Origin of the sequence: Streptococcus oralis, assembly GCF_001578705.1 — a bacterium.
Lineage (GTDB): Bacteria > Bacillota > Bacilli > Lactobacillales > Streptococcaceae > Streptococcus > Streptococcus oralis_J.
In genome coordinates this window covers 838,826-1,003,179 of record NZ_KQ969037.1, presented here as the reverse complement: position 1 = coordinate 1,003,179, position 164,354 = coordinate 838,826, and the positions used below count along the sequence as shown (strand labels likewise).

Below are 164,354 nucleotides of genomic sequence, written 5' to 3'. Positions count from 1 at the left end.
CTTTGTCAACTGTAGAGGGTGAGATCTAACTAAGCATGAGAGAGAATCAGATTGCTTCTCTCTTTTTTAACATTCAAAGTGACGAGAATTATCATTCTAAATTTTTGAAATTTTGAAAATCAAATACTAGACATCTTATATTCTTGCTGATTGCTTTCAACTAATGGCGAAGTTTACCAGAACAAGTCAACGTCTGGCTGTCAATCTTACAAGGTGTTAAAGTTTCCCTGAAAATTTGAGGATAAAAGGCTTTATTATAGCGCGACTGATATGTTGGAATATGTGAAATTTATTCAGTATAATTTTGGTATTTTGAAGTAGTGTGATGATGGGATCTGGCTGTTAAATCTGTCTACAGTGAACCGCTTTCACTTGTTCCTGAACTTTCTCTAAGGCGTTTGTAGAAGTAGTATTTGGTGGGTGATTGCTCTTTTTTGCCTTGGCTTTCATGAAAATTTAAATTTTTAAAGAATCTTAATTTTGCTTGAAAATATAAGGATTTTCTTCAAAAATTCACACAAAACTCTTCAATTTGGGTTTGTGGAAATCGGTTTTTTATGATAGAATATTAAGGAATGTATGTCATTCGATAAACAAATTTAATGAGGTAAAAACATGGAAATCATGACCATTGCGATTGTTGTTTTTGCCGTCATCATTGGTTTAGTCATTGGATATGTCAGCATCTCAGCTAAGATGAAATCATCTCAAGAAGCTGCAGAGTTGATGCTTCTAAATGCTGAACAAGAAGCAACTAATTTACGAGGACAAGCTGAGCGCGAAGCGGATTTATTGCTAAATGAAGCCAAGAGCGAAAGCAAGTCTCTTAAAAAAGAAGCACTATTGGAGGCCAAAGAGGAAGCCAGAAAATACCGTGAAGAAGTGGACGCTGAATTTAAGTCAGAACGTCAGGAGCTCAAGCAAATTGAAAGTCGTTTGACGGAGAGAGCTGCGAGCCTTGACCGTAAGGACGACAATTTGACGAACAAAGAAAAAACACTTGAACAAAAAGAACAAAGTATTTCTGATAGAGCAAAAAACCTTGATGCACGTGAAGAGCAATTAGAGGAAGTCGAAAGACAAAAAGAAGCTGAACTTGAACGTATCGGTTCCCTTTCCCAGAGTGAGGCTCGAGATATTATCTTGGCTCAGACAGAGGAAAATTTGAGCAAGGAAATTGCTAGCCGCATTCGTGAGGCTGAGCAAGAAGTGAAGGAACGTTCAGACAAGATTGCGAAAGATATCTTGGTTCAGGCTATGCAGCGTATCGCTGGTGACTATGTAGCAGAGTCAACAAACTCGACGGTTCACCTACCAGATGATACCATGAAGGGGCGCATTATCGGTCGTGAAGGTCGAAACATTCGTACCTTTGAAAGTTTGACAGGGGTTGATGTGATTATCGACGATACACCGGAAGTGGTAACCTTGTCAGGATTTGATCCGATTCGTCGTGAAATTGCTCGTATGACCATGGAAATGTTGCTCAAGGATGGCCGTATCCACCCAGCTCGTATCGAGGAGTTGGTGGAGAAAAACCGTCAGGAGATTGACAATAAAATCCGCGAATATGGTGAGGCTGCTGCCTATGAGATTGGTGCGCCAAACCTCCATCCAGACTTGATGAAAATCATGGGACGCTTGCAGTTCCGTACTTCATATGGACAAAATGTCTTGCGTCATTCGATTGAAGTTGCTAAGTTATCTGGTATCATTGCGAGTGAACTTGGTGAAAATGCAGCTCTTGCTCGTCGTGCTGGATTCCTTCACGACATCGGGAAAGCTATTGACCGCGAGGTTGAAGGTAGCCACGTTGAGATTGGTACAGAGTTGGCTCGTAAGTACAAGGAACACCCAGTTGTGGTGAATACCATTGCTAGCCACCACGGCGATGTCGAACCCGAAAGTGTCATTGCAGTGATTGTTGCTGCAGCAGATGCCTTGAGTGCAGCGCGTCCAGGTGCTCGTAGCGAGTCTCTTGAAAGCTATATCAAGCGTCTCCATGATTTGGAAGAAATCGCCAATGGCTTTGAAGGAGTGCAAAATAGCTTTGCCCTTCAAGCAGGACGTGAAATCCGTATCATGGTTAATCCAGGACAAATCAAGGACGACAAAGTCACAATCTTGGCTCACAAAGTTCGTGAGAAAATTGAAAACAATCTCGATTACCCAGGAAATATCAAGGTAACCGTGATCCGCGAACTTCGTGCAGTAGATTATGCTAAATAAATAAGAAAGAGCAGTTGAAAAATTACTGCTTTTTTGTTACACTAGATAGAAAGACTGTAGAAGGATAACTGACGCTATCATCAGTATCCGAGAGAAATTTTACTTTATTTCACAGACTAACTAAAGGAGACATAATGGCAGACCGAGGCTTGCTAATCGTTTTTTCTGGTCCTTCAGGAGTTGGGAAAGGAACGGTTAGAAGAGAGATTTTTGAGAGTTCTGAGAATCAATTTCAATACTCTGTATCGATGACGACGCGCGCGCAACGTCCTGGTGAAGTGGACGGAGTGGACTATTTCTTCCGTACTCGTGAAGAGTTTGAAGAGCTGATCCGTCAAGGTCAGATGTTGGAATATGCAGAATATGTCGGTAACTACTATGGAACTCCTCTGACCTATGTCAACGAAACCCTAGATAAGGGAATCGATGTCTTTCTTGAGATTGAAGTTCAGGGAGCTCTTCAGGTTAAGAAAAAGGTTCCAGATGCTGTCTTTATCTTTTTAACGCCACCAGACTTGGATGAATTGCAAGATCGTTTGGTAGGTCGTGGAACAGATAGCGCTGAAGTGATTGCCCAACGAATCGAAAAAGCTAAGGAAGAAATTGCCCTCATGCGTGAGTATGATTATGCCATTGTCAACGATCAGGTGCCCCTCGCTGCTGAACGTGTCAAGCGTGTGATCGAAGCTGAACACTTCCGTGTGGACCGTGTCATTGGTCACTACCAGGAGATGTTGCCAAAATCTCCAACTACTCGATAAACTATAGGAAACAGGTACAAGCAAATGATGTTAAAACCCTCTATTGATACCTTGCTCGACAAGGTGCCATCAAAATATTCACTCGTAATCTTGGAAGCAAAACGTGCCCACGAACTAGAAGCAGGTGCGCCAGCAACTCAAGAGTTTAAGTCTGAAAAATCAACTCTTCGTGCTTTGGAAGAAATCGAGTCAGGAAATGTAACCATTCACCCAGATCCAGAAGGAAAACGTGAAGCGGTTCGTCTCCGTATTGAAGAAGAAAAACGCCGCAAAGAAGAAGAAGAAAAGAAAATCAAAGAGCAAATCGCTAAAGAAAAAGAAGATGGTGAAAAAATTTAAGGTTGGGGGGACTCAATCTTATTTTTTCTATTGCAAGAATTTACTGACAAGGAGGAGGTGAGAAGATGGCAATCGCAAAGATTATTGTGGATGTTCCCCTGATGCAGACGGACCAGCCTTATAGTTACAAGATCCCTGAGGAATTTGTAGAAATGCTGGAAGTCGGTATGCGGGTCCATGTTCCTTTTGGCAAAGGCAATCGTTTGATACAAGGGATTGTGCTTGGCCTGGAGTCCCAGTCGGATGAAGAGATGGAAGGTCAGGACTTGAAGGAGATTGCAGAGGTGCTAGACTTTTCTCCCGTCTTGACTCAAGAGCAACTCTGGCTGGCTGAGGAGTTACGCAAGTCCGTCTTTTCTTACAAAATCTCCATCCTAAAAGCCATGTTGCCTGGATTTTTAAACTCCAGTTATGATAAGATTCTCTATCCTCTGGAAGGTCTGAGTCAGGCAGATCGAGAGCGTCTGTTTGGTTCAGAAGATTCGCTAGTCTTTTCTTCTCTAGACCTTGCCAAACAGGCAGAAATGATGCGCTTGACCAGAAAAGGGCTACTCCGCTTAGAATACCAGGCAGTCGATCAAAAGAAGGTCAAGACCCAGTCTTGGTATGAGGTTGATGCTACTCGACTAGAGCAGATTGAGATTTCTGCGCGTGCTAAGAAAAAGGCAGAGCTGAGAGACTATTTGCTGTCTCATCCTGAAAGTGCTCCTCTGGCTAGTTTGTTAGAATTCTACTCACGCGAGCAAGTCAACTTCTTTGTGGAACAAGGTGCTGTATCCATAGTCCAAAAGGAAGTGCAACGTTCAGCTGCTTATTTTGAAGGCATTGAAGCAAGTACACCTTTGGAGCTGAACCCAGAGCAAAGACAAGCTCGCGATGCGGTTGTCAGTGCTATTGGTAGTCAACAGCCTCCATTCCTCCTTCAAGGGATTACAGGAAGTGGGAAAACGGAGGTTTACTTGCAGATTATCCAAGGAGCCTTGGATAAGGGTAAGACGGCTATTTTGCTGGTGCCTGAGATTTCTCTGACGCCACAAATGACGGAGCGTTTTATTGCTCGATTTGGTGAGAAAGTAGCTATTCTCCACTCAGGCCTGTCTAATGGTGAAAAGTACGACGAATGGCGCAAGGTTGAGCGTGGCGATGCCCAAGTTGTTGTTGGCGCTCGATCAGCTATCTTTGCTCCTTTGAAAAATCTAGGTGTCATGATTATCGATGAAGAGCATGAAGCTAGCTACAAACAAGACAGCAATCCCCGTTATCATGCTAGAGAGGTCGCCATTCTACGGGCCCAGTACAATCAAGCAGCCCTAGTTCTTGGTTCAGCGACACCAAGTCTGGAAAGCCGTGCGCGGGCTGGAAAAGGTGTCTATCAACACTTACGCCTGACCCAACGGGCCAATCCTTTGGCCACTATTCCTGAGGTTCAAGTGATTGACTTTCGGGACTATATTGGGCAGAATGAGACGTCAAACTTTACGCCTCCTTTGCTAGAAGCCATCCAAGACCGTTTGGATAAAAAAGAGCAGGTGGTCCTCATGCTCAACCGACGAGGTTATTCTAGCTTTGTTATGTGTCGGGAGTGTGGTACTGTGGATAGCTGCCCCAACTGTGATATTTCTCTGACTCTCCACATGGATACCAAGACCATGAACTGCCATTACTGTGGCTTTTCTAAGGGGATTCCTCATGTCTGTCCCAACTGTCAGAGCCGCAGTATTCGTTACTACGGTACAGGGACTCAGAAAGCCTACGATGAGCTGTCAGAGCTCTTTCCTCAGGCCCGCATTCTGCGGATGGATGTGGATACGACCCGCAAGAAAGGCAGTCACCAAGCTCTTCTTGACCAGTTTGGCCGAGGGGAAGCAGATATCTTGTTGGGAACTCAGATGATTGCCAAGGGCTTGGATTTTCCCAATGTGACTTTGGTCGGGGTTCTAAATGCAGATACGGCCTTGAATCTGCCTGATTTCCGTTCTTCTGAGAGAACCTTCCAGCTCTTAACTCAGGTGGCAGGCCGTGCAGGTCGTGCAGAAAAGGCTGGTCAGGTCTTGATCCAGTCTTACAATCCTGAGCACTATGCTATTCGATTTGCCAAGGATCAGGACTACGAAGGATTTTACACTTATGAAATGGGCATCAGGCGCCAACTCGGCTACCCGCCTTATTATTTTACTATTGGGATTACCCTCTCTCACAAGAAAGAAGAAGAGGTTGTCAAACGAGCCTATGAAGTCATGGGGATTTTGCGCTCAGGATTATCGGAAACTAGTAAAATCCTTGGACCGACGCCAAAACCCATCGCCCGTACCCACAACCTTTATCATTACCAGATTTTGATTAAATACCGTTTAGAAGATGAGCTAGGTCCAACTCTCAATCGAGTTTTGGTCTTGACTCAAGAACGGGAAAATAGCGAGCTTCGTCTCAGCATTGACCATGAGCCGCAGCAATTTTTATAAGAAGGAGAAGAAATGACAAAACTAATCTTTATGGGGACTCCCGATTTTTCAGCAACAGTTTTGAAGGGGTTGTTATCAGATGATCGTTACGAGATTCTAGCTGCTGTGACCCAGCCAGACCGCGCTGTCGGCCGTAAAAAAGTAATCCAAGAAACCCCAGTCAAGCAGGCTGCCAAAGAAGCTGGTCTTCCCATCTACCAACCTGAAAAATTATCTGGAAGCCCAGAGATGGAAGCCATTATGAAGCTAGGGGCAGATGGAATTATCACTGCTGCTTTTGGGCAGTTTCTCCCAAGTGAACTTCTTGATAGCATGGATTTTGCAGTCAACGTTCATGCTTCCCTCCTTCCCAAATACCGTGGTGGCGCCCCTATTCATTATGCCTTGATTCAGGGGGATGAGGAAGCTGGTGTGACCATTATGGAGATGGTTAAGGAAATGGATGCAGGGGATATGATTTCTCGTCGCAGCATCCCCATCACAGATGAGGACAATGTCGGCACCTTGTTTGAAAAATTAGCAATCGTTGGTCGCGATTTGCTTTTGGATACGCTACCTGGCTATCTAGCAGGAGAAATCCAACCTGAACCACAAGATCCTAGTCAAGTCACTTTCTCGCCAAATATCAAGCCAGAGGAAGAAAGACTGGATTGGACTAAAACTAACCGTCAACTCTTTAACCAAATCCGAGGGATGAATCCATGGCCTGTTGCCCATACTTTTCTCAAGGGAGACCGCTTTAAGATCTATGAAGCCCTACCTGTAGAAGGTCAGGGAGCTCCAGGCGAGATCCTCTCAATTGGCAAGAAGGAATTGATTGTCGCTACGGCAGAAGGGGCTCTGTCTCTCAAGCAAGTGCAGCCAGCTGGGAAGCCTAAGATGGACATTGCTTCCTTCCTCAATGGAGTGGGACGGACATTGACTGTAGGAGAACGATTTGGTGACTAAAGTAGAAACGGCTAGAAGTCTAGCTCTTGCAGTGCTAGAGGATGTTTTTGTTAATCAAGCATATTCAAATATTGCATTAAATAAACACCTCAAGTGCAGTCAACTCTCAGCAGCAGACAAGGGATTGGTGACAGAGATTGTCTACGGAACGGTAGCCCGAAAACTGACTCTAGAATGGTATCTGTCCCACTTTATCGAAGACCGGGATAAGCTAGATAACTGGCTCTATATCCTGCTCCTTCTGAGCGCCTACCAACTTCGGTATCTGGATAAGGTTCCCAATCACGCAGTGGTCAATGAAGCGGTAGAACTAGCCAAAGCCCGTAAAAAAGGCAGTGAAAAACTGGTCAACGCCATCCTTCGTCGTATTTTGCGAGAAGGCTGGCCAGATATTGACAGCATTAAGCGAAAAAATAAGCGTGATTCCATTGCCTATTCTCTCCCAGTTTGGCTAGTATCTAAGCTCAAGGAAGAATACGGCGAAGAGCGAGCGCAAGCTATTTTTGAAAGTCTCTTGGTGCGTAACAAAGCCAGTATCCGGGTGACCGACTTGAGTCGAAAAGAGGAAATCAAAGCTTTGTTAGAGGCGACTGATTCTCTCTTGGCAACCACTGGTCTGGTCAAGGAGCAAGGTCACTTTGCAGGACATGATTTGTTCGCCGAGGGGGTCATTACCATCCAAGATGAGTCTAGTCAACTGGTTGCACCCACTCTTGATTTACAAGGAGATGAGCAGGTTCTAGATGCCTGTGCGGCTCCGGGTGGAAAAACAGCTCATATGGCCTCTTACCTCACATCGGGTAAGGTGACGGCTTTGGACCTTTATGATCACAAGTTGGACTTGATCCAAGAAAACGCCCAACGTTTGGGGATGGCAGATCGAGTGCAAACGCAAAAATTGGACGCCAGAAAAGTTCATGAGTTTTTCGATCGTGACTCGTTTGACAAGATTTTAGTAGATGCTCCTTGTTCTGGGATTGGACTCTTGCGTCGCAAACCAGATATCAAATACAATAAAGAAACGGCGGATTTCGCATCATTACAGCAAATTCAGCTGGAAATACTAGGTAGTGTTTGTCAAACCTTACGAAAAGGTGGTATAATAACGTATAGTACCTGCACTATCGTCTCAGAGGAGAACTTTCACGTCGTTGAGGCATTTTTAGAAAGTCATCCCGAGTTTGAGCAGGTTAAACTAGAACACGAATGTAAAGATATCCTGAAAGATGGCTGTATCTTGATCACTCCTGAATTGTACGGAAGTGATGGATTCTTTATCAGCCAATTCCGCAAGATATCTGATTAGGAAGGAACTGACACAATGGAAATAGCATTATTAACAGATGTTGGTCAGAAACGAACAAATAACCAAGACTATGTCAATCACTTTGTCAACCGAGCAGGACGCACCATGATCCTCTTGGCTGATGGGATGGGAGGACACCGTGCAGGCAATATCGCTAGTGAGATGGCGGTAACAGACCTGGGCGTGGCTTGGGTTGATACCCAAATCGACACCGTCAATGAGGTCCGTGAATGGTTTGCCCACTATCTGGAACTTGAAAATCAAAAAATTCATCAGATGGGGAAAGACGAAGCCTATAAGGGGATGGGAACAACGCTTGAAGCAGTAGCCATTATTGGAAATCAAGCTATTTATGCCCATATCGGTGATTCTCGTATCGGTTTGATCCGTGGTGAAAATTATCGCCAGCTCACAAGTGATCATTCTTTGGTTAATGCTCTGCTAAAGGCTGGTCAGCTAACTCCAGAGGAGGCAGAAATTCATCCGCAGAAAAATATCATTACCCAATCCATTGGGCAAAAAGATGAAATTCAACCAGATTTTGGTATGGTTAGCCTAGAGTTAGGAGATTACCTCTTGCTCAACAGTGACGGCTTGACCAATATGATCTCAGGAAGCGATATCTACGATATTGTAACGAGTGATATTTCCTTGGCAGACAAGGCGGCAACTTTGATTCGTTTTGCAAACAATGCAGGAGGCTTAGATAATATCACGGTTGCCCTTGTTCACATGAATGAGGAGGAAGTAGAATGATCCAGATCGGCAAGATTTTTGCCGGACGATATCGGATTATCAAACAGATTGGTCGAGGAGGCATGGCGGATGTTTACTTGGCCAAGGATTTGATCCTAGACGGGGAAGAAGTGGCGGTTAAGGTCCTGAGGACTAACTATCAGACAGATCCGATTGCTGTGGCACGTTTTCAACGTGAAGCGAGAGCCATGGCGGATCTGGATCATCCCCATATCGTTCGAATAACAGATATCGGTGAGGAAGACGGTCAGCAGTATCTAGCTATGGAGTATGTGGCAGGGCTTGACCTCAAACGTTATATTAAAGAACACTCCCCTCTCTCAAATGAAGAAGCCGTCCGTATTATGGGACAGATTCTCTTGGCGATGCGTCTGGCGCATACGAGAGGGATTATCCACCGAGATTTGAAACCTCAAAATATCCTATTGACACCAGATGGAACTGCCAAAGTTACAGACTTTGGGATTGCCGTGGCTTTTGCAGAGACCAGTCTGACACAGACTAACTCCATGCTCGGTTCAGTCCACTATCTCTCACCTGAGCAGGCCCGTGGTTCCAAGGCAACTGTGCAGAGTGACATCTATGCTATGGGGATTATTTTCTATGAAATGTTGACTGGACATATTCCTTATGATGGGGATAGTGCGGTGACTATTGCCCTCCAGCATTTCCAAAAACCACTTCCATCTGTTATTGCTGAGAATCCAGCAGTACCACAAGCTTTGGAAAATGTTGTTATCAAGGCAACGGCCAAGAAATTGACAGATCGCTATCAGTCTGTATCAGAAATGTATGTGGACTTGTCAAGTTGTTTGTCTCACAATCGTAGGAGAGAACCAAAGCTAGTCTTTGATGAGGCAAGCAAGGTTGATACCAAGACCTTGCCTAAAGTTCCACAAAGCACTCTGACCTCTATTCCGAAGGCTAATCCACAGCCAGAACGACCTCAATCAAAACAGCAGACTCAGCAGGTGGTAGATGAAGCACCAGTACCAAAACCAGCGAAAAAACGGAAGTTTAAAGCTCGCTATATGATTTTACTGGCCAGTGCCTTGCTAGTTGCAGCCTCTTTGATTTGGATCTTCTCCCGAACTCCAGCGACTATTGCTATTCCAGATGTATCGGGACAGACAGTTGCTGAAGCTAAAGAAACACTGAAGAAAGCTAATTTTGAAGTAGGTGAAGAAAAGACCGAGGCCAGCGACACAGTAGCTGAAGGTCGCGTCATTCGAACAGATCCAGAAGCTAGAAGCGGTCGAAAAGAAGGAAGCAAAGTAAATCTAATCGTTTCATCAGGTAAGCAATCCTTCCAACTAAGTAACTATGTAGGACGTAAGTCCTCGGATGTTGTCGCAGAGCTCAAAGAGAAAAAGGTTCCAGAAAATCTTATCAAGATCGAGGAAGAGGAATCTAGCGAAAGCGATCCAGGAACAGTCATTAGGCAAACCCCAGCTGCAGGAAGTACTTACGATCTCACGAAAGCCAGCACGATTACCTTAACAGTTGCTAAGAAGGTGACCAGTGTTTCGATGCCAAGTTACATTGGTTCAAGTCTCGAATTTACTAAGAACAATTTGACTCAGATTGTTGGTGTAAAAGAGGCCAATATCGAAGTTGTGGAAGTATCAACTGCTCCTGAAGGAACTACTGCAGGAACAGTTGTTAGTCAGGACCCTAAACCTGGAGAAAAGGTAGATCTCAATAAAACACGTGTTAAGATTTCTATTTATAAACCAAAACCACTTCCTTCTTCATCAAGTTCGTCTCAACACGGAAATTCAGGAACAGACACGACGCCTTCACAGAGTAACAATCAAGGTAGCAACCCTACAACGGATTCTTCAGATGGCGGTAGAACGTCAAGCAATGAACGAAATTAACCCAATCTTTGTCATGAAATCATGACAAAGATTTTTTTTCATGAACTTTTGTGATAGAATAAAGGGAGTAGAAAATAGGAGTAGAAAATGGACGAATCAAAAGAGTTAAATGCTGTCATTGATGTGATTATGCTAGCTGGAACCATTCTCTTGAAAAGTGGTTCGGAGATTCATCGGGTTGAGGACACCATGATTCGCATTGCCCATTCACAGGGAATAGTGGATTGCAATGTTCTTGCCATGCCCGCAGCTATTTTCTTTTCGATTGAAAACACCAATATTTCTCGGATGAAACGGGTGACGTCATCCTCCTATAACATCGAAAAAGTCTGTGATGTCAACCAAGTATCACGAGAACTTGTGGGTGGCCAGATTGATCTTTCTACAGCTTTTAAAAAGCTGAAGGAAATCAGAAATCAAGCTCTTCCTTATAGCAAGCTTCAAGTGACTGTAGCAGCAACTCTCAGTGCTCCTTTCTTCTCGATTATGTTTGGTGGCAATGTCTATGATGCTTTTGGAGCAGGCGTTGCGACCTTGTTTGGTTTTGCCTTCTCTCTCTATGTCGAGAAGTTTATCCGAATTCCTTTTGTAACAGCTTTTGCAGGTGCCTTTGTTTTTGGCTTGATTGCCCAGTTCTGGGCTCGCTATACTGGATTTCCTTCGACGGCAGACCTGATCATAGCAGGAGCCGTCATGCCCTTTGTTCCAGGGATTGCTCTGACCAATGCGGTTCGAGATATCATGACCAATCATATCAACTCTGGTATGAGCAAGATGTTTGAATCCCTGCTCATTACCCTCGCTTTAGGGGCCGGCACCTCTGTCGCCCTGGTTTTGATGACATAAGATGACTCTAACAAGTATTTTACTCCAAGCGGTGGCAAGTTTGCTCGCCATTATAAACTTTCTAATCGTACTAAATGTCCAGCGTTCCATGCTTCTGCCTGGTGGGGTCTTGGGAATGGGTGTTTGGCTCCTCTATCTCGTGCTCAAAGAACCAACCAATGTTATTATTGCGACCTTTATCGCAGCGGTGGTTGGTTCTTGTATCAGCCAGATTTTAAGTATTGTCTATAAGACGCCAGCGGTGGTTTTTGTCTTGGCTATTCTCGCCCCTTTAGTACCCGGTTATCTATCCTATCGGACGACAGCCTTCTTTGTGACAGGCGATTACAGTCATGCCCTTGCAAGCGCGACTTTGGTGGTTATGTTAGCCCTCGTTATTTCTATCGGAATGGCAAGTGGAACGGTAATTCTAAAGCTTTATTACTATATCCGAAAACAACGAGGAATCTCTTCCTAATGCAGTCAAAGCAAAGACTTGATTTGGTGAATCAAGTCTTTTTTCTCTCTTTTGTCCCTATTTGTGATAAAATAGAATGAAACGATTTTTTACAATGAATGAAAAAACAGAGGTAAATATGACAATCGGTATTGATAAGATTGGTTTTGCGACCAGTCAATATGTCTTGAAATTACAAGACTTAGCAGAAGCGAGGGGAGTTGACCCCGAAAAATTTAGCAAGGGACTCTTGTTAAATGAAATTAGTATTGCGCCACTGACTGAGGACATTGTTACCTTGGCTGCTAGTGCAAGCAACTCTATTTTAACAGACAAAGAAAAAGAAGAAATCGATATGGTCATCGTGGCGACTGAGTCAGGGATTGACCAGAGTAAGGCGGCAGCGGTCTTTGTTCATGGCCTATTAGGCATTCAGCCTTTTGCCCGTAGCTTTGAAATCAAAGAAGCCTGCTATGGAGCAACAGCTGCCCTCCATTATGCCAAGTTGCATGTGGAAAATTCTCCAGAGTCCAAGGTTTTGGTCATCGCCAGTGATATTGCCAAGTATGGTGTGGGAACTCCTGGTGAGCCTACTCAGGGTGCTGGAAGTGTGGCGATGTTGATCACCCAAAATCCACGCATCATAGCCTTTAACAATGATAACGTTGCCCAAACGCGCGACATCATGGATTTCTGGCGTCCGAACTACTCAAGCACTCCTTATGTAAACGGCATGTACTCGACCCAACAGTATCTTGATTGCCTGACAACGACTTGGGGTGAATACAAGAAACGCTATGATTGGACTATGGATGATTTTGCGGCTATCTGCTTCCACTTGCCTTATCCTAAGTTGGCCCTAAAAGGCTTGCGCAAGATGATGGACAAAACTTTGTCTAAAGAAAAACAGGATAGTTTACAAGAAAACTTTGATAAGTCCATTCTCTATAGTCAGATGATTGGGAATATCTACACAGGTTCCCTCTTCCTCGGCCTCCTTTCTCTTTTGGAAAATGCAGAGACTTTGAAGGCTGGAGATAAAATTGCCCTCTACAGTTACGGAAGTGGAGCGGTTTCAGAGTTCTTTAGTGGAGAGCTGGTCGAAGGTTATGAAACTTACCTTGATAAGGATCGCTTGAGCAAACTCAAGCAACGTACAGCATTGTCAGTTGCAGACTATGAAAAAGTCTTCTTTGAGGAGGTACAGTTGGATGAATCTGGTTCAGCCCAATTTGCAGGCTATGAACATCAAGACTATGCTTTGGTGGAAATTGTCGACCACCAACGCCGTTATAGCAAGGTTGAAAAATAATGAAGATAAGTTGGAATGGATTTTCTAAAAGATCATACCATGAGCGCCTGGAGTTGTTGCGAGCTCAGGCGCTCCTTAGTCCTGAAAAGCAAACGAGTCTGGAGCAGAATGAACAAGTCAGCTTGGCAGTTGCAGATCAGCTGAGTGAGAATGTCGTGGGAACTTTTTCTCTGCCTTATTCCATCATTCCAGAGCTTTTGGTGAACGGTCAGGACTACACAGTTCCCTATGTGACAGAAGAACCGTCTGTGGTTGCTGCGGCCAGCTATGCTAGTAAAATCATCAAGCGAGCAGGTGGCTTTACTGCTCAGGTTCATGAGCGCCAGATGATTGGTCAGGTTGCCCTTTATCAAGTTACTGATCCTGAACAAGCGCAAGCGAAGATTGCCAGTAAGAAGGCGGAGCTCTTGGAACTTGCCAATCAAGCCTATCCTTCTATCGTTAAACGAGGAGGTGGGGCGCGTGATTTGCATGTAGAGCAGATCAAAGGTGAAACAGACTTTCTCGTTGTTTATCTCCATGTCGATACTCAGGAAGCCATGGGAGCCAATATGCTCAACACCATGCTGGAAGCTTTGAAGCCAGTCTTAGAAGAACTCAGTCAGGGACAGAGTCTTATGGGGATCCTGTCCAACTACGCGACCGATTCTCTGGTGACTGCAAGCTGTCGCATCGCCTTCCGCTACTTGAACCCTCAAAGGGACCAAGGTCGAGAAATTGCGGAGAAAATAGCCTTAGCTAGCCAGTTTGCGCAGGCTGATCCTTACCGAGCAGCTACTCACAATAAAGGGATTTTTAACGGTATTGATGCGATTTTAATCGCCACGGGTAATGACTGGCGTGCCATCGAAGCCGGGGCCCATGCCTTTGCCAGTCGAGATGGACGCTATCAAGGCCTCAGCCGATGGAGACTAGATAGGGACGCAGAAGAATTGGTCGGTGAGATGACCTTACCCATGCCTGTAGCGACTAAGGGTGGCTCTATCGGTCTCAACCCACGTGTGGCTCTTAGTCACGAACTATTGGGAAATCCTTCTGCCAAAGAATTAGCCCAGATTATCGTTTCGATGGGGCTTGCCCAAAATTTTGCGGCCCTCAAAGCCTTGGTGAGTACGGGAATCCAGCAGGGCCATATGAAATTGCAGGCAAAATCCTTAGCTCTCCTAGCTGGGGCTAGTGAGTCTGAAGTTGCTCTCCTAGTTGAGCGCCTCATCGCAGATAAAACCTTTAACCTAGAGATAGCCCAGCGCTATCTGGAAAATTTAAGATCATAAAAAAACTCAGACGAATTGGTCTGAGTTTTCTTGTGTTTAAATACTTTTACCGGGTAATAGAGTAACGGGTAAGAAATAACCAGTTGTCGCGACTTCCTTGCCTTCAATCTTCTGCAGGAGAAGATCGACAGTGAGTTGGGCAATCTCTTTCATAGGTTGCTTAATCGTTGTCAAATGAGGGTAGTAGTTCTCGATAAAGTAAGTCCCATCATAGCCAATGACCTTGAGCTCTTCAGGAACAGAAATTCCCAGTTCCTGAGCAATTTTGATAACCAGGATAGCTGTCAAATCATCCGAAGCAAAAATCGCATCTGGTTTCTGATGGGTCAAGATATTCTTGATTTCCATTTCTTTTCTGACGGGAGAAAAGTCACTCGAAACATTGATAATAGGCGCTTTTGGGAGTACAGAGGCAAAGCCAGCATGGCGCAGTCCAGTCGGTGAGTTGGAATTGTCATTTCCTGTAATCATGATGATAGATTGGGCGCCTGTCTTGACCAAGGTTTGGGCGGCGAGAACCCCGCCACCGTAGTTATCAGAGGAGACGACAGGGATGTCTGGAGACAAGTTTCGGTCAAAGGAAATGATCGGTGCCGTCACACGATTGTAGTCTTCGATTCCCAAGTTGTGACTTCCAGAAATGATACCATCCACCTGATTGGCTTCCAGCATTTCAATGTACTCGCGTTCTTTTTCAGAGTCGTGTTCGCTGTTACAGATGATGGTCTTGTAGCCATTCTTGAAGAGTTGGTGTTCCAACTTGTCAATCAACTCCGCATAAAAGACATGACTGATGTTTGGAAAAATAAGTCCAATCAACTTAGCCGATTTTCCTTGGAGGCTTCGAGCTAAATTATTGGGCTTGTAGCCTAGCTCTCGCATGGCTTCATTAACCTTTTGAATGGTTTTCTCAGATAGATAACCCTTTTTATTGATAACTCGAGAGACGGTAGTGGGGCTGACGCCTGCAAGTTTTGCGACATCAGTTAGTTTTGCGACCATAATCTAATTCATAGTAAGTTCCAGTTGGGTTTCCAGACTTGATCAAGATACCGTTTTGGTCCGCATGTGGGAAGACACGACCAGAAGATACTTTTTCTCCTTTATTGATGAAAATTTCAAAGACTGACTTGTCGATGAAGATAGTAGCAGTAGTAGCTTGGTTATTGATAGGGCAAGAACGTGTCGTACCAAATTCTTGGGCGTACTGTTCACCAGCCTGACTACGATCCACTGTCACCTGTCCATTGACAAGGTCAAAGTTGATGGAAAGCCCCTTGCCTTCTTTGTCAGCGAGCAAGACAATCTCGCTTTGGCTATTGGCCTCCAAGTTGAGCTCCAGTTCATAGGTGTTATTGGTTTGAGTACGATTTGAGAAGACCTCTTCAGAAGAACGAAGTTCTTTGACGGCTGAGACAGGATATTGGTAGAGTTTGCTATCTTTGATAGTGAGTTCTTTGACCAATGAGAAGGTTCCTTGGTGGTCAAAACAGTCAGATGGGTAAGAAACATCTGGTAACCCAAGCCAACTTACTGCTAGTGCACGTCCATCTGGAGCGTTGAAGGCTTGCGTTGCATAGGCTTCAAAACCATAGTCTAGATTTTGCAATGGAGACACATCGACCATTTTGGCATTTTCAGGATCAAAGGAAGCACCGATTTTGTACATGTTTGGATAGATATTGTCATAGTCTAGAACGTCCTTATCCAAACCTTGTGGGCAGTAGAGAAGGACAGGTTGCTCCCCTACAAAGACTAGATTTGGACATTCCATCATGTAGGCAGTGCGGTCGTTAGCAAAGTTAAGGTCGCCAACCGCTTGCCAGTTTGTGTAGTCATTGTCCACAGCCTTGTAGAGACGGACGAAGCCTTTTTTCTCCAAGTCCTGTCCACCGACGATAGCATAATATTGACCTTTAAAGTTAAAAATTTGTGGGTCGCGGAAGTGGTCAGTGGAGTCTGCTGGCTGGTCAATCAAGATCTTGTCAATCTTTGTAATCTTGCCATCCTTATCCATCAAAGCCCCAATCTGGTAAGGGTGACGGATCCAATTTTCATCACGGACATTTCCAGTATAAAATAGGAACAACTGATCGCCGAACTGCATGGCAGAACCAGAGTAAGCACCGTGGCTATCTAATGGAGTATCTGGCAAAACTTTGACTCCAGTTTCTGTAAAGTGTACTAAATCATCACTTTCAAGCTGCACCCAAGACTTCAACCCATGGGCTGCACCAAAGGGGAAGTTCTGGTAAAAGAGAATCCATTTGCCATCGAAATAAGAAAAACCATTTGGATCATTGAGAAGCCCTGTTTTAGGCTCGACATGGTAACGAGTATGCCAAGGAGATTGTGCCATCTTTTCCTTGATTTGCTTGATTTCATCATTAGACCAATCTTCATAGCGTCTATAACGGCGCTCAGTTGTCCATTCCATTTTATCTTTCCTCCATAAGTTCTATTCTATTATTAATAGTAAACGTTTTCGACAAAAAAAGCAAGTCTTTTATGTTAAAAAAGAGAAAAATATGTCAAACGATTACCATGAATCAAGTAAAGGGAATCTGGCAAATTTTCACGAAAAAATGAAAGAAAATGTAAATAAAAAGCTTTGAATCCTCTAATATAAAGATATTTTTTTGAGGACAAAGAGAATATCCCTCAAAAACAAGCAAAAATAATCAGGAACAAAAGAAAGGAAATAAAAAATTCTGCAAAACGCTTGACATATTTTAGAAACGTGATAAAATAATAGTCGTAGGGCGAATAAAATCGCTTTCAAACAAGAACAAAATTTTATAAGGAGATTTTTGCAAATGAATAATCAGGATATTGCAAAAAAGGTCATCGAAGCCCTTGGCGGACGTGAAAATGTCAACAGTGTAGCCCACTGTGCGACTCGTCTACGTGTCATGGTCAAAGATGAAGGGAAAATCAATAAGGAAGTGATTGAGAACTTGGATAAAGTTCAAGGAGCTTTCTTTAACTCAGGTCAATACCAAATTATCTTTGGTACTGGTACAGTAAACAAGATGTACGACGAAGTCGTTGCGCTCGGTTTGCCAACATCTTCTAAAGAAGACATGAAAGCTGAAGCTGCTAAACAAGGAAACTGGTTCCAACGTGCTATCCGTACTTTCGGTGACGTTTTCGTGCCAATCATTCCAGTTATCGTAGCAACTGGTCTCTTCATGGGTGTTCGTGGTCTCTTGAACGCTCTTGGAATGACACTTCCAGATGATGTGAAGATTTACTCAGAAATCCTTACAGATACAGCCTTCATCATCTTGCCAGGTTTGGTTGTATGGTCAACCTTCCGCGTATTCGGTGGTAACCCAGCTGTTGGTATTGTCCTCGGTATGATGCTGGTTTCTGGTTCGCTTCCAAACGCTTGGGCAGTAGCATCAGGTGGTGAAGTAACAGCTATGAACTTCTTTGGCTTCATTCCTGTTGTTGGTTTGCAAGGTTCTGTTCTTCCAGCCTTCATCATTGGGGTGGTCGGAGCCAAGTTTGAAAAAGCTCTCCGCAAAGTGGTCCCAGATGTCTTGGATCTCTTGGTGACACCATTTGTGACACTTTTGGTTATGTCTATTCTTGGACTCTTTGTTATCGGACCAGTCTTCCACGTTGTTGAAAACTACATCCTTTTCGGAACAAAAGCAATTCTTGGCTTGCCATTTGGTCTTGGTGGTTTGGTCATCGGTGGGGTTCACCAATTGATCGTCGTTTCAGGTGTACACCACATCTTCAACTTACTTGAAGTGCAATTGCTTGCTGCTGACCATGTGAACCCATTCAACGCCATCATCACTGCAGCGATGACAGCTCAAGGGGCTGCAACTGTTGCCGTTGGTGTTAAAACTAAAAATCCTAAACTGAAAACACTTGCTTTCCCAGCTGCTCTTTCTGCCTTCCTCGGTATTACAGAGCCTGCTATCTTCGGGGTGAACTTGCGCTTCCGTAAACCATTCTTCCTTTCATTGATCGCTGGTGCTATCGGTGGTGGATTGGCTTCTATCCTTGGACTTGCTGGTACTGGTAATGGTATCACCATCATCCCTGGTACAATGTTGTACGTTGGTAACGGTCAATTGTTCCAATACCTTCTTATGGTAGCTGTATCATTCGTTCTTGGTTTTGCCCTTACTTACATGTTCGGTTACGAGGATGAAAAAGAAGTTGCTTCTGAAGTTGCGACAGAGCGCTTGGTCCAAGAAGAAACAACTGGTAACATTCCAGTAGCTCCTCAAAATGAAACAATCCAAACTCCAATTGTTGGTGATGTCGTTGCTCTTGAGAATGTTAATGATCCAGTCTTTTCAAGTGGCGCAATGGGACAAGGAATCGCAGTAAAACCAAGCCAAGGTGTGGTTTACGCACCAGCTGATGCAGAAGTATCAATCGCCTTTGCTACAGGACATGCTTACGGTTTGAAGACAGCGAATGGAGCTGAAATCTTGATCCACGTTGGTATCGATACTGTATCTATGAACGGTGAAGGCTTTGAACAAAAGGTTGCTCAAGGCGACAAGGTCAAAGCTGGTGATGTTCTTGGAACTTTTGATTCAAGTAAAATCGCTGCTGCAGGCCTTGACGACACAACAATGGTCATCGTAACCAACACAGCAGACTACGCTTCAGTGACACCAGTCGCAAGCGGTTCTGTTGTCAAGGGTGACGCTATCATCGAAGTGAAAGCCTAGTCTTCTTCGAAAATCAGATTTAAAAACAAAACGAACAAATATTATGTTTGTTCGTTTTTACTTGGATGGTAAGATTTACAGAGGAAAATCTAAAATATTGAGAAATCTAGCCCTTTAAAATGTGCTATAATAGAGAAAATAAAGATAAGAGGTTTATCATGACAAAATTATATGGAAGCTTAGAAGCGGGCGGTACAAAGTTTGTCTGTGCTGTCGGAGATGAAAATTTTAATGTTGTAGAAAAAACACAATTTCCTACAACAACTCCTATCGAGACCATCGATAAAACCATCGAATTCTTTTCAAAATTCGATAATCTTGCAGGTCTTGCCATCGGTTCCTTCGGTCCCATCGATATCGATAAAAACTCAAAAACCTATGGCTTTATCACAACGACTCCAAAACCTCACTGGGCAAATGTAGACCTACTTGGTGCCCTTCGTCGTACCCTCAACGTACCCATGTATTTCACCACTGACGTAAATAGCTCTGCCTATGGTGAAGTGGTTGCTCGTAACAATGCTGGCGGTCGTATCGAAAACTTGGTTTACTACACGATTGGTACAGGGATCGGTGCAGGTGTTATCCAACGTAGTGAGTTTATTGGTGGTGTGGGTCACCCTGAAATGGGTCACTACTATGTAGCCAAACACCCAATGGATGTAGAAAAAGAATTTAATGGCGTTTGTCCTTTCCACAAGGGCTGTTTGGAAGGCTTTGCGGCTGGTCCAAGCCTCGAAGCCCGTACAGGTATTCGTGGTGAAAACATCGAACTCAACAGTTCTGTTTGGGACGTCCAAGCCTACTATATCGCTCAAGCTGCGGTCAATGCTACAGTAACTTTCCGTCCAGACGTCATCGTCTTTGGTGGTGGGGTTATGGCCCAACAACACATGCTGGACCGTGTGCGTGAGAAATTCACAGCTCTTCTCAACGGCTACCTACCAGTACCAGACGTGCGTGACTACATCGTGACTCCAGCAGTTGCTGGAAATGGTTCTGCCACACTTGGAAACTTTGTCCTTGCTAAGAGTGTCGCAAAATAAAACAAATAAAATATCCGCTTGGGAAACCAAACGGATTTTTCTATTCTCAAAACATCTGCCAGAAGAAATCAATAATATAAGTCAAACCATAAGTGTAAACCACTAGGGTAAAGGGTTTGGTCAGAATGATGATAATCATATAGCGCTTGAAGGTCATCTTGGTAAGGGCGGCCAGCATACAGAGAAAGTCAGCTGGGCTAACAGGCCAGATCATCATAAAGATAAAGAACCGCTCGAAACGATTGCCCTTATCTAGCCAACCTATGTACTTGTCATAGGTGCGCTTGCTGACGACAGACTGGACAAAGGCAGCCCCATAGAGACGGACGAGGTAAAAGATAATGGCACAGCCAATCACGATGCCGATATAGTTATAGATAGTTCCGATGATGTGGCCGTAAATAAAGACCCCAGCCACTGAGGTCAAAGCTCCCGGAATAATCGGAACAACAGTTTGTAGGATTTGTAAAAAGATAAAGAGTGGTGGCCCCCAAAGCCCAGCTTGCTGAATAAAGTCTGATAGGGTTTCCTTTGACTGTAAAACACCCGCCTGATAGGCCCAAATACAGAAAATCAAGGTGCCGACTCCCCCGACGATAGATGAGATATTGATGACTTGCTGTAGAAGGGGAGAAACAGCTTTCATTTGTTTATGCTGTGACATAGAAACTCCTTATAGATAGTATGGTTCTACTATACCATATTTTGATAATAAAAACTAATTTAAGTTCTTAATAAGATAAGTAAGAAGTCATTCTATCTATCGAATGGGTTTGTTTGCTAAAGTTTATATGTATTCTAAGCTTCGAATGATAAGAAATACATAAATTTATGAGTATTCTAAGCCTCGGATAGTCTTTCTGAGAAAGTTTTGAGGTCTTCGAACTTTCGAATAGTCGTTTTTCCTAAAGTTTATATGTATTCTAAAGCTAGAAAAGTTAAAATCTAAAAATAGTAAGAGTCTCTAGCTGACAGACGGATGTGTTTCCAGTCAGATAGGGATTTTTTATTTTGGAAGTAAAAGATTTGCCCTGAGAAGTGCATTTTAGATGGAAAAATTGATAGTTGAGAGGAAGGGGGACAAGTAACTGTTAGAATGGATTTAAAAGTTTACATAATGAAAAATAGAAAGGTTACCATCATGACAAAAACATTCACCATCCGTCCGCTAAGCTACACCAACTTTACCAACCGTGAGTTTGAAAGTCTCATGGTAGACACGGGTCAACTACTAGAAGTTTTTGCTAAGGCACATAAGGACGAGCCTATGTATAGCAAGCACCTTGCTTCCTTCAAGAGCAAGCTAGCAGATTTCCAAGCTCAACTAGCTATCGTAGAAAAGAAAGAGGCGACGAATCTGACCGAAGTCGATCGCAATCGTGACGGTGCCTTAGTCGGTCTCTTTACCCTTCATAGAGGATTTGCTAAGATCAAGGAGACCAAGCTCAAAGAAGCCCATGAGACCTTGAAACCAGTCTTTGCCAAGTACAAGGATATCACCAAGCACAGCAATGATGTGGAAATGGCAGAAATTAAGAGTCTGCTCAAAACTCTCAGCGAAGAACCCTACCACACGGCAGTGACCAGTCTAGGATTGATCCCTATGCTAACGGCGGTGATCAGTGCGCAAGAGGAGTATGATCAGGTGGAAAGTCAGGCGCGTGCGCATAAGTCTGCCAAGGAAGTCGGCAAGACCAGACAAGTCCGCACCGAACTAACCAGTATCTACGACCTTTTTATGCGCTATACCGCAGCCAGTGCAGAAGCCTATCCTGAGAAGGAACACCTGACCAAACTTCTCAAGGACCTGAATACAATCCGAGATAGCAAGCGACGATTGACTGGTTCAAGTAAGAGGGATAAAAAAGTTAAAGTAGAAGAAGCAGAACAAGTAGCAGGATAAAAAACAAACGCCTTTAGATATATTATTATCTAAAGGCGTTTTTTGGTGGATTCGTGGTATAATTTTGGTAAGAACTTGAAATTGATATTCAGAGTTTTTGTCAATAAAAAGTAGGTGGTTAGAATATGAAGTTAGAATTTAAAAATTTAAGCTATAATGATGTTCAAAAAAAATTTAACTATATTCAAGAAGTTTATGATAAAGGTGATAATGATCCACAGTTAGAGATAGATTTTTGTAAATTGAAATGGACAGAACCTATCGGAATGTTATTCTTTGGAGCTAAATTACGAGAGTTTTCAAGAAATAATCCTGAAGTCGAAATTACATTAGGAAATATTAGACAAGATTCTGGTTATTTTGAATGGATGGGCTTATATGACTATTTTATCCCAGATTCTAATATTGGTAAAAAAGTTGGACATGTTTTTGGAAATACTAACTATATTCCTATTACTAAAATTAATGTAAAAGCAGAGTATGGTGAAAGTTTCAAGAATGGTAATATATATGCTGATAGAGGAGAGTTTATTGAAGTAAGGGCAAATCAATTAGCTCAAATTGTTACTAGTGATGGACAATTGGAAAAAATATTGACCTATATTATCAGAGAGATTATAAGGAATGTCCCAGAACATTCAGGTATTGATGAATTTTGGATTTGTGGACAAGCATGGCATGGTAAATTAAATAAAGCACAAATTGCAATATTAGATGAAGGTCAGGGAATCTTTAACAGTCTTACATCTAATATTTTCCATAGAAGAGAAATTGAATCAAATACTGAGGCGTTACAATCAGCAGTACAACCTGGAATTTCTAAGGCATTTAAAAGAGGTGGTACCAATCGTAAGTCTAATGATGTTTGGGCTAATTCAGGATACGGATTATACGTAGTTAGCGAAATATGCAGGGATTGTAATGGGAAATTCGGTTTAATTAGTGGTGAAAATATCCTTATTAAAAATAATGACGCTTCCTGTCCTCCTAATGGTATTGTTGGAGATAATTGTTTTAACGGAACAGCAATTATTATAGAGCTACCATTTATTAATGATTACAGTAGTATTAGCATTTCGGATTATGTTACACGGGGAGAAAAATTAGCAAAGCAAGAAATTAATTCTATTCATCAAGCATCTATTCCTTCAAGAGGATTATTAGAATGATAATTATGGTTTATAAGGAAAAATAAACATGAAAAATCTACGATTACAATTTAGAAATATTGGGACTAGTTGGAAACAATTAATATTAAGCGATATTACTAATTACTTTCAAAGTGGTAGCCACCGCCCAATGCAAAAGAAATTTGGTGTTGGAACGGTAATATTTCTTGGATACAGTCCTCTGGTTTTGAGATAGATAAATTATTTGATGTTGAACAACAGTTCCTATCATGCTTTAAAGGGTGATAGGGGGAATTGATCCGCTCATAATTCGATCATTTTTAAGGTACAACTTTGTTTCCATATTTCCTGGAAACGGATAGAAAACAAGGAGAAACATGGAACAAATTAACCAAAAATCCCAGTGTCAACAACTCTGGGCTAGAAACAAATACCTCGTTTTGAGTCATTCTAGCAATATTTACAATGAGATTCGCCAATACTTGAAGCATGAACAGGTGGAGGTGAGTCAGGTTCAAGAGATGATTGACCGTGCTTGCCAGATTCCAGAACACAGAGGTCAGGTTTGCAATGCCTTTCAGCATATTTGGGGCTATTTCAAAAAGAAAGCGACAGATGCTGAGCGCAAGGACTATATGCTCTTGCTGGATCGCTACCGCTTTGGTCAGGCTTCTAAGGAAGACTTGATTGCTAAGACTAGAGAGTTGCTTGATCGCTATCCCAATACCTACTTGCAACATTCGACTTTACTGAAAGGAGACTCCCATGAGACTTTGGCATGAGGCTTTGATTTCCCAACTTCCCCGTCCCCAACTTTTGGGACAACATCGAGAGTGCTGTGCTCTTCGTGGCAATGGCTGGGGCAGAAAGCATGCGACGGTGGACTATGTCTTTACCCACTCGCCTTATAGTCTCTATGCCTATCATCGCTTGATCATGGAGGAGATGGCTGGCCGTGGCTACAATGTCAGTCCAGAGTGGCTGGACAAGAACTACCGTGGCAAGACCTGTCCTCCTTATGAAGACTTGCCCGAGGAGAAGCTAGGCAAGCCCATCTATAGTGAGCATGATGCAGAATACTATGAGGAGTGTCTGGCTAATCTCCGAGAGAAGGGGATAGAGTTGGAGTAAGAGTCAGGATTATCTCTAATTTATAACTCTTCTCATAATTTTTTCGAATAATAAAAATGAGACCTTTAGAATGATTCTAAGGTCTTCTTTTTATGGGTATTAGGATTTACTTTTAATAACTTTTGAGTTATAATTTAATTAGAAAGAGGCTACTTGGTGCATACGATTTACTTCTATAAGGACAAAAATGGAAATGAGCCAGTCTTAGATTATATGAGAGAATTGGCTAGAAAGAAGAGTAAGGACAGTCGCATCAAACTCAATAAACTAAATGACTATATCGAGTTGCTTAGTCAGCATGGGGCTAGAGCTGGTGAACCCTATATCAAACATTTGGAAGATGAGATTTGGGAACTAAGACCTCTGAGGGATAGGATATTATTTGTGGCTTGGCTTGATGGGAGTTTTGTTCTCTTACATCATTTTGTCAAAAAGACTCAGAAAACTCCTAGGAGAGAAATTGAAAAAGCCAAGCGTGAACTGAAGGAAATAAAAGAAAGAGGGGTAAGTGATGAAGAATAGTGCCATTGGAAGTAATTGGAAAGATATCCGATCTGAACTCTTTACCAAGGAGGAAATCCTTGAAAGTGATATGCGAGTGGCTATCATGAGTGAGTTGATAGAAGCTAGACATGAGCAAGGTATCAGTCAGAAAAAACTAGAAGAACTCAGTGGAGTGAGCCAGCCTGTCATAGCTAGGATGGAAACAGGAAAGACCAGTCCTCAGTTGGATACGGTCTTAAAAGTTTTAGCCAGTTTAGGAAAGACACTAGCAGTCGTACCACTTGAACAGGAAAAAAGTTGATAGAGATGAGATTATTTTGTTTGCTAAAATCATCCACAGGGTAATTTTACCTCCCGTCCGCACTTTTTAAGGGAAATATCAAAATTACCAAAGGATAACTAACCTATAGTCTTTTCTAATAGCAAGCCATAGTTACTGATGAGAATCGTCAATAGCTCGTTTGAGCATTCCAACTAAAATACAGCTATAAAACAAGCTATACAAAGGATTTGAGACGCTGGTCTCAAGTCTTTTTCTTTTGTTCAAAAGAGTGATATAGTTTCAAACTATATCAAAGCCTAATTATTTACAATTATACAGACCCTTTCTTTTCTGTTAAGATAGTTTCAATAACAAATTTTGGAGGACAAAACATGTCAACTACAATTATCGGTTTCCCTCGTTTGGGCGAATTCCGCGAATTAAAATTTACAACTGAAAAATACTTTAGAAAAGAAATCTCAGAAGAAGAACTCTTGGCTGCGGCTAAAGAATTGCGTGCAAAACACTGGAACATTGTCAAAGAAAAAGGCATCACTGAAATCCCATCAAATGACTTTTCTCACTATGACAACTTCCTAGATGCAGCTTTCCTCTTCAACGTGGTACCTGCTTCAGTTCAAAACTTGGACTTGTCAGACCTTGAACGCTACTTTGCTTTGGCTCGTGGTTACCAAGGTGAAAAAGGGGATGTTCGTGCCCTTCCAATGAAGAAATGGTTTAACACCAACTACCACTACATCGTACCTAAATTTGAAAAAGACACTCAAGTCAAACTTGCAGGTCACAAGATCTTTGACGAATTCCAAGAAGCAAAAGAACTTGGTCTCAACACTCGTCCAGTCCTTGTAGGTCCATTCACTTTCCTTCAATTATCAGACTTTGAAGAAGGCGTGAAAGCAGAAGACTTCGTAGACAGCTTAGTAGCTGCATACCAAGAAGTTTTTGCTAAATTGGCGGAGCTTGGTGCAACTCGCATCCAACTCGACGAAGCGGCTCTTGTCAAAGATTTGACAGCTGAAGAAAAAGCCCTCTTCTTGAACATTTACAACAAACTTTTGGCTGACAAGAAAGGTCTTGAAGTCTTGCTTCAAACTTACTTCGGAGACGTTCGTGATGTCTACGCTGACCTTGTGAAATTGCCAGTAGATGCCATCGGTCTTGACTTTGTCGAAGGTAAGAAAACTCTTGAACTCGTTAAAGGTGGTTTCCCAGCTGACAAGACTCTCTATGCAGGGATTGTCAATGGTAAGAACATCTGGCGCAATAATTACGAAAAGAGCTTGGCTGTTCTTGAACAAATTCCAGCTGAAAACATCGTTTTGACAAGCTCATGCTCACTTCTTCATGTGCCGTTTACAACTGCTAACGAAGAATTTGAACCAGCTATCTTGAACCACTTTGCCTTTGCAGTTGAAAAATTGGAAGAACTTCGTGATTTGGATGCTATCCGCAATGGTCAAGGTGCAGAAGCTCTTGCTGCTAATAAGGAACTCTTTGCGACTGAGCGTGTGGGTGAAAATGCAGAACTTCGTGCACGCATCGCTGGATTGATAGACGCTGACTACACTCGTTTGCCAGCCTTTGCTGAACGTGAAGCCATCCAAGAAGAAGCCTTTAAACTTCCAGCCCTTCCAACAACAACCATCGGTTCATTCCCTCAAACTAAGGAAGTTCGTGCCAAACGTTTGGCTTACCGTAAGGGTGAATTGTCACAAGAAGAGTACGACGCTTTCCTTGCTGAAACCATCGACGAATGGATCAAATGGCAAGAAGAAGTTGGATTTGACGTGCTTGTACACGGTGAGTTCGAGCGTAACGACATGGTTGAGTACTTCGGTCAAAACTTGTCCGGTTACCTCTTCTCTAAGAATGGTTGGGTACAATCATACGGTATGCGTGGGGTGAAACCACCAATCATCTGGGGTGATGTCACTCGTCTCAACCCAATCACTGTTAAATGGTCTAGCTACGCACAAAGCCGTACTGACAAACCTGTTAAAGGTATGTTGACAGGACCTGTTACCATCCTTAACTGGTCATTCCCACGTGAAGACATCTCTATCAAGGACTCAACTCTTCAAATCGCCCTTGCTATCAAGGATGAAGTTCTTGACCTTGAAGCTGCAGGTGTGAAAATCATCCAAATCGACGAGGCTGCTCTTCGTGAGAAATTGCCACTCCGTCGTAGCGACTGGTACGAAGACTACCTTGACTGGGCAATCCCTGCCTTCCGCTTGGTACACTCTACAGTAGCGCCAGATACTCAAATCCACACTCACATGTGTTACTCAGAATTTACAGATATCATCCCAGCCATCGACAACATGGATGCGGACGTTATTTCCTTTGAAGCAAGCCGTTCAAACCTTGAAATCTTGGACGAACTCAAAGCGAAAAACTTCCAAACAGAAGTGGGACCTGGGGTTTACGATATCCACTCACCTCGTGTGCCAAATGAAGGCGAAATCGACCACACAATCGATGCTATCCTTGCGAAAGTACCAAGCAAGAAAGTTTGGATCAACCCTGACTGTGGTTTGAAAACACGTGGTATTCCAGAAACAAAAGAAAGCTTGATCCGCCTTGTCGAAGCAGCAAAAGCTGCGCGTGAGAAATTGTAAGATAAGATTTCTCTCGTGACCCTGACTGATCAAGGAACTGCTTGGCCTAGCTGGCTCAGCAATATTGAAATCAAAAAGAAAAGGATAAGGACTATGTCACGCCAAACGCCATCACTTTCATTTGAAGTGTTCCCTCCAAACCCAGCTGTGGGTAATGATAAAATTATTTCAGCCTTGCAGGATATGCGGGAGCTGACACCGCACTTTATCAGTGTGACTGCCAGCAATAATAAATTTAATATCAAGGAAACAACGGTTCGTTTGGCTGACTTTATCCAGAATGACTTGGCGATTCCAACTATTGCCCACTTGCCAGCTATCTATCTGACCAAGGAGAAGGTTGCAGAGACACTTGCGGACTTGGACAAGGTTGGTGTGCGAAAAATCTTGGCTCTACGTGGGGACATCATTCCTGATGTGGAACCGCAAAAGGATTTCCGCTACGCAACGGACTTGATCGAGTTCATCAAGGAACAAGCCCCTCACTTTGATATTGTCGGAGCTTGCTATCCAGAGGGGCACCCTGACTCGCCAAACCAGATCTCGGATATTCAAAATCTCAAGAAGAAAGTGGACGCAGGCTGTTCAAGCCTCGTAACGCAACTTTTCTTTGACAATGAGCGCTTCTATGATTTCCAAGATAAGTGTACCTTGGCAGGGATTGATGTTCCCATTCATGCGGGAATCATGCCTATTCTTAACCGTAACCAAGCGCTTCGTCTCTTGAAAACATGTGAGAATATTCATCTTCCACGCAAATTTAAGGCCATCTTAGACAAGTATGAGCATGACCCTGAGTCGCTCAGAGCAGCAGGGCTTGCCTATGCAGTGGATCAGATCGTGGACTTGGTAACCCAGGATGTTGCTGGAGTGCATCTCTATACCATGAACAATGCTGAAACAGCTAAGTACATCCACCAAGCAACCCATGCCTTGTTTAATCATCAGTCTTTAGGGTAATAAAAACAAACCATTCTTCTCAAGCGAGGGGGATGGTTCCTTTTTAATAGAAAAGCCCGCACTTTTTAAGAAAAATATGATAAAATAGACTCTGTACGTACTTGATACAAAGATGAGGGTATAAAAAGATTTTTAGCAATTTAAATCTAACAAAAATAGACAGATTCTAGAGAATATTATTCTTAGATATTTCAAAGTATCTAGATAGTTGAACACGGGCTAAATCCCTAGTGAAAAAGATAGATTTCCTGGTGTGCATCGCACACTGCGTCAATCTCCTATTTTCATACGGGATTCTTTACGCCCTTTGTATCCTGATTTTTGTAGGCAAGGCGTATAATTTCATCAATCCAAAGGGGATTAAAATGACAAAACAAGTGTTTCAAACGACTTTTGCGGGTCGTGAGTTAATCGTAGAGACTGGTCAGGTTGCTAAGCAAGCAAATGGCTCTGTTGTCGTCCGTTACGGTGAGTCAACTGTCTTGACTGCTGCCGTTATGTCTAAGAAAATGGCAACTGGGGATTTCTTCCCACTCCAAGTCAACTACGAAGAGAAAATGTATGCGGCCGGGAAGTTTCCTGGTGGCTTTATGAAACGTGAAGGACGTCCTTCAACAGATGCGACTTTGACAGCGCGTTTGATTGACCGCCCAATCCGTCCTATGTTTGCGGAAGGTTTCCGTAACGAAGTGCAAGTGATCAACACCGTCCTTTCTTATGATGAAAATGCCTCTGCTCCAATGGCGGCTATGTTTGGTTCATCTTTAGCGCTTTCTATCTCAGATATTCCGTTTGACGGACCAATCGCTGGGGTACAAGTGGGCTATGTCGATGGCCAAATCATCATCAACCCTAGTCAAGAACAGGCAGAGCAATCTCTTCTTGAATTGACAGTAGCTGGTACCAAACACGCCATCAACATGGTAGAGTCTGGTGCCAAAGAATTGTCAGAAGAAATCATGTTGGAAGCCCTTCTTAAAGGGCATGAAGCAGTCAAAGAATTGATTGCCTTCCAAGAAGAAATCGTTGCTGCAGTTGGTAAAGAAAAAGCAGAAGTGGAACTGCTTCACGTAGATGCTGAATTACAGGCTGAAATCATCGCAGCCTACAACAGTGACCTCCAAAAAGCGGTCCAAGTAGAAGAAAAATTGGCTCGTGAAGCTGCAACTCAAGCAGTTAAAGACCAAGTGACTGCGGTGTATGAAGAAAAATATGCAGACCATGAAGAATTTGACCGTATCATGCGTGATGTGGCTGAAATCTTGGAACAAATGGAACATGCTGAAGTACGCCGTTTGATTACAGAAGACAAGGTTCGTCCTGACGGTCGTAAGGTCGATGAAATCCGTCCTTTAGATGCGCAGGTCGACTATCTTCCTCGTGTACATGGTTCTGGCCTTTTCACTCGTGGACAAACTCAAGCTCTTTCAGTTTTGACTTTGGCTCCGATGGGAGAAACTCAAATCATCGATGGATTGGATCCAGAGTACAAGAAACGCTTTATGCACCACTATAATTTCCCTCAATACTCAGTAGGGGAAACAGGTCGTTATGGTGCGCCAGGTCGTCGTGAAATTGGTCACGGTGCTCTTGGTGAGCGTGCTCTTGCGCAAGTCTTGCCAAGTTTGGAAGAATTCCCATACGCGATCCGCTTGGTAGCTGAGGTCTTGGAATCAAATGGTTCTTCTTCTCAAGCTTCTATCTGTGCGGGAACGCTTGCCCTTATGGCTGGTGGTGTGCCAATCAAGGCGCCAGTAGCTGGTATTGCTATGGGACTTATCTCAGATGGAAATAACTACACTGTCTTGACAGATATCCAAGGTTTGGAAGACCACTTTGGAGACATGGACTTTAAGGTTGCCGGTACTCGTGACGGGATTACAGCTCTTCAAATGGATATCAAGATTCAAGGGATTACTGCAGAAATTTTGACTGAGGCTCTTGCTCAAGCCAAGAAAGCTCGTTTTGAAATCCTTGATGTGATTGAAGCGACTATTCCTGAAGTTCGTCCAGAATTGGCTCCAACTGCTCCGAAAATTGATACCATCAAGATTGATGTGGACAAGATTAAGATTGTCATCGGTAAGGGTGGAGAAACCATCGACAAGATCATCGCTGAAACAGGCGTTAAGATTGATATCGATGAAGAAGGTAACGTATCTATCTACTCTAGCGACCAAGATGCCATTAACCGTACCAAAGAAATCATTGCTGGTTTGGTTCGTGAAGCCAAAGTGGATGAAGTCTACCATGCTAAAGTTGTTCGTATCGAGAAATTCGGTGCCTTTGTCAATCTCTTTGACAAGACAGATGCCCTCGTTCACATCTCAGAAATGGCTTGGACTCGTACCAACCGTGTCGAGGACTTGGTAGCTATCGGTGATGAAGTCGATGTTAAGGTTATCAAGATTGATGAAAAAGGCCGTATTGATGCCTCTATGAAGGCTCTTCTTCCTCGTCCACCAAAACCAGAACACGATGAAAAAGGTGAAAAGGCTGAACGTCCTCACCGTCCACGTCATCACAAGGACCACAAACCGAAGAAAGAATTTACAGATACGCCAAAAGATTCAGAATAAGAAAAGGAGAAATGTATGGGATGGTGGCGCGAAACCATTGATATTGTAAAAGAAAATGATCCAGCGGCACGCAACAGTTTGGAAGTTTTGCTGACTTATCCAGGTGTCAAGGCCTTAGCTGCCCACCGTCTCTCGCATTTTCTCTGGAATCATGGCTTCAAACTCCTGGCTCGGATGCACAGTCAGTTTTGGCGCTTTTGGACCCAAATCGAGATTCATCCGGGTGCCCAGATTGACTCAGGTGTTTTTATCGACCATGGTTCAGGTCTGGTGATTGGAGAGACGGCGATTGTTGAAAAAGGCGTTCTTCTCTATCACGGAGTAACACTTGGTGGAACAGGGAAGGATGTTGGGAAACGCCATCCGACTGTGCGTAAAGGAGCTCTCATATCAGCCCATGCCCAAGTCATCGGACCGGTAGAAATCGGTGAAAATGCCAAAGTCGGTGCTGCTGCAGTAGTCGTGGCAGACGTGCCTAGTGATGTGACCGTAGTTGGAATCCCTGCCAAGATTGTGCGCGTCCACGGTCAGAAAGACGAGCCGACCATCCACGAGGTGGAAGAACAGCGAGAATATTATCTGGACAAGCTGGAGCATGCCCGCGAAGCCAGCCACCATTCGTCGGAGCTCTAAGAAAGACTTGTTTTGAACAGTAACAAGACATCTTACGGAGGTCTTGTCAAGGAATGCTTTAGCAAACTGTAACCCAATAGAAAAGATGAAAGAGGCTTTGCTGAAGTCCTAAAGAAAGAGAAGTTATGTTATTAGAGGAATTCGAAGATGTAGCTGGGGTTGTTGAGCCAACAGATAGGCAGATTATGGACAAGGGTGAGGTTTGTGAAACTATCATCCTGTCCTTTAATGGCGAAATTCTGAAACGTTTGATTGAGTCAGAAAAAGTCTATCAAGGAGGCTATTTAAAAAATCTTAACGGTCAATTCCCTTGGTATGTATATAATTATGATGGAAATCAAGTTGCGGTCATGACTGCGCTTATTGGAGCTCCATCAGTGATTGGCCAACTGGAGGAGTTGGCGGCCAGAGGCTTCAAGAATTTCATCATTCTAGGTTCTTGTGGCGTTTTGGATCGCTCAATTGAGGCGGACAAGATTATCCTGCCGGCTGCTGCTTTGCGAGATGAAGGCACTAGCTACCACTATGCCCCACCGGGTGATGAAGTCGCTTATGACGAGTCTCTGTTAGTTAAGCTTGAAGCTATCTTTGACAAGTACGATATTGAGCATATCCGCACCAAGTCCTGGACCATAGATGCTTTCTATCGGGAAACGCCTGATAAGGTCAAGCGTCGCTTGGCTGCTGGAGCCAAAGTGGTGGACATGGAAGCTTCAGCTATCATGGCTTGGAGTCAATTTCGCAAGAGTAAAGTCTATCAGTTCTTCTACACAGCTGACTATGTGGATCATCATAACCGAACCTGGGATGCCCGCCATGAAGAACGGACAGCTGATGCCATGACTTTTTTCACTATCGCTTTGACAATAGCAAAGGAACTAGAAAGGTAACTACAAGAATGGCAGTATATTTTTACGGCTGTATCACCATGGATGGCTACTTGGCAGACAGCCAGCACAGGATAGACTGGCTGCATCAGCTTGGTTCTGTAGAGGATACAGGCTATGATGACTTTTACAGGCAAATGGATATCACCATCATGGGCAAGCGGACCTTTGAGGAAATCCAAGATTTGCAAGATGTAGAAAGTTTTTATCAAGCTACGGAAAACTATGTCTTTACGCATGATAGGCACCTGCCTGTCAGCAATTACCAGCCAGTAGCTGGGGATGTGGTGGACTTTGTTCACCAGATTGACAAAGGCAAAAATGTCTTTGTGATTGGTGGTAATTCCTTGGTAGGACCGCTCTTGGATGCGGATCTTTTCGACCACCTCATTATTCAGATAGCGCCCCTTATCCTAGGAAAGGGGGTTCCCCTCTTTACCCAAGAGGAAGGGCAGCGCTTTTACCAACTGGATAGCCTCAGACAATTTGGCCCTTTTGCAGAGCTGGTTTTCAGCCGAAAAAGTCAGAAATAGAGAAGGGAGTGGACCGCATGATTAAAATTTACGACACCATGACCCGCAGCCTACGTGAATTTGTGCCCATTGAAGAGGGCAAGGTTCGCATGTATGTCTGTGGGCCAACCGTCTACAACTATATCCACGTTGGGAATGCTCGTTCAACGGTAGCCTTTGATACCATTCGTCGCTACTTTGAATATCGTGGCTATGAGGTTGCCTATATTTCCAATTTTACGGATGTAGATGATAAGATTATCAATCGCGCCAAGGAAGAAGGCATCACGCCTCAAGAGGTTGCGGACAAGTACATCACTGCCTTTCGTGAGGATGTGACGGCCTTGGGCGTGAAACCTGCTACCCGCCATCCGCGTGTAGTGGAGTTTATGGATGACATCATTCGTTTTGTCGCTGACTTGATTGAAAAAGGTTATGCTTACGAGAGTCAAGGGGATGTTTACTTCCGCGTGGAAAAATCCCACAACTACGCCAAATTGGCTAATAAAACCTTGGAAGACTTGGAACTAGGTGCTTCAGGTCGAACAGATGAAGAAACGGCTCGTAAGGAAAATCCTGTAGACTTTGCTCTCTGGAAGGCAGCTAAGCCAGGTGAGATTTCTTGGGACAGTCCTTGGGGAGCAGGCCGTCCAGGCTGGCATATCGAGTGTTCGGTCATGTCGACAGAGATTTTGGGCGATACCATTGATATTCACGGTGGTGGAGCCGATCTGGAGTTTCCACATCATACCAATGAAATTGCCCAGTCAGAAGCCAAAACAGGCAAGACTTTCGCCAACTACTGGATGCACAATGGCTTTGTCAATATCGACAATGTCAAGATGTCCAAGTCCTTGGGGAACTTTATTACTGTCCATGATGCCCTCAAAACCATCGATGGCCAAGTGCTTCGTTTCTTCTTTGCCACTCAGCATTACCGCAAGCCTATTAACTTTACAGAAAAAGCAGTGCGGGATGCAGAGACTAATCTCAAGTATCTGAAGAATACTTATGAGCAACCATTTACTGAAAATGTGGATGCTCAAGAGTTACAAGACTTTAAAGATAAGTTTGTAGCGGCTATGGATGAGGACTTTAACGCTGCCAATGGTATTACAGTTGTCTTTGAAATGGCCAAGTGGATCAACTCAGGCAACTATGATGCAAGTGTTAAGGAAGCTCTTGGGGCTATGTTGGAAGTCTTCGGAATTGTCTTTGTTGAGGAGGTTTTGGATGCAGACATTGAAGCCTTAATCCAAAAGCGCCAAGAAGCGCGTGCTAATCGTGACTTTGCGACAGCGGACCAAATCCGTGACCAATTGGCAGCTCAAGGAATTAAGCTCCTTGACACCAAGGATGGAGTGAGGTGGACTCGTGATTGATGTCAATCTCATTAACGGGATTGCGCTAGCTTTTGAAGGAGATGCGGTTTATTCCATGTATATTCGCCGCCATCTCATCCTCAAAGGCATGACCAAGCCCAATAAACTTCACCAAGAGGCGACTAAGTATGTCTCAGCCAAGGCTCAGGCTCGCCTGATTGCCCTCATGTTGGAGGAGCAAGTCCTTACGGAAAAAGAAGAAGAAATCTATAAACGTGGTCGCAATACCAATAGCCACACAAAGGCTAAAAATGCTGATGTGGTGACTTACCGTATGTCTACTGGCTTTGAAGCGGTGATGGGCTATCTCCATCTGACTGAAAATGTGGAGCGGCTAGAGACCTTAATTTCTTGGTGCATCCAAAAAGTGGAGGGCTAGGATATGATTGCAAAGGAATTACAAGACTGGTTTCCTGAGGCTCAGATTTCAGATCAGCCGATTGAGAAACCAGGCTATCTCACCCTCCCTTTAGCTTCTCAGCAGTGGATTTTACTGGGGGAAGCTGGGCTCAGCGAGCGTGAAAAGCAGCTGGTTGCCCTTTTGACCCAGCAGGAGCAGGCTCGTTCGCTCAATCCTTGGTATTCCTATTTGATTGAGGGTAAGGGGCAAGCACCTCAAGCTTTCAAAAAGATTCAGCTGGTTTATTGCCATCTTTCCTATTTCCAACAGGAAAATCTATCCTCTTGGCTAGATATGATGCAAACTCTCTTTCCCAACTGCCAGACAGTGCTACAGGTCGGTGCTCAGGATTATGTATTTGTGCTTCAACAAGATAAGTACACCTCTGTACGAGCTATTTTAAGTGATACGATTGAAGCAGTGGAGTATGACTTTGGTCTTCGTCTGTCTATCATGTTAGGACAGGTTTGGTCACAGGCTGGGTATCAGGCTCTGTCAGATTTAATCCAAGCAGAGCGAGACTTGTTTAAGACTTGGTGGCGTCAGGGTCACCAAGGTGTTCATACCTTTTCACAACTCTATCTTTGGAGTATGGGAGAAAGGAGCGTGGACTTGAAGGTAATCAAGGAATGCCTGCACCAGATGATTTTGGATCAGGATCAGATTCAGGAAATCATTCTCTCTCTTTGGGAAAATAGTGCCGTTCTCACTAAAACAGCCCAACAACTCTACCTGCACCGCAATTCTCTCCAATACAAGATTGATAGATGGGAAGAATTGACAGGGCTACAGTTGAAGGAATTGACGGATCTCACCCTTTGTTATCAGTTGATTTTACCAGATATTCTTTAAAGTTTTGTGCAAGTTGCACAGAACTTTTTTATTTTTTTGGTCACCTTGCCATAGAAATGTAAAGCGTTTTCATTTATAATATAACTATCAAAAATAAAAGGAGTTCACCTTCCATGGTAGAATTAAATCTTAAAAATATTTACAAAAAATATCCAAACAGCGAACACTACTCAGTTGAAGACTTCAACTTGGACATCAAAGACAAGGAATTTATCGTTTTTGTAGGTCCTTCAGGATGTGGTAAATCAACAACTCTTCGTATGATTGCTGGTCTTGAAGACATCACTGAAGGTACTGCATCTATCGATGGTGTGGTTGTCAATGACGTGGCTCCAAAAGACCGTGACATCGCCATGGTATTCCAAAACTACGCTCTTTACCCACACATGACTGTTTATGACAACATGGCTTTCGGTTTGAAATTGCGTAAATACAGCAAAGAAGACATCGACAAACGTGTACAAGAAGCTGCTGGGATTCTTGGTTTGAAAGAATTCTTGGATCGTAAACCAGCTGACCTTTCAGGTGGTCAACGTCAACGTGTTGCCATGGGGCGTGCCATCGTTCGTGATGCAAAAGTATTCTTGATGGACGAACCTTTGTCAAACTTGGATGCCAAACTTCGTGTATCTATGCGTGCTGAAATTGCGAAAATCCACCGTCGTATCGGTGCTACAACTATCTACGTAACTCACGATCAAACAGAAGCGATGACACTTGCTGACCGTATCGTTATCATGTCAGCAACTAAAAACCCTGCTGGTACAGGTACTATCGGACGTGTTGAACAAATCGGAACTCCTCAAGAAGTTTACAAAAACCCAGTTAACAAATTCGTAGCAGGATTCATCGGAAGCCCAGCTATGAACTTCATCAATGTGAAATTGGTTGGTAGCGAAATTGTTTCTGACGGTTTCCGCTTGAAAGTTCCAGAAGGTGCTTTGAAAGTTCTTCGTGAAAAAGGTTACGAAGGAAAAGAGTTGATCTTCGGTATCCGTCCAGAAGACGTGAATGCAGAACCTGCTTTCCTTGAAACATTCCCAGAATCAGTTGTAAAAGCAACTATCTCTGTATCAGAATTGCTTGGTTCAGAATCTCACCTTTACTGCCAAGTTGGTAAAGACGAATTTGTTGCTAAAGTGGATGCTCGTGACTACTTGCAAACAGGTGCAACAGTTGAACTTGGATTTGACTTGAACAAAGCACACTTCTTTGACGTAGAAACTGAGAAAACAGTTTACTAAGATAAATAAAATAACAAAGCACTGCAGAGTCTCTCTTGCAGTGCTTTTTCTTTTAAATGCTTAGTCTAGGCATGAAAACAGGCTTTTCTAGTTTTAATATTCTTAAAAAAGTGATAAAATGGTAGGAAGAATTGGAGAGAATAAATGCCGAAAGAAGTGAATTTGACGGGCGATGAGGTTGTCGCTTTAACGCAAAAATATTTATCGAAAGAAGATGTTGCTTTTGTACATAAAGCCTTGGTTTACGCAGTTGAATGCCATAGCGGTCAATATCGTAAATCTGGCGAGCCCTATATTATTCATCCCATTCAGGTGGCAGGGATTTTAGCCAAGCTCAAGCTAGATGCCGTGACAGTTGCCTGTGGTTTTTTGCATGACGTGGTTGAAGATACGGATGCGACACTGGATGATTTAGAGCAAGAGTTTGGTCATGATGTTCGCATTATTGTTGATGGGGTGACTAAGCTTGGTAAGGTCGAGTACAAATCAATCGAGGAGCAATTAGCGGAAAATCACCGTAAGATGCTCATGGCCATGTCTGAGGATATCCGTGTTATCTTGGTCAAACTATCTGACCGCTTGCATAATATGAGAACGCTTAACCACCTACGAAAAGACAAGCAAGAACGTATCTCCAGAGAAACCATGGAAATTTACGCACCACTTGCTCATCGTCTGGGGATTTCCAGCGTCAAGTGGGAGTTAGAAGACTTGTCCTTCCGATATCTCAATCCAACTGAGTTTTACAAGATTACTCACATGATGAAGGAAAAACGCAGAGAGCGTGAGGCTTTGGTCGATGAAGTAGTAACCAAGTTGGAGGAGTACACTTCCGAACGCAATCTAAAAGGGAAAATCTATGGCCGTCCCAAGCATATCTATTCAATCTATCGCAAGATGCAGGATAAGAAGAAACGCTTCGAGGAAATCTATGACCTGATTGCCATTCGTTGTATTTTAGAGACTCATAGTGATGTCTATGCCATGCTTGGCTATGTGCATGAGCTTTGGAAACCAATGCCTGGGCGTTTTAAAGATTATATCGCTAACCGTAAGGCCAATGGTTACCAGTCTATCCATACGACTGTCTATGGACCAAAAGGACCGATTGAATTCCAGATTCGTACTAAGGAAATGCACGAAGTTGCTGAGTACGGGGTTGCTGCTCACTGGGCTTATAAAAAAGGAATCAAAGGTCAGGTCAACAGCAAAGAATCAGCTATCGGGATGAACTGGATCAAGGAAATGATTGAGTTGCAAGACCAGGCTGACGATGCCAAGGAATTTGTCGAGTCTGTTAAGGAAGAGTATCTGGCGGAGGAGATTTACGTCTTTACTCCAGATGGTGCAGTTCGCTCCCTTCCAAAAGATTCAGGCCCGATTGACTTTGCCTATGAAATTCATACCAAAGTCGGTGAAAAAGCAACTGGTGCTAAGGTCAATGGCCGTATGGTTCCTCTGACAACCAAGCTCAAAACTGGGGATCAGGTTGAAATTATCACCAACCCCAACTCGTTTGGCCCGAGTCGTGACTGGCTCAACATGGTTAAGACCAGCAAGGCACGCAACAAGATTCGTCAGTTCTTTAAAAACCAAGACAAGGAATTATCCGTCAACAAGGGCCGCGAACTGCTGATTAATCAGCTCCAAGAGAATGGCTATGTGGCTAATAAGTATATGGACAAGCGGCACATGGACCAAGTTCTTCAAAAGACCAGCTACAAGACAGAAGACTCCCTCTTTGCTGCTATTGGTTTTGGAGAAATCAGTGCTACTACCGTCTTTAACCGTCTGACTGAAAAGGAACGCCGTGAAGAGGAACGTGCCAAAGCTAGGGCAGAGGCTGATGAGTTAGTTAAGGGTGGCGAGGTTAAGGTTGAGAATAAGGAGAAGCTCAAGGTCAAGCATGAGGGCGGTGTGGTCATTGAAGGCGCCTCAGGTCTCCTAGTTCGGATTGCTAAGTGTTGTAATCCAGTGCCGGGTGACAACATTGTCGGCTACATTACCAAGGGGCGTGGTGTGGCCATTCACCGTGTGGACTGTATGAACCTTCGCGCCCAAGAAAACTACGAACAACGTCTCCTGGATGTGGAATGGGAAGATCAATTCTCAAGCAAGGAATATATTGCCCACATCGATATCTACGGCCTCAACCGTACAGGTCTCTTAAATGATGTTCTGCAAGTTCTTTCCAACACAGCTAAGAATATCTCAACCGTTAACGCCCAACCAACCAAGGATATGAAATTTGCTAATATCCATGTGTCCTTTGGAATCTCAAATCTCTCAACTCTAACGACAGTAGTTGATAAGATTAAAAGTGTGCCAGAGGTCTACTCTGTTAAACGGACCAACGGCTAATTGTCCTAGCTCTTACTAGAAAGGCTATTATGAAAATCATTATTCAACGGGTTAGAAAAGCCCAAGTGAGTATCGAAGGTCAGGTTCAGGGGAAAATCAATCAGGGGCTCTTATTACTGGTCGGTGTTGGCCCAGGGGACCAAGAGGAGGATCTGGATTATGCTGTGAGAAAACTGGTCAACATGCGGATCTTTTCAGATGCAGAAGGCAAGATGAACCTATCTGTTAAGGATACTGAAGGGGAAATCCTTTCTATTTCTCAGTTTACCCTCTTTGCAGATACTAAGAAGGGCAATCGTCCAGCTTTTACAGGAGCAGCTAAGCCGGATATGGCAGCTGACTTCTATGAGGCTTTCAACCAAAAGCTAGCTCAGGAAGTGCCTGTTCAGACAGGCATCTTTGGAGCGGATATGCAGGTGGAGCTGGTCAATGACGGACCAGTCACCATCATTCTTGATACTAAAAATAGATAAGAAAACCAAGCCCAGTCGGCTTGGTTTTTGCTTATAAACACTTCCAGAAAGAAATGTGTTTGTCGTAAAAGTCTGGATAGTTTTCTCTTAGGTAGTTAGCCGTCAGATAATAAAAAGTAGAATGGCAAGAAGTGACGATTGGCATAAGAGAGGAAAATCGCTGAGAACTGGTGAAGACTAAAAGGATCAATAACAGAAGATCAACTGAGAGAATCCCTAAGTAGTAGAGGCGATTTTTTTTACTAATCTGAGGATAAATCTCAGCGAATTGATTTTTGAGTCGGTTGACTAAGCGAAATAGCAGTAATCCCTGAGCAAGGATGAAAATAAAGCCAGAGAGTAGCATCCACTCTACAGAGGGATCGGTTTTGGAGATAAAAATTGCTAATAGTAGCAAATCACTGAGTGCAATGGTTGCAAAATGGATTCTAAAGAGCTTTTTCATAAGATGACCTCCCTCTTTTCTCTAACCTCATTCTACACCAAAAGAATGGGACTTACAACTAAAATAATAAAAAATCCCTGAAAGAAGTTTCTTTCAGGAATAAGGGGTTAGTTGATTTTTTCAACATAGAGTTGTTTGGCGATATCGATACCAACTTGGAGGTCTTCATCCTTGTTGACCAGTGTAAAAGTATTGGAAAAATTATCAAACTGTTTGACTTGGAGTTGGTCACCGATATGAATTTCATGCTTTTCTAAGTATTTGAGTAGATCAAAGCTATCATGAACCCGAGTCAGGAGATAGTTACCGGCTTCTTTGGTATCTGCTAGAGGTAGGTCGTTAATTTCGACCAAGAGCTCTCCCTTGGCTGGGATGGTTCCTCCGTGGGGGCAGGTTTTAGGAAAGCCCAGTAGTTTATCCAGTCTCTCTACGAAGAGGTCGGATACAGTGTGCTCTAGGACCTCAGCTTCCTCATGGATTTGATCGCTGGTATAGTCGAGATGGTGAACTAGAAAGACTTCAATCAACCGATGCTTGCGATAGAGCTCAGAGACCAGTTCGAGGCCGATATTTGTCAATAGATAGCCGTTCTCCTTGTCCTTGAGAATGAGATTTTCACTTTTCATGCGTTTGATCATCTCTGTTACGGCAGGTGGAGAGACCTGCATACGGGCAGCAATTTCTTTATTGGTGATTTTTTGCATTTCCGTACCGATTTCATAAATACATTTTAGGTAGTCTTCTTTATTTGGCGTCATTCGTTCCCTCTTGTCTTTTCTCTCCATCTAGTATATCAAAAAAAGCTAGATTTCTCTAGCCTTCTGCCGTAATGGCCTTGATTTTAGTCCAGTTCTTTCACTGCAGCAATAGCAGCTTCAAAGTCTGGTTCCGTGTTGATGTTGTCAACGTATTCCACATAACGGATGACATTGTCAGTATCGAGAACAAAGACAGCACGTGCAAGGAGATGCCATTCGTTGATCAAGAGGGCATAGTCACGTCCAAAAGAATGATCAAAGTAGTCTGATAGCATGATGGCATTGTCAAGACCTTCAGCCCCGCACCAGCGTCCTTGGGCAAATGGTAGGTCCATAGAAACGGTAAGAACGACGGTGTTGTCAAGGTTGGCAAGTTCTTGGTTGAATCGACGTGTTTGCGTTGAGCAGATACCAGTATCGATAGATGGGACAACGCTCAAAACCTTTTTCTTTCCTTCAAAGTCGGCAAGACTTTTTTTAGAGAGATCGGTTGTAGTGAGGGAAAAGTCGAGTGCCTTGTCTCCGACTTGCAGTTGTTTACCTGTAAAAGTTACAGGATTTCCGAGAAAAGTGGTCATGAAACTACTCCATTCTTTTTTCTTTTATTTTACCGAGAATTGTCAGATTTTTCCAATGATTTGACCGGAAAGTGTAAAAAAACGCCAATTCCGTGAGAACGACGTTTTTTAATGGATTATTTTGACAAACCTTCAGCAATCTTGTCAAGGTTGTATTTCATCATGCTGTAGTAGCTGTCGCCTTCTTTACCTTCTTCAGCGATTGAGTCAGTAAAGATTTGTGCGTAGATTGGGATATTTGTGTCTTGTGAAACAGTCTTCATTGGACGGTCATCGACACTTGATTCAACAAAGAGTGATGGAACTTTTGTTTGGCGAAGTTTTTCAACCAAGGTCTTGATTTGTTCAGGTGTTCCTTCTTCTTCCGTGTTGATTTCCCAGATGTAGGCACTTGGGACTCCGTAAGCTTTAGAGAAGTATTTGAAGCATCCTTCGCTGGTTACGATGAGTTTCTTCTCAGCAGGGATATTGTTAAATTTCTCTTTGGCTTCCTTGTCTAGTTTGTCTAGTTTTTCAGTATAGTCTTTGAGATTTTTTTCGTAGAATTCCTTGTTGCTAGGATCCTTAGCGATGAGCTGTTTAGCGATATTTTTAGCATAAATCATCCCATTTTCAAGGTTGAGCCAAGCGTGTGGGTCTTCTTTACCTTTTTCGTTTTGACCTTCAAGGTAGATGATGTCTACGCCGTCACTAACTGCAAAGTAGTCTTTGTTTTCAGTTTTCTTGGCATTTTCAACCAATTTGGTAAACCAAGCATTGCCACCAGTTTCAAGATTGATTCCGTTATAGAAAATCAAATCAGCTTGAGAAGTTTTCTTAACGTCTTCAGGAAGTGGTTCGTATTCGTGTGGGTCTTGACCAACAGGAACGATACTGTGAAGGTCGATCTTGTCACCAGCGATATTCTTGGTAATATCAGCGATGATTGAGTTTGTAGCAACAACTTTTAGTTTTTGACCAGAAGCAGCATCTTTTTTTCCGCTAGCACATGCGACAAGTGCAATGACGGAAAGAAAGAGTACAAGCAATGTACCTAATTTTTTCATTAGATTCCTCCAGAAGGGTTTCCCCGTTATTTAATGATTTTTTTGTTTTTCAGTTTCAAGTATCGTTGCTTAGGAGAGATAAAGAAACTGATTAAAAAGAAGCTGGCGGATGTGAGCACGATGCTGGATCCTGCTGCGAGATTGAAGCTGTAGCCGATAAAGAGTCCCAAGACAGAAGCGGTTGCCCCTAGGGTTGATGAAAGAAAAATCATGCTCTTTAGGCTATTAGCATAAAGGTAAGCCGTCGCAGCTGGGGTAATCAACATGGCCACGATAAGAATAGTTCCAACACTTTGCATGGCGGTGACTGACACAAGGGTCAAGAGCACCATGAGCAGATAGTGGTAGAAATTGACGGGCATTCCCATGGCTTTAGCCAAAAGCTCGTCAAAGGATGTAATCAATAGTTGTTTAAAGAAAATCCCGATAATCAAAAGAATCAATGCCCCCACACCAATGGTGATCCACATGTCCGTATCTTGGACAGCAAGGATATTCCCAAAAAGGATATGGAAGAGGTCTGTCGAACTCTTGGCAACACTAATCAAGATGACACCTAAGGCTAAGAAAGATGAAAAGGTAATACCAATGGCAGTGTCACTCTTGATGATAGAGTTTCCCTTGATGTAGGTAATGATGATGGAAGCCATCAAACCAAAGATGATCGCTCCAATAAAGAAATCAATTCCCAGGATAAAGGAAAGGGCTACGCCAGGCAAAACTGCGTGAGAGATGGCATCTCCCATGAGAGACATTCCACGCAGGATGATAAAACATCCCACAGCTCCAGCAACGACTCCAATGACAATAGCTGTGATCAAGGCGTTTTGTAGGAAATGGAAATTTTGCAATCCATTGATAAATTCTGCTATCATAGGTCACCTCCATTGAAAAAGAGTTTGCTACCGTAGGCCTTTTTGAGATTGGCCTCGGTAAAGGTTTCTTTAGTTGGACCAATAGCTACCAATTCTCGATTGAGAAGCAGAACTTGGTCGAAATAATGGGGGACTTTACTGAGGTCATGATGAACGATAAGAACTGTTTTACCAGCTTTTTTAAGGTCTCTCAGCGTATTCATGATAATCTCTTCACTAACCGAGTCAATCCCGACAAAAGGCTCATCTAAAAAGATGTAGTCAGCTTCCTGCACTAAGCAACGGGCAATCAACACACGTTGAAATTGTCCTCCTGAGAGCTGGCTGATTTGGCGGTCAGCATAGTCTGAGAGTCCAACGATTTCAAGTGCATCTGCCACTTTTTTCCAGTGGTTTGCCTTTAAGGTGTGAAAGAGTGGGATGGATGGATAGAGTCCCAGAGAGACGCATTCCTTGACCTTGATAGGGAAATTGTAGTCGATATGGATTTTTTGCTCGACATAGGCAACTCGATGTAAAGATTTCTTGAATTCTTTGTCATCGAGAAAGGCCTGACCTTCGTGTGGGATAATTCCCAACATACTTTTTAATAAAGTTGATTTTCCAGCACCGTTTGGACCAATAATTCCGGTAATAGTTGGTCCTTGGAGCACTAGTGAAATATCCTTTAGTGCCAACGTTTCTTTGTAGGAGACACTGAGGTTTTCAATACGTATCATACAGTTGTTTTCCTCCTGTATTTTAATATACCTTAAAAAAAAATTAAGTCAAGTTAATTTTTGAAAAATTTAAAATAATAACTGAAAAATGAAGAAAAAAGAGAAACCATTTTTAATTGCATTCCCAAGTGTTTTTTGCTAAGCTAAGAATAAGTGAAAAAATGAAAGCGAGAACAAGATGACACGTTATCAAGACGATTTTTATGATGCAATCAATGGCGAATGGGAAAAAACAGCTGTCATTCCAGCTGACAAATCTCGAACTGGTGGTTTTATTGACCTTGACGAGGAAATTGAAGAGTTGATGCTGGCGACTACGGACAAGTGGTTGGCAGGTGAAGAAGTCCCAGAGGATACTATCCTCGCAAATTTTGTTAAGTACCATCGTATGGTACGTGATTTTGACAAGAGAGAAGCAGATGGAATCAAGCCTGTCCTTCCTCTACTTAAGGAATACCAAAATTTGGAGAGTTTCGCAGATTTTACCAGCAAACTGGCAGAGTTTGAACTAGCAGGCAAGCCAGACTTCCTTCCATTTGGTGTATCACCAGACTTTATGGATGCCAGAACCAATGTTCTCTGGGCCAGTGCACCAGGGACGATTTTGCCAGATACAACCTACTACGCTGAAGACCATCCTCAGCGTGAGGAACTCTTGACGCTTTGGAAGGAAAGTACTACAAATCTTCTCAAAGCTTACGATTTCTCAGACGAGGAAATCGAAGACTTACTAGAGAAGAGATTGGAATTGGACCGTCGTATCGCAGCAGTGGTTCTTTCAAACGAAGAAAGTTCAGAATATGCCAAACTCTACCATCCATATGCCTATGAAGATTTCAAAAAATTCGCCCCTGCCCTACCTTTGGATGATTTCTTCCAAGCAGTTCTTGGACAAACGCCAGATAAGGTTATCGTAGACGAGGAACGTTTCTGGCAAGCAGCAGATCAATTCTATAGTGAAGAAGCATGGCCTTTGCTTAAGGCGACTTTGATTTTGGGCGTAGTCAATCTTTCAACCAGCTATCTCACAGACGAGATTCGTGTTTTGTCAGGTGCCTATGGACGTGCCCTTTCAGGTGTTCCAGAAGCTCAGGACAAGGTCAAGGCAGCTTATCATTTAGCCCAAGGTCCTTTCAAGCAAGCTCTCGGTCTCTGGTATGCGCATGAAAAATTCTCCCCAGAAGCTAAGGCAGACGTAGAGAAAAAAGTGGCGACCATGATTGATGTCTATAAGGAACGCTTGGCTAAGAACGACTGGCTCACTCCTGAAACGCGTGACAAGGCCATTGTCAAACTCAATGTCATCAAGCCTTATATCGGTTATCCAGAGGAATTGCCAGAACGCTACAAGGACAAAGTAGTGGACGAAACTGCCAGTCTCTTTGAGAATGCCCTAGCCTTTGCGCGTGTGGAAATCAAGCACAGCTGGAGCAAGTGGAACCAACCTGTAGACTACAAGGAGTGGGGAATGCCAGCTCACATGGTTAATGCCTACTATAATCCTCAGAAGAACTTGATTGTCTTTCCAGCGGCTATTTTGCAGGCGCCTTTCTATGACTTGCATCAGTCGTCCTCAGCCAACTACGGTGGAATTGGTGCGGTTATTGCCCACGAGATTTCTCATGCCTTTGATACAAATGGCGCTTCCTTTGATGAAAATGGTAGCCTCAAGGATTGGTGGACAGAAAGCGACTATGCTGCCTTTAAAGAAAAAACACAAAAGGTCATTGACCAGTTTGATGGCCAAGAATCTTACGGCGCAAGGATCAACGGGAAACTAACCGTATCAGAAAACGTTGCGGACTTGGGAGGGATTGCTGCAGCTCTTGAAGCTGCCAAGAGAGAACCAGACTTCTCTGCTGAAGAATTCTTCCACAACTTTGCTCGTATCTGGCGTATGAAAGGCCGTCCTGAGTTGATGAAACTCATGGCCAGTGTCGATGTGCACGCGCCTGCCAAACTCCGAGTCAATGTCCAAGTACCAAACTTCGATGACTTCTTTACAACTTATGATGTCAAAGAAGGCGACGGTATGTGGCGTTCACCAGAGGACCGTATGATTATTTGGTAAAACAAAAACCAAGGATAGCATCCTTGGTTTTTTGCTTGCTAGAAAAAGGGATTAAAGGTCTTTTCGTGAGCGATAGTCGTAGCTGGACCATGGCCGGGATAGACGTCGTAGTTAGGAAGAGTGAAGAGTTGAGTCTGAATGCTATGGAGGAGTTGTTCCATGCTACCAGTAGGGAGGTCGGTCCGTCCGATGGTTTCGCGGAAAAGAGCATCTCCAGTCAAGACTAGATGGGCATCAGGAAAGACCAAGGAAACACCACCGATAGAGTGTCCAGGAGTAGGAAGTACAGTAAAGCGGAACTCTTCGATCTGGTATTCTTCATGAAAGACATAGGTGTGTTCAGCAGGTTTTGTGACCACATCTTCCATGTCATCATGTCGAGGGAGACCAGAGAGATTATCTACAGGTGTATAAAGCCAAGATGCTTCACTCTCTGCTACATAAACTGGAGGATTTCCAAAAGTCTCACGCACCAAGTCGAGACTCATAATATGGTCGTAGTGGGTGTGGGTCAGCAGAATCGCGCAGACTGGTTTGTCGATTTTTTCGATAGTCTTGCGGATAGCTTCCCAATGGCTACCAGGGTCAACCACAATCAGGTGATGGTCTCCCTCTATGTAGTAGGTGTTTTCATAGGCAACAGGATTGACAGTTTTATGGATTTTCATAGGATTTCCTCTCTCAAAGAATGTACTGATATCAGTATAACACAGAAGAGAAGGCTTAGGGTATCAGAAAGTATTTTTCTACCTTAACGATTTTTCCAAGCTTGGTAGCGGGTGTCGATCAAGAGTTGGGTTAAGCGTCCCATGGTTTCTCTTTCTTCAGGAGTGAGGGATTGAGCTTGGATAAAGAGATGGTGAATGTGTTCAATGACCTTGAAGGAAGAAAGGTCATTGATAGAAGAGATGCCTGCATCGAGAATGATTCCAAAAAAGAGGTCGAAGTAGAGTTGCAGTTCCTCGTCAGGAACTGTTTCAACCCATTCCTTGAAGGTAGTATCGACTTGCTGGCTGTCACTATTGGTCTCGTCCAGTTGGACAAAGTGTTTGTCTTCAACTTGCCAACTAAAGGTGTCATGCTGGGCGATACCACCTAGGGCAGTGCTTCGAACGACGATTTTTTTATCAGGAATTTCCAGCATCATCCCGATGATAGACCCTTGTGGGACAAATACTTTCGTTCTTTCCATCATGTTTTGATAGCCAGCTGTTTCGGTTAGTTCCTTGTGAAGCCCAGGCGCATCAAAAGTATAGACAGCGACAATGTTTTTTTGTAAAAGGGAATCAAGGTGACTGGCAGCATAGACGGCTAGATTGCCCCCTTTTGAGTGTCCTGCCAGAATAACTTTTTGGTTAGGATGTTGAGCAAAAAAGTCCTGTAAATACTGAAGGGCGTGTTTTTGAGCTGGGATTTCCGTCATATAGGTCATATGGAAATCTTCTTTCCAACCAATGATACTATCATCCGTCCCACGAAAAACAAGCACATAGGTATCGAGACTGATACGATAAGTCATGGCTGCAAACTGTTTTTGCAATTCAGGGTCAATATCATTGATAAAATCTGAGAGCTTGCAATTTTTAAAACGTTTGTGTTGAGCGAGTTGATCCAATAACTGGAGGCGGTTTTTGCTAATCAACATCGTCGTTTCTCTAGGGATTTGAGGTGCAAGATCTATGAGGCGCTGGGGTTCTTGGGTGACTACACCATCAAAAGTAAGGTAGGTTAATTCGGTCAAGGCAAGAACATCTAACTCGTTCACGGGGAGGTCATAAAAGGAATCGTATGCTACATCATTCAAGTAGTCAAAAATATTGGCCATAAAAGCTCCTTTCTCTATGTTTATCCTATCACATTTACCTAGAATTAGCTAGTGGGCTTGTTCGAATGACCTAGTAGGGTTTGATTGAAATACATAGAAGATAGATTGCTCCTATTTCAAACCTCTAAACGAGCTTACTTGTATGTTTTTGCTATCAATCCCATTTTCCTTTAAAAAATTCTTCATCTCATTTACATCATCAGGCTGACCTGTGATGAGATAGCTGGCTTGATTGCCGTATTCATCAATAGCACGTTTTAAAAATGCTTGACTTTGAGAAAGTTCATTGCTAGTTTTATAAGTAAAATTCGATGTTTTCTGAGCTAGTTCCTTCATTTCTTTATCAAAAATAGTCACTCCTTTGTCAAAATGATTGAGTACAATCGGGCATTTACCAGCCCATTCTTTGATAAGGGGGCGTAGAGCAGAAATGCCGACATCAGATGCAAAGCAAACTAGTGGCTGATTCATATCTTTAATGGTTAAAGAGGAATCCAACCAACTCATCTCAATCTCACTGCCAGCCGGTAAATGTGTCAAAGTTTCCTTAAAGTGGCTACCACTATTATGAGTTAAAATGAGGATTTCATCTTCATCAGGTGTGGAGGCAATGGTTAGCCATCGGCTGGTTTGCTCTCCCTTAGCTTCGTTTTTATTAGTAGTAGAAGAAGTATCAGGGAGTGTAAACTTGGCATAAGCCCCAGCTTTCCAGATTTGATGACTTGGTTTTGTGATATGAATTAAATACAGATCTCCGCTGGGGTTTTCGATGGATTTTATCGATAATGTCTGGCTTCGTCCAAGGTAGGCGATGGCACCCCAAGTTATAAGGCCTAAGACTCCAAGTGTTGATAGAATGATAATAAACATTTTTTTACCTCTTTTCATTTTTTATGACTCCTGTTCTCAATTTTATGAATGAACTAAAAACAAATTCATTCATATTTTTCCAAAAAATAAAGAAATCCATTCTTTATTTTAGAACTCCTTTAATGAAGTTGGTTGCAAGTATTTCAACAGTTTTGCCAATATCAGGAAAATCTTTTTCCGTGATATGCATATCCATATAGTAAAACAGATTATAAACTTGTAAAATATCTTGAATCTTTTCTGGCGAGTACCCTTCAACCTGCATACGATTTGTAAAAGTTTTAACTAAAAACTGATGAAATGGATTTGCGACTTTGCCTTCCTCCGAGGAATAGTAGCTGTGCAACTCATCTGCGATGGCAGGATTGTACCATTCTGCAAGGATTTTATTGGAAGAAACGAGTGTTCTGGACTGAGCAAAGAGTTGACCAATGAGGTCGGTCATGTCAATTTCCCAATCCAGTTCTTCGATCATAGCTTGGCGAACACGGTTGTTTTCATCTATATAGATGTCTAGAAAAATGGCTTCTTTACTTTCGTAATAGTTATAAAAAGAACCAACTGCCACCCCAGCTTGCCTAGCAATTTTTGAAATTCCTGTCGCCTTGTAACCTTTTTTCGAAAAAACTTCATAGGCCGCTGCCTTTAAAGCTTGTTTTTTGTCCAATCTGATTTAACCCCCTTTATTTAATGAATGAATAAATTAATTTATTCATTCACATTCTAACAAATCATGGCTAGCTTGTCAATAAGAAGGCCAGATCTATTAAATAAGTGAAAGAAGCGCTAACTAAATGAATACAAAAAGGAAAATGTAGGATAAGGCTGGAACTATACCTAAAAATAAGGTATGATATCAATGGGATGATTCTCTATTTAGCGTCCGTTTACTAATCTGAATTTGAAAAATAGGTAGCTAGACAATTGAGGTACTAATCCAGAGAATTTTTTTAAGGGTTTTGATATTTTGAGAAATAACAAAGGAGGAGCTAATGCACAAAATTTTGCTAGTAGAGGATGACCAAGTCATTCGGCAACAAATTGGGAAACTGCTTTCAGAGTGGGGCTTTGAGGTTGTGTTGGTAGAAGATTTTATGGAAGTATTGGGCTTATTTGCCCAGTCGGAACCTCATTTGGTCCTCATGGATATTGGCCTGCCTCTTTTTAATGGCTATCACTGGTGCCAGGAGATTCGCAAGATTTCCAAGGTACCGATCATGTTTCTGTCTTCGAGAGATCAGGCTATGGATATCGTCATGGCGATCAATATGGGAGCGGATGACTTTGTAACCAAGCCTTTTGACCAGCAGGTCCTCCTTGCCAAGGTTCAGGGCTTATTGCGCCGTTCCTATGAGTTTGGGCGGGATGAAAGTTTGCTAGAGTATGCAGGTGTCATTCTCAATACCAAGTCTATGGACCTGCACTATCAGGGTGAAGTTCTGAGTTTGACCAAGAATGAATTTCAAATTTTGCGAGTTTTGTTTGAACATGCGGGCAATATCGTGGCGCGTGATGATCTGATGCGGGAACTCTGGAACAGCGACTTTTTCATTGACGACAATACCCTATCTGTCAATGTTGCTCGTTTGCGTAAAAAGTTGGAGGAACAAGGCTTGGCAGGCTTTATCGAAACCAAGAAAGGGATAGGATACGGACTGAAACATGCTTGATTGGAAACCATTTTTTTTAGCCTATCTGCGCTCTCGTAGTCGCATCTTTATCTATATTTTTTCATTGGGTTTTCTTGTCCTACTCTTTCAGTTTCTGTTTGCTAGTCTAGGATCTTATTTTCTTTATTTTTTGCTGCTCAGTAGTTTTTTGACCTTTTTATTTTTGGCTTGGGATATGTTTGCAGAAGCTCAGGTTTACCGACAGGCAGTTCTCTATGCTGAGAGAAATCCCAAGTCTCCTCTGGAATGTGCGCTGGCTGAGAAACTCGAAGAGCAAGAGTCTGAATTGTATCAAAAGAAGTCGGAAGCCCAAAGCAAGCTGACAGATTTGCTTGATTACTATACCTTATGGGTTCACCAGATTAAGACGCCCATTGCGGCGAGCCGTCTCTTAGTAGCAGAAGTCTCTGATCGGGAGGTCAAACAGCAGCTGGAACAGGAAATTTTCAAGATTGACTCCTATACCAACCTGGTTTTACAGTACTTGCGTTTAGAGAGTTTTCACGATGACTTGGTATTTGAAAAGGTTCAAGTGGAGGACTTGGTCAAGGAGATGGTTCGTAAATACGCTCTTTTCTTTATCCAGAAGGGGCTGACAGTTAATCTGCATGACTTAGACAAAACCATCGTGACCGATAAGAAATGGTTGTTAGTCGTCATTGAACAAATTCTTTCAAACAGCCTCAAATACACCAAGGAAGGTGGGTTAGAGATTTATATGGAAGGCCAGGAGCTCTGTATCAAGGATACAGGAATCGGGATAAAAAATAGCGATGTCCTCCGAGTCTTTGAACGTGGCTTTTCAGGCTACAATGGCCGTCTGACCCAGCAGTCATCTGGACTGGGCCTCTACTTATCCAAGAAAATTTCTGAAGAACTGGGTCACCAGATTCGCATCGAGTCTGAGGTTGGGGCAGGAACAACAGTACGCATCAAGTTTTCCAATATGAATCTGATGATTGAGTGAGCATAGTTGATGATAACCTTATCTATCTGTGGAATTTTTGTTCTAGTCTATATCTCTATTTTCATGATAACGTCTAGAAGTTACCGTAAGATTGTCCAGATGTAAAAAATGTTACACTAGGAAACGACTAGAATATAGTCAAAAAATAAAAGAGGCAAAAATGAAAGAAAGTTATTTTGACGGAGGAATCCTAGATTATATTGGATACTCTATCTTAGTAGCCATAATTTTCGGGCTTACCTTGGGGATTGCAACACCTTGGGCGGTTTGCATGATGCAAAATTGAAAATCAAACACACGGTAGTAGATGGTCAACGTCTATACTTTGACGGGACTGGAACACAACTATTCGGCAACTGGATCAAAGGGTTTCTTCTAACCATCATCACGTTTGGGATCTATGGCTTCTGGTTGAAAATAAAAATGGAGCAATGGATTGTCAAACACACTCATCATGTTTAAACATTAAAACGGCATCTTCTTTCAGAGGAGATACCGTTTTTTCTTTTTCAGATAAGGAAACAAAAATTTCTTCCTTTCTCTATCTGTTCAATTGGTAGATTTCTTCAGAGAAAGACTGTAAAATTTTTGATATAATGTTAAGGATAGACTGACGGATGCTTAAAGGATAATTTTCAAAAAAATAACAGGTGAGAAGAAAAATATGTAAGATTGAAAAGAAGTCTCTCTGCCATCATCCAAGCAGAAACAAGAGTATATGAAATAAAAGGAGTAACCAATGACCAGAAATTATTCAACACGTGAATACCGTGAGAAATTATATGATGATATTCATGTTCGATTAAGAGATACAGTGATTTTGATGTGTGCGATTTTTATTGCCTCTATAGGTTTAAATATGAATTCAACAGCTGTCATTATTGGAGCCATGCTGATTTCCCCTCTTATGACATCGATTGTTGGACTCGGATTTGGTTTAGCTATTTTTGATACGCGTTTAATCAAGCAATCTCTAGAGGTTTTGTTTACTCAAGTATTGGTCAGCTTGCTTGTCTCGACTCTGTATTTCTGGATTTCTCCCTTATCTTATGCAAGTAGCGAGTTGATTGCACGAACCTCTCCAACCATTTGGGATGTTCTCATTGCTATTGCTGGTGGGATAGCAGGTGTAATTGGATCAAGGAAAAAAGAAGCAAACAATATCGTGCCAGGAGTAGCCATTGCAACAGCTCTGATGCCCCCTATCTGTACTGCAGGCTATGGTTTAGCTAACGGAAATGTACGATTTTTATTTGGGGCTCTCTATCTTTTCTTGATCAACTGTATCTTTATCATGCTAGCCAACATTGTTGGAACAAGAATTTTGATGAGAAAATCTCCCTTAAGTTCATTTAAAAAGCTAAACATTAAAATGAAAATTGGCTTGATATCCTTGATTGTATTATTGGTTCTTCCAGCCAGTTATTCAGCAGTCACTCTGACGATAGATCAAGCGCGAAAAGAAGGAATCAAACAGTTTGTAGCAAAAGAGTTCGCCAATCACACGGTCATTAATCAAGTCTACAAGTCAAGAAACAATGAATTGGTCTTAACGGTTGTTGGAGATCCGATTTCAGACGAAGAATTAGAAACGCTCCATCAAAAACAAGCCTCTTACGGTATTCAATCTGTTCAATTAAAAGTCAATCAAGTCCATAATTCGACAAAATTAGATAGTGAGATGACCAAGGAATTTTATGAAAACATTAACAAGTATATCGATCAAAAACTCTCTGAAAAGGATTCGCAAAAAGATCTCGTAAAAGAAAATGAAGCAGATAAGGATTGAGGATATTGATCTTATCTAACTCATGAAAGCAAATTTTGTGTGGTGGTTTGACCAATCACTACTGGCTCAGATTAAATAAAATATAAAAAGCAACAGCTGTTTCAGTTGTTGCTTTTTCTGGCTCTGAAAAATGTTTCTCAGACTGTGATTGTTTTATTTCTCAACCCGTGATTTGTTGGCGATATCAGTTAGAATAGCTTGAACAAAGTCATCAACTGGGACAGTTTGTGTTTCTTTTTGTCCGTAGCGACGAACGTTGACCGTTCCGTCTTCCATTTCCTTGTCACCAACGATCAATTGGTAAGGAATTTTGCTGGTTTGTGAAGCACGGATCTTGAACTGCATTTTTTCATTGCGCTCATCCACATCAGCACGGACACCGCGGTCACGGAGTTTCTTAGCCACTTCCCAAGCGTAGTCCACGTGTTTTTCGTTCGATACTGGGATGAGGGTCACTTGGTGTGGTGCAAGCCATGTTGGGAAGGCACCCTTGTAGTTCTCGATCAAGATAGCTGTGAAGCGTTCCATGGTTGAAATAACACCACGGTGGATCATGACTGGACGGTGTTCCTCACCATCAGCTCCGATGTATTTAAGGTCGAAACGTTCTGGAAGCAAGAAGTCAAGCTGAATAGTAGAAAGGGTTTCTTCTTTTCCAAGGGCAGTCTTAACTTGGATATCCAATTTTGGTCCGTAGAAGGCTGCTTCACCTTCAGCTTCAAAGTAGTCAACACCCATTTCATCAAGGGCCGCACGAAGCATAGTTTGGGCATTTTCCCACATCTCATCGTTATCAAAGTACTTATGAGTATCTTGAGGGTCACGAAGAGAGAGACGGAAGCGGTATTCAGTCAAGTTGAAGTCTTCATAAACATCGATAATCAACTGAAGGGCACGTTGGAATTCTTCTTGGATTTGTTCTGGAGTGACAAAGAGGTGCCCGTCGTTAAGAGACATTTCACGTACACGTTGAAGACCAGTCAAGGAACCTGATTTCTCATAGCGGTGCATCATTCCGATTTCAGCGATACGGATTGGCAATTCACGGTAGGAGTGAACATGGTGTTTGTAGACCTGGATGTGGTGTGGACAGTTCATTGGACGAAGAACAAATTCTTCCCCGTCACCCATGTCCATAGTCGGGAACATATCTTCTTGGTAATGGTCCCAGTGACCAGAAGTCTTATAAAGCTCTACAGAAGCCAAAGGCGGAGTGTAGACGTGTTGGTAACCAGAAGCCAACTCTTTGTCAACGATGTAGCGCTCCAATTCACGACGGATCGTCGCACCGTTTGGCAACCAAAATGGCAAACCTTGTCCCACTTCTTGTGAAATCATGAAGAGGTCCAGTTCTTTACCGAGTTTACGGTGATCACGTTCTTTAGCTTCTTCACGCATTTGAAGGTAGTTTTTCAAGTCTTTCTTGTCAAACCAAGCTGTCCCGTAGATACGTTGCATCATAGCATTGTCGCTATTTCCACGCCAGTAAGCACCTGCTACATGGAGAAGGTGGAAGATTTGGATACGACCTGTCGATGGAACGTGCGGGCCACGGCAGAGGTCCACGTATTCACCCTGACGGTAGATGGTCAAACCACCCTCGTCTTCAGAGTGCTCTTCAATCAATTCCAACTTGTAAGGGTCGTTTTTGAAGATTTCACGGGCTTCATCTTTAGTCACTTCTTCACGAATAGATGGGAAGTTTTCTTTAACGATCTTTTGCATTTCTTCTTCGATACGAGGAAGGTCTTCGTTGGAGATTTGACCAGCTGTGTTGTCTGTATCGTAGTAGAAGCCATCTTCGATAGCTGGACCGACTCCCAAGTGAATATCAGGGAAAAGGCGACGTGCTGCTTGGGCAAACAAGTGAGCGGCTGAGTGGCGCAAGATTGGAAGGGCGTCTTCGTGATCAGGTGTCACGATTTCGATGCTACCATCCTCGGTGATAGCACGAGTCGTGTCGATGAGCTTGCCGTTGAATTTACCAGCCAAGGCTTTTTTAGCTAGGGAATTGCTGATGCTTTGCGCAATTTCGAAAGTTGTCACGCCAGATTCGAATTCACGAACAGCGCCATCTGGGAAAGTAATCTTAATCATGGTTTTCTCCTTAAATATTTATTCTTTTTTTGTTGGACAATTTTAAGAGCCGAGCAACTTCTTCCGCAGTCTGATTCTCTGATTGACTACCATCTGTTACGAGACTAGAATAACCTAATTTCATCGCTTCCTTACGCACCATTTGAGCAAAAAGAATGTCTCGTTGCATCCAGTTTTCAAAAGCTTTCTCAGGATTGGTAGTACCCTCTAAGACATAAGGAACCCATTCTCTCTGTTTATAGTACTTTTTCTGAAAATCAGCTGTCGGAGTCAAGCATAGATAGGAAGACGCTAGACATTCAAGCTCCGTTACCAAGTGAGGCAAAAGTCCTGCTCCCTCCACCAAGAGAGGTCTGTTTTGATTTTTTATCAAGTAAGATTTTACATAAGGAAAAATCTCTTCATAAAAGCGCCATTCTTCATCTGCCATCTCTTCTGGATTTCTCATCCAGATTTGTTCTGGATTTCTATCCTGCCTAAGAAGGCAAATTGGCTGTGAGTCTGCACTTGCTTGACTCATCATCTCTTCTACCAAATCATCCAGTTTGATATGAAGTAGTTGATACTGTCTAGCAAGAAGTGAGGCAATTGTTGATTTTCCGCTACAAGGCGATCCGCCAATCATATAAAGCATCATTCTTCCTCCTTCTGACAAAATAAAAACGACATCCTAAAAGGACGTCGCAACGTGGTTCCACCTTCATTTATGTTCCTCAAAAAAGAGGGACACCTCTGATTGGCTCTAACGTGGCCACCGTTTTATGTTTTCATAAAAGTCAGTAGAGTAGTATCAGTTTAGGCTCTCTATGCGTTTCCAGCAACCACGCACTCTCTAGTAGAAAGGGACTAAGTGACTTGTCTCTATGCATTATTATAGCATGATTGCGAGAATTTTCAAGGATTTTGTGAAAGTTTTTTGTTTTTTCCTTGCCGGAGCATATATTTAATACCTGAACCTGAAGCCATACCAAGTAGGGCAAAGAGTTCATAAGCTAGGAAATAAACGAGAATGAATTCATTGAAAGTGATGATGGTAAAGTAATAGAGAAGAGCAATACCGAGCAGCCACCACAGTGAGAAGTGGAAACGGTAGCTATAAAGAAGAGACACGATGAAGGTTGCCAAAGGTGAAAAGAGGATGATGTTATAAATGTAGAGCCCTTTCAGCGTATAAGGGTCAGAAATCAGCAGTAAAAGCAACTCATAGAGGGGCCAGTAAAAGAAGAAAATGACAAGGTAGTATGGGATATACTTAAGATATTTCCGCATGGCAATAGTCCTCCAATCTGCAAAAATAGAGAGATGTTGAAGACCACATGATCCTAAATGAAGGGGAGCTCTCTACCTATATTATAGCACGATTTGGAAGCTCTTACAAGTTAATCTGGTAAGCAGTGATAGTGATTTTTTGGAGTGTTTTCTGCTATAATACTAACAAAAGAAGTAAGAGGAAATGAGGAGAAAGAATGACTAAAATAGCAGTTCTTTCAGACGTACATGGGAATACGACAGCCTTGGAAGCTGTACTGGCTGATGCAAGAGCAGCAAAGGTGGATGAGTACTGGCTTTTGGGAGATGTTCTTATGCCGGGAACAGGACGTAGAAGGATTTTGAACCTCTTGGCTGATTTGCCCATCACAGTAAGAGTACTGGGTAATTGGGAGGATAGTCTCTGGCGAGGCCTGCATCGTAAGCTAGATTTAACAAAAGCTAGTCATCGCTATCTCCTGCGCCAATGCCAGTATATCTTAGAGGAAATTTCTCCAGAAGAAATAGAAGAGCTCCACAATCAACCCATGCAAATTCATCGTCAGTTTGGGGATTTGACGGTAGGAATTACTCACCACCTCCCTGATAAAAATTGGGGAAGAGAGTTGATTCATATGGGAAAACAGGAAGATTTTGATAGATTAGTGACGAATCCACACGCCTCCATCGCAGTATATGGCCATATTCACCAACAGTTGCTTCGTTATGGAAGTGACGGACAGTTGATTCTTAATCCAGGATCCATTGGGCAACCCTTCTTTTTAGATGCGTGGTTGCGTAAGGATCTACGTGCCCAGTATATGATCTTAGAGTTTGATGAAGTAGGTTTGGCTGATGTTGATTTTCGTCGAGTGGATTATGATGTGGAAGCCGAATTGCAGCTGGCTAGGGATTTGAAGCTCCCCTATTTCCAAATCTACTATGAAAGTCTGGTAAACGGAATTCATCACACGCACAACCAAGAGCTTCTACATGAAATTGCCCAAGAGCAGGGACATGATGTTGAGTTGGATGAATGGTTGGGGAGTGGTAATGATTGACATTACAACGTAAAAGGGTATAATGGATATCAGATAGGATGTGAAAGGAGAAGAAGATGCAAATTTCAAGTCGATTTACCATTGCAACTCATATGCTGATTATCATTGCCCTAGAGGGACAAAAAAGTAAGGTGACAAGTGATTTTTTGGCAGGAAGTGTCGGGGTCAACCCAGTCATCATTAGAAAGACCTTGTCTCAGTTGAAGAAAGCTGAGTTGATTTCGGTTGCGCGTGGGACAGGCGGTGCAGAGATTGCCAAGGACTTGCAACAAATCACACTTCTGGATGTTTATCAGGCAGTGGAGTGTCTGGGGAAAAAGGGTGAACTGTTTAGTTTTCACGAGAATCCAAATCCCAATTGCCCCATCGGTGCCAACATCCATAGTGTGCTAGATAAAAAGTTGATTGAAGTCCAGCAAGCAATGGAAAACCAACTTCGTCAGACAAGCCTGGCTCAGGTTGTGGCAGATGCTGAGGCGAAAATGCCTAAGTAAGAGGATTTTATTCCTCTTTTTTGTTTAGTAGCTACCTTCTAATAATTGAATAAAAATATGGAAAACGATATGTAATGGTTGACATTACAACAAAATATGATATACTTTTTATTGTAACCAATAAATTTACAACAAAATGGAGGAAAGAAAATGAAAATTGCAGTAGTAGCAGCAAATGGTGCAGCGGGTCAATTGATTGTTAAAGAAGCTTTGGAACGTGGTCATGAAGTGACAGCAATTGTCCGCTCTGAGAATAAGAGTCAAGCAGAGAAAGTCCTTGTAAAAGATTTATTTGATTTGACTAAGGAAGATGTGGCGGATTTTGATGTTCTTGTCTCAGCTTTTGGAGCCTTTACTCCTGAAACACTGCCTTTACATAGCAAATCAGTTGAACACTTTAATGACTTGCTTGCAGGCAGTGATACGCGTTTAGTGATTGTGGGAGGAGCAGGTAGCCTGTATGTAGATGAAACTAAAACCATGCGTCTTTTGGACACACCAGATTTTCCTGATGAGTTCAAACCGCTTGCTAGTGCCCAGGCAGATGAATTGGATTTGATTCGTCAGAAAAACAATTTGAAATGGACCTTTGTGAGTCCCGCAGCGGATTTTGACCCAGAAGCGCCAAAAACTGGAAACTATGTGCTAGCTGGCGAAATCTTTACTGTTAATGACAAGGGAGATAGTTTTATCAGTTATTCTGATTACGCCGTAGCAATGCTAGACATTATTGAATCAGGAGAGTATGAGCAAGAACGCATTTCTGTTCGAGGAAAATAGAAAAAGAATGATGAGAGAAACATGAGCAGTAGAAGTGCTCATGTTTTTTAGCAAAAATTCAAATAGAGAAATACCTCGAATCATGTTATAATGAAAGGATAGAATCGTTAGAAAGAGTGGGTATCTTTTGTGATAACTCCTACCTATAATTGGAAATTTATGCCGCAAGTAGAAGACGCGGATTTTAATAAGATAGCAAAGAAAGAAGGATTGGGGGCTGATGTAGCTCGTCTCTTGCTGGAGCGTGGAATTTCAGATCAAGTTGCGCTCAAGCGTTTTTTAGAGCCTTCCTTGGAGGATTTGTATGATCCATATCTTCTGAATGATATGAGAAAGGCAGTAGAACGGATTCGTCAGGCGATTGAAAATTACGAGCAAATTTTGATTTATGGTGACTACGATGCAGACGGAATGACCTCGGCTTCGATTGTCAAAGAGGCGCTGGAACAGTTAGGCGCAGAGTGTCAGGTTTATTTGCCTAATAGATTTACAGACGGTTATGGGCCTAATGCTAGTGTTTACAAATACTTCATTGAACAGCAAGGAATTTCCTTAATTGTAACTGTAGATAATGGTGTTGCAGGACATGAGGCGATTGACTTAGCTCAGTCTATGGGAGTAGATGTCATTGTGACTGATCATCATTCCATGCCTGAAACCTTACCAGATGCTTATGCGATTATCCATCCAGAACACCCAGATGCAGATTATCCCTTTAAGTATTTAGCGGGTTGTGGAGTGGCTTTCAAGTTGGCTTGTGCCCTACTAGAGGAAGTGCAACTGGAGTTGCTAGATTTAGTAGCTATTGGAACCATTGCCGATATGGTCAGTCTGACAGATGAAAATCGGATCTTGGTTCAGTATGGTTTGGACGTACTGCGAAGCAGCCAACGGATAGGTTTGCAGGAGATGCTGACTATCGCTGGAATTGCAGCTACTGAGCTGACAGAAGAAACTGTTGGTTTTCAGATTGCTCCCCGTTTAAATGCCTTGGGACGTTTAGATGATCCCAACCCTGCTATTGATTTACTAACAGGTTTTGACGATGAGGAGGCGCATGATATTGCCCTTATGATTCATCAAAAGAATGAAGAGCGCAAGGAAATTGTCCAATCAATCTATGACGAAGCCAAATTGATGGTAGATCCTGAGAGACAGGTGCAAATCTTGGCTAAAGAAGGCTGGAATCCAGGCGTACTTGGAATCGTTGCAGGTCGTTTGCTGGAAGAACTTGGTCAGACAGTTATCGTTTTGAACATTGAAGAGAATCGAGCCAAGGGAAGTGCCCGTAGTATAGAAGCTGTCGATATATTTGAGGCCTTGGACCCACATCGAGACCTTTTTATCGCCTTTGGAGGGCACGCTGGTGCGGCTGGTATGACGTTAGCCGTCGAGAAAATACCAGTTTTGTCAGAAGTGCTGGAAAGTTATATTCGTGAAATAGGTGCAGATGCTACTGGGAAAAATACCTTGAACTTGGACGAAGAGTTGGAGCTGGAAAATCTGAGTTTAGAGACAGTGAAAAACTTTGAACGTTTGGCACCTTTTGGAATGGATAATCAAAAACCAGTTTTTTACGTCAAGGACTTTCAAGTGGAACATGCTCGTGCCATGGGAGCAGGCAACGCTCATCTCAAACTAAAGATTTCCAAGGGTGAGGCGGGTTTTGAAGTGGTGGCCTTTGGACAAGGTAGCTGGGCGACAGAATTTTCTCAAACCAAGAATCTAGAATTGGCAGTCACCTTGTCTGTCAATCAATGGAATGGCCAAACTGCCCTCCAGTTGATGATGGTGGATGCGCGTGTGGAAGGTGTTCAACTCTTTAACATTCGTGGGAAGAACGTAGCCCTGCCAGAAGGGGTTCCAGTCTTGGATTTCTCTGGAGAGGTGCCAGATTTAGCGACTAGTGAAGCGGTTGTTGTGAAAAATATTCCGGAAGATATTACCTTGCTGAAGGCCATTTTTCAGAAACAACATTTCTCTGCTGTCTATTTCAAAAATGACATTGACAAGGTCTACTATCTGACAGGTTACGGGACTAGAGAACAGTTTGCCAAATTGTACAAGACTATTTACCAGTTCCCAGAGTTTGATATTCGCTACAAGCTCAAAGATTTGGCGACTTATCTCAATATCCAACAAATCTTGCTGGTCAAGATGATCCAAGTATTTGAAGAGCTGGGCTTTGTGACGATCAAAGATGGTGTCATGACAGTCAATAAAGAAGCGCCGAAAAGGGAAATTGCTGAAAGTCAGATATACCAAAATCTCAAACAAACCGTCAAAGACCAAGAGATGATGGCGCTGGGGACGGTACAAGAAATGTATGATTTTTTGATGGAAGAAAACTAGAAGATAGGAAAGAGTTGGGTAACCAGCTCTTTTTTGAAAACAAATCTTCATTTTGAAAATAATCAAAAAAATGGTATAATGGTAGGAAAAGATTCGGCTGAAAGTTTTAGAACTTTTAGAATAAAAGGGTAAATTCGCCCTATAATCAAGATAAATGAAGTTTCGGAGGAAAAATGAGTAATATTAGTTTAACAACACTAGGTGGTGTACGAGAAAATGGTAAAAATATGTACATCGCTGAAATCGATGGTTCTATTTTTGTTTTGGATGCAGGGCTTAAATACCCTGAAAATGAACAACTAGGGGTTGATGTCGTCATTCCAAATATGGACTACCTTTTTGAAAATAGCGATCGTATCGCAGGGGTCTTTTTGACCCACGGACATGCGGATGCCATTGGTGCCCTGCCTTATCTTTTGGCAGAGGCTAAGGTGCCTGTGTTTGGTTCGGAGTTGACCATTGAGTTGGCCAAACTCTTTGTCAAAGGAAATGATACGGTTAAGAAATTCAATGACTTCCATGTGATTGATGAAGATACGGAGATAGACTTTGGAGGAACTGTGGTTTCCTTCTTCCGTACAACTCACTCTATCCCAGAAAGTTTGGGAATAGTCCTGAAAACAGCTGAAGGTAGCATCGTTTATACAGGGGACTTCAAGTTTGACCAGACAGCTAGCGAATCCTATACGACGGATTTTGCTCGTTTGGCAGAAATTGGTCGTGATGGTGTCTTGGCACTCCTCAGTGATTCAGCCAATGCAGACAGCAATATCCAGGTGGCGAGCGAGAGTGAAGTTGGAGACGAAATTACCCAGACCATTGCAGACTGGGAAGGTCGTATTATCGTTGCCGCAGTTGCCAGCAACCTTTCTCGTATCCAGCAGGTTTTTGATGCTGCAGCAGATACAGGTCGCCGAGTTGTTTTGACTGGATTTGATATTGAAAATATCGTCCGCACTGCGATTCGTCTCAAAAAATTATCTCTGGCCAACGAAAGTCTCTTGATCAAACCCAAAGAAATGTCTCGTTTTGAAGACCATGAGTTGATTATTCTAGAGACAGGTCGTATGGGTGAACCCATCAATGGACTTCGCAAGATGTCTATTGGACGCCACCGTTATGTGGAAATCAAGGACGGTGACCTAGTTTATATCGTAACGACTCCATCTATCGCTAAAGAAGCTGTCATGGCACGTGTTGAAAATATGATCTATCAAGCTGGTGGTGTGGTAAAACTCATTACCCAAAGCTTGCGAGTATCAGGACACGGGAATGCGCGTGATTTACAGTTGATGATCAATCTCTTGCAACCAAAATACCTCTTCCCTATCCAAGGGGAATATCGTGAATTGGATGCACATGCCAAGGCTGCCATGGCGGTTGGAATGTTGCCAGAGCGCATTTTTATCCCTAAAAAGGGAACCACCATGTTCTACGAACACGGGGACTTTGTCCCTGCTGGCGGAGTTTCCGCAGGTGATGTTTTGATTGACGGAAATGCCATCGGAGATGTTGGAAATGTTGTTCTTCGTGACCGTAAGGTCTTGTCAGAGGATGGGATTTTTATCGTGGCTATCACTGTCAACCGTCGTGAGAAGAAAATTGTGGCTAAGGCACGAGTTCACACGCGTGGATTTGTCTATCTCAAGAAGAGTCGTGACATTCTCCGTGAAAGTTCAGAACTGATCAACCAAATCGTGGAAGACTATCTCCAAGGTGAAGATTTCGACTGGGCAGATCTCAAAGGCAAGGTTCGCGACAATCTGACCAAGTACCTCTTTGATCAAACCAAGCGTCGCCCAGCAATCTTGCCAGTCGTGATGGAAGCAAAATAATAAGCAGCATACCTACAGAAAAAGTCGAAATTCGGCTTTTTCTTATAGAATAGTAAAAGGAGAAAACCATGGCAGTTATGAATATTGAGTATTACTCAGAAGTTTTGGATATGGAGTGGGGTGTTACCGTACTCTATCCGGATGCCAGTCGGGTGACTGAACCAGATTGCACAGATATTCCTGTCCTTTATCTTTTGCACGGAATGTCAGGAAACCAAAATAGCTGGCTCAAGCGTACCAATGTCGAACGCTTGTTGCGCGGAACCAATCTCATTGTTATCATGCCCAATACAAATAATGGCTGGTACACCGATACCCAGTATGGTTTTGACTACTATACAGCTCTAGCAGAAGAACTCCCCCAAGTCATGAAACGCTTCTTCCCTAATATGACCAGCAAGCGAGAAAAGACCTTCATTGCGGGTCTCTCCATGGGAGGCTATGGTTCCTTCAAGCTGGCTCTCGCAACCGATCGTTTTTCTCATGCGGCTAGTTTTTCTGGTGCGCTCAGTTTTCAGGAATTTTCTCCTGAAAGTCAGGATTTGGGCTCTCTTGCCTACTGGCGAGGAGTTTTTGGAGAAATCAAAGACTGGACAGCTAGCCCTCATTCGCTTGAAAGCATGTCTGCAAAATCCGATAAAAAGACCAAACTATGGGCTTGGTGTGGGGAGCAAGACTATCTCTACTCTGCCAATAAGCTCGCTGTGAAAAATCTCAAAAATCTTGGTTTTGAGGTGACCTATAGTCATAGTCCAGGTAAGCACGAGTGGTACTACTGGGAAAAACAATTGGAACGTTTTTTGGCTACTCTACCAATTAACTTTGTTTTGGAAGAGCGCTTATCTTAGTTTTAGGTTTCTTTCAGTTTTTTTTCAGTAAAATAGAGAATCTATCTTGATTATGGGAGACCATCGATTTCAAGATAGGTTCTTATTTTTATGAAAGGTGGAGTGTCATGTTCTGGATTATTCGATTATTATTCCGATTTCTTTTGGGAATTTGGCGTTTCTTCTGGCGTCTGGTTTGGACCGTGGCTAGTCTACTTCTCATTGCCTTTGGAGTGGTTTGGTATCTGTCTGGTGATTTTCATTCTGCGGTCAATCAGCTTGAAAAAATGAGCAAGATTGGTCAAGGTGGCTGGAATCAATGGAAAGAGACGGGAACGCTGGAAGTCTTGTCTCAGACAGACAGTCACCAACATGCAGAAGGCAAGTGGGCTCAGTCCTCAGCTCGCATCTATATTGAGCCTCAAATGGATGAGACCTTCCAAGGTGCCTATGCAGAAGCCATAAAAAACTGGAATCAAACGGGAGCCTTTACCTTTGAGGTGGTTGCGGATCCTAGTCAGGCAGATATTGTGGCAAGTGAGATGAATGATGGATCGACCGCTGTAGCAGGTCAAGCCGAGAGTCAAACCAATCTCTTGACCAATCAATTTATATCTGTAACAGTTCGCTTGAATCACTATTACCTATCCAATCCAAACTATGGTTATTCTTATGAACGGATCGTGCACACGGCGGAGCACGAGCTGGGGCATGCCATCGGATTGGATCACACCAACGAGACTTCTGTCATGCAGCCAGCAGGTTCCTACTATGGGATTCAGCCCCAGGATGTGACAGCTGTTCAAAAACTTTATACCAGTAGCGACTAGATGAAGTCAGTGCAATCCGAAATGAAATCAAAGCTCCTCCATCAAGTGATCGGTGGGGCTTTTTGTTCGTCCTGTTACAGGCTTTTTGCTATAATGGAACTATGAATAACTTGATCAAATCAAAACTAGACCTCTTGCCGACCAGCCCTGGTTGTTACATTCACAAGGATAAAAATGGCACTATTATCTATGTAGGAAAGGCTAAAAATCTACGCAATCGCGTGCGTTCCTATTTCCGTGGAAGTCATGATACCAAGACCGAGGCTCTGGTGTCTGAGATTGTGGATTTTGAATTTATCGTCACTGAGTCTAATATCGAGGCCCTCCTGCTGGAAATTAACCTTATCAAGGAAAACAAGCCCAAGTACAATATCATGCTCAAGGATGATAAGTCTTATCCTTTTATCAAAATCACCAATGAGCGCTATCCTCGTTTGATTATTACCCGTCAGGTTAAAAAGGACGGTGGTCTTTATTTTGGCCCTTATCCCGATGTGGGAGCGGCCAATGAAATCAAGCGACTGTTGGATCGGATTTTCCCTTTTCGTAAGTGTACCAATCCACCGTCTAAGGTTTGTTTTTACTATCATATCGGCCAATGTATGGCCCACACCATCTGTAAGAAGGATGAGGCCTATTTCAAGTCCATGGCTCAGGAGGTTTCTGATTTCCTAAAAGGACAGGATGACAAAATCATCGATGACCTCAAGGGCAAGATGGCAAAGGCAGCTCAAAGTATGGAGTTTGAACGTGCGGCGGAATACCGTGACCTGATTCAGGCGATTGGAACACTTCGGACCAAGCAACGGGTCATGGCCAAGGATCTCCAAAATCGGGATGTATTTGGCTACTATGTGGACAAGGGTTGGATGTGTGTGCAGGTTTTCTTTGTCCGTCAAGGAAAACTCATCGAGCGGGATGTCAATCTTTTCCCCTACTACAATGATCCGGATGAGGACTTCTTGACCTATGTGGGGCAGTTTTATCAAGAAAAATCCCACCTGGTTCCCAATGAAGTGCTGATTCCGCAGGATATTGATGAAGAAGCTGTCAAGGCCTTGGTGGATACCAAGATTCTCAAACCCCAGCGTGGAGAGAAAAAGCAACTGGTCAATCTGGCTATAAAGAACGCTCGAGTCAGTCTAGAGCAGAAATTTAACCTGCTAGAAAAATCTGTCGAAAAGACCCAAGGGGCTATTGAAAATCTGGGACGCTTGCTCCAAATACCGACTCCAGTCCGTATCGAGTCTTTTGATAACTCTAATATCATGGGGACCAGTCCTGTTTCAGCTATGGTGGCCTTTGTCAATGGAAAACCGAGTAAAAAAGACTACCGTAAGTACAAGATAAAAACCGTTGTGGGTCCAGACGATTATGCCAGTATGAGAGAGGTTATCCGCAGACGCTATGGCCGAGTTCAGCGTGAGAGCTTGACCCCGCCAGATTTGATTGTCATCGATGGGGGACAAGGTCAGGTCAATATCGCAAAGCAAGTCATCCAAGAAGAGCTAGGTTTGGATATCCCAATTGCAGGTCTGCAAAAGAATGACAAGCACCAAACCCATGAACTGCTCTTTGGAGATCCGCTGGAGGTGGTGGAGTTGTCTCGCAATTCTCAGGAATTTTTCCTCCTCCAACGCATCCAAGATGAGGTGCACCGCTTTGCTATCACTTTCCACCGTCAACTGCGCTCAAAAAATTCCTTTTCTTCACAACTGGATGGGATTGACGGTCTAGGACCTAAACGTAAGCAGAATCTCATGAAGCATTTCAAGTCTTTGACTAAAATCAAGGAAGCTAGTGTGGATGAAATTGTCGAAGTTGGAGTGCCAAGAGCAGTCGCAGAAGCTGTGCAAACCAAGTTGAACCCGCAGGAAGAAGTGGAATTGGCTCAAGTGGCGGAAGAACAAGTAGATTACCAAACAGAAGGAGAACACAATGAATCATAAAATTGCAATTCTATCAGATATTCATGGCAATGCGACAGCCTTAGAAGCAGTTATTGCAGATGCTAAAAATCAAGGAGTCAGTGAATACTGGCTTCTGGGAGATATTTTTCTTCCTGGTCCAGGTGCAAATGACTTGGTCGCTCTGTTAAAGGAACTTCCTATCACAGCAAGTGTTCGAGGCAATTGGGATGATTGTGTCCTTGAGGCTTTAGATGGGCAATATGGCTTAGAAGACCCACAGGAAGTTCAGCTCTTGCGTATGACGCAGTATTTGATGGAGCGAATGGATCCCGATCAGATCGCTTGGCTGCGGAGCCTGCCTATGGTTGCGAAGAAAGAAATTGATGGGCTGCGTTTTTCGCTCTCTCACAACTTACCTGACAAAAACTATGGAGGAGACTTGCTGGTTGACAATGATACGGAGAAATTTGACCAGCTACTTGATGAGGAGACAGATGTAGCAGTTTACGGTCATGTCCACAAGCAGTTGCTTCGTTATGGAAGCCGAGGGCAACAAATCATCAATCCAGATTCGATTGGCATGCCCTATTTTGATTGGGAGGCGTTAAAAAATCACCGTGCTCAGTATGCCGTGATAGAAGTAGAAGATGGGGAATTGGTAAACATTCTATTCCGAAAAGTTTCTTATGACTATGAAGTGGAGCTAGAATTAGCCAAGTCCAAGGGGCTTCCCTTTATTGAAATGTATGAAGAGCTACGCAGAGAAGACAACTATCAGGGGCACAATATGGAACTTTTAGCTAGTTTAATTGAAAAGCATGGATATGTAGAGGATGTGAAAGATTATTTTGATTTTCTGCAAAGTTAGAAATAAAATGGACGCCCTTAATTTGAAGTGAGATTTGTAGTCGAATCGCTTAGAAAAGAGTCAGACAATAAGGAAGAAAAGATGGCTTAGCTAAAGTTTGACAATGAAATTATTTTGTTATACAATGAACTTAATTCTTAATAAAAAGGAGAACATTATGAAGAAAATTATTACAGCCAGTATGGCTCTTTTATCTGTTGTTGTTTTAGCAGCATGTTCAGGGAAAACAACGTCTGATTCTTCGACTAAGACTTCAAGCTCTGTAGAACAAACTTCTTCTTCAGAGACTTCATCAACAACGTCTAGTTCAAAGACAGAAAATAATGAGGTTGTTTTGATCACCGATGAAGAAATTGACAATGCTAAAACTGTTGGAGATGTGAAGAAAGTCTTTGGTAAACTAGTCGACAATTATAAAAAGCATGCAGTTGAAATAGGGGAGAAAATTCCAGAGAGTGGAAAAGAAGCATATAACGCCCAAGTTGAACCAGCGCTTAAGTCTATGGAGACTGTAAGAGAGTCATTTAACGAAAGCCTTTCAAGTATTGGTTCTGATGATACAGTAGTGCCAGAACAAACTCGTACTCTATTTGTTCAACAGTTGAAAACTGGACGTGACACAATGAAGAAAGCGCTGGAAGCGGCTTATAAAGCAATTGCTCCATACACATCTGGTCAATAATATAAGAAAGTAGGTGTTCGATCACCTGCTTTTTGATTGCTTCAAATCTAAAGCGATACCTACTTAAAGAGCTCCAAATTAATAGCAGAGAGTTTGAAAGAAGTACTAACTCTATGAAAAATCCCTGCAAGCTCTTTCAAAATATGGTAGAATGGAAGCAGTAGAATTAGAAAAGGAAATCGATTATGAAATTTCTTGAATTAAATAAAAAACGTCATGCGACCAAGCATTTCACTGATAAGCCAGTTGATCCCAAAGATGTTCGCACAGCTATTGAAATCGCAACTTTAGCCCCAAGTGCCCACAACAGCCAGCCATGGAAGTTTGTGGTTGTTCGTGAGAAAAATGCTGAATTGGCAAAATTGGCTTATGGTTCGAACTTTGAGCAGGTATCATCAGCACCTGTAACCATTGCCTTGTTTACAGATACGGACCTTGCTAAACGTGCTCGTAAGATTGCCCGCGTTGGTGGTGCAAAGAACTTCTCTGAAGAGCAACTTCAATATTTTATGAAGAATTTGCCTGCTGAATTTGCGCGTTACAGTGAGCAACAAGTCAGTGACTACCTAGCCCTCAATGCAGGTTTGGTTGCCATGAACTTGGTTCTCGCTTTGACAGACCAAGGAATCGGTTCTAATATTATCCTTGGATTTGACAAATCAAAAGCCAACGAAGTTTTAGATATCGAAGACCGTTTCCGCCCAGAACTCTTGATTACGGTAGGTTACACAGACGAAAAATTGGAACCAAGCTACCGCTTGCCAGTAGATGAAATCATCGAGAAAAGATAGAAGGAAGAAAAAATGACAGCAATTGATTTTACAGCAGAAGTAGAAAAACGCAAAGAAGACCTCTTGGCTGACTTGTTTAGCCTTTTGGAGATTAACTCAGAACGTGATGACAGCAAGGCGGACGCTCAGCATCCATTTGGACCTGGTCCAGTAAAAGCCTTGGAAAAATTCCTTGAAATCGCAGACCGTGATGGTTATCCAACTAAGAATGTCGATAACTATGCTGGACATTTCGAATTTGGTGATGGAGAAGAAGTTCTCGGAATCTTTGCTCACATGGACGTGGTGCCAGCTGGTAGTGGTTGGGATACAGACCCTTATACACCAACTATCAAAGACGGTCGTCTTTATGCGCGTGGAGCTTCAGACGACAAGGGGCCTACAACAGCTTGTTACTATGGTTTGAAAATCATCAAAGAATTGGGCCTTCCAACTTCTAAGAAAGTTCGTTTCATAGTAGGAACAGACGAAGAATCAGGTTGGGCAGATATGGACTACTACTTTGAACATGTAGGACTTGCGAAACCAGACTTTGGCTTCTCTCCAGACGCTGAATTCCCTATCATTAATGGTGAAAAAGGAAATATCACAGAATACCTTCACTTTGCAGGTGAAAATACAGGTGTTGCCCGTCTTCACAGTTTCACAGGTGGTTTGCGTGAAAACATGGTACCTGAATCAGCGACAGCAGTCGTTTCAGGTGACTTGGCTGACTTGCAAGCTAAACTAGATGCCTTTGTTGCAGAGCACAAACTTAGAGGAGAACTCCAAGAAGAAAACGGTCAGTACAAGGTGACTGTGATTGGTAAATCAGCCCATGGTGCTATGCCTGCTTCAGGTGTCAACGGTGCAACCTACCTTGCCCTCTTCCTCAGCCAGTTTGACTTTGCAGGACCTGCAAAAGACTACCTCGACATCGCTGGTAAGATTCTCTTGAATGACCATGAGGGTGAAAATCTCAAGGTGGCTCATGTGGATGAAAAGATGGGTGCCCTTTCTATGAATGCCGGTGTTTTCCGCTTCGATGAAACAAGCGCTGACAATACGATTGCCCTCAACTTCCGTTATCCAAAAGGAACAAGTCCAGAGCAGATCAAGTCAATCCTTGAAACCTTGCCAGTTGCTTCTGTTAGCCTTTCTGAACACGGTCACACACCTCACTATGTGCCAATGGAAGATCCACTTGTGCAAACCTTGTTGAATGTCTATGAAAAACAAACTGGACTTCAAGGTCATGAACAAGTCATCGGTGGTGGTACCTTCGGTCGCTTGTTGGAACGTGGGGTTGCCTACGGTGCTATGTTCCCAGACTCAATTGACACTATGCACCAAGCCAACGAATTTATCGCCTTAGACGATCTCTTCCGAGCAGCAGCAATCTATGCCGAAGCGATTTACGAATTGATCAAATAAAGCTATAGAAGTCTGAGATGTTATGCTTGGACTTCTTTTTGGAGGGAAAACAGATGTCTCAAATCGAAAGAATCAAGCAGGCCATTATGGCGGATCCACAGAATACCAGCTATACAGAACGTGGAATCGAACCTCTCTTTGCGGCGCCAAAAACTGCTCGCATCAATATTGTCGGTCAAGCTCCGGGGTTTAAAACGCAAGAAGCTGGGATTTATTGGAAGGATAAGAGTGGTGATCGCTTGCGGGACTGGCTAGGTGTAGATGAAGATACCTTTTACAATTCAGGTTATTTTGCAGTTCTGCCCATGGATTTCTACTTTCCGGGACATGGCAAGTCAGGTGATCTTCCACCTCGTACAGGTTTTGCAGAAAAATGGCATCCGCAACTCTTGCAAGAGTTGCCCGATATCCAATTAACTCTCTTGATTGGGCAATATGCCCAAGCCTATTATTTACAGGAGAAAGTTAGTGGCAAGGTGACAGAACGGGTAAAACATTACCAGAACTACTTACCAACCTATTTCCCACTAGTTCACCCCTCGCCACGAAATCAAATCTGGATGAAAAAAAATCCTTGGTTTGAGTCAGAAGTAGTGCCAGAGTTGCAAGCATTGGTACAAAAGATTATTCATCAATAAAGGAGAAAAACTATGGACGCTTATCAACAAGTAGCTAATACCTTGCAAGAGTTGGGTATCGTCTATGATGTGGTAGAGCATCCACCTGCATTTACGACAGAGCAGGCGGATAGCTATATTGAAGGCCTAGAAGGAGTTCGAACCAAGTCCATGTTTTTGACCAACAAAAAGAAAACCCAGTATTATCTGCTCATCATGGATGATCATAAACCATTGGATATGGATGACTTTAAAGAGCAAGTGGGAGCTAATCGGATTCGCATGGCTTCATTGGACTCCTTGGCTGAGAAAATGAACCTACCAGCAGGAACAGTATCACCTTTTGGTTTGTTAAATAATGATGAAAAAGACATTCTAGTTTATTTTGATAAGGACATTGTATCGGAGGATATCATGACTTTCCATCCCAATACTAATGAAAAGACCATCTTTATTAAAACCCAAGACTTGTTCCGATTTTTAGAGTCTATTGACTTTAGCTACGAAATTCTAACACTTCCATAACAAATTCTATAGGAGAAATCATGAAAGAAATTCCATTTTCGAGTTTTTACCAAGCTTATCAGAAAGAAAACTTACACGTTCTCGATATTCGTGAGCAGGAGGAGTATGATGCCCTTCACTTAGAAGGAGTCCAGCTTCTTCCTCTTTCTGAGTTAGCAGATCGCTACCAAGAGTTGGAACTTGACCAACTCTATTATGTCATCTGTAAGTTGGGCATTCGTTCAGCTCGTGCTTGCCAGTTCTTAGAGGAACATGGATACAAGGCCATCAATGTTCAAGGTGGCATGATGGCCTTTGAAAATCTTTAAAGTTTTGCATTTCTCTTACTTGGTGTGGACTAGGTAGGAGAAATTTGTTTTTAGACAATTCTTATTTTTTAAAATATTGAAAACATTCAATGATTAATTTTGGATGCTTTTTTCAAAATCTTAATCATGGTATACTAGGTCAGTATTTTAGAAATATGAAGGAGATTTTTATGGCTAAAAAAGGTGCCCTAACAGGCTTGCTCCTGTTTGGAATATTTTTTGGTGCGGGGAACTTGATTTTTCCGCCTTCTCTAGGTGCTCTATCTGGAGAACAGTTTCTTCCTGCCATCGCAGGTTTTGTCTTTTCAGGCGTCGGTATCGCCGTTTTGACCCTTATTATTGGAACGCTCAATCCTAAAGGATACATTCACGAGATTTCTAAGAAAATCTCACCTTGGTTTGCAACTCTTTATCTTGCAGTCCTCTATCTATCGATTGGCCCATTCTTTGCCATCCCACGTACAGCAACAACAGCTTACGAGGTCGGCATCAGCCCCCTCTTGTCTGAAGCAAATAAAGGCCTAGGATTGATTATCTTTACCGTGCTTTACTTTGCCGCAGCCTATCTGATTTCACTCAATCCATCAAAGATTTTGGATCGTATCGGCCGTATTTTAACACCAGTCTTTGCGATTTTGATTGTTATCTTGGTTGTACTAGGTGCCTTCAAATATGGTGGAACCAGCCCTCAAGTAGCTTCAGAAGCCTATCAAGCTTCTGCTTTTGGTACAGGTTTCCTAGAAGGTTACAATACCTTGGATGCCCTAGCCTCAGTGGCCTTCAGTGTCATCGCTGTTCAAACCTTGAAACAGCTTGGATTTTCAAGTAAGAAAGAATACATCTCAACTATTTGGGTGGTTGGTATCGTTGTAGCTCTTGCCTTCAGCGCTCTTTACATCGGTTTAGGATTCCTTGGAAATCACTTCCCGGTACCAGCAGAAGCGATGAAGGGTGGAACACCAGGTGTTTATATCTTGTCGCAAGCAACTCAGGAAATCTTTGGTTCGACAGCTCAACTCTTCCTTGCTGTTATGGTAACTGTAACCTGCTTCACAACGACAGTTGGCTTGATTGTGTCAACAGCTGAGTTCTTTAACGGACGTTTCCCACAAATCAGCTACAAGGTTTATGCGACAGCCTTTACCTTGATTGGATTTGCCATTGCCAATTTGGGTCTTGATGCAATCATCAAGTACTCAGTTCCAGTACTGGTAATCTTGTACCCAATCACGATTGCCATCGTTATGATTGTCATTGTCAACAAATTTGTGGCTCTTTCAAAACCAGGTATGCAGTTGACAATTGCTGTTGTTACAGCTATTGCCATTGCAAGCGTACTAGGAAGCTCGTTTAAGGTTGAGTTTCTTGCAAATCTTGTCAACGCCCTTCCTTTTGCCAAGGCATCTCTCCCATGGTTGGTGCCAGCCATCGTAGGAATCTTGCTCTCATTGGTTCTACCAAACAAGCAAGAGAGTGACGTTTTTGAGATGGAATAATCACTAAAATCACTTTTGTAGCCAAGTCTACAGGAGTGATTTTCTTTTTTTATCCGATGATAAATGTGTTATAATAGGTAGCAAAAGAGGTGAAGAAATGAATCAAACTGTAAACTATATCAAAGAACTAACCGCAATTGCATCTCCGACGGGCTTTACTCGTGAGATTTCAGACTACCTAGTCCATACTTTAGAAGAGCTTGGTTACCAGCCTGTTCGCACAGCAAAGGGCGGTGTCAATGTGACCATTAAAGGTCAAAATGATGAGCAACACCGCTATGTGACTGCCCATGTGGATACGCTGGGTGCTATTGTTCGTGCAGTCAAACCGGATGGCCGTCTCAAATTGGACCGTATCGGTGGTTTTCCTTGGAACATGATTGAAGGGGAAAACTGTACGGTTCATGTGGCTAGCACAGGTAAAAAGGTATCTGGAACCATCCTCATCCACCAGACTTCTTGTCATGTCTACAAGGATGCAGGAACTGCAGAACGCACACAGGACAATATGGAAGTGCGTTTGGACGCCAAAGTAACCAATGAAAAAGAAACCCGTACCCTTGGAATTGAAGTCGGCGACTTTATCAGTTTTGACCCACGAACGGTCGTGACAGAGACTGGCTTTATCAAGTCACGTCACTTGGATGACAAAGTCAGCGCAGCAATTTTGCTCAATCTGCTTCGTATTTATAAGGAAGAGAAGATTGAGTTGCCAGTAACAACTCATTTTGCTTTTTCAGTCTTTGAAGAGGTGGGTCATGGTGCAAACTCTAACATTCCTGCTCAGGTAGTGGAATATCTAGCTGTGGATATGGGAGCTATGGGAGATGACCAGCAGACGGATGAGTACACAGTATCTATCTGTGTCAAGGATGCTTCCGGTCCTTATCACTATGACTTCCGTCAACACTTAGTTGCCCTGGCGAAAGAGCAAGATATTCCATTTAAGCTGGATATCTATCCATTTTATGGTTCGGATGCTTCCGCAGCTATGTCAGCAGGAGCAGAGGTCAAACACGCCCTCCTTGGAGCTGGTATTGAGTCCAGTCACTCTTACGAGCGCACCCACATTGATTCAGTAGTAGCGACTGAGCGTATGGTTGATGCTTATCTTAAGAGCGAGTTGGTGGACTGAAGGGGCGATAAAGTATTATGTATGAAATACTGAAACAATTAGCAACGCCTGCTATAATAACAGGGATAATTTCGGGTTTGTATGCTTATTTCCAAAAGAAAAAAGAGGAATATCGTAAGTATGTGTATGAAAATAAACAAGAAAACTTTAAAGAACTAGTTGTTTATGCTGATGAACTGGTAGATAAAGGGATTACTAATCCAGATTTAGAAAAACTACTTTTTAGAATTTCTCAAAACATTAATCCGTATGGACGAAAAATAAAAACTTTTGGAAAATATCAGTGGATAGAAGATGATGGATATATATGGTATCAAATAGAAATTATAGAGAAAAAACTTGCTTCTCAAATACTTCAAATAGAGGATTTAAAAGAACTAGCTCATCGGATACAAATTGCTAAACGATTACTAGATATAAAAGTAGAAAAAAATATTCCGATCATAAGTTCAGTTAAAATATGGTTTTATTTATTTCAGTATGCGATGTTATTACTTCAGCTATTTTTCATTTACTCTGGGTACAAAAGTTTTATCGAACAACCGACTGAATTCTCTCCGTTATTAGCTTGTTGCTTGATTATGGTAGTAAGTTTAATTTTTTTACTTCCAGAATTGAGTGTTGATGGAAGCGATGATGGAAGATCTGGAATATTTATTACAGTGTCCCTTTTCTATATTGTCGTAGTTGATACTGTAGTATCGTATTATTTGTATAAAAATTTATTTATTGTTCTTATTGTTGGAATAGTTTCACTTTGTCTAAGTATTTGTGTAGTATTTTTTAAAGCTATTATTTTCGGAGAAAGTGAAATTAGTAAAGTATCTACAATTTATATCGAAGAATATAGAAAACTGCAGGGACCTAAGTTAAGTAAGAGACGCTTTATAGATAATTTTACAGTTATTCCATTTTTTAGTAAGATTAAGAATTTATTTCACAAAGATAAGAGGGAGGGGAATGATGACCTATAAACATCGACTCTTTGACCTTGGCTGTTCCCTTCTCAACTTTGAAACAGTTGAGGATTAGGGGGAGTCTGATATCAGATATTCAAGGGGTAAATAAAGCAGGGATTGACAGTGAGTGATTTAATCCCTAGATACTTGAGAATACAAGCACAGCTATCCCAAACTGTCAGATTCAAGGTTGAAGATATTATAATTAAAAGGAGAGACTCATGTGCTTCATCTGTCAGAGAATTGAACTCATCAAAGTTGGGCAAAACCCCTACTTTGTCAAAGAACTAGAAACAGGCTATGTAGTTATTGGAGACCACCAATACTTTAAGGGCTATACCTTATTTTTAGCAAAAGAACATGTTACAGAACTCCACCATATGGAGACTCCTGTAAAACTTCGCTTTTTAGAGGAAATGAGTTTGGTCCAAGAAGCAGTCGCCAAAGCATTTGAGGCTGAAAAGATGAATATTGAGCTCCTAGGAAACGGTGATGCCCACGCTCATTGGCATCTGTTTCCGCGAAGAGCAGGTGATATGAAAGGTCACGGACTTAACGGCCGTGGCCCAGTCTGGTGGGTGCCCTGGGAAGAAATGGCAGCAGAAGATTACCAAGTGCAATCTCCAGAGCTGGAAGAGATGATTAAAACCTTATCTCATGAATTGGAGAAATGCTTGGCCTAAGAGAGGAAGAAAGAAATGAAAAAAAGATATGTCATTTTATCTGGTTTATTAGCGTTGATCCTTGCAGCTTGTTCGCAAGAAAAACCAAAGTTGAAGAAAATACTCAAAAGACGGAGCAAAGCAGTCAACCTGAAGGAACTGTGGGTAGCAAATCCCAAACTTCTAGCCAGAAAAAAGCAGAGGTTGTAGATAAAGGAAGTTATTATAGTATCCAAGGGAAATACGATGAAATTATCATTGCCAATAAACGCTATCCTTTGTCAAAAGACTACAATCCAGGAGAGAATCCAACAGCCAAGGCAGAGTTGCTCAAACTAATCGCAGCCATGCAGGCTGAGGGCTATCCAATCAGTGACCACTACAGTGGTTTTAGAAGTTATGAAACTCAGGCTAAGCTATACCAAGACTATGTCAATCAAGACGGGAAGGAAGCAGCAGATCGCTACTCATCCCGCCCAGGTTACAGTGAACACCAGACGGGTCTTGCTTTTGACCTTATTGGTACAGATGGTGATTTAGTTACTGAAGAAAAAGCAGCCCAGTGGCTCTTGGACCATGCGGCTGACTATGGCTTTGTTGTTCGCTATCTCAAAGGCAAGGAAAAAGAGACAGGTTACATGACAGAAGAATGGCATCTCCGCTACGTTGGAAAAGAAGCCAAAGAAATTGCTGCAAGTGGTCTCAGTTTGGAAGAGTACTATGGCTTTGAAGGTGGCGATTACGTCGATTAAAAATGAAAGTTTTCTCTTGCATTTTTAGATAAATAGTGTATAATGGAAAGGTATGTGTAAAGCATACTTGTGGGAGGTAAAAATCTTACATTACCGCCAAAACCACAAAGGAGGATTTAAAAATGGCTAAAAAAGTCGAAAAACTTGTAAAATTGCAAATCCCTGCTGGTAAAGCTACACCAGCTCCACCGGTTGGACCTGCTCTTGGTCAAGCTGGTATCAACATCATGGGATTCACAAAAGAGTTCAACGCTCGTACAGCTGATCAAGCTGGTATGATCATTCCAGTTGTTATCTCAGTTTACGAAGACAAATCTTTTACTTTCATCACTAAAACACCACCAGCTGCTGTTCTTTTGAAAAAAGCTGCAGGTGTTGAAAAAGGATCAGGTACACCTAACAAAACAAAAGTTGCTTCAGTTACTCGTGCACAAGTACAAGAAATTGCAGAAACTAAGATGCCAGATTTGAACGCTGCAAACCTTGAGTCTGCAATGCGTATGATCGAAGGTACTGCTCGTTCTATGGGATTCACTGTTGTTGACTAATCAATAACATCCCTATATAACCCGCAAGACTTCATCATTTCGAGAAGTGACGTGGGAGATGAAAATCGATTGAACCACTTACAAGGAGAATAGAAAATGGCTAAAAAAAGCAAACAACTTCGTGCTGCTCTTGAGAAAATCGACAGCACAAAAGCGTACAGCGTAGAAGAAGCTGTAGCTCTTGCAAAAGAAACTAACTTTGCAAAATTTGATGCAACTGTAGAAGTTGCTTACAACTTGAACATTGACGTTAAAAAAGCTGACCAACAAATCCGTGGAGCAATGGTATTGCCAAACGGTACTGGTAAAACAGCTCGCGTTCTTGTATTTGCACGTGGTGCAAAAGCTGAAGAAGCAAAAGCTGCTGGTGCAGACTTCGTAGGTGAAGATGACCTAGTTGCTAAAATCAACGACGGTTGGTTGGACTTCGACGTAGTTATCGCTACACCTGATATGATGGCTCTTGTTGGACGTCTTGGACGTGTCCTTGGACCACGTAACTTGATGCCAAACCCTAAAACTGGTACTGTAACAATGGATGTTGCTAAAGCAGTTGAAGAGTCTAAAGGTGGTAAAATCACTTATCGTGCAGACCGTGCAGGTATCGTACAAGCTATCATCGGTAAAGTTTCATTTGAAGCTGACAAGTTGGTTGAAAACTTCAAAGCGTTCAACGAAACAATCCAAAAAGCTAAACCAGCTACTGCTAAAGGAACTTACGTAACAAACTTGACAATCACAACTACTCAAGGTGTTGGTATCAAGGTTGACGTGAACTCACTTTAATTAACTAGAATCTCTGACTTCGGTCAGAGTTTTTTTATTCAAATCTATTAACAAAGGATTGGAGGAAATAAAATTGTTGAGAGAAGCTGTACAGGGGGATTTATTTGAGTTATTAAATCTCTACCTATCCTTACATGAGAAAGAAATCCCAGAAGATAGTCTTCATTTGCAGCAAGTATGGAGTGAGATGATTTCTGACCAGCGCCATCATGTTATCGTGAAAGAGGTGGAAGGAAGAATAGTCTCCTCCTGTATTTGTGTCATTATTCCCAATTTGACGAGAGGTGTGAGACCCTATGCTTTGATAGAAAATGTGGTGACCCGAGAAGAAGATAGAGGGAAAGGGTATGCAAGTGCCTGTCTTGAATATGCTAAACAGATAGCTAAAGAGGAAAATTGTTATAAGATGATGCTCCTGACAGGTTCTAAAAATGCAAGTACTCAGAATTTTTATAAGGGAGCTGGTTATAATAGTGAAGATAAAACAGCCTATATTCAGTGGTTGGATTAAAGCTTGAATCTCAAATAGTCAGAACGAAATCATGGATTAGCAAATAAAAATCTTCTATTTCTTCTTTCACAGAAAATATGGTATAATAGAGAGTAAAAACTTTGAAAGAAAGAAAAAGATGAATTTAAAAGATTATATCGCAACGATTGAAAATTATCCTAAGGAAGGTATTACCTTCCGTGATATCAGCCCTTTGATGGCAGATGGAAATGCTTATAGCTATGCTGTTCGTGAAATCGTTCAGTATGCAACGGACAAGAAAATCGACATGATCGTGGGACCAGAAGCCCGTGGTTTTATCGTTGGCTGTCCCGTTGCCTTTGAGTTGGGGATTGGCTTTGCACCTGTTCGTAAACCAGGGAAATTACCACGTGAAGTGATTTCTGCTGACTATGAGAAAGAATATGGTATTGATACCTTGACCATGCACGCTGATGCAATCAAGCCAGGCCAACGCGTTCTCATCGTAGATGATCTCTTGGCAACAGGTGGAACTGTCAAGGCAACGATTGAGATGATTGAAAGACTTGGTGGAGTTGTAGCTGGTTGTGCTTTCTTAATTGAGTTGGATGAGCTTAAAGGGCGTGAAAGAATCGGAGATTACGATTACAAGGTACTTATGCATTATTAATGAAAAACAGTCCTTGGGGCTGTTTTCTCTTCATCTGCTATATAAATTAACTATAGCTAGTTAGAGAAAAACTATAATTGAAAACTATATCTTCATACAGTATAATAAAGGGAAGAAGTATTTGGAGGTTTTTACTTTCAAACAGACAACATCATTCCCGAAATAGAGAACTGTTAGGAGGGTATTATGCCGATTCGAATTGATAAAAAATTACCAGCTGTGGAGATTTTAAGGACAGAAAATATCTTTGTTATGGATGACCAACGGGCCGCTCATCAGGATATTCGCCCCTTGAAGATTTTGATTTTAAATCTTATGCCTCAAAAGATGGTGACAGAAACGCAGCTCTTGCGGCATTTGGCCAATACGCCCCTGCAGTTAGATATTGATTTCTTGTATATGGAGACGCATCGTTCAAAGACAACTCGTGCCGAACATATGGAAACCTTCTATAAGACCTTTCCTGAGGTCAAGGATGACTTTTTTGATGGGATGATCATCACAGGAGCTCCGGTGGAGCACTTGCCTTTTGAGGAGGTGGACTACTGGGAGGAGTTTAAGCAGGTCATCGAATGGTCCAAGACGCATGTTTTTTCAACCCTCCATATCTGTTGGGGGGCACAAGCAGGTCTTTATGCTCGCTATGGAGTTGAAAAGCACCAGATGGCTCAGAAATTGTCAGGCATTTACCCGCAGGATACCTTGAAAGAGGGCCATCTTCTCTTTAGAGGTTTTGATGATAGCTATGTGGCTCCCCATTCTCGTCATACAGAAATCTATAAGGAAGAGATTTTAGGAAAAACCAATCTGGAAATCCTCTCTGAGGGAGAACAAGTTGGCGTTTCTATTTTAGCCAGTCGGGATCTTCGTGAGATTTATAGTTTTGGTCATTTAGAATATGACCGTGATACTCTAGCAAAAGAGTATTTTCGTGATTGTGAGGCAGGGCTTAATCCTCACATTCCAGAAAATTACTTCAAAAATGATGATGTGAATGAGACACCGTGTCTCTGTTGGTCTTCTTCAGCTGCTCTCTTTTTCAGTAACTGGGTTAACTATGCAGTTTATCAAGAAACCCCTTTTGACTGGAGAAAGGTAGAGGATGATGCGGCTGCATTTGGATATTTATAAGAGGAATTATGACATATTTTGACGCTTTCAAATCAGGGAACTTGGTTTTGCCAAGTGCCCTGCTCTTGCATTTTAAGGAACTCTTTCCTTCTAGTGATGATTTTCTCGTCTGGCAATTTTTTTATCTACAAAATACATCTGCTTTGGATGAGCTATCGCCAAGCCAAATTGCAGAAACTATTGGAAAAGAACTTGCAGATGTCAACCAATCCATTTCAAACTTGACTGAAAATGGGCTACTACAATATCGAACGATTGAACTAAATGGGGAAATTGAGCTTATTTTTGATGCTAGTTTGGCCTTTGAACGCTTGGATAGCTTGTTGGACAGCCAGATTCCAGCTACAACTGCCCCAAACCTGCAAAATCAATTGAAGGATCTTGTTGAGACTTTTCAGCAGGAATTAGGACGCTTGCTAACGCCGTTTGAAATCGAAGATCTTTCCAAGACTGTCAAAGAAGACGGTATCAAGGCGGATTTGATCAAGGAAGCTCTCCGAGAGGCTGTTCTAAATGGCAAACCAAACTGGAAATATATTCAGGCCATCCTTCGGAATTGGCGCCATGAAGGCATCCAGTCTGTGGCTCAGGTGGAGGCTAAACGAGCTGAGAGAGAAGCAAACAATCCCAAACAAGTGCAAGCTTCAGCTGATTTCCTTGATGCCATGAATTTGTGGCAAGAGTAGCCGCTTGGAAATTCTTGTAAATTAGAGTAAGATTTGCAAGCTCCTTATAAATATGATAAAATAATAGAAAATAAAATGAAAAAAGAGGTATGTGAAATGTCACGTAAACCATTTATCGCTGGTAACTGGAAAATGAACAAAAATCCAGAAGAAGCAAAAGCATTCGTTGAAGCCGTTGCCTCAAAACTTCCTTCATCAGATCTTGTTGAAGCAGGTATCGCAGCTCCAGCTCTTGATTTGACAACTGTTCTTGCTGCTGCTAAAGGTTCAAACCTTAAAGTTGCTGCCCAAAACTGCTACTTTGAAAATGCAGGTGCTTTCACTGGTGAAACTAGCCCACAAGTTTTGAAAGAAATCGGTACTGACTATGTTGTTATCGGTCACTCAGAACGCCGTGACTACTTCCATGAAACTGACGAAGATATCAACAAAAAAGCAAAAGCAATTTTTGCAAATGGTATGCTTCCAATCATCTGTTGTGGTGAGTCACTTGAAACTTACGAAGCTGGTAAAGCTGCTGAATTCGTAGGTGCTCAAGTATCTGCTGCATTGGCTGGATTGACAGCTGAACAAGTTGCTGCATCAGTTATCGCTTACGAGCCAATCTGGGCTATCGGTACTGGTAAATCAGCTTCACAAGACGACGCACAAAAAATGTGTAAAGTTGTTCGTGACGTTGTAGCGGCTGACTTTGGTCAAGAAGTTGCGGACAAAGTTCGTGTTCAATACGGTGGTTCAGTTAAACCTGAGAACGTTGCTTCATACATGGCTTGCCCAGACGTTGACGGTGCCCTTGTTGGTGGTGCGTCACTTGAAGCTGAAAGCTTCTTGGCATTGCTTGACTTTGTAAAATAATCTAGTTTTTTCCAGACAGACAGTCAAAAGTATCAGGTAACTTTGACTGCCTGTCTTGTTTTTACTTGGAGTATTCTTGTGAAAGAGGAATTTTTCCGACTAGGGAAGTTCCTTAGGGAAGGAAAGGCGTGCGGATGCGCGCTCTTTTCTGTATCAAAAAGTTATGAAAGGAGGAGTTATGCTCTATATTTGGTCTTATTTGAAAAAATATCCCAAGTGGTTATTCTTGGATTTCTTTGGAGCGATTTTCTTTGTTATCGTTAATCTTGGATTGCCAACTGTTCTGGCTCGGATGATTGATGAAGGTGTGAATAAAGGGAATGAACATCAATTGTATGTTTGGGCGGCAATCATGCTGGTGATTATCCTATGTGGAACCTTGGGGCGTATAGTCTTAGCCTATGCTGCTAGTAAGCTGACGACCAATATGGTTAAGGATATGAGGGATGATCTCTATGCCAAATTGCAAGAGTATTCTCATCATGAATATGAAAAGATTGGAGTATCTTCACTGGTTACTCGTATTACCAGTGATGCCTTTGTTCTCATGCAGTTTGCAGAACAGACCTTAAAACTGGGTGTCATCACTCCCATGATGATGCTATCTAGTATTTTAATGATCTTTCTAACCAGCCCGTCATTAGCTTGGATAGTGGCTTTTGCAGTACCTTTCTTGGCTGTGGTGGTCATTTATGTTGCTGTTAAAACTCGCCCTTTATCAGAGAAACAGCAGAAAACTTTGGACAAAATCAATCAATACGCTCGTGAAAATCTGATGGGGCTTCGTGTCATTCGTGCCTTTGCTCGTGAGAAGTTTCAAGAGGAACGCTTTGCAGGACAAAATGCGGTCTATGCAGCTAATTCCAATCGTCTGTTTAAACTAACCGGTTTGACGGAACCTTTGTTTGTTCAGATTATCATTGCCATGATTGTGGCTATTGTCTGGTTCGCTCTGGACCCTATCAAACAAGGTTCTCTGCAAATTGGGGACTTGGTAGCCTTTATCGAATATAGTTTCCACGCTCTCTTGTCCTTCCTTTTCCTATCCAATCTCTTCACCATGTATCCTCGTACAGCCGTTTCGAGTGAACGTTTGAAAGAAGTCATGGATATGCCGATTTCTATTGATCCAAATGAAGGAGGAGTCAGAGAGACAGAAACTCACGGTTATTTGGAATTTGAAAATGTCACATTTGCCTATCCTGGTGAGACGGAAAACCCTGTTTTGCATAATATTTCTTTCAGCGCTAAACCAGGTGAAACCATTGCCTTTATCGGATCGACCGGATCTGGTAAATCCTCTCTTGTGCAATTAATTCCTCGTTTTTACGATGTCACCCTTGGAAAAATCAAAGTGGATGGTGTTGATGTGAGGGATTATCGCCTCAAGTCTCTCCGTCAAAAGATCGGTTTTATCCCGCAGAAGGCCTTGCTTTTTACAGGAACTATCGCTGAAAATATTCGCTATGGGAAGGAAGATGCTAGTCACAATGACCTACATCAGGCAGCGGACGTGGCGCAAGCCAAAGATTTTATCGAAAGCCGAGAAGAAGGCTTTGCGACTCATCTAGCTGAAGGCGGAAGCAACCTTTCTGGAGGACAGAAACAACGTCTCTCAATTGCCCGAGCGGTTATAAAGAATCCTGATATCTATATTTTTGACGATTCCTTCTCAGCCTTGGATTATCGCACGGATGCTATTTTACGCCGTCGTCTCAAGGAAGTAACACAGAATGCTACAGTTTTGATTGTCGCTCAACGTGTCGGAACCATCATGGATGCGGACCAGATTATTGTTCTTGATAAGGGAGAAATCGTGGGTCGCGGTCGCCATGAGGAATTAATGGAAACCAATGACATCTATCGTGAAATTGCTGAGTCGCAGTTGAAAAATGCATCTCTAACAGAAGAATAGGAGGAAATATGAAAACACAATCTAGTTTGGCTCGTTTGTGGAGCTATTTGAAAGCCTACCGTTTTTCTGTCTTTTTTGCCGTCTTTCTAAAAGTTTTAAGCGTAGTCATGAGTGTCTTGGAGCCTTTTGTATTGGGGCTAGCCATTACGGAATTGACAAAGAATCTCATAGATATGGCTAATGGTTTTGCTGGTGCTCGTATCAACACAGCCTACATCGGAACGGTTTTAATCATTTACCTCTTTAGAGGTCTCTTGTATGAACTTGGTTCTTATTATTCCAATTATTTCATGACCAATGCGGTCCAGTCTATGACCCAAGATCTGCGAAATGAAATGACCGAGAAAATTAATCGTATCCCAGTGTCTTTCTTTGACAAACACCAGTTTGGTGATTTGTTGGGGCGCTTTACCAGTGATGTTGAGACAGTGTCAAACGCTCTTCAGCAGTCTTTCCTCCAAATTGTCAATGCCGTTTTGACAATTGTTCTCGTGATGGGAATGGTTTTATACTTGAACTTCCAACTAGCTATAGTGGTGATTCTATCCATTCCAGTGACCTATTTTGGTGCTAGAAGCATCCTGAAACGTTCTCAGCCTTATTTTAAAGAACAGGCGGCTATTTTAGGACGGATGAATGGTTATGTGCAGGAAAATCTTACAGGTTTTAATGTCTTGAAACTCTACGGTCGTGAGGAAACTTCTCATAAAGAATTTTCTAAGATTACAGACGATCTCCAACGTGTTGGTTTTAAAGCCAGCTTTATCTCTGGGCTCATGATGCCAGCCCTTCATGCTGTATCGGACTTGACCTATCTGATCGTTGCAGTTCTTGGTGGTTTGCAAGTGATTGCGGGTCGTTTGACAGTGGGGAATATGCAGGCCTTTGTTCAGTACGTTTGGCAGGTCAGTCAACCAATCCAAAACATCACACAACTTGCGGGTCAAATGCAAAGCGCCAAGTCTTCGCTCGATCGTATTTTCGACATCTTAGATGAGACTGAGGAAATCAAGGGAGAAGAACTCGAAATCCTTGAACCTTTAACGGGTCAGGTTAGCTTCAAGCAGGTTGACTTCCAGTATGTTGAAAACAAACCATTGATTCGAGACTTTAATCTAGAAGTTCAACCGGGAGAGATGGTGGCGATTGTTGGTCCTACTGGAGCTGGTAAAACGACCTTGATCAATCTGCTTATGCGCTTTTACGATGTCACAGCAGGCGCAATCTTGGTTGACGGGCAGGATATTCGCCAGTTGTCACGTCAAGATTACCGCCGTCAGTTTGGGATGGTCTTGCAGGATGCTTGGCTTTATGAAGGTACTATCAAAGAAAACCTACGTTTTGGAAATCTTGACGCCAGTGACGAGGAAATAATAGAAGCTGCCAAAGCGGCAAATGTAGACCACTTTATCCGAACGCTTCCTGGTGGTTACAACATGGAGATGAACCAAGAGTCAAGTAATATTTCCCTCGGACAAAAACAACTCTTAACCATCGCGCGTGCTCTCCTAGCCAATCCTAAAATTCTCATTCTGGATGAAGCGACTTCCTCAGTTGATACCCGTTTGGAACTCTTGATTCAAAAAGCTATGAAACGCTTGATGAAGGGAAGGACCAGCTTTGTCATCGCTCACCGTCTCTCGACCATTCAAGAAGCAGACAAGATTCTTGTTCTTAAGGACGGACAGATTATTGAGCAGGGAAATCATGAAAGCTTGCTCCAAGCAAAAGGCTTTTATTATGATCTGTACCAAAGCCAATTTTCGGGTAAATCTGATCAAGTCAGCTAATCAAAACGGTCTAGACTATTCTTAAATTATCAGTCTATTACAACTTTTTTAATATGAGTTAATTCCCTTGCTTTTGTATACCAGGAGTAGTATACTTAGGTAGTAATCAATAAATTGGTTACAAAAATAATATTACGAGGTAAGAAAAATGGTTGAATTGAAAAAAGAAGCAGTAAAAGACGTAACAACATTATCTAAAGCAGCGCCAGTAGCATTGGCTAAAACAAAGGAAGTATTGAACCAAGCAGTGGCGGACTTGTATGTGGCTCACATCGCCCTTCACCAAGTTCACTGGTATATGCGTGGTCGTGGCTTCCTCGTTTGGCATCCAAAAATGGATGAATATATGGACAGTCTTGATGGCTATCTTGACGAAATTAGCGAACGTTTGATTACCCTTGGTGGCAAACCTTACTCAACTTTGACAGAGTTCCTTCAACACAGTGAAATCGAAGAAGAAGAAGGAGAATTCCGTAACGTTGAAGAAAGCTTGGAACGTGTTCTAGCTATTTATCGCTACCTCATCACTCTTTTCCAAAAAGCTTTGGATGTAACTGACGAAGAAGGTGACGACGTTACAAACGATATCTTTGTTGGGGCTAAGGCTGAACTTGAGAAAACAGTTTGGATGCTTGCGGCAGAACTTGGACAAGCTCCTGGTTTGTAAAATATAGTTGTACCCCTTTTATCATGAGGTGCTTGATAAGTGCCCATGACCAATCATCTTTTAAAAGTCATGTAACTGTAAAAAGTTGCATGATTTTTTTGTCTGCTGGACTTAGGACACATTGTCAAAAGTAGGATTTTACGGTATAATAGTTGCTGTTCGAGAAATTTTGATTGTCAAAAAATAGTGAAATGTTATAAGGAGAACCCATGAACAACTTACCAAATTGCCCAAAATGTAATTCAGAATATGTCTACGAAGACGGAAGTCTCTTGGTCTGCCCAGAGTGTGCCTATGAGTGGAATCCTGCAGAAGTTGCAGAAGTAGAAGAAGGCGTTGTCGCTATCGATGCCAATGGAAATAAATTGGCTGACGGCGATACTGTGACCCTTATCAAGGACTTGAAAGTAAAAGGTGCGCCAAAGGATTTGAAACAAGGAACTCGTGTTAAAAATATCCGTATCGTAGAAGGTGACCACAACATCGACTGTAAGATTGATGGCTTTGGAGCTATGAAACTCAAATCAGAATTTGTTAAGAAAATCTAGCCATGAAACTGAACTACAAATTTATCTTTTATAGCCGAGTGCTCTTGTTCTTAGCGGCATTTACAGGAGTTTATTTGGAGATTACTAAGCATGGTGGTTTTGGTATGCTCCTTTACTACACAGTGTTGTCCAATCTTTTGGTAACGATTTTCACGGGTTATCTGTTCCGTGTGATGAGCCGTTCAGGGGAAAATTGGCAAAGTCCGACCTTGCTTCGTCTCAAGGGTGGCGTCACCATGAGTATCATGATTACCTGTGTGATTTACCATTTTATGCTTGCTCCGATTGCGACAGACTTTTACCGTGTGGAAAATTTCCTTTGCCACTATATCGTTCCACTCTGGTTTTTAGCTGACACCCTCTTCTTTGATAAACAGGGTCAATATAAAATCTGGGATCCAGTCTTGTGGACTATCTTGCCCTTGGTTTATATGATTTTTGCCTTGTTTAATGGTCTTGTCTTGAAACTCAATATTCCGAATTCCAAGGACAATCCCTTCCCCTATTTCTTTTTGAATGTGAACAAGGGTTGGGACGTGGTCATCAAATGGTGTTTGATCATTTTTGTGGCTTATATGGTTGCAGGCTTTATCTTCTATCTGATCAAGCAAATCAAGCGAAAATAGTCTTCCTATTAGGAAAGTTAGGACGGAGTCTCTAGTTCAATCGGGCTCCTTCTTTTCTTGCCATCTTCCTTTTAAAAGGATAAACAGTGAGAAATATATAGAAAGAAAATCCATGAAACAATATTTAGAACGGGCTAGTATTTTGGCCCTCTCCCTCGTTTTGATTACCTCCTTTTCCATCTCAAGTGCTCTGCCAGCCATGTTTGACTACTATCAAGGCTACCCCAAAGAACAAATCGAGCTCTTGGTCAGCCTTCCTTCTTTTGGAATTATGATCATGCTGATTTTAAATGGGTTTTTGGAACGTTTGTTTCCTGAGCGTCTTCAGATTAGTCTAGGGCTTCTCATCCTCTCTATTGGTGGAACAGCCCCCTTCTGGTATCAGGATTATAACTTTGTCTTTGCGATGCGAATTTTATTTGGTTTGGGTGTGGGGATGATCAATGCCAAGGCCATTTCTATTATCAGTGAACGCTATCATGGAAAGACACGGATCCAGATGCTGGGTCTTCGCGGATCAGCAGAAGTTGTCGGCGCATCGATTTTGACTCTAGTGGTTGGTCAGCTCTTATCCTGGGGATGGACAGTGACCTTCTTGGCCTACAGTGCAGGATTTTTAGTATTGATCCTTTATCTGCTCTTTGTCCCTTATGGGAAAGAAAAGAAAGAAACAAAGAAAAAAGAGGCCGAAACAACTCGTTTGACAGGACAGATGAAAGGCTTGATTTTTCTATTGGCTGTCGAAGCAGCAGTTGTTGTCTGCACCAACACAGCCATCACCATTCGTATTCCTAGTTTGATGGTGGAAAGAGGTCTCGGGGATGCTCAATTATCTAGTTTTGTTCTTAGTGTCATGCAGCTGATTGGTATCTTGGCTGGCGTGAGTTTTTCTGTCTTGATTTCTCTCTTTAAAGAAAGGTTGCTCCTTTGGTCAGGTATCACCTTTGGATTGGGGCAAATTGTGATTGCCTTGTCTCCGTCATTGGGTGTGATGGTAGTTGGAAGTGTTGTGGCAGGTTTTTCTTACAGTGTGGCCTTGACCACTGTCTTTCAACTTCTTTCTGAAAGAATTCCAGCTAACCTCCTTAATCAGGCAACGTCTTTTGCAGTGTTAGGATGTAGCTTTGGGGCCTTTACGACACCATTCGTCCTGGGAGCTATCGGCATGGTCACTCAAAACGGGATGCTGGTTTTCACCATTCTAGGATGCTGGTTAATAGTGACTTCCGTATTTGTTATGTTTTCTCTTCGAAAGAAAGCTTAGGATTGATTTCCTAAGTTTTTCTTTTTCGTTTTTGTCCCCAGACAATTATTGGTTTTTAAACTTGTTTACATTTTTATTTCCTGATAAAATAGAAGTCATGACGAGATATAAAGCAATTATTTCCTATGACGGCTATGCCTTTGCTGGCTTTCAGCGTCAGCCCCATGCGCGGAGCGTTCAGGAGGAAATCGAAAAAACCTTAACGAGACTTAATAAGGGACAAGCCATCACTGTTCACGGTGCTGGTAGGACGGACAGTGGGGTTCATGCTCTGGGTCAGGTTATTCATTTTGATCTGCCCTATCAGATGGATGAGGAAAAACTCCGTTTTGCTCTGGATACTCAGTCACCAGAAGATATTGATGTGATTTCGATTAAGATCGTGGCGGATGATTTTCATTGCCGTTATGCAAAACATAGCAAGACCTATGAGTTTATCGTGGATAGGGGCCGTCCTAAAAATCCCATGCGCCGTCACTATGCTACTCACTTTCCCTATCCGCTTGATGTTGAGCGGATGCAGATGGCAATCAAAAAGTTAGAGGGAACCCATGATTTCACCGGTTTTACAGCATCTGGGACTAGTGTAGAGGACAAGGTTCGGACCATTACAGAAGCTAGTCTTAGTGTTGATGAGACAGGCCAGTTTTTGACCTTTAGCTTTTCAGGAAATGGTTTCTTGTATAAGCAAATTCGCAATATGGTGGGGACGCTGCTCAAAATCGGAAACAACCGCATGCCAGTTGAGCAGATTGACTTGATTTTGGAGAAGAATGACAGGCAACTTGCAGGTCCCACGGCTGCACCGAATGGCTTGTATTTAAAGGAGATTCGTTATGAGGAATAATCGTATTTTAGCACTTTCTGGAAATGATATTTTTAGTGGTGGCGGTTTGTCAGCTGATTTGGCTACCTATACTTTAAATGGTTTGCATGGCTTTGTAGCAGTGACTTGTTTGACGGCCTTGACAGAAAAGGGCTTTGAAGTCCTTCCAACGGACGATACTATTTTTCAACATGAGTTGAATAGCTTACGTGATGTGGAGTTTGCGGGGATTAAGATTGGTCTTCTCCCTACTGTCAGTGTGGCTGAGAAGGCCTTGGACTTTATCAAGCAACACCCAGGGGTGCCTGTAGTTCTAGATCCAGTCTTGGTATGCAAGGAAACGCACGATGTAGCTGTCAGCCAACTCTGTCAAGAGTTGATTCGCTTTTTCCCTCATGTTAGCGTGATTACGCCAAATCTCCCTGAAGCAGAATTATTAGCTGGTCAGGAGATTAAAACCTTGGAAGATATGAAGGCTGCAGCGCAGAAATTGCATGAATTAGGAGCGCCAGCGGTCATTATCAAGGGAGGCAATCGCCTTAGCCAGGACAAGGCTGTGGATGTCTTTTATGATGGGAAAACCTTCACTGTCCTAGAAAATCCCGTTATCCAAGGCCAAAATGCTGGTGCAGGTTGTACCTTTGCATCAAGCATTGCCAGTCACCTGGTCAAAGGTGATGACCTTTTAACAGCAGTAGGGAGTTCTAAGGCTTTCGTTTACCGTGCTATTGCACAAGCAGATCAATATGGAGTAAGACAATATGAAGCAAACCAAAACAACTAAAATAGCCCTTGTATCAATCTTGACAGCCCTTTCTGTGGTTCTAGGTTATTTCTTAAAAATTCCAACGCCAACAGGCATTCTAACTCTCTTAGATGCGGGTGTCTTCTTTGCAGCCTTTTACTTTGGCAGTAAAGAGGGGGCTGTCGTTGGAGGACTAGCAGGTTTCATGATTGACCTCTTATCAGGCTATCCACAGTGGATGTTCTTTAGCTTGGTCAACCATGGCTTGCAGGGATTTTTCGCAGGATTTAAAGGAAAAACTCAGTGGCTAGGCCTTATCTTAGCAACGATTGTTATGGTGGGGGGCTACGCCTTGGGTTCAACTTTGATGAATGGCTGGGCAGCGGCTCTACCAGAAATCCTACCAAACTTCCTGCAAAATACCTTGGGTATGGTTGTGGGGTTTGTGCTTAGTCAGAGTATTAAGAAAATTAAGTAAAGCGGCTGGAGAAAAGTTCTAAGAATCAGAAAAACGCATAATATCAAGTGTTGAAAAACCTTGATATTATGCGTTTTATTGTGGGAAGATTTTCGAAGAATATTAATCAAAATAAAGCAAGTCTTTGCTGGTGCTTGTAAAGAGGTCAAAGCCATCCTTGGTAACAACACCACAGTCTTCGATACGAACGCCGACTTTACCAGGAATATAGATACCTGGTTCAACAGAGAAGCACATGCCTTCTTCGATGACCATGTCGTTTCCTTCCATGATAGATGGGAATTCGTGGACATCCATACCGATACCGTGACCGAGACGGTGGTTGAAGTACTCACCGTAACCAGCTTTTTCGATGACTTCACGGGCAGCACGGTCTACTTCATGAGCAGTCACACCAGGTTTGATAAAGTCAAGAGCAGCTTGTTGTGCTTCAAGGGTCAAGTTGTAAATATCTTTCTTGAATTGGTCTGGTTTGCCGACAGCGACTGTACGAGTCATATCTGATGCATAGCCATTGACCATAACACCCAGGTCAAAGAGGAGAAGGGCGTCTTTTTCGACCTTGTTTGCCCCAGGAATTCCGTGTGGATTTGCAGCATTATCGCCAGTCAAGACCATGGTATCAAAACTCATTTCATAGCCTTCACGCTTTAAGGCGAAGTCGATTTGGGCAATGATATCTGTCTCGGTTTTATTAAGAGAAATATTGTCAAAACCAACTTTTACAGCTTTATCAGCATAGAGACCTGCAACCATCATTTTTTGGACTTCATCAGCTGATTTGATGAGGCGCATGCGTTGGATACGAGGAGTGAGATTTTCAAACTCAGCAGTTTCAAAGACCGTTTTCAAACCATGGTATTTGGTTAAGATGAGATTGTCAAACTCAACAGCAACACGTTTGAAGTCGTGCTGAGGCAAAGCGTTTTTGATTTTTTGCCAAGGATTTTCAGAATCCACATAGCCCACTACTGGGAAGGAAACAGTGCTGGTTGCACGCTCTACTTCAAGGGCTGGAACAAAGAGGAGAGGCTCCTGATCCGCTAGGACAAAGAGAAACATTTGGCGTTCATGGGGATCACTGTAAAAGCCAGTGAGATAATTGATAGTGACGGGGTCAGATACGACAGCGACGTCTAGTTTTTCTGATTCAAGATATGTTAGGATTTGTTGTAATTTAGACATATGCTACCTTCTTTCTACCCCTCTATTTTGGCAAAAAAAGAGAGAAAATGCAAGGGAGAAGGGTAAAAGAACAGGCAAAAAGAACTCCGACAAGATAGGGGAGTTCTTTGATATAGTTTTTCTTAGTTTAAGAAAAGTCAGCCTTGCTTTTCACGTCGCTGTATTCTTCAGCGATTTCTTGGCTGAGAATTTCCTCATAGGCAGGGAGTTGAATATCCTGACCGTATTTCTTCTTGAGGGCAGTAGTGACTAGGCGATAGGCCAGATTAGCATTACGAGAGAGGATAGGTCCGTGGAAGTAGGAACCAAAGACATTCTTATAATGAACCCCTTCGCCGACTTTTTCTTCGTTATTTCCATTTCCATAGACAACCTGTCCCAGTGGTTTTTGGTCATCAGAGAGGAAGGTACGGCCCTGGTGATTTTCAAATCCATAGTAGGTTTCATTGAAATCTTCATTGTGAATCTTGATGTCACCGATAAAGCGGTTATTGGTCTGGTTGAGGGTATAGTGGCCCATAACACCGAGCCCTTCGATGCGTTTGCCTGAAGCCTCCACATAATATTGCCCCAATAATTGGAAACCACCGCAGATGGCTAGAACCACACCATCATTTTGGATGTAGTTGTCAATGCTCTCTTTTTTAGCAGGAAGGTCTCCAGCGATAATACTTTGTTCAAAGTCTTGACCACCACCGAAAAAGGCGATATCATAGTGGTTTTCATCAAAGTCATCATGGAGAGAAACGATGTCAACCGTCACATGTGCCCCCAGTTTTTCAGCCACATACTTGAGCATGAGAATGTTTCCGTTGTCCCCATAGGTATTCATGAGGTTTCCGTAAAGGTGGGCGATATTGAGCTGATAAGGGTAGTTGCCAGCTTTTGAGGAAAGTGAAGTATAAACCATTAGTTCATCTCCTTTCTAACAATCTGACGACTAGCCAGTAGTTCGCGGAATTCAAGCATGGCAGTATAGGTTGCTAGGATATAAGCATGCTTGCAGTCTTGGTTCTCAATGGTCTTGAGAACTTGTTCCAGATTACTTGTCTCAGTGATTTTCTCAGCTGGATAGCCTGTCACTCGAAGACGGCGTGCGATTTCAGAATGACGGACACCACCAGCGTTGATTTCAGGAATGTCCATGTCAGTGATTTGTTCAAAGTCCGCATCCCAGATCCAGCTAGTGTCAATCCCATCAGCATAGTTGGCGTTGAGAAGGACAGAAAGGCTAAATGGATAAGGTGCTAGTTTGATCATCTCGATAGCTTGAGTTGCACCGACAGGATTCTTAATCAAGACAAGGGTACATTCCTTGTCACCGATATGGAAGGTTTCCTGACGACCAAAGACAGCGCGACTCTTGTCAAATCCCTGCTTGATCCGTTGCGAATCTGCACCGAGGAATCGAGCAATGGCAACCGCAGCAAGGGCATTGTAGATGTTGTAAAGTCCGCCGATTTGGATGCCGTATTCTTGGCCGTCGATAACAAAGCGAGAACGATTGTTGGTCAACTCAACCAAGTTGGTCAGACGGTAGTCCAAGTCAGGTCGTTTACAGCCACAATTTTCACAGATATAGGCTCCCAAGTTGGCATAGGTATTGAGTTCATATTTCAGAATACTTTGACAGTCAGGGCAGAGGATTCCTTCGGTATTGTAGTGAGCCAGTTTGGCTGGCCCTTTTTCCAAGTCAAAACCAAAATACTGAACTGGATTTGGAATAGCTGGCTTGTAGAAAAGGGGGCTGTCACCATTGAGGAGAACAGTAGCAGTAGGAACTTTTCGAATAGCATCCAAAATCATGTTATAAGTTGTGTAAATCTCACCGTAGCGGTCCATCTGGTCACGGAAGATATTAGTGATGACAAAAAGACTAGGCTGGATATAGTCACAGATACGAGAAAGACTGGCTTCGTCGATTTCGAGGACGGCAATGTTTTTCCCAGTTTTAGAAGATTTGGCTGTTAGGAAGGTTGTTGCAATCCCTGTAATCATGTTGGCACCGCTCGGATTGGTCAGAACTTGACCATAAACCTCTTTTAAAATGCCGACAGTGAGGGCAGTTGTCAGGGTTTTCCCGTTGGTTCCAGTGACCACGACAATCTCGTAGTTCTTAGCTAGGTTTTGCAAAATATCTTTATCAAATTGAAGGGCGAGTTTTCCAGGTAGCGTACTTCCACGGCCAAGATGGCTCAAAATAAAGTGAGATGAACGCCCGGCTAGGAGGCCCAAAGTAGTTTTTAATTTCATGTTTCTATTATATCATACTGCGCCCAGCAGTCCAATAACTAAAGTAACCTCTAAGATCAACTAAAGAAGTAACCTTAGAAGTGCTTTTTAGGTTCTGATTAAACCAAACCAATCAAATACAATATCTTTGGATTTGATAACTTTGGCAACTTTAAGAAATAAATCTTTCTTACTCTGAACATAAGAAAGGAGAGGACATCGATTATCCCCTACAGGTTTTAAAATTTCATTAATCCATTATAACTGACAAAGATACCTAACTTTTGGGATTTAGATCATTTTTTGGAAAGTCTCTTTTATAATAAATTACGAATTTTTTCTTTTATAAATGCGTTAAGAGGATAGTGTTTATCAAGATATTCTAGGAGTGCCTGAGCAGATTCAGAAATTCGTTCGTAACCTTGCAAGAAGTGAGGCAATTGTTTGGCCTCATTTGGATAACCTTTTTCAAATCTTCTGTTGCTGTTAAAAATATCTATAAAATCAGATTTAGAAGTTTTTTCCAAATTGATTAGTTCGGTCCAAAGCTTGACGGATCTGTTTTGGATGAAATCATAAGCAGCCAATTTTTCGCCTCGTTGATAGCGACCTAGTCCTATATATAGATTGCATAAAATTTCTCCCAACAGCCATTCACGGTCTCTGTTTTCGTTTGATGGCAATCTTTGTGGCTGGCAGATTGTTCCATCAAAACCGACCTCCTTCCAGATAATCTTGCCTTCAGCGAAGGGAATGTTTACTAGTTCATGAGCTTCAAAGACAGCAAATTCACAAAAAACATCATCTTCAAATAGAACTTTATGTCCGTCCACTGTATTTTGGTAGTGAAATGCAATTGGTTCTAGCTTACTTAACCAGGTTAGGTCCTGAATATAGGCCTGCTTGTAGCCATCTTTTACAATAACAAAGAAGTCTAGATCGGAGTATTGATCCAATCGTTCTCTTTCTGCTCCGCAAGAACCAAGTGCCAGCAAAGCTAGTGCTTGTTTAGAATCTTTTAGAGACTGACCAATATCATCTAGTCTTTGTAATAGTAATTCTGTTTTATTCATATCGTTACCTCATTATTTCTTGTTTACAGACATTATATAGTTAATATTTTCGAAAGTCAATTTCATCCCATACCAAATACATACTAATGTAATATGGGATTTCTTTCGATATTTTTTACAATGATAAAGTTTAAACATTTTGCAGAGTATTGCTCATATTATCAAGAATGAAGAAATTTGAAGTATCCTTTGATTGATTAGAAAGTGATTCTTATCTTTAAAAAGATTAAATAATTTGGAAAATATTTAAGAAGAAAAAATATATCGACTTAACCATCAATTTGCAAACGGTAAAACCTTTCCACAAACGATGAAAATACAAATATGACCCGCGCAAAGAGTAGATAATTTACTAATTAGGCATGAAACAATCATTGCAAAATATCTTTTTAAATTACTCATAAAACGATGAGTTGAAGCGAGTTATTCAAAATCATATGTATTGCTGATATTTGAAAGAGTGACCTGAGACTCAATATATAATTAGGACTGCTAAGTGAAGTTTGTATATTATATCATAAAAGAAAGAAAAGACAGATTTGAGATTTCGCAGAAATAAAAACAGCCCGATGAGGGCTGTGAGATACCAAGAAGTCTCAACTTAAATCGCAAACAAGTCATTCAAGTTCTCAGCCAAGGTTGGATGAGTGAAGATTTGTTTTGTGAAGTAAGTGTAAGGGATCTTGTTGTCCATCGCAACAGTGATGATGTTGATGATCTCTTGAGAACCTTCTGAGAAGATGCTTGCTCCAAGAATTTCTTTTGTTTCAGTGTTGACAACAGCTTTGAAAGCTCCACGAAGGTCGCCATTTACGTGACCACGAGGCATTGCAGCAACAGGGATTTCCTTCACGGCGTATGGAAGTTTCAAATCAGCTGCTTGGCTTTCAGTCAAGCCAACTTGTGAAAGTGCAGGTGTGATGAACATAGTGTTTGGCACATTGAGACGGTCTTCAAGTGTGTAGCTGCCATCTCCAGCAAGGTAGCTGTAGACAACACGGAAGTCATCAAGTGAAATGTAGGTAAATTGAGGTCCACCGTTGACATCTCCAACTGCAAAGACACCAGGAACGTTTGTTTGACAGTGTTTGTCGACCTTGATAGCACCACGCTCAGTTAGTTCAATATCCGTATTTTCAAGTTGAAGTGGTTCTACGTTTGGCTTACGTCCAGTTGCGTAGAGAAGGGCATCGAAGCGGTAAGTTTCGTTTTCAGTTACGACAAGGACTTGGTCACCGTCGTTTTTGATTTCAGTAGTACGGATGTTTTGAAGCAACTCAATACCGTCTTCTTCCATGTATTGTTTAGCAAGAGCTGCGATGGAAGGTTCTGCTCGAGGTAGGAAAGTATCCAAGGCATCTAGGACTGTAACTTTGCTTCCAAGTTTATTGTAAAGACCAGCAAATTCAAGACCGATATTTCCGCCACCAAGGACTCCAAGTTTTTCAGGCAGTTTGTCCAAGTTTTGGATACCTGTTGAGTCAAAGACATTCTTACTTGTAGCAAGTCCAGGGATTGGCAAGACGTTTGAAACAGCACCAGTGTTGATGACGATAGTTTCAGCAGTCAGTTCTTGTTTTTCATCACCAGCTTGGATTTCGATGACTTTGTTTGAAAGGAAGTGAGCTTCCGCATCAAAGATATCCACGCCAGTACCAGCAACAGTAGCATAGTTTTTACCATTGAGGCGGCTAGTGATAGTATTTTTGGTAGCAATCACTTCTTCAAAAGACAAGTCTTTCTCAGCAGCAACTAGCAAGGTTTTAGTTGGGATACATCCGATGTTGATACAAGTTCCGCCGTACATAGCTTTGCTACGTTCAACGAGGGCAACTTTTTTGCCGGCTGAAGCTAATTTACCAGCTAGTGTTTTCCCAGCTTTACCAAATCCAATAACGATTAAATCATATGTTAACATTTATAGTCCTCCTATTCGATTTTCATTCTAGCATAAGAAAACACTTTTTGCACAAATCTGCTACGGGAAATGATTTCCGGTCAAAAGGTCTATCAAAAACTTTTATAATTCTAGTTCAATAGATAATAAATCGTTTACATGATTTTCCTAATGGATTCTACTATCTTTTGCCTCACTCTTGTGTTATACTAGATAGGTTGCAAAGAACTAGTACTTTTCTTTCGTGGAAAAGAAGCAACACGGTATCTCATTTTTAGATGAAGATACGTCATGAAAAGAAAAGTATATACTACGCGCTATAGGATGGCTTCGCACCATCTTTAGAAAGAAGAATAACGTGAAATTTAATGAATTTAACTTGTCTGCTGATTTGCTAGCAGAGATTGAAAAAGCTGGATTTGTAGAAGCAAGTCCCATCCAAGAGCAGACCATTCCCTTGGCTCTCGAAGGAAAAGACGTTATCGGTCAAGCTCAGACTGGTACAGGAAAAACTGCAGCCTTTGGCTTGCCAACCCTTGAAAAAATCCGTACAGAAGAAGCGACCATCCAAGCCTTGGTCATCGCTCCAACTCGTGAACTCGCTGTCCAAAGTCAAGAAGAACTCTTCCGCTTTGGTCGTAGTAAGGGAGTGAAAGTTCGCTCAGTTTACGGTGGTTCCAGCATTGAAAAACAAATCAAGGCCCTTAAATCTGGTGCCCACATCGTGGTAGGAACACCAGGACGTCTCTTAGACTTGATTAAACGCAAGGCCTTGAAATTACAAGATATTGAAACGCTTATCCTTGACGAAGCGGATGAAATGCTCAATATGGGCTTCCTTGAAGACATTGAAGCCATCATTTCCCGTGTCCCTGAAAATCGTCAAACCTTGCTCTTTTCAGCAACCATGCCAGATGCTATCAAACGTATCGGTGTTCAGTTTATGAAAGAACCTGAGCATGTCAAGATTGCTGCTAAAGAATTGACAACAGAATTGGTTGACCAATACTATATCCGAGTTAAAGAGCAAGAAAAATTTGACACCATGACCCGTCTCATGGATGTGGAACAACCAGAGCTTGCTATCGTATTTGGTCGTACCAAACGTCGTGTAGATGAATTGACTCGTGGACTTAAAATTCGTGGCTTCCGTGCAGAAGGAATTCATGGTGATTTGGACCAAAATAAACGTCTTCGTGTCCTTCGTGATTTTAAAAATGGCAATCTTGATGTTCTAGTTGCGACGGACGTAGCAGCGCGTGGTTTGGATATTTCAGGTGTAACCCATGTCTACAACTATGATATTCCACAAGATCCTGAAAGTTATGTTCACCGTATCGGTCGTACAGGTCGTGCTGGTAAGTCAGGTCAGTCTATTACTTTCGTAGCACCAAATGAAATGGGTTATCTCCAAATCATCGAAAACTTGACTAAGAAACGTATGAAAGGTCTCAGACCTGCTAGTGCAGACGAAGCCTTCCAAGCTAAAAAGCAAGTCGCCCTCAAGAAAATCGAACGTGATTTCGCAGACGAAGTCATTCGTGGGAACTTTGAGAAATTTGCTAAAGATGCTCGTAAGTTAGCAGCAGAATTTAGTCCAGAAGAGTTGGCTATGTATATCTTGAACCTGACAGTCCAAGATCCAGACAGCCTTCCTGAAGTGGAGATTGCGCATGAAAAACCACTGCCATTTAAACCATCAGGTAATGGCTTTGCTGGCAAAGCTAAGGGAGGTCGAGGAGGCCGTCGTGGAGACGACCGTCGAGACCGTGATCGCCGTGGCAATGGTCGCCGTGATGAGTTCAAGAAAGGTAGTCGTGGAAACGACCGTTTTGGTAAAGACAAACGTTACCGTAATAAAGACAATAAAAAACCTCGCAACACTTCAAGTGAAAAGAAAACAGGATTTGTTATTCGTAACAAGGGCGATAAATAAGAAAAAGCGATTCAAAATGAATCGCTTTTTTATATAAGGAGACCGATAGTAAAAGAAGATGTATAAAAGTAAAGGAAAGGTGAGATGGGAAGGGGAACTTTAATCCATCTTCTTATAATATTATTATATAAAAATCCAAACAGAATGTCAATAAAAAATTGCTATTTTTATAAAATATTTTTGCTTTTAAAAATTGCAATTCAATAAGCAATTTTCAGATAATTATTGAAATAAAGACTTTTCTATGTTATAATGGAAGCGATTATATGCGAGGTAAAAAATGGCACATTTATTAGAAAAAACAAGAAAAATTACATCAATTTTAAAACGCTCAGAAGAGCAAATGCAGGATGAACTTCCATACAATGCCATTACACGTCAACTAGCAGACATTATTGATTGCAATGCCTGTATTGTCAATAGCAAGGGCCGTCTTTTGGGCTACTTTATGCGCTATAAAACTAATACAGACCGTGTAGAGCAGTTTTTCCAAACCAAGACGTTCCCAGATGACTATGTACAAGGGGCAAACATGATCTATGATACAGAAGCCAATCTTCCTGTTGAACATGATTTGACCATTTTTCCTGTAGAGAGCCGTGCGGATTTTCCAGATGGTTTGACAACCATTGCTCCCATTCATGTATCAGGGATTCGCCTAGGTTCCTTGATCATTTGGCGCAATGATAAGAAATTTGAAGATGAGGATTTGATTCTTGTTGAGATTGCGAGCACAGTTGTGGGAATTCAACTCTTGAACTTCCAACGCGAAGAAGATGAGAAAAATATCCGTCGTCGTACGGCTGTAACTATGGCAGTCAATACCCTTTCCTACTCAGAACTTCGTGCTGTTTCAGCTATTTTATCTGAGCTAAATGGAAATGAAGGACAATTGACCGCATCTGTCATTGCAGACCGTATCGGTATCACGCGCTCAGTGATCGTCAATGCTCTCCGTAAGCTAGAGTCGGCAGGAATTATTGAAAGCCGTTCACTAGGAATGAAGGGAACCTATCTCAAAGTATTGATTTCAGATATCTTTGAGGAAGTGAAAAAGAGGGACTACTAATGACAAAGGCTTTAATCTCAATTGACTATACAGAGGATTTTGTAGCAGATCAGGGGAAATTGACAGCAGGTGCTCCTGCTCAAGCCATATCAGAGGCGATTGCTCAGGTGACCAGACTGGCTTTTGATCGTGGAGACTATGTTTTCTTCACCATTGATGCTCATGAAGAGAAGGATACATTCCACCCAGAAAGCAAGCTCTTTCCACCGCATAACATCATCGGAACTAGTGGGCGTAACCTTTATGGCCCTCTAGCTGATTTTTATGCTGAGCATGAGGCGGATAGTCGCGTCTTTTGGATGGACAAACGTCACTATTCAGCATTTTCAGGAACGGACTTAGATATCCGTTTGCGGGAACGTCGTGTAGATACAGTCATCCTAACTGGAGTCCTGACTGATATTTGTGTTCTTCATACGGCTATTGATGCTTATAATTTAGGTTATAAAATCGAGGTTGTCAAGCCTGCGGTTGCTTCTATCTGGCCAGAAAATCATCAGTTTGCTCTTGGGCATTTCAAAAATACTTTGGGAGCTAAATTGCTTGATGAAAACTTATCTGAAATCATAGAATGATTTATTTCAATTAATGAAAAAAATCTGAAAAAAGTGTTGACAAAGATTTTGAAAGTTGATATACTAGTAAAGTAATCGACGCGGGGATGGCGGAATTGGCAGACGCGCAGGACTAAGGATCCTGTGACCGCTTTAGGTCGTGAGGGTTCAAGTCCCTCTCTCCGCATAGGGTAAGAGTTAGCTTTGGCTAGCTCTTTTTGTTTTTCTAAAGAAGACTAGAGAAGGCATTTTGGATATCGAAAGCTATCGGCATCAAGAACCATCAATCATAGAATGGAGTCGGTTTTTGATGGGTAAAACGTGTTCTATATGAAGAAAGTTGGCAGTTGCTAGCTTTCTTTATTTTTTCAAAAAATAAATCAAAAAATTTTTTTGATTTCATAAACATTTCATATTTGGATTTTATAATAGTCTTACAAATATGGAGGTGACAAATGAATCCAATCCAAAGAGCTTGGGCTTATGTCAGCAGAAAACGACTGAGAAGTTTTATTTTATTTCTGATTTTATTGGTCCTATTGGCCGGAATTTCAGCCTGTTTGACGCTGATGAAGTCCAACAAAACAGTAGAAAGCAATCTTTACAAATCACTCAATACATCTTTTTCTATCAAAAAGATAGAAAATGGACAAACCTTCAAGTTATCGGACCTAGCATCCGTTAGCAAGATTAAGGGACTGGAAAATGTCTCTCCTGAACTCGAGACGGTCGCAAAATTAAAAGACAAGGAAGCGGTGAGTGGTGAGCAGAGCGTAGAACGCGATGATTTGTCAGCCGCGGACAAGAACTTGGTTAGCTTAACGGCTCTTGAGGATTCATCCAAGGATGTTACCTTTACTAGTTCGGCTTTCAATCTAAAAGAAGGCCGACACCTTCAAAAAGGGGATGCTAAGAAAATCCTAATCCACGAAGAGTTGGCTAAGAAGAACGGTCTTTCGCTTCATGACAAGATTGGCTTGGATGCTGGACAGTCAGAAGCTGGAAAAGGGCAAACAGTTGAGTTTGAGATTGTCGGCATCTTTTCTGGCAAAAAACAAGAGAAGTTCACGGGCTTGTCTTCTGACTTCAGTGAAAACCAAGTCTTTACAGACTATGAAAGTAGCCAAACCCTTTTGGGGAATAGTGAACCTCAAGTTAGTGCAGCGCGCTTCTATGTAGAAAATCCTAAGGAAATGGATGGACTCATGAAGCAGGTGGAAAACCTGGCCTTAGAAAATAAGGGATACCAAGTTGAGAAGGAAAACAAGGCCTTTGAACAAATCAAAGACTCAGTAGCTACCTTCCAAACCTTCCTCACCATCTTCCTTTATGGGATCATGATAGCTGGAGCTGGAGCCTTAATTTTGGTCTTGTCTCTCTGGTTGAGAGAAAGGGTCTACGAAGTGGGGATTCTTCTGGCGCTTGGAAAAGGTAAGAGCTCGATCTTCCTACAGTTCTGTTTAGAGGTAATGTTGGTATCTCTCGGAGCTTTGCTTCCAGCATTTGTTGCAGGAACCGCAATCACAACTTACCTACTCCAAACTGTACTAGCAAGTGGAGATCAGGCAGCCTTACAAGACACGCTAGCCAAAGCAAGCAGTCTATCAACCAGCATCTTATCTTTTGCAGAATCCTATGTCTTTCTGCTCCTGATTGGTTGCTTGTCTGTAGCCCTTTGTTTCCTATTCTTATTTAGAAAGTCGCCTAAGGAAATTTTATCATCTATTAGTTAATACTCTTCGAAAATCAAATTCAAACCGCGTCAGCTTTATCTGCAACCTCAAAGCTGTGCTTTGAGCAACCTGCAGCTAGCTTCCTAGTTTGCTCTTTGATTTTCATTGAGTATAAGAAGGAGAAATCATGACTTTATTACAATTGCAAGATGTTACCTACCGTTATAAGAACACTGCTGAGGCAGTTTTATATCAGATCAAGTATAATTTTGAACCCGGGAAATTTTATAGTATCATTGGTGAGTCAGGAGCAGGAAAATCCACTCTCTTGTCTCTGCTTGCTGGTCTAGATAGTCCTGTCGAAGGATCAATCCTCTTTGAAGGAAATGATATTCGCGAAAAAGGCTATTCTTACCATCGCATGCACCATATTTCTCTGGTCTTTCAAAATTATAATTTGATTGATTACCTTTCTCCACTGGAAAATATCCGCTTGGTCAACAAAAAGGCAAGCAAGGATACACTTCTAGAGCTTGGTTTGGATGAAAGTCAGATCAAGCGGAATGTTCTCCAGTTATCAGGTGGTCAACAACAACGTGTTGCCATCGCTCGCAGTTTGGTATCAGAAGCTCCAGTTATTCTAGCTGATGAGCCAACAGGAAATCTGGACCCTAAAACTGCTGGAGATATTATCGAACTGCTCAAATCACTTGCCGAGAAAACAGGTAAATGTGTCATCGTTGTTACGCACAGTAAAGAAGTGGCACAAGCGTCAGATATTACACTTGAATTGAAGGACAAGAAACTGACTGAAACTCGCAATACTACAAAATAAGATGAGCTTGTTTTGATAGAATTATTAAATCTAGAAAGGGAACCTATGTTACACAACGCATTTGCCTATGTTACAAGGAAGTTTTTCAAATCGATTGTTATCTTCCTGATTATTCTCCTCATGGCGAGCTTGAGTTTGGTCGGCTTGTCGATCAAGGGAGCTACTGCCAAGGCTTCTCAGGAGACCTTTAAAAATATCACCAATAGTTTCTCCATGCAAATCAATCGTCGCGTCAATCAAGGAACGCCTCGAGGTGCTGGGAATATCAAGGGTGAGGATATCAAAAAAATCACCGAAAACAAGGCCATCGAGTCTTATGTTAAACGCATCAACGCCATTGGAGATTTGACTGGATATGAACTCATTGAAACGCCAGAAACCAAGAAAAATCTCACTGCAGACCGTGCCAAACGGTTTGGAAGTAGCTTGATGATTACAGGTGTCAATGACTCCTCTAAAGAAGACAAGTTTGTCTCTGGTTCTTATAAACTGGTCGAGGGAGAACACTTAACCAACGACGACAAGGACAAGATCCTTATGCACAAGGACTTGGCAGCCAAACACGGCTGGAAAATTGGGGACAAGGTTAAACTGGACTCCAACATCTACGATGCAGATAATGAAAAAGGTGCCAAGGAAACAGTCGAAGTGACAATCAAGGGTCTCTTTGATGGTCACAATAAGTCGGCAGTTACCTACTCACAAGAGCTTTACGAAAACACAGCTATCACAGACATCCATACGGCGGCTAAACTATATGGTTATACAGAAGACACAGCCATTTATGGGGACGCAACCTTCTTTGTAACAGCAGACAAGAACTTGGATGATGTCATGAAAGAATTGAATGGTATCAGTGGAATCAACTGGAAAAGCTACACACTTGTGAAGAGTTCCTCTAACTACCCAGCTCTAGAGCAATCCATCTCTGGTATGTACAAGATGGCCAACCTCCTTTTCTGGGGTAGCTTGAGCTTCTCAGTCCTTCTCCTTGCCCTCTTACTCAGTCTTTGGATCAACGCCCGTCGCAAGGAAGTGGGAATTCTCCTCTCTATCGGTCTCAAGCAGGCAAGTATCTTGGGTCAATTCATCACCGAATCGATCTTGATTGCCATCCCTGCTCTCATTTCTGCTTACTTCCTAGCTAACTATACAGCTCGTGCAATCGGAAACACCGTCCTTGCCAATGTCACTTCAGGTGTTGCCAAGCAAGCCAGCAAGGCAGCTCAAGCCTCTAACCTTGGTGGTGGTGCAGAAGTAGATGGCTTTAGCAAGACCTTGTCGAGCCTAGACATTTCCATTCAGACATCAGACTTTATCATCGTCTTTGTTCTTGCCTTGGTTCTAGTGGTTCTCGTTATGGCGCTTGCTTCAAGCAATCTCCTTAGAAAACAACCCAAAGAGCTCTTGCTGGATAGCGAATAAAAAACTTGCTACCTATTCTCCCCTAAATGGGGTATAATATAGGTAGCATTTTTATCTATTTCATCTTCATATTGAGATGAAACAGAAAGATTTACAAGAAATTTAAAGGAATGTGAAAGATTTTTCTATGAAAATTTTAATTGTAGAAGATGAAGAGATGATCCGCGAGGGGATCAGTGACTATTTGACAGATTGTGGTTATGAGACCATTCAGGCTGCGGACGGCGAAGAAGCCCTAGAACAATTTTCCAGCTATGAAGTAGCACTAGTTTTACTGGATATCCAGATGCCCAAGCTCAATGGTTTAGAAGTCCTAGCTGAGATTCGTAAGAGCAGTCAGGTTCCTGTCCTGATGCTAACCGCCTTTCAGGATGAAGAATACAAGATGAGTGCCTTTGCTTCGCTAGCTGATGGCTATCTGGAAAAACCCTTCTCCCTGTCTCTCTTAAAAGTGAGGGTGGATGCAATTTTTAAGCGCTACTACGATACGGGGCGAATCTTCTCCTATAAGGATACCAAGGTGGATTTTGAGAGCTACAGTGCAAGCCTAGCAGGTCAAGAAGTGGCTATCAATGCTAAAGAGCTGGAAATTTTGGACTATCTGGTGAAAAATGAAGGACGGGCCTTGACTCGTTCTCAGATTATCGATGCTGTCTGGAAGGCGACAGATGAGGTCCCCTTTGACCGTGTTATTGATGTTTATATCAAGGAACTGCGGAAAAAGCTAGACTTGGATTGCATCCTCACTGTGCGCAATGTTGGTTATAAATTGGAGCGAAAATGAAACGAACAGGTTTATTTACAAAGATATTTATCTATACCTTCTCGATTTTTAGTGTTCTGGTCGTCTGTCTTCATTTAGCCATTTATTTTCTCTTTCCCTCTACTTATCTGAGCCATCGTCAGGAAACCATTGGTCAGAAAGCGACAGCTATTTCCCAGTCCCTAGAGGGAAAGGATAGGCAAACTATCGAACAAGTGTTAGACTTGTATTCCCAGACTAGTGATATCAAGGGAGCCGTCAAGGGAGAGATGACCGAGGACAAGTTAGAAGTCAAGGACAACCTTCCTCTGGACACAGACCGCCAGACCACCTCTCTCTTTATCGAGGAGCGTGATGTGAAAACGCAAGATGGTAGCACGATGACTCTCCAGTTTCTAGCGTCTATGGACTTGCAAAAGGAAGCAGAGCAGATTAGTCTTCAATTTCTTCCCTATACCTTGTTGGCATCCTTTCTGATTTCCCTCTTGGTGGCTTATATCTACGCTCGGACCATTGTTGCACCGATTTTGGAAATCAAGCGTGTGACCCGTCGGATGATGGATCTGGATGCCCAAGTGCGATTACGTGTGGTTTCCAAGGATGAGATAGGTGATCTCAAGGAACAAATCAATAGCCTCTACCAGCATCTTTTGACAGTTATTGAGGACTTGCATGAGAAGAATGAAGCTATTCTCCAGCTGGAGAAGATGAAGGTTGAGTTCCTTCGAGGAGCTTCTCATGAATTGAAAACACCTCTGGCTAGTTTGAAAATCCTAATCGAAAATATGAAAGAAAATATCGGTCGCTACAAGGATAGAGACCACTATCTTGGAGTTGCCTTGGGGATTGTGGACGACCTCAGTCACCACGTTCTCCAGATATTGTCTCTTTCTTCTGTACAGGAATTGCGAGAGGAGAAAGAAGAGGTTGACCTCCTTCAGATGACACAAAGTCTAGTCAAGGATTATGCTTTACTAGCCAAGGAAAGAAAACTTCAGATAGACATTAGTCTAACCCATCAGCAGGCTTACATAAACCCATCTGTCATGAAACTAATCCTATCGAATCTCATCAGCAATGCTATCAAGCACTCCACTCCAGGCGGTTTGGTTCGTATCGGCGAGAGAGAAGGGGAACTCTTTATCGAGAATAGCTGTAGTCCTGAAGAACAAGAAAAACTGGCTCAGTCTTTTTCTGAAAATGCTAGTCGCAAGGCCAAGGGGTCTGGAATGGGGCTCTTTGTGGTCAAAAGTTTATTAGAACATGAGAAATTACCTTATCATTTTGAGATGCAAGATGATTGCTTGACCTTCTTCATACGTTATCCCAAAGTCACTCAGGACTAAGGAGAAGAAAGGGTTTACATTGATTGGATGGGAAGAAATTCAATCTAAAGTATGGGAAAAACTAGCTTTTTTTATCAAAAAGTGATAAAATGAACAATGTAAATGGGATGTCCCAAAAAATATATAGGAGGCCTGACAAATGGCAATCGTTTCAGCAGAAAAATTTGTCCAAGCAGCTCGTGACAACGGTTATGCAGTTGGTGGATTTAACACAAACAACCTTGAGTGGACTCAAGCTATCTTGCGCGCAGCAGAAGCTAAAAAAGCTCCAGTTTTGATCCAAACTTCAATGGGTGCTGCTAAATACATGGGTGGTTACAAAGTTGCTCGCAACTTGATCGCTAACCTTGTTGAATCAATGGGTATCACTGTACCAGTAGCTATCCACCTTGACCACGGTCACTACGAAGATGCACTTGAGTGTATTCAAGTTGGTTATACTTCAGTTATGTTTGACGGTTCACACCTTCCAGTTGAAGAAAACCTTGAAAAAGCTCGTAAAGTTGTAGAATTTGCTCACGCAAATGGTGTATCAGTAGAAGCTGAAGTTGGAACTATCGGTGGTGAAGAAGACGGAATCATCGGTGATGGTGAATTGGCTCCAATCGAAGATGCTAAAGCAATGGTTGCAACTGGTATCGACTTCTTGGCAGCTGGTATCGGTAACATCCACGGTCCATACCCTGCAAACTGGAAAGGTCTTCACCTTGACCACTTGCAAAAATTGACTGAAGCTGTACCAGGATTCCCAATCGTATTGCACGGTGGTTCAGGTATTCCTGATGATCAAATCCAAGCAGCTATCAAACTTGGTGTTGCGAAAGTTAACGTTAACACTGAATGCCAAATCGCATTCGCTAACGCAACTCGTAAATTTGCTCGTGACTACGAAGCAAACGAAGCAGAATACGACAAGAAGAAACTCTTCGACCCACGTAAATTCTTGGCTGACGGTGTAAAAGCTATCCAAGCATCAGTTGAAGAACGTATCGACGTATTCGGTTCAGAAGGTAAAGCTTAATCTAGCTGAACAATACAAATCATAAACCTGCCCATGAGGGTGGGTTTTTTGTGTGGTGGAAATAAATTATTTTTCAAGTTTAGGAGGTGGAATTTAATTTGATTCTAAGAAATTTTTTAATTTATGATAAAATAATATCAGGCTTTCAAAGGGAGGAGGAGAGTCATGAGTTCAGCGGATTTTATCTTTTTAGATGGTTATGAAAATGCAGAATTTGATATCCAAGCATTTTGTGCTTCGCTGAGAGATAGGTATTCAGGTGTGATTATAAGGGAAGAAAACGATCATGAAAAAGCCTATCGTCTTTTATGGGATTACCAAAGTCCCGAGGTCTCAGTTGAGGGTGCTTTGAATCGAAAAAATGATGTCTTCGTTATAAACTACTTTGATTCAAAAAATCGGTTACAAGATTATGCCGCCTATATCCTCTGGCTTCGGGAATGGTTTCCATCAGATCAGAAGGTTCTCTTTTGTGATGAGGGCTACACGAAGATATTTCCTCTTCCTCACGACATATCTACAAAGGAGATTGAAATGAAACTTCATAATGAAGGATAAAAAAGTGAATCGAATAGATTCATTATTGAATTTCAAAGTATCAGAAGGAATCATTTGAGGCGACAAAGGTCACCTTTTTGTGTACTGTTGAAGTTGATTAAAGATAGTGAAATTTTTATCGTATATGTATAGCAATGTTGCATCGTATTGGAAAGGTTTTCGTGCTATAATATTAATTAACAATAAAATTTAGTACATCAAAAATTACTAGAGATGTGGGATGTGAGGTTTAAGATGAGACAAGCAGGACAATTTGATTGGGTAGATTTTTATAAAGAATTTGCGTTTAAACTTGTGAGCTATAAAGAGAAAAGGGCAGAGCTCATTCAAAAGGTTAAGGCAATTTATCAAATGACGGGCATTTCAATGCCAACCTTGGACAAGGACAACAATATCATGGATATTGACCCTTTTACAATTTTTGGTCTATTCAATAAAGGATTGAAAGATGAAAATCGGATTAAAATTTTGACTGCTATTGCAGAATTATTCGAATTATCCCATGACATTCCAACTACGTTCGACAGTATTCCTGTTCTTAACACACAGAATGCAACCTACTATCTTTTTTATGCAGATAGAGGGGATAGCGATATTGATGATTTGTGGGAGCTTTTTATAGCAGCATTAGCTTATTCTGAAGATCCATCATCTGAGAATAAGGAGATTTTCTCAGGATATTTTGATAAAGTCATCAATAGAAAAAATAATGGCAATGCTAAAATTACGATGGGTTTATATTGGATTGCCCCAAATTCATTTCTGAATCTAGATAGTCGAAATAGATGGTATATTTACGAATCCGGGAAATTACCTCTAGAATTAGTCCATAAACTCCCAAAGGTGAATTCGAAAGTTTCAGCATCAGACTATTTTTCTATTGTTGACTCACTTAAAAACTATTTAGATAGTCCACAATCTGAATTGAAAAACTTCAAGGAATTGTCTTTTGAAGCTTGGAAGTATTCTGAACAGGTGAATAAAGAAGAACAAGCGAAAAAAGAAGTTAGTGAGAGTTCAGCACCTAGATACGATCTACCATCTGAAGACACTAAAAAATCAGAAAAAGTGGATACTAGCTATACAAGGGAAGATTTTCTAAAAGAAGTTTTTGTGTCAGCAGAGGATTATGATCGATTGGCAACGATTCTTCGCCTTAAGAAGAACATCATATTGGAGGGGGCTCCGGGTGTTGGAAAAACATTTACTGCTGATCGACTAGCTTACTCACTGATGGGTGAAAAAGCGATCGATAGGGTAAAGATGGTTCAGTTTCACCAAAGTTACTCGTACGAAGACTTTATTATGGGATTTAGACCTTCTGCCAGTGGTTTTGAACTAAGAAAAGGTCCCTTCTATCAATTTTGTAAACAGGCTGAGGGCGATGAAAGCAATGATTATTTCTTTATCATTGACGAAATTAATCGAGGAAATTTGAGCAAAATATTTGGTGAATTGTTTATGCTTATCGAAATGGATAAGCGAGGAAGAGATCTACAGCTTCTTTATTCGGATGAACAATTCTCAATTCCGGAGAACTTATACATTATTGGTATGATGAATACTGCCGATCGTAGCTTAGCCATGCTAGATTTTGCTTTGAGACGAAGATTTGCATTTTTTGAGTTGAAACCAGGATTTGATTCGGATGGCTTCAAAGAATATCAATCACACTTGAAGAATGAAAAATTTGATGCATTAATAAATACTGTGAAGCATCTAAATGAAATCATCGCTTCTGATGAAAGTTTAGGAGAGGGTTTTTGCATAGGCCATAGTTATTTTTGTAATCTAATACCGAATAGTATCGACCAACAAGTTCTTTCGAGTATTGTAGAGTATGAACTGATACCTCTTTTAAAGGAGTATTGGTTTGATGAACCTAGCTTAGTTAAAGAATGGAGTGGCAATCTAAGGAGTGCGATTAAGTGATACCGATAAAGAATGTTTATTACATGCTGACTTATGCTTTTAAGGTTCTTAAGGGGCAAGGATATCAGAAACTTGCCACAGAGGAGTTTCATCATACGGCTGATTTGATGAGTGCTGTCTTGGCCAAAGGAATTGCCATACAGCTTAAGAGAGGACTGGGAAAGGAATACCTTGCTCAAGTAGAAGAACTCTCTACACTAAGGGGAAAAATTGAGATTGCAGAGTCAATCAAAAGTCAATGTACTCTTGGGAAGAAAATATTTTGTACTTATGAAGAGTTTTCAGTAAATAATAGGATGAACCGTATTATAAAATCAACGGTCAATCTTCTGTTGAAAGCAGATATCTCCAAGGATAGGAAGAAAGAATTGCGGAAATTGATGGTTTATTTCCGTGATGTTGAACCGATTGATTTGGAAACTGTTAACTGGAATCTGCAATACAACAAAAATAATCAATCTTATAGAATGATGATTGCCATTTGCTATTTAGTGGTAAAAGGTTTATTGCAAACAACATCAGATGGTAACATGAAGATGATGAGTTTCTTAGATGAGCGACGAATGAACAGATTGTATGAAAAATTTATCCTTGAGTATTATAAAAAACATTATCCAGAATTAAATGCGAATGCAGCACAGATACCGTGGGCGTTAGACGATGGTATCGGTGAGATGCTCCCTATCATGCAAAGTGATATTCAGCTTCAAAAAGAGAATTCTATCTTGATTATTGATGCTAAATACTATAAAAGTACAACTCAAATGAATTTTAAAAAGTATTCTCTCCACTCCAACAATCTTTATCAGATTTTTACATATGTCAAAAATAGAGAATACCAAAATCAAGAACATGGTAGCAAAGTGTCGGGAATGTTGCTCTATGCAAAGACAGATGAAGTAGTTCAACCAGATAATGTTTATCAAATGCACGGTAATCAAATCAGTGTTCAGACTTTGGACTTAAATCTTTCCTTTAAAGAAATAGCGAATCAATTGGATACCATTGTTGTATCACATTTTGGAAATGTAAAAAAGTTCCGATGAAGCAGCGGAGAGTGAATCTAGTCGTTTTCAAGATATTCGATCACTGGGATATTCTATGCTTTCTTTCCTATCCCACAAAAAACACTTGTTTTCCCTTCTTAATTACTTTATAATAGAGTGTTACTGAGGCCTTCTAATGTGATAAAGAAGGCAGATTTTAGGAGATGAGAAATTGGCTTTTTGTGTTTAGAGGACACGGTTTGTTGATTTCTTACTAAGGGGAGATAGATATGGCAATGATAGAAGTGGAACATCTTCAGAAAAATTTTGTGAAGACAGTGAAGGAACCGGGGTTGAAGGGAGCTTTGCGCTCCTTTATTCATCCCGAAAAGCAGACCTTTGAAGCGGTTAAAGATTTGACCTTTGAGGTTCCCAAGGGGCAGATTTTAGGTTTTATTGGGGCAAATGGCGCTGGGAAGTCGACAACCATCAAAATGCTGACCGGGATTTTGAAACCGACATCTGGTTTTTGTCGGATTAACGGCAAGATTCCGCAGGATAATCGCCAAGATTATGTCAAGGATATCGGAGTTGTCTTTGGACAACGAACTCAGTTATGGTGGGATCTGGCGCTGCAAGAGACCTACACGGTTTTGAAAGAGATATACGATGTGCCAGACTCGCTCTTCCATAAACGCATGGACTTTTTGAATGAAGTCTTGGATTTGAAGGAATTTATCAAGGATCCCGTGCGAACTCTCTCACTGGGACAACGGATGCGGGCAGATATTGCTGCTTCCTTGCTTCACAATCCCAAAGTTCTCTTTTTAGATGAGCCGACTATTGGTTTGGACGTTTCGGTCAAAGATAACATTCGTCGCGCCATTACCCAGATCAATCAAGAGGAAGAGACTACCATTCTCTTGACCACTCACGACCTGAGCGATATTGAGCAACTCTGTGATCGAATTTTTATGATTGACAAGGGGCAGGAGATTTTTGATGGAACGGTGAGCCAGCTCAAGGAAACCTTTGGCAAGATGAAGACTCTTTCCTTTGAACTGGTACCAGGGCAAAGTCATCTCCTTTCTCACTATGAAGGCATGCCTGATATGACCATTGATAGACAAGGAAACAGTCTCAATATTGAATTTGATAGTTCGTGCTACCAGTCGGCAGATATTATCAAGCAAACCTTGTCTGATTTTGAAGTCCGTGATTTGAAGATGATGGATACGGATATTGAGGATATTATCCGTCGCTTCTATCGAAAGGAGCTCTAAGATGGTCAAATTGTGGAGACGTTATAACCCCTTTATTAATGCAGGGATTCAGGAGTTGATCACCTATCGAGTCAACTTTCTTCTTTATCGAATTGGCGATGTCATGGGTGCTTTTGTGGCCTTTTATCTCTGGAAGGCAGTCTTTGATTCCTCGCAAGAGTCTTTGATTCAGGGTTTCAGCATGGCAGATATCACCCTCTACATCATTATGAGTTTTGTGACCAATCTTTTGACCAGATCGGATTCTTCTTTTATGATTGGAGAGGAGGTCAAGGATGGTTCCATTATCATGCGTTTGTTGCGACCAGTGCATTTTGCAGCCTCTTATCTTTTCACAGAACTTGGTTCCAAGTGGTTGATTTTTATCAGCGTTGGCCTTCCATTTTTAAGTGTCATCGTTTTGATGAAAATCTTATCTGGGCAAGGCATTTTAGAAGTACTGGGATTAACCGTCCTATATCTCTTTAGCTTAACCCTAGCCTACCTGATCAACTTTTTCTTTAATATCTGTTTTGGTTTTTCAGCCTTTGTGTTTAAAAATCTATGGGGTTCCAATCTACTCAAGACGTCAATAGTTGCCTTTATGTCTGGAAGTTTGATTCCCTTGGCTTTCTTTCCTAAAACCGTTTCAGATATTCTGTCCTTCTTGCCTTTTTCATCCTTGATTTATACTCCGGTCATGATCATTGTTGGGAAATACGATGCTAGTCAGATTCTTCAGGCGCTCGTTTTGCAGTTTTTCTGGCTCATAGTGATGGTGGGCTTGTCTCAGTTGATCTGGAAACGAGTCCAGTCATTTATCACCATTCAGGGAGGTTAGTATGAAAAAATATCAGCGCATGCATCTGATTTTTATCAGACAATACATCAAGCAAATCATGGAGTACAAGGTGGATTTTGTGGTTGGTGTCTTGGGAGTCTTTCTGACTCAAGGTCTGAACCTCCTGTTTCTCAATGTCATCTTTCAACACATCCCCTCGCTAGAAGGCTGGACTTTTCAAGAAATTGCTTTTATCTATGGTTTTTCCTTGATTCCCAAGGGCTTGGACCATCTCTTTTTTGACAATCTATGGGCACTGGGACAGCGCTTGGTGCGAAAAGGGGAATTTGACAAGTATCTGACGCGTCCTATCAATCCTCTCTTTCATATCCTAGTTGAAACCTTTCAGATTGATGCCTTGGGCGAACTCTTGGTCGGTGGTATCCTACTGGGAACAACAGTGACTAGCATTGCTTGGACTCTTCCCAAATTCTTACTTTTCCTAGTCTGTATTCCTTTTGCGACCCTGATTTATACTTCCTTGAAAATTGCGACAGCCAGTATCGCTTTTTGGACCAAGCAGTCAGGCGCCATGATTTACATTTTTTATATGTTCAATGACTTTGCCAAGTATCCTATTTCCATTTACAATTCGCTTCTTCGTTGGTTGATTAGCTTTATCGTGCCTTTCGCCTTTACGGCCTACTATCCTGCCAGCTATTTCTTGCAGGACAAGGATGGACTCTTTAATATCGGTGGTTTGATTCTGATTTCTCTTATCTTCTTTGGCATCTCTCTAAAACTCTGGGAGAGGGGCTTGGAAGCCTACGAAAGTGCGGGTTCGTAAGTTTAAGAGACTCAAAGTCTTGTCTTAGGACAGGCTTTTTCTAATGGTGATGAAAATTTCTTGACATCTATTTTCAGAGTGCTATACTAAAAGGGTAATCGCCGATTTAGCTCAGTTGGTAGAGCAACGCACTCGTAACGCGTAGGTCACAGGTTCAAGCCCTGCAATCGGCAAAATCAAGAAGCCCTAATGGGCTTCTTTCTTTATCACTACTATTCAACCACTTAGACCGAGATATAGACCAGATAGGCAAAAGGCCTTGTTCTTGAAAAAATCCTCTGCTATAATGATTCATGTAAGGGATGTGAGGAGTCAGTATCAGATAACTCAAGTCAATAAAAAAAGAAAATGGAGACAAAAAAATGAAAAAATTATTGGGACTTGTATTTTTAGTAGCAGCAGCGCTAGTATTGTATTTCGGGTTTGTTGGATGGCCAAGTTTGGATGTCAACCTCTGGTCACTCATTCCGGTAGGATTGTTCCTCTATTTCACTTTAGAAAATCTTTTGAAAAAAGACTACAAGGCTAGCCTGATGTGCCTGATTATTGCCTTTATCATTGCAAATGCTATCTTGGATCTTTTGCCAATTTCAAGTGGTTTGGTGATTGGAGCCGGTGTGCTAGCTTGTGTAGGACTTGGCTACCTCTTTCCTGATAAAGATAAAAAAGAAGGCAAATAGAAAAGTCTCGAAGTTTCTCGAGACTTTGTTTTTATTTACCAGCGTAGTATTTTTGGATGCCTTTCACAATACCTGCGACTAGTCTATCTTGGTATCGATCATCACGAATCCGTTGATTTTCAGTGAAATTATCCATATAACCAAGTTCTAGGAGGACGGCTGGTTTGGCAGTTTCGCGTAGTACGGCGAAGCTACTTTCCAATAAGCCAGCATCCTTGGCACCTGTTTCTGCAAGGAGAGAGGAGTGGATAGCAGCAGCGAGGCGCTTGCTTTCACTCATACGATCAGGGTGATTGTGCCAGTATTTATTAATCTTACTTGGATAATCAGGTTCATCGCTATAGGAGTAGGTTTGAATACCGCTCGCTTTTGAGTGAATGTTTCCAGTAGCATTGAAATGGATACTGATAAAGATATCAGAGTTGGTTTTATTTACCATTCTTGAACGCTCAGTCTTAAAATCAACATCGATATCACTGTCACGAGAGGTGAGGACCTTGTAGCCTAGTTCTTCTAGCTTAGCGCGAAGTTTGCGATAGATTTGCATGTTGAGATCTTTTTCAGCTACATTGTAGTAAAAGGCACCTGAATCCCGACCACCATGCCCAGGATCTAGGAAAATGGTATTGCTGTATTGACCTTTTACAAATCCACCTTCTGTTGAAACTTCAGAAATCCATTGACCGTATTTTTGGAACAAATGTTCCTTGCCGTCGATCTTATAGGTCCCTGATACATAATGTCCGCTATCGTCCAAATAGTAACGAGCCTTGTAATAGTCGTCATAAATCCACTCATTCTTGGCCATATAGCCACCAGACTTGAGATAGTAAGCTCCAATCCATTCACGAGCCGCATAGGTTCCATTCGCTTTTAGATAGAACCAACTGTTGTAGGCCTTGTCAAAGATCCACTCTTTTTCAGCCATGGCTCCACTAGATTTGAGGTAATAGCTTCCTTTCCATTTATTGGAAAGCATGACACCATTTTGTTCAAAAGCATACCAAGTTCCCTTGATTTTCTCCCATTTGTCTTGGCTATATTTCCCATATTCATTAGCGTAATACCAATTTTCATTGATTCTCACCCAGGAGTTTTCCGCCATAGCCCCGCTACTGCCGAGCAGGTAAGCACCAACGGTCGTTTTGCTGAGCATCACGCCGTTTTTGTCAAAATAATACCATGAACCATTAATTTTCTCCCATTTGTCTTGCGAGATTCTGCCAGATGGTGTGACATAATACCAATTTTGGTCAACCTTTACCCAGCCATTCTCCGCCATAGCCCCACTTTTAGTAAGGAGATAACCATCAACGATTGTCTGACTAAGCATGACGCCATCTTTGTCAAAGTAGTACCAAACTCCTCCGATTTTTTTCCATTTTTGTTGGATGATTTTTCCAGACTCACTGACGTAGTACCATTTACCCTCAAGAGCTACCCAGCCATTTTCTACCATGACCCCGTCTTTATTGAGAACATAGCCATCAAAAATGGTATCACTGAGTCGGTTTCCATCGTTGTCAAAATAGTACCACTTATCTTGAATTTTTTTCCATTTGAGGACAGGTTGATTGTTTTCATAGAAACGCCAGTGTTTGTTTTCTTCCTGCCATCCATCTTTTTTAGGGGCTTCTTCTTTTATCTTGTCTTTTGGAAGTGTTGTAGTCTCCTCTTCATTTTTAATTGAAAGATCTTTCTTATCTTCCTTAGAGTTGCTTTGCTCGGTGGTGGCAGGAGGATTAGCATTGTTTTCTTCCGCATAGATAGGTGCCTGTGCCAATCCTGCTATTGAAAGGACAACAGCACTTGCCAATATAAACTTTTTCAACGATATTCTCCAATCATTTTTTTCTAAGAAATATTATAAAATATGTCTGGCAGTTTATCAATTATCAAACTGAACTTCTTCTAGTAAGTATTCGATAAAGCGTTCGCCCATCTTAGATAGGCTAGTTTTTTCATGCTGGATATAGACCAGTTCAATCGGGTCGTCAATGTCCAGTGGAATGGAAACGATATTGTCTCCGTTGAGGTTACTGTTCAAAATCCCTGTTGCAATGGTGTAACCATCCAAACCAATCAAAAGATTAAAGAGGGTGGCACGGTCACTGACTACGATGGATTTCTTGTGGTGCTCTTGTGAAAGAATCTCCTCTGAAAAGTAGAAGGAGTTGTGCGTCCCCTGGTCATAACTGAGGTACGGGAAGTCTTCCAAATCAGCCAGTTTGACCTTGTCTTTTTTAGCTAGAGGGTTGGTCTTGCTGACAAAGATATGGGGTTGAGCGGTAAAGAGGTGGTGCGCCAAGAGGTGGTTGTCATCTAGCATTTTTGTTAAAACATCACGATTATAACTGTTCAAAAAGAGGACACCGACTTCACTACGGAAGTTCTTGACATCGTCGATAATCTCCCAAGTCCGAGTTTCACGAAGGAAAAGCTCGTATTTTTCCATATCACTTTTCTTAAGTAGCGATACAAAGGCATTGACCACAAAGGCATAGTGTTGAGAGGAAACGCTAAAGAGTTCGCGGTGGGCGATAGGGTTTTTATAGCGTTCCTCCAGAAGCTGGGTTTGCTCGACAACTTGACGGGCATAGGAGAGAAACTCCATCCCATCACGGGTCAAGGTAATGCCCTTGGGATTACGAATAAAAATTTCAATACCCATTTCATTTTCCAAATCTCGAACGGCATTGGAGAGACTGGGTTGGGTGATAAAGAGTTGCTTGGCTGCTTCATTCATAGAGCCAGTTTCGACGATTTTGATAATATAGTGTAGTTGTTGAATTCTCATGTTTTTATTGTACCACACTTGCGGAAGAATGGGCAATGAAGACGAAGGAAATCGGGGGAAAGAGCCGGTCCAGTATTGAAAAAATGTCTAAAATCTGTTAGAATGGAAGCTATGAAAACATTCTATGATGTGCAGCAATTTCTCAAACAGTTTGGCATTATTGTTTACATGGGGAAGCGCTTGTATGATATTGAACTGATGAAGCTTGAACTCTCTCGGATCTATGATGCAGGTCTGATGGATAAGTTAGACTATTTAGAGGCGGAAGCTGTTCTTCGTAGAGAGCACAAGATAGAATTAGACTACATAGAGAAAAATGGAGATAAGAACTTATGACAATTTGGATTTTATGGGGAATTGTACTAGCGATGGCGGCATGGATGGGTTATAACTACCTTCGTATTCGTCGCGCGGCTAAGATTGTGGATAATGCAGAGTTTGAAGCCTTGATTCGGAAAGGTCAGCTAATTGATGTCCGTGAACCAGCAGAATTTCACAGAAAACATATCCTCGGAGCTCGCAATATTCCTTCAAATCAGTTGAAGTCAAGCCTTGCAGCCCTTCGCAAGGATAAACCTGTCCTTCTCTACGAAAACCAACGCGGACAACGAGTGACCAATGCAGCACTTTATCTGAAAAAACAAGGTTTCTCTGAGATTTATATCCTTTCTTATGGATTGGATTCTTGGAACGGGAAGGTCAAGACTAGCTAAGATCAAGGAAAAAGTTGATAAAGTCGGTCTCATATACTAAATTAATAAACATTTTAAGGAGTTTTTAGAATATGCAAGAAAAGAAGAAAAACCCGCTTTTAGTGGGTATCCTATCTATCATTCTTAGCTTGTTGTTTCCGTTGGGAGGTATTGGTTTAGGTATCACTGGTGTATTGTTTGCTAATGAACTTCAAAAAGAATCTGGCTTAGACTTTAAAACAGAGAGAATTGTATCTATTGTAGGTATTGTTCTTTCTGCTCTTAACTGGATTCTAGCCATTACAATCTTTTTTAGATAAGCAAAAAACAAAAAAGCTTTAAATATAAAGCTTTTTTCTTTTATCCACTTTACTCTAAGTAGTTTTTAATGATTTCCAATTCCTCTGGATTCAAGGGACGGTATTGCCCTTCTGCTAGTTCTGGGTCTAATGTAAAATCGCCGAACTGGACTCGTTTTAGGGCAGTCACCTTGACACCAACTGATAGAAACATCTTCTTGACTTGATGAAATTTGCCCTCAGAGATAGTGATGGAGGCCCGGCTCTCTGTTGGGCTTGCGGACAGAATTTCAAGCTGAGCAGGTTTACAAGTGGTCCCATCTAAAAAGACAATTCCATCCTTGAATTTTTGGATATGGTCTGACGTGAGTGGTCCGTTGACTTCCACTTGATAGGATTTATCGATATGGTACTGGGGATGGAGGAGCTGAAAACCAAGAGGTCCATTGTCTGTCAAAAGCAGCAGCCCCGTGGTATCGCGGTCTAATCTGCCGACAGCATAGAGCTGGTCAGACTGGCTGTCAGGTGGAAGGAGGTCCATGACGGTTGGAAGTTTCTTATCCTTGCTAGCTGTAACGACTCCGTTTGGCTTATGAAGCATGAGGTAGTTGTGCTCGTAGCCTTGGATTTGTCGTCCTTGAAAGACTAATTTCTGCAATCCAGTGTCGACATTTTGAGCGAGTGAGCTGGCTGGACAATTGTCCACTAAGATTTCTTTTTTTAATAGAGCCTGTTTCATAGCCTTGCGACTGACCTTTTCTTGGGCTAATAATCTATCTAAACGCATACCAGCTTATCTTATCATAAGTCTCTGACTTTGAAAAGAGTTGCCTTGCTTAGAAAAGCAGAGTGAAAACATTTACACTTAGCTGAACTGTGATTTTTGAATGAGACTGTGGTATAATTGTTCAGTTAGAAATAAAAATTTAAAATATTAGAGGAAATCATGACAAAATTAAGAGAAGATATCCGTAACATTGCGATTATCGCCCACGTTGACCACGGTAAAACAACCCTCGTTGACGAATTATTGAAGCAGTCTGAAACTCTTGATGCACGTACTGAATTAGCAGAGCGCGCTATGGACTCAAACGATATCGAAAAAGAGCGTGGAATTACCATCCTTGCTAAAAATACAGCTGTTGCTTACAACGGAACTCGTATCAACATCATGGATACGCCAGGACACGCGGACTTCGGTGGAGAAGTTGAGCGGATCATGAAAATGGTTGACGGTGTTGTTTTGGTCGTAGATGCCTACGAAGGAACCATGCCACAAACTCGTTTCGTATTGAAAAAAGCCTTGGAACAAGACCTTGTCCCAATCGTGGTTGTTAATAAAATCGACAAACCATCAGCTCGTCCGGCAGAAGTAGTGGACGAAGTTTTGGAGCTCTTCATTGAGCTTGGTGCAGATGATGATCAGCTTGATTTCCCAGTTGTGTATGCTTCAGCTATCAATGGAACTTCTTCGCTTTCTGACGATCCTGCTGATCAAGAAAAAACAATGGCACCAATCTTTGATACCATCATTGACCATATTCCAGCTCCAGTCGACAATTCAGATGAGCCTTTGCAGTTCCAAGTGTCACTTTTGGACTACAATGACTTCGTAGGTCGTATCGGTATCGGACGTGTCTTCCGTGGTAGTGTGAAAGTTGGAGACCAAGTTACCCTTTCTAAACTAGATGGTACAACGAAGAACTTCCGTGTTACAAAACTTTTCGGTTTCTTTGGTTTAGAACGTCGTGAGATCCAAGAAGCCAAAGCAGGTGACTTGATTGCTGTATCCGGTATGGAAGACATCTTTGTCGGTGAAACCATTACTCCGACAGACGCAGTTGAAGCTCTTCCAATCCTACACATCGATGAGCCAACTCTTCAAATGACTTTCTTGGTCAACAACTCACCATTTGCTGGTAAGGAAGGTAAATGGGTAACGTCTCGTAAGGTGGAAGAACGCTTGCAAGCAGAATTGCAAACAGACGTTTCCCTTCGTGTTGACCCAACTGATTCACCAGATAAATGGACTGTTTCAGGTCGTGGAGAATTGCACTTGTCTATCCTTATCGAAACTATGCGTCGTGAAGGATATGAACTTCAAGTATCTCGTCCAGAAGTTATTGTAAAAGAGATTGATGGTGTTAAATGTGAACCATTTGAACGTGTTCAAATCGATACTCCAGAAGAATACCAAGGATCTGTTATCCAAAGCCTTTCTGAACGTAAAGGTGAAATGTTGGATATGATTTCAACTGGTAATGGTCAAACTCGTTTGGTCTTCCTAGTTCCAGCGCGTGGTTTGATCGGATATTCAACTGAGTTCTTGTCAATGACTCGTGGTTACGGTATCATGAACCATACCTTTGACCAATACTTGCCATTGATTCCAGGTGAAATCGGTGGTCGTCACCGTGGAGCCCTTGTTTCCATTGATGCTGGTAAGGCTACAACATACTCAATCATGTCTATCGAAGAACGTGGTACGATCTTTGTAAACCCAGGTACTGAGGTTTATGAAGGAATGATCATCGGTGAAAACTCTCGTGAGAATGACTTGACAGTGAATATCACCAAAGCCAAACAAATGACCAACGTTCGTTCAGCTACCAAGGATCAAACTGCTGTTATTAAGACACCTCGTATCTTGACCCTTGAAGAGTCACTTGAGTTCTTGAACGACGATGAGTACATGGAAGTAACGCCTGAGTCTATCCGTTTGCGTAAGCAAATCCTCAATAAGGCAGAGCGTGAGAAAGCCAACAAAAAGAAAAAATCAGCTGAGTAACAGCTAGAAAGAGATAAAGATGGTCTATTTAATCATAGGGATACTCTTATTACTACTCTATGTATTTGCGACACCCCAAAGTATCAAAGGAACAGTCAACATCGTTATCTTGGTCTTTTTAGTTGTTGCACTCTTGATTTTGCTGATGTTGTCCATCTTGCAAATCTTCCAGTTACCAACAGAATTCTTTGTCACAATCGCCATGCTGGCTCTAGCCTACTTTAGCTTGAGAGATATTACGCTCATGCCTGTAAAAAAGGGTAAAAGAAGATAATAGAAGAGGCTGGGTAATGACTCAATTTGAGGAGAAAATCTAGCAAATTTTTCCCTGATAAAACGCATAATATTAAGGTTTTTGAATGCCTGATATTATGCGTTTTTATGATTTTTAAAACTTTTTGAACAACCTATTAGAAAGTGGATACTTTTACAATTATTTTGGAAATAATTTAATTTCTGATTTAACGTATATTTTCTCAGAAGGACTATTATTCCAACTTTTTCAAGGGTAGTCTTATTTTGGACCGAAAGAAAAAGATTGAAGAAATCGTCCAAAATGAACTTTTCTTCAATCTGGAGGTTCGTACCTCTTTTTTTATTTCTTTTTCCGATTTAATACTGCATTGAGGACAATGGCGAGGAGGCTTGCCACGACGATTCCGTTTGAGAAGAACATTTGGAAGGCTGTTGGCATGCTGACGAAGAGATTACTATTGTTGAGTCCGACACCTGCAGCGATTGAAACAGCTGCGATAAGGAAGTTGTGTTCATTGTTAGCAAAGTCAACGCGGGCGAGGATTTGCATCCCTTGAAGGGAAACAAAACCAAACATAACCAGCATAGCACCACCAAGGACAGGACTCGGAATGATTTGAGCTAGGGCTCCAAACTTAGGAAGGAGTCCAAGGAGGACTAGGAAACCAGCTGCATAGTAGATTGGCAGACGAGTCTTGATACCTGATAATTTAACCAAACCAACGTTTTGTGAAAATCCTGTGTAAGGGAAGGTGTTAAAAATTCCTCCGAGAAGTACGGCCAAACCTTCTGCGCGGTAACCGTTGCGAAGGCGCGTGCTGTCGATTGGGTCATTGGTAATATCAGACAAGGCCAGATAAACACCGGTGGATTCAACCATAGACACCGTTGCAATGATACACATCATGACAATAGAGGAGATTTCAAAAGTTGGCACCCCAAAGTAGAGGGGAGTAGGAACATGGACAAGCGGTGCTGCCGCAACAGGGGAGAAATCAACCAAGCCCATAGTGGCAGCAATGGCAGTTCCAACAACCAGACCAATCAAAATGGAGATAGACTTGATAAATCCTTTGGTAAAGATGTTGATCAAGAGGATAATCAGAACAGTGATAGCAGCAAGTAAGAGACTTTGACCAGTTGGCTCTGGAACATTATTTCCCATATTTCCAATAGCAACAGGAATCAAGGTTAAACCAATCGTGGTAATAACAGATCCTGTTACGATAGAGGGGAAGAGATTGGCTACTTTTGAGAAAATGCCTGAAATCAGAACCACATAAATCCCAGAAACGATAAGGGCACCAAACATAGCACCACTACCGTGACTCTGACCAATCATAATCAAGGGCGCAACGGATTGGAAGGCAACTCCGAGAACGACTGGTAGTCCGACACCAAAGTATTTATTGAGTTGAAGTTGGAGGAAGGTGGCCACCCCACACATGAAGATATCTGTGGAGATTAGGTAAGTCAACTGCTCAGCTGAATAGCCAAGAGCTGTCGCAATCATGATGGGAACTAGGATAGAACCTGAGTACATGGCTAGTAAGTGCTGCAAGCCAAGAACGGCTGCTTGCGAGTGTTTTTCTTGTTTTTGCATTAGAGATCTGCCTCCTTAAATACGACCTGACCGTTTTCAAAACGTTCCAAACGAGCGAGTGATAGAACTGGATAGCCAGCTTTTTCAAGCAAATCACGACCATCTTGGAAAGATTTTTCAATCACGATACCGATGGCTTCGACTTTAGCTCCGGCCTGTTCGATGATTTGGATCAAGCCTTTGGCAGCTTGTCCATTTGCTAGGAAATCGTCAATAATCAAGACCTTGTCCTCAGGTGAGAGGAATTTTCCAGCGATGGAAACGGTGCTGGTCACCTGCTTGGTAAAGGAGTAGACTTCAGCAGTTAGGATGCCTTCGTTCATGGTGATGTTTTTAGCTTTCTTTGCGAAAATCATGGGAACGTCTAAGGCTTCAGCTGTAAAAACAGCTGGGGCGATCCCTGAAGCTTCAATGGTCACGACCTTGGTAATGCCAGCAGCAGCGAATTTTTCCGCAAAAACCTTACCAATCTCTCGCATCAAGCTAAAGTCAACTTGGTGGGTTAAAAAGGAATCCACCTTGAGGATGTTGTCCCCCAAGATATGCCCATCCTCAAGGATGCGCTCTTCTAATAATTTCATAAGACCTCCTAAAGTCTAAAAGCAAGTTTACTTGTTGGTTAAATATTTCTATAGTGAACCAGTTTGCTAGTACTATATATTTGATAAAACTAGTACGAGCGAAGCGAGTTTTATCAAATATTTCCCGCCGTAGTGGTATCATAGACAATAATCTTGTTATTGTCTATGACGGGATTTTTGAGACTTTTGGCTCAAAAATTAGGGATGAAATTCCGAAGGAAGTTGCTCCCGTCCGCACTAATTAAGGGAAATATTAAAAATATTTAGTTTACACTTAAAGGCGTGATTTAACAAAAATATTCAAAAAGGACCTACTTAATCCCCTAAGTAAGTCCCCAAAATAGGCATGGCCAAAACCATACCTTCAGCTGACATACTCATTGTTAGGTGTTTCGGCACCTTGTAGAAACGTCGTGCCAATTCACGACATAAACAAGTAAAATGGTACTATAATAAAACGTCCAAGCGTTAATGTTATTATTTTACACTAAATAACTTTAGAAATCAAATATTTTGTTGACGTTTAGATGAAAAAAGCGAACAAACAGAAACCTACAAGACGATACAGTATTGTAGGTTTCGAATATTCTACTCGCTAAATCTTAAAAAATAGCCATCTGGATCCAAGACTGCAAATTCATGAGGGTAAATAAAGCTATCTCCCACTCGAAATTCTCTTTTGGTCAGCGGACGATGGATAGGATAGTCAGCTTCCAGCAGTTTTTGGTGGAGCTGAGGGACATCTTCAATGCCAAAGGAAATATTGACACCGCGCCCGAAAGGATAGGTTAGTTGGGCTAATTCTTCTGTGCTGCCTTCTTCTAGCATAAGTTGGCAGTCTTCAAGCGAGAGGAAGAGAAATTTCTCCTCTGGACGCTCGTATTCGACAGAAAATCCCAGCAAGTCGCAGTAGAAGTAGCGCGACTTTTCGATGTTGGACACCACAAATTCGGGGATGACAGCTTGATAGTCCATTAGCTTTCTCCTTAAAATTCAATTTCCAATACAATCGGCGTATGGTCTTGACGAGCTCCTGAGTCAATCATGTCTGACTTGGTCACCTTGTCAGCGATGCGGTTGCTAGTGAGCCAGTAGTCGATTCTCCAGCCTGTATTGTTGATTTTAGAAGTCTTGCTGCGTTGCGCCCACCACGTGTAGCACTCTGGGACATCACCGTGAATGTGGCGGAAGGTGTCTGTAAATCCAGTTGCTAAAAGGTTGGTAAACCCAGCACGTTCCTCGTCTGTAAATCCAGGTGAACGGCGGTTGCTGGCTGGATTGGCCAAGTCGATTTCCTTGTGGGCTACATTGTAGTCGCCAGTTGCGAGGACTGGTTTTTCTTTGTCTAGTTGCGCCAAATACTCAGCGTATTTGACATCCCAGACTTGACGTTCTTCCAAGCGTTTGAGGCCATCGCCAGCGTTTGGAGTGTAAACTTGGGTCACGAAAAATGTGTCAAATTCCAAGGTGATGATGCGGCCTTCCAAGTCCATGGTAGACGGGGCACCAATCTCTGGGAAGCTGATCGTTGGTGTGAGTTCTTTCTTATAGAGGAACATGGTTCCAGCGTAGCCTTTGCGAGCAGGTTCTTGAGAGGAACGCCAAGTGTTTTCATAACCTGGGAAGAGTTCTTCAAGTACTTCTAGGTGTTTTTTTGTAGGCCCTTTTGCAGAAAGCTTGGTTTCTTGAATGGCGATAATATCAGCATTTTCGGCTACCAAGGTTTGTAGGACTTCTTGGGACAATTTTGCACGAGCTGAGTCGCTCGTTAGGGCTGCATTGAGGGAATCAATGTTCCATGAGATGAGTTTCATAAAGTTACCTTTTTCATTCAGATTACAGACTATATTATACCAAAAAAAGGCGCATTTCCCCAACGTATGGTTTGAAAAATCACCCTCTTTCGTTTATAATTAAGAATGATTATATGAAAGGGAGTGAAAATAAATGAAATTTTACTCATATGACTATGTGCTTAGCCAAATCAGTCAACAAAATGGAATTATGATTGGCTTTGGGATTGTGCTCCTAGCTATCACAGGATTTTTTGCTTTTAAGGCTTATCGAGATAAAAAGGGAACTAAATTTCGGGAATTGGTCATGATTTTGGCCTTGACTTTGGTAGCCATGCTTTTGGTGACGATTTCAAAATACCAGACCAATCAAGCCTCAAACAACCAATTTCAAACTTCACTTCATTTCATAGAGGTTGTTTCCAAAGACTTGGGAGTGGATAAATCAGAAGTTTATGTCAATACTTCAGCTGCCACTGATGGAGCGCTTGTCAAGGTAGGTTCAGATTTCTACCGTGCCATGAACGGGAGCCAACCAGACAAGTATCTTTTAGAGAAATTAGAATTGCATCAAACAGACGCTATCGAATTGGTGGAGGTGAACAAATGACACTTAATTATATCGAAATTTTAATCAAACTAGCCTTGGGGCTCTTTTCTCTGGTTTTCGTGATTAATGTGACAGGAAAGGGCAACCTAGCGCCTAACTCAGCAATAGATCAAATTCAGAACTATGTACTCGGGGGGATCATCGGTGGGGTGATTTACAATAGCGCTATCAGTATCCTTCAGTATGCAGTTATCCTGATTATATGGACCATTCTGGTCTTGACTCTCAAATGGCTTAACAACAATGTTCACTTTGTGAAACGTTTAATTGATGGGAAGCCAACCCTGCTCATCAAAAATGGGAAGATTGATCCAGAAGCCTGCCGTTCGGTTGGTTTATCAGCAGCGGACGTAGCTCTTAAGCTCCGTAGTCAGGGAATTTTCCAAATGAAACAAGTCAAACGCGCTATGCAGGAGCAAAACGGTCAACTCATCGTAGTCCAAATGGGAGATGAGAATCCCAAGTATCCTGTTGTCACAGACGGTGTTATCCAAGTCGAAATTTTGGAGACCATTGGTCGGAGCGAAGAATGGCTGCTTGATAACCTCAGCAAACAAGGACATGACAATGTAGCCAATATCTTTATCGCTGAGTATGACAAGGGTGTCGTCTCAGTCGTAACCTATGAATAAGAAAAACCTGAGGTCTCTGCCTCAGGTTTCCATTTGCAATCAGAAAGGGAGTTTATGTCCATTATTCAAAAACTCTGGTGGTTTTTCAAGTTAGAAAAGCGCCGTTATCTAGTCGGGATTGTGGCCTTGGTCTTGGTTTCCGTCCTTAATCTCATCCCCCCCATGGTCATGGGGCGGGTGATTGACGCCATTACATCGGGGAAATTAACCCAGCAGGACCTCCTTCTTAATCTATTTTATTTGCTGCTGGCAGCCTTTGGGATGTACTATCTGCGCTATGTTTGGCGCATGTATATCCTCGGAACTTCCTACCGTCTGGGACAGATTATGCGGTCTCGCTTGTTTGAGCATTTCACAAAAATGTCGCCAGCCTTTTATCAGACCTATCGGACGGGGGACTTGATGGCACACGCCACCAATGATATCAACGCCTTAACCCGTTTAGCAGGTGGCGGAGTCATGTCAGCAGTGGATGCCTCTATCACGGCACTGGTGACTTTGTTGACCATGCTCTTTAGCATTTCTTGGCAGATGACACTAGTTGCTATTCTCCCCCTGCCTTTCATGGCTTATGCGACCAGTCGTCTAGGGAGAAAGACTCACAAGGCCTTTGGCGAGTCACAGGCAGCCTTTTCTGAGCTCAATAACAAGGTGCAGGAGTCTGTATCAGGTATCAAAGTGACCAAATCTTTCGGTTATCAGGCTGATGAGCTTGAGTCCTTTCAGGTGGTTAATGAATTGACCTTTCAAAAGAATCTTCAAACCATGAAATACGATAGTCTCTTTGACCCTATGGTTCTCTTGTTTGTTGGTTCCTCCTATGTTTTAACCCTTTTGGTCGGTTCCTTGATGTTTCAGGAGGGGCAGATCACGGTTGGAAATCTAGTCACCTTTATCAGTTATTTGGATATGTTGGTCTGGCCTCTTATGGCTATTGGTTTCCTCTTTAATATCACTCAGAGAGGCAAGGTGTCCTATCAACGAATTGAGGATCTTTTATCTCAGGAATCACCTGTAAAAGATCCTGAATTTCCTCTGGACGGTATTGAAAATGGGCGCTTGGAGTATGCCGTTGAAAGCTTTGCCTTTGAAGATGAGGAGACACTGAATGCTATTTACTTTAGTTTGGAAAAAGGGCAAACGCTGGGTTTGGTTGGACAAACAGGCTCTGGGAAAACATCTCTAATCAAACTGCTCTTGCGTGAGTATGATGTTGATAAGGGAGCCATTTATCTAAACGGTCATGATATTCGGAATTATCGTCTGACAGACCTTCGCAGTCTCATGGGCTATGTTCCTCAGGATCAGTTCCTCTTTGCGACCTCTATCTTAGACAATATCCGCTTCGGCAATCCGAACTTGCCCCTTTCAGCAGTTGAGGAAGCGACTAAGCTAGCCCAAGTTTACCAAGATATTGTAGACATGCCTCAGGGATTTGATACAGTTATCGGTGAAAAAGGAGTCAGTCTCTCAGGTGGTCAAAAGCAACGTCTGGCCATGAGTCGGGCTATGATTTTAGACCCTGATATCTTGATTCTAGATGATTCCTTGTCAGCAGTGGATGCCAAGACGGAGTATGCGATTATTGACAATCTCAAGGAGACGCGGAAGGATAAGACAACTATCATCACAGCCCATCGTCTCAGTGCAGTTGTCCATGCAGATTTGATTTTGGTTCTGCAAAATGGACAGATTATCGAACGTGGCACGCACGAAGACCTGCTAGCCATGGATGGCTGGTATGCCCAAACATACCAGTCTCAGCAGTTGGAAATGAATGGAGAAGAAGATGCAGAATAAACAAGAACAATGGGCTGTGTTAAAACGCCTACTGTCCTATCTCAAGCCTTATGGTCTTCTGACCTTTTTGGCATTAAGTTTTCTCCTCGCGACGACGGTCATTAAAAGTGTCATTCCCCTTGTAGCTTCCCACTTTATCGACCAGTATCTCAGCAATCTTAACCAACTTGCCGTGACCGTTTTGCTGGCCTACTATGGTCTTTATCTCCTGCAAACTCTGGTCCAGTACGTCGGCAATCTTCTCTTTGCGCGGGTGTCTTACAGTATTGTCAGAGACATTCGTCGTGATGCCTTTGCCAATATGGAGAAGCTGGGCATGTCTTATTTTGACAAGACGCCAGCAGGTTCCATCGTCTCTCGTTTGACCAATGATACCGAGACCATCAGTGATATGTTTTCGGGGATTTTATCCAGCTTTATTTCAGCAGTTTTCATCTTTCTGACAACTCTGTATACCATGTTGGTACTGGATTTTCGTTTGACAGCTTTAGTCTTGCTCTTTCTTCCCTTGATTTTCCTTTTGGTCAATCTCTATCGGAAAAGGTCAGTCAAGATTATCGAGAAAACCAGAAGTCTCTTATCAGATATCAATAGTAAGCTGGCAGAAAACATCGAAGGAATCAGAATTATCCAGGCCTTTAATCAAGAGAAGCGCCTGCAGGCAGAATTTGATGAAATCAACCAAGAACACTTGGTCTATGCTAACCGATCTGTAGCCTTGGATGCCCTCTTTTTGAGACCTGCCATGAGTTTGCTGAAACTCCTAGGCTACGCCGTTTTGATGGCCTACTTTGGCTACCGTGGACTTTCTATCGGGATAACGGCCGGAACCATGTATGCCTTTATCCAGTATATCAATCGTCTCTTTGATCCTTTGATTGAGGTGACGCAAAACTTTTCAACCCTTCAAACGTCCATGGTGTCTGCAGGTCGTGTTTTTGCCTTGATTGACGAGACGAACTATGAGCCTCTTCAAGAAAATGGGCAAGCCAAAATCAAAGAAGGCAATATCCGTTTTGAACATGTGTGTTTCTCATATGATGGCAAACACCAAATCCTGGATGATATTTCCTTTTCAGTTAAGAAGGGGGAAACTATTGCCTTTGTAGGTCATACAGGTTCGGGGAAATCTTCGATTATCAATGTCCTCATGCGTTTTTATGAATTTCAGTCAGGGCGAGTTCTCTTGGATGATGTGGATATCAGGAACTACAGTCAGGAAGAGCTGAGAAAGAACATCGGTCTGGTCTTGCAGGATCCCTTCCTCTATCACGGGACTATCAAGTCCAATATCGCCATGTACCAAGATCTTAGTGATGAAGAGGTCCAGGCTGCGGCTGCCTTTGTCGATGCAGATTCCTTTATTCAGGATCTTCCTCTGGACTATGATGCTCCTGTTTCCGAGCGTGGTTCGAGCTTTTCTACTGGACAGCGCCAGCTTCTTGCCTTTGCTAGAACAGTCGCCAGTCAGCCTAAAATCCTGATTTTGGATGAAGCGACAGCCAATATTGACTCTGAAACAGAAAGCTTGGTTCAAGATTCTCTGGCTAAGATGAGACAGGGGAGAACAACCATTGCCATCGCTCATCGCCTTTCAACTATCCAAGATGCCAACTGCATCTATGTCTTGGACAAGGGATGCATCATCGAGAGTGGAACCCATGAGGAACTCTTGGCCCTGGGAGGAACCTATTACAAGATGTATAGCTTACAGGCAGGGGCCATGTCCTAATAAGAATTCCTCCAAATTACAGCTTTCTTGCACCGCCTTTTCCATTTTGTGGTATAATGAAAAATGTTGACAAATAGTATAATGAAAACAAAGGAGAAACAGCATGCTGAAATGGGAAGACTTGCCCGTGGAAATGCAATCAAGCGAGGTTGAGTCTTACTACCAGCTTGTCTCTAAAAGGAAGGGTTCGCTGATTTTCAAGCGTTGCCTGGACTGGGTTCTGGCCCTGTTTTTGCTAGTTTTGACTTCTCCCATCTTTCTTGTCTTGAGCATTTGGATCAAGTTGGATAGCAAGGGACCTGTCATTTACAAACAAGAGCGCGTGACCCAGTACAACCGTTCGTTCAAGATTTGGAAGTTCCGTACTATGGTAACGGATGCGGATAAAAAAGGAAGCCTGGTGACTTCAGCTAACGACAGCCGCATTACCAAAGTAGGAAATTTCATTCGTCGTGTGCGCTTGGATGAACTGCCTCAGCTGGTCAATGTCCTTAAAGGTGAGATGTCCTTTGTAGGCACACGACCTGAGGTGCCACGTTACACGGAGCAGTATAGCCCTGAAATGATGGCGACCTTGCTCTTGCCAGCAGGAATCACCTCTCCAGCCAGCATCAACTACAAGGATGAGGACACCATCATCAGTCAAATGACGGAGAAAGGTCTATCAGTTGACCAAGCCTATGTAGATCATGTCCTTCCTGAAAAGATGCGCTATAACCTCGCCTATCTCCGAGAGTTTAGTTTCCTTGGAGACATCAAAATCATGTTTCAAACCGTGTTTGAGGTACTAAAATAAAGTAGTCATGAGAAAATGAGTACAGATAAAAGGAGCAAATCAATGCCAAATTACAATATTCCATTTTCACCACCCGATATTACGGAAGCTGAAATTGCTGAAGTAGCGGATACCCTACGTTCTGGTTGGATCACAACAGGTCCTAAGACAAAAGAACTGGAGCGTCGCTTGTCCCAATACACACAGACACCTAAGACTGTCTGCCTCAACTCTGCGACTGCCGCCCTTGAGTTGATTTTGCGTGTTTTGGAAGTGGGACCTGGGGATGAAGTCATCGTTCCAGCTATGACTTATACAGCTTCATGTAGTGTCATCACTCACGTAGGAGCAACACCTGTCATGGTGGATATCCAAGCAGATACTTTTGAGATGGACTATGACTTGCTTGAGCAAGCCATTACTGAAAAGACTAAGGTTATCATTCCAGTAGAGCTTGCAGGAATTGTTTGCGACTATGACCGTTTATTCCAAGTTGTGGAGAAAAAACGTGACCTTTTTACCGCTTCAAGCAAGTGGCAAAAGGCCTTTAACCGTATTGTGATTGTCTCTGATAGTGCCCACGCTTTGGGATCTACTTATAAAGGACAGCCTGCTGGTTCTATCGCTGACTTTACTTCCTTCTCATTCCATGCTGTTAAAAACTTTACAACGGCTGAGGGAGGAAGTGCGACTTGGAAGGCCAATCCAGCAATTGACGACGAAGAAATGTACAAGGAATTCCAAATCCTATCTCTTCATGGTCAAACCAAAGACGCTCTTGCCAAGATGCAACTAGGTTCATGGGAATACGATATCGTAACACCTGCCTACAAGTGCAACATGACGGATATCATGGCTTCGATTGGTTTGGTACAATTGGACCGTTACCCAGCTTTGCTACAACGTCGTAAGGACATCGTGGGCCGCTATGATCGTGGTTTTGCGGGTACTCGTATTCACCCATTGGCACACAAGACTGATACTGTTGAATCTTGTCGTCACCTCTACATCACCCATGTAGAAGGAGCAAGTCTAGAAGAACGCAACCTCATCATTCAAGAATTGGCCAAAGCAGGAATTGCAAGTAATGTACACTACAAACCGCTTCCTCTCCTGACAGCCTATAAGAATCTTGGTTTTGATATGGCAGATTATCCAAGAGCCTATGCCTTCTTTGAAAATGAAATTACGCTTCCTCTTCATACTAAATTAAGCGATGAAGAAGTAGACTATATCGTTAAGACTTTGGTGAGAATTTCTGAAGAAATCCTTGGTTCTGGAAAAAATTCATAAAAAAATCTTGACAAAAAGCGGACAATAGCATATAATATTCTCAACAAATCAGAAAAGTAACTATTTTTGATCTTCAGGGAGCCTGTGGTGATTGTGAACAGGTGGTTGGAAGTAGTGAAAGTGGGCTGATTTTAAAAATGAATTTGAAACAATGAAAATTCGGTGCGCACACCTTACAGTGCAACTTGTTGTTAGACAAGGCAGAGATGTAAAGGGGAATAGTCCCTTTATAATTGAGGTGGCACCGCGTTACCAACGCCCTCACACGGAAGTAGATTCTGTGTGTGGGCTTTTTTCATATCTTTAAATTAATACTGAAAGAGGAAAAATTTATGACAACTAAAGGTTATTTTGGACAATTTGGTGGTAGTTTTGTACCGGAGCCAATTCAGGCTTTGTTGGATGAGTTGGAAGTGACATTTGACAAGTACAAGGATGATCCAGAGTTTTTGGCAGAATTTCGCCATTACTTGAAGGATTATTCTGGTCGCGAAACACCGCTTTATTTTGCGGAAAGTTTGACAGACCACCTAGGTGGGGCTAAGATTTATCTCAAGCGAGAAGATCTTAACCATCTTGGTTCTCACAAGCTCAACAATGTTTTAGGACAAATTCTTCTTGCCAAACGTATGGGCAAAAAACGAGTGATTGCAGAAACAGGAGCTGGTCAGCACGGTGTTGCGACAGCGGCTGCTGCAGCCAAGTTTGGTATGGCTTGTGATGTCTACATGGGGGCAGAAGATGTGGAGCGTCAACGTCTCAATGTCTTCCGTATGGAGATGATGGGAGCAACTGTTCACGCGGTTGAAACTGGAACTCGTACCCTTAAGGATGCGGTTGATGCAGCCTTTGGAGCATGGATGAATGACCTTGAAGCCTTCTACGTTTTGGGATCTGCTGTAGGCCCTCATCCTTATCCTACCATTGTTCATGAATTCCAAAAGGTCATCAGTGAAGAATCTCGTCGTCAAATCTTAGAAAAAGAAGGACGCTTGCCAGACTACGTTATTGCCTGTGTAGGTGGTGGTTCCAATGCCATCGGTGCTTTTTCGCAGTATGTGGCTGATGAAGAAGTCAAATTGGTTGGGGTTGAAGCTGCTGGGCATGGACTTGATACAGACAAGCACGCAGCAACTATGACAAAAGGTAGTGTCGGAATTGTTGACGGAATGAAAACCTATGCAGTCTTTAAGGAAGATGGAGAGCTGGCGCCAGTTTACTCTATCTCAGCTGGTTTGGACTATCCAGGGGTTGGCCCAGAACACGCCTACTTTAAAGATTCAGGTCGCGTGGAATATGTGGCAGCGACAGATGAAGAAGCTGTCCAAGCCCTGCTCCTTCTAAGCAAGACAGAAGGAATTATCCCAGCGATCGAAAGTTCGCACGCTATCGCAGAAGCAGTCAAACGTGCACCAAAACTAAGTAAAGATGACATTATCATCATCAATGTCTCTGGTCGTGGAGACAAGGACGTAGCTGCCATTGCAGACTACCTAGAAGCTAAAAAATAAAAGATGGAAAAATTACAGTCCTTTCTTTCACAGAGAGCTTGTGGTTGCTGGAAACAAGCAGAGAAAGCTGTAAGGTTGGGTCCATCTGAAACAAGAGAAGAAAACATAATTCTCAAGGGAGTGCCCTTTATCGCACAGCCTGTTACAGGAGCTTTCTGAGACAGGAATGAGAGATAGGAGAAATCCTATAATTGAGGTGGCACCGCGAATTTCGTCCTCACGCAAGTTATTTTGCGTGGGGATTTTTCATACAGTCACCACGGACTAGAAGTAGAACTGAAAGGGAAATTACAATGGAACGAATCATTCATGGAGATGTCTTATCACCAATCTTGGCTTATATGCGCTTAAAGGGGCAACATAAGGTGATCCTAGAGAGTATTCCGAGAGACAAGGAAACCGCTCGTTTTTCTATCCTAGCCTATAATCCTGTTTTTGAGATTAAGTTTGAAAATGGGGTCCTCTATCAAAATGGGCAAGTGATTGATCGGGATCCCTTGGATTACCTTTATGAAGTGACACATAAGAGCCAGCACCATTCAGACCTACCTTTTGGTGGAGGAGCCATTGGTTTTGTTGGTTACGATATGATTTCGCTCTATGAGGAAATCGGTCAAATCCCTGAGGATACCATTGGGACGCCAGACATGCATTTCTTTGTCTATGAGAGTTATATGGTCTTTGACCACAAGAAGGAAAAAATCCATGTTATCGAGGATGCTCTTTATAGCGAGCGTAGTCAAGAAGACTTGGAAAAAGCCTTGAATCAAGTGCTGGAAGAATTACGCATCCCTGCTCCAAATGAATTTGAAGACTTGGATTTATCTCCGCTGGACTTCAAACCGCATATTGCTTCTCAGAAGTTTGAAGAAATGGTGGAAACCGCTCGAGACTTGATTCGTAACGGGGATATGTTCCAATGTGTACTCAGTCAACGCTTCTCAGCAGAAGTTACTGGAAATCCATTTGACTTCTACAGAAATCTTCGCGTGACCAATCCTTCTAATTACCTCTATTTTTATGATTTTGGGGATTATCAAATCATCGGTGCCAGTCCTGAAAGTTTGGTTTCTGTCAAAAATAGCATCGTAACTACCAATCCGATTGCAGGTACGCGACCAAGAGGGGCTACGGATGAAGAGGACAAGGCCTTGGCGACTGACCTGCTTTCTGATGAGAAGGAAACAGCAGAACATCGAATGTTAGTAGACTTAGGGCGTAACGATATCGGTAGAATTGCTGAAACGGCAAGTGTCCAAGTCACTAAGTATATGGAAGTGGAGCTCTTCCGTTATGTCATGCATTTGACCAGCGTGGTCAAGGGACGTTTGCTTCCAGAACTCAATGCCATGGATGCCTTGAAAGCTACACTTCCGGCAGGAACAGTGTCAGGAGCTCCAAAGATTCGAGCTATGAGACGGATCTATGAACTGGAAACAGAAAAACGTGGTGTATACGCGGGAGCAATCGGCTACTTGTCTGCGACGGGTGATATGGATTTCGCCATTGCCATCCGAACTATGATTCTCAAAAATCAAACAGCCTATGTGCAGGCTGGGGCAGGGATTGTCTACGACTCTATTGCCCAAAACGAATACCAAGAAACCATTAACAAAGCAAAATCTATGACTAGAATTGGAGAAATAAGACCATGATTTTATTGATTGATAACTATGATTCTTTTACCTATAACTTGGCGCAGTACATTGGGAATTTTGCAGAAGTGCAGGTCTTGAGAAATGATGATCCCAAGCTGTATGAAGAAGCTGAAAAAGCAGATGGTCTGGTCTTTTCTCCCGGTCCTGGTTGGCCGGTTGATGCTGGAAAGATGGAAGACATGATTCGTGACTTTGCAGGTAAGAAGCCGATTCTAGGGATTTGTTTGGGGCACCAAGCCATCGCAGAAGTCTTTGGTGGGAAGTTAGGTTTGGCTCCAAAGGTCATGCATGGGAAACAGAGCCATATCAGCTTTGAAGCGCCATCTGTTCTCTATCAAGGCATTGAGGATGGTCGTCCAGTCATGCGCTATCACAGCATTTTGATTGAAGAAATGCCAGAAGACTTTGAAGTGACAGCTCGTTCGACTGATGATCAGGCTATTATGGGAATTCAACACAAAAGCCTGCCGATTTATGGCTTCCAATACCATCCAGAGAGTATCGGAACGCCAGATGGCTTGTCTTCTATTCGGAATTTTATCGAGAAGGTTGTAAAGTGAGGAAACTAGGATGAAAGAGATTATTGAAAAACTAGCAAAATTTGAAAATTTATCAGGTGTGGAAATGACGGATGTCATTGAGCGTATCGTAACTGGGCGTGTAACCGAAGCGCAGATTGCTTCTCTTCTCTTGGCCCTTAAGATGAAGGGGGAAACACCGGAAGAACGCACAGCCATTGCACAAGTCATGAGAGGGCATGCCCAACACATTCCAACTGAGATACATGATGCTATGGATAACTGCGGTACAGGTGGGGACAAGTCTTTCAGCTTTAACATTTCGACAACTGCAGCCTTTGTCTTGGCTGGTGGCGGCATCCACATGGCCAAGCACGGTAACCGTTCGATTTCTTCTAAATCGGGTTCTGCAGATGTCCTTCAAGCATTGGGTATCAATCTTGACCTCAAACCAGCTGAACTAGGTAAGGTTTTTGATAAAACTGGAATCGTCTTTCTCTTTGCTAAAAATATGCACCCAGCAATGAAATACATCATGCCAGCTCGTTTGGAACTAGGAATTCCGACTATCATGAATTTGACAGGTCCACTCATTCACCCAATGGTTTTAGAAACGCAGCTTCTAGGAATCAGTCGTCCAGAACTTTTGGAAAGTACTGCTCAGGTTTTGAAAAATATGGGCCGCAAACGTGCCATCGTGGTAGCTGGTCCAGAAGGATTGGATGAGGCTGGTTTGAATGGAACTACTAGTATTGCCCTCCTTGAAGATGGAGAAATCACTTTATCAACCTTTACTCCAGAAGATTTGGGGATGGAACGCTACGCTATCGAAGATATCCGTGGTGGCAATGCTCAGGAAAATGCAGAAATTTTGCTCAGCGTTCTTCAAAACCAACCAAGTCCATTCTTGGAAACGACAGTCTTGAATGCTGGTCTTGGTTTCTATGCCAATGGTAAGGTAGCTAGTATCAAGGAAGGAGTTGCCTTGGCTCGTCAAGTGATTGCTAGTGGCAAGGCCCTTGAAAAACTCAGACTGTTACAGGAGTACCAAAAATGAGTCAGGAATTTTTAGCACGAATCTTGGAGCAGAAGGCGCGTGAGGTCAAGCAGATGGAACTGGAGGAAATCCAGCCCCTACGCCAGACCTATCGCCTAGCTGAATTTTTGAAGAATCACCAAGATCGTTTACAGGTAATCGCTGAAGTCAAGAAGGCTAGCCCTAGTCTGGGAGATATCAATCTCGATGTGGATATTGTGCAACAGGCCCAGACTTATGAAGCGAACGGCGCAGTGATGATTTCGGTTTTGACAGATGAAGTTTTCTTTAAAGGGCATTTGGATTATCTGCGGGAGATTTCTAGTCAGGTAAACATTCCAACGCTCAACAAGGATTTTATCATCGATGAAAAGCAAATCATCCGTGCTCGCAATGCAGGTGCGACAGTCATCTTGCTCATCGTGGCTGCCTTGTCAGAAGAACGCCTCAAGGAACTCTATGACTACGCGACAGAGCTTGGTCTGGAAGTCTTGGTGGAGACCCACAATCTAGCTGAACTAGAAGTGGCACACAGACTGGGTGCTGAGATTATTGGGGTTAACAACCGCAACTTGACGACCTTTGAGGTCGACTTACAAACCAGTGTAGACTTGGCCCAGCACTTTAAGGAAGGTCGCTATTACATTTCTGAATCTGCTATTTTCACAGGACAGGATGCGGAACGAGTAGCAACATACTTTAACGGAATTTTGGTGGGAACAGCTCTCATGCAGGCAGAGGATGTGGCTCAAAGAATCAAGGAGTTGCAGATTGACAAAGGTTAAGATTTGTGGGCTATCGACCAAAGAAGCGGTAGAGACAGCCGTATCAGCAGGGGCGGATTACATCGGTTTTGTCTTCGCACCTAGTAAAAGGCAGGTGACCTTGGAAGAGGCTGCTGAGCTGGCAAAGCTCATTCCTGTCAACTTTAAAAAGGTTGGTGTATTTGTTTCACCAAGTCGAGCTCAACTGCTAGAAGCGATTGAAAAGGTTGGCTTGGACTTGGTTCAAGTTCATGGTCAGGTGGCGGATGCTTTGTTTGAGGATTTATCTTGTGCCAGTATTCAGGCTGTGCAGGTGGATGGAAATGGTCATGTGCCTAATTCTCAGGCGGATTATCTACTCTTTGATGCCCCTGTGGCAGGGAGTGGTCAGACCTTTGACTGGGGTCAACTAGATACGGCAGAACTAGCTCAGCCTTTCTTTATCGCAGGTGGGCTCAATGAGGATAATGTAGCAAAAGCAATTCAACACTTTACTCCCTATGCAGTCGATGTATCGAGCGGAGTGGAGACAGATGGACAAAAAGATCAGGAAAAGATTAGAAGATTTATAGAGAGGGCAAAGAATGGCATATCAAGAACCAAATAAAGATGGATTTTACGGAAAATTTGGCGGACGTTTCGTCCCAGAAACATTGATGACAGCAGTTTTGGAGTTGGAGAAGGCTTATCGTGAAAGTCAGGCGGACCCAAGTTTCCAAGAGGAATTAAACCAGCTCTTACGCCAGTATGTAGGACGTGAAACTCCCCTTTACTACGCAAAAAACTTGACCCAGCATATCGGTGGAGCTAAGATTTATCTCAAGCGTGAAGACCTCAACCATACAGGGGCCCACAAGATTAACAATGCCTTGGGACAGGTTCTTCTGGCTAAACGTATGGGCAAAAAGAAGATTATCGCTGAAACAGGTGCTGGTCAGCACGGTGTGGCAACTGCAACGGCTGCGGCTCTCTTTAACATGGAATGTACCATTTACATGGGTGAGGAAGATGTCAAACGTCAAGCCCTCAATGTGTTCCGTATGGAGCTTTTGGGAGCAAAGGTTGAGGCCGTGACAGATGGTTCGCGCGTGCTCAAGGATGCGGTCAATGCAGCCCTTCGTTCATGGGTAGCTAACATTGATGATACTCACTATATCCTTGGTTCTGCCTTGGGGCCTCATCCTTTCCCAGAAATCGTTCGTGACTTCCAAAGTGTCATCGGTCGAGAAGCTAAACAACAGTACCGTGACTTGACGGGTCAAAATCTGCCAGACGCCCTAGTAGCCTGTGTTGGTGGTGGTTCTAATGCTATCGGTCTCTTCCATCCCTTTGTAGAAGATGAGTCAGTTGCTATGTATGGGGCTGAAGCAGCAGGGCTTGGTGTGGATACAGAACACCATGCAGCTACCTTGACCAAGGGTCGACCAGGTGTCCTTCACGGTTCCCTTATGGATGTGCTTCAAGATGCCCATGGTCAAATTCTTGAAGCCTTCTCTATCTCAGCAGGTTTGGACTATCCTGGTATCGGTCCAGAACATTCCCACTACCACGATATTAAACGTGCCAGCTATGTTCCTGTAACGGACGAAGAAGCCTTGGAAGGATTCCAACTCTTGTCTCGTGTGGAAGGGATTATACCAGCCTTAGAATCTAGCCACGCTATTGCCTTTGCGGTGAAATTGGCCAAAGAACTGGGTCCAGACAAATCCATGATTGTCTGTCTATCAGGCCGTGGGGACAAGGATGTGGTTCAAGTCAAAGACCGCTTGGAAGCAGACGCAGCAAAGAAGGGAGAAGGTCATGCCTAAGACATTAACAGAAAAATTGAATGCTATTAAAGCAGCTGGAAAAGGAATTTTTGTTCCCTATATCATGGCTGGAGACCATGAGAAAGGTTTGGATGGTCTCGGTGAAACAATCCACTTTTTAGAAGATTTGGGTGTCTCTGCTATTGAAGTGGGCATTCCCTTTTCAGACCCAGTTGCAGATGGACCTGTTATCGAAGAAGCCGGCTTGCGCAGTCTAGCCCACGGAACTTCTACCCAGGCTTTGGTTGAAACCTTGAAAACCATTCAAACAGAGGTTCCCCTGGTCATCATGACCTACTTCAACCCCCTCTTTCAGTACGGCGTTGAGAACTTTGTCAAAGATTTGGCAGATACAGCGGTTAAGGGATTGATTATCCCAGACTTGCCCCATGAACATGCTAATTTTGTAGAGCCATTTTTGGCAGATACAGACATCGCCTTGATTCCCCTAGTTAGTTTGACAACAGGTATTGAGCGTCAGAAAGAGTTGATTAAAGGGGCAGAGGGCTTTGTCTATGCCGTTGCTATCAATGGGGTGACAGGTAAGTCAGGAAATTACCGAGCAGATTTGGACAAGCACTTGGCTCAACTGCATCAAGTAGTCGATATCCCGGTATTGACAGGATTTGGCGTGTCTAGTCAAGCCGATGTCGAACGCTTCAATGCGGTGTCAGATGGTGTTATCGTCGGTTCGAAAATTGTAAAAGCTCTCCACCAAGGAGAGCCGATTCAGGACTTTATCAAACAAGCAGTAGCTTACCAAAAATAATCACACAAGCAGCCAGTAAGAGGAAAGGCACAAAAGGAAGTTTTTCCTTTTTCTTTTGTAGGAGAAAAGCTAGGATCCCCGTCGTAGAAGCAAACTGAATCAAGATCAGTAATTCGGTCACACTAAAGACGAGAGCACAAGAAGCCAGAAAGAGAAAATCCCCTGCGCCCATGCGGACATCGATAAAATGAGCCATGATTCCAAGGGCAAGGAAGAAGACCATAACCAGATTCCAACCATAGAAAACCATGAGGATTAGGTGGAAAGTCATCCAGACTAGTAAGGGATATTCCTGATGGCGAAAGTCATAGATTCCCAAGGTTAAGCCAGCAGTGATTAGGATGACTTGAGCAAAAGAAATCCAACCCCAAGCCCAAGCCAGAAAGAGGAATCCCAAGCCCAATTCAAAGAGGGCATACCAGAATGGATAGCGAGCCTTGCAGTAGCGACAGCGAAAGCGATTAACCACCTGCGAAAGGATAGGAATCAAATCTAGCGGACGCAAGCGAGTCTGACAGGAATCGCAGTGACTAGCTGGACTGATAATGGATTGCTCAGGAAAACGGTCAATAACCAAACCAAGAAAGGAAGCGAAAATGCTCCCAACAAGAAAAAAATAAAAATCAATCATACTTATCTATTCGTAAAAAATAGAAGAAGTAGTATAATAAAGAAACATAGATAAGATAGTGAGGTCAAGATGACAATTCGTTTTGAAGAAAATGTTAGCACAGAAAACGCTCAACTCGTATGCCAATGGTCTAACTCCCTTGGCAAATCCTTTCAAGAACAATGGATGGGAACAATGATTCCTTTTCCCTTAACAATTCAAGTCTTGCAAGATTTGGAAGTAATCTTTTCTATCTTTGATGGACAAGAGTTTGTGGGGCTTATCCAGAAAATCAGGCTAGAAGACAGGAATCTTCATATCGGGAGATTTTTTATCAATCCCCAGAAACAGGGGCAGGGCTTAGGTAGCCAGGCTTTAAGGAAATTTGTTAGTTTGGCCTTTGAAAATGAAGACATAGATACTGTCTCTCTAAATGTCTATGAGGCAAATCAAACAGCTTACAATCTTTACCAAAAAGAAGGATTTGAAATCGTTCAAATGGTTGAAACACCTATACGAAAATACATCATGAAAAAGGGTAGATAGAAAGTAAAAAAGCCTTGGAACTCAAGGCTTTTCTTGTGGTATGTAGATGTCTATACTTGAATATTGAAGGGGGGTCGAAAGCCAATTGGAGTGATTTTATCCATGATGGGAAAAATGATCTTACCAATAATAATTGAGAAATAGTTGATAAAAAAGCGGTTGCATGTTACTATAGAGTGCAAGGAGGTGAGAATATGGTAGAGCAAAAAAAATCCATTACCATGAAAGATGTTGCTCTAGAAGCGGGAGTTAGCGTTGGGACTGTTTCACGTGTGATCAACAAAGAAAAAGGCATCAAAGAAGTGACCTTGAAAAAAGTTGAACAAGCAATTAAAACCTTGAATTATATTCCGGATTACTATGCAAGAGGAATGAAAAGAAGCCGAACGGATACGATAGCTCTAATCGTACCAAGTATCTGGCATCCATTTTTTTCTGAATTTGCTATGCATGTGGAAAATGAAGTGTATAAGAGGAATAATAAATTACTCTTATGTTCAATAAATGGAACCAACCGAGAGCAAGACTATCTTGAGATGTTGCGTCATAATAAGGTTGATGGAATTGTTGCCATTACCTATAGTCCAATTGAGAACTACCTAACTTCAGGAATTCCCTTTGTTAGTATTGACCGTACCTACTCAGATCTTGAGATCCCATGTGTATCTTCTGATAATGATGCAGGTGGACGAGAAGCTGCGAGGCAACTAATTAAAAAAGGCTGTCAGCATTTGGCCTTTGTAGGTGGACACAATACAACCATTAATGAAACTAAACGACGTAGGATTTCATTCGAGAAGTATGTCCAAGAAAATAATATACCTTTTAGTATCTTTGACCTAGATGAGACCGTTTCTGATTATCACGGAAAGTTAGAACAATTCTTGGCAGAAAATCGTTCCATAGACGGAATTTTTGCCATTAATGATTTTGCAGCTTTAGATGTTATTGAAATACTAGAGTCAAATGGTAAACATATCCCTGATGATGTACAAATCATTGGATATGATGGGATAAAAATGGCTGAGAGTCGAGATTATCTACTTTCAACAATTAAGCAACCTTTAGAAGAAATGGCAAAAGAGGCCGTTCGTATCCTGTTTGATATCATCGATGGAAAGACTGTTAATTTGCAGACAATCTTACCAGTAAAATTTATTGAAGGAAAAACAACAAAAAAAATTAAAAATAAGTCTTGACAGAAAGCGCTATCAATGTTAAAATGAAGTTAAATTAAAGAGATTTATTTTTTAAAACAAAATTGAAACGTTTCAAATAAAGAGTAGAAAGCGCTATGCGCTATCTTTTCTAAAATAAATTTGAAACGTTTCAAAAAGGAGGTTGCTATGAATAGCAAAGCGAAGCAAGTTTCTCTTTGGGAACGAATCAAGAAACAAAAACTCTTGTTATTGATGACTGTCCCTGGTTTGGTTTTGACTTTTATCTTTAAGTACATTCCTATGTACGGTGTTTTGATAGCCTTTAAAGATTACAATCCTCTAAAAGGAATTTTAGGAAGTGACTGGGTAGGATTTTCTGAGTTTACAAAATTTTTGTCTTCCCCCAACTTTGGAATCTTATTGGCTAATACACTTAAATTGAGTGTCTATGGCTTATTGCTAGGCTTTTTACCACCAATTATTCTTGCGATTATGCTCAATCAGCTCTTGAGTGAAAAAGCTAAGAAACGAATTCAGCTCATTCTATATGCACCAAACTTTATCTCCGTAGTTGTTATTGTCGGAATGATTTTCCTCTTCTTCTCAGTTGGAGGACCAATAAATAGCTTTCTTTCTATGTTTGGTATCAAAGCGGATTTTCTAACGGATCCAGACTTCTTCCGTCCTCTGTACATTTTCAGTGGCATCTGGCAAGGAATGGGATGGGCCTCAACCCTCTACACGGCAACATTGGTGAACGTCGATCCTGCCTTGGTAGAAGCTGCTCGACTCGATGGAGCAAATATTTTCCAACGAATCTGGCATATTGATCTTCCTGCTCTTAAGCCCATTATGGTTATCCAGTTTGTCTTGGCGGCAGGTGGCATTATGAATGTCGGTTATGAAAAAGCATTCTTGATGCAGACATCTCTAAACCTTCCAACGTCTGAAATTATCTCAACTTACGTTTATAAAGTTGGTCTTGTGTCAGGAGATTATTCTTACTCAACTGCAGTCGGTTTGTTTAATGCAGTGATTAATGTGGTCTTGCTAGTCGCTGTTAACCAAGTCGTTAAACGTATGAATAATGGTGAAGGAATTTAAGGAGGAAAACATGAAAAATTCGATCATGGATACAAAATTTGATAAACGTATCTTGCTCTTAAACAAAATCATTATTGTCTTTATCGTTTTGATTACCTTGCTTCCTTTACTTTATATCGTAGTGGCATCCTTTATGGATCCAAAAGTTTTGGTAAGTAGAGGAATTAGTTTTAATCCGGCGGACTGGACAGTAGAAGGGTATCAACGTGTATTTAGTGACCAATCCATTCTAAAAGGCTTTATTAACTCATTGCTCTATTCTTTTGGCTTTGCAGCTTTAACAGTCTTGATTTCAGTATTTACAGCCTATCCTTTATCTAAAAAAGATTTAGTAGGGCGTCGCTGGATTAACTATTTCCTAATTGTGACCATGTTCTTTGGTGGAGGTTTGGTTCCAACTTACTTATTGGTAAAAGATTTGGGCATGCTCAACACTCCGTGGGCTATTATCGTGCCAGGTGCGGTCAATGTTTGGAATATCATTCTTGCCAGAGCCTATTTTCAAGGGTTGCCTGAAGAATTGGTCGAAGCCGCGGTCATTGATGGAGCAAATGATTTACAGATTTTCTTTAAAATCATGCTTCCTCTGGCCAAACCAATTATGTTCGTTCTCTTCCTCTATGCTTTTGTTGGTCAGTGGAACTCATACTTTGATGCCATGATTTATATCAAGGATCCAAACTTGGAACCATTGCAACTGGTTCTTCGTAAAATTCTCATTCAGAGTCAGCCAGGTCAGGACATGATTGGAGCGCAAGCAGCCATGAATGAAATGAAACGCTTAGCTGAATTGATCAAATACGCAACGATTGTCATTTCAAGCTTGCCATTGATTGTTATGTATCCATTCTTCCAAAAATACTTTGATAAAGGAATTATGGCTGGTTCACTTAAAGGTTAATAAAATAGAAAAAAATAAGGAGTTTTATCATGAAATTCAAAACATTCTCAAAATCAGCAGTTTTGTTGACAGCTAGTTTAGCGATGCTTGCAGCATGTGGCTCGAAAAACACAGCTTCTAGTCCAGATTATAAGTTAGAAGGTGTAACATTCCCACTTCAAGAAAAGAAAACATTAAAGTTTATGACAGCCAGCTCACCTTTGGCTCCCAAAGACCCAAATGAAAAGCTGATTTTGCAACGTTTGGAAAAGGAAACTGGCGTTCATATTGACTGGACCAACTACCAATCAGATTTTGCAGAAAAGAGAAACCTAGATATTTCTAGTGGTGATTTGCCAGACGCTATCCACAATGACGGTGCATCAGATGTCGATTTGATGAACTGGGCTAAGAAAGGTGTTATCATTCCAGTTGAAGATTTGATTGAAAAATACATGCCAAATCTTAAAAAAGTGCTAGAGGAAAAACCTGAGTACAAAGCCATGATGACAGCACCAGATGGGCACATTTATTCATTCCCGTGGATTGAGGAGCTTGGAGAAGGCAAAGAATCTATCCACAGTGTTAACGATATGGCCTGGATTAACAAGGATTGGCTTAAAAAACTTGGGCTTGAAATGCCACAAACAACTGATGAACTCATCAAAGTCTTAGAAGCCTTCAAAACTCAAGATCCAAACGGAAATGGTGAAGCAGACGAAATTCCATTTACCTTTATCAGTGGGAACGGAAACGAAGACTTTAAATTTCTATTTGGAGCCTTTGGTGTTGGGGATAACGATGATCATATCGTAGTTGGAAATGATGGGAAAGTTGATTTCACGGCAGATAACGATGACTATAAAGAAGGTGTAAAATTCATCCGTCAGTTGCAAGAAAAAGGCTTGATTGATAAAGAAGCTTTCGAACATGATTGGAATAGTTACATCGCTAAAGGTCATGATCAAAAATACGGTGTTTACTTCACATGGGACAAGAACAATGTCACAGGAAGCAATGATAGCTATGATGTTTTACCTGTCCTTGCTGGTCCAAGTGGACAAAAACACGTAACTCGTACAAATGGTATGGGATTTGCGCGTGACAAGATGGTCATTACTAGTGTTAATAAAAACTTAGAACTAACTGCTAAATGGATCGACGCTCAGTACGCTCCACTCCAATCTGTCCAAAACAACTGGGGAACTTATGGAGATGACAAGCAACAAAATATCTTTGAATTTGACCAAGCAACTAACAGCCTCAAACATTTGCCACTAAACGGAACTGCACCAGCAGAACTTCGTCAAAAAACAGAAGTTGGTGGGCCGCTTGCTATCTTGGACTCTTACTATGGTAAAGTGACAACTATGCCAGATGATGCCAAATGGCGTTTAGATCTCATCAAACAATACTATGTGCCTTATATGAGCAATGATAACAACTATCCGAGAGCCTTCATGACACAGGAAGATTTGGATAAGATTGCCCACATCGAGGCAGATATGAATGACTATATCTACCGTAAACGTGCTGAATGGATTGTAAATGGAAATATTGATACTGAGTGGGAAGATTACAAGAAAGAACTTGAAAAATATGGGCTTTCAGATTACCTCGCTATCAAACAAAAATACTATGATCAGTATCAAGCAAATAAGAACTAGAGGTTGATTATGGTTGATAGAACATTTACAGTAGAAAAAGCCAATCGTTTTATAGCAGAAAATAAACATCTTGTTAATCGTCAATTTAAGCCAGAAGAACATTTTTCAGCTGAGATTGGCTGGATCAATGACCCAAATGGATTTGTCTATTTTCGTGGTGAATACCATCTCTTCTATCAATTCTATCCTTATGATAGTGTCTGGGGACCAATGCACTGGGGTCATGCTAAAAGTAAAGACTTGGTGACTTGGGAGCACTTGCCGGTGGCACTTGCTCCAGATCAAGATTATGACCGAAATGGTTGCTTCTCAGGATCAGCTATCGTCAAAGACGATCGCCTCTGGCTCATGTACACTGGACATATCGAAGAAGAAGGGATTCGTCAAGTGCAGAATATGGCTTATTCGGATGATGGCATTCACTTTGAAAAGATTGAACAAAATCCAGTTGCCACAGGTGCAGACTTGCCAGACGAGTTGATTGCTACTGATTTCCGTGATCCAAAACTCTTTGAAAAAGATGGGGTCTATTACTCTGTAGTTGCTGCCAAGCACAAAGATAATGTGGGCTGTATTGTTCTACTAGGGTCCGATAACCTAGTAGAATGGCAGTTTGAATCTATCTTTTTAAAAGGGGTTGAACACCAAGGCTTTATGTGGGAATGTCCAGACTACTTTGAGTTAGATGGGAAAGACTGCATCATCATGTCACCAATGCGTTATCAACGTGAGGGAGATTCTTACCACAATATCAATTCTTCTGTTTTGGTTACAGGTAAGGTAGACTGGGAAGCTAAACAGTTCGTTCCTGAAACAGTAGAAGAAATCGACCATGGTCAGGACTTCTATGCGCCTCAAACATTGTTGGATGACAAAAATCGTCGTATTATGATTGCTTGGATGCAGATGTGGGGACGTACACTTCCAACTCATGATCAGAGTCATAAATGGGCTGGTGTCATGACTGTGCCTAGAATTCTAAGATTGGAAGATGGCAAACTAAGACAATTCCCTATTAAAAAAGGCCAATATCAAATCCAAATAGATAAAGATTGCCGTTACCGCTTAGGAAATGATACAGATTATCTTGAATTTGGTTATGATAGCAAGATGAAGCAAGTTTACATTGATCGTAGCCATCTTGCTCAAGAGATTCGTGGGGAAGAAGAACTCGATACCAGTAGACGGTATGTAAATATTGAAGCTAAAGAATTGGAAGTTATTCTAGATAAAAATTCCATCGAGATTTTCGTCAATCAAGGTGAAGCAAGCTTGACTGCAACTTATTACTTAACAGTGCCAGCTGAGTTATCACTTCTAGATTAAAAATTAAGTTATTTCTCCTAAAGAAAAAGTTCTCTTTCTAAAGTAGTGGAAAGAGAACTTTTTCGATTTTTTTCTAATTAAGCAAAGCATATTTTTGTTTGAACAACTCAATTTTATTATCACAATAATTGATTAAATGCTGAGCTTTTTCGAGATTATATCCTTTTTCAGATACAGACTTCACTTTCTTCTCATCAAAATAGTAGCCAGTCAAACCCCTGATTTCTTCTGATAATGTAAGGTAGTAGCCTGTTTCAATTCCCTCGCCTAGATCTTTAGAAAATGACTTCATCAAGCGCCCAAAGAGAGACTTTTTCGTCTTTTCGTCACTGGAATCATTTCCCAAGTTAGTTGAGATGAGTCCTGGATGATAGGCATTTACAGTGATGTTTGAACCTCTCAGAAAGAACTCTCTTGCTAGATAGCGTGTCATCCAGATGGTATAAAGTTTAGAATTATTATAGGCCAATTCTGGATCATAGTTGTTCTCAAATCCAAAGTCTAAATCCTTGACCTTGGCAAAATGATGCATATAGGAAGAAGTATTAATGATACGACCGTCAGGCGCTTTTTCTAACAAGGGACTCAGTTCGATTGTTAAAATATAGGGAACGAGAACGGATAACATAAAAGTCAATTCGACATTTTCAGCACTCGCTTTTCGTTCTTTCCCTCCATAAAGTCCTGCATTATTAAACAAGACATCGATACTTTGAAAGTCTCGCTTGATTACCTCCGAAAATCGATAAACATCGTCTAATTTTGAAAAATCTGCAAGGTAGCTAGAAACTCTGCCTCTCAAGGAAACTGCCCGAACCTCTTGAAGCGCCAGCTCAAGTTTTTGAGGATTTCGACCATGAAGGATGACATGATGACCTTCAGATGCTAATTTTTTAGCTAGGTGCTTACCGATACCATCAGTAGCACCTGTAATTAGAATGGTTTTGACCATATTAGTCCTCCAAGAAAGCAATGAGTTCTTTTGAAAATTCGTTTGCATATTGGAAGATAGAACCGTGACCAGCATTTGGATAGATAATCAGCTTACTATCTTTAATTTTCTCATGCATATCATAGGAATTTTCCGTTGGAACTTGCATATCTTTGTCCCCGTTGACGATTAAGGTTGGTTGAGTGATAAATTTTAGGTCGTCTTGAGGATCTTTCCCCCAACGTTTAATAGCTTTGAGTTGAGTTAGGAATCCTGGTACGTTCATGTCTTTATCCGCAAATTCTTTGCTTCGCATCCCCATTCGTCCTAGGACTTTAAAGGCTTCGATTTTTCCTTGTTCATCATGGTTATAGAAGATATAGCGTTTAGGGTCAATGCGCTCCAGTCCAGCTTTAAACATAAAACTAAAAGTTTTTCCTGTAACCTTGTCCATTTCAACCCCACCTCGAGGTCCTGTTCCTGCCAAGATTAAACGATTGACTAGAGTAGGATTTATTCGGATGATTTCTTGGGCAATCATACCTCCCATAGAAAGGCCGAGGAGGTTGATTTTATTGTAACCAAGCGATTTTACAAAGTCAATTGTCTGCTCAGCCATTCCAGGAATGGTTGGCGCCACTTTGCCTTGACTGGCTCCAACACCAGGAAGATCGACTACAATGACATGGTGCTTTTCAGCAATCAAGTCTAATAGTCTTGGATCCCAGTTATCGAGAGTTGCAGCCAAATGGACCAGCATCAGAAGAGGTAGTTTTGATTTGCCTTTACTGAGTTCGCGATAGGCGATTTGGTTTTCTTGGACAGTGATGTATTGATTTTTAGTTGTAAGATATGACATTGTGTTTTCCTTTTTATTTCTTAAAGCTGAGGACTGTTTTTCCACGCGAGCGACCATTAGCAACTTTGTCTAAGGCGCTATTCACTTCTTCAAATGGATAAACTGTATCGATAGAGGGTTTGATTTCTAATTTACTAAAAAGGTCAGCTACCTCTTGTAATTGAGCGCCATTGCTTTCTACAAAGATAAAATGGTAGTGGACACCATATTTTTCTGCCATCTTATCAAATTTGCGACCGGCTAAGCCGAGTAGGATTTGCTTCCACTTTGGCAGATTCATGCGTTTGGCAAAGTCACCGTTTGGCATAGCACGGAGAGAAACAAGCTGACCACCTTTTTTAATGATAGACATTTGTTTTTCAGTTTCAGCCCCACCAAGGGTATCGAGGACATAATCAACCTCGTTTACAGTTTTTGTATAATCCTCTGTTTTGTAATCGATAAAACGATCTGCTCCTAGTTTCAAAACACGTTCTGCACTATCTCCAGCCCCATTAGTGATTACTTTCAAGCCTTTTGCCTTGGCAATCGGAATGGCCATTCCACCGACACCGCCTGTGCCACCAGAGATAAAGATGGTTTTGCCAGCTTGAGCGCCCATGAGGTCAAGAGCCTGCATAATAGTCAAGGCAGTAAGAGGAACAGCAGCAGCTTCTTCGTCTGATAGATAGTCTGGAACCTGGGCTAAGGCTTGGCTATCGACAGCTAGGTATTCTGCAAAGGCGCCGATATGGTCAAGCGGTAAACGGGCAAAGACACGGTCTCCTACTTGAAAGTTGTTAACTTGGTTACCAATGCTTTCAACGACTCCAACTACCTCATTACCTGCAGTTTGAGAGAGCTTGTAAGGAACAATCATCTTAACTTCACCACGAGAAATCATATTATCGAGAGGATTAACTCCAGCTGCGGTTACTTTGACCAAAACTTCTTTGTCTGTGATACTTGGTTTAGCGACTTCTGTGATGTTAAGAGTGATATTATTTTTGTTATAAGTAGTATGTTGTGCGGCTTTCATGTGTTTTCTCTTTTTTTATTTAATTCGACTGTATATACTTGTATCTAATGCAAGTATATGTTACTTCTGGTAAAAACTGACTTGTTATCAAATCAGTTTCGGACTTGTTTGGCTTGTTTATATAAATTGTCAATGACATCTTCTAAAGTTTGATTTGCCAATTCATTCTCTAGTTGAGATTCGGCACTAGCGAAAAGTGGTGAAACTGCTCCTTGGATGTTTTTTCCAACGGGACAATCAGGGTTGCTATTTTGGTGAACAGGAAATAAACTGATATGCTTGATTTCTTGAGTAGCATAGTAGATTTCCAGTAAAGTCATTTCCTTAGGAGATTTACTGAGTTGATAGCCCGTTTTTCCTTGCTGGGAACTAATCAAGCCTGCATTTTTCAATAAGGCAATCACCTTTCGAATGTAACTAGCGTTAGTCCCAACACTAGTAGCTAATGCTTGAGAACTTAGGGTTTCCTTGCTCTCGCTAATCATTGTTAGGATATGCAAAGCAACTGAGAATTTTGTATCCATATCGACTCCTTTTGTAACATGTATCAGATGCAAGAACAAGTATATCATAAATAAAATGAAAAGCAAGACTTTTGTTTTAAATTAAAAAAAATTTTTTAAGAGTGTCATAAGATTAAAGATGTTTGGAAAGATTGCTCATAAAAAAAGTGGGACAAATCTACTTTAGAACAACAAAAAAGCCTTAATTTTAAGGCTTTTTCCTGTTGATTTAGATGCCCCCTGCAGGGCTCGAACCTGCGACCCATAGATTAAGAGTCTACTGCTCTACCAACTGAGCTAAGGAGGCAAAGAAAAAGCTGTATTGGTGCCGAAACTTCACGGTTTGTATTGAACCCGCGCAATTAAGCAGGTGGGCAACTCGCTCTAACTGAAGCTGTTTCCGTGTGAGACGGCCTACATGCTGTTAGAAGACTTTTGTTTCCCTAAAAATACAAAAAATAGTCGGTCAACACTTAAGTGTGAAGTCGTACACCACAGCGTTTCTATGTTTATATAATACCACTTTTTCAAAAAAAATCAAGAGGGAAATGCAATTATTTGAAAAGGATTTCACAAGTCCCGCAATTTATCAATGGTTTCCTTGCGTTGCGCCAAGGCCCGTTCGTATTTGCCAGTATCTTTCGGAGTGAAATAGTGCTGGTCTTTGATTTTTTCTGGCAGATAGTCTTGCTTGACCCAGTTTCCAGGATAGTTATGTGGATAAAGATAGTCTTGGGCGTTTCCCAGTTCCTTGCTCCCACTGTAGTGACCATCACGCAGGTGCCGTGGAATGGGTAAATGCCCTGATGTTTTGAGATCAGCAAGAGCCTTGTCCATGGCCACATAGGCTGAGTTGGACTTGGGCGATAGCGCCAAATCAATGACAATATTGGCAATGAGGATGCGAGCTTCTGGGAATCCAATCTTTTGAGCAGCATCTAGAGCAGTTACGGTATGGATCTGAGCTTCAGGATTGGCCAAACCGATATCTTCATAGGCGATAACGGTCAAGCGACGAGCGAGACTAGGCAGATCACCAGCTTCAATCAAGCGTGCTGCGTAGTGTAGGCTGGCATCGACATCTGAGCCACGGATGGATTTTTGTAGAGCAGAGAGGACATCGTAGTGCCCGTCGCCATCCTTATCCATAGTAATATAGCTCCGCTGCAGGCTATTTTCCATGATGTCAAGCGTTATATGGTGAATGCCTTTATCATTTGCTGGAGTAGAGAGAACAGCCAAATCTAGTGAATTAAAGGCAGAACGGAGGTCACCATTAGTAGAGGTTGCGATGAAATCAAGGGCGTCCTCATCTAACTCTACTGGGAAGTCAAAACCACGTTGAGGGTCAGTTAGAGCGATTTGAATCGCCTCTTTGACGTCTTGATTGGACAAGGGTTCTAATTCAAAAATCTGAACACGGCTACGGATGGCTGGAGTGACAGAAAAGAAAGGATTTTCAGTCGTAGCGCCAATCATGATGACTAGACCACTTTCCAAGAGAGGCAAGAGGAAGTCTTGCTTGGTTTTATCTAGTCTATGAATCTCGTCTAGCAATAGGACGAGACCTCCAGAAAATTTAGCTTCTTCTGCGATTTCTTGGAGTCGCTTTTTACTATCCACTGTCGCGTTAAAGGTCCGAAAGGCATACTTGGTCGTTCCAGCGATGGCAGAGGCAATGCTGGTTTTGCCGATTCCTGGTGGTCCGTAGAGAATCATGGAGGACAGACGATTGGCTTCCACCATGCGGCGGATGATTTTTCCAGGTCCGACCAGATGCTCTTGACCGATGACCTGGTCGATGGTTTTAGGGCGCATGCGAAGCGCGAGATTGTCTGGCATAGCAGTCCTTTCTAACATGGATTTTCTGATGTATATGTGGTAAGATGGTAGTATCTATTTTAGCATATTTCCGAGCAATCGGGGCGATTTAAGAGTCGCATAGAAAGAGGACAAAATGGCAACATACGGATTTTTAGATGTTTTAGAGGAAGAATTGGACAAGAACTTTCCCTTTGACTTTGAGATTAGCTGGGACAAGCGCAACCACGCAGTTGAAGTGAGTTTTCTATTGGAAGCGCAAAACGCTGCAGGAGTTGAGATGGTGGATGAGGACGGAGAGGTGTCAGCAGACGATATCCTCTTTGAGGAAGCGGTCCTTTTTTACAATCCTGCAAAGTCAACGGTTAACGCAGAAGACTATTTAACAGTCATCCCTTACCTGCCTAAAAAAGGTTTCTCTCGTGAGTTTTTAGCTTATTTTGCTCTTTTCCTCAAAGATACTGCCGAGGTTGGGCTGGATGCCCTCATGGACTTTTTGGAAGACCCAGAAGCAGAGGAATTTGTCATGGAATGGAACCAAGAAGTCTTTGAAGAAGGAAAAGCAGGCTTGGAAGAGGGAGAATTTTATCCTTATCCGAGATATTAGGAGTTGGTTGGAGATTTTATGAAGAAAATTGGGACGTATTTGGTTTATGTGCTAGCTTTTGTCTTTATTATGCTAGCTTTTGCTTGTGGAACTATCGCATTTGCAGAGTTGGGGTATTCAGCAGTTTTAGCCTTTACTTTTGGTTATTCCTTCGCTCTTTTAAGCATGTATTTAATCTTTATTCTTCATGAGCTGGGTCATGCTTTTTGTGGCTACTTGACAGGCTATCGGCTGGTGGCTTTTGGATTAGGACATTTTCTTCTGACCAAAAAGTCAGGCAGGTTTTATCTTAGTCGAACAACCGTTCTGAAAAATGTTGGTGCTCAGTATATTGGATTGAAAGAAGATGAAAGCGATCAAAGAATCATCCTGATGCTATCAGGAGGTTTGCTGGTTCATCTCGGCTTGATGTTATTGGCGATATTGTTTGGATGTTTGACAAGAAGCTGGTATTTTGCTGGTACTTGGATTTTTCTGAATTTGTCTTTCTTCCTAAACAACTCTTTGCCGGTTGGGATTACCGATGGAGCAAAAATCTGGGAATTGCGACAACACCCTGAAAATAGGAAATACGCCTACTTGGTATTGAGGCATTCTGCCCAGACCTTGCTAGCTCCTCAAGAATATGATTTGAAAGACTTTATCATGCCTGTTGCTGAGGATGCGAGAGGGAGTTTTGCAGAAAATATTGAGACTCTTCAGGGAGTGGTTTTTATATTGGATGATCATTTAGAGGCAGCTAAAAAGCTATTTCAATCTTTACTAGAGAGAACAGAACACTCGCTGTCTGAAACTTTTTGCCAGCTATACCTTCTTCAAATTGCTTTGCTAGAAGGTGACAATGAGAAAGCAGAGGAATATGCTGGTATTCGAAGCGTTAAATCCTTTTTATCTCTAAAAATGACAGATGTGCAGGTGATTCAAGCTTGGTATCAATTTAAGGTCAAGAAAGATGTAGCTCAAACTCGCAAGGCTATGAAGATTGCTAGACAGAAAATGAATAGCAGCCGGATGCTACGGGATGAGCAATGTTACTATGAAAACTGGTTAGCAGAGTTGGAGAAAGAATTAGACAAGGGAGTCTGATATGGAAGTAGAAATTTCTGATTTCACAGGTTGCAAAATTGCTCTCTTTTGTGATGATAGGATTTTAACTATCTTGCGGGATGACAAGGAAAATATCCCATGGCCCAATATGTGGGAACTGCCAGGTGGTGGCCGTGAAGGAGATGAAAGTCCGTTTGAGTGCGCAGCGCGTGAAGTTTTTGAGGAACTGGGGATTCATTTGTCTAAAGATTGCCTGCTTTGGGGTAAGGTTTATCCAAGTATGCTTTTTGCGGGGAAGGAATCCGTCTTTCTAGTTGGCAAGTTAACGCAGGAACAGTTTGACAAGATCACCTTTGGTGACGAAGGACAGGGCTACAAACTGATGAATATTGACGAATTTCTTAGCTCAGATAAGGTCGTACCCCAGTTGCAGGATAGAGTGAGAGATTATATGGAGGAGAAATATGATAACACTTGAGAGAGCAGGAGCAGAGGATTTAGAAACCATCATTTCTATACAGAGAGCCAGTTTTAAGGCAGTCTATGAGAAATACTAAGATGAGTATGATCCTTATCTGGAGGACCGCGAACGAATCAAGTGGAAATTGGTTGAGCGTCCTAATAGCTATTACTACTTTGTGAAAGAAAAGGACGAAAACATCGGATTTTTACGAGTTCAGACCAATGAAGAGTTGACTGAAGCTTGGTTGGGAACAGTGGCAATTTTACCTCCGTATCAAGGAAAAGGTTATGGTTCTGAAGGACTGAGATTGTTGGAAAAAGAATTTCCAACAATCACACAGTGGGATTTGTGTACGGTATTACAGGATGAAGGTATGGTTGTTTTTTATGAGAAAAATGGCTACCGTCAAACCCATATCGAGCCTGAAAAAGAAGGTATGGATATGGTTTACATGAAAAAATTGATTGACAAATAGAAAGGATGGTTCGGTTAAATTTCTGAACTGAATCCGCCCTAAACACTGTGCCAAAAAGATAAACTTTTCTTAGACACAAGTGTCTTCAGAGAGTTTCCTATTTTGGCTTTGTGTTTTACGGGCTTGGTATCTTAATTATGGAAACATGGCAAGAGTTAAAAGTTACAGTTAAGCGTGAGGGGGAGGAGTTGGTTTCCAATCTCTTGATTGAGCTGGGAGCGCAAGGTGTTGCGATCGAAGACAGTATGGACTATGTGGGAAATGTGGATCGATTTGGTGAGATTTTCCCAGAGGTCGAGCAGCAAGAAGAAATCGTGGTGACAGCCTACTATCCTGATACAGTTGATGTGGCAGTGGTTGAGGCGGACTTGCAGGCTCGCTTAGCAGACTTGACGGATTTTATGGATTTGGGAGAGGTCAAGATTGGGACGACTGCCTTGGCTGAGGAAGACTGGGCAGACAACTGGAAGAAATACTATGAGCCAGCTCGTATCACTCATGATTTGACCATCGTGCCGTCTTGGACAGACTACGAGGCGACTGCTGGAGAAAAGATTATCAAGCTGGATCCTGGTATGGCTTTTGGTACTGGGACCCATCCAACCACTAAGATGAGCCTCTTTGCCTTGGAGCAGGTCCTTCGTGGTGGCGAAACGGTGCTTGATGTGGGAACTGGATCAGGAGTTCTCTCCATTGCCAGCTCGCTTCTTGGTGCTAAGGAGATTTTCGCCTATGACTTAGATGATGTGGCAGTTTGTGTGGCTCAGGAAAATATTGAACTCAACCCTGGCATGGAAAACATCCATGTAGCCCCAGGCGATTTGCTTAAGGGTGTGGAGATTGAAGCAGATGTCATCGTGGCCAATATCTTGGCGGATATTCTCATTCATCTGACAGAGGATGCTTATCGCTTGGTCAAGGATGAGGGCTACCTCATCATGAGTGGCATTATCAAGGACAAGTGGGACATGGTGCGAGAGTCAGCTGAGTCAGCTGGATTTTTCCTTGAAACCCACATGATTCAAGGGGAATGGAATGCCTGCGTCTTTAAGAAGACCAAGGATATTTCAGGTGTGATTGGAGGCTAGCATGCAGCAGTATTTTGTCAAGGGCAGTGCAGTCTCTCCTGTCACTATTGAGGACAAGGAAACCAGCAAGCACATGTTTCAGGTCATGCGCTTGAAGGAAGATGAACAGGTGACCTTGGTCTTTGAGGATGGTATCAAGCGCTTGGCGCGCGTGCTGGATGTGGAAAACCGTCAGTTTGAATTGCTCGAAGAATTAGCTGACAATGTGGAACTTCCCATCCAAGTGACCATCGCATCAGGCTTTCCCAAGGGAGATAAGTTGGAATTCATCACTCAAAAAGTGACAGAACTGGGTGCTAGCCAAATCTGGGCCTTTCCTGCCGATTGGTCGGTCGCCAAGTGGGATGGTAAGAAATTGGGCAAGAAAGTCGAAAAACTAGAAAAAATCGCCCTTGGAGCAGCCGAGCAAAGCAAGCGGAATCTGGTCCCGAGTGTCAAACTTTTTGAGAAAAAAGCAGATTTTCTAGCCCAGCTGGATCAGTATGACTCTATCGTAGTGGCCTACGAAGAATCAGCAAAAGAAGGGGAAGCCGCTGCGCTATTGCAAGTAGTTTCTGGTCTTGAAAAGGGAGCCAAATTGCTCTTTATCTTTGGCCCAGAAGGCGGTCTTTCACCTGCAGAAATTGAGTCTTTTGAAGCTAAAGGAGCCGTCTTGGCAGGTCTTGGACCTCGCATCTTGCGAGCAGAAACAGCGCCGCTTTATGCCTTATCAGCCCTTAGTGTTTTAGTAGAATTAGAAAAATAAGAGGAAGAAAATGGAACAAAAACACCGTTCAGAATTTCCTGAAAAGGAACTTTGGGATTTAACTGCCCTATACCAAGACCGTGAGGATTTCTTGCGAGCAATCGAGAAGGCTCGCGAAGATATTAACCAATTTAGCCGTGATTACAAGGGCAATCTTCACACTTTTGAAGATTTTGAAAAGGCCTTTGCAGAATTGGAACAAATTTACATTCAGATGAGTCATATTGGTAATTACGCCTTTATGCCTCAGACGACAGATTATAGCAATGAAGATTTTGCTAATATTGCCCAAGCTGGGATGGAATTTGAAACAGACGCCAGCGTAGCCTTGACTTTCTTTGACGATGCCTTGGTGGAAGCTGATGAGGAAGTCTTGGATCGTTTGGGTGAACTGCCACATTTGACGGCAGCCATTCGTCAGGCAAAAATCAAAAAAGCCCACTATCTAGGGGCTGATGTGGAGAAGGCTTTGACAAATCTGGGTGAAGTTTTCTACAGTCCACAGGATATTTATACTAAGATGCGAGCTGGGGACTTTGAAATGGCTGACTTTGAAGTCAATGGCAAGACATATAAAAACAGCTTTGTGACCTATGAAAATTTCTACCAAAACCACGAGGACGCTGAAGTTCGTGAGAAATCTTTCCTTTCCTTCTCAGAGGGACTTCGTAAGCACCAAAATACGGCTGCGGCAGCCTACTTAGCTCAGGTCAAGTCTGAAAAACTGTTGGCAGATATGAAGGGCTACGACTCGGTTTTTGATTATCTTCTAGCTGAGCAAGAAGTTGACCGTGCCATGTTTGACCGCCAGATTGACCTCATCATGAAGGATTTTGCGCCAGTTGCTCAGAGATACCTCAAGCATGTTGCCAAGGTCAATGGTCTTGAAAAGATGACCTTTGCAGACTGGAAATTGGACTTGGACAGCGCCCTGAATCCGGAAGTGACCATTGACGACGCCTATGATTTGGTCATGAAGTCAGTAGAACCTTTAGGGCAAGAATATTGTCAGGAAGTTGCTCGCTATCAAGAAGAGCGATGGGTGGACTTTGTTGCCAATAGTGGCAAAGATTCTGGTGGTTATGCGGCGGATCCATATCGCGTGCACCCTTATGTCCTCATGAGCTGGACAGGTCGTCTCAGTGATGTCTATACCCTCATTCATGAGATTGGGCATTCGGGTCAATTCATCTTTTCAGACAATCACCAAAGTTACTTCAACGCCCACATGTCGACTTATTATGTCGAAGCGCCATCGACCTTCAATGAGTTACTTCTCAGTGATTATTTGGAACACCAATCGGATGATCCCCGTCAAAAACGCTTCGCTCTTGCCCATCGCTTGACAGATACCTACTTCCATAATTTCATCACCCACCTTTTGGAAGCAGCCTTCCAGCGTATGGTGTATAGCTTGATTGAAGAAGGGAAGACCTTTGGAGCAGGCAAGCTCAACAGCATTATGAAAGAGGTCTTGACAGACTTTTGGGGAGATGCCATTGAAATTGACGACGATGCGGCCTTGACTTGGATGCGCCAGGCTCACTACTACATGGGCTTGTATAGTTACACCTACTCAGCTGGACTAGTCATCTCGACAGTGGGTTACCTTCATCTGAAACATTCAGAAACTGGAGCTGAAGATTGGCTCAATCTTCTCAAATCAGGTGGCAGTAAGACTCCACTTGAGTCAGCAATGATTATCGGAGCCGATATCTCAACGGATAAACCACTCCGTGATACCATCCAGTTCTTGTCAGACACGGTTGATCAGATTATCGCATACAGTGCTGAGTTGGGAGAGTAAATTAAAAGAGTCTGGGACAAAAGTCTAACCTTAAATATAAAAAGCGAACAAAACGAGTTATCTGACACTCAGAATTCTGTCTTGTTCGCTTTTTTATCTAATCTATTGATTTAAAAATTTATAATAAAGAATTCCTAAAATCAAAATTTTTTGTCCCGGCCTCTTTAATTATCCCCAAAAGCTATCCTCTTCTGCTTGATCTGAAGAGAAGAGCCAAACTTCTTTGATTTTCCCGTCTTCAATACGGAAGAGGTCAATCCCGTTCATATTGAGTTCAGTACCATCAGCACGTGTTCCGAGAAAAGTAACATTAGCTGCGATTAAATCCTTATTGTCAGAAACCCAATTTGTTATCACCTTAAAGGTTCCATTAGTTTTCTCAGCAAATGTAGCCAGGTGAGTTCCTAGCTTGTCCTTACCAACAACTGAACCAGATATACTATGATTACCAGGTTGATGCCAGACAATATCGTCTGCCATCGTTTCAAAGACACCAGGAAAGTCACCAGCAATTAAAGCTTGGTTATAAGCGTTGAAAATTTCTAAGTTTGTTGACATATATATTCTCCATTTCTTTTTTATGATATAATTGTAACAGTTAAAATCAAAAAAAACAAGTAGACACTTTTTCGATAGCTAGTATCAAAAGTAGTACTTTTATTGATACTAAAAGATAAATTTAAAAAAAAATAGAAAGAAGATATTTTATGCCAAATAAAGTGAGTGAGTATGGTATTTGTCCATTTGCGACAACGCAGAGGGTTTTAACGGGGAAATGGGCACTGGTAATCATTTATCAGTTGAGTACGGGTACCAAACGATTTAAAGAATTGCAGAGATTATTGCCTGGGATTACTCAAACTATTTTGACCCGTCATCTCCGTCAATTAGAAAAGGATAAGATTGTTCAACGAAAGGTCTATGCCGAAGTTCCCCCACGAGTTGAGTACAGCTTAACCGAAATGGGGCAGGAATTCAGAGTTGTTTTAGATGCTGTCGAAAACTGGGGTCTGGATTATATTAAGTTGCTAAATGCTAATGAGATAGGCAACTGATAAGTCCCATAGAGGGAATGTATTTTTTATCGAATCCCTCAATTAAAAGACAGTAAGGCAAACCAGTAAATTTCCAATCAATTTTCTTGAAACCTGTTCCTTCTTTTGATAGACTGGTACATAGTTTTGAAAAAAGGAGACTTATCATGAAAAAATTTGTTGCTGAATTAATCGGTACTTTTATGCTTGTGTTCATCGGAACAGGAGCTGTTGTTTTTGGGAATGGTGTTGAAGGTCTTGGCCACCTTGGGATTGCTCTTGCTTTTGGTTTGGCCATCGTAGTCGCAGCTTTCTCAATCGGAACTATTTCAGGGGCTCACTTGAACCCGGCTGTTTCAATCGCTATGTTTGTAAACAAACGTTTGTCATCTTCAGAACTTGTAAACTACATTCTTGGACAAGTAGTTGGAGCTTTCCTTGCGTCAGCTGCGGTATTCTTCCTCTTGTCTAACTCAGGCATGTCAACTGCTAGTCTTGGTGAAAATGCCTTGGCAAACGGTGTCACTGTCTTTGGTGGATTCTTGTTTGAAGTCATCGCAACCTTCTTGTTTGTCCTAGTTATCATGACTGTCACTTCAGCAAGCAAAGGCAATGGTGCAATCGCTGGTTTGGTGATTGGTTTGTCATTGACAGCCTTGATCCTTGTAGGCTTGAACATCACTGGACTTTCAGTAAACCCAGCTCGTAGCTTGGCACCAGCTGTCTTTGTAGGTGGCGCGGCCCTTCAACAAGTATGGATTTTCATTCTTGCACCAATCGTAGGTGGTGTTCTTGCAGCTCTTGTTGCGAAAAACTTCCTTGGAACAGAAGAATAATAAGCAAAAAGAGCCTTGCTCCCCAATTTGAGGAACAGGGCTTTTTCTATGCAAACAAAAAAGCACTCCCGTTTTACAATTGGGAGTGCTTCAATCTTAACTCAATTCAGCAACGATGGCCTTGATTTGTTCTGCAGTGTGTACTCCAGCAACTTGTTTTACCACTTGACCGTCTTTTTTGAAGAGAAGGGTTGGGATAGACATGATTCCAAAGGCACGAGCTGTGTTTGGATTTTCATCAACGTCCATTTTGACGATTTTCAAGACATCTTCTGACAGTTCTTCAGACAATTTATCCAAGATTGGACCTTGCATGCGACATGGACCACACCAAGTTGCCCAGAAGTCTACCAAGACCAAACCGTCTTTTGTTTCTTGTTCAAATGTTGCATCTGTAATTGCTTTTGCCATTGTATTTCTCCTTTTTTAGTTATATTGGCTTAAATCTTGTTTCATGAGATAGAAGAAGACATCTCCATAAGTCCCATGGTAGTCCAAATCATGACCATTGTAAGTTAATTTTTGGACAGTGTAGTAATCCGCGACGCCGATAAGGCAGGCTTGTTGAGAACGTTCAAAGTCTTGATAAGACTCGAAAGTCATAGTTCTCTCTTGTTTGCTGGCGTCTAGGTAGGTAATTTCGATCATATAAAACTCCTTTATTCGATCTTGACTTTATTGTACTCCTTGAAAAGAGGAATGTCAAGAAAAATGATTGCGCACGCAACTTTTTTAAAAAATCTGATTAAGAAATGAAGTCAAGATTCATTTCCAGTCTTTCTTCGATGGCCTTTTGTAGATAAGCCAGAGTTGTTTGTCCTTCGTCAGTCAGGCAGATAAAACTAGCCCGTCTATCCTGATCGCAACATCTGCGACTAAGTAAACCGCAGTTTTTCTCTTCCAGGCGAGCCACCATTCGAGAAACAGCGCTCGGGCTGAGATGGAGTTTATCTGGCAGGTCAATCTGCCGTAAGGACTTTTCACCAGCTAGATTCAGATAGTAGAGCAGATAAAACTCTTTCAAGGTCAACCTTTGTTCACTCTGTTGGGCAATGGTTTCTTCTAACAAGGCTTCTATTTCCTTTTGACGGCGGTTGTAGTCAAACCACTTTTCCAAATAGGTCATTGCTTTCTCCTTTCTTTTCAAAGTAAAAATAGCAAAGTCATTACTGACTGTCTTTGCAACATAAGATGATTGCGCATGCAATGATTATACTACTTTTAGCTAATCCTTGCAAGAAAGAAAAATTTCGATATTTCCTTGAAATTTTCTGAAAAAAGAGTAAACTGGTATGCAAGAATTCTATTTCAAGGAGTTTGAGATGAAGTTATATGTTCAATTAATGATTCTTTTTGTAATTTCCCTTATTGGTGAAGGGATTTCCAGTTTCTTTCATATGCCCATACCAGGCAGTATTATTGGCTTAATCATTCTCTTTCTAGCCCTGCAGTTCAAGTGGCTGAGGACCAGGCATGTCAATATGGTGGGGAATTTTCTGCTGGCTAATATGACCATTCTCTTTTTGCCGCCAGCAGTGGGTATCATGGAAAAGTTTGATGTGATTGCCCCTTATCTCTTGCCTATCGTCTTGATTGTCTTTTTTGCGGCTGTGATTAATATTATCCTCATCGCCCTAGTGGTTCAGTTTATCAAGCGACGGTTTGAGGGAGATTATGAGAAAGGAGATGCCAAATGAGCGAATTTGTATCCAATCCTCTGTTTGGGATTGCATTGTCTATACTAGCTTATCTAGTGGGGATGTTGATTTACAGACGTTTTCCCCATCCATTGACGACGCCTTTGCTTTTGTCAGCTATTTTCATTATCATCTTTCTAAAGGTGACGGGTATTTCTTATCAAGATTATTACCAAGGTGGGGTTTATCTGAACAACTTGATAGTCCCATCGACGGTGGCTTTAGGGATTCCACTTTATAAGAGCTTTCACCTGATGAAGCACCATGCGAGGAGTATTCTCTTTGGTAGTCTGCTAGCAGTAGTTGTCAATACTAGCTTCACTGCCATAGTGGCGAAAATCTTTGGCATGGACTTTTTCCTAGCCATTTCTCTCTTTCCCAAGTCAGTGACAACCGCCATGGCAGTGGGAATCACAGAAAAATTGCAGGGTTTGACGACTGTGACCTTGGTCGTCGTAGTGGCAACTGGGATTTTAACTAGTGTTATTGGACCAACCCTTTTGAAGTGGTTGAAAATTGATGATCCAGTGGCTGTAGGTCTTTCCCTTGGAGGGACAGGTCATGCTGTCGGAACGGGAACGGCCTTTCGATACGGCTCTGTAGCAGGCGCCATGGGTGGCTTGGCTATCGGTGTCACCGGTATTCTCTACGTCTTTGTCAGTCCCATTGTAGCCAGTTTGATATTGAGTTAAAGAAAAACCCAGCTTTCTAGCTGGGCATTTTTTATTGCAAGTTAACCTTGTTTTTCAAGATATAGTAGGTTCCGAGGTAGTAGATAATTGCTAGAATAAAATCTTTGAGGATATCAACGCTAATTAGGAGGTTAAAATCATAATCCATTCGGAAGAAGATAGAAATATAGCCAATCACGATGTTAATCACGATATAGGCTAAAATTCCCATAGCGGTACGATACTCGTTAAATAGTTGACCAATTGAGATACAA

General features: G+C 42.1%; 161 protein-coding genes, 3 tRNA genes, 4 pseudogenes, 1 riboswitch and 1 other annotated feature (1 of these 170 cut by a window edge). Of the genes and pseudogenes, 128 read left to right on the top strand and 40 right to left on the bottom strand.

The features are described 5' to 3' along the window. Window positions 1-615 precede the first annotated feature (615 nt). The 12 genes from SORDD05_RS05050 (at window position 616) to SORDD05_RS04995 (ending at window position 14,549) form a co-directional block, all read left to right on the top strand. Complete coding sequence (locus SORDD05_RS05050) at window positions 616-2,229, top strand: ribonuclease Y (RefSeq protein ID WP_061417466.1); 1,614 nt, start codon at window positions 616-618, stop codon at window positions 2,227-2,229. Between the two features lie 134 nt (window positions 2,230-2,363). After that, complete coding sequence (gmk, locus tag SORDD05_RS05045; protein WP_000775041.1) at window positions 2,364-2,990, top strand: guanylate kinase; 627 nt, start codon at window positions 2,364-2,366, stop codon at window positions 2,988-2,990. Window positions 2,991-3,014: 24 nt separating this feature from the next. After that, entirely contained in the window at window positions 3,015-3,329 is a 315-nt protein-coding gene (gene rpoZ / locus SORDD05_RS05040; RefSeq protein WP_002874282.1) for a DNA-directed RNA polymerase subunit omega, read from the top strand. A 65-nt stretch (window positions 3,330-3,394) separates the two neighbouring features. Next, window positions 3,395-5,791, top strand: a complete 2,397-nt coding sequence (locus SORDD05_RS05035) for a primosomal protein N' (RefSeq protein ID WP_061417464.1) — start codon at window positions 3,395-3,397, stop codon at window positions 5,789-5,791. Between the two features lie 12 nt (window positions 5,792-5,803). Next, on the top strand, window positions 5,804-6,739 hold the full coding sequence (gene fmt, locus SORDD05_RS05030) for a methionyl-tRNA formyltransferase (protein WP_061417462.1): 936 nt from the start codon (window positions 5,804-5,806) through the stop codon (window positions 6,737-6,739). Then, window positions 6,732-8,045, top strand: coding sequence for a 16S rRNA (cytosine(967)-C(5))-methyltransferase RsmB (gene rsmB / locus SORDD05_RS05025; RefSeq protein WP_061417837.1), 1,314 nt, complete (start codon window positions 6,732-6,734; stop codon window positions 8,043-8,045). Before fmt ends, rsmB begins: the two co-directional genes overlap by 8 nt. A 15-nt stretch (window positions 8,046-8,060) precedes the next feature. Then, window positions 8,061-8,801 (top strand): Stp1/IreP family PP2C-type Ser/Thr phosphatase, encoded by a 741-nt coding sequence (locus SORDD05_RS05020; RefSeq protein WP_061417460.1) that lies wholly within the window; start codon window positions 8,061-8,063, stop codon window positions 8,799-8,801. Then, on the top strand, window positions 8,798-10,681 hold the full coding sequence (pknB, locus tag SORDD05_RS05015; protein WP_061417458.1) for a Stk1 family PASTA domain-containing Ser/Thr kinase: 1,884 nt from the start codon (window positions 8,798-8,800) through the stop codon (window positions 10,679-10,681). Before SORDD05_RS05020 ends, pknB begins: the two co-directional genes overlap by 4 nt. A gap of 87 nt (window positions 10,682-10,768) precedes the next feature. Continuing rightward, window positions 10,769-11,527, top strand: a complete 759-nt coding sequence (locus SORDD05_RS05010; protein WP_000344526.1) for a threonine/serine exporter family protein — start codon at window positions 10,769-10,771, stop codon at window positions 11,525-11,527. 1 nt (window position 11,528) lies between these two features. Further along, a complete protein-coding gene (locus SORDD05_RS05005) occupies window positions 11,529-11,984 on the top strand; it encodes a threonine/serine exporter family protein (RefSeq protein ID WP_061417456.1) in 456 nt (151 codons plus the stop codon). A 118-nt stretch (window positions 11,985-12,102) separates the two neighbouring features. Further along, window positions 12,103-13,275, top strand: a complete 1,173-nt coding sequence (locus SORDD05_RS05000; RefSeq protein ID WP_061417833.1) for a hydroxymethylglutaryl-CoA synthase — start codon at window positions 12,103-12,105, stop codon at window positions 13,273-13,275. Beyond that, complete coding sequence (locus tag SORDD05_RS04995) at window positions 13,275-14,549, top strand: hydroxymethylglutaryl-CoA reductase, degradative (RefSeq protein WP_061417454.1); 1,275 nt, start codon at window positions 13,275-13,277, stop codon at window positions 14,547-14,549. The genes SORDD05_RS05000 and SORDD05_RS04995 overlap by 1 nt, the downstream gene beginning before the upstream one ends. A 36-nt stretch (window positions 14,550-14,585) precedes the next feature. Here the strand turns inward: SORDD05_RS04995 and SORDD05_RS04990 are convergent, their stop codons facing one another. Together SORDD05_RS04990 and SORDD05_RS04985 are read right to left on the bottom strand one after the other, a co-directional pair. Continuing rightward, window positions 14,586-15,551 carry a LacI family DNA-binding transcriptional regulator gene (locus SORDD05_RS04990; RefSeq protein ID WP_000225991.1) on the bottom strand — a complete coding sequence of 322 codons (966 nt, stop codon included), beginning with the start codon at window positions 15,549-15,551 and terminating at the stop codon, window positions 14,586-14,588. Continuing rightward, window positions 15,532-16,986, bottom strand: a complete 1,455-nt coding sequence (locus tag SORDD05_RS04985; RefSeq protein ID WP_061417452.1) for a sucrose-6-phosphate hydrolase — start codon at window positions 16,984-16,986, stop codon at window positions 15,532-15,534. The genes SORDD05_RS04990 and SORDD05_RS04985 overlap by 20 nt, the downstream gene beginning before the upstream one ends. A 379-nt stretch (window positions 16,987-17,365) precedes the next feature. Here SORDD05_RS04985 and SORDD05_RS04980 point away from each other — a divergent pair, with 379 nt between their 5' ends. Beyond that, window positions 17,366-19,252, top strand: coding sequence for a sucrose-specific PTS transporter subunit IIBC (locus tag SORDD05_RS04980; RefSeq protein WP_061417450.1), 1,887 nt, complete (start codon window positions 17,366-17,368; stop codon window positions 19,250-19,252). A 158-nt stretch (window positions 19,253-19,410) separates the two neighbouring features. Continuing rightward, a complete protein-coding gene (scrK, locus tag SORDD05_RS04975; protein WP_061417448.1) occupies window positions 19,411-20,298 on the top strand; it encodes a fructokinase ScrK in 888 nt (295 codons plus the stop codon). A 46-nt stretch (window positions 20,299-20,344) separates the two neighbouring features. Here scrK and SORDD05_RS04970 read toward each other — a convergent pair whose 3' ends face one another. Then, the gene (locus SORDD05_RS04970; RefSeq protein WP_061417446.1) at window positions 20,345-20,962 is read right to left on the bottom strand and encodes a TVP38/TMEM64 family protein; all 618 of its coding nucleotides are present in this window, start codon (window positions 20,960-20,962) and stop codon (window positions 20,345-20,347) included. Between the two features lie 477 nt (window positions 20,963-21,439). Here SORDD05_RS04970 and SORDD05_RS10130 point away from each other — a divergent pair, with 477 nt between their 5' ends. The 18 genes from SORDD05_RS10130 (at window position 21,440) to dtd (ending at window position 40,153) form a co-directional block, all read left to right on the top strand. Continuing rightward, window positions 21,440-22,201, top strand: a complete 762-nt coding sequence (locus SORDD05_RS10130) for a DUF6261 family protein (protein WP_061417831.1) — start codon at window positions 21,440-21,442, stop codon at window positions 22,199-22,201. A gap of 125 nt (window positions 22,202-22,326) precedes the next feature. Next, window positions 22,327-23,370, top strand: coding sequence for a histidine kinase (locus SORDD05_RS04960; protein WP_061417444.1), 1,044 nt, complete (start codon window positions 22,327-22,329; stop codon window positions 23,368-23,370). Between the two features lie 338 nt (window positions 23,371-23,708). Then, the gene (locus tag SORDD05_RS04955) at window positions 23,709-24,113 is read left to right on the top strand and encodes a YbgA family protein (protein ID WP_061417442.1); all 405 of its coding nucleotides are present in this window, start codon (window positions 23,709-23,711) and stop codon (window positions 24,111-24,113) included. Then, the gene (locus SORDD05_RS04950; protein ID WP_061417440.1) at window positions 24,097-24,462 is read left to right on the top strand and encodes a TIGR02328 family protein; all 366 of its coding nucleotides are present in this window, start codon (window positions 24,097-24,099) and stop codon (window positions 24,460-24,462) included. The genes SORDD05_RS04955 and SORDD05_RS04950 overlap by 17 nt, the downstream gene beginning before the upstream one ends. Before the next feature lie 156 nt (window positions 24,463-24,618). Then, window positions 24,619-24,984 carry a type II toxin-antitoxin system RelE/ParE family toxin gene (locus tag SORDD05_RS04945; protein WP_061417438.1) on the top strand — a complete coding sequence of 122 codons (366 nt, stop codon included), beginning with the start codon at window positions 24,619-24,621 and terminating at the stop codon, window positions 24,982-24,984. Further along, window positions 24,974-25,267, top strand: a complete 294-nt coding sequence (locus SORDD05_RS04940; RefSeq protein WP_000797736.1) for a helix-turn-helix domain-containing protein — start codon at window positions 24,974-24,976, stop codon at window positions 25,265-25,267. The genes SORDD05_RS04945 and SORDD05_RS04940 overlap by 11 nt, the downstream gene beginning before the upstream one ends. 353 nt (window positions 25,268-25,620) lie before the next feature. After that, window positions 25,621-27,870 (top strand): 5-methyltetrahydropteroyltriglutamate--homocysteine S-methyltransferase, encoded by a 2,250-nt coding sequence (gene metE, locus SORDD05_RS04935; RefSeq protein ID WP_061417436.1) that lies wholly within the window; start codon window positions 25,621-25,623, stop codon window positions 27,868-27,870. A 93-nt stretch (window positions 27,871-27,963) separates the two neighbouring features. Further along, complete coding sequence (gene metF / locus SORDD05_RS04930; protein WP_049479138.1) at window positions 27,964-28,830, top strand: methylenetetrahydrofolate reductase [NAD(P)H]; 867 nt, start codon at window positions 27,964-27,966, stop codon at window positions 28,828-28,830. 365 nt (window positions 28,831-29,195) lie between these two features. Further along, on the top strand, window positions 29,196-31,409 hold the full coding sequence (pnp, locus tag SORDD05_RS04925) for a polyribonucleotide nucleotidyltransferase (protein ID WP_061417434.1): 2,214 nt from the start codon (window positions 29,196-29,198) through the stop codon (window positions 31,407-31,409). Window positions 31,410-31,424: 15 nt separating this feature from the next. After that, window positions 31,425-32,042: a serine O-acetyltransferase gene (cysE, locus tag SORDD05_RS04920; protein ID WP_061417432.1), complete on the top strand. Its 618-nt coding sequence runs from the start codon at window positions 31,425-31,427 to the stop codon at window positions 32,040-32,042. A gap of 125 nt (window positions 32,043-32,167) precedes the next feature. Continuing rightward, window positions 32,168-32,932 carry a nucleoside phosphorylase gene (locus tag SORDD05_RS04915; RefSeq protein ID WP_061417430.1) on the top strand — a complete coding sequence of 255 codons (765 nt, stop codon included), beginning with the start codon at window positions 32,168-32,170 and terminating at the stop codon, window positions 32,930-32,932. An 8-nt stretch (window positions 32,933-32,940) separates the two neighbouring features. Then, the gene (locus SORDD05_RS04910) at window positions 32,941-33,462 is read left to right on the top strand and encodes a dihydrofolate reductase family protein (RefSeq protein WP_000301974.1); all 522 of its coding nucleotides are present in this window, start codon (window positions 32,941-32,943) and stop codon (window positions 33,460-33,462) included. A gap of 17 nt (window positions 33,463-33,479) precedes the next feature. Continuing rightward, the gene (gene cysS, locus SORDD05_RS04905) at window positions 33,480-34,823 is read left to right on the top strand and encodes a cysteine--tRNA ligase (RefSeq protein WP_061417428.1); all 1,344 of its coding nucleotides are present in this window, start codon (window positions 33,480-33,482) and stop codon (window positions 34,821-34,823) included. Further along, complete coding sequence (locus tag SORDD05_RS04900) at window positions 34,816-35,202, top strand: Mini-ribonuclease 3 (RefSeq protein WP_000567912.1); 387 nt, start codon at window positions 34,816-34,818, stop codon at window positions 35,200-35,202. The genes cysS and SORDD05_RS04900 overlap by 8 nt, the downstream gene beginning before the upstream one ends. A gap of 3 nt (window positions 35,203-35,205) precedes the next feature. After that, complete coding sequence (locus SORDD05_RS04895; RefSeq protein ID WP_061417426.1) at window positions 35,206-36,075, top strand: helix-turn-helix domain-containing protein; 870 nt, start codon at window positions 35,206-35,208, stop codon at window positions 36,073-36,075. A gap of 113 nt (window positions 36,076-36,188) precedes the next feature. Beyond that, a complete protein-coding gene (locus tag SORDD05_RS04890) occupies window positions 36,189-37,319 on the top strand; it encodes an ABC transporter ATP-binding protein (protein ID WP_007517751.1) in 1,131 nt (376 codons plus the stop codon). 144 nt (window positions 37,320-37,463) lie between these two features. Continuing rightward, on the top strand, window positions 37,464-39,680 hold the full coding sequence (locus SORDD05_RS04885) for a RelA/SpoT family protein (RefSeq protein WP_061417424.1): 2,217 nt from the start codon (window positions 37,464-37,466) through the stop codon (window positions 39,678-39,680). 29 nt (window positions 39,681-39,709) lie between these two features. Next, window positions 39,710-40,153 carry a D-aminoacyl-tRNA deacylase gene (gene dtd / locus SORDD05_RS04880; RefSeq protein ID WP_061417422.1) on the top strand — a complete coding sequence of 148 codons (444 nt, stop codon included), beginning with the start codon at window positions 39,710-39,712 and terminating at the stop codon, window positions 40,151-40,153. Window positions 40,154-40,184: 31 nt separating this feature from the next. Here dtd and SORDD05_RS04875 read toward each other — a convergent pair whose 3' ends face one another. The 6 genes from SORDD05_RS04875 to SORDD05_RS04850 form a co-directional block, all read right to left on the bottom strand. Beyond that, entirely contained in the window at window positions 40,185-40,598 is a 414-nt protein-coding gene (locus SORDD05_RS04875; protein WP_061417420.1) for a hypothetical protein, read from the bottom strand. Between the two features lie 107 nt (window positions 40,599-40,705). Beyond that, window positions 40,706-41,356 (bottom strand): metal-dependent transcriptional regulator, encoded by a 651-nt coding sequence (locus tag SORDD05_RS04870; RefSeq protein WP_061417418.1) that lies wholly within the window; start codon window positions 41,354-41,356, stop codon window positions 40,706-40,708. An 83-nt stretch (window positions 41,357-41,439) separates the two neighbouring features. Next, window positions 41,440-41,934, bottom strand: coding sequence for a thiol peroxidase (gene tpx / locus SORDD05_RS04865; protein ID WP_061417416.1), 495 nt, complete (start codon window positions 41,932-41,934; stop codon window positions 41,440-41,442). 116 nt (window positions 41,935-42,050) lie between these two features. After that, a complete protein-coding gene (locus SORDD05_RS04860) occupies window positions 42,051-42,980 on the bottom strand; it encodes a metal ABC transporter substrate-binding protein (RefSeq protein ID WP_061417414.1) in 930 nt (309 codons plus the stop codon). Between the two features lie 26 nt (window positions 42,981-43,006). Beyond that, window positions 43,007-43,855: a metal ABC transporter permease gene (locus tag SORDD05_RS04855; protein ID WP_000559799.1), complete on the bottom strand. Its 849-nt coding sequence runs from the start codon at window positions 43,853-43,855 to the stop codon at window positions 43,007-43,009. Beyond that, a complete protein-coding gene (locus tag SORDD05_RS04850) occupies window positions 43,852-44,574 on the bottom strand; it encodes a metal ABC transporter ATP-binding protein (protein ID WP_061417412.1) in 723 nt (240 codons plus the stop codon). Before SORDD05_RS04850 ends, SORDD05_RS04855 begins: the two co-directional genes overlap by 4 nt. A 178-nt stretch (window positions 44,575-44,752) precedes the next feature. Here SORDD05_RS04850 and SORDD05_RS04845 point away from each other — a divergent pair, with 178 nt between their 5' ends. Then, window positions 44,753-46,645, top strand: coding sequence for a M13 family metallopeptidase (locus SORDD05_RS04845; protein WP_061417410.1), 1,893 nt, complete (start codon window positions 44,753-44,755; stop codon window positions 46,643-46,645). A gap of 38 nt (window positions 46,646-46,683) precedes the next feature. Here the strand turns inward: SORDD05_RS04845 and SORDD05_RS04840 are convergent, their stop codons facing one another. From SORDD05_RS04840 to SORDD05_RS04825, 4 genes are all read right to left on the bottom strand, one after another. Then, window positions 46,684-47,313 carry an MBL fold metallo-hydrolase gene (locus tag SORDD05_RS04840; RefSeq protein WP_000690826.1) on the bottom strand — a complete coding sequence of 210 codons (630 nt, stop codon included), beginning with the start codon at window positions 47,311-47,313 and terminating at the stop codon, window positions 46,684-46,686. An 83-nt stretch (window positions 47,314-47,396) separates the two neighbouring features. Continuing rightward, window positions 47,397-48,470, bottom strand: a complete 1,074-nt coding sequence (locus SORDD05_RS04835) for a DUF2974 domain-containing protein (protein ID WP_061417408.1) — start codon at window positions 48,468-48,470, stop codon at window positions 47,397-47,399. Window positions 48,471-48,581: 111 nt separating this feature from the next. Next, entirely contained in the window at window positions 48,582-49,358 is a 777-nt protein-coding gene (locus SORDD05_RS04830) for a ferredoxin reductase domain-containing protein (RefSeq protein WP_061417406.1), read from the bottom strand. A gap of 85 nt (window positions 49,359-49,443) precedes the next feature. Then, on the bottom strand, window positions 49,444-50,013 hold the full coding sequence (locus SORDD05_RS04825) for a TetR/AcrR family transcriptional regulator (RefSeq protein WP_155718836.1): 570 nt from the start codon (window positions 50,011-50,013) through the stop codon (window positions 49,444-49,446). 319 nt (window positions 50,014-50,332) lie between these two features. On the opposite strand from SORDD05_RS04825, the gene SORDD05_RS04820 reads away from it, so the two are divergent. The 5 genes and pseudogenes from SORDD05_RS04820 (at window position 50,333) to SORDD05_RS04810 (ending at window position 53,766) form a co-directional block, all read left to right on the top strand. Then, window positions 50,333-51,010, top strand: a complete 678-nt coding sequence (locus SORDD05_RS04820; protein ID WP_061417402.1) for a response regulator transcription factor — start codon at window positions 50,333-50,335, stop codon at window positions 51,008-51,010. After that, window positions 51,003-51,977, top strand: a complete 975-nt coding sequence (locus tag SORDD05_RS04815) for a sensor histidine kinase (protein WP_061417400.1) — start codon at window positions 51,003-51,005, stop codon at window positions 51,975-51,977. The genes SORDD05_RS04820 and SORDD05_RS04815 overlap by 8 nt, the downstream gene beginning before the upstream one ends. Window positions 51,978-51,983: 6 nt before the next feature. Next, a pseudogene (locus tag SORDD05_RS10395) lies at window positions 51,984-52,082 on the top strand (peptide ABC transporter); the annotation flags it as partial. 55 nt (window positions 52,083-52,137) lie between these two features. Further along, window positions 52,138-52,439 (top strand): annotated as a pseudogene (locus SORDD05_RS09815) (DUF898 family protein). Between the two features lie 277 nt (window positions 52,440-52,716). Next, entirely contained in the window at window positions 52,717-53,766 is a 1,050-nt protein-coding gene (locus SORDD05_RS04810) for a DUF389 domain-containing protein (protein ID WP_061417398.1), read from the top strand. A gap of 153 nt (window positions 53,767-53,919) precedes the next feature. Here the strand turns inward: SORDD05_RS04810 and thrS are convergent, their stop codons facing one another. The 3 genes from thrS to SORDD05_RS04795 all read right to left on the bottom strand — a co-directional run bounded on the left by thrS (window position 53,920) and on the right by SORDD05_RS04795 (window position 57,132). Continuing rightward, the gene (gene thrS, locus SORDD05_RS04805; protein WP_061417396.1) at window positions 53,920-55,863 is read right to left on the bottom strand and encodes a threonine--tRNA ligase; all 1,944 of its coding nucleotides are present in this window, start codon (window positions 55,861-55,863) and stop codon (window positions 53,920-53,922) included. Window positions 55,864-55,873: 10 nt separating this feature from the next. Further along, window positions 55,874-56,500 carry an adenylate kinase family protein gene (locus SORDD05_RS04800; protein ID WP_081102454.1) on the bottom strand — a complete coding sequence of 209 codons (627 nt, stop codon included), beginning with the start codon at window positions 56,498-56,500 and terminating at the stop codon, window positions 55,874-55,876. 257 nt (window positions 56,501-56,757) lie between these two features. Then, window positions 56,758-57,132: a hypothetical protein gene (locus tag SORDD05_RS04795; protein ID WP_061417391.1), complete on the bottom strand. Its 375-nt coding sequence runs from the start codon at window positions 57,130-57,132 to the stop codon at window positions 56,758-56,760. Between the two features lie 197 nt (window positions 57,133-57,329). On the opposite strand from SORDD05_RS04795, the gene SORDD05_RS04790 reads away from it, so the two are divergent. From SORDD05_RS04790 to SORDD05_RS04615, 36 genes and pseudogenes are all read left to right on the top strand, one after another. Further along, entirely contained in the window at window positions 57,330-58,172 is an 843-nt protein-coding gene (locus SORDD05_RS04790; RefSeq protein ID WP_061417389.1) for a metallophosphoesterase family protein, read from the top strand. Window positions 58,173-58,228: 56 nt separating this feature from the next. Further along, window positions 58,229-58,666 (top strand): Rrf2 family transcriptional regulator, encoded by a 438-nt coding sequence (locus SORDD05_RS04785; RefSeq protein WP_061417387.1) that lies wholly within the window; start codon window positions 58,229-58,231, stop codon window positions 58,664-58,666. A 150-nt stretch (window positions 58,667-58,816) separates the two neighbouring features. Continuing rightward, window positions 58,817-59,446, top strand: a complete 630-nt coding sequence (locus SORDD05_RS04780) for an NAD(P)-dependent oxidoreductase (RefSeq protein WP_061417385.1) — start codon at window positions 58,817-58,819, stop codon at window positions 59,444-59,446. A 129-nt stretch (window positions 59,447-59,575) separates the two neighbouring features. Then, window positions 59,576-61,798, top strand: a complete 2,223-nt coding sequence (gene recJ, locus SORDD05_RS04775) for a single-stranded-DNA-specific exonuclease RecJ (RefSeq protein WP_061417383.1) — start codon at window positions 59,576-59,578, stop codon at window positions 61,796-61,798. A 173-nt stretch (window positions 61,799-61,971) separates the two neighbouring features. Then, window positions 61,972-63,633, top strand: a complete 1,662-nt coding sequence (locus tag SORDD05_RS04770; protein WP_061417381.1) for a ribonuclease J — start codon at window positions 61,972-61,974, stop codon at window positions 63,631-63,633. A gap of 68 nt (window positions 63,634-63,701) precedes the next feature. Beyond that, on the top strand, window positions 63,702-64,481 hold the full coding sequence (locus SORDD05_RS04765) for an alpha/beta hydrolase (RefSeq protein ID WP_061417379.1): 780 nt from the start codon (window positions 63,702-63,704) through the stop codon (window positions 64,479-64,481). Between the two features lie 107 nt (window positions 64,482-64,588). Further along, window positions 64,589-65,290: a M57 family metalloprotease gene (locus tag SORDD05_RS04760; protein ID WP_061417377.1), complete on the top strand. Its 702-nt coding sequence runs from the start codon at window positions 64,589-64,591 to the stop codon at window positions 65,288-65,290. 101 nt (window positions 65,291-65,391) lie between these two features. Then, entirely contained in the window at window positions 65,392-67,239 is a 1,848-nt protein-coding gene (gene uvrC / locus SORDD05_RS04755; RefSeq protein ID WP_061417375.1) for an excinuclease ABC subunit UvrC, read from the top strand. Continuing rightward, a complete protein-coding gene (locus SORDD05_RS04750; RefSeq protein WP_061417373.1) occupies window positions 67,229-68,068 on the top strand; it encodes a metallophosphoesterase family protein in 840 nt (279 codons plus the stop codon). The genes uvrC and SORDD05_RS04750 overlap by 11 nt, the downstream gene beginning before the upstream one ends. 157 nt (window positions 68,069-68,225) lie before the next feature. After that, window positions 68,226-68,750: a hypothetical protein gene (locus SORDD05_RS04745; RefSeq protein WP_000720917.1), complete on the top strand. Its 525-nt coding sequence runs from the start codon at window positions 68,226-68,228 to the stop codon at window positions 68,748-68,750. Window positions 68,751-68,935: 185 nt separating this feature from the next. Next, window positions 68,936-69,541, top strand: coding sequence for a nitroreductase family protein (locus SORDD05_RS04740; protein ID WP_000670152.1), 606 nt, complete (start codon window positions 68,936-68,938; stop codon window positions 69,539-69,541). A gap of 12 nt (window positions 69,542-69,553) precedes the next feature. Next, window positions 69,554-70,954, top strand: coding sequence for a dipeptidase PepV (gene pepV / locus SORDD05_RS04735; RefSeq protein ID WP_061417371.1), 1,401 nt, complete (start codon window positions 69,554-69,556; stop codon window positions 70,952-70,954). 53 nt (window positions 70,955-71,007) lie between these two features. Then, complete coding sequence (locus SORDD05_RS04730; protein ID WP_061417828.1) at window positions 71,008-71,592, top strand: uracil-DNA glycosylase family protein; 585 nt, start codon at window positions 71,008-71,010, stop codon at window positions 71,590-71,592. Window positions 71,593-71,604: 12 nt separating this feature from the next. Beyond that, on the top strand, window positions 71,605-72,096 hold the full coding sequence (locus SORDD05_RS04725) for a prolyl-tRNA synthetase associated domain-containing protein (protein WP_061417369.1): 492 nt from the start codon (window positions 71,605-71,607) through the stop codon (window positions 72,094-72,096). Between the two features lie 20 nt (window positions 72,097-72,116). Then, complete coding sequence (locus tag SORDD05_RS04720) at window positions 72,117-72,404, top strand: rhodanese-like domain-containing protein (protein WP_061417367.1); 288 nt, start codon at window positions 72,117-72,119, stop codon at window positions 72,402-72,404. 170 nt (window positions 72,405-72,574) lie between these two features. Continuing rightward, window positions 72,575-73,900, top strand: coding sequence for a branched-chain amino acid transport system II carrier protein (brnQ, locus tag SORDD05_RS04715; RefSeq protein WP_061417365.1), 1,326 nt, complete (start codon window positions 72,575-72,577; stop codon window positions 73,898-73,900). Between the two features lie 97 nt (window positions 73,901-73,997). After that, window positions 73,998-75,035, top strand: a complete 1,038-nt coding sequence (locus SORDD05_RS04710; protein WP_061417363.1) for a M42 family metallopeptidase — start codon at window positions 73,998-74,000, stop codon at window positions 75,033-75,035. A gap of 17 nt (window positions 75,036-75,052) precedes the next feature. Further along, entirely contained in the window at window positions 75,053-76,009 is a 957-nt protein-coding gene (locus tag SORDD05_RS04705; protein WP_061417361.1) for a hypothetical protein, read from the top strand. Window positions 76,010-76,215: 206 nt separating this feature from the next. After that, window positions 76,216-76,677 carry an HIT family protein gene (locus SORDD05_RS04700; protein WP_061417359.1) on the top strand — a complete coding sequence of 154 codons (462 nt, stop codon included), beginning with the start codon at window positions 76,216-76,218 and terminating at the stop codon, window positions 76,675-76,677. A gap of 15 nt (window positions 76,678-76,692) precedes the next feature. Continuing rightward, window positions 76,693-77,408 (top strand): annotated as a pseudogene (gene ldcB / locus SORDD05_RS04695) (LD-carboxypeptidase LdcB/DacB). Window positions 77,409-77,530: 122 nt separating this feature from the next. Continuing rightward, a complete protein-coding gene (rplK, locus tag SORDD05_RS04690) occupies window positions 77,531-77,956 on the top strand; it encodes a 50S ribosomal protein L11 (RefSeq protein WP_001085805.1) in 426 nt (141 codons plus the stop codon). Window positions 77,957-78,052: 96 nt separating this feature from the next. Further along, window positions 78,053-78,742, top strand: a complete 690-nt coding sequence (gene rplA, locus SORDD05_RS04685) for a 50S ribosomal protein L1 (protein ID WP_061417356.1) — start codon at window positions 78,053-78,055, stop codon at window positions 78,740-78,742. A 73-nt stretch (window positions 78,743-78,815) separates the two neighbouring features. Continuing rightward, the gene (locus tag SORDD05_RS04680; protein ID WP_061417354.1) at window positions 78,816-79,253 is read left to right on the top strand and encodes a GNAT family N-acetyltransferase; all 438 of its coding nucleotides are present in this window, start codon (window positions 78,816-78,818) and stop codon (window positions 79,251-79,253) included. A 118-nt stretch (window positions 79,254-79,371) separates the two neighbouring features. Beyond that, complete coding sequence (locus tag SORDD05_RS04675; protein ID WP_061417353.1) at window positions 79,372-79,884, top strand: adenine phosphoribosyltransferase; 513 nt, start codon at window positions 79,372-79,374, stop codon at window positions 79,882-79,884. Between the two features lie 186 nt (window positions 79,885-80,070). Beyond that, complete coding sequence (gene metA, locus SORDD05_RS04670) at window positions 80,071-81,015, top strand: homoserine O-acetyltransferase MetA (protein WP_061417351.1); 945 nt, start codon at window positions 80,071-80,073, stop codon at window positions 81,013-81,015. 8 nt (window positions 81,016-81,023) lie between these two features. Continuing rightward, on the top strand, window positions 81,024-81,701 hold the full coding sequence (locus SORDD05_RS04665) for a DnaD domain-containing protein (protein ID WP_061417349.1): 678 nt from the start codon (window positions 81,024-81,026) through the stop codon (window positions 81,699-81,701). Between the two features lie 96 nt (window positions 81,702-81,797). Beyond that, complete coding sequence (gene tpiA / locus SORDD05_RS04660) at window positions 81,798-82,556, top strand: triose-phosphate isomerase (protein ID WP_000087893.1); 759 nt, start codon at window positions 81,798-81,800, stop codon at window positions 82,554-82,556. A gap of 178 nt (window positions 82,557-82,734) precedes the next feature. Continuing rightward, a complete protein-coding gene (locus tag SORDD05_RS04655; RefSeq protein ID WP_061417347.1) occupies window positions 82,735-84,471 on the top strand; it encodes an ABC transporter ATP-binding protein in 1,737 nt (578 codons plus the stop codon). 8 nt (window positions 84,472-84,479) lie between these two features. Beyond that, window positions 84,480-86,261, top strand: coding sequence for an ABC transporter ATP-binding protein (locus tag SORDD05_RS04650; RefSeq protein WP_061417345.1), 1,782 nt, complete (start codon window positions 84,480-84,482; stop codon window positions 86,259-86,261). A 148-nt stretch (window positions 86,262-86,409) separates the two neighbouring features. Continuing rightward, a complete protein-coding gene (locus SORDD05_RS04645) occupies window positions 86,410-86,928 on the top strand; it encodes a Dps family protein (RefSeq protein ID WP_061417343.1) in 519 nt (172 codons plus the stop codon). Window positions 86,929-87,137: 209 nt separating this feature from the next. Further along, window positions 87,138-87,476: a zinc ribbon domain-containing protein YjdM gene (locus SORDD05_RS04640; protein WP_001061600.1), complete on the top strand. Its 339-nt coding sequence runs from the start codon at window positions 87,138-87,140 to the stop codon at window positions 87,474-87,476. A gap of 2 nt (window positions 87,477-87,478) precedes the next feature. Then, the gene (locus tag SORDD05_RS04635) at window positions 87,479-88,102 is read left to right on the top strand and encodes a Pr6Pr family membrane protein (RefSeq protein WP_061417341.1); all 624 of its coding nucleotides are present in this window, start codon (window positions 87,479-87,481) and stop codon (window positions 88,100-88,102) included. 112 nt (window positions 88,103-88,214) lie between these two features. After that, on the top strand, window positions 88,215-89,366 hold the full coding sequence (locus SORDD05_RS04630; protein ID WP_061417339.1) for an MFS transporter: 1,152 nt from the start codon (window positions 88,215-88,217) through the stop codon (window positions 89,364-89,366). Between the two features lie 97 nt (window positions 89,367-89,463). Then, window positions 89,464-90,213: a tRNA pseudouridine(38-40) synthase TruA gene (gene truA, locus SORDD05_RS04625; RefSeq protein ID WP_061417336.1), complete on the top strand. Its 750-nt coding sequence runs from the start codon at window positions 89,464-89,466 to the stop codon at window positions 90,211-90,213. Then, complete coding sequence (locus SORDD05_RS04620; RefSeq protein ID WP_061417334.1) at window positions 90,203-90,976, top strand: bifunctional hydroxymethylpyrimidine kinase/phosphomethylpyrimidine kinase; 774 nt, start codon at window positions 90,203-90,205, stop codon at window positions 90,974-90,976. The genes truA and SORDD05_RS04620 overlap by 11 nt, the downstream gene beginning before the upstream one ends. Beyond that, window positions 90,954-91,415, top strand: a complete 462-nt coding sequence (locus SORDD05_RS04615) for an ECF transporter S component (protein ID WP_061417332.1) — start codon at window positions 90,954-90,956, stop codon at window positions 91,413-91,415. The genes SORDD05_RS04620 and SORDD05_RS04615 overlap by 23 nt, the downstream gene beginning before the upstream one ends. A 102-nt stretch (window positions 91,416-91,517) precedes the next feature. Here the strand turns inward: SORDD05_RS04615 and SORDD05_RS04610 are convergent, their stop codons facing one another. From SORDD05_RS04610 to SORDD05_RS04590, 5 genes are all read right to left on the bottom strand, one after another. After that, window positions 91,518-92,600, bottom strand: coding sequence for a M24 family metallopeptidase (locus tag SORDD05_RS04610; RefSeq protein ID WP_061417330.1), 1,083 nt, complete (start codon window positions 92,598-92,600; stop codon window positions 91,518-91,520). A gap of 127 nt (window positions 92,601-92,727) precedes the next feature. Then, complete coding sequence (gene gatD / locus SORDD05_RS04605) at window positions 92,728-93,510, bottom strand: lipid II isoglutaminyl synthase subunit GatD (protein WP_061417328.1); 783 nt, start codon at window positions 93,508-93,510, stop codon at window positions 92,728-92,730. Then, the gene (murT, locus tag SORDD05_RS04600; protein WP_061417326.1) at window positions 93,510-94,853 is read right to left on the bottom strand and encodes a lipid II isoglutaminyl synthase subunit MurT; all 1,344 of its coding nucleotides are present in this window, start codon (window positions 94,851-94,853) and stop codon (window positions 93,510-93,512) included. Before murT ends, gatD begins: the two co-directional genes overlap by 1 nt. A gap of 296 nt (window positions 94,854-95,149) precedes the next feature. Next, a complete protein-coding gene (locus SORDD05_RS04595; protein ID WP_061417324.1) occupies window positions 95,150-95,905 on the bottom strand; it encodes a hypothetical protein in 756 nt (251 codons plus the stop codon). A gap of 601 nt (window positions 95,906-96,506) precedes the next feature. After that, complete coding sequence (locus SORDD05_RS04590) at window positions 96,507-97,823, bottom strand: FAD-containing oxidoreductase (protein ID WP_000958953.1); 1,317 nt, start codon at window positions 97,821-97,823, stop codon at window positions 96,507-96,509. 337 nt (window positions 97,824-98,160) lie between these two features. Here SORDD05_RS04590 and SORDD05_RS04585 point away from each other — a divergent pair, with 337 nt between their 5' ends. The 18 genes from SORDD05_RS04585 (at window position 98,161) to SORDD05_RS04500 (ending at window position 115,470) form a co-directional block, all read left to right on the top strand. Beyond that, a complete protein-coding gene (locus SORDD05_RS04585) occupies window positions 98,161-99,738 on the top strand; it encodes a degradosome RNA helicase CshA (RefSeq protein WP_061417322.1) in 1,578 nt (525 codons plus the stop codon). Window positions 99,739-100,018: 280 nt separating this feature from the next. Beyond that, window positions 100,019-100,807: a GTP-sensing pleiotropic transcriptional regulator CodY gene (gene codY / locus SORDD05_RS04580; RefSeq protein ID WP_004246012.1), complete on the top strand. Its 789-nt coding sequence runs from the start codon at window positions 100,019-100,021 to the stop codon at window positions 100,805-100,807. Then, window positions 100,807-101,382 carry a cysteine hydrolase family protein gene (locus SORDD05_RS04575; RefSeq protein WP_061417320.1) on the top strand — a complete coding sequence of 192 codons (576 nt, stop codon included), beginning with the start codon at window positions 100,807-100,809 and terminating at the stop codon, window positions 101,380-101,382. Before codY ends, SORDD05_RS04575 begins: the two co-directional genes overlap by 1 nt. A gap of 80 nt (window positions 101,383-101,462) precedes the next feature. Then, window positions 101,463-101,548: transfer RNA gene (locus SORDD05_RS04570), tRNA-Leu, on the top strand. Window positions 101,549-101,816: 268 nt separating this feature from the next. Continuing rightward, complete coding sequence (locus SORDD05_RS04565) at window positions 101,817-103,094, top strand: ABC transporter permease (protein WP_061417318.1); 1,278 nt, start codon at window positions 101,817-101,819, stop codon at window positions 103,092-103,094. Between the two features lie 127 nt (window positions 103,095-103,221). Continuing rightward, window positions 103,222-103,869 (top strand): ABC transporter ATP-binding subunit Vex2, encoded by a 648-nt coding sequence (gene vex2 / locus SORDD05_RS04560; protein ID WP_061417316.1) that lies wholly within the window; start codon window positions 103,222-103,224, stop codon window positions 103,867-103,869. A gap of 45 nt (window positions 103,870-103,914) precedes the next feature. Then, entirely contained in the window at window positions 103,915-105,294 is a 1,380-nt protein-coding gene (gene vex3, locus SORDD05_RS04555; protein WP_061417314.1) for an ABC transporter permease subunit Vex3, read from the top strand. Window positions 105,295-105,421: 127 nt separating this feature from the next. After that, on the top strand, window positions 105,422-106,078 hold the full coding sequence (vncR, locus tag SORDD05_RS04550; protein WP_061417312.1) for a response regulator transcription factor VncR: 657 nt from the start codon (window positions 105,422-105,424) through the stop codon (window positions 106,076-106,078). Beyond that, window positions 106,075-107,403: a sensor histidine kinase VncS gene (vncS, locus tag SORDD05_RS04545; RefSeq protein ID WP_061417310.1), complete on the top strand. Its 1,329-nt coding sequence runs from the start codon at window positions 106,075-106,077 to the stop codon at window positions 107,401-107,403. The genes vncR and vncS overlap by 4 nt, the downstream gene beginning before the upstream one ends. A 139-nt stretch (window positions 107,404-107,542) precedes the next feature. Then, complete coding sequence (locus tag SORDD05_RS04540) at window positions 107,543-108,424, top strand: class II fructose-bisphosphate aldolase (protein ID WP_001019005.1); 882 nt, start codon at window positions 107,543-107,545, stop codon at window positions 108,422-108,424. 165 nt (window positions 108,425-108,589) lie between these two features. Beyond that, a complete protein-coding gene (locus SORDD05_RS04535) occupies window positions 108,590-108,982 on the top strand; it encodes a hypothetical protein (protein ID WP_038804920.1) in 393 nt (130 codons plus the stop codon). A 234-nt stretch (window positions 108,983-109,216) separates the two neighbouring features. Then, entirely contained in the window at window positions 109,217-110,914 is a 1,698-nt protein-coding gene (locus SORDD05_RS04530) for an AAA family ATPase (RefSeq protein WP_061417308.1), read from the top strand. Continuing rightward, complete coding sequence (gene mcrC / locus SORDD05_RS04525; protein ID WP_061417306.1) at window positions 110,911-111,960, top strand: 5-methylcytosine-specific restriction endonuclease system specificity protein McrC; 1,050 nt, start codon at window positions 110,911-110,913, stop codon at window positions 111,958-111,960. The genes SORDD05_RS04530 and mcrC overlap by 4 nt, the downstream gene beginning before the upstream one ends. Window positions 111,961-112,190: 230 nt before the next feature. Continuing rightward, complete coding sequence (locus tag SORDD05_RS04520) at window positions 112,191-113,183, top strand: ABC transporter ATP-binding protein (protein ID WP_061417304.1); 993 nt, start codon at window positions 112,191-112,193, stop codon at window positions 113,181-113,183. Between the two features lies 1 nt (window position 113,184). Next, complete coding sequence (locus SORDD05_RS04515) at window positions 113,185-114,003, top strand: ABC transporter permease (RefSeq protein ID WP_061417302.1); 819 nt, start codon at window positions 113,185-113,187, stop codon at window positions 114,001-114,003. A gap of 1 nt (window position 114,004) precedes the next feature. After that, window positions 114,005-114,790, top strand: coding sequence for an ABC transporter permease (locus tag SORDD05_RS04510; protein ID WP_061417300.1), 786 nt, complete (start codon window positions 114,005-114,007; stop codon window positions 114,788-114,790). A 100-nt stretch (window positions 114,791-114,890) separates the two neighbouring features. Continuing rightward, window positions 114,891-114,963: transfer RNA gene (locus tag SORDD05_RS04505), tRNA-Thr, on the top strand. 189 nt (window positions 114,964-115,152) lie between these two features. Continuing rightward, window positions 115,153-115,470, top strand: coding sequence for a hypothetical protein (locus SORDD05_RS04500; RefSeq protein WP_061417299.1), 318 nt, complete (start codon window positions 115,153-115,155; stop codon window positions 115,468-115,470). A 31-nt stretch (window positions 115,471-115,501) separates the two neighbouring features. Here the strand turns inward: SORDD05_RS04500 and SORDD05_RS04495 are convergent, their stop codons facing one another. Further along, a complete protein-coding gene (locus SORDD05_RS04495) occupies window positions 115,502-117,301 on the bottom strand; it encodes an N-acetylmuramoyl-L-alanine amidase (protein WP_061417297.1) in 1,800 nt (599 codons plus the stop codon). A gap of 57 nt (window positions 117,302-117,358) precedes the next feature. Further along, window positions 117,359-118,267, bottom strand: a complete 909-nt coding sequence (locus SORDD05_RS04490; protein WP_001222578.1) for a LysR family transcriptional regulator — start codon at window positions 118,265-118,267, stop codon at window positions 117,359-117,361. Between the two features lie 102 nt (window positions 118,268-118,369). Here SORDD05_RS04490 and SORDD05_RS04485 point away from each other — a divergent pair, with 102 nt between their 5' ends. The 3 genes from SORDD05_RS04485 to SORDD05_RS04475 all read left to right on the top strand — a co-directional run bounded on the left by SORDD05_RS04485 (window position 118,370) and on the right by SORDD05_RS04475 (window position 119,279). Beyond that, window positions 118,370-118,603 (top strand): YqgQ family protein, encoded by a 234-nt coding sequence (locus SORDD05_RS04485; RefSeq protein WP_044135604.1) that lies wholly within the window; start codon window positions 118,370-118,372, stop codon window positions 118,601-118,603. Further along, a complete protein-coding gene (locus tag SORDD05_RS04480) occupies window positions 118,600-118,980 on the top strand; it encodes a rhodanese-like domain-containing protein (RefSeq protein WP_061417295.1) in 381 nt (126 codons plus the stop codon). Before SORDD05_RS04485 ends, SORDD05_RS04480 begins: the two co-directional genes overlap by 4 nt. A gap of 71 nt (window positions 118,981-119,051) precedes the next feature. Then, complete coding sequence (locus SORDD05_RS04475) at window positions 119,052-119,279, top strand: hypothetical protein (protein WP_061417293.1); 228 nt, start codon at window positions 119,052-119,054, stop codon at window positions 119,277-119,279. Window positions 119,280-119,328: 49 nt separating this feature from the next. On the opposite strand, the gene SORDD05_RS04470 is transcribed toward SORDD05_RS04475, so the two are convergent. After that, on the bottom strand, window positions 119,329-120,045 hold the full coding sequence (locus SORDD05_RS04470; protein WP_061417291.1) for a 16S rRNA pseudouridine(516) synthase: 717 nt from the start codon (window positions 120,043-120,045) through the stop codon (window positions 119,329-119,331). A gap of 159 nt (window positions 120,046-120,204) precedes the next feature. Between SORDD05_RS04470 and typA the strand changes: the two genes are divergently transcribed. Continuing rightward, on the top strand, window positions 120,205-122,046 hold the full coding sequence (typA, locus tag SORDD05_RS04465; protein WP_000164117.1) for a translational GTPase TypA: 1,842 nt from the start codon (window positions 120,205-120,207) through the stop codon (window positions 122,044-122,046). Window positions 122,047-122,065: 19 nt separating this feature from the next. Further along, window positions 122,066-122,320 carry a DUF3165 family protein gene (locus SORDD05_RS04460; protein ID WP_000262658.1) on the top strand — a complete coding sequence of 85 codons (255 nt, stop codon included), beginning with the start codon at window positions 122,066-122,068 and terminating at the stop codon, window positions 122,318-122,320. 321 nt (window positions 122,321-122,641) lie between these two features. Here the strand turns inward: SORDD05_RS04460 and SORDD05_RS04455 are convergent, their stop codons facing one another. The 4 genes from SORDD05_RS04455 to SORDD05_RS04440 form a co-directional block, all read right to left on the bottom strand. After that, the gene (locus SORDD05_RS04455; RefSeq protein WP_061417289.1) at window positions 122,642-123,904 is read right to left on the bottom strand and encodes a nucleobase:cation symporter-2 family protein; all 1,263 of its coding nucleotides are present in this window, start codon (window positions 123,902-123,904) and stop codon (window positions 122,642-122,644) included. Continuing rightward, a complete protein-coding gene (locus SORDD05_RS04450; protein ID WP_061417287.1) occupies window positions 123,904-124,485 on the bottom strand; it encodes a xanthine phosphoribosyltransferase in 582 nt (193 codons plus the stop codon). The genes SORDD05_RS04455 and SORDD05_RS04450 overlap by 1 nt, the downstream gene beginning before the upstream one ends. A 360-nt stretch (window positions 124,486-124,845) precedes the next feature. After that, window positions 124,846-124,941: riboswitch (purine riboswitch) on the bottom strand. A 132-nt stretch (window positions 124,942-125,073) separates the two neighbouring features. Further along, entirely contained in the window at window positions 125,074-125,460 is a 387-nt protein-coding gene (locus tag SORDD05_RS04445) for a bleomycin resistance protein (RefSeq protein WP_061417284.1), read from the bottom strand. A gap of 11 nt (window positions 125,461-125,471) precedes the next feature. Next, window positions 125,472-126,299 (bottom strand): exodeoxyribonuclease III, encoded by an 828-nt coding sequence (locus SORDD05_RS04440; protein ID WP_061417282.1) that lies wholly within the window; start codon window positions 126,297-126,299, stop codon window positions 125,472-125,474. Between the two features lie 133 nt (window positions 126,300-126,432). Here SORDD05_RS04440 and SORDD05_RS04435 point away from each other — a divergent pair, with 133 nt between their 5' ends. The 14 genes from SORDD05_RS04435 (at window position 126,433) to trpA (ending at window position 141,184) form a co-directional block, all read left to right on the top strand. Then, complete coding sequence (locus SORDD05_RS04435; RefSeq protein ID WP_061417280.1) at window positions 126,433-126,888, top strand: DUF3290 family protein; 456 nt, start codon at window positions 126,433-126,435, stop codon at window positions 126,886-126,888. After that, window positions 126,885-127,520 carry a DUF421 domain-containing protein gene (locus SORDD05_RS04430; protein WP_061417278.1) on the top strand — a complete coding sequence of 212 codons (636 nt, stop codon included), beginning with the start codon at window positions 126,885-126,887 and terminating at the stop codon, window positions 127,518-127,520. Before SORDD05_RS04435 ends, SORDD05_RS04430 begins: the two co-directional genes overlap by 4 nt. A 54-nt stretch (window positions 127,521-127,574) precedes the next feature. Then, on the top strand, window positions 127,575-129,320 hold the full coding sequence (locus SORDD05_RS04425) for an ABC transporter ATP-binding protein (protein ID WP_061417276.1): 1,746 nt from the start codon (window positions 127,575-127,577) through the stop codon (window positions 129,318-129,320). After that, on the top strand, window positions 129,310-131,052 hold the full coding sequence (locus tag SORDD05_RS04420) for an ABC transporter ATP-binding protein (protein WP_061417274.1): 1,743 nt from the start codon (window positions 129,310-129,312) through the stop codon (window positions 131,050-131,052). Before SORDD05_RS04425 ends, SORDD05_RS04420 begins: the two co-directional genes overlap by 11 nt. A 103-nt stretch (window positions 131,053-131,155) precedes the next feature. Continuing rightward, window positions 131,156-131,848, top strand: a complete 693-nt coding sequence (locus SORDD05_RS04415; protein ID WP_061417272.1) for a sugar transferase — start codon at window positions 131,156-131,158, stop codon at window positions 131,846-131,848. Window positions 131,849-131,890: 42 nt separating this feature from the next. Then, window positions 131,891-133,120 (top strand): DegT/DnrJ/EryC1/StrS family aminotransferase, encoded by a 1,230-nt coding sequence (locus SORDD05_RS04410; protein ID WP_061417270.1) that lies wholly within the window; start codon window positions 131,891-131,893, stop codon window positions 133,118-133,120. Between the two features lie 332 nt (window positions 133,121-133,452). Beyond that, on the top strand, window positions 133,453-134,631 hold the full coding sequence (gene trpB / locus SORDD05_RS04405) for a tryptophan synthase subunit beta (protein WP_000208442.1): 1,179 nt from the start codon (window positions 133,453-133,455) through the stop codon (window positions 134,629-134,631). Then, window positions 134,628-134,853, top strand: a binding site (T-box leader). Its footprint overlaps the gene before it by 4 nt. A gap of 71 nt (window positions 134,854-134,924) precedes the next feature. Next, window positions 134,925-136,286 (top strand): anthranilate synthase component I, encoded by a 1,362-nt coding sequence (gene trpE / locus SORDD05_RS04395; RefSeq protein WP_061417268.1) that lies wholly within the window; start codon window positions 134,925-134,927, stop codon window positions 136,284-136,286. Beyond that, entirely contained in the window at window positions 136,283-136,849 is a 567-nt protein-coding gene (locus SORDD05_RS04390) for an aminodeoxychorismate/anthranilate synthase component II (protein ID WP_033584314.1), read from the top strand. Before trpE ends, SORDD05_RS04390 begins: the two co-directional genes overlap by 4 nt. A 10-nt stretch (window positions 136,850-136,859) precedes the next feature. Further along, a complete protein-coding gene (gene trpD, locus SORDD05_RS04385; RefSeq protein ID WP_061417266.1) occupies window positions 136,860-137,864 on the top strand; it encodes an anthranilate phosphoribosyltransferase in 1,005 nt (334 codons plus the stop codon). After that, complete coding sequence (gene trpC / locus SORDD05_RS04380; protein WP_061417264.1) at window positions 137,861-138,628, top strand: indole-3-glycerol phosphate synthase TrpC; 768 nt, start codon at window positions 137,861-137,863, stop codon at window positions 138,626-138,628. Before trpD ends, trpC begins: the two co-directional genes overlap by 4 nt. Further along, window positions 138,615-139,214: a phosphoribosylanthranilate isomerase gene (locus tag SORDD05_RS04375; RefSeq protein WP_061417262.1), complete on the top strand. Its 600-nt coding sequence runs from the start codon at window positions 138,615-138,617 to the stop codon at window positions 139,212-139,214. Before trpC ends, SORDD05_RS04375 begins: the two co-directional genes overlap by 14 nt. After that, window positions 139,192-140,415, top strand: coding sequence for a tryptophan synthase subunit beta (trpB, locus tag SORDD05_RS04370; protein ID WP_061417260.1), 1,224 nt, complete (start codon window positions 139,192-139,194; stop codon window positions 140,413-140,415). Before SORDD05_RS04375 ends, trpB (SORDD05_RS04370) begins: the two co-directional genes overlap by 23 nt. Then, the gene (trpA, locus tag SORDD05_RS04365; RefSeq protein WP_061417257.1) at window positions 140,408-141,184 is read left to right on the top strand and encodes a tryptophan synthase subunit alpha; all 777 of its coding nucleotides are present in this window, start codon (window positions 140,408-140,410) and stop codon (window positions 141,182-141,184) included. The genes trpB (SORDD05_RS04370) and trpA overlap by 8 nt, the downstream gene beginning before the upstream one ends. Here the strand turns inward: trpA and SORDD05_RS04360 are convergent. After that, window positions 141,156-141,815 carry a prepilin peptidase gene (locus tag SORDD05_RS04360; protein ID WP_061417255.1) on the bottom strand — a complete coding sequence of 220 codons (660 nt, stop codon included), beginning with the start codon at window positions 141,813-141,815 and terminating at the stop codon, window positions 141,156-141,158. The genes trpA and SORDD05_RS04360 overlap by 29 nt on opposite strands. 69 nt (window positions 141,816-141,884) lie before the next feature. Here SORDD05_RS04360 and SORDD05_RS04355 point away from each other — a divergent pair, with 69 nt between their 5' ends. From SORDD05_RS04355 to SORDD05_RS04330, 6 genes are all read left to right on the top strand, one after another. Then, window positions 141,885-142,340 carry a GNAT family N-acetyltransferase gene (locus tag SORDD05_RS04355; protein ID WP_061417253.1) on the top strand — a complete coding sequence of 152 codons (456 nt, stop codon included), beginning with the start codon at window positions 141,885-141,887 and terminating at the stop codon, window positions 142,338-142,340. A 194-nt stretch (window positions 142,341-142,534) separates the two neighbouring features. Beyond that, window positions 142,535-143,539 (top strand): LacI family DNA-binding transcriptional regulator, encoded by a 1,005-nt coding sequence (locus SORDD05_RS04350; RefSeq protein WP_061417251.1) that lies wholly within the window; start codon window positions 142,535-142,537, stop codon window positions 143,537-143,539. Window positions 143,540-143,686: 147 nt separating this feature from the next. Next, a complete protein-coding gene (locus SORDD05_RS04345) occupies window positions 143,687-144,604 on the top strand; it encodes an ABC transporter permease (protein WP_061417249.1) in 918 nt (305 codons plus the stop codon). A 10-nt stretch (window positions 144,605-144,614) separates the two neighbouring features. Then, window positions 144,615-145,505, top strand: coding sequence for a carbohydrate ABC transporter permease (locus SORDD05_RS04340; protein ID WP_061417247.1), 891 nt, complete (start codon window positions 144,615-144,617; stop codon window positions 145,503-145,505). A 29-nt stretch (window positions 145,506-145,534) separates the two neighbouring features. Beyond that, window positions 145,535-147,151, top strand: coding sequence for an ABC transporter substrate-binding protein (locus tag SORDD05_RS04335; RefSeq protein ID WP_061417246.1), 1,617 nt, complete (start codon window positions 145,535-145,537; stop codon window positions 147,149-147,151). 9 nt (window positions 147,152-147,160) lie between these two features. Then, a complete protein-coding gene (locus tag SORDD05_RS04330) occupies window positions 147,161-148,477 on the top strand; it encodes a glycoside hydrolase family 32 protein (RefSeq protein WP_061417243.1) in 1,317 nt (438 codons plus the stop codon). Window positions 148,478-148,550: 73 nt separating this feature from the next. Here the strand turns inward: SORDD05_RS04330 and SORDD05_RS04325 are convergent, their stop codons facing one another. The 6 genes from SORDD05_RS04325 to SORDD05_RS04300 form a co-directional block, all read right to left on the bottom strand. Further along, on the bottom strand, window positions 148,551-149,429 hold the full coding sequence (locus SORDD05_RS04325) for an SDR family NAD(P)-dependent oxidoreductase (RefSeq protein ID WP_061417241.1): 879 nt from the start codon (window positions 149,427-149,429) through the stop codon (window positions 148,551-148,553). A 1-nt stretch (window position 149,430) separates the two neighbouring features. Next, window positions 149,431-150,267: an alpha/beta fold hydrolase gene (locus SORDD05_RS04320; RefSeq protein ID WP_061417239.1), complete on the bottom strand. Its 837-nt coding sequence runs from the start codon at window positions 150,265-150,267 to the stop codon at window positions 149,431-149,433. Window positions 150,268-150,280: 13 nt separating this feature from the next. Continuing rightward, a complete protein-coding gene (locus tag SORDD05_RS04315) occupies window positions 150,281-151,285 on the bottom strand; it encodes an NADP-dependent oxidoreductase (protein ID WP_061417238.1) in 1,005 nt (334 codons plus the stop codon). Window positions 151,286-151,377: 92 nt separating this feature from the next. Further along, window positions 151,378-151,809 carry an Rrf2 family transcriptional regulator gene (locus SORDD05_RS04310; protein ID WP_061417236.1) on the bottom strand — a complete coding sequence of 144 codons (432 nt, stop codon included), beginning with the start codon at window positions 151,807-151,809 and terminating at the stop codon, window positions 151,378-151,380. 213 nt (window positions 151,810-152,022) lie between these two features. Then, window positions 152,023-152,095: transfer RNA gene (locus SORDD05_RS04305), tRNA-Lys, on the bottom strand. A 263-nt stretch (window positions 152,096-152,358) separates the two neighbouring features. After that, entirely contained in the window at window positions 152,359-153,630 is a 1,272-nt protein-coding gene (locus tag SORDD05_RS04300; RefSeq protein ID WP_061417234.1) for a replication-associated recombination protein A, read from the bottom strand. A gap of 115 nt (window positions 153,631-153,745) precedes the next feature. On the opposite strand from SORDD05_RS04300, the gene SORDD05_RS04295 reads away from it, so the two are divergent. The 7 genes and pseudogenes from SORDD05_RS04295 (at window position 153,746) to pepF (ending at window position 159,841) form a co-directional block, all read left to right on the top strand. Next, on the top strand, window positions 153,746-154,216 hold the full coding sequence (locus tag SORDD05_RS04295; RefSeq protein ID WP_061417232.1) for a DUF3013 family protein: 471 nt from the start codon (window positions 153,746-153,748) through the stop codon (window positions 154,214-154,216). An 18-nt stretch (window positions 154,217-154,234) separates the two neighbouring features. Next, window positions 154,235-155,302, top strand: a complete 1,068-nt coding sequence (locus SORDD05_RS04290; RefSeq protein WP_061417230.1) for a site-2 protease family protein — start codon at window positions 154,235-154,237, stop codon at window positions 155,300-155,302. Between the two features lies 1 nt (window position 155,303). After that, window positions 155,304-155,741 carry an NUDIX hydrolase gene (locus SORDD05_RS04285; protein ID WP_061417228.1) on the top strand — a complete coding sequence of 146 codons (438 nt, stop codon included), beginning with the start codon at window positions 155,304-155,306 and terminating at the stop codon, window positions 155,739-155,741. Beyond that, a pseudogene (locus tag SORDD05_RS04280) lies at window positions 155,728-156,201 on the top strand (GNAT family N-acetyltransferase). Before SORDD05_RS04285 ends, SORDD05_RS04280 begins: the two are co-directional and overlap by 14 nt. Window positions 156,202-156,338: 137 nt before the next feature. Continuing rightward, window positions 156,339-157,289 (top strand): 50S ribosomal protein L11 methyltransferase, encoded by a 951-nt coding sequence (gene prmA / locus SORDD05_RS04275; RefSeq protein ID WP_061417226.1) that lies wholly within the window; start codon window positions 156,339-156,341, stop codon window positions 157,287-157,289. Between the two features lies 1 nt (window position 157,290). Next, window positions 157,291-158,034, top strand: a complete 744-nt coding sequence (locus tag SORDD05_RS04270; protein ID WP_061417224.1) for a 16S rRNA (uracil(1498)-N(3))-methyltransferase — start codon at window positions 157,291-157,293, stop codon at window positions 158,032-158,034. Between the two features lie 10 nt (window positions 158,035-158,044). Next, a complete protein-coding gene (gene pepF / locus SORDD05_RS04265) occupies window positions 158,045-159,841 on the top strand; it encodes an oligoendopeptidase F (RefSeq protein ID WP_061417222.1) in 1,797 nt (598 codons plus the stop codon). Between the two features lie 168 nt (window positions 159,842-160,009). Here pepF and SORDD05_RS04260 read toward each other — a convergent pair whose 3' ends face one another. Beyond that, on the bottom strand, window positions 160,010-160,399 hold the full coding sequence (locus tag SORDD05_RS04260) for a nuclear transport factor 2 family protein (RefSeq protein ID WP_033676496.1): 390 nt from the start codon (window positions 160,397-160,399) through the stop codon (window positions 160,010-160,012). Between the two features lie 149 nt (window positions 160,400-160,548). Between SORDD05_RS04260 and SORDD05_RS04255 the strand changes: the two genes are divergently transcribed. Further along, on the top strand, window positions 160,549-160,896 hold the full coding sequence (locus SORDD05_RS04255) for a winged helix-turn-helix transcriptional regulator (RefSeq protein ID WP_001133065.1): 348 nt from the start codon (window positions 160,549-160,551) through the stop codon (window positions 160,894-160,896). Between the two features lie 146 nt (window positions 160,897-161,042). Next, window positions 161,043-161,711, top strand: coding sequence for an MIP/aquaporin family protein (locus SORDD05_RS04250; RefSeq protein WP_061417220.1), 669 nt, complete (start codon window positions 161,043-161,045; stop codon window positions 161,709-161,711). 96 nt (window positions 161,712-161,807) lie between these two features. Here SORDD05_RS04250 and trxA read toward each other — a convergent pair whose 3' ends face one another. The 3 genes from trxA to SORDD05_RS04235 all read right to left on the bottom strand — a co-directional run bounded on the left by trxA (window position 161,808) and on the right by SORDD05_RS04235 (window position 162,837). Further along, window positions 161,808-162,122 carry a thioredoxin gene (gene trxA / locus SORDD05_RS04245; RefSeq protein ID WP_001029581.1) on the bottom strand — a complete coding sequence of 105 codons (315 nt, stop codon included), beginning with the start codon at window positions 162,120-162,122 and terminating at the stop codon, window positions 161,808-161,810. A gap of 15 nt (window positions 162,123-162,137) precedes the next feature. Beyond that, complete coding sequence (locus SORDD05_RS04240; protein ID WP_000570264.1) at window positions 162,138-162,359, bottom strand: DUF4649 family protein; 222 nt, start codon at window positions 162,357-162,359, stop codon at window positions 162,138-162,140. Window positions 162,360-162,456: 97 nt separating this feature from the next. Next, a complete protein-coding gene (locus tag SORDD05_RS04235; RefSeq protein WP_061417218.1) occupies window positions 162,457-162,837 on the bottom strand; it encodes a MarR family winged helix-turn-helix transcriptional regulator in 381 nt (126 codons plus the stop codon). Window positions 162,838-163,033: 196 nt separating this feature from the next. Here SORDD05_RS04235 and SORDD05_RS04230 point away from each other — a divergent pair, with 196 nt between their 5' ends. Both SORDD05_RS04230 and SORDD05_RS04225 read left to right on the top strand, forming a co-directional pair. Further along, window positions 163,034-163,408, top strand: coding sequence for a CidA/LrgA family protein (locus SORDD05_RS04230; protein WP_061417825.1), 375 nt, complete (start codon window positions 163,034-163,036; stop codon window positions 163,406-163,408). Next, entirely contained in the window at window positions 163,405-164,100 is a 696-nt protein-coding gene (locus SORDD05_RS04225) for an LrgB family protein (RefSeq protein ID WP_001288937.1), read from the top strand. Before SORDD05_RS04230 ends, SORDD05_RS04225 begins: the two co-directional genes overlap by 4 nt. 31 nt (window positions 164,101-164,131) lie before the next feature. On the opposite strand, the gene SORDD05_RS04220 is transcribed toward SORDD05_RS04225, so the two are convergent. Beyond that, window positions 164,132-164,354: the end of a hypothetical protein gene (locus SORDD05_RS04220; RefSeq protein ID WP_061417216.1), read on the bottom strand. Its footprint extends 506 nt past the window's final position; only the last 223 of its 729 coding nucleotides appear in the window; the start codon falls outside the window, past its right edge — the gene reads right to left on this strand; the stop codon is at window positions 164,132-164,134.

Excerpts from the sequence above, each read along its gene's own strand:
- SORDD05_RS04820 (WP_061417402.1), top strand. The coding sequence starts at position 50,333 with ATGCACAAAATTTTGCTAGTAGAGGATGACCAAGTCATTCGGCAACAA.
- typA (WP_000164117.1), top strand. The coding sequence starts at position 120,205 with ATGACAAAATTAAGAGAAGATATCCGTAACATTGCGATTATCGCCCAC.
- SORDD05_RS04790 (WP_061417389.1), top strand. The coding sequence starts at position 57,330 with ATGACTAAAATAGCAGTTCTTTCAGACGTACATGGGAATACGACAGCC.
- SORDD05_RS04960 (WP_061417444.1), top strand. The coding sequence starts at position 22,327 with ATGAAGTTAGAATTTAAAAATTTAAGCTATAATGATGTTCAAAAAAAA.
- SORDD05_RS04390 (WP_033584314.1), top strand. The coding sequence starts at position 136,283 with ATGATTTTATTGATTGATAACTATGATTCTTTTACCTATAACTTGGCG.
- SORDD05_RS04290 (WP_061417230.1), top strand. The coding sequence starts at position 154,235 with ATGAAGAAAATTGGGACGTATTTGGTTTATGTGCTAGCTTTTGTCTTT.
- SORDD05_RS04665 (WP_061417349.1), top strand. The coding sequence starts at position 81,024 with ATGACATATTTTGACGCTTTCAAATCAGGGAACTTGGTTTTGCCAAGT.
- SORDD05_RS04980 (WP_061417450.1), top strand. The coding sequence starts at position 17,366 with ATGAATAATCAGGATATTGCAAAAAAGGTCATCGAAGCCCTTGGCGGA.
- SORDD05_RS04490 (WP_001222578.1), bottom strand. The coding sequence starts at position 118,267 with ATGAGAATTCAACAACTACACTATATTATCAAAATCGTCGAAACTGGC.
- SORDD05_RS04740 (WP_000670152.1), top strand. The coding sequence starts at position 68,936 with ATGAAATTTCTTGAATTAAATAAAAAACGTCATGCGACCAAGCATTTC.
- SORDD05_RS04620 (WP_061417334.1), top strand. The coding sequence starts at position 90,203 with ATGAGGAATAATCGTATTTTAGCACTTTCTGGAAATGATATTTTTAGT.
- trpB (WP_000208442.1), top strand. The coding sequence starts at position 133,453 with ATGACAACTAAAGGTTATTTTGGACAATTTGGTGGTAGTTTTGTACCG.
- SORDD05_RS04230 (WP_061417825.1), top strand. The coding sequence starts at position 163,034 with ATGAAGTTATATGTTCAATTAATGATTCTTTTTGTAATTTCCCTTATT.
- tpx (WP_061417416.1), bottom strand. The coding sequence starts at position 41,934 with ATGACCACTTTTCTCGGAAATCCTGTAACTTTTACAGGTAAACAACTG.
- SORDD05_RS04295 (WP_061417232.1), top strand. The coding sequence starts at position 153,746 with ATGGCAACATACGGATTTTTAGATGTTTTAGAGGAAGAATTGGACAAG.
- metF (WP_049479138.1), top strand. The coding sequence starts at position 27,964 with ATGTCACGCCAAACGCCATCACTTTCATTTGAAGTGTTCCCTCCAAAC.
- SORDD05_RS04420 (WP_061417274.1), top strand. The coding sequence starts at position 129,310 with ATGCAGAATAAACAAGAACAATGGGCTGTGTTAAAACGCCTACTGTCC.
- prmA (WP_061417226.1), top strand. The coding sequence starts at position 156,339 with ATGGAAACATGGCAAGAGTTAAAAGTTACAGTTAAGCGTGAGGGGGAG.
- SORDD05_RS04970 (WP_061417446.1), bottom strand. The coding sequence starts at position 20,962 with ATGTCACAGCATAAACAAATGAAAGCTGTTTCTCCCCTTCTACAGCAA.
- fmt (WP_061417462.1), top strand. The coding sequence starts at position 5,804 with ATGACAAAACTAATCTTTATGGGGACTCCCGATTTTTCAGCAACAGTT.
- SORDD05_RS04875 (WP_061417420.1), bottom strand. The coding sequence starts at position 40,598 with ATGAAAAAGCTCTTTAGAATCCATTTTGCAACCATTGCACTCAGTGAT.
- SORDD05_RS04315 (WP_061417238.1), bottom strand. The coding sequence starts at position 151,285 with ATGAAAGCCGCACAACATACTACTTATAACAAAAATAATATCACTCTT.
- trpB (WP_061417260.1), top strand. The coding sequence starts at position 139,192 with ATGGCATATCAAGAACCAAATAAAGATGGATTTTACGGAAAATTTGGC.
- rplK (WP_001085805.1), top strand. The coding sequence starts at position 77,531 with ATGGCTAAAAAAGTCGAAAAACTTGTAAAATTGCAAATCCCTGCTGGT.
- SORDD05_RS04225 (WP_001288937.1), top strand. The coding sequence starts at position 163,405 with ATGAGCGAATTTGTATCCAATCCTCTGTTTGGGATTGCATTGTCTATA.
- vncR (WP_061417312.1), top strand. The coding sequence starts at position 105,422 with ATGAAAATTTTAATTGTAGAAGATGAAGAGATGATCCGCGAGGGGATC.
- gatD (WP_061417328.1), bottom strand. The coding sequence starts at position 93,510 with ATGGTTTATACTTCACTTTCCTCAAAAGCTGGCAACTACCCTTATCAG.
- SORDD05_RS04950 (WP_061417440.1), top strand. The coding sequence starts at position 24,097 with ATGAGACTTTGGCATGAGGCTTTGATTTCCCAACTTCCCCGTCCCCAA.
- SORDD05_RS04455 (WP_061417289.1), bottom strand. The coding sequence starts at position 123,904 with ATGCAAAAACAAGAAAAACACTCGCAAGCAGCCGTTCTTGGCTTGCAG.
- SORDD05_RS04750 (WP_061417373.1), top strand. The coding sequence starts at position 67,229 with ATGAATCATAAAATTGCAATTCTATCAGATATTCATGGCAATGCGACA.
- SORDD05_RS04655 (WP_061417347.1), top strand. The coding sequence starts at position 82,735 with ATGCTCTATATTTGGTCTTATTTGAAAAAATATCCCAAGTGGTTATTC.
- SORDD05_RS04535 (WP_038804920.1), top strand. The coding sequence starts at position 108,590 with ATGAGTTCAGCGGATTTTATCTTTTTAGATGGTTATGAAAATGCAGAA.
- SORDD05_RS04760 (WP_061417377.1), top strand. The coding sequence starts at position 64,589 with ATGTTCTGGATTATTCGATTATTATTCCGATTTCTTTTGGGAATTTGG.
- trpA (WP_061417257.1), top strand. The coding sequence starts at position 140,408 with ATGCCTAAGACATTAACAGAAAAATTGAATGCTATTAAAGCAGCTGGA.
- pknB (WP_061417458.1), top strand. The coding sequence starts at position 8,798 with ATGATCCAGATCGGCAAGATTTTTGCCGGACGATATCGGATTATCAAA.
- SORDD05_RS04800 (WP_081102454.1), bottom strand. The coding sequence starts at position 56,500 with ATGATGCTTTATATGATTGGCGGATCGCCTTGTAGCGGAAAATCAACA.
- SORDD05_RS10130 (WP_061417831.1), top strand. The coding sequence starts at position 21,440 with ATGACAAAAACATTCACCATCCGTCCGCTAAGCTACACCAACTTTACC.
- SORDD05_RS04910 (WP_000301974.1), top strand. The coding sequence starts at position 32,941 with ATGGCAGTATATTTTTACGGCTGTATCACCATGGATGGCTACTTGGCA.
- SORDD05_RS04940 (WP_000797736.1), top strand. The coding sequence starts at position 24,974 with ATGAAGAATAGTGCCATTGGAAGTAATTGGAAAGATATCCGATCTGAA.
- SORDD05_RS04330 (WP_061417243.1), top strand. The coding sequence starts at position 147,161 with ATGGTTGATAGAACATTTACAGTAGAAAAAGCCAATCGTTTTATAGCA.
- SORDD05_RS04630 (WP_061417339.1), top strand. The coding sequence starts at position 88,215 with ATGAAACAATATTTAGAACGGGCTAGTATTTTGGCCCTCTCCCTCGTT.
- SORDD05_RS04410 (WP_061417270.1), top strand. The coding sequence starts at position 131,891 with ATGCCAAATTACAATATTCCATTTTCACCACCCGATATTACGGAAGCT.
- codY (WP_004246012.1), top strand. The coding sequence starts at position 100,019 with ATGGCACATTTATTAGAAAAAACAAGAAAAATTACATCAATTTTAAAA.
- SORDD05_RS04500 (WP_061417299.1), top strand. The coding sequence starts at position 115,153 with ATGAAAAAATTATTGGGACTTGTATTTTTAGTAGCAGCAGCGCTAGTA.
- SORDD05_RS04720 (WP_061417367.1), top strand. The coding sequence starts at position 72,117 with ATGAAAGAAATTCCATTTTCGAGTTTTTACCAAGCTTATCAGAAAGAA.
- SORDD05_RS04840 (WP_000690826.1), bottom strand. The coding sequence starts at position 47,313 with ATGAAAATCCATAAAACTGTCAATCCTGTTGCCTATGAAAACACCTAC.
- SORDD05_RS04745 (WP_000720917.1), top strand. The coding sequence starts at position 68,226 with ATGAAGAAAATTATTACAGCCAGTATGGCTCTTTTATCTGTTGTTGTT.
- SORDD05_RS05010 (WP_000344526.1), top strand. The coding sequence starts at position 10,769 with ATGGACGAATCAAAAGAGTTAAATGCTGTCATTGATGTGATTATGCTA.
- SORDD05_RS04530 (WP_061417308.1), top strand. The coding sequence starts at position 109,217 with ATGAGACAAGCAGGACAATTTGATTGGGTAGATTTTTATAAAGAATTT.
- SORDD05_RS04310 (WP_061417236.1), bottom strand. The coding sequence starts at position 151,809 with ATGGATACAAAATTCTCAGTTGCTTTGCATATCCTAACAATGATTAGC.
- SORDD05_RS05000 (WP_061417833.1), top strand. The coding sequence starts at position 12,103 with ATGACAATCGGTATTGATAAGATTGGTTTTGCGACCAGTCAATATGTC.
- SORDD05_RS04325 (WP_061417241.1), bottom strand. The coding sequence starts at position 149,429 with ATGGTCAAAACCATTCTAATTACAGGTGCTACTGATGGTATCGGTAAG.
- SORDD05_RS05020 (WP_061417460.1), top strand. The coding sequence starts at position 8,061 with ATGGAAATAGCATTATTAACAGATGTTGGTCAGAAACGAACAAATAAC.
- SORDD05_RS04360 (WP_061417255.1), bottom strand. The coding sequence starts at position 141,815 with ATGATTGATTTTTATTTTTTTCTTGTTGGGAGCATTTTCGCTTCCTTT.
- SORDD05_RS04645 (WP_061417343.1), top strand. The coding sequence starts at position 86,410 with ATGGTTGAATTGAAAAAAGAAGCAGTAAAAGACGTAACAACATTATCT.
- uvrC (WP_061417375.1), top strand. The coding sequence starts at position 65,392 with ATGAATAACTTGATCAAATCAAAACTAGACCTCTTGCCGACCAGCCCT.
- SORDD05_RS04855 (WP_000559799.1), bottom strand. The coding sequence starts at position 43,855 with ATGATAGCAGAATTTATCAATGGATTGCAAAATTTCCATTTCCTACAA.
- SORDD05_RS04320 (WP_061417239.1), bottom strand. The coding sequence starts at position 150,267 with ATGTCATATCTTACAACTAAAAATCAATACATCACTGTCCAAGAAAAC.
- truA (WP_061417336.1), top strand. The coding sequence starts at position 89,464 with ATGACGAGATATAAAGCAATTATTTCCTATGACGGCTATGCCTTTGCT.
- SORDD05_RS04785 (WP_061417387.1), top strand. The coding sequence starts at position 58,229 with ATGCAAATTTCAAGTCGATTTACCATTGCAACTCATATGCTGATTATC.
- SORDD05_RS04990 (WP_000225991.1), bottom strand. The coding sequence starts at position 15,551 with ATGGTCGCAAAACTAACTGATGTCGCAAAACTTGCAGGCGTCAGCCCC.
- SORDD05_RS04355 (WP_061417253.1), top strand. The coding sequence starts at position 141,885 with ATGACAATTCGTTTTGAAGAAAATGTTAGCACAGAAAACGCTCAACTC.
- SORDD05_RS04725 (WP_061417369.1), top strand. The coding sequence starts at position 71,605 with ATGGACGCTTATCAACAAGTAGCTAATACCTTGCAAGAGTTGGGTATC.
- SORDD05_RS04285 (WP_061417228.1), top strand. The coding sequence starts at position 155,304 with ATGGAAGTAGAAATTTCTGATTTCACAGGTTGCAAAATTGCTCTCTTT.
- brnQ (WP_061417365.1), top strand. The coding sequence starts at position 72,575 with ATGGCTAAAAAAGGTGCCCTAACAGGCTTGCTCCTGTTTGGAATATTT.
- SORDD05_RS04890 (WP_007517751.1), top strand. The coding sequence starts at position 36,189 with ATGGTAGAATTAAATCTTAAAAATATTTACAAAAAATATCCAAACAGC.
- vex3 (WP_061417314.1), top strand. The coding sequence starts at position 103,915 with ATGTTACACAACGCATTTGCCTATGTTACAAGGAAGTTTTTCAAATCG.
- scrK (WP_061417448.1), top strand. The coding sequence starts at position 19,411 with ATGACAAAATTATATGGAAGCTTAGAAGCGGGCGGTACAAAGTTTGTC.
- SORDD05_RS04780 (WP_061417385.1), top strand. The coding sequence starts at position 58,817 with ATGAAAATTGCAGTAGTAGCAGCAAATGGTGCAGCGGGTCAATTGATT.
- SORDD05_RS04460 (WP_000262658.1), top strand. The coding sequence starts at position 122,066 with ATGGTCTATTTAATCATAGGGATACTCTTATTACTACTCTATGTATTT.
- SORDD05_RS04430 (WP_061417278.1), top strand. The coding sequence starts at position 126,885 with ATGACACTTAATTATATCGAAATTTTAATCAAACTAGCCTTGGGGCTC.
- rplA (WP_061417356.1), top strand. The coding sequence starts at position 78,053 with ATGGCTAAAAAAAGCAAACAACTTCGTGCTGCTCTTGAGAAAATCGAC.
- SORDD05_RS04540 (WP_001019005.1), top strand. The coding sequence starts at position 107,543 with ATGGCAATCGTTTCAGCAGAAAAATTTGTCCAAGCAGCTCGTGACAAC.
- SORDD05_RS04345 (WP_061417249.1), top strand. The coding sequence starts at position 143,687 with ATGAATAGCAAAGCGAAGCAAGTTTCTCTTTGGGAACGAATCAAGAAA.
- SORDD05_RS05050 (WP_061417466.1), top strand. The coding sequence starts at position 616 with ATGGAAATCATGACCATTGCGATTGTTGTTTTTGCCGTCATCATTGGT.
- SORDD05_RS04415 (WP_061417272.1), top strand. The coding sequence starts at position 131,156 with ATGCTGAAATGGGAAGACTTGCCCGTGGAAATGCAATCAAGCGAGGTT.
- SORDD05_RS04240 (WP_000570264.1), bottom strand. The coding sequence starts at position 162,359 with ATGATCGAAATTACCTACCTAGACGCCAGCAAACAAGAGAGAACTATG.
- SORDD05_RS04650 (WP_061417345.1), top strand. The coding sequence starts at position 84,480 with ATGAAAACACAATCTAGTTTGGCTCGTTTGTGGAGCTATTTGAAAGCC.
- SORDD05_RS04515 (WP_061417302.1), top strand. The coding sequence starts at position 113,185 with ATGGTCAAATTGTGGAGACGTTATAACCCCTTTATTAATGCAGGGATT.
- SORDD05_RS04255 (WP_001133065.1), top strand. The coding sequence starts at position 160,549 with ATGCCAAATAAAGTGAGTGAGTATGGTATTTGTCCATTTGCGACAACG.
- SORDD05_RS04675 (WP_061417353.1), top strand. The coding sequence starts at position 79,372 with ATGAATTTAAAAGATTATATCGCAACGATTGAAAATTATCCTAAGGAA.
- SORDD05_RS04300 (WP_061417234.1), bottom strand. The coding sequence starts at position 153,630 with ATGCCAGACAATCTCGCGCTTCGCATGCGCCCTAAAACCATCGACCAG.
- SORDD05_RS04835 (WP_061417408.1), bottom strand. The coding sequence starts at position 48,470 with ATGGCCAATATTTTTGACTACTTGAATGATGTAGCATACGATTCCTTT.
- metE (WP_061417436.1), top strand. The coding sequence starts at position 25,621 with ATGTCAACTACAATTATCGGTTTCCCTCGTTTGGGCGAATTCCGCGAA.
- pepF (WP_061417222.1), top strand. The coding sequence starts at position 158,045 with ATGGAACAAAAACACCGTTCAGAATTTCCTGAAAAGGAACTTTGGGAT.
- SORDD05_RS04235 (WP_061417218.1), bottom strand. The coding sequence starts at position 162,837 with ATGACCTATTTGGAAAAGTGGTTTGACTACAACCGCCGTCAAAAGGAA.
- SORDD05_RS04610 (WP_061417330.1), bottom strand. The coding sequence starts at position 92,600 with ATGTCTAAATTACAACAAATCCTAACATATCTTGAATCAGAAAAACTA.
- SORDD05_RS04595 (WP_061417324.1), bottom strand. The coding sequence starts at position 95,905 with ATGAATAAAACAGAATTACTATTACAAAGACTAGATGATATTGGTCAG.
- cysS (WP_061417428.1), top strand. The coding sequence starts at position 33,480 with ATGATTAAAATTTACGACACCATGACCCGCAGCCTACGTGAATTTGTG.
- SORDD05_RS04590 (WP_000958953.1), bottom strand. The coding sequence starts at position 97,823 with ATGTTAACATATGATTTAATCGTTATTGGATTTGGTAAAGCTGGGAAA.
- SORDD05_RS05035 (WP_061417464.1), top strand. The coding sequence starts at position 3,395 with ATGGCAATCGCAAAGATTATTGTGGATGTTCCCCTGATGCAGACGGAC.
- trxA (WP_001029581.1), bottom strand. The coding sequence starts at position 162,122 with ATGGCAAAAGCAATTACAGATGCAACATTTGAACAAGAAACAAAAGAC.
- SORDD05_RS04955 (WP_061417442.1), top strand. The coding sequence starts at position 23,709 with ATGGAACAAATTAACCAAAAATCCCAGTGTCAACAACTCTGGGCTAGA.
- cysE (WP_061417432.1), top strand. The coding sequence starts at position 31,425 with ATGGGATGGTGGCGCGAAACCATTGATATTGTAAAAGAAAATGATCCA.
- SORDD05_RS04350 (WP_061417251.1), top strand. The coding sequence starts at position 142,535 with ATGGTAGAGCAAAAAAAATCCATTACCATGAAAGATGTTGCTCTAGAA.
- SORDD05_RS04470 (WP_061417291.1), bottom strand. The coding sequence starts at position 120,045 with ATGCGTTTAGATAGATTATTAGCCCAAGAAAAGGTCAGTCGCAAGGCT.
- SORDD05_RS04510 (WP_061417300.1), top strand. The coding sequence starts at position 114,005 with ATGAAAAAATATCAGCGCATGCATCTGATTTTTATCAGACAATACATC.
- vncS (WP_061417310.1), top strand. The coding sequence starts at position 106,075 with ATGAAACGAACAGGTTTATTTACAAAGATATTTATCTATACCTTCTCG.
- SORDD05_RS05005 (WP_061417456.1), top strand. The coding sequence starts at position 11,529 with ATGACTCTAACAAGTATTTTACTCCAAGCGGTGGCAAGTTTGCTCGCC.
- SORDD05_RS04795 (WP_061417391.1), bottom strand. The coding sequence starts at position 57,132 with ATGCGGAAATATCTTAAGTATATCCCATACTACCTTGTCATTTTCTTC.
- SORDD05_RS04335 (WP_061417246.1), top strand. The coding sequence starts at position 145,535 with ATGAAATTCAAAACATTCTCAAAATCAGCAGTTTTGTTGACAGCTAGT.
- SORDD05_RS04710 (WP_061417363.1), top strand. The coding sequence starts at position 73,998 with ATGAATCAAACTGTAAACTATATCAAAGAACTAACCGCAATTGCATCT.
- tpiA (WP_000087893.1), top strand. The coding sequence starts at position 81,798 with ATGTCACGTAAACCATTTATCGCTGGTAACTGGAAAATGAACAAAAAT.
- vex2 (WP_061417316.1), top strand. The coding sequence starts at position 103,222 with ATGACTTTATTACAATTGCAAGATGTTACCTACCGTTATAAGAACACT.
- thrS (WP_061417396.1), bottom strand. The coding sequence starts at position 55,863 with ATGATTAAGATTACTTTCCCAGATGGCGCTGTTCGTGAATTCGAATCT.
- metA (WP_061417351.1), top strand. The coding sequence starts at position 80,071 with ATGCCGATTCGAATTGATAAAAAATTACCAGCTGTGGAGATTTTAAGG.
- SORDD05_RS04480 (WP_061417295.1), top strand. The coding sequence starts at position 118,600 with ATGACAATTTGGATTTTATGGGGAATTGTACTAGCGATGGCGGCATGG.
- gmk (WP_000775041.1), top strand. The coding sequence starts at position 2,364 with ATGGCAGACCGAGGCTTGCTAATCGTTTTTTCTGGTCCTTCAGGAGTT.
- SORDD05_RS04520 (WP_061417304.1), top strand. The coding sequence starts at position 112,191 with ATGGCAATGATAGAAGTGGAACATCTTCAGAAAAATTTTGTGAAGACA.
- SORDD05_RS04270 (WP_061417224.1), top strand. The coding sequence starts at position 157,291 with ATGCAGCAGTATTTTGTCAAGGGCAGTGCAGTCTCTCCTGTCACTATT.
- SORDD05_RS04475 (WP_061417293.1), top strand. The coding sequence starts at position 119,052 with ATGCAAGAAAAGAAGAAAAACCCGCTTTTAGTGGGTATCCTATCTATC.
- trpC (WP_061417264.1), top strand. The coding sequence starts at position 137,861 with ATGAGTCAGGAATTTTTAGCACGAATCTTGGAGCAGAAGGCGCGTGAG.
- SORDD05_RS04340 (WP_061417247.1), top strand. The coding sequence starts at position 144,615 with ATGAAAAATTCGATCATGGATACAAAATTTGATAAACGTATCTTGCTC.
- SORDD05_RS04450 (WP_061417287.1), bottom strand. The coding sequence starts at position 124,485 with ATGAAATTATTAGAAGAGCGCATCCTTGAGGATGGGCATATCTTGGGG.
- SORDD05_RS04485 (WP_044135604.1), top strand. The coding sequence starts at position 118,370 with ATGGAAGCTATGAAAACATTCTATGATGTGCAGCAATTTCTCAAACAG.
- SORDD05_RS04985 (WP_061417452.1), bottom strand. The coding sequence starts at position 16,986 with ATGGAATGGACAACTGAGCGCCGTTATAGACGCTATGAAGATTGGTCT.
- SORDD05_RS04830 (WP_061417406.1), bottom strand. The coding sequence starts at position 49,358 with ATGAAAAGAGGTAAAAAAATGTTTATTATCATTCTATCAACACTTGGA.
- SORDD05_RS04615 (WP_061417332.1), top strand. The coding sequence starts at position 90,954 with ATGAAGCAAACCAAAACAACTAAAATAGCCCTTGTATCAATCTTGACA.
- SORDD05_RS04850 (WP_061417412.1), bottom strand. The coding sequence starts at position 44,574 with ATGATACGTATTGAAAACCTCAGTGTCTCCTACAAAGAAACGTTGGCA.
- dtd (WP_061417422.1), top strand. The coding sequence starts at position 39,710 with ATGAAAATCATTATTCAACGGGTTAGAAAAGCCCAAGTGAGTATCGAA.
- SORDD05_RS04445 (WP_061417284.1), bottom strand. The coding sequence starts at position 125,460 with ATGGACTATCAAGCTGTCATCCCCGAATTTGTGGTGTCCAACATCGAA.
- SORDD05_RS04575 (WP_061417320.1), top strand. The coding sequence starts at position 100,807 with ATGACAAAGGCTTTAATCTCAATTGACTATACAGAGGATTTTGTAGCA.
- SORDD05_RS04425 (WP_061417276.1), top strand. The coding sequence starts at position 127,575 with ATGTCCATTATTCAAAAACTCTGGTGGTTTTTCAAGTTAGAAAAGCGC.
- trpD (WP_061417266.1), top strand. The coding sequence starts at position 136,860 with ATGAAAGAGATTATTGAAAAACTAGCAAAATTTGAAAATTTATCAGGT.
- SORDD05_RS04635 (WP_061417341.1), top strand. The coding sequence starts at position 87,479 with ATGAAACTGAACTACAAATTTATCTTTTATAGCCGAGTGCTCTTGTTC.
- SORDD05_RS04860 (WP_061417414.1), bottom strand. The coding sequence starts at position 42,980 with ATGAAAAAATTAGGTACATTGCTTGTACTCTTTCTTTCCGTCATTGCA.
- SORDD05_RS04700 (WP_061417359.1), top strand. The coding sequence starts at position 76,216 with ATGTGCTTCATCTGTCAGAGAATTGAACTCATCAAAGTTGGGCAAAAC.
- SORDD05_RS04915 (WP_061417430.1), top strand. The coding sequence starts at position 32,168 with ATGTTATTAGAGGAATTCGAAGATGTAGCTGGGGTTGTTGAGCCAACA.
- SORDD05_RS04895 (WP_061417426.1), top strand. The coding sequence starts at position 35,206 with ATGATTGCAAAGGAATTACAAGACTGGTTTCCTGAGGCTCAGATTTCA.
- SORDD05_RS04705 (WP_061417361.1), top strand. The coding sequence starts at position 75,053 with ATGTATGAAATACTGAAACAATTAGCAACGCCTGCTATAATAACAGGG.
- SORDD05_RS04260 (WP_033676496.1), bottom strand. The coding sequence starts at position 160,399 with ATGTCAACAAACTTAGAAATTTTCAACGCTTATAACCAAGCTTTAATT.
- SORDD05_RS04435 (WP_061417280.1), top strand. The coding sequence starts at position 126,433 with ATGAAATTTTACTCATATGACTATGTGCTTAGCCAAATCAGTCAACAA.
- pepV (WP_061417371.1), top strand. The coding sequence starts at position 69,554 with ATGACAGCAATTGATTTTACAGCAGAAGTAGAAAAACGCAAAGAAGAC.
- SORDD05_RS04770 (WP_061417381.1), top strand. The coding sequence starts at position 61,972 with ATGAGTAATATTAGTTTAACAACACTAGGTGGTGTACGAGAAAATGGT.
- SORDD05_RS04765 (WP_061417379.1), top strand. The coding sequence starts at position 63,702 with ATGGCAGTTATGAATATTGAGTATTACTCAGAAGTTTTGGATATGGAG.
- SORDD05_RS04870 (WP_061417418.1), bottom strand. The coding sequence starts at position 41,356 with ATGACGCCAAATAAAGAAGACTACCTAAAATGTATTTATGAAATCGGT.
- rpoZ (WP_002874282.1), top strand. The coding sequence starts at position 3,015 with ATGATGTTAAAACCCTCTATTGATACCTTGCTCGACAAGGTGCCATCA.
- SORDD05_RS04730 (WP_061417828.1), top strand. The coding sequence starts at position 71,008 with ATGTCTCAAATCGAAAGAATCAAGCAGGCCATTATGGCGGATCCACAG.
- SORDD05_RS04995 (WP_061417454.1), top strand. The coding sequence starts at position 13,275 with ATGAAGATAAGTTGGAATGGATTTTCTAAAAGATCATACCATGAGCGC.
- murT (WP_061417326.1), bottom strand. The coding sequence starts at position 94,853 with ATGAAATTAAAAACTACTTTGGGCCTCCTAGCCGGGCGTTCATCTCAC.
- SORDD05_RS04810 (WP_061417398.1), top strand. The coding sequence starts at position 52,717 with ATGACCAGAAATTATTCAACACGTGAATACCGTGAGAAATTATATGAT.
- SORDD05_RS04250 (WP_061417220.1), top strand. The coding sequence starts at position 161,043 with ATGAAAAAATTTGTTGCTGAATTAATCGGTACTTTTATGCTTGTGTTC.
- SORDD05_RS04565 (WP_061417318.1), top strand. The coding sequence starts at position 101,817 with ATGAATCCAATCCAAAGAGCTTGGGCTTATGTCAGCAGAAAACGACTG.
- pnp (WP_061417434.1), top strand. The coding sequence starts at position 29,196 with ATGACAAAACAAGTGTTTCAAACGACTTTTGCGGGTCGTGAGTTAATC.
- SORDD05_RS04640 (WP_001061600.1), top strand. The coding sequence starts at position 87,138 with ATGAACAACTTACCAAATTGCCCAAAATGTAATTCAGAATATGTCTAC.
- SORDD05_RS04845 (WP_061417410.1), top strand. The coding sequence starts at position 44,753 with ATGACACGTTATCAAGACGATTTTTATGATGCAATCAATGGCGAATGG.
- trpE (WP_061417268.1), top strand. The coding sequence starts at position 134,925 with ATGGAACGAATCATTCATGGAGATGTCTTATCACCAATCTTGGCTTAT.
- SORDD05_RS04440 (WP_061417282.1), bottom strand. The coding sequence starts at position 126,299 with ATGAAACTCATCTCATGGAACATTGATTCCCTCAATGCAGCCCTAACG.
- SORDD05_RS04885 (WP_061417424.1), top strand. The coding sequence starts at position 37,464 with ATGCCGAAAGAAGTGAATTTGACGGGCGATGAGGTTGTCGCTTTAACG.
- SORDD05_RS04815 (WP_061417400.1), top strand. The coding sequence starts at position 51,003 with ATGCTTGATTGGAAACCATTTTTTTTAGCCTATCTGCGCTCTCGTAGT.